The sequence below is a fragment of the Streptomyces sp. NPDC030893 genome (assembly GCF_055571535.1).
The window spans coordinates 1-230,082 of sequence record NZ_JBVIFC010000009.1 but is presented as its reverse complement, the minus strand read 5'-3'; the positions used below and the strand labels follow the sequence as shown (position 1 = coordinate 230,082).

202 protein-coding genes, 4 tRNA genes and 3 pseudogenes (1 of these 209 only partly in view) are annotated in these 230,082 nt (G+C 71.3%); 98 read left to right on the top strand and 111 right to left on the bottom strand.

Annotation, left to right across the window (positions count from 1 at the left end; genetic code table 11):
* Nucleotides 1–1,015, top strand: partial view of an NADase-type glycan-binding domain-containing protein gene (locus ACZ434_RS19315; RefSeq protein ID WP_468457290.1) — the 3' portion only. It extends 482 nt beyond the left edge of the window; 1,015 of the gene's 1,497 nt are visible here — the last part of the coding sequence; its start codon lies off the left edge, out of view; its stop codon occupies nt 1,013–1,015.
* Nucleotides 1,016–1,107: 92 nt separating this feature from the next.
* Nucleotides 1,108–2,130: a Yip1 family protein gene (locus ACZ434_RS19310; protein WP_468457288.1), complete on the top strand. Its 1,023-nt coding sequence runs from the start codon at nt 1,108–1,110 to the stop codon at nt 2,128–2,130.
* A 63-nt stretch (nt 2,131–2,193) separates the two neighbouring features.
* Here the strand turns inward: ACZ434_RS19310 and ACZ434_RS19305 are convergent, their stop codons facing one another.
* Together ACZ434_RS19305 and dcd are read right to left on the bottom strand one after the other, a co-directional pair.
* Nucleotides 2,194–2,691, bottom strand: coding sequence for a phosphoribosyltransferase (locus ACZ434_RS19305; protein ID WP_468457285.1), 498 nt, complete (start codon nt 2,689–2,691; stop codon nt 2,194–2,196).
* On the bottom strand, nt 2,688–3,263 hold the full coding sequence (gene dcd, locus ACZ434_RS19300) for a dCTP deaminase (RefSeq protein WP_468457283.1): 576 nt from the start codon (nt 3,261–3,263) through the stop codon (nt 2,688–2,690). Before dcd ends, ACZ434_RS19305 begins: the two co-directional genes overlap by 4 nt.
* A 508-nt stretch (nt 3,264–3,771) precedes the next feature.
* On the opposite strand from dcd, the gene ACZ434_RS19295 reads away from it, so the two are divergent.
* Both ACZ434_RS19295 and ACZ434_RS19290 read left to right on the top strand, forming a co-directional pair.
* Nucleotides 3,772–3,845 (top strand) — tRNA-Gly (locus ACZ434_RS19295).
* A 306-nt stretch (nt 3,846–4,151) separates the two neighbouring features.
* Nucleotides 4,152–4,694 (top strand): DUF1707 SHOCT-like domain-containing protein, encoded by a 543-nt coding sequence (locus tag ACZ434_RS19290; protein ID WP_468457281.1) that lies wholly within the window; start codon nt 4,152–4,154, stop codon nt 4,692–4,694.
* Between the two features lie 43 nt (nt 4,695–4,737).
* On the opposite strand, the gene ACZ434_RS19285 is transcribed toward ACZ434_RS19290, so the two are convergent.
* The 4 genes and pseudogenes from ACZ434_RS19285 to ACZ434_RS19270 form a co-directional block, all read right to left on the bottom strand.
* A complete protein-coding gene (locus ACZ434_RS19285; protein ID WP_224219990.1) occupies nt 4,738–5,217 on the bottom strand; it encodes an ASCH domain-containing protein in 480 nt (159 codons plus the stop codon).
* Nucleotides 5,214–7,280, bottom strand: coding sequence for a GNAT family N-acetyltransferase (locus tag ACZ434_RS19280; RefSeq protein ID WP_468457279.1), 2,067 nt, complete (start codon nt 7,278–7,280; stop codon nt 5,214–5,216). The genes ACZ434_RS19285 and ACZ434_RS19280 overlap by 4 nt, the downstream gene beginning before the upstream one ends.
* Before the next feature lie 198 nt (nt 7,281–7,478).
* Nucleotides 7,479–7,631 (bottom strand): annotated as a pseudogene (locus ACZ434_RS19275) (tyrosine-type recombinase/integrase); the annotation flags it as partial.
* 91 nt (nt 7,632–7,722) lie between these two features.
* Nucleotides 7,723–8,094 carry a hypothetical protein gene (locus tag ACZ434_RS19270; protein ID WP_468457277.1) on the bottom strand — a complete coding sequence of 124 codons (372 nt, stop codon included), beginning with the start codon at nt 8,092–8,094 and terminating at the stop codon, nt 7,723–7,725.
* Nucleotides 8,095–8,260: 166 nt separating this feature from the next.
* Between ACZ434_RS19270 and ACZ434_RS19265 the strand changes: the two genes are divergently transcribed.
* From ACZ434_RS19265 to ACZ434_RS19220, 10 genes and pseudogenes are all read left to right on the top strand, one after another.
* A complete protein-coding gene (locus tag ACZ434_RS19265) occupies nt 8,261–9,517 on the top strand; it encodes a helix-turn-helix transcriptional regulator (protein ID WP_350721626.1) in 1,257 nt (418 codons plus the stop codon).
* A 14-nt stretch (nt 9,518–9,531) separates the two neighbouring features.
* The gene (locus tag ACZ434_RS19260) at nt 9,532–9,897 is read left to right on the top strand and encodes a hypothetical protein (protein ID WP_350721627.1); all 366 of its coding nucleotides are present in this window, start codon (nt 9,532–9,534) and stop codon (nt 9,895–9,897) included.
* 1,063 nt (nt 9,898–10,960) lie between these two features.
* Nucleotides 10,961–11,398 carry a hypothetical protein gene (locus ACZ434_RS19255; protein WP_468457274.1) on the top strand — a complete coding sequence of 146 codons (438 nt, stop codon included), beginning with the start codon at nt 10,961–10,963 and terminating at the stop codon, nt 11,396–11,398.
* A gap of 104 nt (nt 11,399–11,502) precedes the next feature.
* Nucleotides 11,503–11,841, top strand: coding sequence for a hypothetical protein (locus ACZ434_RS19250; protein ID WP_468457272.1), 339 nt, complete (start codon nt 11,503–11,505; stop codon nt 11,839–11,841).
* A 120-nt stretch (nt 11,842–11,961) separates the two neighbouring features.
* The gene (locus ACZ434_RS19245; protein WP_468457270.1) at nt 11,962–13,506 is read left to right on the top strand and encodes a hypothetical protein; all 1,545 of its coding nucleotides are present in this window, start codon (nt 11,962–11,964) and stop codon (nt 13,504–13,506) included.
* 33 nt (nt 13,507–13,539) lie between these two features.
* Nucleotides 13,540–14,277 (top strand): hypothetical protein, encoded by a 738-nt coding sequence (locus ACZ434_RS19240; RefSeq protein WP_468457268.1) that lies wholly within the window; start codon nt 13,540–13,542, stop codon nt 14,275–14,277.
* A gap of 277 nt (nt 14,278–14,554) precedes the next feature.
* Nucleotides 14,555–14,725, top strand: a complete 171-nt coding sequence (locus ACZ434_RS19235; protein ID WP_468457266.1) for a DUF4238 domain-containing protein — start codon at nt 14,555–14,557, stop codon at nt 14,723–14,725.
* A 136-nt stretch (nt 14,726–14,861) separates the two neighbouring features.
* A pseudogene (locus ACZ434_RS19230) lies at nt 14,862–15,014 on the top strand (IS701 family transposase); the annotation flags it as partial.
* Between the two features lie 849 nt (nt 15,015–15,863).
* Entirely contained in the window at nt 15,864–16,718 is an 855-nt protein-coding gene (locus ACZ434_RS19225; protein ID WP_468457400.1) for a YaaC family protein, read from the top strand.
* Complete coding sequence (locus tag ACZ434_RS19220; protein WP_468457398.1) at nt 16,719–16,913, top strand: YaaC family protein; 195 nt, start codon at nt 16,719–16,721, stop codon at nt 16,911–16,913.
* 1,105 nt (nt 16,914–18,018) lie between these two features.
* On the opposite strand, the gene ACZ434_RS19215 is transcribed toward ACZ434_RS19220, so the two are convergent.
* Nucleotides 18,019–19,311 (bottom strand): S1 RNA-binding domain-containing protein, encoded by a 1,293-nt coding sequence (locus ACZ434_RS19215; RefSeq protein WP_468457264.1) that lies wholly within the window; start codon nt 19,309–19,311, stop codon nt 18,019–18,021.
* Between the two features lie 399 nt (nt 19,312–19,710).
* Between ACZ434_RS19215 and ACZ434_RS19210 the strand changes: the two genes are divergently transcribed.
* Entirely contained in the window at nt 19,711–20,754 is a 1,044-nt protein-coding gene (locus ACZ434_RS19210; protein WP_468457262.1) for a hypothetical protein, read from the top strand.
* A gap of 33 nt (nt 20,755–20,787) precedes the next feature.
* Here the strand turns inward: ACZ434_RS19210 and ACZ434_RS19205 are convergent, their stop codons facing one another.
* The 9 genes and pseudogenes from ACZ434_RS19205 to ACZ434_RS19165 form a co-directional block, all read right to left on the bottom strand.
* Nucleotides 20,788–23,376, bottom strand: coding sequence for a sensor histidine kinase (locus tag ACZ434_RS19205; protein ID WP_468457260.1), 2,589 nt, complete (start codon nt 23,374–23,376; stop codon nt 20,788–20,790).
* Entirely contained in the window at nt 23,376–26,741 is a 3,366-nt protein-coding gene (locus tag ACZ434_RS19200) for a phospholipase D-like domain-containing protein (RefSeq protein ID WP_468457258.1), read from the bottom strand. Before ACZ434_RS19200 ends, ACZ434_RS19205 begins: the two co-directional genes overlap by 1 nt.
* A complete protein-coding gene (locus tag ACZ434_RS19195) occupies nt 26,741–30,724 on the bottom strand; it encodes an AAA domain-containing protein (protein WP_468457256.1) in 3,984 nt (1,327 codons plus the stop codon). Before ACZ434_RS19195 ends, ACZ434_RS19200 begins: the two co-directional genes overlap by 1 nt.
* A gap of 330 nt (nt 30,725–31,054) precedes the next feature.
* A complete protein-coding gene (locus tag ACZ434_RS19190) occupies nt 31,055–31,453 on the bottom strand; it encodes a PIN domain-containing protein (protein WP_468457254.1) in 399 nt (132 codons plus the stop codon).
* A complete protein-coding gene (locus tag ACZ434_RS19185) occupies nt 31,450–31,731 on the bottom strand; it encodes a hypothetical protein (RefSeq protein ID WP_468457252.1) in 282 nt (93 codons plus the stop codon). The genes ACZ434_RS19190 and ACZ434_RS19185 overlap by 4 nt, the downstream gene beginning before the upstream one ends.
* Nucleotides 31,732–32,175: 444 nt before the next feature.
* Nucleotides 32,176–32,477 (bottom strand): annotated as a pseudogene (locus ACZ434_RS19180) (tyrosine-type recombinase/integrase); the annotation flags it as partial.
* 150 nt (nt 32,478–32,627) lie between these two features.
* Nucleotides 32,628–33,254, bottom strand: a complete 627-nt coding sequence (locus tag ACZ434_RS19175; RefSeq protein WP_468457250.1) for a hypothetical protein — start codon at nt 33,252–33,254, stop codon at nt 32,628–32,630.
* Nucleotides 33,251–34,681: a sensor histidine kinase gene (locus ACZ434_RS19170; RefSeq protein ID WP_468457248.1), complete on the bottom strand. Its 1,431-nt coding sequence runs from the start codon at nt 34,679–34,681 to the stop codon at nt 33,251–33,253. Before ACZ434_RS19170 ends, ACZ434_RS19175 begins: the two co-directional genes overlap by 4 nt.
* Before the next feature lie 197 nt (nt 34,682–34,878).
* On the bottom strand, nt 34,879–35,565 hold the full coding sequence (locus ACZ434_RS19165; RefSeq protein ID WP_468457246.1) for a response regulator: 687 nt from the start codon (nt 35,563–35,565) through the stop codon (nt 34,879–34,881).
* Nucleotides 35,566–35,726: 161 nt separating this feature from the next.
* Between ACZ434_RS19165 and ACZ434_RS19160 the strand changes: the two genes are divergently transcribed.
* From ACZ434_RS19160 to ACZ434_RS19150, 3 genes are all read left to right on the top strand, one after another.
* Nucleotides 35,727–36,638 carry a DUF3152 domain-containing protein gene (locus ACZ434_RS19160; protein WP_468457244.1) on the top strand — a complete coding sequence of 304 codons (912 nt, stop codon included), beginning with the start codon at nt 35,727–35,729 and terminating at the stop codon, nt 36,636–36,638.
* Nucleotides 36,639–36,729: 91 nt separating this feature from the next.
* Nucleotides 36,730–36,945 carry a type II toxin-antitoxin system VapB family antitoxin gene (locus ACZ434_RS19155; RefSeq protein WP_046249112.1) on the top strand — a complete coding sequence of 72 codons (216 nt, stop codon included), beginning with the start codon at nt 36,730–36,732 and terminating at the stop codon, nt 36,943–36,945.
* Nucleotides 36,942–37,364, top strand: coding sequence for a PIN domain-containing protein (locus tag ACZ434_RS19150; RefSeq protein WP_468457241.1), 423 nt, complete (start codon nt 36,942–36,944; stop codon nt 37,362–37,364). Before ACZ434_RS19155 ends, ACZ434_RS19150 begins: the two co-directional genes overlap by 4 nt.
* 111 nt (nt 37,365–37,475) lie before the next feature.
* On the opposite strand, the gene ACZ434_RS19145 is transcribed toward ACZ434_RS19150, so the two are convergent.
* Nucleotides 37,476–38,045, bottom strand: a complete 570-nt coding sequence (locus tag ACZ434_RS19145; RefSeq protein ID WP_468457239.1) for a DM13 domain-containing protein — start codon at nt 38,043–38,045, stop codon at nt 37,476–37,478.
* 88 nt (nt 38,046–38,133) lie between these two features.
* Nucleotides 38,134–38,859: a response regulator transcription factor gene (locus ACZ434_RS19140; protein WP_468457237.1), complete on the bottom strand. Its 726-nt coding sequence runs from the start codon at nt 38,857–38,859 to the stop codon at nt 38,134–38,136.
* A 189-nt stretch (nt 38,860–39,048) separates the two neighbouring features.
* Between ACZ434_RS19140 and ACZ434_RS19135 the strand changes: the two genes are divergently transcribed.
* The gene (locus tag ACZ434_RS19135; RefSeq protein WP_468457234.1) at nt 39,049–39,939 is read left to right on the top strand and encodes a GNAT family N-acetyltransferase; all 891 of its coding nucleotides are present in this window, start codon (nt 39,049–39,051) and stop codon (nt 39,937–39,939) included.
* Nucleotides 39,940–39,959: 20 nt separating this feature from the next.
* Here the strand turns inward: ACZ434_RS19135 and abc-f are convergent, their stop codons facing one another.
* Entirely contained in the window at nt 39,960–41,588 is a 1,629-nt protein-coding gene (gene abc-f / locus ACZ434_RS19130) for a ribosomal protection-like ABC-F family protein (RefSeq protein WP_468457232.1), read from the bottom strand.
* 347 nt (nt 41,589–41,935) lie between these two features.
* A complete protein-coding gene (locus tag ACZ434_RS19125; RefSeq protein WP_468457230.1) occupies nt 41,936–43,165 on the bottom strand; it encodes a globin domain-containing protein in 1,230 nt (409 codons plus the stop codon).
* A gap of 506 nt (nt 43,166–43,671) precedes the next feature.
* Here ACZ434_RS19125 and ACZ434_RS19120 point away from each other — a divergent pair.
* Nucleotides 43,672–44,445: a polysaccharide deacetylase family protein gene (locus ACZ434_RS19120; protein WP_468457228.1), complete on the top strand. Its 774-nt coding sequence runs from the start codon at nt 43,672–43,674 to the stop codon at nt 44,443–44,445.
* On the opposite strand, the gene ACZ434_RS19115 is transcribed toward ACZ434_RS19120, so the two are convergent.
* Entirely contained in the window at nt 44,405–45,817 is a 1,413-nt protein-coding gene (locus ACZ434_RS19115) for a phosphatase PAP2 family protein (protein WP_468457396.1), read from the bottom strand. The two genes, ACZ434_RS19120 and ACZ434_RS19115, sit on opposite strands and share 41 nt — an antisense overlap.
* Nucleotides 45,818–46,221: 404 nt before the next feature.
* Between ACZ434_RS19115 and ACZ434_RS19110 the strand changes: the two genes are divergently transcribed.
* The 8 genes from ACZ434_RS19110 (at nt 46,222) to ACZ434_RS19075 (ending at nt 53,253) form a co-directional block, all read left to right on the top strand.
* The gene (locus tag ACZ434_RS19110; protein ID WP_468457225.1) at nt 46,222–46,797 is read left to right on the top strand and encodes a TerD family protein; all 576 of its coding nucleotides are present in this window, start codon (nt 46,222–46,224) and stop codon (nt 46,795–46,797) included.
* 164 nt (nt 46,798–46,961) lie between these two features.
* Nucleotides 46,962–47,546 (top strand): TerD family protein, encoded by a 585-nt coding sequence (locus ACZ434_RS19105; RefSeq protein ID WP_468457223.1) that lies wholly within the window; start codon nt 46,962–46,964, stop codon nt 47,544–47,546.
* Nucleotides 47,547–47,764: 218 nt separating this feature from the next.
* Nucleotides 47,765–48,349 carry an ECF RNA polymerase sigma factor SigK gene (sigK, locus tag ACZ434_RS19100; protein ID WP_468457221.1) on the top strand — a complete coding sequence of 195 codons (585 nt, stop codon included), beginning with the start codon at nt 47,765–47,767 and terminating at the stop codon, nt 48,347–48,349.
* Nucleotides 48,346–49,098, top strand: a complete 753-nt coding sequence (locus ACZ434_RS19095; RefSeq protein WP_468457219.1) for an anti-sigma factor — start codon at nt 48,346–48,348, stop codon at nt 49,096–49,098. Before sigK ends, ACZ434_RS19095 begins: the two co-directional genes overlap by 4 nt.
* A gap of 751 nt (nt 49,099–49,849) precedes the next feature.
* The gene (locus ACZ434_RS19090; RefSeq protein ID WP_468457217.1) at nt 49,850–51,442 is read left to right on the top strand and encodes a molybdopterin-dependent oxidoreductase; all 1,593 of its coding nucleotides are present in this window, start codon (nt 49,850–49,852) and stop codon (nt 51,440–51,442) included.
* A 71-nt stretch (nt 51,443–51,513) separates the two neighbouring features.
* Nucleotides 51,514–52,185, top strand: a complete 672-nt coding sequence (locus tag ACZ434_RS19085) for a fasciclin domain-containing protein (RefSeq protein WP_468457215.1) — start codon at nt 51,514–51,516, stop codon at nt 52,183–52,185.
* Between the two features lie 106 nt (nt 52,186–52,291).
* Complete coding sequence (locus ACZ434_RS19080; protein ID WP_468457213.1) at nt 52,292–52,903, top strand: LysE family translocator; 612 nt, start codon at nt 52,292–52,294, stop codon at nt 52,901–52,903.
* Nucleotides 52,904–53,103: 200 nt separating this feature from the next.
* A complete protein-coding gene (locus ACZ434_RS19075; RefSeq protein WP_468457211.1) occupies nt 53,104–53,253 on the top strand; it encodes a hypothetical protein in 150 nt (49 codons plus the stop codon).
* On the opposite strand, the gene ACZ434_RS19070 is transcribed toward ACZ434_RS19075, so the two are convergent.
* The 4 genes from ACZ434_RS19070 to ACZ434_RS19055 form a co-directional block, all read right to left on the bottom strand.
* Complete coding sequence (locus ACZ434_RS19070; protein WP_468457209.1) at nt 53,250–54,356, bottom strand: caspase, EACC1-associated type; 1,107 nt, start codon at nt 54,354–54,356, stop codon at nt 53,250–53,252. The two genes, ACZ434_RS19075 and ACZ434_RS19070, sit on opposite strands and share 4 nt — an antisense overlap.
* Entirely contained in the window at nt 54,353–54,772 is a 420-nt protein-coding gene (locus ACZ434_RS19065; protein ID WP_468457207.1) for an effector-associated constant component EACC1, read from the bottom strand. Before ACZ434_RS19065 ends, ACZ434_RS19070 begins: the two co-directional genes overlap by 4 nt.
* Before the next feature lie 84 nt (nt 54,773–54,856).
* On the bottom strand, nt 54,857–56,074 hold the full coding sequence (locus ACZ434_RS19060; RefSeq protein WP_468457205.1) for a hypothetical protein: 1,218 nt from the start codon (nt 56,072–56,074) through the stop codon (nt 54,857–54,859).
* 39 nt (nt 56,075–56,113) lie between these two features.
* Entirely contained in the window at nt 56,114–57,067 is a 954-nt protein-coding gene (locus ACZ434_RS19055; protein ID WP_468457203.1) for a hypothetical protein, read from the bottom strand.
* 211 nt (nt 57,068–57,278) lie between these two features.
* Between ACZ434_RS19055 and ACZ434_RS19050 the strand changes: the two genes are divergently transcribed.
* Together ACZ434_RS19050 and ACZ434_RS19045 are read left to right on the top strand one after the other, a co-directional pair.
* Complete coding sequence (locus ACZ434_RS19050) at nt 57,279–59,459, top strand: SpoIIE family protein phosphatase (protein ID WP_468457200.1); 2,181 nt, start codon at nt 57,279–57,281, stop codon at nt 59,457–59,459.
* An 82-nt stretch (nt 59,460–59,541) separates the two neighbouring features.
* A complete protein-coding gene (locus ACZ434_RS19045) occupies nt 59,542–61,632 on the top strand; it encodes a SpoIIE family protein phosphatase (protein ID WP_468457198.1) in 2,091 nt (696 codons plus the stop codon).
* 96 nt (nt 61,633–61,728) lie between these two features.
* Here ACZ434_RS19045 and ACZ434_RS19040 read toward each other — a convergent pair whose 3' ends face one another.
* The 6 genes from ACZ434_RS19040 to ACZ434_RS19015 form a co-directional block, all read right to left on the bottom strand.
* Nucleotides 61,729–62,070, bottom strand: coding sequence for an SCO4225 family membrane protein (locus tag ACZ434_RS19040; protein ID WP_468457196.1), 342 nt, complete (start codon nt 62,068–62,070; stop codon nt 61,729–61,731).
* Between the two features lie 19 nt (nt 62,071–62,089).
* Entirely contained in the window at nt 62,090–62,773 is a 684-nt protein-coding gene (locus tag ACZ434_RS19035) for a response regulator (RefSeq protein ID WP_468457193.1), read from the bottom strand.
* The gene (locus ACZ434_RS19030) at nt 62,770–65,055 is read right to left on the bottom strand and encodes a sensor histidine kinase (protein WP_468457191.1); all 2,286 of its coding nucleotides are present in this window, start codon (nt 65,053–65,055) and stop codon (nt 62,770–62,772) included. Before ACZ434_RS19030 ends, ACZ434_RS19035 begins: the two co-directional genes overlap by 4 nt.
* A gap of 834 nt (nt 65,056–65,889) precedes the next feature.
* Nucleotides 65,890–67,116, bottom strand: coding sequence for an NAD(P)/FAD-dependent oxidoreductase (locus ACZ434_RS19025; RefSeq protein WP_468457189.1), 1,227 nt, complete (start codon nt 67,114–67,116; stop codon nt 65,890–65,892).
* Between the two features lie 93 nt (nt 67,117–67,209).
* Nucleotides 67,210–68,154, bottom strand: coding sequence for an RNA polymerase sigma-70 factor (locus ACZ434_RS19020; RefSeq protein ID WP_468457187.1), 945 nt, complete (start codon nt 68,152–68,154; stop codon nt 67,210–67,212).
* 25 nt (nt 68,155–68,179) lie between these two features.
* A complete protein-coding gene (locus ACZ434_RS19015) occupies nt 68,180–68,392 on the bottom strand; it encodes a DUF4287 domain-containing protein (protein ID WP_468457185.1) in 213 nt (70 codons plus the stop codon).
* Between the two features lie 235 nt (nt 68,393–68,627).
* Here ACZ434_RS19015 and ACZ434_RS19010 point away from each other — a divergent pair, with 235 nt between their 5' ends.
* Complete coding sequence (locus tag ACZ434_RS19010; protein WP_468457183.1) at nt 68,628–68,972, top strand: antibiotic biosynthesis monooxygenase family protein; 345 nt, start codon at nt 68,628–68,630, stop codon at nt 68,970–68,972.
* Between the two features lie 23 nt (nt 68,973–68,995).
* Here the strand turns inward: ACZ434_RS19010 and bla are convergent, their stop codons facing one another.
* From bla to ACZ434_RS18990, 4 genes are all read right to left on the bottom strand, one after another.
* Nucleotides 68,996–69,892 carry a class A beta-lactamase gene (bla, locus tag ACZ434_RS19005; protein WP_468457394.1) on the bottom strand — a complete coding sequence of 299 codons (897 nt, stop codon included), beginning with the start codon at nt 69,890–69,892 and terminating at the stop codon, nt 68,996–68,998.
* Nucleotides 69,893–70,085: 193 nt separating this feature from the next.
* Nucleotides 70,086–70,289 (bottom strand): cold-shock protein, encoded by a 204-nt coding sequence (locus ACZ434_RS19000; RefSeq protein WP_468457181.1) that lies wholly within the window; start codon nt 70,287–70,289, stop codon nt 70,086–70,088.
* Between the two features lie 241 nt (nt 70,290–70,530).
* Complete coding sequence (locus tag ACZ434_RS18995) at nt 70,531–70,911, bottom strand: MerR family transcriptional regulator (protein ID WP_468457179.1); 381 nt, start codon at nt 70,909–70,911, stop codon at nt 70,531–70,533.
* Between the two features lie 120 nt (nt 70,912–71,031).
* Complete coding sequence (locus ACZ434_RS18990; protein WP_468457177.1) at nt 71,032–71,805, bottom strand: TetR/AcrR family transcriptional regulator; 774 nt, start codon at nt 71,803–71,805, stop codon at nt 71,032–71,034.
* A 115-nt stretch (nt 71,806–71,920) separates the two neighbouring features.
* On the opposite strand from ACZ434_RS18990, the gene ACZ434_RS18985 reads away from it, so the two are divergent.
* Both ACZ434_RS18985 and ACZ434_RS18980 read left to right on the top strand, forming a co-directional pair.
* Nucleotides 71,921–73,117, top strand: coding sequence for a cytochrome P450 family protein (locus tag ACZ434_RS18985; protein ID WP_468457175.1), 1,197 nt, complete (start codon nt 71,921–71,923; stop codon nt 73,115–73,117).
* 257 nt (nt 73,118–73,374) lie between these two features.
* On the top strand, nt 73,375–73,746 hold the full coding sequence (locus ACZ434_RS18980; protein WP_468457173.1) for a DUF6479 family protein: 372 nt from the start codon (nt 73,375–73,377) through the stop codon (nt 73,744–73,746).
* A 6-nt stretch (nt 73,747–73,752) separates the two neighbouring features.
* Here ACZ434_RS18980 and ACZ434_RS18975 read toward each other — a convergent pair whose 3' ends face one another.
* Together ACZ434_RS18975 and ACZ434_RS18970 are read right to left on the bottom strand one after the other, a co-directional pair.
* Entirely contained in the window at nt 73,753–74,526 is a 774-nt protein-coding gene (locus ACZ434_RS18975; protein ID WP_468457171.1) for an Ig-like domain-containing protein, read from the bottom strand.
* A 202-nt stretch (nt 74,527–74,728) separates the two neighbouring features.
* Nucleotides 74,729–76,432: a glycoside hydrolase family 13 protein gene (locus ACZ434_RS18970; RefSeq protein ID WP_468457169.1), complete on the bottom strand. Its 1,704-nt coding sequence runs from the start codon at nt 76,430–76,432 to the stop codon at nt 74,729–74,731.
* A gap of 179 nt (nt 76,433–76,611) precedes the next feature.
* Between ACZ434_RS18970 and ACZ434_RS18965 the strand changes: the two genes are divergently transcribed.
* Complete coding sequence (locus tag ACZ434_RS18965; RefSeq protein ID WP_468457167.1) at nt 76,612–77,142, top strand: copper chaperone PCu(A)C; 531 nt, start codon at nt 76,612–76,614, stop codon at nt 77,140–77,142.
* A 1-nt stretch (nt 77,143) separates the two neighbouring features.
* Here ACZ434_RS18965 and ACZ434_RS18960 read toward each other — a convergent pair whose 3' ends face one another.
* The gene (locus ACZ434_RS18960; RefSeq protein ID WP_468457165.1) at nt 77,144–78,127 is read right to left on the bottom strand and encodes a nucleoside hydrolase; all 984 of its coding nucleotides are present in this window, start codon (nt 78,125–78,127) and stop codon (nt 77,144–77,146) included.
* A gap of 352 nt (nt 78,128–78,479) precedes the next feature.
* Here ACZ434_RS18960 and ACZ434_RS18955 point away from each other — a divergent pair, with 352 nt between their 5' ends.
* Nucleotides 78,480–79,310 carry a hypothetical protein gene (locus ACZ434_RS18955; protein ID WP_468457163.1) on the top strand — a complete coding sequence of 277 codons (831 nt, stop codon included), beginning with the start codon at nt 78,480–78,482 and terminating at the stop codon, nt 79,308–79,310.
* A 47-nt stretch (nt 79,311–79,357) separates the two neighbouring features.
* Here the strand turns inward: ACZ434_RS18955 and ACZ434_RS18950 are convergent, their stop codons facing one another.
* From ACZ434_RS18950 to ACZ434_RS18940, 3 genes are all read right to left on the bottom strand, one after another.
* On the bottom strand, nt 79,358–79,633 hold the full coding sequence (locus ACZ434_RS18950; RefSeq protein ID WP_468457161.1) for a hypothetical protein: 276 nt from the start codon (nt 79,631–79,633) through the stop codon (nt 79,358–79,360).
* A gap of 28 nt (nt 79,634–79,661) precedes the next feature.
* Nucleotides 79,662–80,435 carry a GAF and ANTAR domain-containing protein gene (locus tag ACZ434_RS18945; protein ID WP_468457159.1) on the bottom strand — a complete coding sequence of 258 codons (774 nt, stop codon included), beginning with the start codon at nt 80,433–80,435 and terminating at the stop codon, nt 79,662–79,664.
* A gap of 80 nt (nt 80,436–80,515) precedes the next feature.
* Nucleotides 80,516–81,859: a tetratricopeptide repeat protein gene (locus ACZ434_RS18940; RefSeq protein ID WP_468457157.1), complete on the bottom strand. Its 1,344-nt coding sequence runs from the start codon at nt 81,857–81,859 to the stop codon at nt 80,516–80,518.
* A 97-nt stretch (nt 81,860–81,956) separates the two neighbouring features.
* Between ACZ434_RS18940 and ACZ434_RS18935 the strand changes: the two genes are divergently transcribed.
* Nucleotides 81,957–82,124: a hypothetical protein gene (locus tag ACZ434_RS18935; protein ID WP_468457155.1), complete on the top strand. Its 168-nt coding sequence runs from the start codon at nt 81,957–81,959 to the stop codon at nt 82,122–82,124.
* 304 nt (nt 82,125–82,428) lie between these two features.
* Here ACZ434_RS18935 and ACZ434_RS18930 read toward each other — a convergent pair whose 3' ends face one another.
* Both ACZ434_RS18930 and ACZ434_RS18925 read right to left on the bottom strand, forming a co-directional pair.
* Nucleotides 82,429–83,514 (bottom strand): hypothetical protein, encoded by a 1,086-nt coding sequence (locus tag ACZ434_RS18930; RefSeq protein ID WP_468457153.1) that lies wholly within the window; start codon nt 83,512–83,514, stop codon nt 82,429–82,431.
* Nucleotides 83,515–83,581: 67 nt separating this feature from the next.
* Nucleotides 83,582–84,709, bottom strand: coding sequence for a PP2C family protein-serine/threonine phosphatase (locus ACZ434_RS18925; RefSeq protein ID WP_468457392.1), 1,128 nt, complete (start codon nt 84,707–84,709; stop codon nt 83,582–83,584).
* A gap of 215 nt (nt 84,710–84,924) precedes the next feature.
* Between ACZ434_RS18925 and ACZ434_RS18920 the strand changes: the two genes are divergently transcribed.
* The 3 genes from ACZ434_RS18920 to ACZ434_RS18910 all read left to right on the top strand — a co-directional run bounded on the left by ACZ434_RS18920 (nt 84,925) and on the right by ACZ434_RS18910 (nt 87,592).
* Nucleotides 84,925–85,365: a hypothetical protein gene (locus tag ACZ434_RS18920; RefSeq protein WP_468457151.1), complete on the top strand. Its 441-nt coding sequence runs from the start codon at nt 84,925–84,927 to the stop codon at nt 85,363–85,365.
* 228 nt (nt 85,366–85,593) lie between these two features.
* The gene (locus ACZ434_RS18915; protein WP_468457149.1) at nt 85,594–86,541 is read left to right on the top strand and encodes a hypothetical protein; all 948 of its coding nucleotides are present in this window, start codon (nt 85,594–85,596) and stop codon (nt 86,539–86,541) included.
* Between the two features lie 43 nt (nt 86,542–86,584).
* Nucleotides 86,585–87,592 (top strand): endonuclease/exonuclease/phosphatase family protein, encoded by a 1,008-nt coding sequence (locus tag ACZ434_RS18910; RefSeq protein WP_468457147.1) that lies wholly within the window; start codon nt 86,585–86,587, stop codon nt 87,590–87,592.
* A gap of 252 nt (nt 87,593–87,844) precedes the next feature.
* On the opposite strand, the gene snpA is transcribed toward ACZ434_RS18910, so the two are convergent.
* On the bottom strand, nt 87,845–88,519 hold the full coding sequence (gene snpA, locus ACZ434_RS18905) for a snapalysin (protein ID WP_468457389.1): 675 nt from the start codon (nt 88,517–88,519) through the stop codon (nt 87,845–87,847).
* Between the two features lie 213 nt (nt 88,520–88,732).
* Here snpA and ACZ434_RS18900 point away from each other — a divergent pair, with 213 nt between their 5' ends.
* Complete coding sequence (locus tag ACZ434_RS18900) at nt 88,733–89,656, top strand: LysR family transcriptional regulator (protein ID WP_468457145.1); 924 nt, start codon at nt 88,733–88,735, stop codon at nt 89,654–89,656.
* Between the two features lie 41 nt (nt 89,657–89,697).
* Here the strand turns inward: ACZ434_RS18900 and ACZ434_RS18895 are convergent, their stop codons facing one another.
* The gene (locus tag ACZ434_RS18895) at nt 89,698–91,770 is read right to left on the bottom strand and encodes a PhoX family protein (protein WP_468457143.1); all 2,073 of its coding nucleotides are present in this window, start codon (nt 91,768–91,770) and stop codon (nt 89,698–89,700) included.
* Nucleotides 91,771–92,047: 277 nt separating this feature from the next.
* Between ACZ434_RS18895 and ACZ434_RS18890 the strand changes: the two genes are divergently transcribed.
* The 3 genes from ACZ434_RS18890 to ACZ434_RS18880 all read left to right on the top strand — a co-directional run bounded on the left by ACZ434_RS18890 (nt 92,048) and on the right by ACZ434_RS18880 (nt 95,767).
* The gene (locus ACZ434_RS18890) at nt 92,048–93,559 is read left to right on the top strand and encodes a VWA domain-containing protein (RefSeq protein WP_468457141.1); all 1,512 of its coding nucleotides are present in this window, start codon (nt 92,048–92,050) and stop codon (nt 93,557–93,559) included.
* Between the two features lie 99 nt (nt 93,560–93,658).
* The gene (metG, locus tag ACZ434_RS18885) at nt 93,659–95,275 is read left to right on the top strand and encodes a methionine--tRNA ligase (RefSeq protein WP_468457139.1); all 1,617 of its coding nucleotides are present in this window, start codon (nt 93,659–93,661) and stop codon (nt 95,273–95,275) included.
* 126 nt (nt 95,276–95,401) lie between these two features.
* Nucleotides 95,402–95,767 carry a PH domain-containing protein gene (locus ACZ434_RS18880; protein ID WP_109541870.1) on the top strand — a complete coding sequence of 122 codons (366 nt, stop codon included), beginning with the start codon at nt 95,402–95,404 and terminating at the stop codon, nt 95,765–95,767.
* Between the two features lie 187 nt (nt 95,768–95,954).
* Here the strand turns inward: ACZ434_RS18880 and aspS are convergent, their stop codons facing one another.
* A complete protein-coding gene (gene aspS, locus ACZ434_RS18875) occupies nt 95,955–97,718 on the bottom strand; it encodes an aspartate--tRNA ligase (protein WP_468457136.1) in 1,764 nt (587 codons plus the stop codon).
* 145 nt (nt 97,719–97,863) lie between these two features.
* On the opposite strand from aspS, the gene ACZ434_RS18870 reads away from it, so the two are divergent.
* Nucleotides 97,864–100,014 (top strand): SpoIIE family protein phosphatase, encoded by a 2,151-nt coding sequence (locus ACZ434_RS18870; RefSeq protein WP_468457134.1) that lies wholly within the window; start codon nt 97,864–97,866, stop codon nt 100,012–100,014.
* 165 nt (nt 100,015–100,179) lie between these two features.
* Here the strand turns inward: ACZ434_RS18870 and ACZ434_RS18865 are convergent, their stop codons facing one another.
* Together ACZ434_RS18865 and ACZ434_RS18860 are read right to left on the bottom strand one after the other, a co-directional pair.
* Nucleotides 100,180–101,160 carry a pirin family protein gene (locus ACZ434_RS18865; protein ID WP_468457132.1) on the bottom strand — a complete coding sequence of 327 codons (981 nt, stop codon included), beginning with the start codon at nt 101,158–101,160 and terminating at the stop codon, nt 100,180–100,182.
* A 138-nt stretch (nt 101,161–101,298) separates the two neighbouring features.
* Complete coding sequence (locus ACZ434_RS18860; RefSeq protein ID WP_468457130.1) at nt 101,299–101,763, bottom strand: SseB family protein; 465 nt, start codon at nt 101,761–101,763, stop codon at nt 101,299–101,301.
* 163 nt (nt 101,764–101,926) lie between these two features.
* Here ACZ434_RS18860 and ACZ434_RS18855 point away from each other — a divergent pair, with 163 nt between their 5' ends.
* The 5 genes from ACZ434_RS18855 (at nt 101,927) to ACZ434_RS18835 (ending at nt 106,931) form a co-directional block, all read left to right on the top strand.
* On the top strand, nt 101,927–103,753 hold the full coding sequence (locus tag ACZ434_RS18855; protein WP_468457128.1) for an acyl-CoA dehydrogenase: 1,827 nt from the start codon (nt 101,927–101,929) through the stop codon (nt 103,751–103,753).
* A 106-nt stretch (nt 103,754–103,859) separates the two neighbouring features.
* Nucleotides 103,860–104,552: a hypothetical protein gene (locus ACZ434_RS18850; protein WP_468457126.1), complete on the top strand. Its 693-nt coding sequence runs from the start codon at nt 103,860–103,862 to the stop codon at nt 104,550–104,552.
* 9 nt (nt 104,553–104,561) lie between these two features.
* Entirely contained in the window at nt 104,562–105,860 is a 1,299-nt protein-coding gene (locus ACZ434_RS18845; RefSeq protein ID WP_468457124.1) for a M18 family aminopeptidase, read from the top strand.
* 81 nt (nt 105,861–105,941) lie between these two features.
* Complete coding sequence (locus ACZ434_RS18840) at nt 105,942–106,193, top strand: DUF6458 family protein (protein WP_103542737.1); 252 nt, start codon at nt 105,942–105,944, stop codon at nt 106,191–106,193.
* Between the two features lie 243 nt (nt 106,194–106,436).
* Nucleotides 106,437–106,931 (top strand): LURP-one-related/scramblase family protein, encoded by a 495-nt coding sequence (locus ACZ434_RS18835; protein WP_468457121.1) that lies wholly within the window; start codon nt 106,437–106,439, stop codon nt 106,929–106,931.
* A gap of 50 nt (nt 106,932–106,981) precedes the next feature.
* Here the strand turns inward: ACZ434_RS18835 and ACZ434_RS18830 are convergent, their stop codons facing one another.
* Nucleotides 106,982–107,803, bottom strand: a complete 822-nt coding sequence (locus tag ACZ434_RS18830) for a carbon-nitrogen family hydrolase (RefSeq protein WP_468457119.1) — start codon at nt 107,801–107,803, stop codon at nt 106,982–106,984.
* Between the two features lie 182 nt (nt 107,804–107,985).
* Here ACZ434_RS18830 and ACZ434_RS18825 point away from each other — a divergent pair, with 182 nt between their 5' ends.
* The gene (locus ACZ434_RS18825) at nt 107,986–108,810 is read left to right on the top strand and encodes a maleylpyruvate isomerase family mycothiol-dependent enzyme (RefSeq protein ID WP_468457117.1); all 825 of its coding nucleotides are present in this window, start codon (nt 107,986–107,988) and stop codon (nt 108,808–108,810) included.
* 128 nt (nt 108,811–108,938) lie between these two features.
* Here ACZ434_RS18825 and ACZ434_RS18820 read toward each other — a convergent pair whose 3' ends face one another.
* Together ACZ434_RS18820 and ACZ434_RS18815 are read right to left on the bottom strand one after the other, a co-directional pair.
* Nucleotides 108,939–110,249 (bottom strand): MFS transporter, encoded by a 1,311-nt coding sequence (locus tag ACZ434_RS18820; protein WP_468457115.1) that lies wholly within the window; start codon nt 110,247–110,249, stop codon nt 108,939–108,941.
* Nucleotides 110,246–110,902, bottom strand: coding sequence for a GntR family transcriptional regulator (locus ACZ434_RS18815; RefSeq protein ID WP_468457113.1), 657 nt, complete (start codon nt 110,900–110,902; stop codon nt 110,246–110,248). The genes ACZ434_RS18820 and ACZ434_RS18815 overlap by 4 nt, the downstream gene beginning before the upstream one ends.
* Before the next feature lie 197 nt (nt 110,903–111,099).
* Between ACZ434_RS18815 and ACZ434_RS18810 the strand changes: the two genes are divergently transcribed.
* The 3 genes from ACZ434_RS18810 to ACZ434_RS18800 all read left to right on the top strand — a co-directional run bounded on the left by ACZ434_RS18810 (nt 111,100) and on the right by ACZ434_RS18800 (nt 113,396).
* Nucleotides 111,100–112,014, top strand: a complete 915-nt coding sequence (locus ACZ434_RS18810; protein ID WP_468457111.1) for a D-alanyl-D-alanine carboxypeptidase family protein — start codon at nt 111,100–111,102, stop codon at nt 112,012–112,014.
* A gap of 191 nt (nt 112,015–112,205) precedes the next feature.
* Nucleotides 112,206–113,183 carry a BRO-N domain-containing protein gene (locus ACZ434_RS18805; RefSeq protein WP_468457109.1) on the top strand — a complete coding sequence of 326 codons (978 nt, stop codon included), beginning with the start codon at nt 112,206–112,208 and terminating at the stop codon, nt 113,181–113,183.
* A gap of 75 nt (nt 113,184–113,258) precedes the next feature.
* A complete protein-coding gene (locus ACZ434_RS18800) occupies nt 113,259–113,396 on the top strand; it encodes a hypothetical protein (RefSeq protein ID WP_468457106.1) in 138 nt (45 codons plus the stop codon).
* Nucleotides 113,397–113,774: 378 nt separating this feature from the next.
* On the opposite strand, the gene ACZ434_RS18795 is transcribed toward ACZ434_RS18800, so the two are convergent.
* The 4 genes from ACZ434_RS18795 to ACZ434_RS18780 form a co-directional block, all read right to left on the bottom strand.
* Nucleotides 113,775–115,178: a dihydrolipoamide acetyltransferase family protein gene (locus ACZ434_RS18795; protein ID WP_468457104.1), complete on the bottom strand. Its 1,404-nt coding sequence runs from the start codon at nt 115,176–115,178 to the stop codon at nt 113,775–113,777.
* A gap of 11 nt (nt 115,179–115,189) precedes the next feature.
* Complete coding sequence (locus ACZ434_RS18790; RefSeq protein WP_468457102.1) at nt 115,190–116,182, bottom strand: alpha-ketoacid dehydrogenase subunit beta; 993 nt, start codon at nt 116,180–116,182, stop codon at nt 115,190–115,192.
* Nucleotide 116,183: 1 nt separating this feature from the next.
* Nucleotides 116,184–117,410, bottom strand: coding sequence for a pyruvate dehydrogenase (acetyl-transferring) E1 component subunit alpha (gene pdhA / locus ACZ434_RS18785; RefSeq protein WP_468457100.1), 1,227 nt, complete (start codon nt 117,408–117,410; stop codon nt 116,184–116,186).
* 404 nt (nt 117,411–117,814) lie between these two features.
* The gene (locus tag ACZ434_RS18780) at nt 117,815–119,467 is read right to left on the bottom strand and encodes a protein kinase domain-containing protein (protein WP_468457098.1); all 1,653 of its coding nucleotides are present in this window, start codon (nt 119,465–119,467) and stop codon (nt 117,815–117,817) included.
* A 347-nt stretch (nt 119,468–119,814) separates the two neighbouring features.
* On the opposite strand from ACZ434_RS18780, the gene ACZ434_RS18775 reads away from it, so the two are divergent.
* On the top strand, nt 119,815–121,458 hold the full coding sequence (locus ACZ434_RS18775) for a protein kinase domain-containing protein (RefSeq protein ID WP_468457096.1): 1,644 nt from the start codon (nt 119,815–119,817) through the stop codon (nt 121,456–121,458).
* Nucleotides 121,459–121,615: 157 nt separating this feature from the next.
* Here ACZ434_RS18775 and ACZ434_RS18770 read toward each other — a convergent pair whose 3' ends face one another.
* Nucleotides 121,616–122,155 (bottom strand): bacterial proteasome activator family protein, encoded by a 540-nt coding sequence (locus tag ACZ434_RS18770; protein ID WP_468457094.1) that lies wholly within the window; start codon nt 122,153–122,155, stop codon nt 121,616–121,618.
* A 190-nt stretch (nt 122,156–122,345) separates the two neighbouring features.
* On the opposite strand from ACZ434_RS18770, the gene ACZ434_RS18765 reads away from it, so the two are divergent.
* Complete coding sequence (locus tag ACZ434_RS18765) at nt 122,346–123,020, top strand: hypothetical protein (RefSeq protein WP_468457092.1); 675 nt, start codon at nt 122,346–122,348, stop codon at nt 123,018–123,020.
* 709 nt (nt 123,021–123,729) lie between these two features.
* On the opposite strand, the gene ACZ434_RS18760 is transcribed toward ACZ434_RS18765, so the two are convergent.
* Nucleotides 123,730–124,713, bottom strand: a complete 984-nt coding sequence (locus ACZ434_RS18760; protein ID WP_468457090.1) for an NAD(P)H-quinone oxidoreductase — start codon at nt 124,711–124,713, stop codon at nt 123,730–123,732.
* A gap of 132 nt (nt 124,714–124,845) precedes the next feature.
* On the opposite strand from ACZ434_RS18760, the gene ACZ434_RS18755 reads away from it, so the two are divergent.
* Both ACZ434_RS18755 and ACZ434_RS18750 read left to right on the top strand, forming a co-directional pair.
* On the top strand, nt 124,846–125,868 hold the full coding sequence (locus ACZ434_RS18755; RefSeq protein WP_468457088.1) for an ATP-binding cassette domain-containing protein: 1,023 nt from the start codon (nt 124,846–124,848) through the stop codon (nt 125,866–125,868).
* Nucleotides 125,865–126,713: an ABC transporter permease gene (locus ACZ434_RS18750; protein ID WP_468457086.1), complete on the top strand. Its 849-nt coding sequence runs from the start codon at nt 125,865–125,867 to the stop codon at nt 126,711–126,713. Before ACZ434_RS18755 ends, ACZ434_RS18750 begins: the two co-directional genes overlap by 4 nt.
* Before the next feature lie 85 nt (nt 126,714–126,798).
* Here ACZ434_RS18750 and ACZ434_RS18745 read toward each other — a convergent pair whose 3' ends face one another.
* From ACZ434_RS18745 to pdhA (ACZ434_RS18720), 6 genes are all read right to left on the bottom strand, one after another.
* Nucleotides 126,799–127,896 carry a potassium channel family protein gene (locus tag ACZ434_RS18745; protein ID WP_468457084.1) on the bottom strand — a complete coding sequence of 366 codons (1,098 nt, stop codon included), beginning with the start codon at nt 127,894–127,896 and terminating at the stop codon, nt 126,799–126,801.
* A complete protein-coding gene (locus tag ACZ434_RS18740; RefSeq protein ID WP_468457081.1) occupies nt 127,893–129,257 on the bottom strand; it encodes a molybdopterin molybdotransferase MoeA in 1,365 nt (454 codons plus the stop codon). Before ACZ434_RS18740 ends, ACZ434_RS18745 begins: the two co-directional genes overlap by 4 nt.
* Nucleotides 129,254–130,243 carry an NTP transferase domain-containing protein gene (locus ACZ434_RS18735; RefSeq protein WP_468457079.1) on the bottom strand — a complete coding sequence of 330 codons (990 nt, stop codon included), beginning with the start codon at nt 130,241–130,243 and terminating at the stop codon, nt 129,254–129,256. The genes ACZ434_RS18740 and ACZ434_RS18735 overlap by 4 nt, the downstream gene beginning before the upstream one ends.
* 87 nt (nt 130,244–130,330) lie before the next feature.
* Nucleotides 130,331–131,776, bottom strand: coding sequence for a dihydrolipoamide acetyltransferase family protein (locus tag ACZ434_RS18730; protein ID WP_468457077.1), 1,446 nt, complete (start codon nt 131,774–131,776; stop codon nt 130,331–130,333).
* Nucleotides 131,776–132,780, bottom strand: a complete 1,005-nt coding sequence (locus tag ACZ434_RS18725; protein ID WP_468457075.1) for an alpha-ketoacid dehydrogenase subunit beta — start codon at nt 132,778–132,780, stop codon at nt 131,776–131,778. The genes ACZ434_RS18730 and ACZ434_RS18725 overlap by 1 nt, the downstream gene beginning before the upstream one ends.
* Entirely contained in the window at nt 132,780–133,919 is a 1,140-nt protein-coding gene (gene pdhA / locus ACZ434_RS18720; RefSeq protein WP_468457073.1) for a pyruvate dehydrogenase (acetyl-transferring) E1 component subunit alpha, read from the bottom strand. The genes ACZ434_RS18725 and pdhA (ACZ434_RS18720) overlap by 1 nt, the downstream gene beginning before the upstream one ends.
* A 185-nt stretch (nt 133,920–134,104) precedes the next feature.
* Between pdhA (ACZ434_RS18720) and ACZ434_RS18715 the strand changes: the two genes are divergently transcribed.
* On the top strand, nt 134,105–134,590 hold the full coding sequence (locus ACZ434_RS18715) for an Lrp/AsnC family transcriptional regulator (RefSeq protein WP_468457387.1): 486 nt from the start codon (nt 134,105–134,107) through the stop codon (nt 134,588–134,590).
* Nucleotides 134,591–134,628: 38 nt separating this feature from the next.
* Here the strand turns inward: ACZ434_RS18715 and ACZ434_RS18710 are convergent, their stop codons facing one another.
* Together ACZ434_RS18710 and ACZ434_RS18705 are read right to left on the bottom strand one after the other, a co-directional pair.
* Nucleotides 134,629–135,219: a TetR/AcrR family transcriptional regulator gene (locus ACZ434_RS18710; RefSeq protein ID WP_468457071.1), complete on the bottom strand. Its 591-nt coding sequence runs from the start codon at nt 135,217–135,219 to the stop codon at nt 134,629–134,631.
* Nucleotides 135,216–136,730, bottom strand: a complete 1,515-nt coding sequence (locus ACZ434_RS18705; protein WP_468457069.1) for a 3-hydroxyacyl-CoA dehydrogenase — start codon at nt 136,728–136,730, stop codon at nt 135,216–135,218. Before ACZ434_RS18705 ends, ACZ434_RS18710 begins: the two co-directional genes overlap by 4 nt.
* Before the next feature lie 161 nt (nt 136,731–136,891).
* Between ACZ434_RS18705 and paaN the strand changes: the two genes are divergently transcribed.
* Nucleotides 136,892–138,583: a phenylacetic acid degradation protein PaaN gene (paaN, locus tag ACZ434_RS18700; protein ID WP_468457067.1), complete on the top strand. Its 1,692-nt coding sequence runs from the start codon at nt 136,892–136,894 to the stop codon at nt 138,581–138,583.
* 10 nt (nt 138,584–138,593) lie between these two features.
* Here paaN and ACZ434_RS18695 read toward each other — a convergent pair whose 3' ends face one another.
* From ACZ434_RS18695 to ACZ434_RS18685, 3 genes are read right to left on the bottom strand one after another with little or no spacing between them, the layout of a single operon-like run.
* A complete protein-coding gene (locus tag ACZ434_RS18695) occupies nt 138,594–139,379 on the bottom strand; it encodes a TrmH family RNA methyltransferase (protein ID WP_468457065.1) in 786 nt (261 codons plus the stop codon).
* Between the two features lie 10 nt (nt 139,380–139,389).
* The gene (locus tag ACZ434_RS18690) at nt 139,390–140,637 is read right to left on the bottom strand and encodes an HTTM domain-containing protein (RefSeq protein ID WP_468457063.1); all 1,248 of its coding nucleotides are present in this window, start codon (nt 140,635–140,637) and stop codon (nt 139,390–139,392) included.
* Nucleotides 140,634–141,446 (bottom strand): DUF5819 family protein, encoded by an 813-nt coding sequence (locus ACZ434_RS18685; protein WP_468457061.1) that lies wholly within the window; start codon nt 141,444–141,446, stop codon nt 140,634–140,636. Before ACZ434_RS18685 ends, ACZ434_RS18690 begins: the two co-directional genes overlap by 4 nt.
* Before the next feature lie 304 nt (nt 141,447–141,750).
* Between ACZ434_RS18685 and paaA the strand changes: the two genes are divergently transcribed.
* The 5 genes from paaA to paaE are packed head-to-tail and all read left to right on the top strand — an operon-like array spanning nt 141,751 to nt 145,370.
* On the top strand, nt 141,751–142,764 hold the full coding sequence (paaA, locus tag ACZ434_RS18680; RefSeq protein ID WP_468457059.1) for a 1,2-phenylacetyl-CoA epoxidase subunit PaaA: 1,014 nt from the start codon (nt 141,751–141,753) through the stop codon (nt 142,762–142,764).
* Nucleotides 142,761–143,048 carry a 1,2-phenylacetyl-CoA epoxidase subunit PaaB gene (gene paaB / locus ACZ434_RS18675; RefSeq protein ID WP_391962669.1) on the top strand — a complete coding sequence of 96 codons (288 nt, stop codon included), beginning with the start codon at nt 142,761–142,763 and terminating at the stop codon, nt 143,046–143,048. Before paaA ends, paaB begins: the two co-directional genes overlap by 4 nt.
* On the top strand, nt 143,045–143,782 hold the full coding sequence (gene paaC, locus ACZ434_RS18670; protein WP_468457056.1) for a 1,2-phenylacetyl-CoA epoxidase subunit PaaC: 738 nt from the start codon (nt 143,045–143,047) through the stop codon (nt 143,780–143,782). The genes paaB and paaC overlap by 4 nt, the downstream gene beginning before the upstream one ends.
* Nucleotides 143,776–144,318, top strand: a complete 543-nt coding sequence (gene paaD / locus ACZ434_RS18665) for a 1,2-phenylacetyl-CoA epoxidase subunit PaaD (RefSeq protein ID WP_468457053.1) — start codon at nt 143,776–143,778, stop codon at nt 144,316–144,318. Before paaC ends, paaD begins: the two co-directional genes overlap by 7 nt.
* Nucleotides 144,318–145,370 carry a 1,2-phenylacetyl-CoA epoxidase subunit PaaE gene (gene paaE / locus ACZ434_RS18660; protein WP_468457051.1) on the top strand — a complete coding sequence of 351 codons (1,053 nt, stop codon included), beginning with the start codon at nt 144,318–144,320 and terminating at the stop codon, nt 145,368–145,370. Before paaD ends, paaE begins: the two co-directional genes overlap by 1 nt.
* A 24-nt stretch (nt 145,371–145,394) precedes the next feature.
* On the opposite strand, the gene ACZ434_RS18655 is transcribed toward paaE, so the two are convergent.
* The 4 genes from ACZ434_RS18655 to ACZ434_RS18640 form a co-directional block, all read right to left on the bottom strand.
* Nucleotides 145,395–145,724, bottom strand: a complete 330-nt coding sequence (locus ACZ434_RS18655; RefSeq protein ID WP_468457385.1) for a rhodanese-like domain-containing protein — start codon at nt 145,722–145,724, stop codon at nt 145,395–145,397.
* Between the two features lie 53 nt (nt 145,725–145,777).
* A complete protein-coding gene (locus ACZ434_RS18650) occupies nt 145,778–146,620 on the bottom strand; it encodes a hypothetical protein (RefSeq protein ID WP_468457049.1) in 843 nt (280 codons plus the stop codon).
* Nucleotides 146,621–146,710: 90 nt separating this feature from the next.
* Nucleotides 146,711–148,168 carry a DUF2252 domain-containing protein gene (locus ACZ434_RS18645; RefSeq protein WP_468457383.1) on the bottom strand — a complete coding sequence of 486 codons (1,458 nt, stop codon included), beginning with the start codon at nt 148,166–148,168 and terminating at the stop codon, nt 146,711–146,713.
* 255 nt (nt 148,169–148,423) lie between these two features.
* Nucleotides 148,424–149,089, bottom strand: a complete 666-nt coding sequence (locus ACZ434_RS18640) for a ScbR family autoregulator-binding transcription factor (RefSeq protein ID WP_468457047.1) — start codon at nt 149,087–149,089, stop codon at nt 148,424–148,426.
* 244 nt (nt 149,090–149,333) lie between these two features.
* Between ACZ434_RS18640 and ACZ434_RS18635 the strand changes: the two genes are divergently transcribed.
* Both ACZ434_RS18635 and ACZ434_RS18630 read left to right on the top strand, forming a co-directional pair.
* On the top strand, nt 149,334–150,302 hold the full coding sequence (locus ACZ434_RS18635; protein WP_468457045.1) for a ScbA/BarX family gamma-butyrolactone biosynthesis protein: 969 nt from the start codon (nt 149,334–149,336) through the stop codon (nt 150,300–150,302).
* Nucleotides 150,299–151,225, top strand: a complete 927-nt coding sequence (locus ACZ434_RS18630) for an NAD-dependent epimerase/dehydratase family protein (RefSeq protein ID WP_468457043.1) — start codon at nt 150,299–150,301, stop codon at nt 151,223–151,225. The genes ACZ434_RS18635 and ACZ434_RS18630 overlap by 4 nt, the downstream gene beginning before the upstream one ends.
* Nucleotides 151,226–151,283: 58 nt before the next feature.
* On the opposite strand, the gene ACZ434_RS18625 is transcribed toward ACZ434_RS18630, so the two are convergent.
* Nucleotides 151,284–151,916, bottom strand: a complete 633-nt coding sequence (locus tag ACZ434_RS18625; protein ID WP_468457381.1) for a response regulator — start codon at nt 151,914–151,916, stop codon at nt 151,284–151,286.
* Between the two features lie 23 nt (nt 151,917–151,939).
* Nucleotides 151,940–153,226: a sensor histidine kinase gene (locus ACZ434_RS18620; protein WP_468457040.1), complete on the bottom strand. Its 1,287-nt coding sequence runs from the start codon at nt 153,224–153,226 to the stop codon at nt 151,940–151,942.
* A 252-nt stretch (nt 153,227–153,478) separates the two neighbouring features.
* On the opposite strand from ACZ434_RS18620, the gene ACZ434_RS18615 reads away from it, so the two are divergent.
* Together ACZ434_RS18615 and ACZ434_RS18610 are read left to right on the top strand one after the other, a co-directional pair.
* A complete protein-coding gene (locus ACZ434_RS18615; protein ID WP_468457038.1) occupies nt 153,479–154,225 on the top strand; it encodes an ABC transporter ATP-binding protein in 747 nt (248 codons plus the stop codon).
* Nucleotides 154,219–156,675 (top strand): FtsX-like permease family protein, encoded by a 2,457-nt coding sequence (locus tag ACZ434_RS18610; protein WP_468457036.1) that lies wholly within the window; start codon nt 154,219–154,221, stop codon nt 156,673–156,675. The genes ACZ434_RS18615 and ACZ434_RS18610 overlap by 7 nt, the downstream gene beginning before the upstream one ends.
* 255 nt (nt 156,676–156,930) lie before the next feature.
* Here ACZ434_RS18610 and ACZ434_RS18605 read toward each other — a convergent pair.
* Nucleotides 156,931–157,014: transfer RNA gene (locus ACZ434_RS18605), tRNA-Leu, on the bottom strand.
* A 547-nt stretch (nt 157,015–157,561) separates the two neighbouring features.
* Between ACZ434_RS18605 and ACZ434_RS18600 the strand changes: the two genes are divergently transcribed.
* The 6 genes from ACZ434_RS18600 to pknB all read left to right on the top strand — a co-directional run bounded on the left by ACZ434_RS18600 (nt 157,562) and on the right by pknB (nt 165,752).
* On the top strand, nt 157,562–158,419 hold the full coding sequence (locus tag ACZ434_RS18600; protein ID WP_468457034.1) for an FhaA domain-containing protein: 858 nt from the start codon (nt 157,562–157,564) through the stop codon (nt 158,417–158,419).
* 10 nt (nt 158,420–158,429) lie between these two features.
* Nucleotides 158,430–158,939 carry an FHA domain-containing protein FhaB/FipA gene (locus tag ACZ434_RS18595; protein ID WP_468457032.1) on the top strand — a complete coding sequence of 170 codons (510 nt, stop codon included), beginning with the start codon at nt 158,430–158,432 and terminating at the stop codon, nt 158,937–158,939.
* A gap of 141 nt (nt 158,940–159,080) precedes the next feature.
* A complete protein-coding gene (locus ACZ434_RS18590; protein ID WP_468457379.1) occupies nt 159,081–160,619 on the top strand; it encodes a Stp1/IreP family PP2C-type Ser/Thr phosphatase in 1,539 nt (512 codons plus the stop codon).
* A gap of 27 nt (nt 160,620–160,646) precedes the next feature.
* Nucleotides 160,647–162,095 carry an FtsW/RodA/SpoVE family cell cycle protein gene (locus ACZ434_RS18585; RefSeq protein WP_468457030.1) on the top strand — a complete coding sequence of 483 codons (1,449 nt, stop codon included), beginning with the start codon at nt 160,647–160,649 and terminating at the stop codon, nt 162,093–162,095.
* The gene (locus tag ACZ434_RS18580; RefSeq protein WP_468457028.1) at nt 162,092–163,567 is read left to right on the top strand and encodes a peptidoglycan D,D-transpeptidase FtsI family protein; all 1,476 of its coding nucleotides are present in this window, start codon (nt 162,092–162,094) and stop codon (nt 163,565–163,567) included. Before ACZ434_RS18585 ends, ACZ434_RS18580 begins: the two co-directional genes overlap by 4 nt.
* 169 nt (nt 163,568–163,736) lie before the next feature.
* Complete coding sequence (gene pknB / locus ACZ434_RS18575; RefSeq protein WP_468457026.1) at nt 163,737–165,752, top strand: Stk1 family PASTA domain-containing Ser/Thr kinase; 2,016 nt, start codon at nt 163,737–163,739, stop codon at nt 165,750–165,752.
* 91 nt (nt 165,753–165,843) lie between these two features.
* Here pknB and ACZ434_RS18570 read toward each other — a convergent pair whose 3' ends face one another.
* The 5 genes from ACZ434_RS18570 to ACZ434_RS18550 all read right to left on the bottom strand — a co-directional run bounded on the left by ACZ434_RS18570 (nt 165,844) and on the right by ACZ434_RS18550 (nt 169,570).
* Complete coding sequence (locus ACZ434_RS18570) at nt 165,844–166,614, bottom strand: class E sortase (RefSeq protein ID WP_468457024.1); 771 nt, start codon at nt 166,612–166,614, stop codon at nt 165,844–165,846.
* Nucleotides 166,615–166,627: 13 nt separating this feature from the next.
* The gene (locus ACZ434_RS18565; protein ID WP_468457022.1) at nt 166,628–167,779 is read right to left on the bottom strand and encodes a class E sortase; all 1,152 of its coding nucleotides are present in this window, start codon (nt 167,777–167,779) and stop codon (nt 166,628–166,630) included.
* Nucleotides 167,776–168,414, bottom strand: a complete 639-nt coding sequence (locus ACZ434_RS18560) for an aminodeoxychorismate/anthranilate synthase component II (RefSeq protein ID WP_468457020.1) — start codon at nt 168,412–168,414, stop codon at nt 167,776–167,778. The genes ACZ434_RS18565 and ACZ434_RS18560 overlap by 4 nt, the downstream gene beginning before the upstream one ends.
* Nucleotides 168,411–168,599 (bottom strand): hypothetical protein, encoded by a 189-nt coding sequence (locus ACZ434_RS18555; RefSeq protein WP_468457377.1) that lies wholly within the window; start codon nt 168,597–168,599, stop codon nt 168,411–168,413. Before ACZ434_RS18555 ends, ACZ434_RS18560 begins: the two co-directional genes overlap by 4 nt.
* A gap of 191 nt (nt 168,600–168,790) precedes the next feature.
* Nucleotides 168,791–169,570 (bottom strand): DUF881 domain-containing protein, encoded by a 780-nt coding sequence (locus tag ACZ434_RS18550; RefSeq protein WP_468457018.1) that lies wholly within the window; start codon nt 169,568–169,570, stop codon nt 168,791–168,793.
* Nucleotides 169,571–169,711: 141 nt separating this feature from the next.
* Here ACZ434_RS18550 and crgA point away from each other — a divergent pair, with 141 nt between their 5' ends.
* Nucleotides 169,712–169,966, top strand: coding sequence for a cell division protein CrgA (gene crgA / locus ACZ434_RS18545; RefSeq protein ID WP_030215376.1), 255 nt, complete (start codon nt 169,712–169,714; stop codon nt 169,964–169,966).
* Between the two features lie 279 nt (nt 169,967–170,245).
* Here crgA and ACZ434_RS18540 read toward each other — a convergent pair whose 3' ends face one another.
* Nucleotides 170,246–171,133 carry a rhomboid family intramembrane serine protease gene (locus ACZ434_RS18540; protein ID WP_468457016.1) on the bottom strand — a complete coding sequence of 296 codons (888 nt, stop codon included), beginning with the start codon at nt 171,131–171,133 and terminating at the stop codon, nt 170,246–170,248.
* A 104-nt stretch (nt 171,134–171,237) separates the two neighbouring features.
* Entirely contained in the window at nt 171,238–171,765 is a 528-nt protein-coding gene (locus ACZ434_RS18535; RefSeq protein WP_468457014.1) for a peptidylprolyl isomerase, read from the bottom strand.
* A 339-nt stretch (nt 171,766–172,104) separates the two neighbouring features.
* On the opposite strand from ACZ434_RS18535, the gene ACZ434_RS18530 reads away from it, so the two are divergent.
* Nucleotides 172,105–172,791 (top strand): DUF5324 family protein, encoded by a 687-nt coding sequence (locus tag ACZ434_RS18530; protein WP_468457012.1) that lies wholly within the window; start codon nt 172,105–172,107, stop codon nt 172,789–172,791.
* Between the two features lie 127 nt (nt 172,792–172,918).
* Here the strand turns inward: ACZ434_RS18530 and ACZ434_RS18525 are convergent.
* Nucleotides 172,919–172,991, bottom strand: a tRNA-Ala gene (locus ACZ434_RS18525).
* A gap of 181 nt (nt 172,992–173,172) precedes the next feature.
* Between ACZ434_RS18525 and ACZ434_RS18520 the strand changes: the two genes are divergently transcribed.
* The gene (locus ACZ434_RS18520; RefSeq protein ID WP_189590515.1) at nt 173,173–173,721 is read left to right on the top strand and encodes a helix-turn-helix domain-containing protein; all 549 of its coding nucleotides are present in this window, start codon (nt 173,173–173,175) and stop codon (nt 173,719–173,721) included.
* Nucleotides 173,722–173,872: 151 nt separating this feature from the next.
* Nucleotides 173,873–175,603, top strand: a complete 1,731-nt coding sequence (locus tag ACZ434_RS18515) for a protein kinase domain-containing protein (protein WP_468457009.1) — start codon at nt 173,873–173,875, stop codon at nt 175,601–175,603.
* Between the two features lie 13 nt (nt 175,604–175,616).
* Here ACZ434_RS18515 and ACZ434_RS18510 read toward each other — a convergent pair whose 3' ends face one another.
* Nucleotides 175,617–177,083 carry a hypothetical protein gene (locus ACZ434_RS18510; protein ID WP_468457007.1) on the bottom strand — a complete coding sequence of 489 codons (1,467 nt, stop codon included), beginning with the start codon at nt 177,081–177,083 and terminating at the stop codon, nt 175,617–175,619.
* Nucleotides 177,084–177,179: 96 nt separating this feature from the next.
* The gene (locus tag ACZ434_RS18505) at nt 177,180–177,308 is read right to left on the bottom strand and encodes a DLW-39 family protein (protein WP_003999697.1); all 129 of its coding nucleotides are present in this window, start codon (nt 177,306–177,308) and stop codon (nt 177,180–177,182) included.
* Between the two features lie 337 nt (nt 177,309–177,645).
* On the opposite strand from ACZ434_RS18505, the gene ACZ434_RS18500 reads away from it, so the two are divergent.
* Nucleotides 177,646–178,014, top strand: a complete 369-nt coding sequence (locus ACZ434_RS18500) for a DUF6344 domain-containing protein (RefSeq protein ID WP_468457006.1) — start codon at nt 177,646–177,648, stop codon at nt 178,012–178,014.
* Nucleotides 178,015–178,275: 261 nt separating this feature from the next.
* Here the strand turns inward: ACZ434_RS18500 and ACZ434_RS18495 are convergent.
* The 9 genes from ACZ434_RS18495 to dnaA form a co-directional block, all read right to left on the bottom strand.
* Nucleotides 178,276–178,352, bottom strand: a tRNA-Ile gene (locus tag ACZ434_RS18495).
* Between the two features lie 121 nt (nt 178,353–178,473).
* Nucleotides 178,474–179,217, bottom strand: coding sequence for a DUF3566 domain-containing protein (locus ACZ434_RS18490; protein ID WP_468457005.1), 744 nt, complete (start codon nt 179,215–179,217; stop codon nt 178,474–178,476).
* A gap of 18 nt (nt 179,218–179,235) precedes the next feature.
* On the bottom strand, nt 179,236–181,833 hold the full coding sequence (gene gyrA, locus ACZ434_RS18485; RefSeq protein ID WP_468457004.1) for a DNA gyrase subunit A: 2,598 nt from the start codon (nt 181,831–181,833) through the stop codon (nt 179,236–179,238).
* Nucleotides 181,834–181,875: 42 nt separating this feature from the next.
* Nucleotides 181,876–183,936 carry a DNA topoisomerase (ATP-hydrolyzing) subunit B gene (gene gyrB, locus ACZ434_RS18480; protein WP_468457002.1) on the bottom strand — a complete coding sequence of 687 codons (2,061 nt, stop codon included), beginning with the start codon at nt 183,934–183,936 and terminating at the stop codon, nt 181,876–181,878.
* A gap of 432 nt (nt 183,937–184,368) precedes the next feature.
* A complete protein-coding gene (locus ACZ434_RS18475) occupies nt 184,369–184,914 on the bottom strand; it encodes a DciA family protein (protein ID WP_468457000.1) in 546 nt (181 codons plus the stop codon).
* Nucleotides 184,911–186,032 (bottom strand): DNA replication/repair protein RecF, encoded by a 1,122-nt coding sequence (gene recF, locus ACZ434_RS18470; protein WP_468456999.1) that lies wholly within the window; start codon nt 186,030–186,032, stop codon nt 184,911–184,913. Before recF ends, ACZ434_RS18475 begins: the two co-directional genes overlap by 4 nt.
* A gap of 74 nt (nt 186,033–186,106) precedes the next feature.
* Nucleotides 186,107–186,982: a phosphogluconate dehydrogenase (NAD(+)-dependent, decarboxylating) gene (gene gnd / locus ACZ434_RS18465; RefSeq protein ID WP_468456997.1), complete on the bottom strand. Its 876-nt coding sequence runs from the start codon at nt 186,980–186,982 to the stop codon at nt 186,107–186,109.
* Between the two features lie 223 nt (nt 186,983–187,205).
* A complete protein-coding gene (gene dnaN / locus ACZ434_RS18460) occupies nt 187,206–188,336 on the bottom strand; it encodes a DNA polymerase III subunit beta (RefSeq protein ID WP_468457375.1) in 1,131 nt (376 codons plus the stop codon).
* Between the two features lie 856 nt (nt 188,337–189,192).
* The gene (gene dnaA / locus ACZ434_RS18455; RefSeq protein WP_468456995.1) at nt 189,193–191,148 is read right to left on the bottom strand and encodes a chromosomal replication initiator protein DnaA; all 1,956 of its coding nucleotides are present in this window, start codon (nt 191,146–191,148) and stop codon (nt 189,193–189,195) included.
* A 375-nt stretch (nt 191,149–191,523) separates the two neighbouring features.
* Between dnaA and rpmH the strand changes: the two genes are divergently transcribed.
* The 9 genes from rpmH to ACZ434_RS18410 all read left to right on the top strand — a co-directional run bounded on the left by rpmH (nt 191,524) and on the right by ACZ434_RS18410 (nt 198,527).
* Nucleotides 191,524–191,661 carry a 50S ribosomal protein L34 gene (rpmH, locus tag ACZ434_RS18450; RefSeq protein WP_003956500.1) on the top strand — a complete coding sequence of 46 codons (138 nt, stop codon included), beginning with the start codon at nt 191,524–191,526 and terminating at the stop codon, nt 191,659–191,661.
* 21 nt (nt 191,662–191,682) lie between these two features.
* On the top strand, nt 191,683–192,054 hold the full coding sequence (gene rnpA, locus ACZ434_RS18445; RefSeq protein WP_228966291.1) for a ribonuclease P protein component: 372 nt from the start codon (nt 191,683–191,685) through the stop codon (nt 192,052–192,054).
* Nucleotides 192,051–192,425, top strand: coding sequence for a membrane protein insertion efficiency factor YidD (gene yidD / locus ACZ434_RS18440; protein ID WP_468456992.1), 375 nt, complete (start codon nt 192,051–192,053; stop codon nt 192,423–192,425). The genes rnpA and yidD overlap by 4 nt, the downstream gene beginning before the upstream one ends.
* Before the next feature lie 3 nt (nt 192,426–192,428).
* Complete coding sequence (yidC, locus tag ACZ434_RS18435) at nt 192,429–193,694, top strand: membrane protein insertase YidC (protein WP_468456990.1); 1,266 nt, start codon at nt 192,429–192,431, stop codon at nt 193,692–193,694.
* Nucleotides 193,695–193,709: 15 nt separating this feature from the next.
* The gene (locus tag ACZ434_RS18430) at nt 193,710–194,222 is read left to right on the top strand and encodes a Jag family protein (RefSeq protein ID WP_468456988.1); all 513 of its coding nucleotides are present in this window, start codon (nt 193,710–193,712) and stop codon (nt 194,220–194,222) included.
* A 124-nt stretch (nt 194,223–194,346) separates the two neighbouring features.
* On the top strand, nt 194,347–195,066 hold the full coding sequence (rsmG, locus tag ACZ434_RS18425) for a 16S rRNA (guanine(527)-N(7))-methyltransferase RsmG (protein ID WP_468456986.1): 720 nt from the start codon (nt 194,347–194,349) through the stop codon (nt 195,064–195,066).
* A 347-nt stretch (nt 195,067–195,413) separates the two neighbouring features.
* A complete protein-coding gene (locus ACZ434_RS18420; protein ID WP_468457373.1) occupies nt 195,414–196,490 on the top strand; it encodes a ParA family protein in 1,077 nt (358 codons plus the stop codon).
* Nucleotides 196,487–197,587: a ParB/RepB/Spo0J family partition protein gene (locus ACZ434_RS18415; RefSeq protein WP_468456984.1), complete on the top strand. Its 1,101-nt coding sequence runs from the start codon at nt 196,487–196,489 to the stop codon at nt 197,585–197,587. Before ACZ434_RS18420 ends, ACZ434_RS18415 begins: the two co-directional genes overlap by 4 nt.
* A 322-nt stretch (nt 197,588–197,909) precedes the next feature.
* A complete protein-coding gene (locus tag ACZ434_RS18410) occupies nt 197,910–198,527 on the top strand; it encodes a GNAT family N-acetyltransferase (RefSeq protein ID WP_468456982.1) in 618 nt (205 codons plus the stop codon).
* 111 nt (nt 198,528–198,638) lie between these two features.
* Here the strand turns inward: ACZ434_RS18410 and trxA are convergent, their stop codons facing one another.
* The 7 genes from trxA to ACZ434_RS18375 all read right to left on the bottom strand — a co-directional run bounded on the left by trxA (nt 198,639) and on the right by ACZ434_RS18375 (nt 208,455).
* Nucleotides 198,639–198,971 carry a thioredoxin gene (gene trxA / locus ACZ434_RS18405; protein WP_468456980.1) on the bottom strand — a complete coding sequence of 111 codons (333 nt, stop codon included), beginning with the start codon at nt 198,969–198,971 and terminating at the stop codon, nt 198,639–198,641.
* Between the two features lie 41 nt (nt 198,972–199,012).
* A complete protein-coding gene (gene trxB, locus ACZ434_RS18400) occupies nt 199,013–199,981 on the bottom strand; it encodes a thioredoxin-disulfide reductase (RefSeq protein WP_468456978.1) in 969 nt (322 codons plus the stop codon).
* Between the two features lie 193 nt (nt 199,982–200,174).
* Nucleotides 200,175–201,092 (bottom strand): anti-sigma factor family protein, encoded by a 918-nt coding sequence (locus ACZ434_RS18395; RefSeq protein ID WP_468456976.1) that lies wholly within the window; start codon nt 201,090–201,092, stop codon nt 200,175–200,177.
* Nucleotides 201,089–201,814 carry an RNA polymerase sigma factor SigM gene (gene sigM, locus ACZ434_RS18390; RefSeq protein WP_468456974.1) on the bottom strand — a complete coding sequence of 242 codons (726 nt, stop codon included), beginning with the start codon at nt 201,812–201,814 and terminating at the stop codon, nt 201,089–201,091. Before sigM ends, ACZ434_RS18395 begins: the two co-directional genes overlap by 4 nt.
* Nucleotides 201,815–201,839: 25 nt before the next feature.
* Entirely contained in the window at nt 201,840–203,561 is a 1,722-nt protein-coding gene (locus tag ACZ434_RS18385; RefSeq protein WP_468456972.1) for a protein kinase family protein, read from the bottom strand.
* A gap of 140 nt (nt 203,562–203,701) precedes the next feature.
* Entirely contained in the window at nt 203,702–206,020 is a 2,319-nt protein-coding gene (gene murJ / locus ACZ434_RS18380; RefSeq protein ID WP_468456970.1) for a murein biosynthesis integral membrane protein MurJ, read from the bottom strand.
* 44 nt (nt 206,021–206,064) lie between these two features.
* Nucleotides 206,065–208,455, bottom strand: coding sequence for a DUF6049 family protein (locus ACZ434_RS18375; RefSeq protein ID WP_468456968.1), 2,391 nt, complete (start codon nt 208,453–208,455; stop codon nt 206,065–206,067).
* A 199-nt stretch (nt 208,456–208,654) separates the two neighbouring features.
* Here ACZ434_RS18375 and ACZ434_RS18370 point away from each other — a divergent pair, with 199 nt between their 5' ends.
* Nucleotides 208,655–210,127, top strand: coding sequence for a CCA tRNA nucleotidyltransferase (locus ACZ434_RS18370; protein ID WP_468456965.1), 1,473 nt, complete (start codon nt 208,655–208,657; stop codon nt 210,125–210,127).
* Between the two features lie 91 nt (nt 210,128–210,218).
* Here the strand turns inward: ACZ434_RS18370 and ACZ434_RS18365 are convergent, their stop codons facing one another.
* The 4 genes from ACZ434_RS18365 to ACZ434_RS18350 form a co-directional block, all read right to left on the bottom strand.
* On the bottom strand, nt 210,219–210,719 hold the full coding sequence (locus ACZ434_RS18365; protein ID WP_468456963.1) for an LppU/SCO3897 family protein: 501 nt from the start codon (nt 210,717–210,719) through the stop codon (nt 210,219–210,221).
* A gap of 121 nt (nt 210,720–210,840) precedes the next feature.
* Nucleotides 210,841–212,103, bottom strand: a complete 1,263-nt coding sequence (locus ACZ434_RS18360) for an MFS transporter (RefSeq protein ID WP_468456961.1) — start codon at nt 212,101–212,103, stop codon at nt 210,841–210,843.
* 78 nt (nt 212,104–212,181) lie between these two features.
* The gene (locus ACZ434_RS18355) at nt 212,182–213,264 is read right to left on the bottom strand and encodes an inositol-3-phosphate synthase (protein WP_468456959.1); all 1,083 of its coding nucleotides are present in this window, start codon (nt 213,262–213,264) and stop codon (nt 212,182–212,184) included.
* Nucleotides 213,265–213,308: 44 nt separating this feature from the next.
* Complete coding sequence (locus ACZ434_RS18350) at nt 213,309–213,992, bottom strand: PadR family transcriptional regulator (RefSeq protein WP_468456957.1); 684 nt, start codon at nt 213,990–213,992, stop codon at nt 213,309–213,311.
* 396 nt (nt 213,993–214,388) lie between these two features.
* Between ACZ434_RS18350 and ACZ434_RS18345 the strand changes: the two genes are divergently transcribed.
* Nucleotides 214,389–217,019: a transglycosylase domain-containing protein gene (locus ACZ434_RS18345; RefSeq protein ID WP_468456955.1), complete on the top strand. Its 2,631-nt coding sequence runs from the start codon at nt 214,389–214,391 to the stop codon at nt 217,017–217,019.
* 98 nt (nt 217,020–217,117) lie between these two features.
* Complete coding sequence (locus ACZ434_RS18340) at nt 217,118–218,626, top strand: glycosyltransferase family 87 protein (protein WP_468457371.1); 1,509 nt, start codon at nt 217,118–217,120, stop codon at nt 218,624–218,626.
* A 93-nt stretch (nt 218,627–218,719) separates the two neighbouring features.
* Here ACZ434_RS18340 and ACZ434_RS18335 read toward each other — a convergent pair whose 3' ends face one another.
* From ACZ434_RS18335 to ACZ434_RS18325, 3 genes are all read right to left on the bottom strand, one after another.
* The gene (locus ACZ434_RS18335) at nt 218,720–219,751 is read right to left on the bottom strand and encodes an alanine racemase (protein WP_468456953.1); all 1,032 of its coding nucleotides are present in this window, start codon (nt 219,749–219,751) and stop codon (nt 218,720–218,722) included.
* Between the two features lie 101 nt (nt 219,752–219,852).
* On the bottom strand, nt 219,853–220,974 hold the full coding sequence (femX, locus tag ACZ434_RS18330; RefSeq protein WP_468456951.1) for a peptidoglycan bridge formation glycyltransferase FemX: 1,122 nt from the start codon (nt 220,972–220,974) through the stop codon (nt 219,853–219,855).
* A gap of 164 nt (nt 220,975–221,138) precedes the next feature.
* The gene (locus ACZ434_RS18325) at nt 221,139–221,453 is read right to left on the bottom strand and encodes a hypothetical protein (RefSeq protein ID WP_468456949.1); all 315 of its coding nucleotides are present in this window, start codon (nt 221,451–221,453) and stop codon (nt 221,139–221,141) included.
* A gap of 314 nt (nt 221,454–221,767) precedes the next feature.
* Between ACZ434_RS18325 and rpsF the strand changes: the two genes are divergently transcribed.
* The 4 genes from rpsF (at nt 221,768) to rplI (ending at nt 223,473) form a co-directional block, all read left to right on the top strand.
* Nucleotides 221,768–222,058: a 30S ribosomal protein S6 gene (rpsF, locus tag ACZ434_RS18320; protein ID WP_004985983.1), complete on the top strand. Its 291-nt coding sequence runs from the start codon at nt 221,768–221,770 to the stop codon at nt 222,056–222,058.
* A gap of 77 nt (nt 222,059–222,135) precedes the next feature.
* Nucleotides 222,136–222,729 (top strand): single-stranded DNA-binding protein, encoded by a 594-nt coding sequence (locus ACZ434_RS18315; protein WP_468456947.1) that lies wholly within the window; start codon nt 222,136–222,138, stop codon nt 222,727–222,729.
* A gap of 42 nt (nt 222,730–222,771) precedes the next feature.
* Nucleotides 222,772–223,008, top strand: coding sequence for a 30S ribosomal protein S18 (rpsR, locus tag ACZ434_RS18310; RefSeq protein WP_003949403.1), 237 nt, complete (start codon nt 222,772–222,774; stop codon nt 223,006–223,008).
* An 18-nt stretch (nt 223,009–223,026) separates the two neighbouring features.
* Complete coding sequence (rplI, locus tag ACZ434_RS18305) at nt 223,027–223,473, top strand: 50S ribosomal protein L9 (protein WP_149547905.1); 447 nt, start codon at nt 223,027–223,029, stop codon at nt 223,471–223,473.
* An 84-nt stretch (nt 223,474–223,557) separates the two neighbouring features.
* Here the strand turns inward: rplI and ACZ434_RS18300 are convergent, their stop codons facing one another.
* Entirely contained in the window at nt 223,558–224,895 is a 1,338-nt protein-coding gene (locus ACZ434_RS18300; RefSeq protein WP_468456944.1) for an MATE family efflux transporter, read from the bottom strand.
* Nucleotides 224,896–225,355: 460 nt separating this feature from the next.
* Between ACZ434_RS18300 and dnaB the strand changes: the two genes are divergently transcribed.
* Complete coding sequence (gene dnaB / locus ACZ434_RS18295) at nt 225,356–226,834, top strand: replicative DNA helicase (RefSeq protein ID WP_468456942.1); 1,479 nt, start codon at nt 225,356–225,358, stop codon at nt 226,832–226,834.
* A gap of 31 nt (nt 226,835–226,865) precedes the next feature.
* Here dnaB and ACZ434_RS18290 read toward each other — a convergent pair whose 3' ends face one another.
* On the bottom strand, nt 226,866–227,432 hold the full coding sequence (locus ACZ434_RS18290) for a dihydrofolate reductase family protein (RefSeq protein ID WP_468456940.1): 567 nt from the start codon (nt 227,430–227,432) through the stop codon (nt 226,866–226,868).
* A gap of 140 nt (nt 227,433–227,572) precedes the next feature.
* Here ACZ434_RS18290 and ACZ434_RS18285 point away from each other — a divergent pair, with 140 nt between their 5' ends.
* Nucleotides 227,573–228,958: a serine hydrolase domain-containing protein gene (locus ACZ434_RS18285; protein ID WP_468456938.1), complete on the top strand. Its 1,386-nt coding sequence runs from the start codon at nt 227,573–227,575 to the stop codon at nt 228,956–228,958.
* A gap of 60 nt (nt 228,959–229,018) precedes the next feature.
* On the opposite strand, the gene ACZ434_RS18280 is transcribed toward ACZ434_RS18285, so the two are convergent.
* A complete protein-coding gene (locus ACZ434_RS18280; protein WP_468456936.1) occupies nt 229,019–229,414 on the bottom strand; it encodes a GNAT family N-acetyltransferase in 396 nt (131 codons plus the stop codon).
* 180 nt (nt 229,415–229,594) lie between these two features.
* Here ACZ434_RS18280 and ACZ434_RS18275 point away from each other — a divergent pair.
* The coding region (locus tag ACZ434_RS18275) for a transposase (RefSeq protein WP_468456934.1) at nt 229,595–230,082 on the top strand (488 nt) is incomplete at its 3' end.

The window sequence follows — 230,082 nt, the reverse complement described above, 5'->3', positions numbered from 1 at the left end:
GGCCGACCCGTACCCCCCGGCCCCCGACGACGACACCGAACCCCTGCCGCACGTGACGAACTCCCCGGAGCCCCCGCAGCGGCAGCACCTCCACCCCCACCACGACGACGACGCCGCGGCCGATGCCGAGCGGGCCAGGTCCCTCCTCGTCCCCGTGGCCGACCCGGAGCCCCGCACCCCGGACGACCCCGCCGTCGCGCCGGTCCTGCCCGGACGCCCCGTCGCCCAACGCCCCCAGACCCGCGCCGTGGGCCCGCAGGCCGACGCCGAGGGCGGCATCCCCTGCCCGTGGTGTTCCACCCTCAACCGCCCCGAACGGCACTACTGCTGCCGCTGCGCGATGTCGATGACCCGCGGCGAGGACACCCCGGGGCGGCTGCCCTGGTGGCGCCGGATGTTCGGCGCCAGGGACGCCGAGCAGGCCTGGGCGGGCGAGCGCCCGCGACTGCGCCGGGGCTTCGGCCACATCTGGAACTGGGTCGTCGCCGCCGTCGTCGTCGGACTGGTCATCGCCCTGATCGTCAACATGGGCGCGATGATCCAGGCCACCCGTGACCACTTCGCCAAGCGGGCCCCGATCGGCCCGTCCAGCGTCAAGGCGTCCCGCTCCTTCTCCGGGCACGGCGCGTCCCTCGCCTTCGACAAGCTCAACAACACCTGGTGGGGCCCCGGCATCGACCTGGCCGCCGAGGGCGAGTGGGTGGAGGCCACCTTCGACCAGCCGACCCGCCTGCTGGACCTCGTGATCACCCCCGGTACCTCGACCAAGCCGGACCAGCTCTCGGCGTCGGCCCTCCCGCGTCAGCTCGACGCCGAGATCACCCTCGCCGACGGCAAGAAGGTCACCCGCACCATCACCCTGGACCAGGCGGCCGGCGGCCAGCGCCGGAAGTTCCGGGTCGGCGAGGTGACCGCCGTACGCTTCATCCTGCGTTCGGCGTACGGAGCCGACCAGAAGAAGCAGGTGGCGATCGCCGAGATCGAGTTCTTCGGCCCGTCGAGCAACAACACCTAGCCGGCGCCCCGACGGTCCTCCGCCCTCCGGAGGACCGCGACGCCCCGTGCCCCTGCGCAAGACGGACACCGGGGCTGACGGGCCCTTAGGGGATGTCACAGCTCGGCCGCAAACCCCCGCCCGAAAGCCGGGGTCCGGCACGCCGCCGCCGGGGACCAGGTACGTTCGATGACGTGGCTGGATTCAGGATCGGACGCGGCCGGAACAACAACGGCGCTCCCAACGCGCGACCGCAACACCCCCCGCACGGGCAGCAGACGCCGCCGGGGCCGTCGTACGGCTACCCGCAGGCGCCGCAGCCTCCGGCGTACGGCCAGGGCGGCGGGGGCGGCAGCCCCTGGCCGCAGGCGCACGGCGCCCGCGGCCAGCACGGCGGCGGGCACGGCGGCCCGGGCGGCTACGGCGAGCCGGAGTACTTCGGCGACGGCGCGTACCCGCCCGGCGCCCACGGCGCCCCGCACGACCCGTACGCGGCGAACAACGCGGGCCACACCCAGGCCTTCTCGATCGACGACCCCTACCACCAGGGCGACACCTACCGGGCCGGCGCGGCCCCGCCCCCCGGCCCGGTCGGCCCGCCGCTCCACTGGAAGGAGCTGCTGAAGGGCATCGTCCTGTCCCCCGGGCAGACGTTCCTGCGGATGCGCGACTACACCATGTGGGGCCCCGCCCTCGTCGTCACGTTCCTCTACGGCCTGCTCGCCGTCTTCGGCTTCGACACCGCCCGCGAGGACGCGATCAACGCCACCCTCTCGAACGCGGTCCCCATCGTCCTCGTGACGGCCGTGGCGATGGTGCTCAGCTCGTTCATCCTCGGCGTGGTCACCCACAGCCTGGCCCGCCAGCTCGGCGGCAACGGCGCCTGGCAGCCCACCGTCGGCCTCTCCATGCTGATCATGTCCATCACGGACGCCCCACGCCTGATCATCGCCATGTTCGCCGGCGGCGACGCGTCCTTCGTCCAGCTCCTCGGCTGGGCGACCTGGGTGGCGGGCGGCGCCCTCCTCACGGTCATGGTCAGCCGCTCCCACGACCTCCCGTGGCCGAAGGCCCTCGGCGCCTCGGCGATCCAGCTGCTCGCCCTGCTGTCGATCGTGAAGCTCGGCACGTTCTGACCCACCGGCCACACACGCAAAGGGGCTCCCCGCGGGCAGCCCCTTTGTCGTGTATGCCGCATATCAGGCGTCCAGCACCTGCCCGTCCCGCCGCACGACCGGAGGCAGGACACTCCACGGGAAGTTGATCCACTCGTCGGTCCGCTTCCACACGTACTCGCACTTCACCAGCGACTGCGCCTTCTCGTAGATCACGGCGCTGCGCACCTCGGCGACGGCGTCGAGGCAGAAGTCGCGGACGAGCTTGAGCGTCTTGCCGGTGTCGGCGACGTCGTCGGCGATCAGCACCTTCTTGTCGGTGAAGTCGATGGCGTTGGGCACGGGGGCGAGCATGACCGGCATCTCGAGGGTCGTCCCCACGCCCGTGTAGAACTCCACGTTCACCAGGTGGATGTTCTTGCAGTCGAGCGCGTAGGCGAGCCCGCCGGCGACGAAGACACCGCCGCGCGCGATGCTCAGCACCACATCCGGCTGATACCCGTCGTCGGCGATGGTCTGCGCGAGTTCCCGCACCGCGACGCCGAACTGCTCGTAGCTGAGGTTCTCCCGCACGCCGCTCACACCTGCGTCCGGTGGAAGTTGAGGTACGACCGCGAGGCCGTCGGCCCCCGCTGCCCCTGGTACCGGGACCCGTACCGCTCATGACCGTAGGGGTGCTCGGCCGGCGAAGTGAGCCGGAACATGCACAGCTGCCCGATCTTCATACCGGGCCAGAGCTTGATCGGGAGCGTCGCGAGGTTGCTGAGCTCCAGGGTCACGTGCCCGGAGAACCCGGGGTCGATGAACCCGGCCGTGGAGTGCGTGACGAGCCCCAGCCGCCCGAGCGAGCTCTTCCCCTCCAGCCGCGAGGCCAGGTCGACCGGCAGCGTGATCACCTCGTACGTGCTGGCCAGCACGAACTCACCGGGATGCAGGATGAACGGCTCGTCCCCCACCGGCTCCACGAGCCGGGTCAGATCCGTCTGCTCGACGGAGGGGTCGATGTGGGGGTAACGGTGATTCTCGAACACCCGGAAGAAGCGGTCGAGGCGTACGTCGATGCTGGACGGCTGCACCATGGATTCGTCGTAGGGATCGATCCGCACCCGCCCGGCGTCGATCTCGGCCCGGATGTCCTTGTCTGAGAGAAGCACGCCCCGAGAATACGCAAGGCGCGCGGAACGCCCACAACCGGCCGCCCCGCGCGCCCACGCCTGCTCGCCCGTCCCTCCCGCGCTACCGCTTCTGCAGGCTGACCGGCACGACACTGCGAAGCCGCGCACAGCGCGGACACCGCAAGAGCCGGCCGGGGCCGAGTCGCTCGGCCTGCTGCATCGGGAACGAGGCGGCGGTGAACACGTGCCCATCGGCACAGCGGACGACGGTGCGCTCCATCAAGTCCAAGAGTCCCTTCCCCAAGAGCCGCGTCTGGCTTGCTGCCCTGACGACAAAAGCCACGTTACGGGATCAAAGGAACGACCCTCCACGCGGCACCCCGGACCCACACCGCCGCTTCACGGTACGCCCCAACGAGTGCCCCGCGCAGCCGCTTCCACCCCCTGAAACACCATCAGGCCCCCGGTCCTGAACACCGGGGGCCTGCCATGGGGTAGAGTGAGCGAGCGTCCGGACACCGCTCCAACGGCGGCGCCCGACACATACGCGGGTGTAGTTTAATGGTAGAACATCAGCTTCCCAAGCTGAGAGCGCGAGTTCGATTCTCGTCACCCGCTCCACGAAGAAGGCTCAGGTCATCGACCTGAGCCTTACTTGTCGTCCAGTCCAATCAGGGGGCGACGTGCCCTCAGCATGCCCTAAGTCGAGTTCGGGCGGTCGCACCAGCACCGTTCGGACGCCCATCAGGCATCGACCCGACCCCTCGTCCCACATCGCGAGACGCAATTCGCGTGACCCGCGCCATACAGTGCGCAAAGGGTCACCAAGACGCATACGCAAAGGGTGGTTTGCGGGACAGGTGGCACCCCGTCCTCCGGGCCTGCCTTGACGGGTTCACCTCGCCGACTCGGCAGTAGGGTGAACCCGTGACCTCCTTACCGGAAGAATCACCGTCACTGATCGGCGAAAACGACCGCGAGGCAGCCGTGCGACGCCTGCAGGAGGCGTACGCGGAAGGACTCATCCCACACAAGGTGTTGGACGAGCGCCTTCACCAGTTGCTCAGGGCCAAGACGCAGAGCGAACTCGCGTCCGCTCTTGTCTCGCTCCCGGAGGAGCAACCGGGAAGCACGGCCACGATCGCCGCCGCCGGTGGACGGATCAAGCGGCGTGGCGTGTGGCGGGTGCCTCGTGTCCTCAAGGTCGGGTCAGCATATGGAAGGGTGCGCCTGGACCTGTCCCGGGCGATCATCGAGCACCCGGTCGTCGACATCGAGCTACAACTAGGAACCGGCGGGGCCAGAATCACGGTGCCTCGCGACGCGGTGGTTGACGTCGAAGGCTTGAACACGGGATGGAAGGACCTGCGCTACAAGGTCCCGCGACGCCCCCGGCCCGGCGGGCCGACGATTCGAATCTCCGGGGTCATGGGATACGGACGCTTGAAGATCCGCCACGCCCTGCGTTGAAGCCCCGTCCGGTGCTTCGGCCCCGCCGGCGGCGAGCGCAGCACTAGGCGGGCACCAGGTCTCCCAGCGCCTCGCGAAGCGCCGTGCCCACGACAGGTCCCGCCACGGCCACCTGTCGAAGCTCGTCGCCCTTCATGTAGCGGTAGCTCTGCGGAGGGTGGAAGGACCCGGCGGAGCGCAGCGCATTGAGCGATACCGGCTCATCGAAGGAGACAGGATTCTCCATCGTGAGACCGCTCGCCTGCCTCGCGCCGCTCATGTAGGCGTCGTACTCCCGCCGGGTGATCCCGGTCTGTCCCCGATGAGCCGACCAGACCTCGCTGGGCGTGGCGACGTAGATGGCGGCAATGCGCGCCATGCCCACCACCGCCATGGTGGGCGCGGTCGCGTACAAGAGGACGGGCGTTCCCGGAGGCGCGGCGACGCGCTGGCGGCGAACCTCCACCGTCTTGCTGCCGGCCAGGATCGCGTTGGCGAAGCGCGGGTGGACGGACAGCAGCATCGCGCGTTCCGGATCGCTCACGTCGTTCGGTGCCCCTCTTGGTAAACCGCCTGGAACAGCTCGCTGCTGATCTTGGACAGTGAGATCAGCGAGCCAGGCGACCACGTTAGCCCCCGGCCCCTGGCCAGCGAGGTCAATCGGCGCAGCGTCACCGGCTTCGGGAAGATCTCAGTGTCCGAGAACCTCAACGCCATGGCGTGACCGGACGCGTCTGCAGCCCTCTCGACCTCAGCCCGACCATATACGCCCAGGTGTTCGAATTTCGAGAACAGAACATCCGGAGTGTCGATGAGCACCTCGTCGAGCCGCGAGCTGCCCACCACCATCTGACCCTCTCCCGTGGAGTTGCCGTCGCTGACGTACCAGAGCAGTCGAGCCGGGACGCTCTCTCCTCGACGCTGCGAAGATCGGTAGTAGACGTGTTCCCTGCTGATGCCCAGGGCGTCGCTCCGCGCGATGAGCATGGCCGGGACGTTGAACAGCTCAGTCGACCAGCGCGGCTTAATGGGCACCATGAAGGACGGCAGCTCGGAGTCGATGACCTTGGCCGGCCACCATGCACGCTCCAGCACGGCGGTCACTTCCGCCGGCATGCCGACGTCAAGCACGGTCGCATCGACAGCAAGCTCTCGGGCCAACCCGCCGGCCACCACCTCCACCTCGGCGGCGGTCCCGCACACGTTCACCAGGAGCGCGACGAGCTCGCCGTTGTGCTCGAAGAAGCCGTCGTCACCGGCCGCGGACCGCGCCGCCTCGGAGGGGTGCGGATCACTGATGCGGACGATCTCGGCCCCGCAATCCCTCCCGAGCCGCTTAAGCAGGAAGAGGAGCTGCCGGGCCAGGGTCTCTTCCAAGGGGTGGCCAGCTGTGCGAAGGGCGGGTACAACCAGGGTTCGGCCGTCCAGCGACCACGCGTAGAGGGCGACCGGTCGGCCCTGGCCGTCCCGGAGAAGCTCACGACGCCATGCGATCCCGCCCTCGTTCAGCGACCGCAGCCGCTCAGAGAAGGCTGAGCCGTCGTCAGCGCCCGACTGCTCGAAGAAGGCGACCAGTTCATCCTCCGCGCCCGGCGCCACCTCCGCGGACCGGAACTCCGTCCCCATCAGGTCAGCCGGGCGATACACCTGGGCCTGCCGCAGCTCATCGACGTGAAGCGTCACGGTCGACGGTGAGACGACCCGGACGCGAGCGACCTCCCAGGCCACGTCTGTCAGGCGAGACAGCAGCGGATCACGGGTCGCCAGGACTTGTAGACCAGCACACGAGGTCTCGGCCACATACCGCATGCCCCGCAGAAGTGCTGGGTCGGCAGCCAGGCCGGGAACCGCCTGCGTAGCGGCTTGCACCAGTTCGCGGGTTCGCTCCTCCACGGCCGCAGAGCCGGGAGAAAGCTTGTGGAGCCCGGTCAGCGCCGCCTGCTGGTGCTGACGCTCTGCCGTGTCCGTGAGGTCCCGGATCTGATGGACCAACTGCGGGGTGTAGGCAAGCTCAACGAGATCCGCCATCCATCCGGCTTCGAGCGCACGGGACTCCTCGGCACCGGTGGTGTCCGTGAGGCCGCGCAGATCGGCGAACACACCATGGTCGACCGTCACCACGAGGAGCGCGTCGCTCTCCATCTCCGTGAACAGGTCCGGATGGCCTAGGTCCAGCCACCAGCCGTCCAAGATCTCCCCGTCACGACCACGCCCACGGACCTCACCGTCCGGAACGAAGCCCAGACTCCTCCACATCCCGCTCAGGTCATAGTCCCGACGGCACTTGGCCTTGATCCCAAGGCGTTGTGGATACCGCTCCTTGATGCCCTCCACCAGACGGCCCGCAATTCCCCGCCCCCGTTCCTCCTCAGCCACACACAGGTGCGCGAGTCGGATACGCGCGCTCCTCTTCGGCAGCCCGAACAGCGCGTAGCCGATCACTTCGCCGGCCTCGACCGCAACCAGAAGGCCACCGTCCTCAGCTGCCTTCTCATAGGCAGGAGGCGTCAGAAGCCCCAGCGTCTTCGTGTACCGGTCCCCCAGGGCTATGGCCTTAACGATCAACTCTTCTTGCGCGGGCGAAACGGACACCAGCTTGATCGCCATTACTACCCCCTCCAGTTGTGGCTGATCGCGACCGGCCACAACTCCCCTGTCACTGCATACAGGGAGAAGCTGATCTCAGTTGCTGCCATCCCTCAAGGGGGCACGAGGGGCGCACGGTGCTGCGGAGACCGTCGCCTGCCTCCAGAGTCCGGCCGATGGAACCGTCCCGCCGGACTCGTAGCCCCGATACCGGTCCGCCTAATTGGCTTCCGACCGATCGGCACCCGCCTCACGCAAGCGCTCGCGCACTTCAGTGTCGATCCCCTGAGCCAGCCGACGTTGGTGCTTGACCGTCGAGTGCTGGTAGATGAGCTGGGCGCGCTCCGAGGACTGGCCGGCGCGCACCGCGAGACCGGGGCGGCCAGTGAAGACGCGTCGTGCTCGTTCCTGGTCGGGAAGGGTGGCGCCAGACGAGCGCACTGGCAGCTCGGTCGGGGCTTGGTCAGCCATCGTCCTGGTCCTTCTTCCGGGTCGCGCGGTAGACGTCGGCGAAGCGTCTGGTCAGCGCGCCGACGTCGCTCATGTACTGGTAGGCGATGAAGTGGGGGGACTGCTCCGTCGGCCGGCGCGTCAGGTCGAGGACCCGGTAGCCCGCTCGGAACAGCGCCTGGACGGCCGGGTCCTCGTCAAAGCCGAGTTCCTCGGCCATCAGCACTCTCAGGTGGCTGACCAGGTCACGGGTCGTGGCGTCGATCACCAGCCGTTCGGGCATCATCAGGCGAATGGCCAACGCAGTGTCCACGACCTCGTCGACCGCCTCCAGGACGATCGACACTGCAGCCACGTCGGACGACGTGACGCTTCCTGCTGCCATATCCGCACCCCTTCTCCGGTCTCCACCGTTGTCGTGCCTGACAACGTCCAGAAAAGCGGCTCGCGTTGGCGCGGACCACGGCATCCACGGGGCAGTCCTGGGACACTTCTGGGACAGCCCGGTGCCGTCGGGTTAGACGCGGGTTGATGCGTGGAAAGGGGGCGGCATGGGGCTTGCGGAGAGGCGCAGGGCGCTGGGCTACAGTCAGGAAGAGCTCGCGCACGCCCTCGGCGTGGACCGACGAACCGTCGGCCGCTGGGAAGGCCGCACCACCACCCCGCAGCCGCCGCTGAGACCACGGCTGGCCGAGTTGCTCCACCTCGACCTTGACGAACTCAACGCCTTGGTGGGACAGCCACGAGCAGCCCGACCGGAGTCGGCAGGGCCGCCGCCTCGCGACCACCACGGCTCAGGGGACCTCGACGACATGATCCGACGCCAGTTCCTGCGTGCCATCACCGTCACCAGTGCCCTGGTGGCCCTATCCCCCGACGAGGGCGCAGCCCTCGCGGAGGGCGCGCTGCGCGGGATGTCCGACGACTTCCTGCGCATGAACGGACACCTGTGGCAGGTCTACCAGCTCGCCCGCGCCAAGCGTTCCGTCTACCCCGTCGTCCGCGACCAGCTCACCGCCCTGAACGAGACCCTCGACGAGCGGCCCGAGGCCGAAGCACAGGCCCTGTGCGGCGTGGCCGGCGACCTCTTCCAGCTCGCCGGAGAACTGGCCTTCGACGGCAACCGCTACACCGACGCCGCCGCCTCCTACACACTCGCCGCCTCTGCCAGCCAGGAGGCGAAGTCCTACGACCTGTGGGCGTGTGCCCTCGTCCGCCACGCCTACGTCGATCTGTACGAACGCCGCTACGCCGACGCGGTCGGCACGCTGTCGGCCGCCGAGAAGGTGGCACGGCGCGGCGATGGCTCCCTGTCCACCCGCCACTGGGTCGCCGCCGTCCAGGCCGAGGCATACGCCGGCCTCGGCGACCTCTCCGCCTGCGAGCGCGCCCTGGACGAGGCGGAGAAGGTGACCGGCCTGAGTGGGCCGGCCCACAACGGTGGCTGGCTGCGTTTCGACGGCTCCCGCCTCGCAGAGGAACGCGGAGCGCGCTACGTCCAGCTCGGACGCCTTGACCTCGCCGAGAAGGCACTCAGTACCGCACTCAGCCAGCACGTCCTCGCTTCCGGCCAGTCCTTCCGCCGACGCGGTGCGGTCCTAACCGACCTCGCGGCCATCGGCGCCCGGCGACAGGACCCCGACCAAGTACTCGCCTACGGCGGGGAGGCGCTGCGACTCGCCCGCACGACCTCCTCCGGTTACGTCGCCCATAAACTTCAAGGGCTACGAACCGACCTCGGCCCGCTCACCCACGACGCTCGTGTGGCGGAACTGGGCGCCGAGATCGACGCACTGTGCACGACGTGACGAGAGGGGAAGGCATGTCGCAGTCCGAGGGCGCCCGACTGTTCCGCGAGGCTTGGATCAACGGAGTGCGCAAGCACTTCCCCGGCGAGCCCAAGCCCGGCTACGTCACTCCCTGGGAAGAGACGCCCGAGTGGGAGCGCCAGGCCGCCGGCGCCGTCCACGACCAGGTGCGCCAGTTCCTCGACCTCAGCGACCGCCACGCCTCCCGCCTCACCCGCGAGCAGAAGAGCCGCTTCGTCGCCACCTGCTGGACCGCGCAAATGTACAAGCACTTCGAAAACCCGAAGCCCGGCTACGTCGCCGACTGGCCGGACCTGCCCGACTGGCAGAAAGAGACCGACGCGGACATCTTCGAGGCGATCGAGGACGCCATGAAGTAGTCGCACGCCGGGACTCCCGTTCAAGTCGGCCTGCGCAACCGCCGGGCCTCCCGCAGCGTCGATCGACCCCTCCCTTCGTGGCTCGTTTCCGGCCGCCGCGTCGCGGCTCAGCGCCTGTTGGACCGGCGCGGCGAGGAGGCCGGTCAGCCGGCGGACCCTGTTGAGCATGCGCGCGTTCCGCGGGGTCTCTGGTTGTCCCTTTTCGGGACGGGCGTCATGTCCCGACTCGGGACAAACCTCTTGTCCCGACTCGGGACGGGCTTCCTCCCCCACGACCGCCGAGGCTTTGACTGTCATCATCGCGGCCGGCCCACAGCCGCCCGCAACACCGTCGTAGCCGTGAACAGTGTGCTCGCCGTACGGTCAGCGACGACGCCTTCACAGTCAACGCCGCGTACACGGTGTCACGGCGTCGTGCCCATACCGTGCACTTCAGCAAGGACGAACACGGTTAACACAGGTACCGGCAAGCGCTCACGCCTATCGCCGCGCGCCAAGGCCTGCGCAAGTCATACGTGGTAGGCCGCCCCGAGTTCGTCGCTTGCCAAGCTGAGAGCGCGAGTTCGATTCTCGTCTCCCGCTCCCCATGAGACCCCTTGCGCTGCTCCGGCTTCGACCGGAACCGGCAGGGCTTCGGCTTGGCACCGGCCGCGTACGGTCTCCACCCGTGCGCCGGGTTGCTCGTGCCTCGGACGACGTGGCAGGCGCACCGCTTGGCGGCCCGGCTCGGGAGCAGGTCCGTGGTCTGAGGTTTGCGTTCCCTCCTGACGGCACGGCGCAGCACGTGGAGACGCAAATCCGCCAAATTGCGATCCCGCGGAACCCTCCCACTCTGGCTGGCAAGCCCGTCGCCCGAATGGTGTAGCCACCGTCACAACCAGGACATCTACCGCGCCTGGAGATACGGAGGAGAAGCGTCCGCCGTCCTACCTGGCTGGATTCCGCCTGTTTCCACACCAATCGTTTATAGACGAGGCAATGCATTTCGATTGAGGCAGTCTGACGATCTCCGCACGCTGTGCTGGCATATGTCGCCAATCCACAGCATCAGGGGGAATTGATCATGAGTGATGCACTGAACGTCATGCAGGTGGCCACCGGTGGGGCCGCGGTGTTGGTGGCCGAGATGGCCAAGAGCAGCTGGGAGACCGTCCGTGCAGCGATGGCCCGGCTATTCCGCAGGGGCGGCGAGGAGACGGCCGAGCAGGAGTTGCGTCTCCTGGACACCGCACATGATCGGCTGGTCGGTAGCCCCGACAGCGAGCGTGCCGGCATCACGCAGACCTTGGAGCAGGAGTTGATGATCCAGCTAGCCGCATTCCTGCAAAAGAACCCCGACGCGGCAGCTGAGCTCAAGAGCCTGGTGGACCGGTCCGACGAGGCCGACGAAGTCTGGGGGCGCGTGAGCGTGCACGACAACACCGGCAGCCAGGTGGTCATCGCGGGAGGCTCAGCCACCGCTGGCGACTTCTCCTACGGCATGCCGGAGGGCAAGAAGTGAGCGACCTGAACGAGCCCGGCTCCGACGCGGGACCACCCGTGCCCCCGACACCCACGACTGCACCACCGCTGCCGTCGGCCTCTCCTGAACGGGCGAGGATGAGCGTGGATGTCCACAGCGTGGAGAGATCGCAGATCATCATCGCCGGCGGCGATGTCACCATGGTGGAGAAGCAGCGACTGACCGTTGCCGACATCCCCCAGGTCGAGCTGGACGTCGTGAGCAGGGCGTGGGTGGACACGGAACACAGCGGCGGTACCGTCATGACGGCAAGCGACGCGGTATCCCTGCTGACGTCGGACGGACCGGCACTGGCAGTGATCTCGGGAGCCGGCGGCTACGGCAAACGCACCGCCGGCACCAGGGCCCTGTGGCAGGTCTCCCGGGCCGAGCGAAATACCGACGGTGAGCCACTTCCGCTGAAAGCCATCAGCCCAGACTAGGACAGGCCGGAGACACCGGACATCGGCTCCCTGCCAGATCAGCCGGGCACGGCCTATCTGCTGGACGTCGCAGCGGAGATCAGCGGCTGGGAACAGCCTGCCGAGGTCGCTCAGGCGCTGGTGACGCACGGAGAGAGGCTTCGGCGGATCGGCTCCTACCTCGTCGTCATCGCAGACGAGCACGCCTGGCCCGAGGGTGCGTCCGGAACGCTGGGCCGGGTCGTCGTCCGGACAAAGAGCAGGCCAGCCCCGCATCGGGTAGCCGAGAAACATCTTGAGTTCCTTTACCGCAAGCCCGAGCGCGTCCGCTGGCTCAACACCACCCTCAAGCCCGACGGCACGGGCATGGTGGGCCAGGCCGCACACCTGTTGTCGGAATCCTCCGCACCCGCTGCCGCCGCGAGGCTGGCTGGTGACCTCGCCCAGGCCGAGGATTCCGCAGAGGGACTGAACACAGCGCTGTCTGCCTTCCAGCAGTGGCGCACAGAGGTGAACGCGGTCTTCAAGGAGACGGGTCCCGCCGACCGCGCCTTGCTGGTCGCGACACTCTTCCTGAGCGGCAGCGAAGCCATCGCCATCCAAGATGCCTCTCGGCGCCTGCTGGGCAGGGGACCACAGAACGACGTGGAGGCCATTCTCACGGGCCCCGACCTCTCCGCTCGGCTTCGCACAGTCGGCGCAGAAGTGGCTGGTCGTCACGCCACTTTCGACCATAAACCGGGCTACGCCCAGGCTGTGCTGAACCACCTCTGGCAACAGCGCCCCGACATCCACAAGCACCTGCTCAAGTGGCTCGACACCATCACCGCACCTGGTGAAGCCGGCGCTTCCCGCTTGGCGGTCATCAGTGCTCTGCTCGTTGAGCTGGCCATCACCGAGAAAGACGTGAGGATCATCGACCAGATCCGCGCCTGGATCGGCAACGGCAGCACAACCGCCCAGCATGAGGAACTGATCGCAGGAGTCTTCACCAGGGCCGCCCTGGCCGACGCTCTCGGTGCGAAAGTGCGTACAAGGCTGCTGGACTGGGCCCAGTCGGACGAGGAGCCCGTAGCCAAGGTCGTCGCCCTCGTCTGCCAGGGCGAGTTCGCCACCCACTACCCACGTCAGACCCTCGTGCGCCTGCGGCACATCCTCGACCGCCCAGAACCGGACACCGCCGTACGAGCCGCGGAGACGGCCGTGCGTGCCATGGCCGTCCAGCCAGGCCAGCTGTCCCGGGTGTGGGAAACAGTCATCAAGTGGGCCACACAACATGGTCACCTGGCCGGCCACCGCGCCTTCCTCTCCCTGCTCGACCCGCAGGACGACGCATACGTCCTTCAGGTGCTGATGGAGGCCGCGGGCCGCACGCCTGAGGTGAGGGCCGCCATTCTGCGGGGCTGGCACGCCGCACTGGCCGACATCCGTGTCGCCAACCAGTGCCGTGACCTGATGGTCGCCTGGGCACGCGTCCGAGCCGAGGGCCTGGTATCCCGCGATCTCGTCACCGACATCCTCCGCCAGGTCATCAGCGAGCACCTCTACACCAGCCCGGTGGCGGCCCTCGTCTTCGGAGAGCCCGGCGTCCAGTACGACGAGCCCGTCATCGCCCTCCGTAAAGACCTCCACCTGCCGATCCTCACCGAAACGCCGCCCATCGGCTCTGAAACCGCGGAGTCCTGAGCCGTGACTCTTTCCCGATGGTCGCGGCGCCGCATGCGGCGAATGCTGCGGCGCCGCTTATCCCGCTTCGAGGTCCGCCTGCCCAGCAAGGTTCCGGGCATCGGCTTCACCGCCCGGATCACCGCCACCGTCATCACTAACCCCCCGTACCCAGAGAGGACGGACGACCTCGCCGCAGCCATCAGAGCCACCCTGCGCAAGGCGGCATTCGACGTTTCACGCAAGTGCGATCCCGCTGACCTCGCCACCGCACGAGACACGTGCGGACGCCACCTCGCAAGCAGACGGTCGCTGGCCACCGAGCCACCCGTCGAATACGAGGCCGTGCTCACCCTGGATCTGCTTCCTGACGATCAGGCGGCCGTCAGATCGTTGCTCGCCGCCCAGCGCCGCCAAGCGGTGAGCGACCTTCTCCGTCGACAGACCACCGAAGCCATGGCGGAGGAACTCACCCACCCTGCCGCGCTGCTCGTACGGTGGATTGAGCAGCAACCCGACGACTGGAAGAACCTCCCGAGCCCGGAAACTCTCCGCAAGATCACTGAAGCCTTCTCCCAGTACCGCCCCGAAGCCGAGCGCACTGTCGAGTACGCGGCCCTCGAAGTGATCCGGGAGTTCCTCGACAGCTTCCAGGACCCACCGCAAAGGCGCATGGTCTACGAGGTCCTCGCCGCCGGCATGCGTCACGCGCAGCGCCCCGATCACGCGGCGAAAGCAGAATTCCTGGTCAATGGGCATCCAGGCCCATCTGCTCCGGAGAACGGCTCATGAGCGGACCGCGGTCGTTAACAGCTGACGACCGTGGCAGCTGCCAATGAGCACGGCCTTCTGGCGCTGGGTCCTCTCGCCGAGGACCAGTTGGCACGCCTGGCGTCTGGTCCGGGCCAGTCGGCGGACCGTCTCCTTCGACACTGCTTGGCGGCACAACCGCATTCGTCTCCATCCCGACGAAGTGGCTTACCGGCGGAACGGCCACCTTCCTGACGGTACGAGGGAGGGGTGAAACAACGCAGTATCCGATATCAGTACCTCGTGCGAGGCTCGTGGGGTGGACGAGTGGGATCTGGAAAACGCTGATCCGAGCCAGCAGGTAGGGGCACGACACCACACGGTGCCCGCCTTCTACCTTCGCAGGTTCGCCAACTCCCAGAATCAGCTGTGGGTCCGCGACCGCCGCAGAAGGTCGAGGGCAGCGCGGCGAGCGCGCTGCGCCGCGTGACCTCGACCGTGACGTGGGGACGACCGATCTCGCCCAAGGACAAGACCGACCTCTGCGTCTTCGTGGCCTTCCAATACGTCCGCGGGCTCCGCAAGCGCCGCGAGATCGAGCTCATGTCGGACTTCTACGTCCGCGTCTGGACGAGCACCAGGTGCGCCGCTTCACCTCCTGGTCGCGCTGGGTCACCCTGGCCATGCTCGCGCACGCCTTCCTGGCGGTCACCCGTGCGGCAGAACATGCCCGCCATCCCGCTCCGGACGGGTTGGTCCCGCTCACCTGCAACGAGATCCTGGGTCGGAGGAGAGCCGAAGCGCCCAGGCCGCTCCGTATGCTCCGGCCACCGCCAGCAAGGCCAGGCCAGGCCAAGCAAGGACAGCGCGGCAGTGAAGCCGCTCACGGGATGCCACCACCCGGGAGGCCCGTCTCACGCCCCGTCACCCTCGCGCCGGGACGCCCATTGGCAGGCGCTCTCCCGCACGCACTCCGCGTCGTACACATCTGCCGCTCCGTTCCCGCCCGTGCCGGAAGCGTGGGGGTATCCCGGGGAGGCATACGCAGTCCCGAAGGGCACGAGCCGCAACGGGGCGCAGACCCGGAGACGGCAGTCGGCGCGCCCAGTCACCCGGCGTCGAGTGCTACAGCCACGGTGCCCGACGCGCGCACACCCCGCGAGGCGACCGAGTCCATCGGTGCCCCGCGGGTGTGCCGGCGCGTCATGCGGGGGCAAGCGGCGCCTCTGCCCGCGCGATCAGGCGCCCGCTTCGTTCCAGGGCGGCGACGGACGCCGCGCAGGCCAGTCCGGTCGCAGCCAGGGAACACCACGTCAGCCAGGAGGCGTCCGCGCGTCCTTCGCCCTGCAGATGCTCGACGAGCACATGGACACCTGCGTACGCACCGCCGTGGCGGACGGCAGCGACAGCGGCGACATCAAGCTGACGGAAGCCAGCGACGCCATCGCCCGCCTCGTGCGCTCCTGACGAACGGCAGGAACGCGGCGGCCGGCACCGCAGACAACGCCAAGGTCGCGCAACGCAACTTGACGCTGCGCTCCTGGTCACGCCGATCATCCTTGCGCATTATCCCGCCTTGCCGAATCCCGAGCAGTCACACTGTCCTTCACGGAAGAAGGCGGGAGCACATGAACGGGACGACAGCGATACAGCTGGGGCTGCGACACTGCCGTACGAGCCTGGCGGACAAGAGTCACCTCAAGAGTTCGGCCTCCAGGAGGAAAACCTTCTCCGCCGCCCTGCAACAGTTCGAGGAACAGATGAAGGCGGCCGAGGTCGTCTCTCCCGCCACTCGCCCCATCAACTTGTACTACGGTCTCGTCCAAGCCGGACTGGCTATAACGGCCGCCCACGCGCAGGGGACATGGACCTTCGACAAGCACGGTCTGAAGATCCCGGACATGAAACACGACATCCCCGACATCGCAGTCAGGCCGGAGGGGGTGGGTGCGTTCCAGGCAGTCTCTGACACCACCGGGTCGGAACGCACCACAGGCGCAGTCAGCCTCGGATCCATATGGAACTCGATACCTGAACTCGTCGAGGTTCCGCTCGAAGGATCGAAGCACACCCCCGCAGTTGACCTGTTGGCAAGCAGTTACGTGTCTGCCAGGAACGCGGGCAGGTGGTGCGACGACACTGCTACTGAAACCGCAGGATACGTTCGCGCCACCGTCTTCGTACACGAGGACACTCCCCCACTGCCAGGCAGGAAGTCGTGGGTCAGGGACTTCATCGCCAGGTACCAGGGCCTCCAAGGCGCGCGAGTATGGGGCCCTGAGGATGAGGCATTCGAGGAACTCAAGGCCGGGTCCTTCTCCGTCGAGCTGTGTTGGCCGGCTCCCCAGAACGACATGCAAGAGGCGGACATCGAAGAGTTCTTCGAAGCTCGGGCACCGGTCTACCGCTTCAGGGCGTACCGCTACCTGCGGCCCGCTTTCGAGACGAGCAAAACGCCACCGACACCGCTGATGTCCTGGTAGCTGCTCCTCTACAGCTTCTCCATGCTGGCGCGTTATCAGCCACGCAAGTGGACCGATGCGTTGGACATCGACCGGTCCCCCGATGCTGCGGCTCTGGAGTACGCCCTGAATACTGCACTTGAAGTGATTCCTCACCTCGTGCTGGAGGGTCTGCAACAGAGGTCAATACCCCTGTCCAAGCACCTGGCCCTGTGAGCCGCGAGGTCACATCCAGGCCACATGAGCCCGGGAAACGGCGTTGACCCATGAGAACTACCGGAAGCAGTTTCCGCAGGTCACCGCACACTTCGCAGAGAATGCCAGGTCAGCGCCCCGCCTCCTCCAATCGCCGGACTTCTGGCACGAACCGCCCTCCCCCTGATCGTTCGCCGTCTCACCAAGCGCCACCCCCGCTGAATCGTCCATCTGCCCGGGCAGCCACGACCGCCCGCGCAGCAGCGAGGTACCGCTTTCCCCCGCAGCGGCGTTCACACGGCATGGAGGTCTCGCCCAGACCGACCAGGAATCACGTGTGATTGCCTACTTGAGCCTGCGCAGACACCTCGGAACCTCTGCGGATCCGGGACACCGGTAGCGAGCGGCGCAGCATTCAGCCCGTCGGCCTTCCCTGTCGTCGGTACTGGGTAAAACCTCGGTCCACGCGCGTACCACGTCACCGACGTCCAGCAACAGCTCCCGGACCTGCCGGAGCAGAATGCGCAGGACCACAACACCCGCGACGCTCCCAAGCCCCATCGCGATCCACCACATCGGCTGCCTCCTCGCCCAGTGCCCCAGACTGCCTGTGGTGAAGATCGAAGTCTGTACCCAAAAAGCCGCTTTTTGTGATCTTGGCGCCGCCCGACCGAGCGCCGAGGTGTGCAACCGCAAGTCGCCGTGTCAGCGGCAGTGCACTCCTAGCGGCGCTACACCGTCAAGGGCTCGCGGGCCTACCGCGAAGCACCACTGTCCGACCTCGTGCCCACAGCGTTCCCGTACGACCGGACAGCAACGGTGAACAGCGGCGCGAAACAGGTCCCAGAGATCGTGCTCCGGTCCAGGAAAGCGCAGGTGAGGGCGGTTGCGGCGAAGAGGCGCCGTCGCTTCCCAAGCTGAGAGTGCGAGTTCGATTCTCGTCACCCGCTCCAGGAGTGAGGCCCAGGTCAGCGACCTGGGCCTTAGTCATGGGCGGCGACCAGCTATCGTAATGCCGGATTCACACCAGAACACCGAATACTTTGAGCGCAGCCGCGTGGGCTGAGCGATGAGTCCCGGTGCCCCATCGCCTGCTGAGGCGGCAGGGCACCGGGGAGAGCTCTGGTCAGGCGGCAGCCCCTTGCTCGTCGGCGGGCTCCGGTATCTCCTTGACGAGGATCCGGTCCCGCTGCGGGTCCACGGAAAGGATCTCGACCCAGATCATCTCGCCGGGCTCGATCTCCCCGGCGTTGAGGTCCTGGCGCAGCTCCTCCGACATGGCGGTGCAGTGCAGGATGACCGGCCGGCGGCGTCCGGGCAGCTTGAGCAGCGCATAACCGCCCTGCCCCTCCGCCCTCGTGCGGACCACCTCGCCGTCGAACCGGTCGCCGACCGACAGCCGGGCCTCCTCCCGGGCGGCCGGGGCGTTCCGCGGAACGGTGGTGAGCGGCCGACCCTGGCGCGGCGGCTTGACGAGACGCAGCAGGATGCGCCGCCGCTCGGTGTCCATACGGACCACCGCGACCTCCACGTCGTCCCCGGGCTCGATTCCGGCCGCGGCCACCACGTCCGACTTGGCGAGCAGTCCGTTGACACCGTGCGCCACATGGACGAAGACGCCGAGCATGGGATGGACGTTGTGGACCGTGCCCGTGAAGACCTTGCCCACCGGGTAGTCGGCGCTCAGCGCCGGCCAGGGATTCAGGCTGCCGGCCAGCAGCGTGTACCGCATGTCGCCGCGGGCGTCCACGTCGAAGGCGCCCTGCAGGCGGGTGCCGACCTCGTACTTGACGGTCATGTCTGTCACCACCCGGGTGTAGTCCACGTCCGCGTTGGACAGCACGCCGTGCCGACCGTCGTCCGTCTCGACCACGACGAACTCCCGGGACGCGGAGACGACCCGGGCCGGCACCGGCACCGTCCCGCCACCGATCATCGGCAGGAGCGTCATCTCGACCACACTCTCCTCGCGTACGGCCTCCAGCGCGAGGCGCAGTTCCTCTCGCATCCGGTTCATGTGGGCATAGTGCGAGGAGTAGGTGATCGTCCGCAGGTCCTTCACGTCCGACGGGATCTCCTTGAGGTCCTGCGTCAGGTAGATCATCTTCTTGCCGAGGAGGTAGGCCCAGGCGAACTCGATCGAGACGTTCACGGATTCGTCCGAGAAGATGACCAGGACGATCTCGGCCTGCTGGATGCCCTTCCACACCGGCGTGAGGACGGAGTCGCCGCCGTACAGGGCGTCGGCGCGAACCGGCGTCATCCCCAAGCTGGAGATGAGCGGCACGAGCTCGGACTTGAAGAAGCTGTCATAGTCGAACAGCTCGCCGTCGGTCGTCCTCTTGACGCCGAAGGGAGTGGCGACGAAGACGTTGCCGGGTATCGGCCGCTCGTCGCGGGTGAGTCGGTGGGTGACCACGGTGCTTGCTCCTGTCAGGTGGTGCGCTGGCCCTCCGCGAATCGGGGGAGGGGTGGGTCCGGTTCGACCACGACCTGAGCTTGCGCCTGAGGCCCTGACAGGGTCAGCAGTCGCCTCGCTGACACTTGGCCGCCCCTTCGGGCGCGCTGTCAGCAACTGTGTCAGCGAAGTGTCAGTCATTGGTTGGAACATCTGCCGCAACCCGTGCCAACCCGTGCCATCGACTGTAAATTTGACGATGTGCCTGCACCAAATTACGCCGCCGACCTGCCCGTCGGCAGACTGCGCGTCCGGCTTCTCGGCGCGCTCCAGGTCGTCGGTCCGGAGGGAATCCCACAGGAGTTACCCCCGCGGGACAGACGGAAGTTGCTGCTGAGACTCGCGGTGGAGCGAGGTCCGGTGAGTGTCGAACAGCTCTGCGTCGCGTTCGAGCGGGACAGGCCCGCCGTGCACACGCTGAAGAAGCGGCTCGTCGACGACGGCTACCCGGTGGAGGTCGTCGGGCGCGGCGGATACCGGCTGGCCCTCGACCGGTACAGCGTCGATCTCCACGAGTTCATGGACGCGATGGAGGCCCTGCCCCCGAGCCCCACGGCCGGCGAACTGGACCGGCTGGCCCGGATGTGGGCGGGCGACCCCGCCGAGCACCATGAGCTGCCCAGGGAGATCTGGCAGCCCGCCCGCCGCGGGCTGCGGCGGCTTGCGGAGGCGCTGCGCGCACTCCCGGAGTCGGAGCGCCCGGCCTCCGCCCGGGCGCTGCCGGAGCTCTTCCCCAAGGATCGCGACCTGCGCGTCCTGATCCCCGCCCCGCCCCGTAAGAACCTGCTCATCGTGGATGACACGGACGCCGACGAGCTGGGTGAACGGCTGAGCGGCCGCTGCAACATCATCCCGTTGAAAGGCCTGCCGGAATGGCGGGACTTCTGTTCCGGCTCCCGGCCGTACCAGGTGAACGGTGCGCCGATCGGCCTGCACCAGGTGGACGGTGCGCTGATCGACCTACATCTGGACGACCAGGCCTCGCGCAACGGCATGGAGATCATCGAGCACCTGTGCAAGTACACCCGGATTCCCACGGTCCTCGTCTCCGCCTACCCGGACCCCGCGATCGGTGAGTTGAACAGCACCTTCCTTCAGCGGCACCGGCTGCTGCGCGTCGTACCGAAAGGGCTGAAGGGACGCGATCTCTACAACTGTCTCGACGAACTGGCCAGGCAACTGTTCGACGACTCCGCCCCCTACCAGCTCCTGCGGCTACGAGCGCAACTGGCTCACGCTGTCTTTAGGCTGGAGGAAGAACGCGCCCATCCGCGCAACCGGGCCAGGGCATCGGCCGCGCCCTGGGAGCGCGAACGGCACCGGGCCCAGGAGGCGATCGACCGTCGCGACGTCCGCGCCGCGACCCGTCTGGTGGGCGAGTTCTGCAACGCCGACTGGAGCTAAGCAGGCCGCAGCGCCACGACCGCCAGTGGCCGCTCAGTCCTCCGTGGACACGGTCGTCAGCGGCAGTTCGATCCTGATCTGGGCACCGGACAGCTCGGGTGAAGGCTCGGGCAGCACCCGCAGTCGGCCTTTGTAGAGCTCCGTCAGGGTGCGGGCGATACGGACGCCCTGGCCGGAGCCGTTCCGGGTGGTCAGGCACTCGCCCTGGTTGAGCCGGGAGGCCACGCCCTGTGCGATGCCGTCACCGGAGTCGGCGACGGTGATGACGCACCACGGCCTGTCCTCGGCGTCCGTGAACGGGGTCACCGTCACGTCGACGAAGCCGTGCTTCGCGGCCGTGGCGTCGATCGCCTTGCGCGCGTTGTCGAAGAGGTTCCAGAAGATCTGCCCCAACAGCCACGGGTTGGCCGTGACCCACAGGTGGTCCGCACCGGTGATCTCGTACCTGTCGCGGCCGCCCGAGCCCAGATGAGCCTCGCGGCTCTGCTGCACGATCAGTTCGCCCAGCGGCACCGGCCGGGGCGGCTCCTGCGCCGTCCTCGTCAGGGAGCCCACCTGGCGCAGTTGGTCGAAGAGAAGCAGGTACTCCTCGTTGAGCGTCATCCGGCGCTCGCGGTCCTCCTCCTTCGCCATCCGGGTGGCGATCTCCGAGAGCCTGCGCTGGAGGTTGGTGTTGTAGTGATCGACCGTGTCCACCGTGATCTGGCTCAGCGAGACGACGACCTGGGCGAGCACCGCGTCCGCATGCTCGCGGGCCTGCCGTAGCAGGCCGGCCACCATCTCCTCGGACTGCCGCCCACTGCCCCGGGCCAGAAGTTCAGGCAGCCCGTTCGCGACCAGGGTCAGCGTTCCCTCCCGGCGTTCCATGATTCCGTGCGACACCAGTGGCTCCACCCCGGCCGCCAGGTCCACCAGCGGCGGGACCCCGTCACTGCCCGCGAGGTCGGCGAGGACATCCGTCAACTCCTCGACGTCGAACTCTCCGACATCGAACTCCCCGCGCCCGCCGCCGCTGCGCAGCCAGAGCGCGGTGTGGAGCGCCAGGCCGACGCTGACGTCGGGAAGCCGGTCCTGGATGCGGCGTGCGGCCCGCCGCCGCCAGTCGGTGTCCTCGCGCACCGCCTCCAGCCGGGCGCGCAGATCGCGACCGGAGGCACGGGGCTCGGGACGGTCACAGAGGGTCAGCAGCAGTTCCCACAGGGCCAAGGGGTGTCCGCCGGTCTCGTAGAGCACGGCCTCCGCCGTGACGCTGTCCGGCTGCAGGCCGAGCAGGTCGAAGAACCACGAGAGCTGGAGCGCGGCCTTGCCCCGGCCCGCCAGCTCAAGCCCTCGCCCTCCCCCGGCCCGACCCGCGTCCAGCAGCCCGCTCACCCCGAGCCCCGGTCCCACCGCCCGCAGCAGCGCCAGTTGTCGTTCAGCGGCGGGCACCACCGACCCGCCGGGCTCCGGCGCGGCCAGCCGCAGCAGGTCGTCCGCGTACAGCGAGCCGCACCCCTCGGCCGGCGGGGTCTCCCCCGCCCACTCGGGCACCAGCCAGACGAAGGGAGCCGAGGTCACCGACTCGGGCGGTTCTGTCGTGCTCGGAGCCACCCACAGGGGAATGCCCGTCCGGAAGAAACCCAGCGGGGGCAACCGGTGATCGCCCGTGCAGTACAGCCGGCTCACCACCCCGCCGACCAGGGGCTCGCACTCCACCAGTGGCTCGGCCGTCCCCACGCACTCGTGCAGCGCCTCCACCAGTTCCCGCACCGGCGCCGGATCAGGTGGCACGTCCGCTCCGGCCAGGACCAGTTCGGCGAACGCGTCCATGAGCCGCCGCCCGGCCGTGTCCTCCTCGGGCGGCAGCCAGCCGTGCAGTTCGGCTGCGCCGAGTTCGCCGTACCGGTACCACTCCAGCACGTCCGCCAGGGCGTACCGGCGCAGCCGTACCGGTGAGGGCCGCCGGGCGAGTCCCGAGGGCCCGGCGGCGTCGGGGGACTGCGCCCGGTCGCTGTGCACCAGCACGCGGGCCAGCCGGAACTCCCCCGCGGTCAGACACTCCTCCAGCAGCTTCCGGGCCGCCCGGTCCGGTGGCTCCCCGTCCTTCCGCGACCGGTCCAGCCCGGCACGCAGTGCCTCACCCCGTGCGTCCTCAGCAGCAGTGGCCGCATCCTCCCAGCCGGCGAGGAGTTCGGTGAAGGCGGACTCGTCGGTGGTGGCGAGCTCCACCAGGTCGCGCACCGTACCGTCCTGCTCGTGCCAGCTGTGGGCCAGTTCGAGCTGCTCGGCACGTCGGGCCAGCAGATGCAGGGCGCGTGTGGCACGGCCCGCGGCCCCGAGGCGGGCGTCGGCGAGGTCGTCCTTGAGCTGCCGGGCGTCCTCCAGGGGCAGTCGGCCTCCGTCGAGCATCAGGTCCACCAGATCAAAGCGGCCCTCGGCGAGCAGGTGCCGGGCAGCCGTCGCCGCGGAACGCGGGACCAGCAGGCCGTCGAGTACCTCCTCGGCCAGCTCGTCGAGGGCGTCCGCGCCGAGCGTCACCGACAGCGGACGGCCTGCGGCAAGCTCCGAGACGAGCGCGGGGTGACTCCAGCGGTCGGGCCAGTTCTGGAGCAGGTCCAGCAGGATTCCGTCGGCCAGTTCCATCAGTGCTGTCTCCCCTCACCCACCGTCAACCGGTGCGCCGCTCCCAGCCGGTACAGGTCGGCCAGACCGTCCAGGACGCTGTGGCACAGCCTCCGTTCCGGCTCGGCCAGTCGCTCCACGGCGGCCTCCGTCCGGTCCCGTAGATCCGCCATGACACGCCCCAGCTCCCGTACGACCTCCACGGGGTCGCGAGGGCCACTGGACCGCGGGTCACCGGGTGGTTCCGGGTCGGCTTCCGCGGTGGCGACCCCCCACGCGAGGTCAAGCACCTCGCCGAGCTTGGACAGGTAGTTCTCCCTGGGGGCACTGTGCAACAACTCGGTCCGCGGCTGGCTCACTCCCCGCCAGGTGTCGTCCACCAGGTCTGACGCCACGGCCCGGCCGTCGCCGTGGCGTCGCCCGGCGCCGGTCTCCCGCGCCAGCAGGGCGCCCAGGCCCTCGGTGTCCCGGCCGGCCACCAAGGCCCGGATCCTGCCGAAGAGCCGGTCGTCGCGGAAGAGCACATGGTGGGCCCGGATGGCCGGCTTGGTGCTCAGCGGGGGCCGGTCGGCTACCAGCAGCGCCTGTTCCAGCGCCTGCCACTGCGCGTCCCGTTCCTCCTGATGTTGTTCGTCACTGAGCGCCCGACGGATCTGCGGGCCCGCGGGAAGGCCGTAGAGCTCTCGGTGACAGCGGCGCAGCGCGTCGCCGATGTCGTTCCAGGGCTCCCCGAGCACGGTGGACAGTTCCGTCACGACGGCTAGGGCGTCGAGGGGGAGGTCGTCGCTGGTGCGCAGCACCTCTTCGACGGCGATCAGCAGGAGCGCCGTCTGCTCGTCGCGGTCGAGATCGGTGTCGGCGACCACTTCCAGCAGATGGGTGCCCAGCCGGCGTCCGCCGCGGGCGGCGGCGACGGCGGCCAGCGGCAGCCGGGGCCGGGCCGCTCGGTCGGCGACGGACCGTCTCAGGAGGGCGGCGCGTGTGTAGTCGCCCTCCTCCCAGCACAGCCGGACCAGCCGCAGCCGCCAGCGCGCGCCGGTCTCGGGAGGCGCGGCGGCGGTGTGGTGCAGCAGGCAGCAGGCAGCCGCGGCGGTAACCACGTCCGGGTCGCCGGTCCGGTCGAGGTCCTCCAGTACGGCCCAGGGGTCCTCGGACCGGCCGAGCTCGGTCCGCAGCAGCGCCGCCCCCTCCGCGCCCGGCCGCCAGTTCGTGACGATGCGCTGCCGGGCGTAGACGACGTTCGGGTTCGTGCCACTGGTCTCGGCGGCGACCTTCTCCTGCCTGCGAACGAACGCGGCGACTTCGGGCGGTTCGCCGGCCGCCGCAGCCAGCGCGGCGGCGGCCCCCGCGCCAGTGAGCACGATCCCGGGCGCGGGCCGAGGGCGGCCGCGCCGGGCACCACGTCCGCCCTCACCGAGCAGGTCCCTGCCGCCGACCAGAACCTCGTCGTCGTGGACCAGGACCCGGCCGCGCGCGGGCACCAGGCGCAGCCGACCCGGGTACTCAGCGGCGAGTCGCACCAGTTCGGCGGGCTCCTGGCCGGGCGGCACCGCCAGTCCAAGGGTGACCCACACCCCCTCCCGGAGCCTGCGCGTCAACAGCGTCATGAACCGGTCGTCGACCAACGGGGGCCGGTCACTGCTGATGACGAGCCGGCGCGTAGCCGAACGCAGTGCCCGCCACAGCAGGTCGACGTGCGCGTCGGTGTCCATTACGCGTGCGGCGGGCAGTTCACGGCCCTCCGCGGTTTCGGCCTGCGCTCGGGCGTACGCGACCCAGCCGTCGGACCATGCCCGTACGGCTGCTTCGGGAGCATCCGCCTCCTCCGGGGGGGCTTCCGGGAAGCCGAGCGCCTCCGGGAGCGCCGGCTGCCCGGTGCCAAAAGCGTCACCCGTCGTCCTGAGCAGTCGGCTCATCCTCGCCGTGGGGACAGTACCGGCCGCCCAGGAGAGCAGTTGGCCGAAGACGGTGCAGTGGCTGCCGTCTTCCGGGGCGGTCAGCAGGAGCCCGAGGGCCTGACGCGCCGCGTGCCCCATGATGTCGCGGGAGGTGATCAGCGCGGCCTGGTCGTCCCGGATCACGACGTTCGCCTCGGGGCAGGGCGCCACCTGCGGATACACCAGGCGACCGGAGCCGTACCGGCGTACCAGGCTGACCAGGGCGTTGTGCACTGGCTCCGGCAACTGGGCGGTGGGCTGCTCACCCCACAGCAGCACCACGGTGACCCGGGCGTCGAGGGCCCGGCGCAGTGCCGGCTCCCATCGCCTCCAGCCGGCGACCGTGATCTTCGGCGCCGCGACCACGAGTTGAGCCCGGCACGCTCCGACGAGTTCGGCGATCCGATCCTCGTGCTCCTCCGCAGTGACAGTGACGGCGCGCACCTCGCTGGCGGTGCGGTTGTCGAGTGCCGCGCACACGGTCCGTGCCTCGTCGCACAGTTCGAGGTGCCGGGCGGGCCGGTCGGCAGCGCGGGCGGAGACGGCCCGGTCGGCGCGTTCGCGCAACCGGACGAGCAGCCGCTCCAGAGGAGGGGGGTCGACCAGGTCCTGCCCGGCCAGGTCGCGCAGTGCCCGGACGAACGGGGTGGACGCGTTGTCAGTGGCGAGCTGGGTGAGCCGCTCCCCGGCGAGCTGGTGCCGGGAGGCGGGGTAGGTCCGGTCGGCAACGACGATCTGCAGCCGGCCCGTGTCGGGGTCCTCGTGGACGAGGACGTCCAGCGGGATCCAGCGCCGCTCGGTGATCTGGGCCTCGTCGGTGGGAGTCCGATAGGAGAGGACCCGGGGCGGACGCCCGGTTCCGTGCCGTCCCTGGAACGCGCCTGGTCCCGCGTCGGGGCCGTCCTCGTCCCGCTCGGTGAAGCGCCGACGCAGATCACGCTCCAGTGCCGGAATGAGCTCCGCCCGGGGTACCTGGGCCGGTGTGGTGTCGTCGAGCACCGGTTCCATGGCCAGCCGGCCCGAGCCCGGGGCGAGGGTCCCACGGCGCGGCTGAACCAACCCGGTCAGCCGGTCGATCATCACCTCGCAGGCGTAGTCGAGCGTCTCGGCGCCGGGCAGCTCGTGCAGGGCATTCTCCGCGATTCTGGTGCGGACCTCTTCGCTGACCAGCACTCCGCCCCTCGCGAAGTCCAGCCGCACATAGCCCTTGCGCCAGACGTCGTGGAGAAGTTCCAGGGTGACCCGGTGGCCGAGGCCGAGCAGTTCCACGAGCTCGTCCACCGAGGTGATGCCCGGCATGCCGTCCCGGTCCCGGTCCAGGGCGTCGATGAGGCGCAGGGCGGTCATCTCGATCGGCGAGAGGACGTCCCCGAAGCCGGCACTGACGTGTACCAGAAAGGTGTCACAGGGTACGTAGATGACCGCTCTGCTGCCCGGTGTAGCCGCCATCACGGCTCCATCGGGCCGGCGGCCGGGCTGGAGCGCCGGCGATCGGCGAGTTCGGCGACCGGAATGCGGGAGCCGTACAGTTCCACCGCTTGGCAGACCCGGTGCCAGAAGCCGACGTCGATCACCGGTCGCGGGGTCCTGCGGCCCGCCTCCTGGCCCTGCTCGTCTCCGGTGGTCCCGCTGTGGGCGGGCATCGGGCCGGGCTTGGGCACCGGTCCCGGGACGGGACGGGCGACCGGCGCCAGCCGGCGCACCGCCTCCGGCTCGTCCCGCGGCGTTCCCGAGCGAGACGCCTCATCCGGTTCGTCGTTCGGCTCGCCCTCCACCGGACCGGGCGGGCGGAACGCGGCGAAGTGCTCGAAGTCACCCACCAGCACCAGCAGTTGACGGGCCCGGGAGAACATCACGTTGATCAGGTCGGCCCCGATCAGATGTCCCAGGCCCAGCCAGGGCTGTGTCTCGGTGCCGGGCGGCCGACGGTCGCGTACGAGGGACACCACGACTATGTCGGCCTCCCTGCCCTGGAAGGCGTGCACGGTGGACAGGTAGCGCTCCAGTCCACACTTGGCCAGCTGACGGTTCTGCTGCCGGTAAGGGCTGAGCACTGCCAGCGTGGTCCCGGGCTCGCCAGCGCCCAGCGGTACGGGAGCCGGACGCATGGACTCGACGAGTTCCTGGACAACCCGGGCCTCACCGTGGTTGAACCAGCGGGGCTGGCCCTGGCAGTCCGGTTCGCCATGGGTGTCCAGCCACACCAGCGAGCGCCCGGCCAGGACCTCGGGCGTGGTCAGGTTCACCGGCGTGATTTCTTTGCCGGTGGTCAGCAGCCCCGGCGGCAGTCCGTCGGGAAGTTGTCCGCTGCCGGGCACCGGATAGAAGACGCGGCTGACGACCTGGCTGATCTCGTCCCGCATCCGGTACTGCGTACGCAGCGTCAGCAGCGGCCTGTCACGCTTGTCCTTCTTCCGCGCCGCACCCGCCTCGCTGTCCTCGTGCGCATCACCCGCCCCGCCCTCGCCCTGCCCGGCCCCATCGCCCAACGGCTCGAACAGCGAGCGGAACAGATCGAAGGCGCGGACGTAGGTGTCGTAGTGCATGCCGATCCGTCTGAACTCCTCGTCCGGGTCGTCGACGCAGCTCTCCAGGAAGCGCAGGACGTCGTTGCGGCGGTGCGCCGGAAGCTGTTTGTGGTCACCGATCAGCGTCCAGCGCCGTCCGCGGCACAGCGGCATGGCGAGCTCCGTCGGCCAAGCCTTGGCCGCCTCCTCGACCACCACCCAGTCCATGGTGCTGCGCACGCCGACGGGGGTGACGTTCTCAGCGGTGGCCATCGCGCAGGTGGCGAAGACGAGGTTGGCCGTCCGGCGCATCCGGTCTCCCAGCTCCGGCAGCACGCTGTCGGTGGCGTCCTCGGCCAGCATCCGCCGCCATTCCTCCAGCACGCCCCTCGTTTCAGGGCCCGCCCCCTTCATCCGCCGCGGCAGGTTGCGCCGCATCCAGTCGGCGCGCTCCTCCGCCAGCCGGTTCGCCCGCCAGGGCTCCAGTACGGAGTCCACGGGCGCTTTGGGGGAGGCCACCCGGAGCGCCACCCCTTCCCAGCGGTGGGTGGGCTGGCCGAGATCGTCGAGGGCGTCCAGTCTGCGCAGAACCCGTTCGGCCAGGTTGTCCAGCGCGAAGTTGGACTGGGCCGAGACCAGGACGCGGTGCCCCGGATAGACCCGCAGGTAGTGCGCGATGGCCTCGGCCGCGACCGTCGTCTTGCCGGTACCGGGAGGCCCCTGGAGAGCGAAGAAGGGCTCATGGGTGAGAAGCTCATGCACCGCCTTCTTGCCGTCGTCACCGCTCAATCGCTCCCCCGCCCGACGCCAGCGGTAGGGAAGCATTCGGAGCGACTTCGGCGAACGCAGTTGGTCGAGGAGCGCCGGGTTGTTCATCATCTCCAGGCGACCGTCCACCTGGCGCTCCAGGGCGATACGGCTGCCCCGGTCGTCCAGCGGTCTGATCCAGCCCGTTTCGGGCGCCGGAGGCGAGTCCTCCATCAGTTCCAGGACGACCCGGTCCGGGCCGCCCTTCTCCTTGACCAGCGCCCGGGCGGCGTACCCGGACGACGCAGGCCGTCCCCGATCGTCCGGGACGATCTCCACGGCGGCCGGAATGCCCTGGTCGCCCTCCAGCGAACCGAAGAAGTCCCCCAGCGCGGGCCGGAGCCCGGCGTCCACGTACTTGGTCAGCAGTGCCGACTGCTTGACCCAGGCGTCGTCACGCTCCTCGTCCAGGCTGACCGTGACCTTGCGCGGTGAGTCCTTGGGGCCCTCGCAGGCGTAGGTGCGTGCCCGCAGTTCCGCTCCCTGGAACTCCAGCAGCCAGTCGATCGCCGCCTCGTACTCCCGCTCGTGATCGGGCGCCCGGCGCACCGGGCGCACTGCGTCGACGAGCGGCCGCCACGACGGCCGGTCCGCGCGCAGCCGCTCGAACTTGCCGGTGTCCATGTCGATGGGCACCGTCTCCAGTTCAGGCAGTTCCCGGCGGAGGGGCTGGTCCAGCAGGGGCTGCAACCGGGTGCGGACGAAGTGCTGGTCGCGGCGCACCACGTATTTGATCAGCAGGACGTCATCCAGTTCCGGGCCGAGCCCGCCCCACCCCTGTCGTGGCCGGTAGTACGTGCAGAACCACAGCGCCCGTCTGCCGACCAGCAGATGCCGCGCCTCGCCGCGCGTGCTCCGGTCGCGTTCGGTCCCCAGGACGAAGGGCGCTGCGCCGCGCGGGGAGTCCACCAGCACGGCGCTTTTCAGGTCCCGCTGGATCAGCCCGGCCAGTTCCAGTCGGCCGGGGTCGGTGCCGGGGTCGTGCTCCAGCCAGCCCCACTCGTAAAGGGTGAGTCTGGACTCCTCAGGCATGTAACCGATCAGGTGCGGCCGACTGGTGCCTCGCTCGTCCCAGGTGACGATGAGCCGTTCGTACTCCCGGCGCAGTTCGTCGACGACCTCATGGGCGGTGGGACGTTCACGGGGGTGGTCCCAGCGAAGCATCCGCTGCAGCAGATCGGTGAGTTGGAGCGGCAGCTCCCGCTCAGCCCTCAGCGTGGCCAGGAGGCGCGCGTTGAGACGCTCCAGGAGCTCCGGCGTACTGCTCGACAACTCGCCTTCCACGGGTAGCAGATCGGTGGGCATCGGGCCGAAGAACCATTCCCAGACGACGGCACCCAGAGCGTAGACGTCAGCGCGTTCGTCCTCCGCGACGGGCGCGTGCTCGCCGTCCGGGAAGAGAAAGTCCAGCCGCTCCTTGGGAGCAAAAGCCAGCGCGCGAACCGGCTGCGACAGATACAGATCGCGGAGTTGCCGCCCTTCACCGTGGGCGTCGATCAAGGAGTTCTGCACCAGGTTCGCCATCAGCGCGCTCATCTCGAAGCGCGCCAGCCACATGTCTGGCGGGTCCTGGTCCGTCGCGCCGATGGTGCCGGGCCACAGGTTGCGATGGTAGGAACCGAGGCCGTGCAGTGTCGCCAACGCCTCGGCCAGCCCGACGAACTGACGTAACGACAGTTTGGGATCGCGGTGCATGTATGCGACCGCCTCCGGGTCGGCCAGGGTGTTGCTGCTGCCGCGGGTGACGACCACCGCCACGCCGCGCAGGACATCGCTGCCGATCGCGTCGCTCGTCTCCTCCGGGGAGCGGAAGCCACCGTCCAGGATCCGCGGCAGGCCGGGCTGCCCCGTCGCGCCCACCCGCAGCAGGACGCGCACCTCCTGCTCCCACAGCAGCCCGCCCACGCCCGTGATGCCCACATAGATCTGGACGTCCACGGAACGGCCTTCGCCGTCGACCAGCCGGTAACGGAAGAGGTGCTCGGGGATCAGCTCCTCCCGGCTCAGGGCGCCTCCAGCGCCTCCAGGAGGCTCATAGGGGCCGTGGACCGCCGTCTTCGGGTCGCAGCAGAAGAAGTCGACGAACTTGTCCACAAGCTCACTGACGCCGTCCGACACCAAGGGGCGCACCTTCCTCCAGCCGGGAGACCAGTGTGGACCATTCCCCGCATTTACATACAGTCAATGACGCAATCCCGCACAGCGGTTGTTCGCCCAACCCAAGGCACCCGTGCATGTCCCGAACAGGCACGCGTGGCACGAGCCCTTCGAAAGATCAGCCGGTGGCCGTTTTCCGTGCAGGCATCAGCGGGAAGCCGGCGTAAAGCACCAGATCAGGTGGAATCCGCACACGACTTCCTTGGGCGCAACCCAGGACGACGACACGGACGCCCGCGTCGAACTCGGCCTCACCGCACAACGAGCGCCGTCTCCACAAGGCGCCTCGGCTCAGACCTTCTCCGCACTCACGCGTGGATGCTCGGCAGTGAGCAGCCCGACGTCCTCTACATCGGAAGTCAGGATCGTCACCCGGCCGGGATGCTGCAGGGCGGTCGCGCACAGCATGGCGTCGATGGCGTACTTGTGGCCGTGCAGCCCCGCTGCGCGCAGCAAGGCGGCAGCGGATTGCGCGACGGCCTGGGTCACCGGCTCGACGGCCAGGCGGGACAGGGTCCACTTCAGCGCGGCGTCGTTGATCTTCGGGTGGATCACTTCGACCAGCACGGCAGCTGAGGTGATCACTGGCAGGTCCGCGTCGCGAGCCGCCGTCAGCCACTCGTGGATTTCCCGATCACGCTGTACGGCCTTCGCCAGGCCCTCGCTGTCCAGGACCAGGGCACCGCTCACGCGGCCGCCCCAGCCTGCGAACCGCCTTCGGTCAGCCGGGCACGCTTGGCCGCCACGGCCTCGGGATCGGCCGGGCCGTGCACCTTGTCGAAGTCCGCGATCAGCTCGTCCAGGTTGTCCCGCTCGATCTGCCGCTGGGCCGCCTTCTCCAGGTAGGCCGAGACGCCCCGCTTGCCGACCCGCTCACGGATCGCCTGCAGAGTTCCAGCGGTCAGGGTGACGGAGATACCGCTGGTGGGGCCGTCGCCGGGCGGGAAGTCCACGTCGTTGTCAGTCACGCTTCGAGTATGCCATTGCATATGGCATAACGGGTGGGGGTGCGGGATTCCAACCGGGTGGCGGAGAGAGCCAGCGCCGGAGGCTGGCAGGTGCTGTGCAGCCACAACACCGCTTCAGGCAGCTGGTCTGCGCACAGGGCTGCCCGTGCGCAGTTGTCCCCCGGTGGCGCCGACCTCCCCCTTCTGAGATTCCGTGCCCTCCGCGTGCCCGTAAGGGCGGAGAACCACGGTCAACAGCGGTGCAAACCGGCCCGCGCGACCAAGCCAAGGCACAGCTATCCGTTCTGGTCAGAGCTATGGAGCCCGTTCAAGCGTCGTCGCTTCCCAAGCTGAGAGCGCGAGTTCGATTCTCGTCACCCGCTCCACGCGAAACCCCCAGGTCATCGACCCGGGGGTTCTTTGTTGTCCAGACCGGTGAGCGGGTGCCGCACCACAACCGCACCATTAGCCCGCCGACGGCTCCTCCCCGTGGTGCGCACGGTCGCCGGTGTGGCGCTTCGCACGCTCGGCGCGTACGAGGTCGTCGAGCCCGGCGGCGACCTCCCGCTGCCGCTCCTCGTCGGAGTGCTGGTAGATCAGCGCCGCCTTCTCGGAGGACTGGCCGGCGCGCACCATCGTGTCCCGGAGGGTGGCACCCGAACGGGTCGACAGGGTGTGTCCGGTGTGACGGAGGTCGTAGAAGCGGAAGCCGCCCGGGGACCGGCGACCGCACGAGCCCGGCGCCGCTTCCGCCGGAACGGGATGCGAGCGAGTTCGAGGGGGGTGGCGAACCGGCTCGCTGCCCGGTCGGCGTGGTGCTCCGGCGGCCGTCAGAGCGGCGTGGCCGGCCTCGCGCGGTCGGAAGGGTGGCCGTAGCCGGAAGGCGGACTGCGGTCCCGCGCGGGGCCGTGCGTCCGTCAGCCGGGGGGCTCGTGCGGCAGGAGGGTTTCCGGCTGCTCCTGCGGTGGGGGTGCGATGGGGCACGTGTGGTCCGGCTGGGTCGTCGCCCATCCGTCCCCGAACACATGGAGGCTGCTGGGCGCGGCGGGACGGCTCGCGGTGTCGTCGTCGGCTTCCGCGTCGGCGCGGGGGGCGGCGGTGGGGACCGGCGAAGTCGCGTGGTGCACCGTGCACGTCAGCTGGAGCATGGCCCGACGGCTCAACCGAGCCGTCTCACCGGGGAGTTTGACGAAGAGGATGCCGCTGTCGATCGCCAGCCGCGGCGCCTCCGTCAGGCGGGGCAGCTCCGTGGTGGCCGTCGCGGCCTCGTTCTCGGCCGGCCCCTCGAACAGCAGGCGTACGACGGCCTCGAGGTCCCCGGCGTCGTCGATCCGACGGGGATAGGGCATCAACTCCCCGTCGCGCAGGAAGAAGAGGGAGATCGTGGCGGGCTTCGAGGGTGGTGTCGCACTGGGGGAGAACATGCCGCTCGCCGGCGCACCGGTCTCGATGACACCGGACGGGGGTACTCCGCACGCCGTGAGCGCGACCGCGGCCACGGCCGTGAGTCCGGACAGCAGCGCTGCCGTTCGCGAGCCCCTCACCGGGTGTTCCCGTCGGCCTCGGTGTCGGCCTCGGTGTCGGTGTCGGTGTCGTCGCGGTGCAGCGGGAGTTCGACCGTGAACACCGCGCCGCCCCGGGGCAGGTTCGCCACCCGGATGCGCCCCCCGTGCAGGCGCACGTTCTCCGCCGTGATGGCCAGACCCAGCCCGCTGCTCTCGCTCCTGGCCCGTGAGGTGCTCGCCTTGTAGAACCGCTCGAAGATGTGCGGTATGGCCTCCTCGGCGATGCCCGGTCCGTTGTCGGACACCTCCATGACCGCCCACGCCGTGCCCGCCCCGTCCTCCCGCACCTCCATGGTCAGCCGCACGGGCGGGGCTCCGTGCCGCAGCGCGTTGCCGATCAGATTGGCCGTCACCACGTCGAGTCTGCGCGGATCGACGCGCGCGCGGAGCTCACCCGGTGCGGGCAGCCGGGTCTCCACCTGCTCCTGCCGCCACCGGGAGGCGACGGTACGCCGTACCGACTCGGCCAGGTCGATCTCGTCCCGGTTGAGTTCGGCCGCCCCCGCGTCGAAACGGGAGATCTCCATCAGGTCGTTCACCAATCCGCTCAGCCGGTTCGTTCCCTCGCTGATGAGCCGCAGCGCCTCACCGGTCTCCCCTTCCCCCTCCAGGTCCAGCACGTCGGTGACCGCCGACATCACCGCCAGCGGCGTACGCAGCTCGTGGGAGACGTCCGCCACGAAGCGGCGCCCCCGGGCCTCCAGGCGGCGCAGTTCCCGTACGGTCCGCTCCAGTTCGGCCGCCGTCTCGTTGAAGGACTGGGAGAGGTCGGCCAGTTCGTCGGAGCCGGTGACGTCCAGCCGGACGTCGAGGTGGCCCGCGGCCATCCGGCGCGTCGCCCGGCGCAGCGCCCGTACGGGTCGCAGTACGCCGCTCGCGGCGAGCAGCGCCAGGACGACGGCGAGGCACAGGGCCACCAGGGTGGCCCGCTCGATGCCGCTGACCATGGCCTCGACGTACTTTTCCTCGGTGGTCTGCGAGACCTCCAGGTACATCACGACCCCGGAGAGCCTGGGCTCCGTGTCCTCGCCCGAGGTGTACGTGACGGGCATGCCGACGACGAGACGAGGGCGCCCGTCGACGTTCATCCGCTGGAACACCGCGGCACGTCGGTCCCGGACGGACCGGAGCATTTCGGGGCTCGGCTCGACGAAACCGGCGCTCGGCGCGTAGGCGCGGTGGCCACCGTACGTGGCCATGATCCGCCAGCCCGACGAACGGTTCGCGTACAGCACCTGGTCCACCGCGGACTGGAGGTCCGTCTGGTCCGGGGCAATGGGGATGGAGGGCGCGACGGCGTCGACGCTCGTACGGAACCGGTTGATGACCGAGTCCTGGCTCTGCTGGAGCACCCCCGTGCGGGCCTCGCGGAAGGCGAGGGCCCCGGTGCCCAGGGCGCTGGCCATGGCCACCAGGATGAAGGACGTCAGCAGGCGGGGGCGCAGACCGCGCAGGGGGAGCGGGATGCGTGCCAGGGCCGCCCGGAGGAACCGCCGGGGGCCGGCACCCGGTACGGCGGCGGGGGGCTCTTCAGCCGTGGGGACCTCGGGTGCGGCCTTCCGCGTTCGGGCGGTCCTCCGCGCCCGCGTGGCCGTCCGGTCGCTCACGAGAGGCCGAAGCGGTAACCGAATCCGCGTACGGTCTGGACGTAGCGGGGATTCCTGCCCTCGCCGAGCTTGTTGCGCAGGCGCTTCACACAGGCGTCCACGAGCCGTATGTCGCCGTGGTAGCTGTGCTCCCAGACCGCTTCCAGCAGCTGCTGGCGGCTGAACACCTGCCCGGGCGAGGCCGACAGGGTCAGCAGCAGCCGCAGTTCGGAGGGGGCGAGGGTGACGGGTTCGCCGCGGTGCGTCACCACGAGCCCGGCGCGGTCGACGACCAGCTCGCCGTGCGTCTCCGCCCGGGGACGGGTGCCGTCCGGCAGCGACGCGTCCTGTCTGCGCAGTACGGCCCGTATCCGTGCGTCGAGCACCCGGGCCTGCACGGGCTTCACCACGTAGTCGTCCGCGCCGGTCTCCAGTCCCACGACCACGTCGACGTCGTCTCCCCGGGCCGTCACCATGATGATCGGCACCTGGTCGCGGTCCCTGATCCGGCGGCACACGTCCAGGCCGGACATGCCGGGCAGCATGAGATCGAGCACGACGACGTCCGGCCGGAAGGGGAGGAGCTGCTCCAGCCCTTCCTCCCCGGTTTCCACGGCGAAGACCTCATGCCCCTGATGCCGCAGACCCAGTTGGACGGCCCTGCGGACGGCTAGGTCGTCTTCGACGATCAGGACCCGTGGCATTTCGGCAGTGTAGGCAGACCGGGCGAGGCGGCCACCGCGAGCGGGCCCCTCCTCGACCGCCGTTACACAACGATCACACGGGCCGGGAGCGCGGACGTCGTTATCCTTCCGTGACAGCGCCGGCTCATGGAGATCATCTGGGATCATCAGATTGAGTTGCCATGCATTCGGCACGACAGCGACGATCCGCATCCTCCACCGGCAGCACCGCGGCCGTTCATCGCGCCGGCCGCCGACGGCGGTCCTCCCACCGTCGGGGCCGGCCGCGCCGCCGGAGCCGGAGCCTGCCGGTCGGCCTGCTGGCGGTCGCCGGCCTGCTGGGCTCGGCAGCGTATGTCATGGAAGGCGGGCGGAGCGACGCGTCGAGCGGCGCGGCCCGCCCGCGGAGCACGCACGTCACAGCCGCTCCCACCCCCACCCCCACACCGTCCTCCTCCCCATCCGCTTCTCCTTCCCCCTCCGCGTCTCCTTCCCCCTCCACGAGCCGGACCGAGATCGACGTCCCCCCGACGGGCAGCGGGACGTTCGTCGCCGCGCGGGCCGGCGGGGAGACGGTGGGCAGCGGTTCCCGCCCGGTGCGCTACGTCGTGGAGGTCGAGACCGGCCTCGACGTCTCGCCGTCCCAGGCGGCGAACGAGATCGCCGACATACTCGCCGCCCCGCGGGGCTGGACCCGCGACCCGGACAACGCGTTCCAGCTGGTGGGCGCGGGGTCGCCGCACGACATGACGATAAGGATCGCGACACCCGCGACGGCGGACGCCCTGTGCTGGGCGGGTATCCAGCAGGACACCGGAGGCGAGTACAACTGCGAGGTCCCCGGAGGGGTGGTGGTGAACCTCAAGCGCTGGGTCAAGGGCTCGCCCACCTTCGACGGGCCGATCCACGACTACCGCGCGCTGATCATCAACCACGAGATGGGGCACTTCCTCGGTCACGGGCACGTGACCTGCGGCGGCGCCGGGCGACCGGCCCCCGTGATGATGCAGCAGATCAAGGGCCTGCACGGATGCGTCGCCAACGCCTGGCCCTACGACGAGCACGGCGACCTCGTCACCGGGCCGCCCGTATGACCGGCGCCGGCCTCATGCCGCGGTCGCCATCCAACAGGAGACATCCTTGCATATACTTGAAGGCACTCTATATATCCAAGGAGGTGCATCAATGACTCGCACCGTCATAGACCTCGACGATCAACTGGTCGCTGACGTGGCCAAGGCCCTCGGCACCAGCACCAAGAAGGAGACGGTGAACACCGCGCTGCGCGAGGTGCTGGAGAACCGGCGGCGGGCCCTGGCCCTCACCCGCCTGCGGGCGGCGGCGGCCGAGGGCGCCTTCGATCTCGACCTCCTTGAGGACAAGGGGAACTACCGTCGGTGAACGCCGCTCAGTTCCTGATCGACACCAGTGCACTCGCCCGTCTGCTGCGCGGCGACGCCGAGCAGTACGGATGGGACCGGGCGGCGGCAGCCGGGCTCGTCGCCACGTGCCCCGTCACCGAGCTGGAGTTCTTCTACAGCGCGCGTTCCGCCGCCGACCGTGCGCAAGGCATCGAGGACCTGCGCCTGCTCTTCGGCTGGGTGCCGGTCGACGACCGCGCCTACGACCGCGCCTGGCAGGTCCAGGAGATCCTCACCCAACGCGGCCAGCACCGCAGCGCCGGAGCCGTCGACCTCGTGGTGGCGGCCACGGCCGAGTTGCGGGGACTGACCCTCCTGCACCGCGACCGGGACTTCGAATGCATCGCCGCCGTCACAGGCCAGGCACTCCAGTGGTACGGGCCGGAACCCGGCAAATGATCCCAAAGGGCCAGGTGTTCGGCTGTTCCGTGGAAGCCTCGGCCACCGGACCGGCGCGTCGTGGGGAGCGGAGGTGTGGCTCCCCCGGCTGGCGTCCGCCGCCGGGGTGGGTCAGGCGCGGGTGAGTTCCACCGCGCCGAAGGAGACGTCGAAGCGGTCGCACCGGATGCTGACGCTGGTGTAGTGGGACGGGTCGACGTCCTCGGGCACGGCGTAGTTCTGACTGCCCTTGTTGCCCTTGAGCCTGCCGAGGCTGACGTACCGGCCGTCGTCGAAGACGCCCCAGCCGGCGCGGCCCTCCTTCACCGGCGCGTCCGTGAGCCACACGTGCAGGTCGGGGCCGTTGCTGGTGTCGAGCCCGTCCAGGCTCACCACATGACTGCCGTCGGCCAGCCGCACGAACCTCACCGTGCCGGACGTCGGGTGCTCGTGGCTGATCAGTTCGCCGCTCGCCAGCGTCGCTGGTCCGGCCGGGGGCGGGGCGGGGGCCACCCCGGACGGTGCCCCGGCAGGCGGCGGCGAGACGGCCGCCGTGATCTCTGGCAACGCCTCCTGCGCCGTCTCGTCCTGCCACAGCTTCCACGGCTGGAACCAGTACAGCCCGAAGCCGGCGCCGGCGACCGCCACCACCAGCGCTCCAGCCACCCACGGCCTGAACAGAGCGCTCCGTATGCGTCCCATATCGCCCACCCTTCCGGGAACCACTCGTCTTCCCTCCATTCAACGGGTGGGCGGGCCGTCCGGAGCCGCGTGGCGCATGACGAAGCCCTTACGTGGGCCGGTCAGGAAGCGGCGGGCAGCAGTACCTCGAAGCGGCAGCCGCCGGGGATGTTGCGTACGGTGGTCCGCCCCTGGTGCGCCTCGACGATGCCCCGGACGATGGCGAGGCCCAGCCCCGCGCCCGCCGGCGGCGTCCGGGCGTGTGTGCCGCGCCAGCCGGTGTCCCGTTCTTGGTGGCTCGGCGGGCCACCGGGTCGATGGTCAGGCCGGCTGTCTCCCACCGGTTCCCGTGGGCGACGGGCCCGCTGCGGCGCAGCACCGACTCCACCCGCAGCACCAGCTCACGAGGGCTGAAGGGCTTGGTGACATAGTCGTCGGCGCCGACCTCCAGGCCCAGGATGCGGTCGTCCTCGTCGCCGCGCGCGGTGAGCATGATGACCGGCACGGGAACGCAGCCGTGCCGCCGGCCCTGACCCTGACCCTGACCCTGGCTCTGGCTCTGGCTCTGGCTCTGGCTCTGGCTCCGGATCCTCCGGCACACCTCCAGGCCGTCCATACCGGGCAGCATCAGGTCGAGCACCACCAGGTCCGGCGGATGGGCGGCGGCGCGGGCGAGGGCCGTCGGGCCGTCGTCGGCGCGATCGACGAGGTGATCGGTGCGCTCCAGGTACCCCGCGACGACCTCGGCGACGGTCGGATCGTCGTCGACTACCAGGATCCGGGAGCGCCTCTCGGCGGCTTGCGTTCCCCGGGAGTCGTACGGCTGTTGCTGCATGCCCCAAGCCTCGCACCGGGGTCGCCGCCGGCACTCCGCCCGAGCAGCACCGTCCCGCCTCCGGCGTCCGCGTTTCTTGTTCTCCGGTTCCCCGGAGTCGTGGCGGGCCCGCCCAACTCCCTTCCCCCATTCGTCGGTTGCATGGTCGACTGTGCCGTACGCAACCTCCTTGACCTCACCGGAGCCACCTTGCCCATACGCATCACTGCCCTCACCGACCCCGACCGCACCACTACCAGCTACCGCCTCGCGTGGCTGGCCGACGGGGACGGCGGCGACCCGCTCGGGTCCGCGTTTCTCCGGGTGTTCACCCGGGAAGGCCAGGAGCACCTTGCCGAGCTACGGGTGAACGTGCACCCGGCGGAGCGGCGACGGGGGGTCGGCTCGCGGCTCCTCGACGCGGCGGTGGCCGCCGCCCGGGAGGCGGGCAGGCGCTCGGTGGTCGCGCAGGCCGACGACGGCACGCCGGGTGATCACTTCCTGGCCGCGCGCGGCTTCCGCAAGGTGCTGACGTTGACGTATGTCCGGCTCCCGCTCGACGAGTTGGACGGTGTCAGGGGCGACGAGATCCGTGCGATCGCCGAGCGGCCGCATCCCGGCTACCGTCTCGTGTCCTGGCGCGGCACCGTCCCCGAGGAGCTGGCCAAGACCTTCGCCGACTCGCGCCGCGCGATGGACGACATGCCGATGGACGACACGGACTACGGTGTCGTGGTCTGGGACGTCGAGCGGGTTCTGGCCGCGGCCAAGGCCGTCGCCGACCGAGGGGACCTGCTCACCACCGTGGCCGCCGTCGACGAGTCGGACGGTTCGATCGTCGGCTTCTCGGAGCTCGTCGTGCCGGGCGACGGCAAGGGCGACGGGCTGCACTACGGCACCGGCGTACTGCCCGAGCACCGCGGTCACGGCCTCGGCCGCTGGATGAAGACCGAGTCGATCCGTCTCGCCCGTGCCGACCATCCCCGGCTCGCCGGCCTGGTCACGGACACGGCGGACAGCAACACCCACATGCGGCGCATCAACGACGCACTGGGGTACGTCCCCACGCACAAGGCGCTGGAGTACCAACTCGACCTCTGAGTGCCGCCCGCCCTCCCGGGTCATCGGGCCGGGGTGATCTCCCGAACGGCTCCGGGCAGGGCCGACCGCAGTCGCCGGTCGTGGGTGACGACGACGAGCGTGCCCTCGTACAGGGTGAGGGCCGCCTGGAGGTCCTCCACCAATGAGGGGGACAGATGGTTCGTCGGCTCGTCCAGCAGCAGCAGATCGTACGAGCCCGTGACCAGGCGGGCGAGTTCGAGGCGGCGGCGCTGTCCGGTGGAGAGGTCCCGTACGGGCCGGGCCAGGTCGGCTGCACGGAACAGGCCCAAGGCCAGCAACTCGTCGGCGCGGTCCGCGCCGAAGGCGGCGAGCAGGGGCCGGCTCTCCTCCTCGGGGGAGGCCGGGGCCGCCACCTGGCGCAGGAACCCGACCCGCGCGGGCCGCCGTACCGTGGCGCCCGGCTCCGGGGTCAGTTCGCCTGCCAGAACCCGCAGGAGGGTGGTCTTGCCCGCGCCGTTGGGACCGGTCACCAACAGGCGGCCGCCGGCCGGAACATGGAGCGAGTCCAGTACCAGGCGCCCCGGTACGCGCAGGCCCGCCACCTCCACCGCGCGGTCCGCCGATCCCGCGATGTCCGTCGAGAACCGCAGCGGTACGGGAGGCGCGGCCACCGGATTCTCGGTGAGCCGGTGCAGCCGCTCACGGGCGTTGCGGATGCGACTCATGGCGCCGTGGGCCCGTGAGCGGGCCCTGAACGCGCCGGCTCCGCTGAACGCCCACGGTCCTTTGCGGGGGATCGCCTCGAGGCGCCCCGCGTGGGAGTCGGCGAGCCGCGACTGGCGGGCCACCTCGGTGCGCCACTGCTCGTGCTCCCGCTCCTGCCGGGCGCGTTCGGCGGCCTTGGCGGCGAGGTAACCGGTGTAGCCGTCGCCGTAGCGGCGGACGGACCGCGTGTCCCGGTCGACCTCCAGAATGGTGTCGGTGACCCGGTCGAGGAACGCCCGGTCGTGGGTGACGGCGACGAGTGTGCCCCGGTGGGCGCGCAGCCGCTCCTCCAGCCAGGCGACGGCGTCGTCGTCCAGGTCGTTGGTGGGCTCGTCGAGCAGGAGCAACTCCGGTGCGGAGGCGAGGGTCGCGGCGAGCGCGAGGCGGGAGCGCTGTCCTCCGGAGAGGGTGCCGAGCCGCCGTGACCGGTCCAGACCGGCCGGTTCGCCGAGGTGGCGCAGCGTGATGTCGACACGGCGGTCCGCGTCGTATCCGCCGCGCGCCTCGAACTCCGCCTCGAGTGCGGCGTACCGGTCGTACGCGGCCGGACCGGCGTCGTGGAGCGCGGCGCCGGCCTCCCTCATCCGCCGTTCCAGGGAGCGGAGTTCGCTCAGCGCCAGGTTGACGGCGTCACCCGCGCACGCCGTGTCCGGCAGGTCGAGGGTCTGCGCCAGGTGCCCGGTACCGCCGGGTGCGACGACCCCGACCTCCCCGTTGTCGGGTTGCACGGTGCCGGCGAGCAGCCGTAGCAGTGTGGACTTGCCTGAGCCGTTGTCCCCGATGACGCCCGCCTTCTCCCCGGGCCGGACCGTGAACGACACGCGGTCCAGGACGAGGTGGTGGCCGTAGCGCTTGCTGACATCGGAGACGGTGAGCTGGGAGACGGCGACGGTGGCGGACGGTGCTGCGGGAGTACGGATCAAGTGATGTCTTCCTTCGTGGACTACTCAACTACGAGACGTCTCGTCTCGCTTGCCTGAACGGTAGTCCATGCGACGCTCTCTCGCAAGACGGTACGTCTCGCCACCGGCCGCCGTCCGTGTGGAGGCCCCGTTCGCTCAGGTCGTCGGCGACTCCAACGATCCGGCTCACCGGGTCCGGCGGCGCGGGAGGGGGCGTCATCCGCCACCCCGACCGCCGGGAACGGCGCAAGCCGGAAAGCGACCGGGCGCGGAGCCAGTACGCCTCACCTCACGTCCGGTGGCCGGCGGCCGGTCGGTGAATCGACCGGCGGCCGGGCGCGAGCCCGCCGGAAAGCGGGGCAGCCGGATCACCCGGACCGGTACGGATCGTGGTGGATGCGGTCGGCGGGGAGTCCCGCCCGGGTGAGTGCGGCGGTCACCGCGCGGGCCATGGCCGCCGGGCCGCACAGCAGTACGCGGTCGTCCGGGAGGGGGCCCCCGGCGGCGGCCTGGAGGGCGAGCCGGCCGTATCCCGCCTCGGGCGACGGGCTGTCCGTCACCGGGATCACCGTGAGCCAGGGGCGGCGGTGCTCGATCGTGCTCAGGCAGGCGGCGTCGTACAGGTCGGCCGGGGTCTCGGTCCCCAGGAGGAGCCGCACCGGGCGCGGGCGTGCGTCGAGTTCGCGCAGCAGCGCCTTCATGGCGGCCCATCCCGTGTCCCAGCAGACCAGCCGGAGGCCGCCCGTGGGCTCGTCGGCGAGCGTGAGGTTGCCTCTCGGCGGGCCGATCCTGAGCTCGTCGCCCGGTGCGGTGTGGTGGGCGAGGGCCTCGCTCACGCCGCCGGGGCCGGTCCTGCGGACGTGCAGCTCCAGGTCACCGTCGGGGCCCGGTGCGGGGGCCAGGTAGTAGGGGCGCCAGGTGTGCGGCAGCCGGGCGGTCTCCACCGACGCGTACTGGCCCGCCCGGTACCGGAACGGCTCGTGGGGACGGACGCGCAGGACCGCGTGGTGCGGTCCGTGGGTCCAGTGGTCCATCACCGTCGCCCGCCAGCAGGGCGGTTCGTGCAGCGCCTCCTCCGCGCCGCGGACCATGGCCGTGACGCCGAGCCGGAGCATCCGCCGCCACGCGTCCTCGAGTTCCGTGCTCCGGCGCTCACCGGCGCGGGCCCGCAGGGCCTCGCAGAGCGCCTCCTCGAAGGCCGCGTAGTGGGCCTGTCGGACGCCGAGTTTGCGGTGGTCGCGGCCGAGCCGGGTGAAGGTCTCGGTGATCCGCTCGGGGCGGCCCAGGTGCTCGATCAGGTAGTGGAAGGCCCGGCCGAGGTGTTCCTGCTGGAACGCCATGTCGGCGGGGAAGAGCGTCCGCAGGGAGGGGTGCCGCCCGAACAGTGACCGGTACAGGTCCCGGATCAGTTCCTCGATCGGGGCCACCGCCTCCATGTGACGCAGGATGACCGCCTGGTCGGCGGCTCCGTCGTACGGCTCCGTGAGGGATTCCCTGCCCCGGCGGGCCTCCGCGGCGGGGGAGAGCAACTGCCGGCGCAGCCGCATCGCGTCGTGCCGGGCGAGGAGGGTGTGGTACGTCATGTCGCTCGCGGTCATCACCGGCACCCCGTCCGCACCGGTCGGCCGCCGGCGCGGGAGGCCACCCGGGAGACGGCTCCCCGGACGAAGGCCCCCGGCTCTGTTCCCGGCGAACGGCGGATGTGTCGGCGCATGGTCGTGCTCCTTGCGAAACGGTCCGGGGCATGGCCGCCCGCAACGGGGTGACACCGGCCCACGGCTCCCCGAGCTGATGAAATCGCAGGTCAGTATGACATTCGCCCGGATACCCCAACGTCCCTGGTGAAGAGGGACTTTCGGCCCTTGTTCAGGGGTCGCGCCCGTGCTGTTCAGCGACGGGCACCGTCCGGTACGGCTCCCTGGCCGCGTCCCCGTCGGCGCCGAACGCGGCGGGTTGCGCCTGCCCGGGGAAGGAGCAGCGCGTCGCGATGTTGTCCGTGAACTTCCCCGGGATTGTCCGTGATCGGTAACGGGCGGATCCGGGGGTGGTCGTTGCTCGTCCTGCCAGGTGGTCGTAAGGGCAACCGGGCGGAGATGGGGCGGACATGGCGCGGCACGGTGGTGGGCGGGGTTGGTACGGGAAGGTGGCCGCGGCGGCGCTCGGGGTGACGGTGCTGGCCGTCGGGGCGTCGGTGTGGACCGCGCAGGCAGGGGTCACGGGCGGTCCTTCGCCGCAGGCGGCCGTGTCCGCGACGCCGGGCGGGGGCGTCGAGCGGGTCTCGGAGACCATCGTGCACGCCTCCGACGCGGGTCCGCGCGGGGTGAACATCACCATCGACGACGGTCCCGACCCCGAGTGGACCCCTCAGGTGCTCGACCTGCTGCGCGAGCAGGGGGTGAAGGCCACGTTCTGCGTGACGGGGACGCAGGCGCAGGCCCACCCGGGGCTGGTGAAGGACGTGGTCGCGGCCGGGCACCGGCTGTGCGACCACTCGGTGTCGCACGACACCGCCATGGACAAGAAGTCCGAGGCCTACCAGTCCAAGGAGATCCTCGACGCCGAGCGCATGATCACCGAGGCGTCCGGGGGCGTACGGCCGATGTACTACCGGGCCCCCGGCGGGGCGTTCACGCCTTACAGCCGTGAGCTGGCCGCTTCCCGGGGCATGCGCCCGCTGGGCTGGAACGTGGACACCAAGGACTTCGAGCGGCCGGGGGCGGACGCCATCGTCGCCACGGTGGAGCGGGAGCTTCCCAACGGACCGACGCTCCTCTTCCACGATGCGGGCGGCGACCGCTCCCAGACCGTCGAGGCGCTGCGCCGTGTGCTGCCCCGGCTCAAGGAGCAGGGCTACTCGTTCGGTTTTCCGGTGCGTTAGCGTCCGGGTCCGGGAGCGATCCGGGTTCCGCGGCGGGGCGCGGGGCGGGGACCAGGTGCGGCTCGCCGGGCTCGGCCTCCCCGGCCGCCGGTACGGGGTTCCGTGTCCATCGTGCGGTGGTCCGTACGTACGCGAGGATCACCGAGGCCGTCGCCAGCAGGAGCAGGGGGCCGGCCACCCACGGGTGCTGGGCCATCTGCACGGGGAGCCAGCGGAACGACAGCAGGAGCGCGGTGAAGACCATCGTGCCGTGGGCGACCAGGAGGATCCCGGAGCGGTCCCGGCCGCGGTCGTACGTGCGCAGGGCCGCCTCGATGGTGAGGGTGAAGACGACGCCGGCGAGGAGGTCCGCGCCGTAGTGGTAGCCGAATCCCAGCGTCGCGCAGAGCGTGGCGATCAGCCAGAACGTTCCCGCGTGGCGCAGGAGGCGCGGGCCCTTGCGGGAGTGGATGAAGATCGCGGTCGCCCAGGCCGTGTGGAGGCTGGGCATGCAGTTGCGGGGGGTGATCCCGTCGAACGGCATGAGCTGCGGGGAGTCGGCCGGCGGCAGGGTCCGCGGCCACAGGTCGGCCACGGCCCAGGGTGCGGTGGGCGGCATGTCCGGGGCCCACAGGCTGATGTCCGACCAGTGCTCGGTTCCCGTGCCGTAGGCGAAGAGGGGGCCGACGACCGGGTAGATCATGTAGAAGGCCGGGCCGACGAGGCCGATCACCAGGAACGTGCGCACCAGGTGGTGGCGCGGGAAGCGGCGCTCGGCCGACACGTGGCGCAGCTGGTACAGCGCGGCGACGACCGCGGCGACCGCGAGGTTGCCGTAGACGAAGTCGAGGACGTTGAAGCCGACCGCACCGGTGGCCTCCACGACCCGGCCCACCAGCCACGACGGGTTGCCCAGCGCGTGATCGGCGGTGGCCACGTACTGGTCGAGCACCATCGGGCGGGTCTTGGAGGTGATGAGCAGCCAGGTGTCGCCCGTCTTGCGGCCGGCCATGAGGAGCAGGGCCAGTCCGACGCCCTTGAGCAGCAGGACGCGTTCCGGGCCGGTGCGGCGGGTGACGGCGACGGCCGCGACGCCGAGGATCACCCACAGGGCGCCGTTGCCGAAGGGGTGGCCGCCGGCGGTGTCGATGCCGGCCGCCCACCGGACCGTCAGGAGGACGAGGTCGACGCCGATCGCGGTCCCCACGGCGATGAACCGCTGCCGCCAGGTGAGCACCACCATCATCAGCGCCATGGCGGCGTACAGCATGCCGCCCGACTTGGGGGCGTGGATCACCTCCCGCGCCTGAAGGGTGATCGGCCCGGGGGTGCCGTAGTGGCGCGCGGCGATCTCCAGGGCGACGAGGAATCCGAGGGTCACGACGGCGGCCAGGGTCCACAGGACGGTCCGTGACCGGCGCCCCGCCGAGGGCTCGGATCTCTCACGTATTCGTGCGTGCTGAACGTTCTGCGGCGGTATGTGTCTCAACATCTGTCAGCTCTGTTAGATGGTGCTCATGCCAGGGCGGGTATCGTCCCACCTTCCGATCGGGACCGTGTCCTCCCCTCCGCGAGCGGCCGGTCCGAAGCAAGACGCAAGGAGCGTGCGCCGCGTTCCGGGACCGCCCGGGACCGTCTGGTTCCGCCCGGTCCTGTCCGGTTCCGCCCCGCCCTGTCTGGTTCCGCCCGGTCCCGTCCTCCGGGTTACCGCCCCATCATCTACACAGATGTAGAAGATAGGGTGGTGGAGAAGGACCACCACACAGGACCACCACACCTGCCGAGAAGGAGTGCGCGATGGGAATCTCCCTGGCCAAGGGCGGCAACGTCTCGCTCAGCAAGGAGGCCCCGGGCCTGACCGCCGTACTGGTCGGCCTGGGCTGGGACGTGCGCACCACGACCGGCACCGACTACGACCTGGACGCCTCGGCGCTGCTCCTCGACGCGTCGGGCAAGGTGCTCTCGGACGGGCACTTCGTCTTCTACAACAACCTCACCAGCCCGGACGGCTCCGTCGAGCACACCGGTGACAACCTCACCGGCGAGGGCGAGGGCGACGACGAGGCGGTCAAGGTGAACCTCGCCGCCGTACCCGGCGGGGTCGACCGGATCGTCTTCCCGGTCTCCATCCACGACGCGGAGAACCGCGGACAGAGCTTCGGCCAGGTCCGCAACGCCTTCATCCGGGTCGTCAACCAGGCCGACAACGTGGAGATCGCCCGCTACGACCTGTCGGAGGACGCCTCCACGGAGACCGCCATGGTCTTCGGCGAGCTGTACCGCAACGGCAGCGAGTGGAAGTTCCGGGCCGTCGGCCAGGGTTACGCCTCGGGGCTGGCCGGCATCGCCGCCGACTTCGGGGTCAATGTCTGAACCGCCCCTCCCCGGGCCCCGCTCACCGGGGGCGGGGCCCTGCCCCCGATCACGGGCGCCCGCCCACGCCCGTTCGCCGAGTTGTGACAGACCCGCCATATCGGATCTTCACGGCGCCAGGCAGACTCAGGGCTGAAGTTCCGCAGACGGAGGATGACTCACGCATGATCACGCTCACCAAGGAAGACGGCCCCGCGGACCTCGACGGGGTCACCCACCTGTCCATCGGTGTCTCCTGGGACCCCACCGCCGGCAGCAGCGGCGGAGTGCTCGGCAAGCTGCGCCGCAAGACCGGCACCGACCTCGACCTGATCGCCGTCGCGATGCAGGGCGGGGACCCGGTCCGCCTCGCCGGCCTGGACTCGCTCGACCCCATGGGCAACGGCTCGCTGCTCCACAGCGGCGACAACCAGACCGGGCACGGCGAGGGGGACGACGAGACGGTGACCGTCGAGTTCTCCCGGCTGCCGTCCGCCATCACCTCGGTCGTGTTCGTCGCCGCCGCCTACAAGAAGGGCAGCAACTTCCAGAAGGCCCGCAACATCAGCTTCAAGGTCTACGACGCGACCGGCGGCAGCACCCAGCAGGTCGCCGACATCTGGCCCAGCCTGCTCAGCCAGGACAACGGCTGCGCCGTGGCGAAGGCCGTGCGGGTGGGCGGCTCCTGGAAGCTCCAGGTGATCAACGAGACGGGCAAGATCAAGCAGGGCGACGAGCACGCCCTGATGCGCTTCGCCGTCAGCAAGTAGCGCGACGGCCGGTCGCCGTCCGGGTCGCCGTACGGGCCTCCCTCCGGGCCTCCTTCCGATGTCGTGGTCGTCCCGCCCGCCCAGTGGCCCGGGCCGCGTCCGGTTCCGCGCCGGGCGGTGCACCGCGGCGCCTTGGGGTTCGACGCCGTACGGACCAATCCGCGACCGTGTCGGGACCGGATTACGTCCGTAGACGTCCTGACCACGGAGGCCGCCCTGTGAGAGAAGCCGTGTACATCGGCACCGACCCCTCGTCGGAACCGGACCTGCAGGAACTGGTCGGGCGGGTCGCGCTGGGCGACGAGGAGGCGTTCGGCGCGGTGTACGACATCGTGGCCGGGCCCGTTCTCGGTGTCGCGCGGGCCGTCCTGCGGGACCGGGCGCAGTCGGAGGAGGTCGCCCAGGAGGTCCTGGTGGAGGTGTGGCGCACCGCTCCCCGCTACCGCCCGGACCTGGGGACGGCCGTCAACTGGATCCTCACGCTGGCCCATCGCCGTGCCGTGGACCGGGTGCGGTCGGTGGAGGCGGCGGCGGCCCGCGACCACAAGGCCGCCCTGCTGGAGCGGACACCGGAGTTCGACGAGGTGACGGAACAGGTCGAGGCGCGGCTGGAGCGGGAACAGGTACGGCGCTGTCTGCGCACGCTGACCGAGATCCAGCGCCAGGCCGTCACCCTCGCCTACTACCGCGGCCTCACCTACCGGCAGGTGGCGGAGGCGCTGACGCTGCCGCTGGGCACCGTCAAGACCCGGCTCCGGGACGGCCTCATCCGGCTGCGCGACTGCCTGGGGGTGACCGCGTGACCACCACCGATCCGCACCTTCTCACGGGCGCCTACGCCCTGCACGCGCTGCCCGACGAGGAACGCGACGCGTTCGAGCGTCACCTGCCGGGCTGCGAACCGTGCGCGCGGGAGACCGCCGAACTGTCCGCCGCGGCGGCCCGTCTGGGGCTCGCCGCCGTGGTGCCGCCCCCCGCCGCCCTGCGCGAGCGGGTGCTGCGCCGGATCACCACCGTCCGGCAGCAGTCACCGGGCGGACCGTCCTCCGTCGGCCCGGGCCGGGCGCGGCCGTCCGCCCGCCCGCTCTCCCGGTGGGCGCTGGCCGCCTGTCTCGCGGCGGCCGCCGCGCTCGGCGGTGCGGTGTGGCAGTACGAGCGGGCGGAGGACGTCCTGCGTGAGGCGCACCGGGCGGAGCGGGCGGCCGACGAGGTCGCCGCCGTGCTGGCGGCGCCCGATGCCAGGACACGGGCCGCCCCGCTCGGCGACGGCTCCACCGGCACGGTCGTCGTGTCGCGGAGCAGGGACCGGGCCGTGTTCGTCGTCTCCGGGATGCCGCGCCCGCCGGGCGGCAAGGTCTACCAGCTCTGGTTCGACGACGGCGGCGGCACCATGCGGCCGGCCGGTCTGATGGACCCCGGCAGGGCCGACCAGGCCGTCCTGCTCCGCGGTGCCGTCGGCGGGGCGTCGGGCATGGGGGTCACGGTCGAACCGGCAGGCGGTTCCGAGCAACCCACCTCCGCGCCGCTCGCCCTCGTGAACTTCGAGGCCTGACGGCACGGGTGGTGCGCGGGCGCGGCGACTCGGCTTCGGGCGGAGCGGCTCCGGCTCGGCTCGGGCGGGGCGGGGCGGCTCCGGTTCGGCTGGATCGGTGCGGGCTCCCGACCCGGGTCGCTGCGGGCCCCCAGCCCGGGCCCGTGCGGGCTCCCGACCCGGGTCGCCGCGGACGCCCAGCCCGCGCCCGTGTGGGTTCCCGGCCCGAGTCGCTGCGGACTCCCGACTCGGGCTCGCGCGGACTCCCGGCCCGGGTCGCTGCCGGCTCCCAGCCCGCGCCCGTGCGGGCTCCCGGCCCAGGCCCGTACGGACCCGCAGCCCGGGTTGGTACGGAACGGCTGGATCGGGTCGGGCCGTGCGCGGCTTCGGTATGGGGGGGCACGGTCGAACCGGCCGGCGGTTCCGAGCAGCCCACCTCCGCGCCGCTCGCCCTCGTGAACTTCGAGGCCTGACGGGGGCGGGCGGAGCGCGGGCGCGGCGGCTCGGGTTCCGGCGGGGCGGCTCGGGCGGGGCGGCTCCGGTTCAGCTCGATCGGTGCGGGCTCCCAGCCTGGGGCGCTGCGGGCCCTCAGCCCGCGCCCGTACGGACCCCCAGCCCAAGTCGGTGCGGAACGGCTGGATCGGGTCGGGTCGTGCGCGGCTTTGGTGGGGTTTGATTCGTAGCCGGGGGCGCTGCGGATTGGTGTGGGGGAGAGTTTCCTCCGATCGGGTCACCGACCAATCCGCCGCCCTCGCGGGACCGGATTCCCCACGTGACCGACGAGAAGCAGAAGCCGCGCGAACCCCGCGCCAGGGTCCGGCAGTTGGCCGGTGCGCTCAGCGGCGCCGTCGCGGGTTTCGCCGCCCTCGCCGCGGCGGAGCTGGTGTCGGCGGCGGTCCGCCCGCAGGCGGGTCCGGTCGTCGCGGTGGGCGGCGCGGCGATCGACCGCACGCCCGCTCCGGTGAAGGACTGGGCGATCCGGAACTTCGGCACCCACGACAAGCTGGTCCTCCAGCTCGGCATCCTCGCCGTCCTGGCGCTTCTCGCACTGGCGCTGGGAGTCGCCGCCCTGCGGTTCCGGCGCACCGCGGCCGCCGGCGTTCTGCTGTTCGGGGCGGTCGGCGCGGCGGCGGCCCTCGGCCGGCCCGACGCGGCCGGGGCGGCCGACGTCCTGCCCTCCGTGGCGGGGGCGTTCACCGGCGCCGTCCTGCTCTACGTCCTCGCGGGCCTGCTCCTGCCGCGAGGGGCGGCGCCGGAGGGTGCCGTCGTGGCGGCCCGGGACCGCCGTCGTTTCGTGGTCGCGGCGTCCGCCGCGGTCGCCGCGTCCGCCGGAGCCGGTGTGCTGGGCCGGGTCCTCGGCGGCGCGAGCGGCCGGGACGCGGTCGCCGCCCGCGACCGGCTCGTCCTGCCCGCCCCGGGCTCGCCCGCGTCCGCCGTTCCCCGGGGCGCCCGGCCACGCGTTGCGGGAATCAGCCCCTTCTTCACCCCGAACCGTTCCTTCTACCGGGTCGACACCGCGCTGGTGGTGCCGAAGGTCGACGTCACGGCCTGGCGGCTGCGCATCCACGGCACGGGTGTCCGCCGTCCGCGCACCCTCTCCTACGACGATCTGCTGCGGCGCGAGCTGGTCGAACGGGACATCACCCTGACCTGTGTGTCGAACGAGGTCGGCGGGCCGTACGTGGGCAACGCCCGCTGGACCGGCGTACGACTGGCCGGTCTGCTGGCCGAGTGCGGGGTCGTGCCGCCGTCGCGGGGCGGTCCGGCGGACCAGCTGGTGGCCCGCTCGGTCGACGGCATGACCCTCGGCAGCCCGGTCGAGGACGTCATGGACGGCCGTGACGCGCTGCTCGCGATCGGCATGAACGGCGAACCGCTGCCCTTCGCGCACGGTTTCCCCGTCCGCATGGTCGTGCCCGGCCTCTACGGGTTCGTGTCCGCCTGCAAGTGGATCGAGGACATCGAGCTGACCACGTTCGACTCCTACGACCCCTACTGGGTCGAGCGGGGCTGGGCGCGGCGGGCGCCGGTCAAGACGCAGTCGCGCATCGACACGCCCCGGCCGTTCGCCCGCCCGAGGGCCGGCACGGTCATGGTCGCCGGGGTCGCCTGGGCCCAGCACCGCGGCATCGACAGGGTCGAGGTCCGCGTCGACGACGGCCCCTGGCAGCCGGCCGACCTCGCGGCCGAGCACAGCCGTGACACATGGCGCCAGTGGTCCTTTCCCTGGCAGGCCACCAGGGGCGGCCACACCCTCACCGTGCGCGCGACCGACCGCACCGGCCGGGTGCAGACCGGTGAACGCACCCGCACCGTGCCCGACGGGGCCTCCGGCCGGCACTCCGTGGTCGTGACCGTCGACTGACCCCCCGAACCACCTTTCATCCACCCCTTCATGAACGCAGCGCGCGCTGCCCTCACCACAGGAGAACGAACATGAACACGCGCATCCGCCGTACCGCCGTCACGCTGGCCGCCGCGGCCGTCCTGCCGCTGGCCCTGAGCGCCTGCTCCGACAGCGGCAGTGACTCCGCCGGGTCCGGTGACTCGTCGAAGGTGTCCGCGTCGGCCGCCGCCCCGGACAAGGACAAGGACAAGGACGCGGCCGGGGCGGGCGGCAGCGGCACCGCGGGCGAGCCCTTCGGGCCGGCCTGCTCCTCCGTGCCGAAGGACGGTGCCGGTTCCTTCGACGGCATGGCCCAGGACCCGGTGGCCACCGCCGCCTCCAACAACCCGGCCCTGTCCACGCTGGTCGCCGCCGTGAAGAAGGCCGGGCTGGTCGACACCCTCAACAACGCGCAGGACATCACCGTCTTCGCGCCGACCGACGACGCCTTCGCGAAGATCCCGAAGGCCACGCTGGACAAGGTGCTGAACGACAAGGAGCAGCTGACGAAGATCCTCACGTATCACGTCGTCGGTCAGAAGCTGGCGCCGCAGGACCTGGAGAACGGCTCCTTCGAGACCCTGGAGAAGTCGAAGCTGAGCACCTCCGGCTCCGGCGAGTCGTACACCGTCAACGACTCCGCCGAGGTGGTCTGCGGCAACGTGAGGACCGCCAACGCCCAGGTGTACATCATCGACACGGTGCTGATGCCGGGCGCCTGACGCTGCCGGGAAGGGTTCCCCGGTCCGGGGCCGGACGGGCCGGGGAATCCTCCGGGGCGGCGGAGCGGCCGGGACGGCCGGCGGGAGCGGCTGCCATGATGAGCGCATGCTCGTGCAGTTCTTGGCCGCCGCAGGAGTGCTCGCCGTCCTGACCGTGGTTCCCGGTCCGGACATGGCCGTCGTGACGAAACGGGCCGTGTCGTGCGGCCGGGCCGACGGACTGCGCACGGTCGGGGGCATCACCGCCGGTCTGCTCGCCTGGGGAGTGCTCACCGTGGCGGGGCTGGCCGCCGTACTGGCCGCATCGGCCACCGCCTACACCGCGGTCAAGCTGGCCGGCGCCGCCTACCTGGTGTTCCTCGGTGTGCGGGCGCTGCTGCACAGCCGGGGCGGCACGCCCGTGTCCGCCGGTTCCGGCGCCGGGGGGAACCCGTGGCGTACGGGCTTCGTGAGCAACGTCCTCAACCCCAAGGTCGCCGTGTTCTACACGGGTCTGCTGCCGACGCTCGCGCCCTCCGGCATCGCACCGCACACGGGGATGGCCCTCCTCGTCCTCCTGCACGCGGCACTCACCCTGGTGTGGCTCGGCGGCTATGTGCTGGCGCTGACCAAGGCCCGCGCGTTCTTCGAGAAGCCCGCGGTGCGGCGGGTCATGGACCGGGTCACCGGCGTCGTCCTGGTCGGGTTCGGCATCAAGGTCGCCACCGCCCAGCCCTGACCCCGCTCCGCCCCGCTGCGTCCCACTCCGGGGGTGCGGAGTCGGCTGCCCGTCGGTTCCGGTCACGCGCCGGGTCTCGGCACCGCTGTGACGACCGTGCCGGACGAGGCCATGACGTCGGCCAGGAAGCGCCGGCGTGAGAGGCCGAGCCGGCGCAGGCCCATGAGTCGCCGCAGCCGTACGAAGGCCGTGTCGCTCCGGTGGCCGGTGAGGACCGGCACGCCGCCCGCGACCGGCAGCCGCGCCGGCAGGCGGGCGTGGTCCTGCTCCTCGGCGACGAGGTCGGCTCCGTCGCCGTCCTCGCCGACCTGGAAGCGCCGGACGGCGCCGAGGTCGTACGGTCCGGCTAGAGCCGCCCGCTCCAGTGGGCCAGGGCGCGTTCCGCCCCGGGGAGGGCCGGGTGGGCGGACGACTTCTCGCGGAGGGCGTCGACCAGGGCGGAGAGCAGGGCCGCGGCCTGCTCGGGGGAGCCGGCGGCGCCCGTGATGACGGCGTGGTTGTGGCGGGCGTTGATGGTGAAGTCGTCCAGCGGGCCCAGGACTTCGGTGGCGTCGCGGGCCAGGTCGGCCAGCACGTTCAGCAGGTGCGACAGCCTCGCCGGGTCGGGCACGGGGGTGTCGAGCGACGGCTCGGTGAGTTTCTTGAGGCGTTGGGCGAAGGCGCCCCGGGCCCGCAGTCCCGCCGGTGTCCGATGCGTGCCGTGGGCCGGGTTGAGCGCCGGCGCGACATGGCCCGAGCCGTCGACGGTCTGCTGGTGGGGTGCCGGGTATCCGGTGGACAAGAGGCCCGTACGCGGTGCCGGGGTGGTCGGCAGGACCACGGCCAGCCGGTCGTAGAGGGCGGAGAGCGCGAGATGACGGGGCCCGTCGGGGATGCCCTCGTCGAGGGTCCTCAGCAGTTCCCCGCCGAAGCCGGTGAGCGTGCCCTCGGGCGGGAAGAGGGCCTTCTGGGTGCGGCCGCACGCGGTGAGCAGGTGGATGCCGTGGCCGTCCGGGCCGAGGGCGCGGCCGGAGAAGCAGCAGTCGAGGATCGCGACCTTGTGCCGCGCCGAAGACTCCCGCATCAGGCTGGCGACGTCGGCGAAGGGCAGGCACGGGCTCGGATCGCCCCCGCCGCCCTCCTGGGCGGAGGGGGTGAGCGCCAGGCAGAGCCGGTCGTCCCTGCCCAGCAGGCCGTGGCCGCAGTAGAAGAACAGCAGCAGGTCGACGTCCGGCCGGCGGACCATACGGCGCAGGGGGTCGAGGACCTGGCGGGTGTCGGCGGGGTCGGGGACGACCGTGGTCCGCCGGGCGTCGAACGCCCCCCGGTCGCCGCTGAGGGCGGCGCCGAGCGCCCGGGCCGTGGTCGGGGCCTGCGGTATGGGGGTCAGGGAACTGGGGTGGACGTGCCGGCCGGTGCCGACGAGCAGCGCGTACGCGGCGGTGGGGGCGGGCGGCCGCACGGCCCAGGTCATTCGTCCGCCCCGGGCGGCGGCGGGGCGACCGCGAAGCGCGACAACTGTTCCATGACCGCCGCCAGTTGGGCCTCGTCCTCGACCGTGGCGCTGACCCGGGTGCCGTCCGGGCGTACCGCCTCGAACTCGATCCGGCGGTGGGCCGGCCGCCGTTGCTGAAGCCAGAGGAAGAACGCGTTGGTGGCCGCGGCGATCACCGCGGCGGAGGCGTTGACGATGTCCACGGCGACGGCGACGTCCCCCTGCTCACCGGGGGCGGGCGGCTCGGTGCGCAGGCCGGCCAGGCCGCCGAGCTGGTCGGTGTCGGTGATCCACTCCGCGAGGTCCCGGTTCAGGGCGTCCACGTGCGCCTGCGACCCCTGGAAGGTGAAGGTCAGGGCGTTTCGGGGGGCCTGGGAGGCGGGGGCTTCGGACATGTCGCACGGCTCCTGTTCGTCTGTTCGTCATGCGTCGTCTGTTCGTCGTGCGTCGTCGGGGCGTCGAGCGCGCGCGGTCAGGTGTCAGTGGGCGGGGCCGAAGTCGCTCCACCCGGCGTCGGTGCTGCCGGTGGGGACGTGGGAGGGGGGCGCGGTCCGTCGTTCCAGGGCGAAGAGCTCGGGGTCGCCGGGCTCCTCGTGGGGCAGGCGGAAGACGGCGGCGGCCTCGTCGGCGTCCACGAGGTCGGCGAGCGCCGTCACCGTGCCCGGATCGCTCAGCCACAGCTGCCCGGCGGACGGTGGCCGCAGGAACGCGGGAACCTCCTGCCAGTAGGCGTCCCGCTGCCAGTCCCGGTTGACGCCCAGCAGGTTCCCGCAGGCCACCCGGTGGTCGTCCTGGCTCAGCGGACGGACGACGACCGCTCCGGAACTCGTCGGCGCGAGGGTGTGGGCGATGAGGCCGGCCAGGACGTCGGGCACCGGGGCGTCCCCCTCGACGGCGACGGAGACGCGCGCCCGGTGCAGCCGCCCGGTGTAGCGCCGGGAGGCCGTCTCGTACAGACGGTGCGCCTCCTGGGCGAAGGGGTCGCCGGGCACCGGAACCCCGTACAGGGGGTCGGGTGTGCCGGGCGCCGCGAGGGTCGCGAAGGCCTGCGCCCGCATCGTCAGGCCCTCGACGAGCCCGGCCGGGGCGGAGCACGGTTCCAGGCACACGCTGACCACCGTCCGCCGTGGCTCCGCGGCGAGTTGGGTCCACACCGGGGTCCAGGACGGGGCGGGGGCGTCGAACCGGGAGACCGCGGTCGCGACGCGTTCCGCACCCCACAGCCGGGTCAGGGACCGGCAGGTGACGCGTTTGCGGATCTCGGCGATCGCGCCCCACGCCGGCACGAACGGGGCGAGCAGGCGCGCGACCTCCTCGGTGTCCTCGATGCGGGTCGCCGTCGTGTGCGCCGGGAACCGTTCGAGGGCGGGGAGCGCCTCGCGTACGGCGCGCAGCGCGGCCGTCCGGTCGGCGCCGTACCACTGGGCGACGAGGGCGGTCGTGATCCGGCCGCTCGCCGGGTCGCCGATGAACCGCAGGTCCCAGCGGGCGGTGGTGCGGTCCGTCCACAGCGCGGCGAGCCAGGTCCGCTCGGCGGCGGCCCGGTCGGCTCCGCGCCGGGCCTCGGAGAACTCGGGGTAGAGACCCCCGGGCAGCGGGGCGGGACTCAGCGAGAAGGCGACGTGTGCCCAGGTCTCCCCGGTGGGGGCGGCACGCAGCAGCACCCCCGCCCCGCTCTCCGTGTCGACTCCCGCCATCCCCTCTCCCCCTTCCCCTCGGCTCCCGTGCCTCCCGCCTCAGCCCCGAGGCGGCACACCGTCCGCCCCCGGGCCGGCCGGCGAGGGCCCCCAGGAGCCCGTGGCGCCGGGGGCCGTGTCCGGGACCGGCGGCGCGGTCGCACCGGACGGCGGGGTCGCGCCCGGCGTCGGAGCCGGTGTCTCGCCCGGCATCGGGGCCGATCGCGCGGGGGCGTGCTGGACCGGCGGCAGGCCCTGCGGGAAGGCGTACGTGGCCGGGACCACGACCTGGTCAACCGCGGTCGCCAGCCCCTCCCGGCACGCCGCGTGCACCGCCTCCCGCATCGCCCGCACGCCCTCGGTCCGCAGCATGATCCGCTCGGGGCCCAGACGCCCCATGACCGACGCCATCAGGTCCGACACGAAGCCGCCGATCAGGGAGTAGCCGCGGCGCGAGCGCCACATCTGCCAGCCCAGGTACAGGCTCGTACCGTACGAGAAGACCGAGACGTAGACCTGGCACTTGCCCTCGGAGAGCACCAGGCGGTTGCGGACCTGGTCGCGGCCGAGCCCGGTGGCGATCACCCGTTCGGCGCGGTCGACGGGGACGTAGCGGCGCGCGAGCGTGCCCGCGATGGAGACGTACGCCGAGTCGAGGGATCCGCTGCGGTCCGCCAGCAGCACCCGCCACTCGGCGATCGGCTCGACCAGGCGCATCCAGAGCAGCGTCACCCAGAAGGCGGCACCGGAGGCGATGTACGCCAGCGCGATCATGGCGGCGAACCCCTCGCCGCTGCCGCCGAGGAGCAGGATCAGCGCGAAGAAGAAGATCGGCAGGAACGCCAGGACCGAGGCGAGGAGCGCGTGGACGAACAGCTGGAGCAGCTGTCGCCAGCTGACCGAGTCGTCGAGGTTCGTCTCCACCGGAAGGTGCTTGAGGTTCTTGTCGAGATACGCGGCGTTCGCGTCGCCGCCCCGCCATCCCGGCAGGCTGGTGTAGCCGTTGTCGTTCACATGTCCCCCCTGGACGGTCGCGGATCCAAGGTAGCGAGGATTACCCACCGTTGCAGGACGGTCACACGCATCGGGATGTCTCGAAAGGGTGACGGAACGGCCCCTGGGGCCGGCCCGTACCGGAGCGGCGGGAGGAGCGGACCGGCGGCCGAAGTGGCCGCGGTGATATGGGGGGTTATGTTCCCGTCGTAGGGGCATACGGTCCGTACACATGGATGCCCGGACGCCGTCGTCGTCAGGGGGTGAGGGTGTGCGGGACGCCACCCGCTCCATGGCGGGCCCGGACTCCGCTGCGGAGGAACTGCTGGGCCACGTCCTGGTCGAGGGCATGCGGGACACCGGTGCCAACGTGGGCGCGGTGTACCTGCTCTCGCCGGACGGGCAGGCGCTGGGACTGACGGTGCTGAGCGGGGTGCCGTGGGAGGTGGCGCTGCCCTGGACCCGGGTGGGGCGGGGCGGTGGGACGCCGGTCTCCGACGCCCTGCGCGACCGCCGCCTGGTGTGGCTCGGCGATCAGCAGGAGATGGCGCGCCACTACCCCAAGCTGGCCCTGGTCCTGCCCTACCCCTTCACACTGGCCGCCGCCGCGCTCACCACCGGCGACCGGGACTGGGGCGGGCTGGTACTCCAGTGGCCCGGCTCGCACCCCGCGGAGCTGAGCCCGGCGGAGCGCGACGCGATCGGCCGGGTCCGCCGCCGGCTCGGCCTCCTGCTGCGGATGGCCGCCGACAGCGGCCGGCCCGTACGGCCCGGCGCCGCCCCGCACCTGGTGTCCCCGCCCGGTGCCCACGCCGGCGGGCCGTCCGGGGGACCGGCGACGGGCTTCGCCGAGCGCCTCCCCGGCGGGTCCTGCGGGCTCGCCCCCGACGGGCGGACGACCTTCGTCACCGACACCGCGGCCCGCCTCCTCGGGGCCGACGCCGCCGAACTGCTGGGGGTCCGGCCCTGGGAGGTGCTGCCGTGGCTCAACGTCCCGGCCGCCCAGGAGAGTTACCGGTCCGCGGTGCTCAGCCTCAGGCCCATGTCGTACACCGTGCTGCGCCCGCCCGACCGGTGGCTGTCCTTCCGCCTCTACCCGGACGCCTCGGGGATCAGCGTGCGCATCACCCCAGCCACCGCCGCGGACACCCCCGCCTCCGCCGCGGACACCCCGGACCGTGCGGCGGCGCCCCCCACGCCGGTCTCCGCCATGGGGCGGACCGCCGCCCTGTACCACCTGATGCATCTGGCGGCGACCCTCGCGGAAGCGGTCGGCGTACGGGACGTGGTCGAACGGGTCGCCGACCAGGTGCTGCCCGCCACCGGCGCCCAGGCCCTGGCCCTGATGACGGCGGAGGAGGGCCGGCTGCACATCATCGGCCACCGCGGTTACCCCGCCGAGCTCATGGACCGCCTGGACGGCGCGCCCCTGACCTCGGACTCCCCCGCGGTGCACTGCCTGACCGATGGCGCGCCCTCCTTCTACGCCTCCTTCGCCGAACTGCGCGGCGCCCACCCCTCCGCGGTCCGCCGGGACTCCATGGCCGCCTGGGGCTTCCTGCCGCTGATCGCCTCCGGGCGCCCCGTCGGCTCGCTCGTCCTCGCCTACGACCGCCCGCACCCGTTCGACTCCTCCGAACGGACCGTCCTCACCTCCCTCGCCGGCCTGATCGCCCAGGCCCTGGACCGGGCCCGCCTCTACGACGCCAAGCACCGGCTCGCCCGCAGCCTCCAGGCCGGTCTGCTGCCCAGCGCCCTGCCCCGGATGTCCGGGCTCGACGTCGCCGCCCGCTACCTGCCGGCCGGGCACGGCGTGGGGATCGGCGGCGACCTGTACGACCTGATCCGCCTCGACGGCACCCAGGCGGCCGCCGCCATCGGGGACGTCCAGGGGCACAGCGAGCGGGCGGCCACGCTGATGGGGCAGGTCCGCACCGCCGTCCACGCCACCGCGGGCGCCCCTCCGGGCGAGGTGCTCGCCCGGACCAACCGGCTGCTCACCGACCTCGACCCCGGCCTGTTCACCAGCTGCCTCTACGCCCACCTCGACCTCGCGCACCACCGCGCCCACCTGGCCTCCGCCGGTCACCCGCCGCCCGTCCTGCGGCACCCCGGCGGACGGGCGGAGGTGCTGCGCCTGCCGCCGGGGCTGCTCCTCGGCATCGACCCCTCCGCCACCTACACCGCCACGGAGATCGCCCTGCCGCCGGGTTCGGTGCTCGCCCTCTACACCGACGGCCTCGTCGAGCTCCCCGGCGTGGACCTCGACGAGGTGACCGACGCCCTCGCCGGCCGGCTGGCCCGCGCCGGCGACCTGGACGCGGACGCCCTCGCCGACGTCCTCGTCCACGACGTCCGCGAGCGCGCCCACCGCAGCGACGACGTGGCCCTGCTGATTGTCCGCGCCCTGTAGGCCGTGCCGTCGGCGGGCGCCGAGTTGCCGAGGCGGGCCGATGCGGGAAGGTAAGGAGGGAGACCCGCGAAGGGAGCCCCCGGTGACAGGCCGTCCCGTCGACGACACCGCGGTGCTGAACGCGCTGTTCGCCGACTCACCCCAGGGGCTGTTCGTCTTCGACGCCGAACAGCGGGTCACCCGCTACAACCCGTCCGGCCGGGGGGTGGCGGGCCTGTCCCCCGACGACATCATCGGGCGCCGCGTCGACGACTTCGTCCCCGAGTTCGGGGCGGGCGAGATCAGGGAGCTGATGGACGAGGTCCTCAGGACCGGTGAGCCGCTGCGCGGCCGGCTGGTCCGCGGACGGTCGCCGTCGGACCCGGAGCGCACCCTCGCCGTCGAGCTGTCCCTGTTCCCGCTGCCCGCCCGGGACGGGGGCGTGCCCGGGCTGGTCGGCGTCGTCGAGGACGTCACCGAGAGACAGACCGCGGCCGACCGCCTCGCCGTGCTCAGTACGGTGCACGAGACCGTCGGCTCCACCCTCGACGCACGGACCACCGCCGAGGAACTGGTGGAGGCGCTGGTGCCCGCCTTCGCCGACGCGGCCGGCGTCGACCTGCTGGAGGACGGTGGCGACGGACGGGTCCGCCCGGCCGGGCCCGTACCGGCGGACGCGCCGCTGCGCCGGTACGCCTTCGCTCCGCCGACGGTGGAGACCGGCAGGAAACCGGGCGACAGCCGCCCCTTCCCCTTTCCGACCCCGTACACCCAGGCGCTCAGCGACATGCGCGCACGGCTGGTGCGGGTCTCGCCGGACGCCCCCTGGCTCACCGCCGACCGGGACGGCTTCGCCCCGCTGATCGCGGCGGACGTCCGCTCCATGATCGTCGCCCCGCTCATGGTGCGGGACACCGTGCTGGGCCTGCTGACGCTGTACCGCAACCGGACCGAGCTCTTCGAGGACGCCGACCTCGACGTCGCCCGGCAGGCGGCCACCACCGCCTCCGCGCACCTGGACCACGCACGCAGCTACCGCCACGAGCACACCGTGGCCTCCGCCCTGCAGCGCCGGCTCCAGCCCGGGGACATCCCGCGGCTGTCGGCGGTGGAGACCGCCCACGTGTATCTGCCGGAGGGGGCGGGCGGTGCCTGGTTCGACGTCATCCCGCTCTCCGGCACCCGCGTCGCCCTGGTCGTGGGCGATGTCGCCGGGCACGGCATCGAGGCGGCGGCCACCATGGGACAGCTGCGGGTCTCCCTGCGCACGCTGGCCCTGCAGGACCTGGAACCCGACGAACTGCTGACCCACCTGGACGAGGTCGCAGCCCAGCTCCCGACCACCGGCGCCCCGGCCGCGGACCCCTACGTGGCGACCTGCGCGATCGCCGTCTACGACCCCGTCTCCCGGCAGTGCTCCCTGGTCCGCGCGGGGCACCCCGCGCCCGTCGTCGTCGACCCCGACGGTTCGCCGCTCGCCGTGGACGTCCCCCTGGGTCCGCCGCTGGGGACGGGCGGCGGACAGGTGTTCACCCCGACGACGGTGCAGCTCGCCCCGGGCAGCCTGCTCGCCCTGTGCACCGGCGGCCTGCTCGCCACGGACGGCGCGGACGAGGCCGCCGCGCTGCGCGACATCGAGAACGTCCTCGCCACCCCCACCCGGCCCCTGCGGGAACTGTGCGACACCTGCGTGTACCGCAGGTCGCCCTCCCGCGGGGACGACGCCGTGCTGCTGCTCGCGCGCACCCACGCCCTGCCGCCGGACCAGGTCGCCGACTGGACCCTGCCCACCGACGCCTCCGTCGTGGGCACGGCCCGCCGGCTCGTCGACCAGCAGCTCGCCGTCTGGCGGCTGGAGGAGGCGGCGTACACCACGGAACTGATCGTGAGCGAACTCGTCACCAACGCCATCCGTTACGGCAGGGGGCCGGTACGGCTGCGGCTCATCCACGACCGGGAGCGGCTGCTGTCCGAGGTGACGGACGCCAACAGCGTCAGCCCCCACCTGCGGCACGCCCGCACGAGCGACGAGGGCGGCAGGGGCCTCTACATCGTGATGCGGCTCAGCGCCCACTGGGGCGTACGGCACAGCCGCCTCGACAAGACGATCTGGTCCGAGCAGTACCTGGGCGAGGCGGCGGACCCCCTGGCCGTGGTGGACGCCTTCGACCTGACGGACACGGCCGGGCCGTGAGTGGCGGGGCCCGGCCTTCTCATCGCGGGCGCCGCCGCCCCGCCTCACCGCGCGGCCCCGCCGCCCCGCCTCACCGCGCGGCCCCGCCGCCCCGCCTCACCGCGCGGCCCCGCCGCGCCGGCGCAGCGCGCGGGAGCAGACGCCGATCAGCGCGGCGTTGGCCAGCGCGCCGAGAGCGACGGCGAGGGCGAATATCGCGGGATGCTCCACCGGCACGACGATCAGCAGCAAGCTGACCGGCGCGGTGGCGAGCAGCGGGAAGACGCCCGCGAAGGAGGCGTCCTCACCGCCACCGGCGGTGAACGCCCAGAGGGTCAGGCCGGCGCAGAGCGCGAGGTAGACGAGGGAGGCGATGTCGCCGAACACGCGGCGCAGGAGCCGGGTCGGGGAACTGCCGGGTCCGGTCACGGCGGTGGTCTCCTCATACGTACTGGTCATGGTCATGGTCCTTACCTGGTCAGAGATGGGTGCCGGGCGGGTTCGGGCGGGCGAGGCCGAGGTCGTAGGCGAGGATGGTCGCCTGGACCCGGTCGCGCAGCCCGAGCTTGCGCAGTACCGCGTTGACATGGGATTTGACGGTGCCGACGGTGATGCCGAGCTGTGCGGCGATCTCCGCGTTGGTGAGCCCGGAGGCGACCAGGGCGAGGACGCCCCGTTCGCGTTCGGTCAGGTTGGCCAGTGCGCCCGGGGGCCGCTCCCCCGGGACGCCGCCGGGCGCCGCGGAGGTGTAGTGGGCGATCAGGCGGCGGGTCGCGGACGGGGCGAGGACGCTCTCGCCCGCGGCCACCACCCGGATGGCCCGGAGCAGTTCGGAGGCGTACACGTCCTTGAGCAGGAACCCGGAGGCTCCGGCCCGCAGCGCCTCGAAGACGTAGGCGTCGAGGTCGAAGGTGGTCAGCACCAGCACGCGGGGCGCGTCCGGGCGGCCGGTGACGATCCTGGTGGCGGCGATGCCGTCCAGTTCGGGCATCCGTACGTCCATGACGACCACGTCCGGCGCCAGTTCCGCGGTGAGGCGCACCGCTTCGGCGCCGTCGGCGGCCTCGCCGACGACGGTCATGTCGTCCTCGGCGTCGATCACCGCGGCGAACCCCGCCCGGACGATGCCCTGGTCGTCGGCGACCAGCACTCTGAGAGTCATCGTTCCCCCTCCTGTGCGCCGTCCGTGTGCAGCGGCAGCCGGAGGTGGACCCGGTCCGCGGGACCGGTGGTCAGGGTGCCGTCGAGCGCCGCGAGCCGGGGCGCCAGCCGCTCCCGCACGGCGGGGTGGGCGGCGGGTGCGACTCCTGTGGCCGTGATGGTCAACGTGCCTCCGGCGGCATCGAGTTCGAGCAGGGTGGGACGGTCGTCGTCGCCGGTGGCGAGGAGTGTCTCGGCGGCGTGGTAGGCGGTGAGGTCGACGGCGGTGGGCAGCTGCCGCGGTACGCGGTCGCTCAGCCGTATCCCGACGTCGCGGCCGGTGGCCCGGCACTGGCGGGCGAGCAGGTCCAGCGCCTGGAGGGTGGGCTGGGGCCGCAGGGCGCGCTCCGCCTCGCCGTCGCGGACGGTGTCGAGCAGGGAGCGCATCGCGGCCAGGGCCTCGCGGGCGCGTTCGGCGGCCTCCTCCAGGCGGCCCGCCTCCGCTTCCGCGACCATGTCGGCGGTGCGGGCCAGCACGGTGGTCTCCAGTCCGCCGGCGATGCGCCGGCGTTCGGCCCAGGCGTCGCGGACCGCCTCCTCGGTCCAGGCGGCGAGGCGTTCGTCGCGGCTGTCCCGCTCGGCCCGCTCGCGGCGGCCACGCCGGAGGCCGTACAGGTGGGCCGCGCCGGCCGCGAGGACCGCACCGGCCGTCGCCCCCGCGACGACCGCCCAGACGGGGGCCGTCGTGCCCCGGTCCAGCGCGGCGGCGGTGACGGCCGCCGCGTGCACGGCGGCGGCGAGCGCCGTCAGGAGCGGGCGCGGGCGGTCGCCGGCGGCGTCCACGGCCAGTGCCGCGCAGGTGGCGATCATGCTCAGCGCGGGCGGGAGGGCGACCGGACCCGTGTAGTCGCCGGCGGCCATCGCCACCGGCCAGAGCGCGGCCAGCGCGAACAGCACGCCGTGGGCGGTGAGCGGTGCCCGGCGCAGCCACAGCAGCGTGACCGCCTGGGCGGCGGCAAGCAGCGCGAAGAGGACGCCCGCCGACACGTGCGACCCGGCCGGGGTGGTCTCCGCCCGGATGACCAGGAACGGCAGCAGCGGCTGCAGGACGAGGCCGGTGGCGGCGGTCACCTGTGCCAGGCGGTAGCCGCGCGTTCCGGAGCGCTCGGTGCGGGCGGCGGTCCGGCCGGGCAGGACCGCCCGCACCTCCCAGCCGCCCTCCGGTGTCGGTCCGCTGGTCAGGGTGCCGCCCGCCTCCCGTGCCCGGGAGCGCAGGAAGCCCTGGCCGCGTCCCCCGCCGAGGCCCGCACCGGGCGCCGGCGTGCCGGGCAGCGGTGCCCCGCTGGTGACCACGACGTCCGTGCGATCGTCCCCGTACCGGCACCGCACGCGTGTGGGCGCGCCGGGGGCGTACCGTGCCACGTTGGTCAGCGCCTCGCGCACGATGCCGTACGCCGCGTCCGCGAGGGCGCCGTCCGGCAGCGGGTCGATCTCGGCGTCCACCCGCTGGTCGAGGCGCCGGAACCCGGCGACCAGGTCGAGCAGGCGTTCCTCCGGTGACGGCAGTTCCTCGCCCGAGGGGGCCGGAGCGCGTACGGCGCCGAGCGCCCGGGTCACCTCGTGACCGGTGTCGACCGCGAACCGCAGGGCCTCACCGGCGAGTTCGGGGCGGCGTTCGCGCAGGCCGAGGGCGGCGCCGGCGGTCACCACCACGGCCGTCAGGTGATGGGCGCTGACGTCGTGCAACTCCCGCTCCATACGGCGTCGTTCGACGGCCGGGAGCCGGTGGCGTTCGGACTCGGCGCGGCGCAGCAGCCGTTCGGAGGCCTGCCGTGTGCGGCGGGCGCGCCGGACGAGCAGGCCGGCGCCGCACACGGTGGCGTACAGCAGGGCGGTGAGGACCAGGTCGAGTCCGTCGCGTTCGCTGATCCGGTGCAGGGTGATCCCGTACAGGAGTTGCCACAGCGCGAGCGCCACCGCGCACAACACGGCGGTGAACGTGTCGCGTTCGGTCGCCACCGTGAACAGGGCGAGGGCGATGCCCGCGGTGCCGAGCACGGCCGTCGCCCCGGCGGGCAGCGGTCCCGCGCCGAGCGCGCAGGCGGCGGCGGCCACGACGAGGGTGGTGACCGGGTGGGCGCGGCGCAGGGTGAGCAGGGCCGTGACGGGCCCGGCGACCAGGGCCGCCACGAGCAGGGCGGCGGCGGACGGGACGTCCCCGCGCACCAGTGCGGCCCCCGGCCACACCACGGCCTGGGCGCACAGCAGCAGGACCGGTAGCAGCCGGTCGTCGATTCGCTTCATGACGGACTCAGGCTATGGCCGCGCCGGGACGGCCCGACTCCGGCTGGAGGGGGATTCCGCCCTCTTACCCGGGGTGGAGACGGGGGGCCGGGGTGGACCCGGGGGCAGGGTTCTCCGTCGTGGGCGGGTGGCCGCCGGCGGTCTGGCGCTGGCCTCGTCCGGCACGGAGCCGGCCGTGCAGAACGCCTCGACCCGCTGCACCGCCCCGCCCGGCGGCACGACGGGCTCCCTCACCCTTCACCGCGGACGTGCGCGACAACTCAGGCGTCCGGGACCTCAAGGCCGTCGCCCGGCCCGCGCGTTCGGAGCTCGACCCGAACGAGGCGGAGCCACGGTACGTGGACGGCGGGGGGACCTGCTACGCCTCGCTGCCGGCGACGACCGGGACGACCGGGAACGGCGGCACGGTGTTCGTGCCACGCGCCACCTCCCTCGACGCCCCGGGCCGACCCCGGGACGGCCCGTCTCCCCCGATGCCGGGGACGGCGGGGGTCAGGCCGCCATCTCGGCGGCGGAATCGGCCGGAGAAACCCGGGACACGGAGGCCCGCCGACGACGACCGGGACGACCGGGAACGGCGACACGGTGTTCGTGCCACGCGCCACCTCCCTCGACGCCCCGGACCGACCCCGGGGACGGCCCCGACTCCCCCGATGCCGAGGGCGACGGTGGTCAGGCCGCCGTCTCGGCGGCGAGATCGGCCGGGGAAACCCGGGACACGGGGGCCCCCGGGGACGACCGGGGAGGCGGCACGGTGTTCGTACCACGCGCCGCCTCCCTCGACGCCCCGGGCCGACCCCGGGACGGCCCCGTCTCCCCCCGGTGCCGGCGGGGTCAGGCCGCCGTCTCGGCGGCGGGGTCGGTCGGGGAAACCCGGGTCGCGGGGGCCGGGGTGCGTACGGCGCGGCGCCGGGCCGGCAGTCCGAGGGTCGGGTGGGCCACGGCCCAGGCGGCGCCCTTGCAGACCAGTTCCTTGTAGAGGGCGGCGAAGCGTCCGGTCAGGGCCGCGTTCACGGAGCGGTCGTCGGCGGTGACGTACTGGATGAGGCCCTCCTTGCGGCCCAGCGAGACGCACTGGTTGACGTAGCGGAGCGGCACGCTGGGGAGCTTCCCGCCGGTCAGGCGGGCCGCGATGGAGTCGGCGGCCTGCCAGGCGGTGGGGACGCCCGAGGCGCAGGACATGCGCAGCGGCTTGCCGCCGGGGCCGCTGACCAGGGCGGCGTCACCGATGGCGTACACCTCGGGGTGCGAGACCGAGCGCATGGTGGCGTCGACGACGATCTGCCCCGTGCCGGTGACGTCCAGGGCGGTGGCCCGGGCGATCGGGTGGACGGCGAAGCCGGTGGTCCACACGGTGAGCGCGGACGGGAGGGCCGTGCCGCCGGCGGTGGTGACGTGGCCGGCGCCGACGGCGGTGACGTCGGTGTGTTCGTGCACGGTGACGCCGAGCCGGGCGAGGACCGCGCGCAGATGGCCGCGGCCCCTGGGCGAGAGCCAGTCGCCGAGGCCGCCGCGGGCGGCGAGGGCGACATCGAGGTCCGGGCGGGCCTCGGCGATCTCGGTCGCGGCCTCCAGACCGGTGAGGCCGCCGCCGACCACGACCACGCGCTCCCCGGCGTCCAGCAGGGCGAGGCGCTCGCGCACCCGCAGCGCCCCGTCGCGGCCGGCGATCTCGTGGGCGTGCTCGGCGGCGCCGGGGACGCCCTGGTCGTTCCAGCGGCTGCCGAGGGCGTAGACGAGGGTGTCGTACGTCAGTTCGTCGCCGCGGCCGTCGTCGCCGCCGTCCGTGGCCTGGACGGTGACGGTCCCGCGGTCGACGTCGACCCCGGTGACCCGGGCGACCCGCAGCTCCACGCCGGTGCCCGCGAGCATGCCGGCGAGGGGCCGGTGCCGGAGCTGCCGGCCGGCCGCGAGTTCGTGGTTGCGGACGCGCTCGACGAAGTCGGGTTCGGCGTTGACGAGGGTGATGGCGACGTCCTCGCGGCGCAGCCGCCTGGCGAGGCGTCCGGCGGCGGCGGTTCCGGTGTAGCCGGCTCCGATGACGATGATGCGGTGCTGCATGGCCTGCTCCTGTCGTCGGCGGGTTCGTCCCTTGAACCGGGCGGCCCGCCGTTTCCTGACAGGAGCGAGCCGTGACCCGCGTCACAGCCGGCCTCAGAAGGCGTGCAGCAGGGGTTCACCGTGGTCGCCGGCCGCCCAGCGCCCGGTCAGACGGGCGAGCTTGTCGGGGTTGGCCTGGGTGCGGATGGCGGCGATGCCCTCGGCGGTGACCTCCAGGCACATGACGCCGACGACCCGGTCCGCCACGACCGCCACGAGGGCGGGGCCGCCGTTGGCGGTCGTGACGTAGACCCCGGGGGAGCCGCCGACCAGGGCGCGCTTGCCCTTGCCCGGCGTGAACAGGCCCCGCATGAACGTCGCGACCGCGAGGGCGCCCTCGAACGCCTTGGCGCGGGCCGGGACCTTCCCGCCGCCGTCGCCGACCGCGACGGCGTCCTCGGTGAGCAGCCGCACCAGCGGCTCGGTCCTGCCGCTGGTGGCGGCCGCGAGGAACTCGTCGACGACCCTGCGGGCCGCCGCCTCGTCGATCTCGGCACGGGCCCTGCCCCGCGCGAGGTGCTCCTTGGCCCGGTGGAGGATCTGCTGGCTGGCCGCCTCGGAGACGTCGAGGATCCCGGCGATCTCCCGGTGCGGGTAGTCGAACGCCTCCCGCAGCACGTACACCGCCCGCTCGGCGGGGGCGAGCCGCTCCAGCAGCACGAGCACCGCGTACGACACCGACTCCCGCTGCTCGGCGGTGTCGGCGGGGCCGAGCATCGGGTCACCGGCGATCAGCGGCTCGGGGAGCCACTGGCCGACGTACGTCTCGCGCCGCGCCCGGGCGGAGGTGAGCTGGTTGAGGCAGAGGTTGGTGAGCACCTTCGTCAGCCAGGCCTCGGGGACCCGGATGCTCGCGATGTCGGCGGCCTGCCACCGCAGGAACGTCTCCTGCACGGCGTCCTCGGCCTCGCTCGCGGAGCCCAGCAGCCGGTAGGCGATGGCCTCCAGCCGGGGCCTGGCGACCATGAACCGCTCCACGTCGCTCACGCTCAGAGCCATGCCCCGGATCTTAGGGCCTGTGGTTCTACCGTGCGCTGTCCTCGGCGAGGGTGTGGGCGACGAGGGCGTTGGCGTGTCCGTGGCCCAGGCCGTGCTCGGTCTTGAGCCAGGCGACGAGTTCCATGTGCCGGGTCAGCGGCGATGCGTGGATGAGGTCCTTCCACTCCGCGACCGGACGGCCGTACTTCTTCTCGATCGCCGGGAAATAGCTCGCGGGGCCCTTCACCTGTGCGGTCATGTCCGTCGGCTCCTTCTCTCGCTCGCGGTCGCGTCTCGTCGGTGACGCGTCATCGGTGAAGACCGGCGGGCCGGGCGGAGATGATCGGACGGGAGTGGTGAGCTGCATCACATCGCCATGGGCGCGGTCACGGGGTGAGGCCGCGAGCGCGGACGAGGTGCCCGTGCGGGCCGGCCCTCCTCCGGCTCCGCGACCCTGCGCGCGTGCCGCGCCGTCGCTGCGGAACAATCAGGACATGAGCATCGTCAAGATCAACGTACTCACGGTCCCGGAAGAGCAGCGCGAGACGCTGGAGCAGCGGTTCGCCGCGCGGGCGGGGGCGGTGGAGAGTTCGGACGGGTTCGAGTGGTTCGAGCTGCTGCGGCCGGTCGAGGGAACCGACACCTACCTCGTGTACACCCGCTGGCGGACCGAGGAGGACTTCCAGCGCTGGATGGCCGGCCGCGGCCAGGCCGCGCACGGCGGCGCGCAGGGTGGTGGGCAAGGTGGTGCGCAGGGCGAGAAGCCGCGTCCCGCGGCCACGGACGCCACGCTGTGGTCCTTCGAGGTGGTCCAGCAGGCCGCGCCCAAGCAGAACTGACGGCATGAACCGCCGCCCTCGGATCAGCCGAGGGCGGCGAGTACGCGGCGGGTGGCCTCGGCGATCAGTGGATCGCTGGGGTCGGCGTCGCGGTCCGGGCGGTCGGTGAGGACGGCCAGCACCAGCGGGGCGCCACGGTCCGGCCACAGTACGCCGACGTCGTGGGCCCGGCCCCAGGCACCGGTGCCGGTCTTGTCGCCGACCTTCCAGCCGCGGGGGACGCCCGCCCGGATGCGCCGGTCGCCGGTGGTGTTGCGCACCAGCCAGTCCGTCAGCAGGGCCCGCCGGTCGGCCGGCAGGGCGTCGCCGAGCACGAGGGTGCGGTAGTCGGCGGCGACGGCGCGGGGTGTCGTGGTGTCGCGCGGGTCGCCGGGCGGGTTGCCGTTCAGCTCGGGCTCGATGTGGTCCAGGCGGCTGACCGGGTCGCCCAGTGCGCGCAGGTGGGCGGTGAGGGCGCGCGGCCCGCCGAGGTCGCGCAGCAGCAGGTTGGCGGCCGTGTTGTCGCTGTACCGGACGGCGGCGTCGCACAGGGCGCGGACGGTCATGCCGGTCCCGGTGTGCCGCTCGGTGACGGGTGAGTGGTCGACGAGGTCGTCCCGGGTGTAGGTGACGCGTTCCTCCAGACGGGCGAGCGGGCGGCGGTCCAGGACGGCGGCCGCGGCGAGCGTCTTGAAGGTGGAGCAGAACGCGAAGCGTTCGTCGGCGCGATGGACGACGGTGGCGCCGGTGCCGGTCGCGACGGCGTACACCCCGAGACGGGCGCCGTACTCCCGTTCGAGCTCGGCGAGGCTCCGGGGGGTCACCGGCGCGGGCGTACTCCGGTCCGGTGCGGCCTCGGCGCCCTGGCTTCCTGTGCGGGCCGGTGCGTCGTCGTCGGTGACGCATCCGGTCACCGGGGCGAGGGCCGCGGCCAGCAGCACGGCGCGGCGCGGGAGGTGGGGGACCACGATGAGGCGCTTCCTTTTGAACCGGTCGGCGGCGTTCCGGTCATGTCGATCACATCGACCGGAGGGGAAATGCCGGTGAAATCAATCCGGCGGAACCGGGCGGAAAACAAAGAGCAGGGGCCCGCACCGAAGTGCGGACCCCTGCTCTCGAATCCCTGCGTACAGGTCAGGCGGGAACGATGTTCTCCGCCTGCGGGCCCTTCTGGCCCTGGGTGACGTCGAAGGTCACCTTCTGGCCTTCCTGAAGCTCACGGAAGCCCGTGGTGGCGATGTTCGAGTAGTGGGCGAACACGTCAGCGCCGCCGCCGTCCTGCTCGATGAAGCCGAAGCCCTTTTCCGAGTTGAACCACTTCACCGTACCGGTGGCCATATCAAATCTCCTGAGACAGTGTCGGAACTCGCACTTTACGAATCCCTACATCGTCGCGATGATCACCTGCCCGGAGACCCGGTAGCAAACTGGCAACCACAACTGCAACTGACGTCAGCCTAGCACGGAAAATATCGCCGGCCAGCGAGGAAAATCACTGGAATAAAACACCGATGGCGTGTTTAGGGAATGAGATTTTCCGCAGCGGGAGAGGAAATCCTGTTCCGGCGGGGACAGGTTTTCATCCGCGTCCGCGGGCCGCGCCCGCCTCCCGCCGGCGCAGCTCCTCGTTGGCCCGTTCGGCCTGCTCCAGCTGCTCCTCGAGGCTGATGATGCGGCACGCGGCGTCGACCGGTGTGCCCTGGTCGACCAGCTCGCGGGCCCGGGCGGCGAGCCTCAGCTGGTGGCGCGAGTAGCGGCGGTGGCCGCCGCCGGAACGCGTCGGGGTGATCAGCCGTGCCTCGCCGAGCGCCCGGAGGAACGCGGGTGTGGCTCCGACCAGTTCGGCGGCCCTGCCCATGGTGTAGGCCGGGAAGTGGTCGTCGTCGAGCCGGTCGGCGACGGGGAGCCGGTCCTGGTCCGGCTGCCGGCCGTCGGCGTACGGCTGACTTTCCGAGGGCATACGCGCCTTTCCGCGGACCACAGTGGGCACAGTCCGCCACGGGGACGGGTTCCCCGCAGGGGAACTCTAGTCGCCTCGGCGGAAAAACTGTCGCGGCCGGGGCAGATGTCCTTCCGGCCCTCAGCCCTCGCTCTTCCGTCGGCCGCCCTCGTCCGGACGGGTGCGGTGCGGACCCATCCCGCCGAGTACGTTCCCGAGGTCGGCGCCGGTGAGGGCGGTGCCCGGGAGAGGGCCGGGCGGGGTGGTGCGGAGGCCGTCGAGGAGCAGGGCGAGGGGGCGGTGCCAGGCGTCGGGGGTGGTGGCCGCGGTGAGGGGCGGAACGGCGCGACCGAGGGCGGCCAGGGCGAACAGCAGGTCCTCGGTGGTGACGTCGGGGCGCACGGTGCCCTGTTCGCGCGCCCTGTCGAGCAGCAGTTCCACGGTCCGGCGGTTGTGGGCGTGCACGGCGTCGAGGACCTCGACGTCCGGCAGACGGGTGGTCATGAGGTCGTTGGTGCCGCGGTCGGCCGCAAGGGTGGCGAAGACGGTGCGGAGGTAACCGGTCAGCCCGGTCCAGGCGTCCGGCGCGGAGCGGGCCTGCTCGCCGGCCGTCATGGTGCCGGTCAGCTGGTCGCGGAAGACGGCGTCGACGAGGGCGGCGCGGGTGGGGAAGTGCCGGTAGAGCGTCGCGTTGCCGACTCCCGCCCGGCGCGCGATCACGTCCAGCGGGGCGTCGAGCCCCTGCTCGGAGAAGACGGCGTGCGCCGCCTCCACCAGCCGGTCCCGGTTGCGCCGCGCGTCCCGCCGCTGCCGGGGGGCGGCGGCGGGGGTGCCCTCCCCGGGAGCGGGATCGCGTCCCCCCGGGCCCGCGCCGGGGCCCGTGCCCGGGGCGGCCGGCTCTTCACCGACGGTCATCGTCTTCCTCCGTACGAAGCGGGGAGTGCTCCCCGACCCGGATGCTATCGTCGCGCCCGGCAAGTGGGGACCACTCCCCGTTTACCGTCACCGGCATCACGGAGAGGACGGCGACGTGCGAGCGCCCACCCTTCAGGAACTGGCCCCCGCGGGCCACGATCCGGCAGTCGACCCGTTCCCCGTCCTCGCGGCCCTGCGGGAGAAGGGGCCGGTGCACCGTGTCCACGTCCCGGGCAGTGGGGACGCCTGGCTGGTGGTGACGCGGGAGGCGGTGCGGGCCGCGCTGACCGACCCGCGCCTGCGCAACGACATCCGGCACTCCGCCACCTGGGAGACCGACGGCGGCCACGCCATCGGCCGGAACATGCTGCAGAGCGACCCGCCGCACCACACCCGGCTGCGGCGGCTGGTGGCGGACCGCTTCACCTCCGGCCGGATCGACGCCCTGCGGCCGCGGATCACGACCGTGGCGGGCGAACTGCTGGACCGGCTGCCGCGGACGGGCACCGCCGACCTGGTGAGCGGCTACGCCTTGCCGCTGCCGGTCACGGTGATCTGCGACCTCCTCGGGGTGCCCGAGGCCGACCGCACCGCCTTCCACACCTGGTCCGACGAGCTCGTCATGCCCTCCGGGCAGGACGCCGCCGCGGCCTCGGCCGCCGCGCTGACCACGTACCTCACCGGGCTGATCGCCGAAAAGGCCCGCACGCCGGACGGCTCACTGCTCGCGGACCTCGCCGCGTTCGGCGGCCCGCCGGACGCGGCGGCCGGCCTCGCCCCCGGGGAGCTCCTCGGCATGGCCTTCCTGCTCCTCGTCGCCGGCCACGAGACGACGGTCGACCTCGTCTCCGCGACGGTGCACGCCCTCCTGACCCACCCGGACCAGCTCGCCCTGCTGCGCGCCGACCCGGACCTGACCGGCGCCGCGATCGAGGAGTCGCTGCGTTTCGGCTCCCCGGTCCACTCGGGCGCGTTCCGCTTCGCGGCGGAGCCGCTGGAGCTGGCGGGCACGCCGGTGGCCGCCGGTGACGCGGTGCTCGTCTCCCTCGCCGCGGCCTCCCGCGATCCGCTCGCCTTCCCCGACCCCGACCGCTTCGACATCACCCGCCGCCCCCGGGGCCACCTGGGCTTCGGACACGGCGCCCACCACTGCCTCGGCGCTCCGCTCGCCCGCGCGGAGGCCGCCGTCGCCCTCCGCCTGCTCCTGGAGCGACACCCCCGCCTCGCCCTCGCCATCGACCCGGGGTCCCTCACCTGGCGCACGAGCACGCTGCTGCGCGGCCTCACCGCGCTGCCGGTCCGCCTGGGCTGAGCGGGAGTCGTCCTTGCCGGCCGGAGGACGGACGCGGGAAGGCCGGGGTCGGGCCCCGAGCTGCACACGTGGGGACGCGACGGCCCGTCCCGGCCTTCCCTCTGGCCGAAATCTGCCACGCGGCGGGGCCGGGCGCGCGCCGGGACGAGCCGAACGAGCAAGGCACTCCCCTCGCGCCCGGGAGGCGTCGGCACCCTTGGCCAAAGATTCGGGCATTTAGGGAGCTTTATCTCATTTCCTCGTCCATACTCGGAGGCATGAGCACCGCAGCGTATGAACTCATCGCCGTCAGTCAGAACGTGTGGAACCTGACCGCGGCCTTCATCGGCGGGCTGATCGTGGCCGGCGCGCTGATCTGGGCCGTACGTGTCGGAATGCGGGTGATGGACCAGGAGTCCCCCCGCCCCACACCCGAGCAACAGCCGAAGCTGCCGGACGGCGGCGCGGTCCGCGAGATGCGGGAGATGCGCGAGCCGGACGAGATGCCGCGGGTCGAGCGGACCGGGTCCCGGCTCATGCCCTACGAGATCCATCACTCCGGTTCCAGGACCGGCAAGGACCAGCAGCGCAAGCGCTGGCTGCCCGGGTCCAGCGGGGCCTTCGGCAGCGGAGGCCCCGGGCACGTCTGACAGGTCCTAGCGGGCCACCGTGATCTGGATCTGCTCGCTCGCCGCGCTCACCCCGTTGAGGGTGGCGGTGGCCTGGAGCCGGTTGGGGCCCTCGGGGAGGGCCCGGTCGGGGGTGCAGACCCAGAGGCCGTCGGAACCGGTGGTGTCGGTGCACACCTCGTCGCCGTCCTTGTCGGAGACGGTGATCTGCGCGCCGGGATGGGCCCGGCCCGCGATCGCCGGCCGTCCCTCCAGCGGCACACCGGACTCGGGGCGGGCCAGGGTCGGCTCGGCCAGCCCCACCGTCACCTGACACCCGCCCATCGCTCTGACCTGGCCGTCCGCGTCCGCGAGCCGCAGGACGCAGCCGCTCAGCCGGGTGCCCGGGACCGCGTCGGCGGGCATCGCGAGGACGAAGGGGAAGGCTCCGTCGCGCCACGGCCGCTCGGCGGCGGTGGGGAGTGCCGTGTACGTGGCGGTACGGCCGTCGGCGGCCACCGTGCCCCGGTAGCCGGGGGTGTCGAGGGGGACGCCGGTCACCCGGGTGCCGGGCGGTGCGGTCAGCGTGAGGGTGGAGGCGGTGCCGAGCGGTGGTGTCGGCGGCGGTGTCGTGAAGCCTTTCGCCTCGATGATGCCGTCACGGCCGGGCGGGATCGTCGTGTCGCCCCACAGCACCGCGGGCTGGGCAGCCGGGATCACCGGGGTCGCGCCGGACGTGCCGGTCTGCAACCACACGGCCGCGAGCAGGCCGGCGGCGGTCAGGGCGGTGGCGGTGGCGGTGGGTCTGCTGGAGCTGGTCATCGTCGGCGGTCTCCCTGTGGGGCTGGCACGGACACACCTGGCACCGATTCTGTGGGCGGCCCCGCGGGGGCGCTCGCGCCGGCGGCCGTACGGGTGCAGCGCGGGGCCCCCTCGGGGTCGACCAGGTGTCCGGCGTTGGTGCTGGGCGGGGGGTGTTCGCGCAGCCCGGCGCCGGCGGGGTGCCCTGCTGGAGCGGGAGGGGTCAGTGGGTGAGCCAGGCGGTTGTGTCGGGGGGGAGGTGGCCGTTGTTCAGGGGGGTGCTGGTGAGGAGGAGTTCGCCCGGGGGGAGCGGGACCGGGGTGGGGGACAGGTTGGCCACGCAGCGCCAGCCGTCGCCGCGGTCGAACTGGAGGACACCGGCCGGGGTGTCCTCCGCCCAGGTCAGCGTCTCGCCGTCGAGTAGTTTGCGGCGCAGCCGCAGCGCCGTGCGGTACAGCTCCAGGGTCGAGCCCTCCACCCCGTCCTGTGCCTCGACGGCGTACGTGGCGAAGGACGGCGGCTGCGGCAGCCAGGCGCCGGCCGCGCCGAAGCCGTACGACGGGCCGGCCGTGGTCCACGGCAGCGGCACCCGGCAGCCGTCGCGGCCCTTGCGGACATGCCCGGTCTGTTCCCAGATGGGGTCCTGGAGCACCTCGGTGGGCAGGTCGGCGACCTCCGGCAGGCCGAGTTCCTCGCCCTGGTAGACGTACGCCGAACCGGGCAGCGCCAGCATCAGCAGGGTGGCGGCGCGGGCCCGGCGCAGTCCGGCGTCCGGGTCGACGGCGGGGGCGTGGCCGCCGGACAGCAGCCAGGCGTTGTCGTCGGTGCCCGGCGGCAGCACCAGCCGGGAGGCGTGCCGGATCACGTCGTGGTTGGAGAGCACCCAGGTCGCCGAGGCGCCGGCCGCGTGCGCGGTCGCGAGGGAGTCGGTGATCACCTGGCGGAGTTCGTCCGCGTCCCAGGGGGTCTGCAAGTACTCGAAGTTGAAGGCCTGGCCCAGTTCGTCGGGGCGGGCGTACAGGGCGCGCCGCTCGCCGGGGATCCAGGCCTCGGCGACGGCCGTGCGGGGCGGCGAGTAGGCGTCGAGGATCTTGCGCCAGTCGCGGTAGATCTCGTGCACCTCGTCGCGGTCGTAGAACGGGTGGGTGCCGGGCGGGAAGTCGGTGAGGGCGGCCTCGCCGCCCGCCGCGTGGGCGCCGAGGTCGCGCAGCGGCTCGCTCAGGTCCTTGGCGAGGGCGTGCGCCACGTCGACCCGGAAGCCGTCCACGCCCCGGTCGGACCAGAACCGCAGGGTGGTGCGGTGGTCGTCGCGGACGTCCTGGTGGCCCCAGTTGAGGTCGGGCTGCTCGGCGGCGAAGAGGTGCAGGTACCACTGCCCGTCCGGGACCCGCTGCCAGGCGCTGCCGCCGAACACGGACTGCCAGTCGGTGGGCGGCAGCTCGCCCTGCTCGCCCCGGCCGTCCCGGAAGACGTAGCGGTCGCGGGCGGGTGAGCCGGGGCCCGCGCGCAGCGCCTCCTGGAACCAGACGTGCTGGTGGGAGGTGTGGTTGGGGACGATGTCGACGATCACCTTCAGGCCGAGCCGGTGGGCCTCGCGGACCAGTGCGTCGAAGTCGTCGAGGGTGCCCAGGCGCGGGTCGACGTCGCGCGGGTCGGCGACGTCGTAGCCGCCGTCGGCCAGCTCGGAGGGGTAGAACGGGCTCAGCCACAGGGCGTCGACGCCGAGGGCGGCGAGATGGGTGAGGCGCCGGGTGATGCCGCGCAGGTCACCGAGTCCGTCGCCGTCGGCGTCGGCGAAGCTGCGGGGGTAGATCTGGTAGACGACGGCCTGCCGCCACCAGTCGGGGTTCCGGGAGGAGAGGTCGGGCGTGGCGTCGGGTGCGGGGTGCGGCGGCCGGGCGTCGGACGGGGCGGGGCGAGCGGTCACTCGGTCTCCTCTGGGTGCGTGCGGGTACCGGCAGAGAATCTGTCCACACCACCGTAAAAGTGAACACTCGGACAGCGGGGAGTCATCGTCCCGGGTGTCGCGGAGTCACTTCCATCCGTTTTGCTGCTTTCCTCCGGGTTACCCAGGTGCGGAGAACCCGCCCGGCGAGAGGAGCGGTCATGGCCCTGACCCGTACGCGCGCCCGGAACGGCCTGGCGGCCGGCGCGCTCGCCGTCGCCCTCGCCCTGCTGGGCAGCGGGTGCGGCGCGGACGACGACTTCTCCCTGCCGGACTGGGACGCGCCGGGGCAGAACACCCGCGTCGGGGACCTCATGATCCGGTACGCGCACCTGGCCGAGCCGACGGGCGGCCCGTGGCAGCCGGGCGACGACGTGCCCGCGTACGTGTGGCTCTACAACAAGAGCGGCGGGGCCGACCGGCTGGTCGGTGCGAGTTCGCCGATGGCCGCGTCCGTCGACATCGTCGACGCGGACGGCAAGCCCCTGCCGGACGGCGTGGAGCTGCCCAAGAACGACCTGGTCGAACTGGAACCCGGCAGGAACCACCTGCTGCTGCGGGACGTGCGCGAGGTGATCCGGGGCGGCGACGCCACCGAGATCACCCTGCGGTTCGAGGACGCCGGCTCGACCACCTTCGTCATCCAGGCGCAGCCGCCCGTCTACGACGACAGCCCCTCCCCCAAGCAGTGACCTACCGCGGGACCCGCTCCACCGTCTCCAGGTACAGCTTCACGTAGCGCGCCACGTCCACGTCCAGGCCGACGTCCACCAGGGGCTGCTCGCGGACGCCCTCGTGGAGTTCGGACTCGCCGGCCCGGGGGCGGCGGTCGACCACCGTCTGGCCGCGCGCCGGGCCGGGGGCGAGGGACACCTCGACCGGCAGGCGGTGGGTGGTCAGGCCCTCCGGGTCGGCGACCGCGCACAGCGCGCCCGCGTCGCCCAGGCCGCCCGCGTCCTCGGCGGGATCGTCGGGGCTGCTGCCCGGGTGGGCCGGACGGTGGGCGAGCAGGTCACCGGCGAGCCTGGCGCCCGGTTCGGCGCTCGCGCGCAGCCGCCGCACCTCCGCGCCCGGCACGACGACCCGGGTGAACACGTCCAGGCCGTACATGGTGATCGGTACGCCCGCGGTGAGCGTGATCGCGGCGGCCTCCGGGTCGTGCCACACGTTGAACTCGGCGACCGGTGTGGCGTTCCCGGCGCCCGCCGCGCCGCCCATGAAGACGATCCGCTCGATGTTGCGGGTCACCTCGGGATGGGTCCGCAGCATCAGCGCGATGTTGGTGAGCGGGGCGGTGGGCACGAGGGTGACCGGGCGGGGCGAGGCGAGGATCTCCCGGCGCAGCAGGGTCACCGCGTCCACACCGGCCGGGGCGCGGCGCGGGGCGGGCAGGCCGAGGTCGCCCATCCCGTCGTGGCCGTGGACGTGGCGTGCGGAGCGCGGCGCCTCGATCAGCGGGCGCCCGGCACCGCGCGCGACCGGAACGTCCGGCGCGCCCGCCTGCTCCAGCACGGTCAGCGTGTTGCGTACGACGCCGTCCACGTCCGTGTTCCCGGCCACGCAGGTGACGGCCCGCAGGTCGATCCCCGGGTGGCGTACGGCGAACAGCAGGGCCAGGGCGTCGTCGACACCGGTGTCGCAGTCGATGATCACCGGGACGGGCTGACCGTCGGTCACGGCGGCTCCTTCCGAGGGCGGGCATGCCCTGCGACCTTACGCGGCGCCAGACGGCGGTCCGCCGGCCGGCCGGGGAACCGGCGCCGCGTCCCGGCGTCAGCCGTACGACGACCAGCCCGCGCCACCCGCGCCCTCGCGCCCCCGGCCACCGCCTGGGGGACTGTGCGCGCCGCACCGCGCACACCGGAGGCACGCACCCCGCACGGCTTCGCCCCCGGCTGGGACGGTCCGTTTCCGGCGGGGCTCGTGCCTCACCCGGACGGCTCGCCGCGCTGGTGGGGCGTACGGCGTGGTGGTGGCGTAGGAGCACGGCCGCTCGTGGACGGCCCGGTTCCCCTCAGGAGGCACCCCGATGACCCATGCCCCGGCCGCCGCCCGCGCCCGCCTCGCCTCCGCGCTGTCCGTGGCGGCCCTGCTGGCCGCGGCGGGGTGCGTGGCCGTCGACCGGGACGTCCCCCGCGCCCTGCCCGAGGGCGTCTCCCAGCCCCCGGCCGAATCGGCGTCGGCCTCCGCCTCGTCCGCCGCCTCCGCCGGCGAACGCTCCGCCCCCGCCCCCTCCCCGTCCCCGCCCGCGCTGAGCGAGGCGCAGCTGCGGGAGGCGCTGATCACGGAGGCGGACCTGGGGGAGCCGTGGATGACCAGCCGGGGCGCGGCGACCTGGCGGGACGGGCTGCTCAAGGGGACCACCGACGACCCCGACTGCCGCCGCCTCCTCGACGTCCTCTACACGGAGGAGCTCTTCGGCACCCCGGCCGGCCCGCGCGTCACGGCCACCCTCGACGACACCTACAACGACGCCCAGCTGCGCTACCAGATCGCCGCGTACGGTTCCGCCGACGTGGACCGCGCCCTGGACTGGCTGGGCACGCTGCCCGAGAAGTGCGCACGCTTCCGCGCGACGACCCCCCGGGCCGGCACGCAGCTCGTCGAGGTGGCGCGGCTCACGCTCCCGGAGGCGGGCGACGCCCGGGCCGGCCTGCGCCTGCGTATGACGGGGGAGGCCTCCGACGGGGCACGCACCGCCCTCACCGTGAACCTCGCGGCGGTCCGCGTCGGCGAGGACACGATCACCCTCACCAACTCCGGCTTCGGCGCGGTCCTCCCGGAGGTCACCCAGGCGGTCACCCAGCTCGGCGCCGACCGCCTGGCGGAGATCGGACGGCAGGGGCGGGTACGGGTCTGAGCGACCGGCCGCCGGAGCCGGACCGGGCGGTGCACGGCTGCTCCCGGTCAGGCCATGCGGTCCACGGCCTGCTTGGCCTCGACCAGGCTCGCGCCCGTGGTCTCCCGGTACAGCTTGATCGCCTGCACCTGCTTGCCCTCGCGGACGAGGCCGATGATCTCGTCCTTCCTCGCGATCTCCTCCTCGATGCCCAAGTGGCCGAGCACCAGGTCGAGTTTGCGCTCGATGCGGGCGGCGCGGCGCTCGGCCCGGGAGAGGTGGGTCTGGATCGACGTGACGCCGATGATCACGACACAGGTGAGGAAGAGAAGCGCTATGTCCATGGTGCCGCAGCCTAGTTGTCGCCCCGTGTCACGGAGCGTCGAAGCGCCGGCGGTGGGAGACCACGTCCAGGGCCACCTCCAGGGCGGTACGGCCGTGGGCGAAGGCGTCACCGCGCAGCCGGGCCAGGGCCTCGTCGGCGCCGACACCGAGCTGGGCCATGATCATGCCGACGGCCTGGTGGACGCGGTCGTGGTCGGCGGCCAGTCCGCTGAGCCAGGGCTCCTCGTCGCCCTCCGGGACGCCGTACGGCAGGTCCATCAGCGCCACCGTCATCACCCCGGCGACGAGGCGGGCCACCCGGAGCTGGCGGGCGGTGAGTGAGCCGGGGGCGGCCCGGTAGAGGTCGAGGGTGCCGACGCAGACGTCGTCGCTGCCGAGGGGGAGCGCGTACACGGCCCGTACCCCGGTGCCGAGCGCCTGCTGGGCGAAGACGGGCCAGCGGTGGGCGCAGTCGGCGGCGGCGAGGTCGCGGGCGAGCACAGGGCGGCCGGTCTCCAGGACCTGGCGGCAGGGGCCGTCGCCCAGCGTGGCCTGGAGCTGGGCGAGCCGCGCGGCGCAGGGACCGGAGGCGGCGAGGTGGACGGGCAGGGGCATGGCGTCTCCGCGCAGCGACACGCTGGCGCCGTCCACGGGGAGCAGGGCGACGGCCACCGTGCAGAGCCGTCCCGGTACGGCGGCGGGCCCTGCCCCGCGCAACCCCGCCGCGATCGCCCCGGCGACCTGCTCGTACACCCCGTCGCCGGGGTCCCGGCCGGGGTCGTCCGGGTCGCCCGCAGGGCCGTCCCCGGGCCGCACACCCACCGCCTCCCGTCATGTCCGAAAGCGTCCCCCGACTACCCGTCCGGCCCTCCCCGAAACACCGCCGCCTGGTCAGCGGGGCGTCACAGCTGCGGCTGGGCCGGGGCGGGGCCCAGGGTGGTGGTGCCCGGGGCCGTACGGTGGCCCAGCCCGGTGCGGTAGGCGTCCAGGGCGGCTTCGACGCGGCCGCCGCGGCGCAGCAGGTCACCGAGGAGACGGCACAGGTCGGCCAGGTCACCGGCGGCGCCCGCGCGTTCCAGGAGGCTCAGGGCACGGACGTAGTGTTCCTCGGCCTCCTCGGCCCGCCCGTCGTCCTCGGCGATGATGCCGAGCAGCCGGTGCGCGGCCGCCGCGTGCACCGCGCCCCGCTCGGGGGACAGTCCGCCGAGCACGTCCCGCAGGAGTTCCGCCGCCTCCCGGGAGCTGCCGCGCCGGTGCAGCACGTCCGCCAGCTCCACCGTCAGCTGGCTGCTGTAGAGGGCCGCGCGGGTCGCGGACAGCATGTGCAGCGCCTCGCGCATCTCCTTCTCCGCGCGCTCCAGTTCACCGTTCTGCGCGTACACGTACCCGCGCATCCAGTGGCAGTTGGCCAGCTCGGTGCGGAGTTGCAGCCCCCGGTACAGCTCCGCCGCCTTGGCCAGCGAGGCGTCCGCCTCGGCCGGCCGGCCCTCGGCGAGCAGGGTGCGGGCGACGGAGCGGTGCATGCGCGCGACCAGCGCGGGGTCACCGGACTGCGGGGCCAGCGCCAGCGCGAACTCCGCCGCCTGCGCGGCACGCGCGTGCGCGCCCATGTCCATGTACGGTCCGATGGCGCTGGCGTAGAGCAGCAGCAGCGCGTCCGGGTCGTGCAGGCCGCCCCGGTTCAGCTCGTCGAGCGTGGACTCCAGCAGGTAGACCGCGTACCGCAGTTCCCCCGCCAGGTAGTGCGCGACGGCACGCCCGCGCAGCGCCGGCACCCGCGCGGTCAGCGGCGCGTCGGCGAGCCGGGCCTCCGCCCGCTCGAAGTACTCGCGCGCCTCGGCCAGTTCACCCGTCTCCAGGCCGCACTCCCCGAGCCCGAGCAGTGCGGCGGCCTCCTCCTCGGCCAGTCCCTGGGCCTCCGCCTCGGCGAGCAGCCCGGTGTACTGCTCCACCGCGGCCTCCGCCGCACCGCCGGCCAGGGTGCGCTGCGCCTCGGTCAGCCGCAGCCGCAGTTCGGTCACCAGGCGGGCCGGGCGTCCGGTCGCCAGTTCGTCGAACTCGACTCCCAGACGGTCGGCGAGATGCCGCAGCGCCTCGTCGGAGGGGCGTACCCGGCCGGCCTCCAGCGTGGAGATGTACGCGGGCGTGTACACCGGCTCGGCCAGCTGTTTCTGGGTCAGTCCGCGTGCCGTGCGCAGCCGCTGCACCCTGCGTCCGATGGTTCCCGGCTCGTCCCGACCGCCCATGTCAACTCCCCCAGTGCCTCTTGCCGTTCCCGTCCGGCAGCCCCTAGGTTAAACCGCGGATTAAACGTGCTTAACCCATCGGTGTTGCGAGGTCGCCGTGCTGGAACGCACACGCACCACAGAGCGTTACGCCCGAGGCTTCGCCGCGGCCGTCGCCGCGGTCGCGGCGCTGGTCCTGGCGGCGAACGCGGGCCCCGCCAAGGCCACCGCCGACCCCGGCGCCGACCAGCAGAAGACGGCACCGCTGGAAACGACGGTGCGATAGGAGCCGCGGCGGTCGCGCCGGCCCGCGCCGCCGGTGGGCCGTCACCGGGCCACCGGGCACCCGTGTGGGTCACATGCGACGGCACAGCGGTGTCCAACGCCGTCGCGCCCCTGCCTCCGCGAGCACCGCACCGAGCTCACCGACGCGGGCCGGGGCGGCGATCCGGCTCGCTGGTGGTGCACCCGGCCGATGGCCGCCTCGACGGCCGACGCGTCGGCCGAGCCGCCGCCCGCCGCCCGCCGCCCGCCGCCCGCCGCCGACAGGCCACCGCCTCACCGCACGCCGAGGAGGCTTCGTACCCCGCTCAGCTCTGCGTCTGCAACTGCCGCAGCTGACGCCGCACATGGTCCAGCGCGCCCGCCCGCCGGCCGGGCACCCGCCCGCGCAACTCCGCGAGCACCGCGCCGAGTTCGCGGGCGCGGGCCGGGTCGGCGATCCGGCCCCACTGGTGGTGCGCCCGGTCCACGGCCGCCTCGACGGCCGGCGCGTCGGCCGGCTGCCCGGCGGCCAGCCGCGCGGTGGCCACCGACAGCCAGCCGCGGCAGCTGCGCACGGCGTCCCCGGCCAGCATCGCCAGGTCCGACCGGACCTCGCTCCAGTGCATCGCCTCCTCGGAGGCGGGGCCGTGGGCGAGACCGGCCGCCTGCTCCAGCCGCGCGGCGAGCGCGTCCGCGTCCGCGTGCCGGCCGGCGCGCACGGCGGCCGTGACGGCAGCGTGCGGGTCGCCCGGAAGCGGCCCGCGCTGCGCCAGCAGCAGATCCCGGCCCGCGCTCTCCGGCGCGATCCGGGTCAGCGCCCGCTCGTGCAGCTCCTCCTCCGGCGGTCGCCGCCCGCTGCGCAGGATCGTCGCGACCGCCTTCATGTACGCCGGTGCCGCGACCGTACGACGGGACGGCGGTGGTGCGACGCGACCGTGAACGGTGTTGTCCCGCCCGCAGTCGAGCAGGCCCGGGCCCGACCCCGGCGGCCGGGGCTCGCACAGCGACCGCCAGGTCTCCGCGTCGGCGTGCAGATCGAGGATCAGGGTCGTCGCGCCGGCCGGACGCAGCCGCAGCTCCTCCCGGAACCACTGCCACGGCAGCGCCGTGTACCGCACGGTGGACGCGGTCGTCCGGGCGAGCGCCAGATGGGGCAGCCGCTGCCTGCGGTCGAGCTGGAGCTGCCCGGTCACGTACACGGTCAGCGGCCCCGGCGCGGCGGCCGCCGCGCGCAGCCGGGTCAGTACGGCCTGCGGCTCCAGCGGGTCGGCGAGTTCGACGACGTTCGCGGTGTCCGTGCCGGACAGCACGGCGGGCGGCACGGCGCCGAGGACCGGCAGCACGGACGCCGCGTCCACCAGCCGCCCGCGGCCCAGCGGCGCGGCCGCCAGCAGCAGCACGGTTCCGGGCATGGTCCCCTCCCCCTGTCGATCACCTACGGCAGCACGGTAACGGCTGCGCCTGCAAAGAGTGGGGTGACTACGGAGTACGTCCCCCTTCGCGCCCTTCGCGTCCCCCCGCACGGGTCCGCCGCACCGCGAACGCGGTGGTGTCGTCGGCCAGATGCCCCTCGCAGTGCCGCAGCGTGCCGTCCCGTACGAAGGCCACCAGCCGGGCCGGTGCGGCGGTCCGCGGATCCACCGCCACCGCGCGGGTCACCTGCTCCGCGAGCCGGTAGAAGCGGCCACCGGCGTCCCGGGCCTCGGTCACCCCGTCGGTGACCACCAGCAGCGTCTCGTCCCTGGCCAGTGGCACCCGGCGGGGGCGCGGCGCCCCGGGGGCGAGGTCGCCGTAGCCGAGCGGCAGCACGCCCGGCACCGGCAGGATGCGTACGCCCCCGGGGCCGACGGCGAGCGGCGGTTCGTGCCCGAACACGATCGCGTCCACGACATCGCCGCGGTCCGCGGGGAAATCGAGCAGGACGGCGGTGGCGAACCGGTCGCCGTCGTCCCGGCCCAGCGCCGTGGTGTAGCCGCGGTGGCGCACCATCCGCTCCTCCAGCCGGTCGGCGACGACCGACAGGTCCGCCTCGTAGTAGCCGGCCTCACGGAACGCGCTGAGCAGCACCGACGCCGTCTCCACCGCGCCCAGCCCCTTGCCCTGCACATCCCCGACGAACACGCGCGTGCCGTGCGGGCCCGGCTGGATGTCGTAGAAGTCGCCGCCCACCCGGGCCTCGGCGTCGGCGGTGAGGTAGATCCCGGCGTGGTCCAGGCCGCCCCAGCGCCTGGGCAGGGGGCGCAGCACGGTGCGGCGGACGGTCTCGGTGACGTCCCGCATGTGCAGCGCGCGCCGCTCGCCGCGCACCCGCACCACACAGGCCAGCGTGGCGAGGATGCCACCGGTGGCGACGAGGATGAAGTCCGGCAGCCCCGCCTGGAACTGGTGCGGCCAGGCACTGTCCGCGATGCTGTACACCAGCATCGCGAGCGCCGCGTACAGGGCCGTGCCCCACACCCCGCAGATGGCGGCGGCGATGCCCGGCACCAGCACGATCCAGGAGAGCGTCCGGAACTCGCCGGTGGTGTTGTAGTCGGCCACCGTGATGGCCGCGAGCAGCAGCAGCGGCGGCATCCAGGCGACGCTGCGGCCCCGGATCCGGAGCATCTCGTGCCGCTGCACGACGTCCCGGCGGCCGGCCCGCGGGTACCGGTCGTGCAGGCCCTGTCCGCCGCTGCCCGGACTCACCGCCCCAGCGAAACACGGCCCCGCACGGCCCGCATCCGGTCCCCGCGCCGCCGCCGGATCCGTGCGGCCGACTTGCCGTCGCGCCCCGGCGGGTGTGCTCTGGTAGGCGGGGGCGAGGAGAGAGGAGTGCTCTCATGGCGCACGCGGCACCCCGGCCCCGGGGAGCGATCGAGCGGGGCGGCACGACGGACGTCTTCAGCGGAAAGGTCCACCGGGCCGCGCTGGTCGCACTGCCCGTCCTCCTGGGTCTCGTGTACGGCTACTGGGCCGCGGCCAACCGGCGCTACGGCGGGCCCATCACCGGCGGGAACCTGCTGTTCGGCTTCCTCACCGCGCTCGTGTTCGCCGTGGTCCTCATGGCACTCCTCGTGCTGGCCCCGAAACTCCGGCGGGAACTCCACGCGGTGGTCTGGGCCGCGTTCTGCGGCGGCGCGGTCGGCTTCCTCTTCAGCCAGTCGGGCGGCAGCGTCCTGCGCTCGGCGGCCCTGGGCCTGGGGGTCACCGCGGGCGTCTTCGCCATCATGTTCTACCGCTTCTACACCCAGGAAGACGCCCAGGGCCACCGCATCCACTGACCCCGCTCCCGCGGGCAGTCGTGCCTCCCCCGGAGGGGGTACCCCCAGGGCGGCACGGGTGGGCGGTGTGGTGGGCGGTGGGGGCACCTCCCGCTCGAGCGAAGCCGAGAGTGGGGAGGCACCCCGCAAGCGCCGGGCTGCGCAACGACCCCCCGGCCCACCCCAACGCCGGCGCCCATTCGGCCCCCTGCACTCGCGCACCGCGCCCTCCGCCCCTTGCCTGGAGTGGTGGCCCACCAAGACACCCCCCGCCGCACCCGCCTGCGCACCACCCTCTCCGCCACCCTCCTCACCCTCACCTGTCTCCTCACCCCCTGCACCGCCCTCGCCACCTGGGCCACCCTCGCCCTCGCCGACACCGGCCGCTACGTCGAGACCATGGCCCCCCTGGCCACCGACCCCGCCGTACGGGACGCGGTCGCCGACACCGTGGGCGACGAGGTCACACGAAAACTGGCCCCAACACCGCGGGACGCCGACGCACACGCCACCCTCGCCCCCTTCGTACGCGACGCCGTCCACTCCTTCACCCGCACCGAAGCGTTCCGCACCGCCTGGGAGGCGGGAAACAGAGCCGTTCACGACGCCGTCCTGCACGCCCTGCGCGACGACACGGTCATCACGGGCCCGGTCACCGTCGACCTCGCCCCCGTCACCGCGCAGGTGAAGCAGCGGCTCACCGCCGACCGCATGCCCTACGCCCACCGCATCCCCGTCGAACACACCGTGGTCCCGGTGGTGCCGGCCGACGAGGTGGCCGGACTCCGGAAGGGGTACCACGTGCTGGACGCCGCCGCGTTCTGGCTGCCACTCACGACGGTCGTCCTCGCCGTCTCCGGCATCACCGTCGCCGCCTGCCGCCGCCGCGCGCTCACCGCCACCGGCCTGGGCACGGCGCTGGGCGGCGCCCTGCTGGTCCTCGCGGTCGCCCTCGGCCGCCGGCTCACCCTGGCCGACCTGCCCGACCGCCTCCACCACCCGGCGGCGGCCGCGATCTACGACGCCCTGACCGCCACCCTGCGTACCGCGTCCTGGCTGCTGCTCGCCCTGGGCCTGACGGTGGCCCTGGCGTCCTGGCTGGCCGGCCGCCGCCCACGCCGCCGCGAACGCCCGTCCCCGGAAACCGTCCCGGAAGACCGTTCCCGGAAACCACCCGCCACGCTCCCCCGTCCGTGAGGGAGGATTCGGGCATCGCATCCGCGAGCGGAGGGCCGGAACGTTGGACACTGCGACTGCCGCCGACCCGGCGGTCACCGACGGCACGAGGGGACGCCGGCCCGGGGGACGGCGCCGGTTCAGTACCTGGTGCGCGGCACTGCTGTTCGCCGGGGTGAGCGCGGTCGTCGGCTGCCGAGCCGCCGACACCGACGGCATCACACCGGTGCCGCAACTGCTCGCCTTCCTGCCCTGGCTGCTCGTCCCCACCGCCGCCGGTCTGCTGTTCACCCTGCGCGCCCGCTGGTGGACCGGCGCGGTGTGGGGCGTGGTCCTGCTGGGCCTGCTGGCCTGGTACATCGAGCCGTACGGCAAGACGGGCGAACCGGCCGGGCGGCCCGTCGCGGACCTACGGGTGCTGACCTCGAACGTGGAGTTCGGCCGGGCCACCGGCGCGCTGATCGACACCGTGCGCCGCGAGAAGCCGGACCTGGTGTTCGTCCAGGAGTGCGAGTACACCTGCGACGCGGCCCTGAAGCGGGAGCTGGCGGACACCTACCCGCACCGGCAGGCCGTGGAGGGCGGCGGATCCGAGGGCTCGGTCATCCTGAGCCGCTTCCCGCTCAAGGCCACCGAGGGTGTTCCCGGCACCATGGGCATGCCCGGCGCCGTCGCCGACGTCGAGGGTCACGCGGTACGGCTCCAGCTCGCCCACCCCATGCCGCCGCTGCCCGACCAGGTCCCCCTGTGGCAGCGGGAGCTGGGCCGGCTGCGCGACGCGGCCGCCGCCGCCCGGGACACCCCGACCGTGTTCGCCGGGGACTTCAACGCCACCCAGGACCACGCGGCGTTCCGCCGCATCCTCGACACCGGCCTGCGCGACGCGGCCCGCCTCGACGGCGCCGACCGCACCCCGACCTGGCCGTCCCGCACCGCTCCGGCCTTCGGCGCCCAGATCGACCACATCCTGGTCTCGAAGCACTTCACCGCCCGCAAGACCCGCTTCCTCCCCCTCCCCCACACCGACCACCACACCCTGCTGACCGACCTAACCCTGCACACCCACTCCTGACGCACCAGCACCGCGAAACTGCGAGCACCAGCACCGCCCAACTGCGGGCACCCGCGCCGCCCAACTGCGGGCAATCGTGCCGCTGGGGCGGCACGGGTGGGCGCAGCGGCACCCCGCAATCGCCGGGCTGCGCAACACCCCCCGGACCACCCCCACCCCGTGCGGCTACGGAAACACCGGGCCACCGGGCCACCGGGCCACCGGGCCACCGGGTCACCGGGTCACCGGGTCACCGGACAACCCGGTACCCGATCACCCCGCAGACTTCTGCAACGCCTTCTCCGCCTCATCCAACGCCGCCGCAAACCCACTCGCCCACAACCGGTTCACCCGAGACCGCTCCGCGGAGTTCGGGTACGCGTTCGTGCACGACGGCCCCGGCCCACCCCCCGACATCAGCTCACTGCACGGCCCGGAGTAGTGGTCCGGCAGCCCCAGCACATGCCCCGTCTCGTGCGCGGTCACGCGCGTGGAGTCGTAGACCTGGTTCTGCCGGTAGTCGAGGAAGATGTACCCCCGCCCGTGCCCGTCCGTGGACGCGTACGAGCCGCGGGGGTCGTTCCCCTCGTAGTACGAGAAGTCCGCGCCCGAGGTACCGGCCTGGAGTCTCACGTTGGAGACCGAGCTGTTCCAGATCTGCGTGCTGCGGGCTATCTGCGTGGCGAACGACGGCGCCCGGGAGGCGTTGTAGACGACGGTGACGGCGGCGGCGCCCGACGGATCGGCCGCCCGCTTCTCGGCCGCCGACTTCAGCACGGCCTCGAAGAACGCACGGTTCGCCGCGGCCTCCTCCGAGGAACCGTCGTACGCGGCGAACGAGGGCACCGCGTCGACGGGCGCGGGGGCGGCCGCCGCCGGGACCGCGCCGAGGCCGAGCGCCGTGACGCTCAGGCCGGCGGCCGTCAGCACGGACAGGGACATGCGCATACGGATACGCATCGATGACTCCTTCGGTGGGGGTGAGTCACATGTCATCGGTGAGTGTCCGCGCCCGTACGGCGGCTGTGATGATGGCAACCGGTGATAGGACCGCGCTATCGCCGCACTCCGGCCAAGCCCTCCCGTCCGCCCGACTCCGCCTGAACGGGCGGGGTTTGGGAGTCTGGTGAAAGCTGAACTTCCGCCTTACCCTCCCAGGGCATGGAGCTCGAGGTCAGGCACCTCAGGGCGTTGTGCGCGATCGCCGACACCGGCAGTCTGCACCGCGCCGCACGTCAACTCGGCGTGGCCCAGCCCTCGTTGAGCACGCAGCTGCGGCGCATCGAACAGGAGCTGGGCGGTGCCCTGTTCGTGCGCGCACGCACCGGCTGCCGTCCCACCCCGCTGGGCCGGCTGGTGCTCAGCCGCGCCCGCCCGCTCGTCACCGAGCTGCGCTCCCTGGTCACGGAGGCCCGCGCCGCCGCCCTCGGCGGCCGGCAACTGCGCATCGGCTCGACCGCGAGCCGGGCGCTGGCCGGCTGGCTGCGCCGACTGCGCCGGCACTGCCAGGAGCCCACCCTGCACATGGACGTCTCCGCCAACGCCCTCCTGCGCATGGTCGCCGACTGCCAGCTCGACGTCGCCTTCGTGCACGAGGTCGAGGGCTGCCCGCTGCGCGTCCCCGAGGGCCTGCGCACCCGGGTCCTCATCGAGCGCGAACCGCAGTTCGTGTCGCTCCCGGCCGACCATCCGGCCGCCGCGCAGCCGGTCGTCCACCTGTCCGAGCTGGCCGGTGACCGCTGGATGATCGACCCGACGGTCGACGGCGAGTGGGACGCCGTACGCCGTGTCCTGCGCGCCGCCGGAATCAGCCCGCGCGTGCTGCACGGCGACTACCACACCGCCGCGTCGCTGGTGGCCACCGGCGAGGTCGTCACCGTGTGCCAGCCGACCTCGCCCTCCCGCCCCGAGACGGCGGTGCGCCGCCTGCACGGCGACCCGCTCGGCGTACGGCTGCTGCTGGCGGCCCGTACGGACACGGAGCTGGAGGGCGTCTACCCCGACCTGGCCGACGCCTACCGGGAAGTGGCCCGCCAGGCACCGGCGTACCGTGAGTGGCTGGAGGACCTGGTACCGGGCCCCTGACCCCCGCCCAGTCCCCCCAGCCATTCCCTCCGGTCCCCGCGTCAGACGCCGATGTCCCGCCCGTCCGCACGCCACACCGCGACCACGGCCGGCCGGACGTACGTGCCGGGGCCGTCGGGCCAGGTGCTGGCAGGCTTGTCGACCGTCGCCCCGTCCACCTCGCCCGGGTGCTGCACGGCGACCAGCACCCGCCGGTCCTGAATGATCGGGCCGCAGGTCTCCGCACCGTTCGGCACGGTGAGGAACTGCTTCAGCTCACCGCGCCGGTCACCGCGCGTGGCGACACCGAAGAGGCCGTCGTGGGAGCCGAGGGCGCTGCCGTCGGTGGAGATCCACAGGTTGCCGTGGTCGTCGAAGGCGACGTTGTCCGGGCAGGAGATCGGGCTGACGGAGTCCTTCGGGAACCCGGCGAAGTACGTCGCCGGGTCCTCCGGGTCACCCGCGACCAGGAACAGCGACCAGGCGAACCTCGTGCTCTCCGGCCGGTTCCAGCGCTCGGTGAGCTCCAGGATGTGGCCGTGCTTGTTGGCGTGGCGGGGGTTGGCCTCGTCGGCGGCGGGGTAACCGGCCTTGCCGCGGTTGGAGTTGTTGGTGAGCGCGACGTACACCTTGCCGGTGACCGGGTTGGGCTCGATGTCCTCGGGCCGGTCCATCTTGGTGGCGCCCACCTTGTCACCGGCCAGGCGCGTGAAAACGAAGACCTCCTCGGCGGTCATGCCCTCGACGTGCGAGACGGCACCGCGGGCGGTGGCGGTGGCCAGCGGGATCCACTCGCCGCTGCCGTCGAACTCGCCGTCCCGGGGCAGCTTGCCCGTGCCGTCGATCTCGATCGCGGGCGAGTCACCGGTCAGTCGGGCGACGTACAGCGTCCCCTCGTCGAGCAGCGTGAGGTTGTGCTCGCGCGCCCAGCGGCTGTTCCCGTGCCGCATCCGCTTGCTGCCGACGAACTTGTAGAAGTAGTCGAACCGCTCGTCGTCCCCGCTGTAGACGACCGGCCGCCCGTCGTGCGTCAGCCGCACGGTCGCCGCCTCGTGCTTGAACCGGCCGAGCGCGGTGCGCTTGCGCGGCACCGAGTCGGGGTCGTACGGGTCGAGTTCGACGACGTAACCGAACCGGTGCGCCTCGTTCGGCTCCTGCGCCAGGTCGAACCGCTTGTCGAACCGCTCCCACTTGCGCTCGGTGCCGCCGGTGCCGATCCCGTACCGCTTGTCGGTCGCGCTGCTGCCGTGGGCGAAGTACTGGTTGAAGTTCTCCTCGCCGTGCAGGGTCGTACCCCACGGAGTGGTGCCGCCGGCGCAGTTGTTGAGGGTGCCGAGCACCTTCCGCCCGCTCGGGTCGGCGGACGTCCTCACCAGGTCGGACCCGGCGGCCGGTCCGGTCAGCCGGAACTCGGAGGTGGCGGTGAGCCGCCGGTTGAGGTGGTGCCGGGTGACGGGCGTCAGCTTGCCGCTGCGCCGCTCCTCCTCGACCGCGACCACGGCGAGCCCGTGCGCGGCCCAGGCGATCTCCACCTGCTCGCGGGTGGGGTTGTCGGCGTCGTAGTCCCGGAACATCAGGACCTCGTCGGTGTACTCGTGGTTGGCGACGAGCAGCTGCCGGCCGCGCTCGCCCTTGAGGGGCAGCAGCGACAGGAAGTCGCAGTTGTACCCGAACTGCCCGGCCTGCGCCCTGGCGCTCTGCCGCTCGGGGTCGAAGGCGGGCGCTCCGCGCAGGATCGGCTCGCCCCAGCGGATCACGACGTTCTGACGGTAGCCCTCCGGCACGGTCACCGCGTCGTTCGTGTTGGGCGCGACGGGCGTGAACCGCAGACCGCGGGCGCCCTTGGGTTTGTGCGGGTGACGGCCCTTGACGGCGGGCGCCGCCTGCGCCTCGGGTGCGGCGGCGACGCCGACCGCCCCGGCACCGGCCGCGGCGACGGTCACGACAGCCGCGGCACGCATCATGGACCGACGGCTGAGGGCGCCGGCGATGACGTCACCGACGTACTCGTTGGAGCTGGTGTTGGGCACCTCGTGGAAACAGGCGTCACCACACCGGAAACGACAAGTCATGGCGGACCGGCCGCCGGGGTGCGAACCGGACGGCGTTCCGATCAACGGCAGCAGCTTTCGCACGTTTTCTCTCCTTGGATGCCCGTGGTGTCAGCGAGACCGTAGGAGCACATATGTGCGGTAGCCGGGCGCCGGGATGAACGACGGGTGAACCGGCGGCACCATTAAGGACGTTGCACCGGGACGCATCGGAGCGTCGCCCGTGGGCCGATTCGCGCCCTTGACATATACGATTCCGCAAACCCAACCCTGCCCAAGATCGCCCTTGCGGGCCGCTAACCTTACGTGTCCGTCCTGGCCAGGGATTGACGGGCATCAACTCACGCGAAGGGTTGCGCACATGGGCATTCTCACTCTCCTGCGGAACGCGTTCGGCCGGTCACGCAAAGCGAGGCCCGCCGAAGCGGAGGGTACGGCGCGGGCCGCCGAGCCGACGGAAACGGCCGCTCCGACATCGCCCGAGCCGGCCCCGACGATTCCCTCCCCGTCCCCGGAACCGACACCCGCCACGCCCTCGGTCCCGGAACCGCGCGACGAGCACGACCTCGTCAGCGCCGCATTCGACAACATCACGGTCCCCCACCCCACCACCCCCTCGGACGACAACCCGCCCCCCACACCCCAGACCGAGGCAGTCTCCGCCCCGACGACGGAAGCCCAGCCCGAGCCCGAGCCCAAGCCCGAGCCCAAGCCCGAGCCCGAGCCGGAGGCCGAGGCAGCCGCCGAGCCCGAACCCACCACCACCGACTCACCCGCAGCCGCCGACGCCGAGCCCACCCCACAGGGGCCACCCGCACCCGACGACGAAACCCGCACGGGTGGTGCGGGTGGGAACGAAACCCCCGCCGAAGGCGAAGCGGAGGCCGAAAAGCACCCGGAACCAACGCCGGAGGCCAACGCCGAGCCGGAGGCCGAGGCAGTCGCCGAGCCCGCCACCGCCACCGCCGACTCACCCGCAGCCGCCGACGCCGAGCCCACCCCACAGGGGCCACCCGCACCCGACGACGAAACCCGCACGGGCGGTGCGGGTGGGAACGAAACCCCCGCCGAAGGCGAAGCCGAGGCCGAAAAGCACCCGGAACCGACACCGGAGGCCAACGCCGAGGCCGAAAAGCACCCGGAACCGACGCCGAAGGCCAACGCCGAGCCGGAGGCTGAGGCAGTCGCCGAGCCCGCACCCACCACGCCGGAGGCCAACGCCGAGCCCGAACCCCCCGTCCCCCCAACCCTCACCACCGCCTACGCCGCCGCACAGGCAACCCTCACCCAGCACGACCTCACCGGCACCCGCGCCAAGGTCTACCTCGTCCTCGACCGCTCCGCGTCCATGCGTCCGTACTACAAGGACGGCTCCGCGCAGGCACTGGCCGAGCAGACCCTCGCCCTCGCCGCCCACCTCGACCCCGAGGCCACCCTCAAGGTCGTCTTCTTCTCCACCGAACTCGACGGCACCGGCGAGCTGACCCTCACCGACCACGAGAACAAGATCGACGAGCTGCACGCGAGCCTCGGCCGCATGGGCCGTACCAGCTACCACGCCGCCGTCGCGGAGATCCTCGCCCAGCACGACGCGTCGGGCCCCGGCCCCGACACACCCGCCCTGGTGGTCTTCCAGACGGACGGTGCCCCGGACGCGAAGACCCCGGCCACCCAGGCCCTCACCGAGGCCGCGAAGTCCCACCCCAGCGTCTTCTTCTCGTTCGTGGCGTTCGGCGACCCGGAGAACAAGGCGTTCGACTACCTCCGCAAGCTGAAGACGCCGAACACCGCCCACTTCCTGGCCGGCGAGACCCCGCGGGAGCTCACCGACAAGGAGCTGTACGAGGCCGTCCTGGCGGCCTGGCGCCCGTAGATCCGCCCCGACCCCTGCCTTCGGGGGGCGGACGGGAACCCCGTCCGCCCCCCGAAACGCGTGTGAGCCGACCCCCACCGGCCCAGTAGGATTTCGACCATGGCGGCCACTGGATCAGAGAAGCAGGGGGCGAAGGCGTACTACGTCTCGACCCCCATCTACTACGTCAATGACGCTCCTCACCTGGGCCACGCCTATACGACCGTCGCAGGCGACGTGCTCACCCGCTGGCACCGCCAGCGCGGCGAGAAGGTGTGGTACCTCACCGGCACGGACGAGCACGGTCAGAAGATCATGCGTACGGCCGAGGCGAACGGGGTCACCCCGCAGGCCTGGGCCGACAAGCTCGTCACGGAGTCGTGGAAGCCCCTGTGGGAGCACCTCGACATCGCGAACGACGACTTCATCCGCACCACGCAGAAGCGGCACACCGACCGCGTCCAGGAGTTCGTGCAGGACCTGTACGACAAGGGCGAGATCTACAAGGGCGGCTACGAGGGCCCGTACTGCGTCGGCTGCGAGGAGTACAAGCTCCCCGGCGAGCTGCTCGACGGCGAGGGCGAGTACGCGGACCAGAAGCTGTGCCCCATCCACAAGAAGCCGGTGGAGATCCTCAGCGAGGAGAACTACTTCTTCAAGCTGAGCGAGTACAGCGAGAAGCTGCTCGCCCACTACGAGGCCAACCCGGGCTTCATCCAGCCCGAGTCCGCGCGCAACGAGGTCGTGAACTTCGTCCGCCAGGGCCTGCAGGACCTGTCCATCTCCCGCTCGACGTTCGACTGGGGCGTTCCGGTCCCGTGGGACGACAAGCACGTGATCTACGTGTGGGTCGACGCGCTGCTGAACTACGCGACGGCGGTCGGCTACAACGAGAACCCGGAGAAGTTCGAGGCGACGTTCCCCGCGGACGTCCACCTCGTCGGCAAGGACATCCTCCGCTTCCACGCGATCATCTGGCCCGCGATGCTGATGGCACAGGGCCTCCCGCTCCCCGGGAAGATCGCCGCGAACGGCTGGCTGATGGTCGGCGGCGAGAAGATGTCGAAGTCCAACCTGACCGGCATCAAGCCGCAGGACCTGACCTCGCACTTCGGCGTGGACGCGTACCGCTGGTACTTCCTGCGGGCGATCGCCTTCGGCCAGGACGGCAGCTTCTCCTGGGAGGACTTCTCGGCCCGCTACACCAGCGAGCTGGCGAACGACTACGGCAACCTCGCCTCCCGCGTGGCCGCGATGGTCGGCAAGTACTTCGGCGGGGAGCTCCCGGCGTCGACGGCCGACGGGGACGCGGAGCAGGCGATCCACGACGGCCTGACGAAGGCCGTCACGGAAGCCGACCGCCGCATCGGCGAGGAGTTGGACTTCCAGGGCGGCATCCTGGCGGTCTTCGACTTCGTGAAGCAGGTCAACGGCTACATCACGGAGCAGGAGCCCTGGAAGGTCGCGAAGGACACGTCCGACGAGGGCAAGGCCCGCCTGGCGACGATCCTCTACACGGCCGCGGAGTCCCTCCGCGCGGTGGCGGTCCTCCTCAACCCGGTCATGCCGGAGACCTCCCAGAAGCTCTGGGACTCCCTCGGCGCGGAGCCCGGCCTCGGCGCCCTCGCCGACCAGAAGGTCCAGGAGTCCGGCACCTGGGGCGTCCTGCCCGCCGGCTCGACGGTCACCAAGGGCGCGGTCCTCTTCCCACGTCTCGAGGAGAAGCCGACCGCGTAACGCGATCGCTACAGCAGGGGCCCCGGAGACATGCGGATCTTCTCCCGGGCCCCTCGCTTTGCGAAGATCATGTGAAGGCGGCCGACGTCCGGTCGCCGTCACCACTCCCGTGGGGGGATTCGTTCCATGGCACTCTTCGGCAACGCGCACACCGTCGACCCGGCCCAGGCACAGCAGGACTACGCCCGTCTGCTGGGCCACGGCGAGCAGGTGCACGCCGCGTTCCTGCTGATCCGCGACACCATCCTGTTCACCGACCGCCGGCTGATCCTGGTCGACAAGCAGGGCATCACCGGCAAGAAGGTGGAGTACCACTCCATCCCCTACCGCAGCATCACCCACTTCGCGGTGGAGACCGCCGGCACCTTCGACCTCGACGCCGAACTGAAGATCTGGCTCTCGGGCTCCCCGACCCCCATCCAGAAGACCTTCACCAAGGGCGTCGACATCTACGAGGTCCAGGCCATCCTCACCCAGTTCGTAGCCCGCTGACCCCATCGGGTGAATGCTGCACCTATGCCGTGACCGCCTCAACGACTGGCTCGACCGCTCCGGCACGGTGGAGCGGGCGGAGGAGCTCTTCGCCGAGGAGGGGCCCGCGGCCTGAGCATCCCGCGGACAGCAGCGAAGGGGCCCGGAACCGAGTCGGTTCCGGGCCCCTTCGCTGCTGTCCGGGGGGTTACTTCGGCTGCGGCTTCCGTACCGTCAGGTGGAGTTCCTTCAGGCGGGACTCGTCCAGTTCCGTCGGCGCGCCCATCATCAGGTCCTGGGCGTTGCCGTTGAGCGGGAAGGCGATGGTCTCGCGGATGTTGGGCTCGTCGGCGAGGAGCATGACGATGCGGTCGACGCCGGGCGCGATGCCGCCGTGCGGCGGGGCGCCGAAGCGGAACGCGCGGAGCATGCCGGCGAACTTCTCCTCGACCGTCTCACGGTCGTAGCCCGCGATCTCGAACGCCTTGAGCATGATCTCCGGCTCGTGGTTCCGGATCGCGCCCGAGGACAGCTCGACACCGTTGCAGACGATGTCGTACTGCCAGCCCAGGATGTCCAGCGGGTCCTGGGTCTCCAGGGCCTCCAGGCCGCCCTGCGGCATCGAGAAGGGGTTGTGGGAGAAGTCGATCGTGCCGGTCTCCTCGTCCTTCTCGTACATCGGGAAGTCGACGATCCAGCAGAAGCGGAAGACGTCCTCCTCGAAGTGACCGGCGCGCTTGGCGGCCTCGACCCGCACCGCGCCCATGATCTTCGAGACCTCGTCGAACTCGCCCGCGCCGAAGAACACCGCGTGGCCGGGGGCCAGGGAGAGCCGCTTGGTCAGCTCCGCGACGTTCGCCTCGGTGAGGAACTTCGCGATCGGGCCGGACAGCGAGCCGTCCTCGCCGACGCGCACCCAGGCCAGGCCCTTGGCGCCCTGCGCGACCGCGTAGTCGCCGAGCTGGTCGAAGAACTTGCGGGGCTGGCCGGAGACGTCCGGCACGGCCAGCGCGCGCACGTGCTTGCCGGCGAACGCCTTGAACTCCGAGCCCTCGAAGACATCGGTGATGTCGACGAGCTCCAGCCGGGCGCGCAGGTCCGGCTTGTCGGAGCCGTACTTCAGCATCGCCTCGCGGAACGGGATGCGCGGGAACGGCGACGTCACATGACGGCCGTTGCCGAACTCCTCGAACAGCTCGGTCATCAGCTTCTCGATCGGCTGGAAGACGTCCTCCTGCTCGACGAAGCTCATCTCCACGTCGAGCTGGTAGAACTCGCCCGGCGAGCGGTCCGCGCGGGCGTCCTCGTCGCGGAAGCAGGGCGCGATCTGGAAGTAGCGGTCGAAGCCGGAGATCATCAGCAGCTGCTTGAACTGCTGCGGGGCCTGCGGCAGCGCGTAGAACTTGCCGGGGTTGAGGCGGGAGGGGACGACGAAGTCGCGGGCGCCCTCGGGGGAGGTGGCGCTCAGGATCGGCGTCGCCATCTCGTTGAAGCCCAGCGCCGTCATCTTCTGGCGGATCGCCGCGATGACCGACGTACGCAGCAGGATGTTGCGGTGCATGCGCTCACGGCGCAGGTCCAGGAAGCGGTACTCCAGGCGCCGCTCCTCGTTGACACCGTCCTCGGCGTTGATCGTGAAGGGCAGCGGGGCGGCCTCGCCCAGTACCTCCACCGCACCGACCTCGACCTCGACCTCACCGGTCGGCAGTTCGGGGTTGACGTTCTCCGCGCCGCGCGAGACGACCTTGCCGTCGACGCGGACCACGGTCTCCTTGGACAGCTTGTCCAGCGCCTCGTACGCCTCGGTGCCCGGACGCGCCACGAGCTGGGTGATGCCGTAGTGATCGCGCAGATCGATGAAGAGGATGCCGCCCAGGTCGCGCCGATTGTGCAGCCAGCCACTCAGCCGGACGTCGGTTCCGACGTCAGAGGCGCGGAGCTCGCCGCAGGTGTGGGACCTGTACCGATGCATCGTCGTTCATCCAGCCTTCGCGGATCGGGGTCGTTGTTTCACGTGAAACTCCCCCCAAGCCTACCGGCCGGGCCAAGATCGCTTCTCTGCCATGGCGAGCCGGGCGCGGTGGAACTTTTCGACACCCTCTTCATAAAGTGGTGCAATGCGCACTGGTGAGCCCCTGCCCGCCCTGGGGGACGTCCTCGCCGCCCTCGACACCGGTCTGTGGCACTGGGACACCGCCGCCGGGCAGGTCACGGTGGACGCCGTGGCAGCACGGCTGCTCGGGCTGCCCGCGCAGGAGACCACCCTCACCGAGGCCCAGGTCCGGGCGCGCCTGCACCCCGTCGACTGGAACGAGATCACCGGAGTGGTCCAGCTCGCCGTCGCCGAGGGCACCCTCGCCGAGGTGCGGATCCGGATCATGGACGACCGGAAAAGGGTCATCCGGGTCGTGCGCAGCCGCTCCAAGCCCTCCTTCGACCACGCCCGCAAGGGATACGTGCTGACCGGCTCCCTCCAGGAGGTCGCCGAGCCGGCACCGGGCACCCCCGCCGGGCGCAGCGCGGTCACCGGCGACTGGCGGCGCTCACGGGAGGCGTTCCTGCTGGACGCGGGCCGCGCGCTGGCGGAGGCACGGTCGACGCAGGAGGTGCTGCGGGTCGCGGCCAATCTGTCGATGCCGGGCTTCTCACCGGACGGGCTGGCCGTCTTCGGGGTGGAGGGGGACCGGCTCACGATCATCGGCCACCACGGCCACGAGCCGGGCGCCGACAACCCGTTCTACATGCCGCTGGACACGGACTACCCGGCCGCCGAGGTGGTGCGCACCGGCCGCGCGGTCTACATCTCCTCCCCGGAGGAGTACCGGACCCGCTACCCCCTCACCTGGCCGCTCGCCCAGCGCTTCGGCCGCCGGTCCTGGGCCTTCCTGCCGCTGACCGCGGCCGGCCGCACGATGGGCACCTGGCTGGCGGCCTTCACCTACCCGGTCGCGTTCACCCCCGACGAGCGGTCCGTGCTGACCACGGTGGCCCGGATGCTGGGCCAGGCACTGACCCGCGCGGGCACGGCCGAGAGCGAGCGGGCCCTGACCGACGGTCTCCAGCGCTCGATGATGCCGAAGCTCGGCCCCGGTATCCCCGGCATGGGCATCGCCGCCCGCTACATCCCCACCGGCGGCGGGCTCCAGGTCGGCGGCGACTGGTACGACGTGATCCCGCTGCCCGGCGGCACCTCGGGGGCGAACTCCGGCGCGGGGCGGTTCGCCCTGGTCATCGGTGACGTCCAGGGGCATGACGTACGGGCCGCGGGGCTGATGGGGCAGCTGCGGACGGCCCTGCGGGCGTACGCCTCCGAGGGGCACCGGCCCGATGCCGTGCTCTCCCGCGCCTCCCGCTTCCTGCACGGCATCACCGAGGGCGACCCGGCCGACCTGCGCTTCGCGACCTGTCTGTACGCCGAGGTCGATCCCGTGAGCGGTGTCCTGGACGTGGCCCGCGCCGGGCACCCGGAGCCGGTGATCCGCATGGCCGACGCGACGGTGCTGACCCCGCCGACGGCGGTCGGGCTGCCGCTGGGCATCGACCCGGACGCCGACTACCCCACGACGCGGCTGATCCTGGAGTCCGGCGAGACGGTGCTGTTCTGCACGGACGGGCTGATCGAGACCGGCGGCCACGACCTGGACACCGGCTGGCGGCGTCTGCGCGGCATCCTCGAGGAGCACAAGGGCGACCAGGAGGAGCTGGCCGACGCCCTGGTCCAGGCGGTGCTCGGCCCCTCCTCGCACCACACCACCGGCCCGCTGATCGACCGCCGCGAGGACGATGTCGCCGTGCTGCTGCTGTGCCGGCAGGGCGAGGGCTGCGGCTGCGGCACGGACGCGGACCCGGTGCGGCCCACGGTGCGCCGCACGGCGCTGACGGTGGCGCAGGCCGAGCCCGAGCGGGTCGCGGTGGCCCGGCACCAGCTGCGGGAGCTGCTGCACGACTGGGCCTCGCCGGACCAGGTGGACTCGGCGGTGCTGCTGCTGTCGGAGATGCTCACCAACGTCCTGGTGCACACCGACACCGACGCCCTGCTGCTCGCCGAGGTGACCGACGGGGGAGACGGCCGCCGGATCCGTATCGAGGTCACCGACGCGGGCGACGATCTGCCGCACGTCCGCAGCCCGGGCGAGCTGGCCTCCTCCGGGCGGGGCCTGGTCCTGGTCGAACTCCTCGCCCACACATGGGGCGTCGCCCCGCGCGGCAAGGGCAAGACCATCTGGTTCGAGCTGTACGAGAAGGACGGGCGCGGCTCCGGCGGCTGACCGCCCGCCCGGCCGGCCGACGCACCCGCCGTCCCTCGCCGTACCCGGGCAGCCGTCCGGCCGCGGGCGGACGCCGTCGCGTCCGCCCGCGGCCGGGAAGCACTGCCGGACCGGGGCACCCCGGGGCAGGCCCGGGCACCCCGGGGTGCCGTCGGCGCCGGCGGGTCAGGCCTCCTGCGGGCCCTTCTCCGTCATGCCGTGCACGGCGGGGACCGTACCGAACCGGCCCTTCTGGAAGTCCTCGAACGCCTGCTGGAGTTCCTCGCGGGTGTTCATCACGAACGGGCCGTAGTGGGCCATCGGCTCACGGATCGGCTTGCCGCCGAGGATGACGACCTCCAGGTCCGGGGTGTGGGAGTCCTGCTTCTCGTCCGCGCGGACGGTCAGCGAGGAGCCGGCACCGAAGACGGCGGTCTGGCCCAGGTGCACCGGGCGGCGCTCCGCGCCCACCGAGCCCCGGCCCGCCATGACGTACGCGAGGCCGTTGAAGTCCTCGCGCCAGGGCAGGGTGACCTCGGCGCCGGGCGCCAGCGTCGCGTGGACCATGGTGATCGGCGTGTGCGTGATGCCCGGGCCCTCGTGGCCGTCCAGCTCACCGGCGATGACCCGGAGCAGGGCGCCGCCGTCGGGGGAGGTGAGCAGCTGGACGCTGCCGCTGCGGATGTCCTGGTAGCGCGGGGCCATCATCTTGTCCTTGGCGGGGAGGTTCACCCACAGCTGGAGCCCGTGGAAGAGCCCGCCGGACATGACGAGCTGCTCCGGCGGCGCCTCGATGTGCAACAGACCGCTGCCGGCCGTCATCCACTGGGTGTCGCCGTTGGTGATGGTGCCTCCACCGCCGTGGGAGTCCTGGTGGTCGAAGACGCCGTCGATGATGTAGGTGACGGTCTCGAAGCCGCGGTGCGGGTGCCACGGAGTGCCCTTCGGCTCTCCGGGCGCGTACTCCACCTCACCCATCTGGTCCATCATGATGAACGGGTCGAGATGGCGGTAGTTGATCCCGGCGAACGCCCGGCGCACCGGGAAGCCCTCGCCCTCGAAACCGCTGGGAGCGGTCGTGACGGTGAGCACGGGACGTGCCACGGCATCGGCGGGTGCGGTCACACGGGGCAGCGTCAACGGGTTCTCGACGGTCACTGCAGGCATGTCGGTACCTCCTCGGGTACGCCCACTTTAGTTGAGCGTTGAACTTCTTGCCACCCCGAACGGAGAAGGCCCGGAGGACATTCCCTCCGGGCCCCTGATCAGGAGTCGCACGCGTCGGCCGTCCGCCCGGCAACGGCTTCAGCCGTACATACGGCGCATCGCGAACTCGACCATCTGCTCCACGGCCTTCGCGTCGAACACCATCCGGTGCTCGCCCTCCATGTCGAGCACGAAGCCGTAGCCGGTCGGCAGCAGGTCGATCACCTCGGCGCCGGTGATCACGAAGTACTTGGACTCCTTGCCCGCGTACCGCCGCAGCTCCTTGAGCGAGGTGAACATCGGGATCACCGGCTGCTGGGTGTTGTGCAGGGCGAGGAATCCGGGGTTGTCACCGCGCGGGCAGTAGACCTTGGAGGTGGCGAAGACCTGCTGGAAGTCCTCGGCCGCCATCTGGCCCGTGGTGAACGCGCGCACGGCGTCGGCGAGCGACGGCACGGACGGCTCGGGATACAGCGGCGCCTGCTGCCCGTACCCGCCCGGCATCTGCTGCTGCGGCGGGACGTAACCCTGTTGCGTCCCCGCGCTCTGGTCGTAGCCGTACATGCCGCACAGACTAACGACCCGGCGGGAGGGCTGGGTCACAGATGTCCGGATCGGGGTTGCTTCTTATTACCGACGGGTAGCATCATCGTAGCTACTTGTTGGTACGTGAACTAGGTGCGAGGAGACAGTGCCTCGCCGATCTCTCTCTTACGGAGCCGTCGCCATGGGGCACTACAAGTCGAATCTCCGCGACATCGAGTTCAACCTCTTCGAAGTACTCGGGCGTGACGCGCTGTACGGCACGGGCCCGTTCGAGGAGATGGACGTCGAGACCGCGAAGAGCATCCTCGACGAGCTGACCCGGCTCGCGGAGAACGAGCTGGCCGAGTCCTTCACCGACGCCGACCGCAACCCGCCGGTCTTCGACCCGGAGACCAGCACCGCGCCGGTGCCCGCCTCCTTCAAGAAGAGCTACCAGGCCTTCATGGACTCCGAGTACTGGCGTCTGGGCCTGCCCGAGGGCATCGGCGGCACCACCGCCCCGCCGTCGCTGATCTGGGCGTACGCCGAGCTGATCCTGGGCGCCAACCCGGCCGTGTGGATGTACTCCTCCGGCCCGGCCTTCGCCGGGATCCTGCACGACGAGGGCAACGACACCCAGAAGAAGATCGCGCAGATCGCCGTCGAGAAGCAGTGGGGCTCCACCATGGTCCTCACCGAGCCGGACGCCGGCTCGGACGTGGGCGCCGGCCGCACCAAGGCCGTGCAGCAGGAGGACGGCTCCTGGCACATCGAGGGCGTGAAGCGGTTCATCACCTCCGGTGAGCACGACATGTCGGAGAACATCCTCCACTACGTGCTGGCCCGCCCCGAGGGCGCCGGCCCCGGCACCAAGGGCCTGTCCCTCTTCCTCGTCCCCAAGTACCTCTTCGACGTCGAGACCGGAGAGCTGGGCGAGCGCAACGGCGTCTACGCCACCAACGTCGAGCACAAGATGGGCCTGAAGGCCTCCAACACCTGCGAGATGACGTTCGGCGACCAGCACCCCGCCAAGGGCTGGCTGATCGGCGACCGGCACGACGGCATCCGCCAGATGTTCCGCATCATCGAGTTCGCCCGCATGATGGTCGGCACGAAGGCGATCTCCACCCTCTCCACGGGCTACCTGAACGCCCTGGAGTACGCCAAGGAGCGCGTCCAGGGCCCCGACCTGGCGAACTTCATGGACAAGACCGCCCCCAAGGTCACCATCACGCACCACCCCGACGTGCGCCGCTCGCTGATGACGCAGAAGGCGTACGCGGAGGGCATGCGCGCCCTCGTCCTCTACACCGCGTCCGTCCAGGACACGATCGCGGTGAAGGAGGCCGCGGGCGAGGACGTCTCCGCCGAGCACGCGCTCAACGACCTGCTCCTGCCGATCGTCAAGGGCTACGGCTCCGAGAAGGGCTACGAGCAGCTCGCCCAGTCGCTGCAGACCTTCGGCGGCTCCGGCTTCCTCCAGGAGTACCCGATCGAGCAGTACATCCGGGACTCCAAGATCGACACCCTGTACGAGGGCACCACCGCCATCCAGGGCCAGGACTTCTTCTTCCGGAAGATCGTCCGCAACCAGGGCGCGGCCCTGAACTCGCTCGCCGAGGACATCAAGAAGTTCCTGGCGCTCGGTGAGGGCGGCGAGGAGCTGGCGGGCGCCCGCGAGCACCTGGCCAAGGCGGCCGTCGAGCTGGAGGCCGTCGTCGGCCTGATGCTCACCGACCTCGCGGCCACCGAGCAGGACGTCAAGAACATCTACAAGGTGGGCCTCAACACCACCCGCCTGCTGATGGCCTCCGGTGACGTCGTCGTCGGCTACCTGCTCCTCAAGGGCGCCGCGGTCGCCGCCGAGAAGCTCCCGACGGCCTCCGCCAAGGACAAGGCGTTCTACACCGGCAAGATCGCGGCGGCGAAGTTCTTCGCGGCCAACGTCCTCCCGGGCGTCACCCTGGCCCGCAAGATCGCCGAGGGCGTCGAGCTGGACCTGATGGAACTGGACGAGGCGGCGTTCTGATCCCGTCCTCCGTGACGGCCCGCCCCCGCTCCGGGGGCGGGCCGTCCGTATGAGCGGGCCGTCCGTATGATCGGCGCACACCATGGACGCGACAAAGGGGTGGGCAGTGGCGGACAAGGCCGGCAGACGCCGGGCCCGCGCGATGGCGGTCGGTTCTCTGACGGTGCTGCTGCTGGCCGGATGCGGCGGACACGAGGAACGCGAGCCCGACGCCCCCGGGACGTCCGCGTCGCCGAGCGTTTCCGCGAGCAGCACCGGGGTCCGGGGACGACCCGTCGACGTGCTGGAGACGCGGCACATCCTCAAGGCGCTGCCGGACGCGCGGGCCCTGCCCGGATGGGAGGTCGTGGGACCTCCCACGGACGACGGCGCTCGGTGGTGCGTCGCCGTCATCGGGGCGGAGGCCTGCGCGAGGGTGGCGGCTCAGGGCTCGGCGACCTATGTCGAGGCGACGACCGCCGGCCTCATGCTCGCCATGTTCTCGACCCGGACGGTCGAGGAGGCGAAGACCGTCTTCGACGGCGTGCGCGTCACGGGACCCCGGTCCCAGGCCCTCGGCCCGCTCGGTGACCAGCGCACCTATGCCCGCGCCGCCAAGGGCGACGAGGTGACCGCGGAGACCGTGGTGCGGGTGGGCACCACCGTGCTGTGGACCAGCGTCACGGGCCGGTCCGACGCCGTGGACGACACCCTCGTCCGGGAGGTGACGCAGTTGCTCGTCGACCGCACCCGGCAGGTCCGCGAGGGCCTGCCCCCCACCGCCCGGCTGGACCGCGAAGCCGCCCCGGCCCCTCGTTAAGGTGAACCCATGAGCGAACCCCCCCGCTTCGATCGCGGTCACACCGACGACCTCATGACCTTCCTGGCGGCGAGCCCCACGCCGTACCACGCGGTGGCGAACGCCGCCGAGCGGCTGGAGAAGGCGGGCTTCCGGCAGGTCGCGGAGACGGACGCCTGGGACGCGACGGCCGGCGGCAAGTACGTGCTGCGCGGCGGTGCGATCATCGCCTGGTACGTCCCCGAGGGTGCGGCCCCCCACACCCCCTTCCGGATCATCGGCGCCCACACCGACTCCCCCACCCTGCGCGTGAAGCCCCGCCCCGACAGCGGGGCGCACGGCTGGCGCCAGGTGGCCGTGGAGATCTACGGCGGTCCGCTGCTCAACTCCTGGCTCGACCGCGACCTGGGCCTGGCCGGCCGGCTCTCCCTGCGGGACGGCTCCACCCGCCTGGTCGACGTGGACCGTCCGCTGCTGCGGGTCCCCCAGCTCGCCATCCACCTGGACCGCTCGGTCACCTCCGACGGCCTCAAGCTCGACAAGCAGCGGCACATGCAGCCGGTCTGGGGCATGGGCGACGACGTCCGCGACGGCGACCTCATCGCCTTCCTGGAGGAGACCGCCGGCCTCCCGTCCGGCGAGGTCACGGGCTGGGACCTGATGGTCCACCCCGTCGAACCGCCCGCCTACCTGGGCCGCGACCGCGAACTGGTGGCGGGCCCGCGCATGGACAACCTCCTCTCCGTGCACGCCGGTACGGCCGCGCTGGCCGCGGTGGCCGGCCAGGACTCCGGCCTCGACTTCATCCCGGTGCTCGCCGCCTTCGACCACGAGGAGAACGGCTCCCAGTCCGACACCGGCGCGGACGGCCCGCTGCTCGGCGACGTCCTGACGCGTTCGGTGTTCGCCCGCGGCGGCTCGTACGAGGACCGGGCGCGCGCCTTCGCCGGTACCGTCTGCCTGTCCTCCGACACCGGCCACGCCGTCCACCCCAACTACGCGGAGCGGCACGACCCGACGCACCACCCGCGCGTAGACGGCGGCCCCATCCTCAAGGTCAACGTCAACAACCGCTACGCCACGGACGGTTCGGGGCGGGCGGTGTTCGCGGCGGCCTGCGAGAAGGCGGACGTCCCCTTCCAGTCCTTCGTCTCCAACAACGCCATGCCGTGCGGCACCACGATCGGCCCGATCACCGCGGCCCGGCACGGCATCCGCACCGTCGACATCGGCGTGGCCATCCTGTCGATGCACAGCGCCCGCGAACTCTGCGGCGCGAACGACCCGTTCCTGCTGGCGAACGCGCTGGTGGCGTTCCTTGAGGGGTAGTCAACCCCTCGGCACGGCATGGGTGGTGCCGGTCCGGGTACCCGGTGGCGACCGGAGAGACCGGACAGGGAGGCGACACTCATGGGCCTCGGCGGATGCATCATCCTCATCGCCGTGGGAGCAATCCTCACGTTCGCGACCGACTGGGACATGCAGGGTGTCAACCTTGACCTCGTCGGCATCATCTTCATGATCGTCGGTCTGATCGGCGTCGCGACCTTCAGCAGCATCGCCCGGCGGCGGCGGGTCGTCGTACCACCCGCCACGCCGGTCGTCGACGACACCACCCGCCCCCGCACCCGCGACGGGTACAGCGACGGGTACGGGGTCTGACCGGGGCGGTCCGGGCGACGGGTCCGGAGACCGGCCAGGGCGGCGCCATACGTGCGACCGAGGGCGTGGGAGAGCGAGCGAGTCTCTCCCACGCCCTCTTCGGGTCGCGGCCTCCTTCAGCGCACGGCCGTCTCGCGCCCGGCTTCCGCCGGCGGCGGCCCCGGCGGCGTCACCGCCGAGGGACTCGGCCTGTCGGGCTAGCCGCCTGGTTCCGGGAGGAAGGGCCGGGGAAGTCGTCGGGGCATGAGATTTCTTGTGCGGGACCGGATTCTGGGGATCGGGGACGACTACTGGATCGAGGACGAGCGGGGCAACAAGGTCTTCCTCGTCGACGGCAAGGCCATGCGGCTGCGGGACACCTTCGAGCTGAAGGACACCGAGGGGCGGGTGCTCGTCGACATCCGCCAGAAGATGTTCGCCCTGCGGGACACGATGGTGATCGAGCGCGGTGGCGAGCCGCTCGCGACGGTCCGCCGCAAGCGGCTGTCGCTGCTGCGCAACCACTACCGGGTGGCCCTGGCGGACGGCAGCACCGAACTGGACGTCAGCGGGCGCGTCCTCGACCGGGAGTTCGCCGTCGAGTACGACGGTGAGCTGCTCGCCGTGATCTCCCGCCGGTGGCTCACCGTCCGGGAGACGTACGGCGTCGACGTCGTACGGGAGGACGCCGACCCGGCGCTCCTGATCGCGGTGGCGGTGTGTGTGATCCACCTGGCGGAGAAGGAACGGGAGGGGTAGGGGCGGCGCAGGGGCCGCCCACGGGGAGAGCGGTGGGATCAGCGGTGGGGTCAGCGGTGGGGGCGGTCCAGGCCCAGAACGCGGTCCTTCAGGGCCGGGAAGCGTTCGCGGGTGCCCGCCACCTCCGCCGGGTCGAAGTCGACGGTCAGGACCTCCTCGCCGGAGCCCGCCTCCGCCAGGACCTCGCCCCACGGATCGACCACGATCGAGTGACCCGCCTGCGGAACTCCGGCATGCGTCCCGGCCGTTCCACACGCGAGGACGAACGCCTGGTTCTCCACCGCCCGCGCCCGGGCCAGGAGCGTCCAGTGCGACCGGCGGCGCTCCGGCCAGCCCGCCGGGACGACGAGGGTCTCGGCGCCGGCGTCGACGAGACCGCGGAAGAGTTCGGGGAAACGGAGGTCGTAGCAGGTGGCCACACCGAGCACGGTGTGCGGCAGCCGCACCGTCACAAGGGCGTCGCCCGCCCCCATCAGCACGGCCTCGCCCTGGTCGAAGCCGAAGCGGTGGATCTTGCGGTAGGCGGCGGCCAGGTCCCCGGAGGGGGAGAAGATGAGAGAGGTGTTGTAGAGCGTGCCGTCGCCCGCGGCGTCGGATCCGCTGCCGGACGCCGCGCGCTCGGGAATCGAGCCCGCGTGCAGCCACACGCCCGCGTCGCTCGCCGCCTCGGCCATCGCCTCGAAGGTCGGCCCCTCGAGCGGTTCCGCCTCGGCGGCGAACCGCTCGTACGCGAAGGCGCCCGTGGTCCACAGCTCCGGGAGCACCACGAGATCGGCCGCGGCCTGATCGCGTACCATCGCGGCGACCCGACGCCGACGCGATTCGACCGATTCGCCCTCGTTCACACCGACTTGGAGCAACGAAGCGCGCACACTACCACCGTCCTGGCATTCGACCCGCGCACACGGGCCTACGATCGTCACACGAAAGCACTGCCGGGGTGCCTCTCCGCAGCGTAACTTAGCGAGGCGAGACACCCACGCAGTGCGGCCACCGCCCACTGGCGCCGCCGCCGCCACCTGCCCGTGTACCGACCGCCGAGGGGTCCCGTTCCGTGAGCCTGCATCCCACCCTTCAGTCCTACGCCGACGCCTGGACCCACTCGATCGAGGCGATATCCGAGCTGGTGCAGCCGCTCCCGGAGGCCGACTGGAACCGGCGGACGCCGTGCCCGGGCTGGTCGGTCCGTGATGTGGTCTCGCACGTCATCGGACTGGACTCCGAGATGTACGGCGACCCGCGCCCCATCCACACGCTGCCGCGCGACCTGTTCCACGTCACCAACGACCATCAGCGGTACATGGAGATGCAGGTCGACGTGCGCCGCCACCACACGGCGCCGGAGATGACCTCCGAGCTGGAACTCATGGTCATCCGCCGGAACCGCCAGCTGCGCAACGAGACCCGTGAGCCCGGCACCAAGGTGCGCGGCCCGCTGGGTACGGAGCTGACGCTGGAGGAGTCCATGCGCCGGCACGCCTTCGACGTGTGGGCGCACGAGCAGGACCTGCGCACGGCCCTCGGCCACCCCGGCAACCTCGACTCACCCGGTGCGCACGTCGCCCGGGACGTGCTGCTCGCCGAGCTGCCGCGCGTGGTCGCCGAGCGGGCGCAGGCGCCGCGCAGCTCGGCCGTGGTCATCGACGTCCACGGCCCGCTGGAGTTCCTGCGCACGATCCGCGTCGACATCCAGGGCCGCGGCACCCTGGAGACGGCCCCGGCCCTCGGCCCCGCCGCCACCCTCACCCTCGACTGGGAGACCTTCGTCCGCCTGGCCTGCGGCCGGGTGACGGCGGACGCGATGGCGGACCGGGTGAAGACGGAGGGCGACCTGGACCTGGCGGCGGCGATCCTGAGGCACTTCGCGGTCACGCCGTAACGTCACCGCCGCACAGCCGCACCGCCGCACCGCCGCACAACCGCGGGCCGTCGTGCCTCCCCCAGTGCCCAAAGGGCCCAAAGGGCCTGGGGGGGGGTGCCCCCCCAGCGGCAACACCCCGCGCCCGCCTACACAGGCACGTGCACCGAACTCACCCGGCTCGCCACCAACCGCTCCCGCTCCGCCCGCGCCGCCCGCCTCCGCAGCCGCAGGATCTGCGTGACCCCCAGCGCCTGGAGCACGAACACGGACGAGAAGGCGACGCCGTAGTCGCCGTCCGTCGCGTCCAGCAGCACCCCGACCGCGAACAGCGTCGTCATGGAGGCGACGAACCCGCCCATGTTGGTGATCCCCGACGCCGTCCCCTGCCGCTCCGGCGGATTCGCCGGCCGCGCGAAGTCGAACCCGAGCATCGACGCCGGCCCGCACGCCCCGAGCACCGTGCACAACACCACCAGCAACCACATCGGCGCCGTATCCGCCGGATAGGCGAGCGTCGCGGCCCACAGCAGGGCCGTCGCGCCCACCGTCCCCAGCGCCAGTGGCAGCCGCGCCCCGTGGTGCCGGGCGACGACCTGACCGTAGACGAGCCCGACGACCATGTTGGCCAGCACCACGAGCGTCAGCAGCTGACCGGCGGTGGCCCGCGACAGCCCCTGCGCCTCGATCAGGAACGGCATCCCCCACAGCAGCAGGAACACCATCGCCGGGAACTGGGTCGTGAAGTGCACCCACAGCCCGAGCCGGGTGCCCGGCTCCCGCCAGGACGCGGCGATCTGCCGGCGTACGTAGGCGGCGCCCTGGTGCGGGACGGGGTCCGGTTCCTGGCCCTCGGGGTGGTCCTTGAGGAACAGCACCAGCAGCACGAACACCACGACTCCCGCGAGCGCGCTGCCCGCGAACGCCGCCGTCCAGCCGACGTCGTGCAGCAGCCGGGAGAGCACCAGCGTGGAGACCAGGTTGCCCGCCATGCCGGCCAGTCCGGCCAGCTGGCCGACCATCGGTCCGCGCCGGGCCGGGAACCAGCGGGTGCCCAGCCGCAGCACGCTGATGAACGTCATCGCGTCGCCGCAGCCGAGCAGCGCGCGCGAGGCGAGCGCCATGCCGTACGACGGCGAGAGGGCGAAGCCGAGCTGTCCGGCCGTGAACAGCACGACGCCGATGCCCAGCACCTTCTTGGTGCCGAGCCGGTCCACCAGCAGCCCCACGGGTATCTGCATGCCCGCGTAGACCAGCAGCTGGAGGATGGAGAAGGTGGAGAGCGCCGAGGCGTTGACGCCGAAGCGGTCGGCGGCGTCGAGTCCGGCCACACCCAGCGACGTGCGGAAGATGACGGCGACGAAGTAGACGGAGACGCCGATCCCCCAGACGGCCAGGGCCCGCCGGCCACCGGGAGGGTCCCCCGGCCTGACGGCGGAACGCGCGGGCGAGGCGCTCATCGCACCTCTCCCCTGGCCAGGTGGGAGAACCAGCCCACGTGCCGGTTGACCACCTCGACGGCCGCCTCCGCGTCGCCCGAGCGCAGCGCCCGGAGGATCTCCTCGTGCTCGGCGAGGGTCTTGGCGATGCGGTCGGGGTGGGAGTGCATCACGGCGACGCCCATGCGCAGCTGGCGGTCCCGGAGCTGGTCGTAGAGACGGGAGAGGATCTCGTTGCCCCCGCTGCGGACGATCTCGGCGTGGAAGCACCGGTCGGTGACGGAGGCGGCGGCGAAGTCACCGGCGGCGGCCTGCTCCTTCTGCCGGGCGAGCAGCTCCTCCAGGCGCTCGATGAGGCCGGGCGGCGCGGGTACGGCCTTCCTGGCGGCGTGCTCCTCGACGAGCAGCCGGGTCTCCACGACGTCGGCGATCTCCTGGGCGGAGACCGGCAGCACGAGGGCGCCCTTCTTGGGGTAGAGCCTGATCAGCCCCTCGACCTCCAGCCGCAGCAGCGCCTCGCGCACGGGGGTGCGCGACACCCCCACGGCCTCGGCCAGCTCCCCTTCCGTCAGCAGCGTGCCGCCCTCGTACCGGCGCTCCAGGACGCCTTGCTTGACGTGGCTGTAGACCCGCTCGGCGGCGGGTGGTTGTTTCACGGGGGCCAGGCTGCTCATGCCGACATGATAGATACAACACGTACGCATGGAAGAATTCGTCCACCATGCGGACTGCGCCCCGTGCCGGAAAAGTCGCCCGCCCGCGAGCACAACCATCCGCGTCCACGGCGAGTCGGATAGATGCGGCCCCACTGCCGGCCGCACGTCAACTCTGCCGCAGCACTGGGGCATTCAACTCAATCGGGGTACCTCACTTGAAGATCGGCATTCAGGGCATCCGCCTCCGCAGAGCCGTCGCCGTCGCCGTGACCACCGGCGCCATGGTCTCGGCCGGTGCTCTCTCCGCAGCGCCCGCGCAGGCCGCTCCCGTGCAGGCCGCCGCCGTGCCCACGATCGTCGCCAAGGGCGGCTTCGTGATGAACAACGCGAACGGCAAGGCCCTGTACTCGAAGGCGGCGGACACACGCCGTTCGACCGGTTCCACGACGAAGATCATGACCGCGAAGGTCGTGCTCGCGCAGAAGAACCTGAATCTCGACGCCAAGGTCACCATCCAGAAGGCGTACAGCGACTACATCGTGTCGAAGAACGCCTCGTCCGCGCGGCTGATCGTCGGTGACAAGGTCACCGTGCGCCAGCTGCTGTACGGGCTGATGCTGCCGTCCGGCTGCGACGCGGCGTACGCGCTGGCCGACAAGTTCGGCACGGGCAAGACACGGTCGGCGCGGGTGAAGTCGTTCATCGGCAAGATGAACGCGGACGCGAAGAAGCTGGGCCTGAAGAACACCCACTTCGACTCGTTCGACGGCATCGGGAACGGCAAGAACTACTCCACGCCGCGCGATCTGACGAAGATCGCGAGCAGCGCGATGAAGAACTCCACGTTCCGCTCGATCGTGAAGACGAAGAAGTACACGGCGAAGACGAAGACGAAGTCGGGCGGCACCCGCACGATGGCGCCGTGGACCAACACCAACACCCTGCTCAGCAACTACAAGGGCACGATCGGGGTGAAGACCGGCTCCGGCGCGACGTCCAAGTACTGCCTGGTCTTCGCGGCGACCCGCAACGGCAAGACGGTCATCGGCACCGTCCTCGCCTCCTCCTCCGCCCCCCAGCGCGAGAAGGACGCGAAGAAGCTCCTGGGCTACGGCTTCGGCAAGATCTGACGGTACGGATCGACGGGGGCCCGCCGGCACCGGCGGGCCCTTTCGCATGCCTCACACTGCTGTCCGTCATACACACCTTCGGCGACCTGTACAGCGGTTCCGGCCGACTTCGCTCGCAGTTGTGAACATCATCGAACCGGCTGGCATATGCGCTCCGCGCGACTCTACGTTCCGCAGCGGAGGTGGTTCACATGAATGAACCCAGCAAGCGGCAGGAATCTGCCGAACAACACGAGGCGATCGACGTCAGCGACTTCGTCTACGCGGCGACCGGAGCCCGGGTACGGAGACTGACGATGCCGGACGGAACGCATTGGTTCCCGGCGGTGGACGTCTGCAAGGAACTTGGCCACACCAACTCTCGGAAGGCTCTCGCAGATCACGTTCCGGACGAGCACCGAGAAATGCTCGAGACCGTAACTGGAGGTTACGGTCTCAGCATTCCCGCAGGTAGGGGGTGGCGCCGAGACTTGCACGTCATCTCTCTCCAAGGCCTCATCCTCCTCGTCAACGCCTGCACCAAGCCGGCCTGCGCGCCCTTCAAGCAGTGGGTCGCCGAAGTGATCGAGACGGTTCAGCGGGAGGGTTCGTACTCTCTCGACGAGGCCGAGGTGCAGCCCGTCGGCCCCGGTGCTCCCCTCGCCTACGCCATGCCGGAACAGGTCGCCGAGGCCATCGTCCGGCTGGAGGCTCACAACCTTCAGATGGACGAGGAGCTGGCCGGCGGGCAGCGCGAGTCGATCGCTTTGCAGAAGGAGACGGTGACCCTGCAAAAGGAGCTGCTGGTCACCCAGCAGGCCACCCTCGCCGTGCAGCAGGCCATGGTCCGGGCGATGGAACGCATCGCGGACCGGTTCGACAGCCTCGTCCTCGAACGTCGGACGCCCACGGCCCTCCTCACCGCCCGGCCCACCACCGAATCGGTCCTCGCCCACTGGCGGCAGCGGTTGTCCGTGACCGAGGACGTGTGGGCGGTGGCCGTGGTGATCGCCCCGGTGCTCGTCGAGCAGGGTGAGCTGCGTGAGCCGCTGGAGTCGATCGCCGCCCGTACGGGGCTGTCCGTGCGGCGCGTCAACGAATGCCTCCGCCTGCTGCGCCAGCACGCCTGCATCCGCTCGCGGGGCGGAACCGAGGACGGAGCACCCGTGTACGTGCTCCATCAGGTCTGAGCGGACCGGAACGGCAGGAGGGGCGTCGCATCTCGAATCTGCGGCGCCCCTCCTGCTCATCAATCTAGTCGGTTCGTGGCTGTCTCGGACTCGTCCTCGCCGACCGGGCCGGGCGTCGTGTCCCGCCCCGGAGAGGGCGCGGCCTTCCGGGTCCTGCTGCCCATGACCGACGGCGATGAACAGCCGGCGGCGAACGGCACACCTCACCGCTGACACCCCGTCATCTTCACGCGAAGGAACGGAGGGGCAGTGAATCATGCTCTCGAAAAGAAGGACGTTCAGCACGAAATTACAGATATGGCGCGCACGATGGGTGGTCGTGGGGAGCGGCACTGGCCCTCGTCGCCACCGTGCTCACCTGGACGGCGGCGACCGACGGGCCCGCCCGGGTGCACCGCGACGAGCACCGGCTCACCGGAGCGGACGGAGTCCGCGCACGGAATGCCCATGAGCCGGGGGAGACCGGAAGTCCTCGGCTGCGCGTGCGGGCGCTGTCGGGAGGTCACCCGGCAGATCGAGAAGGTTCCCCGCTGACGGAGCGGGCTCACCGTGGGGACGGTGGGCCCGCTCCGTCGTTTTGCGGTGGTGCCGCTACGCCCAGGTGATCAGCCGCTTCGGCTGCTCCAGGATCGCCGCCACGTCCGCCAGGACCTTGGAACCCAGTTCGCCGTCGACCAGGCGGTGGTCGAAGGAGAGGGCGAGGGTGGTGACCTGGCGGGGCTTCACCTTGCCCTTGTGGACCCACGGCTGGGGCTTGATCGCGCCGACCGCGAGGATCGCGGACTCGCCCGGGTTGAGGATCGGCGTGCCCGTGTCGACGCCGAAGACGCCGACGTTGGTGATCGTCACCGTGCCGGCCTGCATCGCGGACGGCGAGGTCTTGCCCTCGCGGGCCGTGGACACCAGTTCGCCGAGGGATTCGGCGAGTTGGGGCAGTGTCTTGGCGTGCGCGTCCTTGATGTTCGGGACGATCAGACCGCGCGGGGTGGCCGCGGCGATGCCGAGGTTGACGTAGTGCTTGACCACGATCTCCTGGGCCGCCTCGTCCCACGACGCGTTGATGTCGGGGTTGCGCCTGATCGCGACCAGCAGGGCCTTGGCGATCAGCAGGAGGGGGTTCACGCGCAGGCCCGTGAACTCCTTGTCCTCCTTGAGCTCCTCGACCAGCTTCAGCGTGCGGGTCACGTCCACCGTCACGAACTCCGTGACGTGCGGTGCCGTGAACGCCGAGCCGACCATCGCCGCCGCCGTCGCCTTGCGGACGCCCTTGACCGGGATACGGGTCTCGCGGGCGGTGTCGTACGACACCGGGGCGGCGGGGGCGGCGGGGGCGGGCGCGGACACGGGGGCGGCCGGCTCCTGGGCCGGGGGCGCCACCGCCGCGTGGACGTCCTCGCGGGTGATGATGCCGTCCGGGCCGGTCGGGGTGACCGTCGTCAGGTCGACGCCCAGGTCCTTGGCCAGCTTGCGCACCGGCGGCTTCGCCAGCGGGCGTTGCTGCGGGGCGGCGGCGGGGGTGCCGTGCCCGTTCAGTTCCGCCTGGGCGGCCTCCGGCGCCTGCTTGCGGGGGCGGCGGCGTGTCGAGGAGGTCGACACGCCGTAGCCGACCAGCACGGGCTGGCGGGCCGCCGGCTTCTCCCCGGGCTCCGCCGGCTCCTCGGCGGAAGCGGGGGCGGGGGCCGCGGGCGCCTCCTCCGCCGCGGGGGCCTCCTCCGTCGCCGGGGCCGCCGCGGCGCCCGCGACCTCCACCGCGATGATGGACGTGCCCACGTCGACCGTGGTGCCCTCGGGGAAGTGCAGCTCGCGGACCACACCGTCGTAGGGGATGGGCAGTTCGACGGCCGCCTTCGCCGTCTCGACCTCGCAGACCACCTGCCCGTCGGTGACCGTGTCGCCCGGCTGGACGTACCACTTGAGGATCTCGGCCTCCGTGAGGCCCTCGCCCACGTCCGGCATCCTGAACTCGCGTACGGACGCGTTCGTCATCGTCGTCACGACCCTCTCCCTCAGTACGCCAGCGAGCGGTCGACGGCGTCGAGCACCCGGTCCAGGTCCGGGAGGTAGGACTCCTCCAGACGGGCCGGCGGGTACGGCGCGTGGTAGCCGCCCACGCGCAGCACCGGGGCCTCCAGGTGGTAGAAGCAGCGCTCCGTGATCCGCGCGGCGATCTCCGCGCCCGAACCGAAGAACACCGGTGCCTCGTGGACCACGACCAGCCGGCCCGTCTTCTCCACCGACGCCTGGACGGTGTCGAAGTCGAGCGGGGACACCGAGCGCAGGTCCAGCACCTCCAGCGAGCGGCCCTCCTCGGCGGCCGCGTCGGCGACCTCCTGGCAGAGCTTCACCATCGGGCCGTAGGCGACCAGGGTCAGGTCGGTGCCCTCGCGGACCACCCGCGCCTTGTGCAGCGGGCCGGGGATCGCCTCCGTGTCCACCTCGCCCTTGTCCCAGTAACGCCGCTTCGGCTCGAAGAAGATCACCGGGTCGTCGCTCTGGATGGCCTGCTGCATCATCCAGTACGCGTCCGCCGCGTTCGACGGCGAGACGATCTTCAGGCCCGCCACATGCGCGAACAGCGACTCCGGGGACTCGGAGTGGTGCTCCACCGCGCCGATGCCGCCGCCGTAGGGAATGCGCACCACGACGGGCATCTTGACCTTGCCCAGCGCACGCGCGTGCATCTTCGCGAGCTGCGTGACGATCTGGTCGTAGGCCGGGAAGACGAATCCGTCGAACTGGATCTCCACCACCGGGCGGTAGCCGCGCAGGGCCAGCCCGATCGCCGTGCCGACGATGCCCGACTCGGCGAGCGGGGTGTCGATGACACGGCTCTCGCCGAAGTCCTTCTGCAGTCCGTCCGTCACCCGGAACACGCCACCGAGCTTGCCGACGTCCTCACCCATGACGAGGACCTTCGGGTCCTCCTCCAGGGCGCGGCGCAGCGACTCGTTGATCGCCTTGGCCAGGGCCATGTTCTTCGATGTCACGGTCTCCGCCATGTCACTTACCCCCGTCCGCGTCGGCGAACGACGCCTGGTAGGCGGCGAACTGCGCCCGCTCCTCGTCCACCAGCGCGTGTCCGTCCGCGTACACGTTCTCGAAGATGGCGAAGTGGTCCGGGTCCGGCATGGCACGGACCGCTTCGCGCACTCGCCTGCCCAACGCCTCGGACTCGGCCTCCAGTTCCGCGAAGAATCCCTCGTCCGCGTGGTTTGAGGCCTCCAGATAGCGGCGAAGGCGCAGGATCGGGTCCTTGGCCTCCCAGGCCAGCCGCTCGTCGTCGCCCCGGTAGCGGGTCGGGTCGTCGGAGGTGGTGTGCGCGCCCATGCGGTACGTGAACGCCTCGACCAGCGTCGGGCCCTCGCCCGCGCGGGCCCGCTCCAGTGCCCACTTGGTGACGGCCAGGTTCGCCAGCACGTCGTTTCCGTCCACGCGGACGCCCGGGAAGCCGAAGCCCTGCGCGCGCTGGTACAGCGGCACGCGGGACTGCTTCTCGGTCGGCTCGGAGATCGCCCACTGGTTGTTCTGGCAGAAGAACACCACGGGCGCGTTGTAGACCGCGGAGAAGGTGAAGGCCTCGGCGACATCGCCCTGGCTGGAGGCACCGTCACCGAAGTAGGCGATGACGGCGCTGTCCGCGCCGTCCTTGGTGACGCCCATCGCGTAGCCCGTGGCGTGCAGCGTCTGGGAGCCGATGACGATCGTGTAGAGGTGGAAATTGTTCCCGTTGGGGTCCCAGCCGCCGTTGTTCACACCGCGGAACATGCCGAGGAGGTTGGTGGGGTCCACCCCGCGGCACCACGCGACGCCGTGCTCGCGGTAGGTGGGGAAGACGTAGTCGTCGTCGCGGAGTGCCCGGCCGGAGCCGATCTGCGCCGCCTCCTGCCCGAGCAGCGAGGCCCACAGGCCCAGCTCGCCCTGGCGCTGCAGGGAGGTGGCCTCGGCGTCGAAGCGGCGGGTGAGGACCATGTCGCGGTAGAGGCCGCGCAGGTCGTCGGCGGTGATGTCGGCGACGTACTTGTCGAACTCGGCGTTCTTGACGCGCTTGCCCTCGGGCGTCAGCAGCTGGACGAGGGCGGGCTCGGCGCTCCCGCCGGCGCCGGTCGCCTTCTTGGCGGCGGCGGCCTTCTTGGTGGTGCTGGTGGTGCGCTTGGTGCCGGTGGTGGTGCCGGCCTTGCTTCCGGCGCTGCGTCGCGGTGTGCGCGCGGCAGTGCTCTCCACGGTCACGTGTGCTCCTCCGTCGGTCCGGCCCCCGGGGTTGCCGGTAGGCCAGTGCGGCTCACCTGTTACTCGACCACCGGGCACGGGGTGGGTGCCACTCGGCCGGGAACAGGCGTGACAGGTGCCCCGGCGAGCGCCCTGCAAGAGGCACCGTACCCAGTGCTCCACATTTCTGTGAAACCCCATCTGACCTGCGATTTTGCTTGGATTTCCAAGTAAATCGGGGTAGGCCGTGAAGGCGCGCTGGTCACAGCCTTGCAGGAGGCCGGAGCAACGGCACGTTATCCCGGCCACCCCGGGGACGGGAAGAGCCGACTTGGCGGACGGCACGGGGTGCCGCGTGGAGGGTCACCGGGTGCACGGGAGGTGAGGTGCGGGGCCGTTTCGTGGAGGAGCAGCCGCCCGGGGGGTCAGTTCACCCCGCCGGGCACTCCGCCCGCGTCCGCGCCGCCGGCGTCGGCGCCGCCGGGCCCCGTGCCGCCGCCCTCGGTGCCGCCGCCCTCGGTGGTGCCGCCACCTTCGGTGGTGCCGCCGCCCTCGGTCGTACCGCCGCCCTCGGTGGTGCCGCCGCCCTCGGTGGTGCCACCGTCGTCCGTACCGCCCGAGTGGGTCGGCTGCGTGGCCGACGGCGGATCGGTCGGCTCCTCGGTCTCCGGCTGCGACGGCGTGTACGACGGCTCGTACGACGGTGTCCAGCCCCCGTTGCCGCCCGAGCCGCTGCCCGGGTTGGTGTCGGGGTCGGGCGCCTCCTCGGTCTCCTCGTCGCTCGGGGACTCGCTGGCCGTCTTGTCCTCGGTGCTCTGCGAGACGGACGGCGACGGGTCGGTCTTGCCTCCGCCCCCCTCGCCGCCGCTGTTGTTGAGCGCCAGCGCGACCCCCGCGGCGACCGCGATCACGGCGAGCACGGCGAGGATCCACAGCTTGCCGCGGCCGCTGCCCTGGTTGCCATGGCCCTCGAAGCCGCCGTCGTCCCCGCCGCCGTATCCGGCGGGCAGGATCGGCTGCGGGATCGCCGTCGTGCCGGCGGCGTCGGGGTGCGGCAGCGCGGCCGTTCCCGCGAAGCCTGCCGCCGGGGTGCGCGGACCTTCGTGCAGGTCGACGGGGCCGGTGTTCCAGGTGCCGGTGTGACCGCCCTGGTCGTACAGCATCTGCAGCCCGTACTGGACCAGGCCGCGCATCTCCTCCGCCGTCTGGAACCGGTCGTCGGGCTCCTTGGCGAGGGAGCGCATGACCAGCCCGTCCAGCTCTGGCGGGCAGGCGTCCGAGGCCTCCGACGGGGGCGTGGGGATGTCCTGGACGTGCTGGTAGACCACCGACAGCGGCGTCTCACCGGTGAACGGGGGACGCAGCGCCAGCAGTTCGTACATCAGACAGCCGGTGGCGTACAGGTCGGAGCGGTGGTCGACGGCCTTGCCGAGCGCCTGCTCCGGGGAGAGGTACTGCGGGGTGCCCATGACCATGCCGGTCTGCGTCATCGTCGTCGACGCGCCGTGCAGCGCGCGGGCGATGCCGAAGTCCATCACCTTCACGGCGCCGTTGTTGGTGATGATGACGTTGGCCGGCTTGATGTCGCGGTGCACGATGCCGTGCTGGTGCGAGTAGGCGAGCGCCTCCAGGACACCGGAGACGATGATCAGCGCCTGCTCCGGGCCGGGGGCCTCGGCGTTCATCAGCAGGTCGCGGATGGTGCGGCCCTCGACGATCTCCATCACGATGTACGGGACCGACTGGCCGCCGATCACGTCCTCGCCGGAGTCGTACACGGCGACGATCGCGTGGTGGTTGAGACCGGCCACCGACTGCGCCTCACGCGTGAAGCGCGCCTTGGCGATGGGGTCCTCGGCCAGATCGGCGCGGAGCAGTTTGACGGCTACCATGCGGCCGAGACGTACGTCCTCGGCGGCGAACACCTCGGCCATGCCACCCCGGCCGAGCCGGTGGGTCAGCCGGTACCGGCCGTCGCCGACGAGCCCGCCGTTGCCCCAGTTGTCCGGCGCGTCCGAGATGCCGCCGCCAGTCGCCTCGGGGTCGGACGGGCCCTGAGCGCGCTGCTGCTGTGCCATCAGTCCTCGCCGTCGTTTCTGCCCGCGGTGCGCGCGGTGTTGTTACGGTCTCCGTCGGCCCACGCTACAGCCTTTGCACAAGGCTCCGGTCCGAGACGGGCTGCCGGAACCGGCACGAGACGGACCGGTCATGAAACCCGCACTCCGTACTGTCGTGCAAATTCCGTGTACCGGCGGTACGGCCGCTGTAACGCTTCCGCGACGCTTCTTTCGCGTACGGTCACGGAACGGGCACCACGCTTGACGTGTCAGTGGCCTGGGGCAGACTTGGCCGGGAATAGCACTTTCGATCTACCACGGGACAGTCACCGACGGCGGCGCCGGAGAGGCTACGGGGGACGCGGAACATGAGCCAGGACGGCGCACAGGGCCGGTACGCGGGGCGGGCGCTCGCCGGCGGACGGTACCAACTGCGGGACCTGCTCGGCGAGGGCGGCATGGCGTCGGTGCACCTCGCCTACGACAGCGTGCTCGACCGCCAGGTCGCCATCAAGACGTTGCATACGGAACTCGGCCGGGAACAGGCGTTCCGTGAGCGCTTCCGCCGTGAGGCCCAGTCCGTGGCGAAGCTCACTCACACCAACATCGTGTCGGTCTTCGACACCGGCGAGGACGACGTGGACGGCATGACGACGCCGTACATCGTCATGGAGTACGTCGAGGGCCGCCCGCTGGGGTCCGTGCTCGACGAGGACGTCCGGCGGCAGGGCGCGATGCCCGCCGACAAGGCGCTGAGGATCACCGCGGACGTACTGGCGGCGCTGGAGATCAGCCACGAGATGGGGCTGGTCCACCGGGACATCAAGCCGGGCAACGTGATGATGACCAAGCGCGGCGTGGTCAAGGTGATGGACTTCGGCATCGCCCGCGCCATGCAGTCGGGCGTCACGTCGATGACGCAGACCGGCATGGTCGTCGGCACCCCCCAGTACCTCTCCCCCGAGCAGGCGCTCGGCCGGGGCGTGGACGCGCGCTCGGACCTGTACTCGGTCGGCATCATGCTGTTCCAGCTGGTCACCGGCCGGCTGCCGTTCGACGCGGACTCGCCGCTGGCCATCGCGTACGCGCATGTGCAGGAGGAACCGCCGACCGCGTCCTCGGTCAACCGCTCGCTGCCGCCGGCCGTGGACGCGCTGATCGCCCGCGCGCTGAAGAAGAACCCCAACGAGCGTTTCCCCAGCGCCGAGGCGATGCGCGGGGAGTGCCTGCGGGTGGCGCAGTCCTTCCAGGCGGCCCCGCCGAGCATCGTGCCGGGCGCGCAGGCACAGAGCGGCGCGGGCGTCGGCTCCGCGGTGTTCCCGCCGGTCGACCAGGCGACCCCGGCGCCCACGGGCAACGTGCAGACGCCGTACCAGCCGGCCCCGCCGCCGAACCCGTACGGGACGCCGGCCCCGGCTCCGGCCGCTCCGTCGCCGTCGTACGGCTATCCGCAGCACGGCGGATATCAGACGCCCGCTCCGGCGGCGTACTCGCCGCAGCAGGGCGCGTCCACCCCGCCGCCGTACAACATCACCCCGCAGTCGTCGGGCTCCGGCTCCCGCGGCGGCCGGAACAAGCCGGTGATCATCGGCTCGATCGCCGTGTCCGTGCTGGCCGTCGGCGGTCTGGTCGGGGCCCTGCTGATGAACGGCGGCGCGAAGGACCCGCAGGGCGGCGGGGGCTCCAGCCCCTCGGCGTCGGCGACCAAGGCGGAGGGCTACCGCGGGCCGGACACGTCGAGGACGGTCGACGCGGAGGACTGCACCGAGCCGCGGGAGTCGTACAACGACCCGGAGAAGATCCAGCTCCCGAGCTTCAAGTTCAAGGACATCACGTCGGTGAAGAAGTGCGTCCAGGCGGCGGGCTGGGGCTACGAGGTCATCCCCGTCGACGAGAACACCTACGGCGACGGCACCGTCATGCGGCAGATCCCGAGCGCGGACACGGACGTCGAGGAAGACGACGTGCCGAAGATCCAGCTCTACGTCTCGACGGGCAACCCCGCCTCCTGAAACCGCGGCCGTACGCGATACGGCGCACGAAAGGGGCCCGGCATCCCGATGCCGGGCCCCTTTCGATCCTTCGATCCTTCGATCCTTCGATCCTTCGATCCTTCGATCGTTCGGTGGTTCGGTCGTTCGGTCGTTCGGGCAGGGACAGTTGGGACGGTTACAGGTAGGGGCCGCCCGAGCGGCCGCCCATGTGCGGTTCGTCCGGGCCGTCTCCGGCGCCGGGCGGGAGGGCGCGGCGCATCTGCTCCAGCTGGGCACGGGCCGCCATCTGCTGGGCGAACAGCGTGGTCTGGATGCCGTGGAAGAGGCCCTCCAGCCAGCCCACCAGCTGGGCCTGCGCGATCCGCAGTTCGGCGTCGCTCGGCGTCGCCTCGTCCGTGAAGGGCAGGGAGAGCCGCTCCAGCTCCTCGACCAGCTCGGGGGCCAGACCGTCCTCCAGTTCCTTCACCGAGCTGGAGTGGATCTCCTTGAGCCGGGCCCGGCTCGCCTCGTCCAGAGGAGCCGCCCGCACCTCCTCCAGCAGCTGCTTGATCATGCTGCCGATCCGCATGACCTTCGCCGGCTGCTCCACCTGTTCCGTCACCGGGGTCTCGCGGGAGTCCTCGTCTCCGCTGCCGCCGCTGAGCGCCATGCCGTCCTGGCCGACGACCAGGATCTGCGGATTCTCCGGCGACCGTTCGTTCCTCGGCATCTCCATGCCGTCATTGTCTCGCACACCGGTGACCCGGCCCGGCGGCGCCCCCGGAAGCGGCCGGCGCCCGGAGGTCCACCCGACGGGCGCACCCGGAATGCCGGGAACCGTGGGGAATGCGAGGCTGTTTGGCGTCCATCCGGCCCAACTTGCCGACGGTGCGACCGAGCACCGGCCGGCGCGGGAGGTCACGGTCGTGGCTCCATGGCTGCGTGTAGTGGGGGCGACGGTTGTTCTGGGGGCGGGGGCGGCGGTGCTGCCGTACGGCCCGGTCGCGGGGCCCGCCCATGCGGCGACGGCGACGGCGACGGCCGTGGCGTACCGGGCGGCGTCGGGGGTCGGCGCCGGACCGGTGTCCCGGTCGCCCTCGCCTTCGCCCTCGCCGCCCTGGTCCGGCCCCCGGTCCTCCGGTCCGACCGCGTCGTCACCCGCGGCGGCGCCCTCCGAGCGGCCGTCGCGGGGCGGGAACCGGCCGGACGAGGGCCGGGAGCGGCCCGGACGGCACGGACAGACCGAGAACCGGCGGGACACGGAGCCCGGGGAGCGGGAGGAGCGGAGGGAGGCGGACGACGGTGGCCCGGGCACGGGCTCGGGTGACGCGGCCGATCGGCTGGACGCCGGGACCGGCGTACCGCGCCCGGAGCAGGAGGAGGCCGTGTCCCGGACGCCCGCCGCCGATGGCACCCCGCGCGAGGCGCCCGCGTCCCCGGCGGCGGTCCCGGTGCCCTCCACGACTCCGCGGGCGGCAGCACCGGACGCGGCCGCGAGCACCGGACCCGTCCTGCGCATCCTGCCGCTCGGCAGCGGCCTGGTCCTCATCGGCCTGGGCTTCGGCCTCGCCTTCGTCGCATTGCGCATGCGCCAGGCCTGACCGTCCGCTGCGCTGAGGCTGGCGCCGGGCCTGACGGTTCGGTGCGCCGTGGCTGGCGCCAGGCCTGACCGCCCGGAGCGCTGAGGCTGGCGCCAGGCCTGACCGACCGGTGCGCTGAGGCTGGCATCGGGCCTGACGGTTCAGTGCGCTGAGGCTGACGTCAGGCCTGACAGTCCGGTACGCCGTGGAAGCGCCGGGCCCGGCGGTCCGGAGCACCGTGACGGGCGCCAGGCCTGACCGTCCGCTGCGCTGGCTGGCGTCGGGCCCGGCGGTCCGGTGCGCCGTGGCTGGCGTCGGGGCTGACCGCCCGGTGCGCCGTCGCTGGCGTCAGGTCTGGCGGTTCGGTGCGCCGTGGTGGCGCCGGGTTCGCGGGTTCCGTGCCCCGGCCGTGGCGGCACGGGGTTCCGGGGGCCGGCGGCTGGGGGTGGGCGGCCGGGTGCTGTATTCGGATGACAGCCCCCAGCGGGGGGCCGGCCGACGTGCCACGCCGCCGAGATCTCCGGGAGCTCGTACCCGGAACCGGACGGCCTCCCGGAGCACGTACACCAATCACACGACTGGGCCGCCTCCGGGAGCCCGCGCGCCTGCCAGGCCGGACGGCCGGTGCCGTATCCGGATGCGGGCCCGGCCCACGCGCGCCACGCCCGCCGGGGGCCGGGTTCTGCCCCGCCGCTCCGGCAGCCGGGCCGGAGCGGGTGGTCTGTCGGGGTCAGGCCGTCGTGACCAGCAGGACCTTGCCGATGTGGCCGCTGTCCTCGACGACCCGGTGGGCGGTGGCCGCGTCCGGCATCGGGATCTCGCGGTCGATGACCGGGCGGACGTGGCCGGCCTCGACGAGCGGCCAGACGTGTTCCCGTACGGCGGCCACGATCGCCGCCTTCTCCGCCGCCGGCCGCGCCCGCAGCGAGGTCGCGCTGATGGCGCCGCGCTTGGCGAGGAGGGCGCCGATGTTCAGCTCCCCCTTGACCCCGCCCTGCATGCCGATGATCGCGAGCCGGCCGTTGACCGCGAGTGCCTGGACATTGCGGTCCAGGTACTTGGCGCCCATGTTGTCGAGGATCACGTCCGCGCCCGCGCCGTCGGTGGCCTGCTTCAGCTCGGCGACGAAGTCCTGCTCCCGGTAGTTGATCAGGATGTCGGCGCCGAGCTCCGCGCAGCGCTCCAGCTTCTCCTCGGTGCCCGCGGTGACCGCGACCCTCGCGCCGACGGCCTTGGCGAGCTGGATCGCCATGGTGCCGATGCCGCTGGAGCCGCCGTGCACGAGGAAGGTCTCGCCGGGGCGCAGGTGGGCGACCATGAAGACGTTCGACCAGACCGTGCAGACGACCTCCGGGAGCGCCGCCGCCTGATCGACGGTGAGCCCCGCCGGCACGGGCAGCAGCTGCCCGGTCGGGACGGCGACCTTCTCGGCGTAGCCGCCGCCCGCGAGGAGCGCGCACACCTCGTCGCCGACGGCCCAGCCGCTCACCCCGGGGCCGAGGGCGGCGATCCGGCCGGAGCATTCGAGACCGGGGTAGGGGGACGCGCCGGGCGGGGGGTTGTAGAAGCCCTGCCGCTGGAGGATGTCGGCCCGGTTGACGGCCCCGGCCACCACCTCGACCAGGACCTCGCCCTCGCCGGCCACCGGATCGGGGACCTCGCCCCACACCAGCGCCTCGGGCCCACCGGGTTCGGGAATCGTGATCGCATGCATGAGGGGACGCTACCTCCGGGGGCGCCCGGGCCACGGTCGCGGCTGACGGAAAATCCATGTGCGGGACCGATGAGTTTGCGCCACGGTGAGAGTCTCTCCCTGCGTAGCCCAGCACGCGGAAGGACCCGAAGCATGAGCACGCAATCGTCCGGCCCGGCGATCGAGACCGTGGGCCTGGTCAAAACCTTCGGTGAGACGCGGGCCGTCGACGGGGTCGATCTGACCGTGCCGGCCGGCACGGTGTACGGCGTCCTCGGACCGAACGGCGCCGGAAAGACCACCACCGTGAAGATGCTCGCCACCCTGCTGCGGCCCGACGGCGGCGAGGCCCGGGTCTTCGGTCACGACGTCGTCCACGAGGCCGACGAGGTGCGCGGCCGGGTGAGCCTCACCGGCCAGTACGCGTCCGTGGACGAGGACCTCACCGGCACCGAGAACCTGGTCCTGCTGGCCCGGCTCCTCGGCCACCGCAAGCCAGCCGCCCGTACCCGCGCCGCCCAGCTGCTGGAGGCCTTCGGCCTCACGGAGGCGGCCGGGAAGCAGGTCAAGCAGTACTCCGGCGGCATGCGGCGCCGTATCGACATCGCCGCCTCCATCCTCAACACCCCCGACCTGCTGTTCCTCGACGAGCCCACCACCGGTCTGGACCCGCGCAGCCGCAACCAGGTGTGGGACATCGTGCGCGCGGTCGTCGCCCAGGGCACGACCGTCCTGCTGACCACGCAGTACCTGGACGAGGCCGACCAGCTGGCGTCCCGGATCGCCGTCATCGACCGCGGCAAGGTGATCGCCGAGGGCACCAAGGGCGAGCTGAAGGCGTCCGTCGGCGCCGGCTCGGTCCACCTGCGGCTGCGGGACGCGGACCGGCGGCCCGAGGCCGAGCGGCTGCTGCGGGAGCTGCTGGCCGCCGAGGTGCAGCCGGAACCCGACCCGGTGGCCCTCACCGCCCGCCTGAGCGCGGCGACCAGCGACTCCGCCGCCGACCAGGCGGCACGGGCACTCGGTGAGCTGACCCGGGCGGGGATCACGGTGGACAACTTCTCCCTGGGGCAGCCCAGCCTCGACGAGGTCTTCATGGCGCTGACCGGGCGCGACACCGCCCGGGACGCCGAGAACGGCACCGGCCCCGACCCGAAGGACGAGGTGGCGGCATGAGCACGGCCACGAGCACCGAGAGCAAGGAACTCGCGCCGGTCAGCACCGAGTCGCTGGCGGCCCTGCTGGTCGCCAAGGAGCGCCCGCCGCGGCCCGGCTCGCTCTCCACGTCCCTGACCTTCGGCTGGCGCGCCATCCTGAAGATCAAGCACGTGCCGGAGCAGCTGTTCGACGTCACCGCCTTCCCGATCATGAACCTGCTGATGTTCACGTACCTCTTCGGCGGTGCGCTGGCGGGCTCGGTCGACGACTACATCCAGTTCGTGCTGCCGGGCATCCTGGTGATGTCGGTCGTGATGATCACGATGTACACCGGGGTCTCGGTGAACGTCGACATCGAGAAGGGCGTCTTCGACCGGTTCCGCTCACTGCCCATCTGGCGGCCGTCCGCGATGGTCGGCTATCTGCTCGGCGACGCCCTGCGCTACACCATCGCGTCCGTCGTCATGCTCGCCATGGGGCTGCTGCTCGGGTACCGGGCGGACGGCGGTTTCCTCGGCGTGGTCGCCGGGATCGCCCTGCTGCTGGTGTTCTCGTTCGCCTTCTCGTGGATCTGGACCATGTTCGGGCTGATGCTGCGTACCGAGAAGTCGGTGATGAGCGTCAGCATGATGGTGATCTTCCCGCTCACCTTCCTGTCCAACGTCTTCGTCGATCCGCGCACCATGCCGGGCTGGCTCCAGGCGTTCGTCAACAACAGCCCCGTCACCCACCTGGCGTCCGCGGTGCGCGGTCTGATGGCGGGCGACTGGCCGGCCGACGAGATCGCCTGGACGCTGGGCTGGTCCGGGCTGTTCGTGGTGGTCTTCGGGCCCATCACGATGCGGCTGTACAACCGCAAGTAGCCGGAACCGGGCCTGCCCCGGAGCCGGTCGGGCTCCGGGGCGGGCCCGGTTCTCGCGAGCGCCGCCCGGTTCCCGCGAGCGCGGCTCAGCTTCGGGGGAGCGGGCGGATGTCGGGGGCCACCTGGGTGCCCGGCGTCGCCCGCACGATCGTGATCAGCCGGTCGGTCAGCTCCAGGGTCCCGACGTCCGGGTCGTCGTAGCCCAGCACCCGGTGCCCGCGTACGACGCTCACCACCAGGTCGTTCGTCTCCCGGGGGGTCTTGCCCACCTCGGCCTTTATGACCGGCCGCTCGACCATGTCGAGCCCGGACCCCTGCTGGATGAGGTCCTCCATGACCATGCCGGCCGAGGGGCTGAGCACCGACAGCCCGAGCAGCCGCCCGGCCGCGCTGGCACTGGTGATGACCGCGTCGGCACCCGACTGCTTCAGCAGTGGGGCGTTCTCCTCCTCGCGCACCGCGGCCACGATCTTCGCGTTCCGGTTGAGCTGCCGTGCCGTCAGCGTCACCAGGACCGCCGTATCGTCGCGCTGCGTCGCGATGATGATCTGCCGCGCCCGGTACACCTCGGCCTGTTTCAGCACCTCGCTGCGCGTGGCATCCCCTATGACACCCGCGAAACCGTCCGCCGCGGCCGCCTCGATCGCCTTCGCACTGGGATCGACCACCACGACCTGCTCCTTGCGGAGCCCGGTCGCACAGACCGTCTTGATCGCGGACCTTCCCTTGGTCCCGAATCCGACGACAACGGTGTGATCGCGCAACGTGGACCTCCAGCGGTTCAGTCGCCACTCCTCCCGGGTTCGTTCGGTGAGGGCCTCGAGGGTGGTGCCGACCAGGATGATCAGGAACAGCACGCGCAACGGCGTGATGACGAAGATGTTGGTGAGCCGGGCACCGTCACTGACCGGCGTGATGTCGCCGTACCCGGTGGTGGAGAGGGTGACGGTCGCGTAGTAGAAGGCGTCGAGGAGGTCGAGAGGCCCGTCGGAGTTGTCGGCGTAGCCGTCGCGGTCGGCGTACACGATGAACGCCGTCACCACGAGCACCACCAGCGCCATCGACAGCCGTTTGGCGACCTGGCGGACCGGATGCTCCACCAGTTTCCTCGGGAGTTTCACCCGATGGGTCACCAGATGTTCGTCCGCCTGGCGAGCTATGGCGTCCTGGCCCGGAAGTTTCACGTGAAACACACCCCGATTCCTCCGGACGCCCACGGCAGGTCGAGCAGTTCCGCCTCCTCGCCGGGACCCGAACCTCCGGGGGGTACGACGGCGAGCGCGTCGGCCGCCGCGACACCCCGCAGCATGGCCGGACCGTTGTAGAGCAGCGGCAACGCCCGGTCACCGCGCAGGGCGACCGGGATCAGCCGTGTGTCGTACGGGTGCCCCTGCACGGCGTCCCGCAGCGGCAGCGTGTACGGCTCCGGGGCGGGGCGGGCGGCAAGGGTCCGCAGGAGCGGCTCGGCGAGGGTGAGCAGGCCGGAGACGGCGGCCAGCGGGTTGCCCGGCAGACCGACGAGATACTGGCCGTCCTTGACGCGGGCCAGCAGCATGGGGTGGCCGGGGCGCACCTGGACGCCGTCCACGAGCAGTTCGGCGCCGAGGCGGCGCAGCGTGGGGTGGACATGGTCGACCGGGCCCGCGGCGGTGCCGCCGGTGGTGACGACGACATCGGCGTCGCAGCCGGTGAGCGCGTCGTGCAGCGCCTGCTCGTCGTCGCCGACCCGGCGGACGTCGGTGACCTCCGCGCCGAGCGCGCGCAGCCAGGGCGGCAGCAGCGGGCCGAGCGCGTCCCGGATCAGTCCGTCGTGGGGCAGACCCTTGCCGAGCAGTTCGTCGCCGAGGACGAAGACGGCGGCGCGGGGGCGGGGGACCGCCATGAGCGTGTCGTATCCCGCGGCGGCGGCCATGCCCAGGACGGGCGGGGTCACCAGGGTGCCCGCGGGCAGCAACTGGTCGCCGCTGCGGCACTCCTGGCCGCGGGGACGGATGTCCTGACCGTGGGAGACGGTGTGCGGCGGGCGGTCGGCGGCGGTGGCGTGCAGCCGGCCCTTGTCGTCCGTGCGACCGTGCTCGCTGCGGAGGACCGCGGTGGTGTCCGGGGGGACACGGGCGCCGGTGGCGATCCGGACGGCCTCGCCGTCGGTGAGCGGCGCGTGCTCGGCGTGCCCGGCGAGAACGCCTTCCTCCCGTACGTCCCAGGGTCCGGGACCGGAGACCGCCCAGCCGTCCATCGCCGAAGTGTCGAAGGAGGGCAGGTCGGTGAGGGCCGTGAGGGGGGCGGCGAGGGTGAGACCGAGGGCGGAGTCGAGGGGGACGGCGACCGGCGGGAGACAGCCGGTGCGGCCGCGGGTGCCGTGGCGCGGTGCGCGTTCGGCGATGGCGCGGGCCTCGGTCCAGGCGGTGCCGCGGAGGTGCGGACGGTGCGAGCCGCCGCCGTGGTCGCCCGGGGAGCGGTCGGGGCGTTTGTTCACGAGGGCGAGCGCCTCCTCGACGTCGAGGTCGTCGGCGTCCTCGTCGGCCCGGGTGCCGTGCGCGGTCATCCCGCGTCCGGGCGGGTGTCGGGGGTCGCGTCGGGTGTGGTGCCGGCGGACGGGGGCCCGTCCGCAGGGGCGGCCTCGTCCGCCCAGCGCTGCGCGAGCGCCGCGGCCTTGCGGGCGGCCTCGGCGACGGCCTCGCGGTCGCCGCCCGCCCGTGCGGCCGCGTAGCCGACGAGGAAGGTGGTCAGCGGCGCGGCGGGCCTGGCCACGCCGTGGGCTGCGTCCCGGGCGAGGTCGAGCAGCGCGCCGGTGTCGACGTCCAGGTCGATGCCCAGCTCGTCCTTGACTGCGGAGATCCATTCATCCAACACGTGTCCATGCTCCCTGATGCGTGCCCTGGCGGTGGCGATGTCGTCCCAGGTGTCGCAGTCGAAGGACGCCACCGGGCCGGAGATGCGGGTGAGATCGAGGGCGCCGGTCAGCCGGCGCAGGGGGAGTCCGGTCAGGGCGCCGTGCCGGCCGGTCAGCGCGGCCAGTTCACGGCGCAGGGACGCGGCCCGGTACGCGGCGACGAGCGGCTGGTCCCGGCCGTCGGAGTCGGTCAGCAGCACCCCGTCCGCCGTGCCCCGGCCGAGGGCCGCCAACAGCCGCCCGACGGTGCTGCGGTCGAGGAACGGCAGGTCGGCGGAGAACAGCACGACATGGCCGGCCGTGGTGTGCCGGAGTCCGGCGTCGAGCGCGGCGAGGGGGCCGCCGCCCGGGGGCTCCTCGCGGGCCCAGACCACGGGGCGCGCGGTGGGGCGGGGGTCGGCTACCACGACCGTGGCGCGGGCGTCGGCGCAGGCCGTGAGCACCCGGTCGAGCAGGGCCCGTCCGCCGACGCGCACGCCGGGTTTGTCCGCGCCCCCGAGCCGCCGGGCGGCACCGCCGGCCAGGACGACGGCGTCGTACACGACGTCGGGTACCCCGCGGTGGCTGCCCGGGGGACCGCCCCGGGGATCACCGGAGGGGCCGCCGGACGGATCACCGGGTGGCTGATACTCGGTCACCCCCCGAGTATGCGTGCCCCCGCGATCACAGGGAACGCGGGGGCACACGGATGCGGGTGGGGAGGCCGGGAAGAGCCCACGGCCCACTCACAGTGTCCGCAGCAGCACCGCCGGTTGCTCCACGCAGTCCGCCACATGGCGCAGGAAGCCTCCTGCCGTACCGCCGTCGCAGACCCGGTGGTCGAAGGTGAAGGAGAGCTGCACGACCTGCCGCACCGCCAGCTCGCCCTCGTGCACCCACGGCTTGGGGACGATGCGGCCGACGCCGAGCATGGCGGCCTCGGGGTGGTTGATGATCGGTGTGGAGCCGTCGACGCCGAACACGCCGTAGTTGTTCAACGTGAAGGTCCCGCCCGTGAGTTCCGCGGGCGTCAGCGTCCCGGCCCGGGCCGCCTCGGTCAGCCGGGCGAACTCCGCGGTGAGCGACTCGGCGTCCCGCGTGTGCGCGTCCCGGACGACGGGGACGACGAGCCCCCGGTCGGTCTGCGCGGCGAAACCCAGGTGCACACCGTCGTACCGGACGATCTCCCTGGCCCCGGTGTCCACCGAGGAGTTGAGCTCGGGGAAACGGGCGAGCGCGGCGGTGCAGATCCGGGCCAGCAGCGCGAGGACGGAGATCTTCGGGCCGCCGGCGGCGTTCATGGCGGCCCGCGCGCGCATCAGTTCGGTGGCGTCGGCGTCCACCCAGCAGGTCGCGTCCGGTATCTCCGTACGGCTGCGGGACAGTTTGTCGGCGACGGCGCCCCGGATGCCCTTGAGGGGGACGCGGGTGACGCCCGGGGTGCCCGCGGGGGCGGCGGCCGGGGCCGGGGTGGCCCGGGTGCCCGGTCCGTCGGCCGCCGCCTCCGTACGGCCCTGGGCGGCGGCGGCACGCAGCGCGTACTCCACGTCCGCCCGGAGGATCAGCCCGTCGGGTCCGGAGCCGGTCATCTCCCGCAGATCCAGGCCGTTCTGCCGGGCCAGCCTGCGGACCAGGGGGGAGATCACCGGCACCGGTCCGTCCGCGGCGGCACCGGAGGGGCGGGACGGGGCGCCGGCGGGCTCCGCGGTCCTGACCTGCCCGTTCATCGGACGGGCGGCGGGTGCGGGAGGCACCGCCTCCCCCGGGCGCACCCGGCGGCGCCGGGCCGGTGCCTCGGAGGTGCCGTAGCCGACCAGGACATTGCCGGAGCCCTCGGTGGCCGGCCCCTTGCCCCGCGCGCCCGAGGCGTCCGCGGTGTCCGGGGCAGCGGCGGTGTCCGGGGTGTCCGCCGTGTCCGTGCCGCCGGCCCTGCGGCCCTCGGCCGTCTCCCCCACCGCCACGGTCAGCAGCGGGGCGCCGACGGGCAGTTCCGTGCCCTCGGCGCCGAAGCGGGCGGTGACCACACCGCCGTAGGGGCAGGGCACCTCCACCATCGCCTTGGCCGTCTCCACCTCGACGACCGGCTGATCCACGTCGACGACGTCGCCGACCTCGACCAGCCAGCGCACGATCTCCGCCTCGGTGAGCCCCTCACCGAGGTCGGGCAGCTTGAACTCCAGCACCTGTGCCATCAGCTCTCGGCCTCCCACTGCAGGCGCCCCACGGCGTCCAGGATCCGGTCCACACCGGGCAGGTGGTGGCGCTCCAGCATCGGCGGCGGATACGGCAGGTCGAACCCGGCCACACGCAGCACCGGCGCCTCCAGGTGGTGGAAGCAGCGCTCCGTGACCCGGGCCGCGATCTCCCCGCCCGGGCCGCCGTAGCCACCCGACTCGTGGACGACGACCGCGCGTCCCGTCCGCCGCACCGAGGCGCACACCGTCTCGTCGTCGAACGGCACCAGGGAGCGCAGATCGACGACCTCGAGGTCCCAGCCCTCGGCCCGGGCCGCCTCGGCCGCCTCCATGCAGACGGGTACGGACGGCCCGTAGGTGATGAGCGTGGCGCTCCGGCCGGAGCGCCGCACCACCGCACGGCCTATGGGTTCAACGGCCGCCGGCTCCTCGGGGTTCCAGGCGTCCTTCGACCAGTAGAGCCGCTTGGGCTCCAGGAAGACGACCGGGTCGTCGGAGGCGATGGCCGCCCGCAGCAGGCCGTAGGCGTCCGGGACCGTCGCGGGCATGACGACATGGAGCCCCGGGGTCGCCATGTAGTACGCCTCGGAGGAGTCGCTGTGGTGCTCCACGCCGCCGATGCCGCCGCCGTACGGCACGCGGATGGTGAGGGGCAGGGGCATCGTCCCGCGCGTGCGGTTGCGCGTCTTCGCCACGTGCGAGAGGAGCTGTTCGAACGCCGGGTAGGCGAACGCGTCGAACTGCATCTCCACGACCGGACGCAGCCCGTACATGGCCATGCCCACCGCCGTGCCCAGGATGCCCGCCTCGGCCAGCGGCGTGTCCGTGCAGCGGTCCTCGCCGAACTCCTTGGCGAGTCCGTCGGTGATCCGGAAGACACCGCCGAGGGCGCCGACGTCCTCGCCCATGACGTGCACGGACGGGTCGGCGGCCATGGCGTCGCGCATCGCGCGGTTGAGGGCCTGCGCCATGGTGGCCGGCTTGGCGGCGACGGTGGTCATCACTGCGCCCCTTCCGGTTCGGCCTCGGCCGCCAGCTCGGCCCGCAGCTGCTCCCGCTGCTCCACCAGCTGAGGGGTGGGCTCGGCGTAGACGTGCGCGAAGAGGTCCATGGGGTCGAGCGCGGGGTCCTGGTTCATCCGGGCCCGCAGGTCGGCGGCCATCGCCTCGGCGTCCTGACGGGCGGTCTCGGCACCGGCCTCGTCGAGCAGTCCGCGCCCGGTCAGCTCCCGCTCCAGCAGCACGACCGGGTCGTGCCGCCTCCAGGTCTCCACCTCGGCGTCGCCCCGGTAGCGGGTCGCGTCGTCGGCGTTGGTGTGGGCCTCCACGCGGTACGTGATCGCCTCGACCAGGGTCGGGCCGCCGCCCGCGCGGGCGCGGCGTACGGCGTCGGCGAGGACCTCGTGCACGGCGGCGGCGTCGTTGCCGTCGACCAGGCGGCCGGGCATGCCGTAGCCGACGGCCTTGTGGGCCAGCGACGGTGCCGCGGTCTGCTTGGCGAGCGGTACCGAGATGGCGAAGCCGTTGTTCTGCACGAGGAAGACCACCGGTGCCTGCCAGACGGCGGCGAAGTTCAGCGCCTCGTGGAAGTCGCCCTCGCTGGTGCCGCCGTCGCCGACCATGGCGAGCGCGACCACGTCGTCGCCCTTGAGGCGGGCCGCGTGCGCGAGACCGACGGCGTGCGGCAGCTGGGTGGCGAGCGGAGTGCTCAGCGGGGCCACGCGGTGCTCGTGGGGGTCGTAGCCGGTGTGCCAGTCGCCGCGCAGCAGCGTGAGGGCCTCCACGGGGTCCACCCCCCGGGCCACGACGGCGAGGGTGTCGCGGTAGCTCGGGAAGAGCCAGTCGCGCTCCTCGAGCACGAGGGCGGCGGCGACCTCGCAGGCTTCCTGGCCGGTGCTGGAGGGGTAGACCGCGAGACGGCCCTGCTTGGTGAGGGCGGTGGCCTGCGCGTTGTAGCGGCGGCCCTTCACCAGCTCCGCGTACAGCCGGCGCAGCAGCTCCGGGTCGGCCTCGGCGGCCGCCTCGGTGCCGAGCACGCGGTACGGCTCCGCGTCGGGCAGCAGCGGCGCGGGGTCGGTACGGGGCTGCCAGGCGGGCGGCGGGGTCGGCCGGTAGGCCCCCCGCTGCTCCATGACCGTCATGACGGCACCTCCTCGTGAGAAGACGGAGGCACGGCGTCTGTGACGCGCCTCACCAACCGATTGTTCGGTCGCCGGCACATTTTGGCTACGGGTGGCACCAGGCTGTGGACAAACGGTTCTCCACAACCTGAGATGGATGCAGTACGTCCACGGCGGAGAGGTGGGGGCGGGTGGCATCTGAACAAATGGCCGAGGGCCAGGAGGGGACGGTGCCGCTGCCTCCCGCGCGGCCCCTGGACGCGATCGACCAGGACATCCTGCGGATGCTCCAGGCGGACGGCCGCGCGTCCATACGCTCGGTCGCCGAACGGGTGCACGTCTCCCGCGCGAACGCGTACGCGCGGATCAACCGGCTCGTCGAGGACGGCGTCATCCGGGGTTTCGGAGCCCGCGTCGACCACGAGCGGGCCGGTCACGGAACATCCGCGTACATCACCCTGAAGATCGTGCAGAACACCTGGCGCACGGTCCGCGAGCAGCTCAGACAGCTTCCCGGCGCCTCGCACATCGCCCTGGTGGGCGGGGATTTCGACGTGCTGCTGCTGGTGCACACGCCCGACAACCGGACGCTGCGCGAGCTGGTGCTGACCCGGCTCCAGGCGATCCCCGAGGTGCTGAGCACGCGCACCCTGCTGGTGTTCGAGGAGGAGGACCTCGAACCGCAGGGGTGAGGGGCCCCGGGGACGGCCGGGTGGGGTGGCCGGGGGCCTCAGAGGGCCTTGCGCAGCCCTCCGAAGGCCAGCTGCACCACCGCGTCGGCCACCTCGCGCTCGTTCATGCCGCGCCCGTCCGGCCGGTACCACTCCACGATCGAGTTGATCATCCCGAAGACCAGCCGGGTCACCAGGCGCACCTCTATGTCCTCGCGCACGTCCCCGTCTGCCGCCGCCGCCTTCAGCAGCCCCGCCACCCGGTGGTCGAACTCGCGCCGCCGCTCCAGCGCCCACCGCTCGGTGTCCGTGTTGCCGCGCACCCGCAGCAGCAGCGTCACGTACGGGAGCTCGGCGATCAGCACCTCCACCATGCGCCGTACGACGTATTCCAGCCGTTCCGCGGCGCGGCCCACGCGCGCGTGTTCCTCCTCCAGGATCCCGAAGAGCCCGTCCAGTGCCCGGCTCACCGCGCGGCGCAGCAGTTCCTCCTTGCCGGCCACGTGGTGGTAGATCGACGACTTGGAGATGCCGGCCGCCCTGGAGAGGTGCTCCATGGAGGTGCCGTCGTAGCCGCGTTCGTTGAACACCTGGACGGCGACGGACAGCAGCGTCTCCGGGGTGTAGGTGTCGCGCTTGGCGGTGGTCATGGGGTGTCCTCCCTCGTGGGGGCGGCGCACGCGTACCGGTAGAGCGCGAGGGACGGGGCGTAGCGGCCGGACGGGTCGATCCCGTGGAGTTCGTCGAGCAGGGCACCGGCCCAGCCGCGGCCCAGGCGGCGGCTCCACTCGAAGGGGCCGAGGGGGTAGTTCACACCCAGTCGCATCGCGGTGTCGACGTCGTCCTCGGTGGCGACTCCCTTGGCGACGGCGTCGACCGCGAGGTCGATGATCCGGGCCACCGTCCGCGCGACGATCATTCCGGGGACGTCCCCGATGACGCTGACCTTCTTGCCGAGCGCCTGGAACAGGCCGGTGGCCTCGGCGACGGTCCGCGCGGAGGTGTCCTGGCAGTGCGACAGGGCGACGCGCGAGGCCGTGCGGTAGTCGAGGGCGAGGTCGAAGTAGACCACGTCAAGGAACTCCACCGAGGCCTGGCCGTCGGCGAGCACCAGCTGGCCGCCGCCGGGCAGCACCAGGCGGGTGCCCTCGTCCTCGTCCTCCTCGCGCACCTCGATCCCGGCCTCGCGGATCAGGGCGAGCAGCTCCGAGGCGGGCCCCAGATCACCCTGGGCGACGACGTACGCGGGCGGCCCGGCGGGCTCGGCGGTGTGCGGCTCGGGGCGTTCGGCGCCCTCCGCGTAGTCGTACCAGCCCCGGCCGCTCTTGCGTCCGAGGCGGCCGGACTCGACCAGCCGGCGCTGGGCCAGGGACGGAGTGAAGCGCACGTCCTGGAAGAAGGACTGCCACACCGAGTGGGTGACGGACTCGTTGACGTCCTGCCCGATGAGGTCGGTCAGCTCGAAGGCCCCCATGCGGAAGCCGCCGCACTCGCGCAGCACCGCGTCGACGGTGGCCGGGTCGGCGCCCTGCGACTCGTACACCGCGAAGGCCTCGGCGTAGAAGGGCCGGGCGATCCGGTTGACGATGAAGCCGGGGGTGTCGGCGGAGGCGACGGGCGTCTTGCCCCAGGCGCGGGCCGTCTCGTACGCGCGTGTGGCGCAGGTGACGTCGGTGGCGAACCCGGAGACCACCTCGACGAGCGGCAGCAGCGGCGCGGGGTTGAAGAAGTGCAGGCCCACGAAGCGTCCGGGCAGACGCAGGGCGCCGCCGATCGCCGTGACGGACAGCGAGGAGGTGTTGGTGGCGAGCAGACAGTCGTCGGGGACGACGTCCTCCAGCGCCCGGAACAGCTCCTGCTTGACGTCAAGACGCTCCACGACGGCTTCCACGACCAGGGAGCAGCCGGCGAGCCCGCCAAGTTCGTCGACGGGCCGCAGCCGGGCCCGCGCCGCGTCCCGCTCGGCGGCGGTGAGGCGCTCCTTCTCCACCAGCCGGTCGAGCCGCGCGCCGATCGCGCCGGCCGCCTGACGGGCCTGGCCCGGGACGGCGTCGTACAGCCGCACGGGATGGCCCGCGACCAGCGCGACCTGGGCGATTCCCTGGCCCATGGTGCCGGTGCCGACCACGGCCACGGGACTGCTGAGGTCGAGTGCTGTCATGTGCGCGATCCTCCCGCACGGGGTTTTCCACAGATGCGGCGGACCCCCTTGTCCCGACCGATCGTTCGGTTACCCTAACCCTGACCGCCCATTCCTGACTACGTTTCCGCACAGGTCCATGAGCTCGACGACGAGTTCCTGAGACGAGGAGTTGGTCCCGCATGGCCGCCGAACTCACGGCGCACGAGCTGATCGCCCGCCACCGTCCCACCCTGGACCAGGCACTGGAAGCGATCCGCACGCGCGCGTACTGGTCCCCGCACCCCGAGCACCCCAAGGCGTACGGGGAGAACGGCAGCCTGGACATGGCCGCGGGGAAGGCCGCCTTCGACGCCCTGCTCGGCACCCGCCTCGACCTCGGCCAGCCGGGCACGGACGGCTGGGTCGACGGCGAGACCTCCCCGTACGGCATCGAGCTGGGCGTGAGCTATCCGCACGCGGACCCGGACGAGCTGCTGCCCGCGATGAAGGCCGGGATGCGCGCCTGGCGGGACGCGGGCGCGCAGACCCGCGCGGTGGTCTGCCTGGAGATCCTGAAGCGGATCAGCGACCGGACGATGGAGTTCGCCCAGGCGGTCATGCACACCTCCGGCCAGGCGTTCATGATGGCGTTCCAGGCCGGCGGCCCGCACGCGCAGGACCGCGGCATGGAGGCGGTGGCCTACGCCTACGCGGAGCAGACCCGCACGCCGGACACGGCGGAGTGGACCAAGCCGCAGGGCAAGCGCGACCCGCTCGCGCTCACCAAGGAGTTCGTCCCCGTCCCGAGGGGCGTCGCCCTGGTCATCGGCTGCAACACCTTCCCGACGTGGAACGGCTACCCGGGACTGTTCGCCTCCCTGGCCACCGGCAACGCGGTCCTGGTCAAACCGCACCCCCGCGCGGTGCTGCCGCTGGCGCTCACCGTCCAGGTGGCCCGCCAGGTGCTCACCGAGGCCGGCTTCGACGCGAACCTGGTCGCGCTGGCCGCCGAGCGGCCCGGCGAGGGCATCGCCAAGAGCCTCGCGACCCGCCCGGAGATCCGGATCATCGACTACACCGGCTCCACCGAGTTCGGCGACTGGCTGGAGCACAACGCCCGCCAGGCCCAGGTGTACACCGAGAAGGCCGGCGTCAACACGGTGATCGTGGAGTCGACCGGCGACTACAAGGGGATGCTGGCCAACCTGGCGTTCTCGCTGTCGCTCTACAGCGGCCAGATGTGCACCACCCCGCAGAACCTGCTCGTCCCGCGCGAGGGCGTCACCACCGACCAGGGCCCCAAGTCCTTCGACGAGTTCGCCGCCGACCTGGCGAAGGCGGTCGACGGCCTGCTCGGCGACGACGCGCGGGCGAACGCGCTGCTGGGCGCGATCGTCAACCCGGACGTCAAGGCGCGCCTGGAGGCCGCCGCCGGTCTCGGCGAGGTCGCCCTCGCCTCCCGCGAGATCGCCCACCCGGAGTTCCCGGGCGCGGTGGTGCGCACACCGGTGATCGTGAAGCTGGACGGTTCCAAGCCGGACGCCGAGGCCGCCTACCTGAGCGAGTGCTTCGGCCCGGTCTCCTTCGCCGTCGCCGTCGACTCGGCCGGTGACGCGGCGGAGCTGCTGCGGCGCACGATCCGTGAGAAGGGCGCCATGACGGTCGGCGCCTACACGACCTCGCCGGAGGTCGAGGAGACGGTGCGCGAGGTCTGTCTGGAGGAGGCCGCCCAGCTCTCCCTGAACCTCACCGGCGGGGTGTACGTCAACCAGACGGCCGCCTTCTCCGACTTCCACGGCTCCGGCGGCAACCCGGCGGCGAACGCGGCCCTGTGCGACGGCGCGTTCGTGGCCAACCGGTTCCGGGTGGTCGAGGTCCGCCGGGAGGCGTAGGACGCCGTTCTCAGGAGGGTGCGCCCCCGGTGGCGCTCCAGTGGTACAGCGTCATGGCCACACTGGTGGCGAGGTTGTAGCTGGAGACCTGGGGGCGCATCGGCAGCGCCACCAGATGGTCGGCCCGCGCGCGCATCCCGGGCGACAGTCCGCTGCGCTCGGAGCCGAAGGCGAGCAGCGCGTCGTCCGGCAGCTTCAGCGCGCGGATGTCCTCGCCCTCCGGGTCGAGCGCGAAGACCGGCCCCGGCGGCAGCTCGTCCACGGTCAGCCGTTCCACGGCGGTGGCGAAGTGCAGCCCCGCCCCGCCGCGCACGACCGTGGGGTGCCAGGGGTCGAGCGTGCCCGTGGTGACGACTCCGGTCGCCCCGAAACCGGCGGCCAGCCGGATCACCGCGCCCGCGTTGCCGAGGTTGCGCGGGTTGTCCAGGACCACCACGGGCGCGGTGCGCGGGCTGTGCGCCAGCTTCTCCAGGTTGCCCGCGCGGGAGGGGCGTACGGCCAGGGCCGCGACCGCGGTGGGATGCGGGCGGGGCACCAGCGAGGCGTACGTCCCGTGGGGCACCTCGGTGAGCAGCTCCGCCAGCGCCTCGCGGACGTCCCCGGCCAGCTCGTCGGCGAGGGCGAGCGCCGCGGCCCGGTCCGCGGTGAGCGCCATGCGCACCTCGGCCCCGAAGCGCACCGCGTGCTTGAGCGCGTGGAAACCGTCGAGCAGGACGGCGTCGCCGGCCAGACGGTGCCAGGCGGACACGGGGCCGGCCGGGTTCTCGGGTTCCGGGATGCGGGCGGGGTCGCTCATGGCGTGCAGCCTACGTGCGCGGGTCCGGCACTCCGCCCGGTACCGGGGCAGCCGCCGGCGGCGTCTCCCCGCCGGGGGGATCGGCAGGGCGGCGCGGCCCCGGGAGGGGCGTTCCGCTCCCGCGCGGGCGCAGCCGTCCCCACGCGCGTGCCGCCGGACGGCCCAGGCGGCGCAGGAAGGACGTCGGCAGGAAGACCGCGTCGGCCGCGATCATCGCCAGGGAGAAGAAGGGCAGTCCGAGCACGACGGCGATCACCGCGTGCTCGAAGATCATGAAGCTGAGCAGGACGTTCTTGACCCGCCGGTTGAACAGGGTGAACGGGAAGGCGACCTGCACGGCGACCGTCACGTAGGTCACCAGCATCACCATGGTGCCGCCGGCCGACAGCAGGTCCGCGAGGGCCGGCCAGGGGGAGAAATACTCCAGGTGGAGCGGGTAGTAGACGGCCGTGCCGTCCTGCCAGCGGGAGCCCTGGACCTTGTACCAGCCGGCCGTGGCGTAGATCAGACACGCCTCCGCCATGATCACCAGCAGTGCGCCGTTGTGCACGACGTTCGCGACGACGTCCAGCAGGATCCGCGGCTCACCGGTCCCCGCGCGGCGCCCGGCCAGCCACCACAGCGCCTGCGCGAGCCACACCGCCCACAGCAGCGCCGGTATGAACCAGTCGCCGTCCGTCCGGCCCGCGAGGGTCGCCGACAGCAGCAGGAAGCCCAGCACGCCCCACAGCGCCGGGCCGACCCGGTCCCGCGGCCGCTCCCCGCGCGCCCGCGCCCCGGCCGCCCGGCGGGCGCGCCGCGCGTCCAGCGACCAGACCTGGCCGCAGCGGGTGAAGACCAGGTAGATCGCCATCAGGTGCAGGACGTTGTCACCGCCGTCCCCCATGAACACACTGCGGTTCTGCAGCGACAGCACACCGACCATGAACAGCACCGACATGGTGCGGGTGCGCCAGCCCAGCAGCAGCAGGAGGCTCCACAGCACGGCCAGCGCGTAGACGGCCTCGAACCACAGCTGGCTGTCGGACCAGAGCAGCACCGTGAAGGCGTCGTTCGTCGCGACCAGCTGCTCGGCGAGCTCCCAGTCCCAGGGGCCGTCGGGACCGTAGAGCTCCTGGCGGTGGGGGAACTCGCGCAGCAGGAACAGCAGCCAGGTCAGGCTGAAGCCGATGCGGATCACCGCGGTCTGGTACGGGCCCAGCGCGGAGTCGGTGACGCGGGCGATGCCCCGGGAGAGGGCCAGGGAGAAGCGGTTCACCCGATGCCTCCCCGGGTCTCGTCCTCGGGCACCGGCCACCAGGGCAGGGTGCGGTACACGGGCGTGGTGGAGATCTCCTCCTCGCTCCAGTCCGGCGGCGGGATGTCGGTGGTGCGCGAGCGGACCTGCACGCGCTCGACGGCTCCGTCCGCACCGGCCGCGTCCGCGCGGTCGAGGCGCATCACCGTGATCCGGCGCAGGTAGGCCTCGGCCAGCGCCCCGCGCAGGCCCACCGTCCGGTTGTCGTCGTCGTGCGTCGAGAGGAAGAAGTCCCACGCGCGGCGCAGCTCGTTCTGCTGGGTGTGGCTGGGCAGCGGGTTGCCGTCGATGGCCCGGCCGTCCTGCGCGGACAGGTCGTACCAGCCGGTGGTCCGCGACGTTCCGTCCGCCGCGCGGATCTCCGCGCGCACCTGGACCGCGACGTTCTGCTGCAGGGGGTTCGGCGCGAACAGCTTCCAGTTCTGCTCGAACTCCGGGTAGATCCAGTCGTCGATCGTCTCGCGGTGCTGCTTGCTGACCGTGTTCGAGGGCGCGACGTGCAGGAACGCCATGCCGAGGTGCACACAGACGCCCACCGCGACGGCCGCGAGCACCAGCGCGGCGACGATCCGGTAGCGCAGGGAGAGGGCGGCCACGCCGGTACGGGGCTCGGCGGGCGGGACGGTCACCGGTGCGGACGTAAGGCTGTCGAGGGCCTCGGGGGCGGGCGGGTCCGCCGGGGGCGGCGGCGGGACGGGGTGCGGATCCCGCCCGGCGTCCCGCTCCGCAGGCCCGTGCCGGGCGTCCGAGCCCTTGTCGTACGCGTCCATTCCGCCCCGATCCGCCGTTCCCGGTCCGTCACTGCTTCCCACCCGGCCGCGAGGTCCCCTGCCGCCCCGCTCCCCGCTCCGCCGCGTCGCACGGAACGGTACTCAGCACCGGGCTCCCGGGCACAGTCCCCCTGCCCCGGTGACACGGGCGTCGCCGCACGCACGGTCCCTTGTCCACAGGCGGCACCCGCAGGTTATCCACAGCGGTTGACACCTCGCGGTGCCCGTCCCACCATGGAATCGCACGAACCGAACGATCGGTCGGGAGCGTGCTCCGGGAAACATCCAGGTCGAGGGGGACCTCATGGCGACAGCAGCCGCCCGCGATACGGCCGGCAGCCAGGCGTACGGCGCGACGGCCGGCACGGACGACACCGCCGTGCACGAGCGCGCCTTCGACGCGGCCGTCGCCGCCGACGAGCGGATCGAGCCGCGCGACTGGATGCCGGACGCCTACCGGGCCACGCTGGTCCGGCAGATCGCGCAGCACGCGCACTCCGAGATCATCGGCATGCAGCCGGAGGCCAACTGGATCACGCGCGCTCCCTCCCTGCGCCGCAAGGCGATCCTGATGGCGAAGGTGCAGGACGAGGCCGGGCACGGCCTGTATCTCTACAGCGCCGCCGAGACGCTCGGCACCAGCCGCGAAGAGCTGCTGGACAAGCTGCACTCCGGCCGCCAGAAGTACTCCTCGATCTTCAACTACCCGACGCTCACCTGGGCGGACGTCGGAGCGATCGGCTGGCTCGTGGACGGCGCGGCGATCACCAACCAGGTCCCCCTGTGCCGCTGCTCCTACGGGCCGTACGCGCGGGCGATGGTCCGCATCTGCAAGGAGGAGTCCTTCCACCAGCGCCAGGGGTACGAGCTGCTGCTGGCGCTCAGCAAGGGCACCCCGGAGCAGCAAGCCATGGCCCAGGACGCGGTGGACCGCTGGTGGTGGCCGTCGCTGATGATGTTCGGCCCGCCCGACGACGAGTCGCAGCACTCCGCGCAGTCGATGGCCTGGAAGATCAAACGGCACTCCAACGACGAGCTGCGCCAGCGCTTCGTCGACATCTGCGTCCCCCAGGCCGCCTCCCTCGGCCTCACCCTCCCCGACCCCGACCTGAAGTGGAACGAGGAGCGCGGACACCACGACTTCGGCGCGATCGACTGGACGGAGTTCCGGGACGTCCTCAAGGGCAACGGCCCGTGCAACGAACAGCGGCTGAGCCGGCGCAGGCGGGCCCACGAGGAGGGCGCCTGGGTCAGGGAAGCGGCAGCGGCCCACGCGGCCAGGCACAGCAACGGCGAGACAGGAGCTTCGCGAGCATGACCCACACCGACTGGCCCCTGTGGGAGGTCTTCGTGCGCTCGCGCCGGGGACTGTCCCACACCCACGCCGGCAGCCTGCACGCACCGGACGCGGAACTCGCCCTGCGCAACGCCCGCGACCTGTACACCCGGCGCGGCGAGGGCGTCTCGATCTGGGTCGTGCCGTCGTCCTCGATCACCGCCTCCTCGCCCGACGAGAAGGACCCCTTCTTCGAACCGGCCGCCGACAAGCCCTACCGGCACCCGACCTTCTACGAGATCCCCGAGGGGGTGCGGCACCTGTGACGACGACACCCACCGGGGACACCGCCGTGCCCACGGCCGCCGCGCTCGCCCTCGGCGACGACGCGCTGGTGCTCTCCCACCGCCTCGGCGAGTGGGCCGGCCACGCCCCCGTCCTCGAGGAGGAGGTGGCCCTCGCCAACATCGCGCTGGACCTGCTCGGCCAGGCCCGGGTGCTGCTGTCGATGGCCGGCGACGAGGACGAGCTGGCGTTCCTCCGCGAGGAGCGCGCCTTCCGCAACCTCCAGCTGGTGGAGCAGCCCAACGGCGACTTCGCCCACACCATCGCCCGCCAGCTGTTCTTCTCCGCCCACCAGTACCTGCTGTACGCGGAGCTGGCGGCCGGCGACGGACCGTTCGCGCCCCTGGCCGCCAAGGCCGTCAAGGAGACCGCCTACCACCGCGACCACGCCGAGCAGTGGACCCTGCGGCTCGGCGACGGCACCGACGAGAGCCACGCGCGGATGCAGCGGGCCGTGGACGCCCTGTGGCGGTACACCGGCGAGATGTTCCAGCCGGTCGAAGGCGTCGACGCCGACGCGACCCGCCTGGAGGAGGCCTGGCTGGAGCGGATCGGCGACGTGCTGCGCCGGGCCACGCTGACGGTGCCCGAGGGACCGCGCACGGGAGCGTGGGCGGCCGGCGCGGGCCGCCAGGGCCTGCACACCGAGCCGTTCGGCCGGATGCTCGCCGAGATGCAGCACCTGCACCGCAGCCACCCGGGGGCGGCATGGTGACCGCCACCCCGCTGGAGGCGGAACTCCTGGAGCTCGCCGGTTCGGTTCCCGACCCCGAACTGCCGGTGCTGACCCTGCGCGAACTGGGCGTCGTGCGCGCGGTGCACGCTCACGGGACGGACACCGTCGAGGTCGAACTGACCCCCACGTACACCGGCTGCCCGGCCGTCGAGGCGATGAGCCTCGACATTGAGCGGGTGCTGCGCGAGCACGGGGTGCGGGAGGTCACGGTGCGCAGGGTGCTCGCGCCGGCCTGGTCGACCGACGACATCACCGACGAAGGGCGCCGCAAACTGCGGGAGTTCGGCATCGCCCCGCCGCGCCCGGTGGCGGCCTCCCCCGGGCCGGTCCCGGTGGAGCTCGGGTCGACCCGCACCCGGTCCGAACCGTGCGCGGACGAGTTCGCCCCCGTCCACTGCCCGCACTGCGGATCGGCCGCGACCGAGCTGCTCAGCCGTTTCTCCTCCACCGCGTGCAAGGCGCTGCGCCGCTGCCTGGCATGCCGCGAACCGTTCGATCACTTCAAGGAGTTGTGATGGCCCGCTTCCACCGGCTCCGGGTGGCCGCGGTCGACCGGCTCACCGACGACTCCGTCGCCCTCACGCTCACCGTCCCCGCGCGGCTGCGCGAGGAGTACCGGTACGCGCCCGGCCAGCACCTGGCCCTGCGGCGCACCGCCGACGGCGAGGAGATACGCCGCACCTACTCCATCTGCTCCCCCGCACCCGACGGCGAGGCCCCGAGCACGCTGCGGGTCGGCGTGCGGCTGGTCGAGGGCGGCGCCTTCTCCACGTACGCGCTCAAGGAGATCGGCCTCGGTGACGAGCTGGAGGTGATGACCCCCGCCGGCCGCTTCACACTCACGCCCGCCCCCGGCCGGTACGCGGCGGTCGTCGGCGGCAGCGGCATCACCCCGGTGCTGTCGATCGTCTCCACCCTCCTCGCCCGCGAACCGGAGGCGAGGTTCTGCCTGATCCGCAGCGACCGGACGGCCGCCTCCACGATGTTCCTGGAGGAGGTCGCCGACCTGAAGGACCGCTACCCCGAGCGACTGCAGCTGGTCACGGTGCTCTCCCGTGAGGAGCAGCAGGCCGGGCTGCCGTCCGGGCGGCTGGACCGGGAGCGGCTGACCGGGCTGCTGCCGGCGCTGCTGCCCGTGGAGCAGGTGGACGGCTGGTTCCTGTGCGGGCCGTACGGGCTGGTCGAGGGCGCCGAGCGGGCGCTGCGCGGGCTGGGCGTCGACCGGTCCCGCATCCACCAGGAGATCTTCCACGTGGACGCGGCGCCCGTCTCCACCGCACCCGCCCCCGCCGACAGCACGGTCACCGCCCGGCTCGACGGACGCGGCGGCACCTGGCCCGTCCGGGCCGGGGAGTCCCTGCTGGACACGGTGCTGCGCAACCGGCCCGACGCGCCCTACGCCTGCAAGGGCGGGGTGTGCGGGACCTGCCGCGCCTTCCTCGTCTCGGGCGAGGTGCGGATGGACCGCAACTTCGCGCTGGAGTCGGAGGAGACGGAGGCCGGTTACGTCCTGGCCTGCCAGTCCCGTCCGGTGACGGAGAGGGTGGAGCTGGACTTCGACCGGTAGGGGGGCCGGTCCGGCGAACTCCCGTTACAGCACGTGCCCCGGCTCCCCGTCGTCGGTGACGACGGGGCGGCCCGCGGCCTCCCACACCTGCATCCCGCCGTGCACGTTGACGGCGTCGATGCCCTGCTGGCCCAGGTACATCGTGACCTGGGCCGACCGTCCGCCGGAGCGGCAGATCACATGGACCCGGCCGTCCTGCGGGGCGGCCTCGGTCAGCTCGCCGTAGCGGGCCACGAACTCGCTGATGGGGATGTGCAGCGCCCCTTCGGCATGACCGGCCTTCCACTCGTCGTCCTCCCGGACGTCCAGCAGGAAGTCGCCGTCCTTGAGGTCCGCGACCTGGACCGTGGGCACACCAGCTCCAAAACTCATGCCCACGACGCTACCCGACCGGCCGGGGGACGGGTTCAGGCCAGCAGAGCGGCCAGCTCGGACTCGCGTTCGGCCACCTGGGCGTGCAGCTGACCGGCGATCTCCTCGAGCAGCCGGTCGGGGTCCTCGGGGGCGAGGCGCAGCATCGAGCCGATGGCGCTGTCCTCGAGCTCCTTGGCGACCAGCGTGAGCAGTTCCTTGCGCCGGGAGAGCCATTCGAGGCGGGCGTAGAGCTCCTCGGCCGCGCTCGGGCCGCGCTTCAGCTGCGGTCCGGCGGCCCACTCCTCGGCGAGTTCCCGCAGCTCGGCCTCGCTGCCACGGGCGTAGGCGGCGTTGACCCGGGTGATGAACTCCTCGCGGCGGGCGCGCTCCTCGTCCTCCTGCGCGAGGTCCGGGTGGGCCTTGCGGGCGAGCTCCCGGTAGAGCTTGCGGGCCTCCTCGCTGGGCCGCACCCGCTGCGGGGGCCGGACCGGCTGGTCCGTGAGCATGGCGGTGGCCTCGGGGAACAGGCCCTCCCCGTCCATCCAGCCGTTCATCAGCTCCTCGACGCCGGGGATCGGCATGAGCCGGGCGCGTGCCTCGTCGGCCCGGCGCCGGTCCTCGGGGTCGTCGCTGCGGGCGGCCCTGGCCTCCAGGATCCGGGCGTCCAGCTCCTCGAGGCGGGCGTAGACGGGGCCGAGCTTCTGTTCGTGCAGCCGGGAGAAGTTCTCGACCTCGACGCGGAAGGTCTCCACGGCGATCTCGAACTCGATCAGCGCCTGCTCGGCCGCCCGCACGGCCTGTTCCAGCCGGTCCTCGGGCCGCGGCGCGTTCCCGCCGCCGGGCGTCCGCTCCGCGCCGGTGCCGCCGCCACCCTGCTCACCTTCCGAGGTCGTCACCCGGACAGCGTAGGCCACCCGCCCGGGCACCACGTCCCGCTCCGCCCGGCCCCTCCCGGCCGGGAGGGCGCGCCGGTGCCCGGTGCCCGCTCACACCCCGGCCTCCGCGGCGATCCGTCCCGACCGCACCGCCGTCACGAGGTCCGTGTGGTCCGCCTCCGTGAGATCGGCGTAGGCGACGGCGAAGGCGGCCACCGCCTCGTCCAGCTCGTCGTTCTTGCCGCAGTAGCCGGCGATCAGCCGGGGGTCGGCGCTGTGGGAGTGGGCGCGGGCCAGCAGGGCGCCGGTCATCCGGGCGTAGTCGTCGACCTGGTCGGCGGCCAGCGCGGCCGGGTCGACGCTGCCCTTGCGGTTGCGGAACTGACGCACCTGGTAGGGGCGGCCGTCGACCGTCGTCCAGCCCAGCAGGTTGTCGCTGATGACCTGCATCCGCTTCTGGCCGTGGACCACCCGCCGGCCCTCGTGCCCGGGCTCGGGCGTGTCGAAGCCGGCCGTCAGCAGATGCGGAACGAGCGCCGAGGGCCGGGCCTCCTTCACCTGGAGGACCAGCGGCTCGCCCCGGTGGTCGAGGAGCAGCACGACGTAGGAGCGGGTGCCGACGCTGCCGGTGCCGACGACGCGGAACGCCACGTCCTGCACCGCGTGCCGGGCGAGCAGCGGGTGCCGGTCCGGCGGGAGCGTCCCGAGGTACTCCTCCAGGGAGGCGGCCACCTGGGCGGCCTCGGCGTCCGGTATCCGGCGCAGGACCGGCGGCGCGTCGACGAAGCGGCGTCCGCCGTCCCCGGTCGCCTCCGTGGACTTGGCCGCGAACCGGCCGCTGGTGTTGGCGCGGGCCTTCTCGGAGACCCGCTCCAGGGTGCCGAGCAGGTCGTGGGCGCCGGCGTGGGAGACGAGTTCCTCGTCCGCGATGGCGTTCCAGGCGTCCAGCGCGGGCAGCCGGGACAGCAGGCGCATCGTGTGCCGGTAGGCGCCCACGGCGTCGTGGGCGGCGGCGCGACAGGTGTCCTCGTCCGCGCCGGCCTCCCGCCCGGCGAGCACCAGCGAGGTGGCGAGCCGTTTGAGGTCCCATTCCCAGGGGCCGTACACGGTCTCGTCGAAGTCGTTCAGGTCGATGACCAGACGGCCGCGCGCGTCCCCGTACAGACCGAAGTTCGCCGCGTGGGCGTCCCCGCAGATCTGGGCGCCGATCCGGGTCGTGGGGGTCCGGGCCAGGTCGTACGCCATGAGACCGGCCGATCCGCGCAGGAAGGCGAACGGCGTCGCCGCCATCCTGCCCACCCGGAGCGGTGCCAGGTCGGGCAGCCTGCCGCGGCTGGACTCCTCGACGGCGCTCACCGCGTCGGGACGGGAGGCGTCCCGGTCGAGGGCGGCGTGTGCGCTGCGCGGGACGTCCGCGCGCAGCGCCTTGCCCTCCCGCTTGGGCGTGCCCGCGGCCGGCCACTCGGCGAACCCGGGCACCCGCGGCAGCCGCCGCACGGCGGTCGCGCCGTCCGCCCGGTGGGCCTCCGCCGTCCCGGCCACCCCTTCGGTCCCGGCCGTACCGGCCATGAACTCGGTCACGGCAACCGCCTCCCCCGTACATGCGTGCCGTACACACGCTCGACATCGATCGTGCCGACCGTACAACCGGTGACCGAAAAGCGTCAGGCCCCTGTGGACAACTCCGGCCTGTGGAAACCGGCACCGGTCCCGGCCTCACCGTGGCCCACCCCGGCACCGCCCACGGCCCGTCCCCATCGGCCTCAGGCCCGTCGAGTCGCGTCCCGCTCCCGCCCGCACGCCCCGCGCCGACCGCCCGCGCTCCTACCCCGCCTCCACCACGTCCCCCGCCGCCGGCAGCAGCCGTCCCTCCGCGAACAGCCGCCCCGCGCGGTCCGCGGAGATGTCCAGCCGGGCCAGTACCGCGGGAACGGCGATGCCCGGCAGCATGTGGTGGAACAGCACGACGACCCGCTGCTCCAGGTCCTGCCGCTGGCAGCGCAGCTGCGACAACAGCTGCACGCCCGAGAAGCTCGCGACGAGCAGTTCCGCCGTCTCCACCGGATCCACGTGCGGCAGCAGCTCGCCCGCCGCACCGGCCTCGGCCAGCGTCCGGGTGGTCTGGTCGATCCACATGCCGAACGCGGGAGTGCGGTCCAGCCCCAGCGCTCCCTGGTCCAGGGCCAGCCCGACACTCGCCCGCACCAGCGGCTCGGTCCGCAGCCGGGTGGCCAGCACCAGGCCGGAGTCGACCAGCTCCTGCAGTTTGCTCGACTGGTGCGGCAGGGAGATCGCCAGCTGCTCCTCGAACACACCGAGCGCCAGCTCCTCCTTGGAGCCGAAGTGGAAGTACAGCGCGCCCTTGGTGACCCCGGCCCGCTCCAGGATCTCCCCGATGGTCGCCGAGGTGTAGCCGCGTTCGTCGAAGACGGCGGCCGCCGCCTCCAGAATGGTCCGCCGGGTACGGATCGCGCGCTCCTGTCGCGCCATCGGGTGCCTCCTGATCTGCGTGGATCCTCGTGGATCTCGTGGGTCGCACCGTGCAGTCACCGTGAGGCCGACGCGGAACCGCCGTGCGGTCCGGCACGGTGCGGGGTGCGTGGGCTCCCATCCGGCGATGTGGATCACCCTTGGAAAAAAACCGTCTCGTCCGTATCTTAGTGCGAACCGACCGGAGCCAGACTGCCGAACCCGGGGGTTCCTCATGCCGAAGCCGGATTCCTCGAGCGCACCCATGGAGGATCAGACCGGACCGGAGGGCTCACCCGCAAACGGCGCCGGTCCGGCCGCCGGCGGCGCCCCCACCACCCCCGTCACACCGGAACTCGCCCACCGCCCCCGCGCGGCGGACGTCTTCCCGGTCTCCTGGGTCCGGCTCTCGGACGAGCGCTTCCGCGTCACCGCGCGCTGGCCCGCCGGGCACGCCTTCTTCGGACCCGTCGACGACCGCCACCAGGATCCGATGATCGTCGGTGAAACGTTGCGCCAGACGTCGATGGCCCTGGCGCACGCCGAGTTCGGTGCCCCCGCCGACACGCACTTCGTCATGCACGACCTGGAGGTGTCCACCGACCCCGCCGCGTTACTGCTCGCCGACGCGGCCGAGCCGGTCACCGTCGACGTCGTCTGTTCCGAGGTGCGCCGCCGGGGCCGCGGTCTGAACGGCATGCGCACGACCATGGAGTTCCACCGCGCGGGGCTGCTCGTCGCCCGGGGCACCGGCAGCACGGGCTGCACCTCCCCCGCCGCCTACCGCCGGCTGCGCGAACGCCACCTGGCCGCGGGGGACACCCGAATACCGCCGCCCGCGCCGGTTCCGCCCGAACAGGTGGGCCGCCACCGCGCGGAGGACGTCGTCCTCGCCCCGGCCGACCGGCCCGGCACCTGGCTGCTGCGCGTCGACATGGGCCACCCCGTGCTCTTCCCCCGGCCCAACGACCACGTCCCCGGCATGGTCCTGTTCGAGGCCGCCCGCCAGGCGGCGACCGCGGCCTCCGGCCGGCTGCCCTTCCTGCCGTCCGAACTCGCCGTCTCCTTCAGCCGCTACGCGGAACTGGACAGCCCCTGCTGGATCGACACCGAGGTGCTCGACAAGGGTGAGGACGAGGTGACGGTACGGGTGTCGGGACGGCAGGACGACGAGTCCGTCTTCACCGCCACCCTCACCTGCGCGCCCACCGCCCCGGTACGGTCGCTGCCGTGACCGCCGACCTCCTGATCACCGGTGCGACGGGCTTCATCGGCAGCCGGGTCGCCGAGGCGGCCCGCGGGCGTCCCGGTGTCCGCGTCCGTTCGCTGTCCCGCCGCACTCCGGGCGGGCGGACGGACGCCGGTGCCGTACCCGGAGACCTCGCCGACCCGGGCAGCCTGCACGGCAGTTGCGCCGGCGTCGACGTCCTCGTGCACTGCGCCTCCCGCGTGGGAGGCGATCCGGAGTCCGTCGCCGCGGTCAACGACCTCGGCACGAAGGCCCTGGTGGAGGAGGCGGTACGGGCCGGGGTGCGCCGGATCGTGTACGTGAGCACGGCCGCCGTCCACGGCCGGGGCCCCTTCCGCGGCGTACGGCCCGGCGAGGCCCCGATCGCGCCGGTCTCCGCCACCAGCCGCAGCCGAGCGGCGGCCGAGCGGCACGTTCTCGACGCGGGCGGACTGGTGCTGCGCCCGCACCTGGTGCACGGCGAGGGCGACCGCTGGGTGGTCCCCGGACTGGTGGGCCTGCTGCGCGAGTTGTCCGCGACCGTCAGCGGCTGTACGGCCCTCCAGTCGATGATCGACGTCGGCACCCTGGGCCGGGCGGTCGTCGCCGCGGCACTGTCCCCGCACCACGGCCCCGGGGCCCACTACGTGGCGCACCCGGACCCCGTACCCGTCTCCGAACTGCTCAAGGCCGTCTGCGAGCAGGTGGAACGGCCCGGCGGCGGTGCCTCGGTGGACGTGGCCACCGCCCGCGCGCGGGCGGCCGGCTCGCCCCGCGCGACGCACCACCTCGACATGCTCACCGTGGACCACTGGTTCGCCGACGACGGCTTCTGGAAGGACCTGGACTGCCCGCCCGGCGAGGGCTTCGCGCCCGCCTTCGCACGGTCGGCGCCCTGGTACCGGTCATTCATCACGACCGGCCGGTAGAGGGCCGCCGCGACAAAAAACCGTCCTGTCGGTTTACCGGGCCCGCAACTCGGACGTATCAGGCCCGCAGGTACGCCAGGACCGCCAGCACCCGCCGGTGCGTCCCGTCCGCCGGCGGCAGGTCCAGCTTGGTGAAGATGCTGCCGATGTGCTTGCCGACGGCCGCCTCCGACACCACCAGCTCGCGCGCGATCGCGCCGTTGGACCTGCCCTCCGCCATCAGCGCCAGCACCTCGCGCTCCCGCGGCGACAGCCGCCGCAGCGGATCACGGCGGCGGCGCAGCAACTGCCGTACGACCTCGGGGTCCACCACCGTGCCCCCGGCCGCCACGTCGCCCAGCGCGGTCACGAACTCCTCGACCTGGCCGACCCTGTCCTTCAGCAGGTAGCCGACGCCCGTGCCGTCGCCCGAGTCCAGCAGATCGGAGGCGTACCGGCGCTGGACGTACTGGCTGAGCACGAGGACGGGGAGGGCGGGCCGCTCGGTGCGCAGCCGCACGGCCGCGTGCAGCCCCTCGTCCTGGAAGTCCGGCGGCATCCGGACGTCCGTCACCACGATGTCCGGGTCGTGCTCCCCGACCGCGGCGACCAGCGCCCCGGCGTCACCGACCGCCGCGACCACCTCGTGCCCGCACCGCTGGAGCAGACCGGTCAGGCCCTCCCTCAGCAGCACACTGTCCTCGGCCAGCACGACCCGCAGCGCCGGGCCGTCCGTCAGGGTCTGGGGCTGGGGGCGCAAGGGATCTCCACACGCAGCAGGGTCGGTCCGCCCGGCGGACTGGACAGGGTGAGTCTGCCATCGAGCACCGACACCCGGTCGGCCAGTCCGGTCAGCCCGCTGCCCGCCCCGGCCCGTGCTCCGCCCCGTCCGTCGTCCCGGATCTCCAGCAGCAGCCGCCCGTCCCGGTGCCCGCCCGCCACCCGCGCGCGGCTCGCCCCGCTGTGCCGAGCGACGTTGGCGAGCGCCTCGCACACCACGAAGTACGCGGCGGCCTCCACGGACGCGGGCAGCCGCGCGGGCAGGTCCACCGCCACGTCCACCGGTACGGCGGACCGGTCGGCGGCGTCGGCGACCGCGGCCCCGAGCCCGTAGTCGGCGAGGACCCGGGGGTGGATGCCGTGGACGAGTTCCCGCAGTTCCGCCAGTGCCCGGCCCGACTCCTCGTGGGCCTTGGCGAGCTGGTCGGCGAGCGGGCCGGGCGGCGCGTCCAGGCGGGCCAGGCCGAGCGTCATCGTCAGGGCGACCAGGCGCTGCTGGGCCCCGTCGTGCAGATCGCGCTCGATGCGCCGCCGTTCCGCCTCGAAGGCGTCCACCAGCCGCACCCGGGAACGGGTCAGTTCGCTCACGCGGGCGTCGAGTTCGGCCTCGCGCGGGACGAGGAGCAGCCGGGTCAGCCCCGCGCGGGCACCCGCCGCCACGCCCAGCAGGTAGGCGCCCAGCACGAGCAGGAGGACGCCGAGCAGGGCGGCACCGGCCGCCGCCGGCCAGCCGGTGACCATCCACAGCTTGAGGACCTTCGCCTCCTGGCCGTCTCCGGCCGTGGCCATCAGCAGCGGGGTGGCGGTCACGGCGGCCGGGAAGAGCAGACCGGCCGTGAGGGCGAGGGCGTCCACGGGCCAGAGCAGACCCGCGAGGAGCAGGGCGTGGCCGAGCTCCCGCCAGGTGGCCCGCTCCCGCAGCCGGGTGGTCAGCCAGGCCTTCAGACCGGGGGCGGCCGGCGGCAGATGCGGGTCGGTTGTCCGGCCGCCGTGGACCAGCCGCAGCCGCCACCGTTCCAGCCGGGCCACCGGCAGGCCGGCGAGCGCCGTGCCGAGCAGCAGCGGCAGCCCCACCAGCACGATCGCGAGCACACCGCCGGCCACTGCCGACACCACGACGCAGACCAGCACGACCGCGCCGCTCACCGCACCGGTGAACAGATAACCGGCCGAGCGCCACGGCCACGACGACAGGGCGTAGCCGGGGCGGGCCATGGCCTGCCAGGGGTTTCGGGGCTGCATGACGATCACCGTAGAAGCCGCCGCCGCGCGGGGCCATGGGCCCCGGCGGAGGTCTCGGGGTATGCCTGACCCCACCCTGCCTTCTCGCCCCTGCCGCACTGCGCCGGCCGGCCTCCGCACGGTTTCGTTTCCCCGTGCCCGGCCCGGAACGACCGGGACGGCCGCGCACGGCATCGGAACGGCCGCGCACGGCCATGGAAACGGACACGGAACGGCCGCGCACGGCCACGACGGACAGGGGAGTGGGGACACATGGACCAGAGGGACGGCGACGCGATCACCTTGCGCCGCGTGAGCCGGCGGTACGGGTCGGGTGCCGGCGTGGTGACCGCGCTGGACGAGGTCTCCCTCGCCTTCCCGCGCGGGACCTTCACCGCCGTGATGGGTCCCTCCGGATCCGGCAAGTCGACGCTGCTGCAGTGCGCGGCGGGACTCGACCGCCCGACCTCGGGCTCGGTCGCCCTCGGCGACACCGAGCTGACCGGGCTCGGTGAGCGGCGGCTGACCCTGCTGCGCCGCGAGCGCGTCGGGTTCGTCTTCCAGGCGTTCAACCTGCTGCCGGCGCTGACCGCCGCGCAGAACGTCGCCCTGCCGCTGCGGCTGGCCGGCCGGCGGGTCCCACGGAGCCGGATCCGCGCGGCGCTCGATCAGGTCGGCCTCGCCGACCGGGCCCGGCACCGGCCCGCCGAGCTGTCCGGCGGCCAGCAGCAGCGGGTGGCGCTCGCCCGCGCGGTGATCACCCGGCCCGAGGTGCTGTTCGCCGACGAACCGACCGGGGCGCTGGACTCCCGGACCGGACACGACGTGCTCACGCTGTTGCGGGAGATGGTCGACGACGAGGGCCGGACCGTCGTCATGGTCACCCACGACCCGGTGGCCGCCGCCCGCGCGGACCGCGTGGTCTTCCTGGTCGACGGCCGGGTCCACGGCGAGCCGTCCGGGGCGGACGCCGACGCCATCGCCGCGCGGATGACCGGACTGGAGGCCGCGGGATGCTGAGCCTCGCCCTGCGCACCGTGCGCGCCCGCCTGCTCACCTTCGCGGGCAGTTTCACCGCCCTGTCCCTGGGCGTGGCCCTGCTCACCGTCATGGGGCTCGCCCTCGCCTCCTCGTCGGACGCTCCCGCGCGGGGAGCGGAACGGTTCGCGGCCGCCCCCGTCGTGGTCAGGGGAGCGGACACCCTGCGCGTCCCGACGCCGAACGGCGACCGGACCGAGAAGCTGGCACACCCTCGCGCGGTGCCGGACGCGACCGTGGCGAAGCTGCGCCGCCTCGGCACCGTCGTCCCGGACCGCTCCTACCCCGTCCGCGCCGAGGGCGGACCCGGCGGCCTGACCGGCCACCCCTGGTCCACCGCCGCGTTCGCCCCGTACGGGATCGAGTCGGGCCGTGCGCCCCGCGCGGACGACGAGGTCGTCGTCAGCGGCGACTGGGCCCGGCCCGGACAGCGGGTGCGCACGGGGCACGGCACCGTGCGGGTGGTGGGCACCGTGACCGACCGGGGCTTCGAGCGGGCCGTCTTCCACACCGACGCGCGCGCCGCCGAGCTGTCCCCCGCGGTCCACCAGCTGGTCGTGGACGCCGACCCGGCGGCCGTACGGGAGGCGGTGCGCGGCGCCGGCGGCGTCCGCGTGCTCACGGGCGACGACCGCCGCTTCGCCGACCCGGACCCCGAACGCGACCGCGAGGCGCTGACGGCGCTGAACGCCCTGTTCGGCACGGCCGGCGGGGTCTCCGCCTTCGTCTCGGTGTTCGTGGTGGCGTCCACCTTCGCCTTCGCGGTCGACCGGCGGCGCCGGGAGTTCGGGCTGCTGCGCACCGTCGGCGCCACCCCGGGGCAGCTGCGGCGCATGGTGCTCCTCGAGGCCCTGGTCATCGGGGTGTTCGCCTCGGCCGCCGGCTGCGCGCTCGGCGGGTCCGTGGCGCCCCGGCTGGCCGCGTGGGTGGCCGATGTGGGGCTGGCGCCCGGCTGGTTCAGGATCGGCGACGCGACCTGGCCGTACCACGTGGCGTTCTGGACGGGACTCCTCGTCGCCCTGACCGGCGTGGTCGCGGCCTCCTGGCGGGCGGGGCGCACGGCGCCCGTCCAGGCCCTGCGCGAGGCGTCCGCCGGCCCCCGGGCCATGACGCCGGGGCGGTGGCTGTGCGGCGCGGGCCTGCTGCTCACGGCCGTGGTGACGCTCGTCGTCGCGCTGCTCGGCGACCCCGGCGACCTGCTGCACCGCAAGACCTATGTCAGCCGGCCCCTGCTGCTGATCACCGCCGCCGCGCTGCTCGCACCGCCGGTGGTGCGCCCGCTGACCCGCCTGTTGACCTGGCTGCCGGACCGGCTGCCGGGGGCGGGCGGCATGCTGGTGCGCGAGAACGCGTCCGCCGGGGTGCGCCGTACGGCGGCGGTCGCCGCGCCCGTCCTGGTCACGGTCGCCCTCACCGGCTCCCTGCTCGGCGCCACCGCGACCCTGGACCGGGCGAGGGCCGCCGAGGCGCGGGAGCGGACCGCGGCGGAGTTCGTCGTCACCGCCGACGGCGGGGGATTCCTCGACGCGCGGACGCTGGACCGGCTCCGCGCGGTGCCCGGCGCGCGGGTGTCGGCGAGCGCGCCGACCGCCGTGCACGTCCTGGAGGAGGGCGTGGCACTGATCAGGTCCGAGGCGCGTGCCGCCGACCCCGGGGGGCTGGCGGCCACCGCGCGGTTGCCGCTCACCGCGGGGAAGGTCACCGACCTGGACGACGGTTCCGTCGTCGTCAACGAGGAGTGGGAGCGGCACACGGTCGGGCAGCGGGTCCGGGTGTGGCTGGGGGACGGCACGGAGCGGACCCTGCGGATCGCCGCGGTGATGGCCACCGGAACCGGTGACAACGGCGTCTACGTCACCCCCGCCAACGCGCCGGGGGCCCGCGTGGACCGGGTCGACGTCGCCGTCGCGGACGGAGCCGACGCGCGTGCGGTGGCCGCCGGCCTGGAGCGGGCGGTACAGCCCGCGGGCGGCCGTGTGCTGACCGCCGAGCGGTGGCTGTCCGCGACGGATCCCGGGACCGGACGCACCACCCGCCACGGACTCCTCCTCGTCCTCGGCATCGCCCTCCTCTACACGGGCATCTCCCTGGTCAACACCGTCGTCATGGCGACGTCCGACCGTGCGCGTGATCTCGCGGTGCTGCGGCTGACCGGTGCCACGCGGTGGCAGGTGCTGCGGCTGGTGGGCGCCGAGAGCCTGACGGCGGTCGCGGTCGGCGCGGTGCTGGGCACGGCCGTCGCGGCACTCCAGCTGGCCGGGCTCCGGGCGGCCCTGGCCCTGCAGTCGGCGCCCGCCCCGCTCGCACTCCCCTGGCAGGCCCTCGTCACGGTCACCGCGGCCTGCGCCGCCCTCGCCACCGCCCCGGCCCTCCTCCAGGCCGCCGTCACCCTCCGCCGCGCCACCCTGCGACCGGCCACCCTCCGCGCGTAGCCACCGCGCGGGGCTCCGCGCCGGCTCAACGCCCTGCACGGTCATGTCAGTTCGGTGACAGCCGCAGGCCCGGGCATCGGCACTCCGGGGGGTGAACACCCCGACGAAGCCGGTCCGCACACGTGAAATAGCTCACGCGCCCAGGCCCCCTCGTAGGGCCTGGCCGGACTGTGTGATGCCTCACAACGATCATGGAAACGAGAAACGGGCCCCTCCGGTGACTTCCGTCACCTGGAGAGACCCGTTCCCTCGTTGTGCGCGAGGGGGGAGTTGAACCCCCACGCCCTTGCGGGCACTGGAACCTGAATCCAGCGCGTCTGCCTATTCCGCCACCCGCGCATTGGGTGTGTCCTCGAGCCCTTGCCCCGTGGGGCCTTGCGCCTTCCGACATCCAGAACATTAGCACGCTGGCCGGGGTGGATTCACATCCCTTTCCCCCGCCCCGGCCCGACCGGCCACGACCTCCCACGACCGCCTCCGCGACCGCCTCCGCGACCGCCTCCGCGACCGTCCCCCACGGCTCTCCCGCCCGCAGCGCCCGGGCGCGCGCCGTGCAACAACGGAGATTGCTTCACGTATCAACCTCGTACCGGTCGTCCTCGTCTCCCCATGAGCCGGACGGAGTCCACAGCCGGGTGCGGGACACTGGTCTGCGGCCCCCTCTACGATCCATGGCAGAACGGCGCGCACGCGCACGGCCGAAGGTGTTCGAAAGTGAGCTCCGGAGGGAACTTCGTCAGGCGTCGACACCCGTCGGCCGGGCGGGCAGGGGGAACCAGCCGATCGGGCGGCGCGTGGATACGATCAGTAAGCAGTACCAGGTAAGCGGTGCACGAAAGAGTGCACGGGGCAGTACACAGGACGGCAGCGACGGAGGAGGTGCCCCATGGGAGTCCTGAAGAAGTTCGAGCAGCGTCTCGAAGGTCTGGTCAACGGCACCTTCGCCAAGGTGTTCAAGTCCGAGGTGCAGCCCGTGGAGATCGCGGGAGCGCTCCAGCGGGAGTGCGACAACAACGCCACCATCTGGAACCGCGACCGCACCGTCGTACCCAACGACTTCATCGTCGAACTGAGCACCCCGGACTTCGAGCGCCTCAGCCCGTACTCCGGCCAGCTCGGCGACGAGCTCGCCGGCATGGTGCGCGACTACGCCAAGCAGCAGCGCTACACCTTCATGGGCCCCATCAAGGTGCACCTGGAGAAGGCGGACGACCTCGACACCGGCCTGTACCGGGTGCGCAGCCGTACGCTCGCCTCCTCCGCCAGCCAGGCCCCCGGAGCCGCGGGCCCCGGCGGTGCCCCGCCGGCCGGCCGTCCCGGTGGCTACGGCTACCCGCCGGCCGCACCCGCGGGCGCCCCGCCCATGCCGGCCGCGCCGCCCCCCGGCGGCAGGCCCGGCGGTTACGGCTACCCGCAGCCCGCCGGCGGCGGGCGGCCCCCCGCGGCACCCGCGCCCGGCGGCCGCACCCGCTACTGGATCGAGATCAACGGCACCCGCCACCAGATCTCCCGCGCCACCCTCGTGATGGGCCGCAGCACCGACGCCGACGTGCGGATCGACGACCCCGGCGTCTCCCGCCGGCACTGCGAGATCCGGACCGGAACGCCCTCGACGATCCAGGATCTCGGATCCACCAACGGCATCGTGGTGGACGGACAGCACACCACTCACGCTACGCTCCGCGACGGCTCGCGGATCGTCGTGGGCAGCACCACCGTTATCTATAGGCAAGCCGAAGGGTGAAGCGGGGGCAATGTCAGAGCTGACCCTCACGGTCATGCGGCTGGGGTTCCTGGCCGTACTGTGGCTGTTCGTGATCGTGGCCGTGCAGGTCATCCGCAGCGACCTGTTCGGGACGCGCGTCACCCAGCGCGGATCCCGGCGGGACGCCGGCCGGCCCCAGCAGGCCGCCCGCCAGGCACCGCCGCAGCAGCGCCAGCAGTCCGGCGGCGGACGCCGCGGCCGGAACACCCCCACCAAGCTGGTCGTGACCGAGGGCACCCTCACCGGCACCACCGTCGCCCTCCAGAGCCAGACCATCAGCCTGGGCCGGGCGCACGACAGCACGATCGTGCTGGACGACGACTACGCCTCCAGCCGCCATGCCAGGATCTACCCGGACCGCGACGGCCAGTGGATCGTCGAGGACCTGGGCTCCACCAACGGCACCTACCTGGACCGGACCCGGCTGACGACCCCCACACCGATTTCGCTGGGTGCACCGATCCGCATCGGCAAGACCGTCATCGAGCTGCGGAAGTAGTGCTACACCAATGAATGAGCGCGAGCGGAGCGAGCACGCAGTGGGGGTCCCCACCCAGGGCCCCGGCGCGCTCCCGACCGGAGGGTGGGCAGTGTGGCTCGACACGACCGGCTGTACCCGGAGCCGACGGGCGAGGTGCGCATGAGTCTGTCCCTGCGCTTCGCCGCCGGATCGCACAAGGGCATGATCCGGGAGGGCAACGAGGACTCCGGTTACGCCGGTCCCCGCCTGCTCGCCATCGCCGACGGCATGGGCGGCGCCGCGGCCGGTGAGGTCGCCTCCTCCGAGGCGATCTCCACCATCGTCGCCCTCGACGACGACGTCCCCGGGTCCGACCTGCTGACCTCGCTCGGCACGGCCGTCCAGCGGGCCAACGACCAGCTGCGCATGATGGTCGAGGAGGACCCCCAGCTCGAGGGCATGGGCACCACCCTGACCGCCCTGCTCTGGACCGGCCAGCGCCTCGGCATGGTGCACGTCGGCGACTCCCGCGCCTACCTCCTGCGCGACGGCGTCCTCACCCAGATCACCCAGGACCACACGTGGGTGCAGCGTCTGGTCGACGAGGGCCGGATCACCGAGGAGGAGGCCACCACCCACCCGCAGCGGTCCCTGCTGATGCGGGCCCTCGGCAGCGGCGAACACGTCGAACCCGACCTGTCCATCCGCGAGGTGCGGGCCGGCGACCGCTACCTGATCTGCTCCGACGGCCTGTCCGGCGTCGTCTCCCACCAGACCCTCGAGGACACCCTGGCCGGCTACCAGGGCCCCGAGGACACCGTCCAGAACCTGATCGAGCTGGCACTGCGCGGCGGCGGTCCCGACAACATCACCGTGATCGTCGCCGACGTCCTGGACCTCGACACCGGTGACACCCTCGCCGGGCAGCTCTCCGACACCCCGGTCGTGGTCGGCGCCGTCGCGGAGAACCAGAACCAGCTCCACGACAACGGCATCATGCAGACCCCGGCCGGCCGCGCCTCCGGTCTCGGCCGGCGGCGCTCCGGGGGCGGGGGCGAGTTCGGCCCGCCCGGCAGCGGCGACGTCACCGGCTTCATCCCCACCGACGGCTTCGGCTACGACGAGGGCGACTTCGTCAAGCCCGCCAAGGACCGCAGGTGGCTCAAGAGGTGCGTGTACACCCTGCTCGTGCTCGCCGTCCTCGGCGGCGCCACGTACGGCGGCTGGCGCTGGACGCAGACCCAGTACTACGTCGGCGTCAAGGGCGAGCACGTCGCGCTCTACCGGGGCATCAGCCAGGACCTGGCCTGGGTCTCGCTCTCGAAGGTCGAGAAGGACCACCCCGAGATCGAACTCAAGTACCTGCCGCCCTACCAGCGGGAGCTGGTCGAGGCGACCATCGCCGAAGGCGACCTCTACGGCGCACGGAAGAAGATCGAGGAGCTGGCCGTACAGGCGTCCGCGTGCCAGAAGCTGGCCGAGCGGCGCGCCGCCGCGAGCGAGAAGAACGCGAAGACCGGTGAGGGCGAGGCCGGAGGCACCACGGGAACCACACCCGCCTCCTTCACGTCCAAGGCATCGCCGACGCCGACGCCCCCGGGCTCCGCCGACGCCCCGGAGAAGTCCACGCCCCCGTCCACGACCGCACCCACTTCCAGCCCCGGCCCCAGCCTCTCGGAGGAGGAGCAGAAGGTCGTCTCGCTGTGCGGTAAGCAGTAGGCAAGCCGTGAGAGGCCCTGTCACACGATGAGCAGTACTTCGAACCCGTCGACGCAGCACACGTCCACGATCGGCGCGATCGGCGCACCCAGCCGGCGCAACACCGAGCTCGCCCTGCTGGTGTTCGCCGTCGTCATCCCGGTCTTCGCCTACGCCAACGTGGGGCTCGCCCTCGACGACGAGGTGCCCGCCGGGCTGCTGAGCTACGGCCTGGGCCTCGGCCTGATGGCCGGCGTCGGCCATCTCACCGTACGGAAGTTCGCCCCGTACGCGGACCCGCTGCTGCTGCCGCTGGCGACCCTGCTCAACGGCCTCGGCCTGGTCGCCATCTGGCGGCTGGACCAGTCGGAGCGGCTCCAGGCGAGCCGGACGTTCGTCGAGGCGGCACCGCGCCAGCTGATGTACTCCGCGCTCGGCGTCGCCCTGTTCGTGGCCGTGCTGTTCTTCCTCAAGGACCACCGCGTCCTGCAGCGCTACACCTACATCTCCATGGCCGGCGCGCTGGTCCTGCTGCTGCTGCCGCTGGTCCCGGGCCTCGGCCACAACGTCTTCGGCGCCAAGATCTGGATCAAGATCCCCGGTCTCGGCACCCTCCAGCCCGGCGAGTTCGCCAAGATCGTCCTCGCGGTGTTCTTCGCCGGCTACCTCATGGTCAAACGGGACGCCCTGGCCCTCGCCAGCCGCCGCTTCATGGGGCTCTACCTGCCCCGCGGCCGCGACCTCGGCCCGATCATCGTCGTCTGGATCATCTCCATCCTGATCCTGGTCTTCGAGACCGACCTCGGCACCTCGCTGCTCTTCTTCGGCATGTTCGTGATCATGCTGTACGTCGCCACCGAGCGGACCAGCTGGATCGTGTTCGGTCTGCTGATGTCCGCGGTCGGCGCCGTCGGCGTGGCCAGCTTCGAGCCGCACATCCAGACGCGTGTGCAGGCCTGGCTCGACCCGATGCGCGAGTTCGAGCTCAGCCGCGCCGGGGTCCAGGACGGCATCGTCCACTCCGAACAGGCCATGCAGGCCCTGTGGGCCTTCGGTTCCGGCGGCACCCTCGGCACCGGCTGGGGCCAGGGCAACTCCGACCTCATCGGCTTCGCCGCCAACTCCGACTTCATCCTCGCCACCTTCGGCGAGGAACTCGGACTGGCCGGCGTCATGGCGATCCTGCTGCTCTACGCATTGATGATCGAGCGCGGCGTGCGCACCGCCCTCGCCGCCCGCGACCCGTTCGGCAAGCTGCTCGCCGTCGGCCTGTCCGGCGCCTTCGCGCTCCAGGTGTTCATCGTCGCCGGCGGCGTCATGGGCCTCATCCCGCTGACCGGTATGACGATGCCCTTCCTGGCGTACGGAGGTTCCTCCGTCATCGCCAACTGGGCGCTGATCGCCATCCTGCTCAGGATCAGCGACACCGCCCGCCGTCCGGCGCCCGCCCCCGCCGCCAACCCCGACGCCGAGATGACCCAGGTGGTCCGCCCGTGAACAAGCCCCTGCGCCGGGTCGCGATCTTCTGCGGCCTGCTCGTCCTCGCCCTGCTCGTCCGGAACAACTGGATCCAGTACGTCCAGGCCGATCAGCTGAGGAACGACGAGAAGAACCGCCGCGTGGCGATCGAGCGGTACGCCACACCGCGCGGCGACATCATCGTCGACGGCGAGCCCATCACCGGACACACCGCCACCGACGGCGACTTCGCCTACAAGCGCACCTACAAGAACGGTGCGATGTGGGCGCCGGTCACCGGCTTCGTCTCCCAGGCCTTCGGCGCCAACCAGCTGGAGTCCATCGAGGACGGCATCCTCACCGGCAACGACGACCGCCTCTTCTTCCGCAACACGCTCGACATGCTGACGGGCAAGAACAAGGAGGGCGGCAACGTCGTCACCACCCTCAACGGCGCCGCCCAGAAGGCCGCCTACGAGGGCCTGAAGAAGCAGGGCGGCAAGGGCTCCGTGGTCGCCCTCGAGCCGTCCACCGGCAAGATCCTCGCGCTGGCCTCCTTCCCGTCGTACGACCCGTCCACGATCGCCGGCAACAGCCTCGACACGGACACCAAGGCCTGGCAGAAGCTGCAGAAGAAGAACAACCCGGACGACCCGATGCTCAACCGGGCGCTGCGCGAGGTCTACCCGCCCGGCTCGACGTTCAAGGTCGTCACCGCGGCCGCCGCGCTGGAGCACGGGCTGGTCGAGGACGCGGACCAGAAGACCGACACCCCGCTGCCGTGGATCATGACGGGCACCAGGACCGAGCTGAAGAACGACGGCAACCTGCCCTGCGAGGACGCCACCCTGCGCGAGGCGCTGCGGGTGTCCTGCAACACCGTCTTCGGCAAGGCCGGCGCCGACATCGGCAACGACAAGATGCTGGAGACGGCCAAGAAGTTCGGGTTCACCGAGGAGCAGTTCACCCCGGTCCGCTCCAGTGCCTCCGTCTTCTCCGACGGCATGGAGCCCTCGCAGGTCGCGCTCTCCTCCATCGGCCAGTTCAACACCGCGGCCACCCCGCTGCAGATGGCCATGGTCTCCGCCGCCGTCGCCAACAACGGCACGCTGATGAAGCCGTACATGGTCGACGAACTCCAGGCCCCCAGCCTCGACACCATCGAGAAGACGGACCCGGAGAAGCTGAGCGAGCCGATGTCGGCGAAGAACGCCCAGATCCTCCAGTCGATGATGGAGACCGTCGTCAACGACGGCACCGGCAAGAACGCGCAGATCCCCGGCGTGACGGTCGGCGGCAAGACCGGCACGGCCCAGCACGGCGAGAACAACAGCAAGAACCCCTACGCCTGGTTCATCTCCTACGCCAAGAACAGCGACGGCAGTTCCCCCGTGGCCGTGGCGGTCGTCATCGAGGACGACGACGCCGTGCGTGGCGACATCTCCGGCGGTGGCCTCGCCGCGCCGATCGCCAAGAGCGTGATGGAGGCGGTCATCAAGGGCAAGCAGTGACCCCGGTCACGTCCGCTTCACATCGGCGCACGTTGCGGTACCGGTCCTGTATCGGCTGACGCACTTGGCCAGGTCACACAAAAAGAGCCGGGTACGGTAGGCCCGGAACACAGCCTCCGACCGCACATACGTGCCGGTCGGGACCGACGGAGAGGGCTGGTAGGTAGCTATGGAAGAGCCGCGTCGCCTCGGCGGCCGGTACGAGCTGGGCCCGGTGCTCGGCCGTGGTGGCATGGCGGAGGTTTACCACGCGCATGACACCCGGCTCGGGCGTCAGGTGGCGGTGAAGACGCTGCGCGCCGACCTCGCGCGCGACCCGTCCTTCCAGGCCCGGTTCCGCCGGGAGGCCCAGTCGGCCGCCTCGCTCAACCATCCCGCGATCGTCGCGGTCTACGACACGGGCGAGGACTACATCGACGGGGTCTCCATCCCGTACATCGTCATGGAGTACGTCGACGGCTCCACGCTCCGTGAGCTCCTGCACAGCGGCCGCAAGCTGCTGCCGGAGCGGACGCTGGAGATGACGATCGGCATCCTCCAGGCGCTGGAGTACTCCCACCGGGCCGGCATCGTCCACCGTGACATCAAGCCCGCCAACGTCATGCTGACGCGCAACGGCCAGGTCAAGGTCATGGACTTCGGCATCGCCCGCGCGATGGGCGACTCCGGCATGACGATGACGCAGACCGCCGCCGTCATCGGCACCGCCCAGTACCTCTCGCCGGAGCAGGCCAAGGGCGAGCAGGTCGACGCCCGTTCCGACCTCTACTCCACCGGCTGCCTGCTGTACGAACTGCTGACCGTCCGCCCGCCGTTCGTGGGCGACTCCCCGGTCGCGGTCGCCTACCAGCACGTACGGGAGGAACCGCAGCCGCCGAGCGTCTTCGACCCCGAGATCACGCCCGAGATGGACGCGATCGTGCTGAAGGCGCTGGTCAAAGACCCCGACTACCGCTACCAGTCGGCCGACGAGATGCGCGCCGACATCGAGGCCTGCCTCGACGGCCAGCCCGTCGCGGCGACCGCCGCCCTGGGCTCCGTCGGCTACGGCGGCTACCCGGACGACGCCCCGACGACGGCCCTGCGCCAGAGCTCGGACCCCGGTGCCGCGACCTCGATGCTGCCGCCCGTGAACCCGGACGACGGCGGCTACGGCTACGACGACCGGCAGAGCCGGCGCCGCCAGCAGCCGAAGAAGAACAACACCTCGACGATATTGCTGGTCGTGGCGGGCGTCCTGGTCCTCATCGGCGCGATCCTGATCGGCCGCTGGGCCATCACCGGCAGCGGCGGCGTGGGCAACGACACCGTCCCGGCCCCCAGCTTCGTCGGCGAGACGAAGGAGAGCGCCACACAGCTCGCCAACAACGCCGATCTGAAACTCAGCTTCGAAGAGAAGCCCTGCGAGGACCAGAGCAAGGGCAAGATCTGCTCACAGGACCAGGAGGCCGGCACCAAGGTCGACAAGGGGTCCACCATCGGCCTGGTGGTCTCCACGGGGGCGCCGAAGGTCGCGGTGCCGAGCGTCGTCGGCGACAAGGTCGAGGACGCCAAGGCCGAGCTCGAGGGCGAGAAGTACGAATTCGTCGTCGAGGTCGAGGAGAAGGTGGACGCCCAGGAACCGGGCACCGTCCTCGAGCAGAACCCGGGCCTCGGCGAAGAGGTGGAGAAGGGCACCACCATCACCCTCACCGTCGCCAAGGAACAGGCCAAGTCCACGGTCCCGGACGTCATCGGCAAGTCCTGCGACGAGGCCAAGGCGCAGATGTCGGCGAACGAACTCGTCGGCAACTGCACCGAGGAGGAGGTCGACGACCCGAACCAGGTCGGCAAGGTCCTGCGCACCACCCCGTCGGCGAACACCCAGGCCGACAAGAACTCCCAGGTGCAGATCGTCGTCGGCAAGGCCAGGCAGAACGAGAAGGTGGCCGTGCCGAACGTCAACGGCCAGACCCTCGCGGACGCCCAGCGGATGCTCCAGGAGGCCGGTCTCACGCTCGGCAACGTCGGTCCCTCGCAGGACCCCAACGCCCGCGTCGTCACCTCCAACCCGGGCCAGGGCAACCAGGTCGACAAGGGTTCGGCGGTCAGCCTCGTCACCCTGGACCAGGGCGGCGGCAACAACGGGGGCAACAACGGCGGCGGCATCTTCGGCGGCCCCGGCGGCGGCCCCGGGGACGACTGACCCACGCGCCCCCGCAACGAAACACGGCAGGAGCCCCGGACCTCTCCACGAGGTCCGGGGCTCCCGGCGTCGCGGGCCGTCCCGCGTGACGTCAGCGCAGTTCCGCCGGCGGGGTGCGGTTCTCGTCCACCTTCTCCGTGCGGACCAGTTCGCCCCAGACGATGTAGCGGTACTTGCTCGTGTACACCGGCGTGCAGGTGGTCAGCGTGATGTAGTGGCCGGCCTTCTTCTTGCCGGACTCCTCCGGGATCTTCCCGAGCACGTCGACGTTGTACTTCGAGGTCTCGGGAAGGATCGCGTAGGTCTTGTAGACGTACCAGGTGTCCTTCGTCTCGAAGACGATCGCGTCGCCCTTCCCGATCTTGTGGATGCCGTGGAACTTCGCGCCGTGGCCGTCCCGGTGGGCCGCGAGGGAGAAGTTTCCCTTCTTGCCGGAGGTCGGCAGGGTCGCCTTCACGGGGTCGGTGTAGTAGCCGGCGACACCGTCGTTGAGGACCTTCATCGAGGTGCCCTTCTCGACGAGGATCTCGTCACCGGTCATCGCGGGCACGTGGAGGAAGCCGATGCCGTTCTTGCTGTCGTAGGAGGGGGGACCGCCGCTGCCGGCGCCGCCGTCCGGCTCCTGCTCCCAGGAGTCACGGACCTTGTCCGCCTGTGCGCCCGCCGCGCGGTCCGCGACGACGTTCGTCCACCACAGCGAGTAGACGACGAACAGGCCGAGCACCACGCCCGCCGTGATGAGGAGCTCCCCGAAGAAGCTGACGACCATCGCCACCGGCCCCATACGGCGCCGGCGGCCCGCCGGCGGCGAGGACGCGGACGCGTCGGTGTGCTGTGCGGTGTCGTCGGCGGTCGCTGCCACGTTTCCTCTGCCCTTAACTGACGAGCGCATCCGGCTTGCCCTTGCTGCGCGGCCGTTCCTCGACCATCTTGCCCCAGACGATCAAGCGGTATTTGCTGGTGAACTCCGGAGTGCACGTGGTCAGCGTGATGTAACGGCCCGGCCCGGTGAAGCCCGATCCCTTGGGGACCGGATCGAGGACGCTCACATTGCTCGGCGGCGTCACCGGCAGTATGGACGCCATCTGGTAGACGAAGTACCGGCCCTGCGTCTCCACGACGATCGGGTCGCCCGGCTCCAGCCGGTTGATGTACCGGAACGGCTCCCCGTGCGTGTTGCGGTGCCCGGCCAGTCCGAAGTTGCCGGTCTTCTCCTCCGGCATGGCCGTCTTCAGGGCACCCTCCGCGTAGTGGCCCACCATGCCCCGGTCGAGCACCTTCTTGCTGTTGATGCCCTCCGCGATCGGCACCACCACGTCCAGCTTGGGGATGTGCAGCAGCGCGAAGCCCTGCCCCGGCTCGAACGCCCCCGGTTTGCGCTCGCCGTTCGCCCAGTCCTGCTGGAGGTCGCTGGCCTCCTGGCCGGCCTGTGCCTGGGCCCGCACATTGGTCCACCACAGCTGGTAGGTGACGAACAGCAGCATCAGCACACCGCAGGTGATGAACACCTCGCCGATGGCCCGGCTCGCGACGGCCGCGGGGCCGGGCCTGCGGGCCCGCGCCTGCCGGCGCGCCTCCACGCGGGACAGCGGCGCCCGGGAGGGCCCGTCAGGGCCCTCTGAGAGCCCCTGACGGCCGTCTGCTCCCGCTGCCTCCTCCGCGGCCTTGTGCGAGCCGCCACGGCGCCCCTGGCGCTTCCTGGCGGCCTTCCTGCGGGCCGCCCGGCCGCCCGGCGCGGGCGGCGCGGATTCCTCACGCGCCGTACGCTCCGGCGGCTCGGGGATGCGCAGCGCCACCGTCTCCTCGTCGACCGGCGGCAGGTACGGGGTGCCGTCGGAGGCGCCGCCGTAGGGATCGTCGTAGGGATCGCCGTAGGGGTCGCCGCCGTGGGAAACGGGCGCCGCCGCGCTGTCATACCAGCCGTCCCCGTACGCACCCGGCACCCCGTACGGCTGCCCGCCGTACGGGGTGCCCTGGTCGCCGGCGCCGTAGGCGCCGGACTCGCGCTCGGGGCGCAGCGCGGTCACGCCGTGGCCCTGCCCACCACCGGGGCGAGCCCCGCCGACCTCGCCACCGCGCCCTCGTCCCCGCACTCCGTCAGCCAGTTGGCCAGCATCCGGTGTCCGTGCTCGGTCAGCACCGACTCGGGATGAAACTGCACGCCTTCGACAGGCAGTTCACGGTGCCTCAGTCCCATCACCGTGCCGTCGGGCGTCCGGGCCGTGACCTCCAGCTCCGCCGGCACCGTGGCCGGCTCGGCGGCCAGCGAGTGGTAGCGGGTCGCCGTGAACGGGGACGGCAGACCGGCGAAGACCCCCTTGCCGCCATGCGTCACGGGCGAGGTCTTGCCGTGCAGCAGCTCGGGCGCGCGGTCCACCACCCCGCCGTACGCCACCTGCATCGACTGCATGCCGAGACAGACGCCGAAGACCGGCACCCCGGTCGACGCGCAGTGCCGCACCATGTCCACACAGACGCCGGCCTCCTCGGGAGTCCCGGGGCCCGGGGACAGCAGCACTCCGTCGAAGCCGTCCTGGGCGTGCCGCACCGACACCTCGTCGTTGCGCAGGACCTCGCACTCGGCGCCCAGCTGGTAGAGGTACTGGACCAGGTTGAAGACGAAGCTGTCGTAGTTGTCGACGACGAGAATGCGCGCGCTCACTGGTTGTCCACCGTCACATCGTTGAAGGGCAGCAGCGGCTCGGCCCACGGAAAGACGTACTGGAAGAGGACGTAGACCACGGCGGTGATCAGCACCAGTGAGATGAGTGCCCGCACCCATCCATTGCCCGGCAGATGCCGCCAGATCCAGCTGTACATGCCGTCCCTTCCGTCGCACCACGGCATCAGACCCACGCCGTACGCCAACAGACTAACGGCGCGACCCCTCCGGTTTCCCGGCCTCGGCAAGCTGTGCGAAGTCCGTACGAGCCCGGCCGTGTGTACCCACATGTACGCGGCGAGGGGCCGATCGCCTCGATGGGCGGGGATGTTCCACGTGAAACATCGGCGGGGAAAGACCGTCCCGGGCGGGCCCGCTACTCCACGGGCTCCGCGTAGTGCAGGTCCACCGTGCCCGAGTAGCCGGGCAGCGTCACCGTGCCCTCGTCCTCGACCTCCCAGCCGAGACCGTAGACATTGACGTACACCATGTAGTTCTGGATCGCCGGAGAGGCCGCGAGCGCCTTCTTCAGCTTCTCCGGGTCCCCGACCGCCGTGATCTTGTACGGCGGTGAGTAGACACGGCCCTGGAGGATCAGGGTGTTGCCCACACAGCGCACCGCGCTGGTGGAGATCAGCCGCTGGTCCATGACCTTGATGCCGTCGGCGCCGCCCTGCCACATCGCGTTCACCACGGCCTGGAGGTCCTGCTGGTGGATGACCAGATAGTCGGGCTGGGGCTCGGGGTAGCCGGGGAGTTTGGCGGTGGCGTCCGGCGGGGCGTCGTTCAGGGTGACCGTGATCGCCTCGCCCTTGAGCTTCTGGGTGCCGGCGCGCTTCTCCAGGTCGGCGAGCTTGTCGTCCTCCGCCTCGGTGCTGCCGTCGTCGCGCTCGGCGAGGGACTCGATGTCCTCGCGCAACGCGCCGTTCGACTCGTCGAGCTCGCCGTTCTTGCGGCTGCGCTCGTGGATCAGGTCGGAGAGCTTCAGCAGCGAGGCGTCCGTGCGGATATTGGTGCCCTTGGCCGTGTCGAAGCTGGTGAAGAAGATGAGTCCCGCGAGGGCGAAGACGCCCGCGGTGAGGATCCGCACGGGCCGGACACGGCGCCGGCGGGCAGGGCTGGATTCCGGTCCGGGGAAGTCGGCAGAATTGCTCAACGTACCCTTATCTCCTTCGGCGCCGTGGAAGCACTACGCTAACGGACGCCCGGGGGAGCGATCGGCGTCCCCTTGTACGCTGCTCCGAGCCCGACCCAGTTCCCTGCGCGGCCACGCAGCGCATCGACAGGAGAGACCCTCGTGCCGAAGTCACGTATCCGCAAGAAGGCCGACTACACGCCGCCGCCCGCCAAGCAGACGACCGCGCTCAAGCTGACCAACCGCGCCTGGGTCGCGCCGGTGATGCTGGCCCTGTTCCTCATCGGCCTGGCCTGGATCGTCGTCTTCTACGTCACCGACGGCTCGCTGCCCATCGACGCCCTGGGCAACTGGAACATCGTGGTGGGCTTCGGGTTCATCGCCGCCGGATTCGGCGTTTCCACGCAGTGGAAGTAGCCCTCACCGCACGGTGAGCGGCGCTCTGCCCAGGGCTGTCCATCAGCTCTGGGCAGGGCTATCCCCTGAGTTATCCACAGGCCTTGTCCACATGTGGACAGCAGACTCGATCTGTGGATAACCCCTCGAAGGTTGACGCCGGTGTGACAGAAACACCACCAACCGAAAATCTGTTCGCGCACCCTCTGACCTGCACAGAAACAGGACGATCACCCAGGGCATCCACCCTCACGCACCCTGTGCACAAGATCCGCCACCTTCTGTGGACAACCCTGTTGCTCAGGTGAGCTGCGCCGTCCTCAGCAGGGTCACCAGAACGACCGCGGCCAGCACCAGCGCACAGGTGCCGTACTGCACCAGCGCCCGCCGCTCCCGCGGGGCGTGGACCATCGCGTACCCGATCACCACACCGGCGACGAACCCTCCGAGGTGGGCCTGCCAGGCGATGTTGCCCCAGCCGAAGGTGATGATCACGTTGATGACCAGCAGAGCGACGATCGGACGCATGTCCTGGTTGAGGCGGCGCATCAGTACGGCGATCGCGCCGAACAGACCGAAGATCGCACCGGACGCGCCGAGCGAGGCCGTGCTGCCCGAGGCCAGCAGGTAGGTCAGCGCACTGCCCGCCAGCCCCGAGATCAGGTACAGGGCGAGATAGCGGGCGCGGCCGAGGGCCTCCTCCAGTGGCCCGCCGAGCCACCACAGGCCGAGCATGTTGAAGCCGATGTGCCAGATCTCCTCGTGCGTGAACATCGAGGTGAACAGGCGGTACCACTCACCCTGGGCCACCCCGTCCCGGGGCAGGAACGGCTCCGGCGGCCAGACGCCGACCAGCACGAGCGGATCCAGCAGCGAGGGCCGGATCTGCACGGCGATGAACACCGCGAGGTTGATCCCGAGGAGGATCTTGGTGATCAGCCGGGGGTCGGAGGCGACCGCTCCGCCCGCGAGCGTGCGGGGCACGGAGGCCGTGGGCGCGTGTCCCGTGCCCGCGCCGGTGCGGACGCAGTCGGGGCACTGGAAACCGACCGAGGCGTCGACCATGCACTCCGGGCAGATCGGCCGCTCGCACCGGGTGCAGCGGATACCGGTCTCACGGTCCGGGTGGCGATAGCAGACAGGGACGCGCTGGGCGTCCTGCGCGCTGCCGGCAGCCTGGTCGTCCATGGCGTCCCCTAGGTCGTGTGGAAAAGCCCCGCCCCGCCCATCCTTACGGATGAGCGGGGCGATTGGTTCCCTTCGAGGGCTTTCGCACTCCGGGGACGAGGTGCTCAGCCCTCGCGGATCACGACCGACTCGATCACCACGTCCTTCAGCGGGCGGTCGGTGCGCGGGTTGGTCTGCGTCGACGCGATGGTGTCGATGACCTTCTGGCTCGCGGCGTCGGTGACCTCACCGAAGATGGTGTGCTTGCGGTTCAGCCACGCCGTCGGGGAGACGGTGATGAAGAACTGGGAGCCGTTGGTCCCCGGCCCGGCGTTGGCCATGGCCAGCAGGTACGGCTTGTCGAAGCGCAGGTCCGGGTGGAACTCGTCCTCGAACTGGTAGCCGGGACCACCGGTGCCGTTGCCCAGCGGGTCACCGCCCTGGATCATGAAGCCGCTGATCACCCGGTGGAACACCGTGCCGTCGTAGAGCTTGTCCGTGGACTTCTTACCGGTCTCGGGGTGGGTCCACTCCCGCTCGCCCTTGGCGAGCTCGACGAAGTTCTTGACCGTGATCGGCGCGTGGTTCGGGAAGAGCCGGACCTCGATGTCGCCGTGATTGGTCTTCAGGGTGGCGTGGAGCTGCTCAGCCACGATGTGCCTTCCGTCGTCTTTCCGTGACTCCCTGATCCTCGCACGGACGGAGCGCCCAGTCGCCCGGCCTGCCTGCACAGGAGGGCAACCGGGACGTTCCGCTTGCGGAAAACGGGCCGAGTACCCCCGCGGCGGGGGCGCATGGCGGCGATCCGTGGCATTGTCGACGACAAGCTCCCGATGCTCCGGATTCATCCGCTATTGCACTTCGTACCGCGATCGATCAACTGCACCGGCACCCGTATGCCCGTCCGCGCATGCCTCACGGCGACCCGGCAGGCATGATCCGTAAAAGGGTGGAAAGTCGAAATACCGTACGCCACCGAGGAGGAGGAACCCGTGACCCGCATCGACAGCGTGCGCGCCGCGACCGGTTCGGCGAGGGACAGCGTGCTGCACGCCGCGGAAGTGGTGGCGCCCTACGCCGACACGGCCAAGGTCAGGGCCGCGCACTACGCACAGGAAGCCCGCGTACGGCTGGCGCCCAAGGTGACGCAGGCAGCAGGACAGGCCCGCGTCCAGTACGGCGCCCATGTGCAGCCGTACCTGGAGCAGGCCCGGACGCATGTGCCACCGAAGGTCGACCAGGCCGCCCGCCGCACCCGCACGGCCGCTCGGCAGGCGGCGGACTACTCCCGCCCCGTGATCGAGCAGGCGATGGCCGCCGCCGGCCCCGCGAGGGAAGAGGCCGCGGCCCGCAGTGCGGCCGCGCTGGCCGCTCTGCGCGGCCAGGTGTCGGCCCAGCAGATCCAGAAGATCGTCCGCAAACAGCAGCGGCGGGCGAAGGTCGGCCGTGCCGCGCGGATGGTCCTCATCCTGGGCACCGTGGCCGGCGGCGCCTTCGCCGCCTGGAAGTGGTGGGACAAGCAGGCCAACCCGGACTGGCTGGTGGAGCCCCCCGCCGCGACGGACGTGTCGGGCTCGGCCAAGCTGACATCGGTGGACGGCAGCGACGTGAGCGCGCTCGACCCCGAGGTCGAGGCCAAGGAGGCCGCCGAGGAGGCTGCCAGGCGCGACGAGACCTGACGGGCGACGCGACCGGCAACGGCGCGGTGGGGCGGACGACCTGGGTGTCGTCCGCCCCACCGCGCCGTTTCACGTGAAACGTCAAACCCCTCCCACCGCGTTTCCGCAGGTGGGAGGGGTTTGGTTGTGGAGCCTAGGGGAGTCGAACCCCTGACATCTGCCATGCAAAGACAGCGCTCTACCAACTGAGCTAAGGCCCCGAAGGAAAGCGTCCACCTGGAAGAACACTTCCCGGCGGGCGCTCGGGACCAGACTACCGGGTCCCCCCGGGGATTCCGCAAAAAGATTGAGGGGTCCCCGTGACCAACCACTCTCCGTAAGATGCTCGGCGTGGTTCGCTACAGCGAACCGCGGTTCATGGGGAAGCGATGGGGAGACGCAATGGACGCCGCACAGCAGGAAGCCACCGCCAGAGCGCGGGAACTGCAGCGGAATTGGTACGGGGAGCCGCTGGGGGCGCTCTTCCGTAGGCTCATAGACGACCTGGGCCTCAACCAGGCTCGTCTGGCGGGGGTACTGGGACTGTCCGCGCCGATGCTGTCGCAGCTGATGAGCGGCCAGCGGGCGAAGATCGGCAACCCGGCGGTGGTCCAGCGGGTGCAGCTGCTGCAGGACCTGGCGGGACAGGTCGCCGACGGCAGCGTCAGCGCGGCCGAGGCGACCGAGCGCATGGAGGAGATCAAGAAGTCGCAGGGGGGTTCGGTGCTCAGCAACACCACGCAGACGACGAGCAGTTCGGGCGCGCCCACGGTCAAGCGGGTGGTCCGCGAGATCCAGTCCCTGCTGCGCTCGGTGGCGGCCGCCGGCGACATCATCGACGCGGCCGACACCCTCGCTCCCAGCCATCCCGAACTGGCGGAGTTCCTCCGGGTCTACGGCGCCGGCCGCACCTCCGACGCCGTCACGCACTACCAGTCCCACCAGAACTGACCTCCCTGTCCGGCGGCCGAAGGGGGATCGGCTGCCGGAAACCCCCGGGGACCGGGGCGCAGCGCAGAGACGGGGGCCGCAGGGGGAGTCGTATCGCTCGTGAAGGGGGAGGGACAGGGGGACACCGCAGGGGGAGGAGCGACGTACTGCCATGGGTGAGGTCTTCGCCGGCCGGTACGAACTGGTCGATCCGATCGGGCGCGGGGGTGTCGGTGCCGTCTGGCGCGCCTGGGACCACCGCCGCCGCCGTTATGTGGCCGCCAAGGTGCTGTTGCAGAGCGACGCCCACTCACTGCTGCGTTTCGTCCGCGAGCAGGCCCTGCGGATCGATCACCCCCATGTCCTCGCTCCCACCAGTTGGGCCGCCGACGACGACAAGGTCCTGTTCACCATGGACCTGGTCGCCGGCGGTTCCCTGGTCCACCTGGTCGGCGACTACGGACCCCTGCCTCCGGCCTTCGTCTGCACTCTGCTCGACCAGCTGCTGGCGGGGCTCGCGGCGGTGCACGCGGAGGACGTCGTGCACCGCGACGTCAAACCCGCCAATGTGCTCCTGGAGGCCACCGGTACGGGCAGACCACGGCTGCGGCTGTCCGACTTCGGCATCGCGATGCGGCTGGGCGAGCCCCGGCTGACCGAGACCAACCTGGTGGTGGGCACGCCGGGTTATCTGGCGCCGGAGCAGATGATGGGATCGGAACCCGACTTCCCCTCCGACCTGTTCGCCGTGGGCCTCGTCGCGCTGTATCTGCTGGAGGGCGCCAGGCCGGACGCCAAGGCCCTCATCCAGTACTTCGCCGACCACGGCACCCCCGGCGCTCCTCAGGGCATCCCGGAGCCGCTGTGGCAGGTCGTGGCCATGCTGCTCCAGCCGGATCCCGCGGCGCGGTTCCGCACGGCCACGGGGGCGCGCAAGGCGCTCGCCGCGGCCGCCGAGCTGTTGCCGGAGCCCGTCCCCGACGACGAACTGATCGAGATCTTCGACCAACTCGGCCCGCTGCCCCCGGGCTTCGCCCCGGACGGCCCGCTGAAGCCGGCTTCGGGTCTGCGGCCGGCAGGGAGCGGCGCGGCCCCTGAGGGGCACGGGCCCCGGGAGGACGTCCACCGCCGCGCCGGTGGGGACGGGCCCGGGCAGGAATCCGTCCCCACCCCCGACGGGGAGAACGCCCCCGCCGCGCCCGTACCCGGCGCCCAGGGCTCTCCGGGCGCCCTGGACGTCCCCGAGCGCCCGCCCGGCCCCGCGCCCGCCCGGACGCCCACGGCAGCGGCTGCCGGCCCCGGCCGTCCAGGCACCCCCGCCCCGGGCCGCGCCACGGGCGGGGACGGTGACACCGGCGGGGACGGTGACACCGGCGGGTACGGTGGCGCGGGCGGGGACGGTGGCGCCGTACCCACCGATCCGCGCCGGAACGTCACCTCTCCCACGGCACCATCCGGATCCTCCCGGCGGCCGCCCGGCATGTCCGAGACGGGCAGCTTCCCTCTCCCGCCGCCCCTGGCCGCCATGGACGCCTTCGCCCCCCTGGCCGCCCCTCCGCCCCCCGCACACGCCCCGCAGAGCCCGCACCAGGCCCGACAAGGCGCACCGCACCAGGCGGCCGACGCCGCTCCCTCCGTCTCCCCCCACGACCCGACTCATCCGCTGCGCTCCCCCCTGCCACGACCGACCGCGCCTCCCGACGCCTCTACTGCTGAATACACCGCCCAGTCCCCGCGGGTTCCGCATCCGGACGGGGCAATCTCCCGGCACCCCACCGCCGCCCCCCGGTCCCACCGCCGTCGCAGGCGCCGGCCCGGCCCCCCGGCGAAGGTGGCCGTCCCCGTGCTGCTGCTGGCCCTGGCCTGCTACGCCGTGGGGTTCTGGGCCCTCACCCGGATCTGAACCACGACCCGGGCTACGGGACGGCCCGTCGCCGGGCCGCCAGCGTCCACACGCCGAGTCCCACCAGCAGCGCGCTGCCCGTGCCGATGCCGCCCACCGCGAGCAGCCGGTACGCGGTGCCGTCCCCCGGGCTCCCGCCGTCGGCCGCCGCCTCCCGGTCCTCCGCCGTGACCGTGAAAACGTCCGACGGCGCGGTCCGCCCCGCGTACTCGGGACCGTCCTGAGGCGCACCGCTCACCCTCACCCGCAGGGTCAACGGCACGGGACCGTCGCCGAAGTCGTCGGCGACCTCCGCCGTGAGGTGGGCGACGAGGTAGTAGGAGCCGGCGAACCGCGTCGCCGTGACCTGGCGGCCGGAGGAGTACCGATTGGCGTACGCGGCCGGTCGCAGCGGCCCGAGGCTCTTCGCCTTCTGGCCGCCGCCGTAGCTGATGCCCAGGTCGTCGATGTGGCCGCGCACGGGGTTGTAGAGGTCCAGGTCCAGCGCCGCGGCGACGAAGCCGCCGGCGTCCGGGCTCGGACCGCCCAGCTCGGCGGTGGCGTGGAGCTGCTGCCCCCAGTCGACGGGGACCTTGTAGAAGAGGGTCTGGCCGGGACGTATGTCATCCCGCCACACTCCCTCGCCGACGGCTGTGGCCCGGGCGAATCCCTCCCCGCCCGCACGCCGTTCCGGCTCCCCCGTGACGGGAGCGGGCGGGGCGGAGTTCCACTCCTCGGGCGCACGTGTCGCACCGGCCGTGCGCAGCGCGGGTTCCGACACGGTGGTGAGCTCCATCTCCCAGGGTTCGGGGGAGGAGCCCTTGCCGTCCGGATCGGCACGCTCGACGGTCATGTAGTACGCACCGGCGTCCTCGCACAGGGACTTCCTGGGGGAGATCTCCCGCACGGCCCACGCGGCGACCGGGTGCGGGCTGCCGCCGGCGCCGAAGCTCGCCGTGCCGGTGTCGCAGGAGCGGCCGTCGCTGTTCTGCACGGACACCTTGATCCCGTCGATGACGGAGGCGTCCCGGCCCGCCGGGGGGACGGCGGTCGCGGAGGCGTAGAGATTGGTGGTTTCGTCGAGGCGCAGGAGGTAGTAGACCTTCCCGGTCGCCGGGAGGGTGCTCCGATAGGACCGGCCGGGCACCAGTTCGACGGCGTCCGCGGCGCTCGCGGCACCCTCGATGCTCCGCGCGTCCTCGGCGAAGGCGTAGGTTCCGGGGTTCCCGGAGCTCCCCGTGTCGCCGGGCCCCGACCGGAGCCCCCCGGCGAGGCCGGTGGCGCCGGCCGCGGCCCTGGTGCCGGTGTGGCCGACGGTCTCGAACGCCGGGGCCCCCTGTCCCGGCGGAGCGCCCCCCAGCCCCAGCACGACCGCCACGCCCGCGCACCCGGCGACCAGACGCCGGCCGGGCCCTGCCCCGGCCCGCCCCCGCGCCGTACACTGCCGTCCCCTCACGCGCCACCCCTCGTCGCTGCCCGGACGTCGCACCGTGTGGCCCATCCTGCCCCGTGGACGAGGCGCCGCGACAAGGCCCACCACACACAAAACCCCGACCGCGAGGGCGGCCGGGGTCTGTTCAGCGTCGGATTTCGGTACTCACGAACCCGTGGGCACGGAGTCAGTCGCCTCCGTCCACAGATCCTGCTCGGCGCGATCCGCCTGGATCTGGCGGTACACGAGGAGCCCGCCGATGGCGGCCAGTGCGACCAGGAGAAGCTTCTTCACCGCGCGACCTCGTCTTTCGTTGACGTAGGGGACCTCTGGCGCCCGACTATACACACCGGTCGATACCGATCGGTGACCTGCGTCGGCCCTGCGAACCGCCCAGGTTCTGGCGCGGTGGAAGCGGAGCGGGGCCGTCCGGCCGGGAGGCGATCACCGCTTCACGGGCGGTCGTTTCACGGCTTGCCTCCCGTCTCCACAGCTTTTCTCCCTTCATGCGTCCATCCGAGTGGTGTTCATCTGAACATCCACGCGCCACGGGCGTCGGTCCACCACTTCGGGACCCCCATACACATCATGAGGAAAGTACGCAAATCGCCCAACCCGAAAGTGAGGGGCCATGGCCCGGAACAAGGTCATGACGCTGTGGAACGCCATCGTCACCGCCTTCCTCGCGCTGTGCACGGCGCTCGGACTCATCACCACGACCGCCTCCGCGGCCGTACCGCAGACCGAGAAGGCCCGCAACAGCGACAGCGCGCCCAGGACGGCGGAAGTGACGGTGCCCCTCTGGTCCTGGTCACTGATCAGGGCGCTGCCCCCCACGATGAAACAGCGCATCCACGCCGAGGCGCACGGCAAGTCCCCCGGCTGCCGGCACAGTCCCCTCGACGACGCCCCGGCGGAGTCCGACTCCTCGGGCTGCTCCGACGAGACGACGTCCTCCCGGTCCGAACCCGTCAGCGGCCGCATCCCGCTCCAGCGCTGACCGCGAACGCCCTGCCGAGCCCTCCTCGTGCCGTCGCTGCTTCCCCGAGTCCTGGCGAACTTGCGTACAGCACCACGGCACGACGACGACTCCCCCGGCCGGCGACGGCCACCGCACCAGACCGGAAGACCCCCGTCGGCATCCGACGGGGGTCTTCCCGCTTCCTCCTGGACGCGCAGGCTCCTGAAGGCCCCCTCATCGGCTGATGTCAGCCATGAATGCGAAAGACCCCCAACCGATACCGGCTGGGGGTCTTCTCGCTGGTGGGGCTAACAGGATTTGAACCTGTGGCCTCATCCTTATCAGGGATGCGCTCTAACCAACTGAGCTATAGCCCCGCCGCGCTCTGCGGTGTGCGTTCCGCGCGCTGACCCCTGAAGATTAGCGCACGACCGGGGCAGTCCCAAAATCGGTTGTCCGAAGGCTGTCGGAGGAGCCGGAGAAACCGCTGTGAGCAGCTCATTCGTCCTCGGCCAGCGTCAGTTCGACGCCGCCCACGAAACCGGCCGAGAGGTTGTAGATGAACGCGCCGAGGGTCGCCAGGGCCGTCGCCAGGACGACGTCGATGACCGCGATGATCGTGGTGAACATCAGCACGTTGGGCAGCGACAGGAACGACTGGAGGTCGAAGCCGTTCGACTCGTTGGAGCCGGTCGCCTCGGCGATCGTGCCGCCGACCGTCGAGAACACGCCCATGGCGTCCATGACCATCCACAGCACGGCGGACGCGACGATCGTGCAGATGCCGAGCGCGATGGAGAGCAGGAAGCTGACCTTCATCACCGACCACGGGTCGGCCTTGGCCACGCGCAGGCGCGCCTTGCGCACGCGCGGAGTGGTGCGCGCCCCCGTGCGGGGGCGTCGTACCGCGCCGGTCTGGCCGGCCGACGTACCGGCCTGCGCCGGGTATGCCTGCGGCGGGTGGTACGGGCCCGCCTGCTGCTGCGGCTGCCGTTCCCCCGGCAGCGGTGAGGCCGTCTGAGCGGCCGCGCCCTTGTCCGGCGCGGCCTGCGTGCCTCGGGTGTCCGTCACGGTTCCCCCCTGGGATCCCTGCCTGTCGGACGAGGAGGCGTCCTTGGCGGGCGACTTGATCGCTTTGAGATTGGTCGTGTGCGGATCTGTCGCCCGCGCGGCGGAGCCACGGCCACCGCCGTCCGTTTCCGTACTGGTACCGGCCGGCCCGGCGCCCGTGGCTCCGCTCACGCTGACTCACTCCTCGTGCTACTCGGCCGAGGGCGCCTCACCCTCGTCCGTACCGGTGGTCGCGTCCCCGTCGGTGGTCTCGTCCACGGCCACGTCGCCGTCGACTTCCTCCGCCTCGCGTCCCGCCTCGGCGTTACGCGCGATGCCGACCACGGCATCGCGCTTGCCCAGATTGATCAGTTGGACGCCCATGGTGTCACGGCCGGTTTCCCTGATCTCGTTGACTCGCGTACGAATCACACCGCCCGACAGCGTGATGGCGAGGATCTCATCGGTCTCCTCGACCACCAGCGCGCCGACGAGGGACCCGCGGTCCTCGACGATCTTGGCGGCCTTGATACCGAGGCCGCCGCGCCCCTGGACGCGGTACTCGTCGACAGCGGTCCGCTTCGCGTACCCGCCGTCTGTGGCAGTGAACACGAACGTACCGGGTCGAACAACATTCATCGAGAGCAGCTCGTCCCCCTCGCGGAAACTCATGCCCTTGACGCCCGAGGTCGCACGGCCCATGGGACGCAGCGTGTCGTCCGTGGCCGTGAACCTGATCGACTGCGCCTTCTTGCTGATCAGCAGTAGATCATCCTCGGCCGAGACGAGTTCGGCACCGATCAGTTCGTCGTCGCTGCCGTCCTCCTGCTCCCGCAGGTTGATCGCGATCACACCGCCCGAACGCGGCGAGTCGTAGTCCTTCAGCGGCGTCTTCTTCACCAGGCCGGCCTTGGTGGCCAGGACCAGGTAGGGCACCGCCTCGTAGTCGCGGATCGCGCGGATCTGGGCGATCGTCTCGTCCGGCTGGAAGGCCAGCAGGTTCGCCACGTGCTGCCCGCGCGCGTCGCGTCCGGCGTCGGGAAGCTCGTACGCCTTCACCCGGTACACACGGCCCTTGTTGGTGAAGAACAGCAGCCAGTGGTGCGTGGTGGACACGAAGAAGTGGTTGACGATGTCGTCTTCCTTGAGCTTCGTGCCGCGTACGCCCTTGCCGCCGCGCTTCTGGGCCCGGTAGTCGTCGGTCTTGGTGCGCTTGATGTAGCCCCCGCGCGTGACCGTGACGACGATGTCCTCCTCGGCGATCAGGTCCTCGATGGACATGTCGCCCTCGTAGGGGATCAGCTTCGTCTTGCGGTCGTCGCCGAACTTCTCGACGATCGCGGCGAGTTCCTGGCTGACGATCCCGCGCTGGCGGACCGGGGAGGCGAGGATCTCGTTGTACTCGTTGATCTTCGCCTGGAGCTCGTCGTGCTCCTGGACGATCTTCTGACGCTCCAGGGCGGCCAGCCGGCGCAGCTGCATCTCGAGGATGGCGTTGGCCTGGATGTCGTCGATCTCCAGGAGGTCCATCAGGCCCCCGCGCGCGATCTCGACGGTGTCACTGCGCCGGATCAGCGCGATGACCTCGTCGATGGCGTCCAGGGCCTTCAGCAGGCCGCGCAGGATGTGGGCCCGCTCCTCGGCCTTGCGCAGCCGGAAACGCGTACGGCGGACGATGACCTCGATCTGGTGCGTCACCCAGTGGCGGATGAACGCGTCCAGGGACAGCGTGCGCGGCACGCCGTCGACCAGGGCCAGCATGTTGGCGCCGAAGTTGGTCTGCAGATCGGTGTGCTTGTACAGGTTGTTCAGGACGACCTTGGCGACCGCGTCCCGCTTCAGCACGATGACCAGGCGCTGGCCGGTGCGCGAGGACGTCTCGTCGCGGACGTCGGCGATGCCGCCGACCTTGCCGTCCTTCACCAGGTCGGCGATCTTCTGCGCCAGGTTGTCGGGGTTGGTCTGGTACGGCAGCTCCGTGACCACCAGGCACTGGCGGTTCTGGATCTCCTCGACCTCGACGACCGCGCGCATGGTGATCGAACCACGGCCCGTGCGGTACGCCTCCTCGATGCCCTTGCGGCCGACCACGAGGGCGCCGGTCGGGAAGTCGGGGCCCTTGATCCGCTCGATCAGCGCGTCCAGGAGCTCCTCGTGGGAGGCCTCCGGGTTCTCCAGGTACCACTGGGCACCGGCGGCGACCTCGCGCAGGTTGTGCGGCGGGATGTTGGTCGCCATACCGACCGCGATACCGGCCGAACCGTTGATCAGCAGGTTCGGGAAGCGGGCCGGCAGGACGGTCGGCTCCTGGGAGCGGCCGTCGTAGTTGTCCGTGAAGTCGACGGTCTCCTCGTCGATGTCACGGACCATCTCCATCGACAGCGGCGCCATCTTGCACTCGGTGTAGCGCATCGCCGCCGCCGGGTCGTTGCCCGGGGAGCCGAAGTTGCCGTTGGAGTCCACCAGCGGCATCCGCATCGACCACGGCTGCGCGAGGCGGACCAGCGCGTCGTAGATCGAGGAGTCGCCGTGCGGGTGGTAGTTGCCCATGACGTCGCCGACCACGCGGGCGCACTTGTAGAAGCCGCGCTCGGGCCGGTAGCCGCCGTCGTACATGGCGTACAGCACACGGCGGTGGACGGGCTTGAGGCCGTCACGGACGTCGGGCAGCGCACGCGAGACGATGACGGACATCGCGTAGTCGAGGTACGAGCGCTGCATCTCCGTCTCGAGCCCGACGGGCTCGACGCGCATTCCGGCCGCGTCCGCGTCGTCGAGAGGCGTGACGGGAGTGTTCTCGTCGGTCATTGCTGGTGAAGGTCCTTCCTGGTGCGGTCAGCTGAGACCGACTCAGATGTCGAGGAAGCGGACGTCCTTGGCGTTGCGCTGGATGAACGCGCGGCGGGCCTCGACGTCCTCGCCCATCAGGACCGAGAACAGGTCGTCGGCCTGGGCGGCGTCGTCCAGGGTGACCTGGCCGAGAACGCGGTGCTCCTGGTCCATCGTGGTGATGCGCAGTTCCTCGGCGTTCATCTCGCCGAGGCCCTTGAAGCGCTGCACGGAGTCCTCACGGATGCGCTTGCCGGCGTTGCGGCCCATCTCGATCAGCGCGTCGCGCTCGCGGTCGGAGTACGCGTACTCGAAGTCGTCCTTGCCCCACTTGATCTTGTAGAGCGGCGGACGGGAGAGGAACACGTGCCCGGCCTCGACCAGCGGCCGCATGAACCGGAACAGGAACGTCAGCAGCAGGGTGTTGATGTGCTGGCCGTCGACGTCGGCGTCCGCCATGAGGATGATCTTGTGGTAGCGGAGCTTCTCGATGTCGAAGTCCTCGTGCACACCGGTGCCGAACGCGGAGATCATCGCCTGGATCTCCTGGTTCTGCAGGATCCGGTCGATGCGCGCCTTCTCGACGTTGAGGATCTTGCCGCGGATCGGGAGGATCGCCTGGTACTGCGGGTTGCGGCCGGACTTGGCCGAGCCGCCGGCGGAGTCGCCCTCGACGATGAAGATCTCGCACTTGGTGGGGTCGTTCGACTGGCAGTCGGACAGCTTGCCCGGCAGGGACGCCGACTCCAGCAGGCCCTTGCGGCGGGTCAGGTCGCGGGCCTTGCGGGCCGCCACACGCGCGGTGGCCGCCGCGATGCCCTTGCGGATGATGTCCGCGGCCTCGTTGGGGTTGCGGTCCAGCCAGTCGTTGAGGTGCTCGTAGACGACCTTCTGGACGAAGGTCTTCACCTCGGTGTTGCCCAGCTTGGTCTTGGTCTGGCCCTCGAACTGCGGCTCGCTCAGCTTGACCGAGATGATCGCGGTCAGACCCTCGCGGATGTCGTCACCGGTGAGGTTGTCGTCCTTGTCGCGCAGCAGCTTCTTGTCCCGCGCGTACTTGTTGATCAGCGAGGTGAGCGCCGCGCGGAAGCCCTCTTCGTGCGTACCGCCCTCGTGGGTGTGGATGATGTTGGCGAAGGAGTACACGCCCTCGGTGTATCCGCCGTTCCACTGCATGGCGATCTCGAGGGACAGGTGCCTGTCCCTGTCCTCGGCCTCGAGGTCGATGACGGTGGGGTGCACCACCTCTCCCTTGCGGGAGTTGAGGTACTTCACGAAGTCGACGATGCCGCCCTCGTAGTGGTACGAGACCGCCTTGACCTCGTGCTTCTCGTCCTCGCCCGCCTCGTCCGCACCGGCGGTGGCCTTCGCCGACTCACGCTCGTCGGTGAGGTTGATCCGGAGGCCCTTGTTGAGGAACGCCATCTCCTGGAAACGCCGCGAGAGCGTCTCGAAGGAGTAGTCGGTGGTCTCGAAGATGTCGCCGTCGGCCCAGAAGGTGACCGACGTGCCGGTCTCCTCGGTGGCCTCGTGCCGGGCGAGGGGCGCGGTGGGGACACCCAGCTTGTACTCCTGCGTCCAGCGGTGGCCGTCGGTCTTGATCTCGACCGCGACCCGCGTGGACAGCGCGTTGACCACGGAGACGCCCACGCCGTGCAGACCGCCGGAGACCGCGTAGCCACCGCCGCCGAACTTGCCGCCCGCGTGCAGCACGGTCAGGACCACCTCGACGGCGGGCTTGCCCTCGGAGGGGACGATGCCCACCGGGATGCCGCGGCCGTTGTCGACGACCCGGACGCCGCCGTCCGCCAGGATCGTGACGTCGATGGTGTCCGCATGGCCGGCCAGCGCCTCGTCGACCGAGTTGTCGACGACCTCCTGAACGAGGTGGTGCAGTCCCCGCTCGCCGGTCGACCCGATGTACATACCGGGTCGCTTACGGACCGCGTCCAGGCCCTCGAGGACGGTGATGGCGTTGGCGTCGTACGACGTGGCGCCCTCGCCGGTCGAGGTGCTCGACGCGTCGCTGACGCCGGTGTCGGTGGACGGGTTGTTCTCGTTGGGGTTGCCGGAATCGGCCACGAAGCGCCCTTTCTGGCACACCACGAGCCGGGCTCGGCGGCAGGTTGCCGGAGCGGCTGCGGCATGTTGCGTTGGTAAGCCTTGATCAGCGTTGCTCAGCTTTTCCCGGGCGGTCCCCACGATCGGGGCGGGATTGTCTTCCATTCTACCGGTAGCGCTGACATCGATGGGGGTTTGCGGGCACCTGAGTCCGCATGTGCCGCCCTCAACCGGTCTCGTCCGACTCCCGATATGCGGATGGGGGCTCCAGGAGCCCCACGAGGGCACTCAGCGCTTCGGGCCGTCAACCCTTTGCTACTTAGGAGTCAGGTGATGATTCGCCACCGTGTACGGCCGCGCGCGGAGGGGTCCGACGGCGGTCCCCACGCACCGCCGAGAGTCCCTGATGTGATGTCAGTCACGTGTGCAGGATGGGGCGGAAATGACCTACGGTCACCCGTACGTGTCCCCCGGGCCCGTGCTTCCGGGGGCGCGCAGCGGCCCGAAGCGACGGGTGGGACCGGCGGGGCCGACGACCTTGATCAGCCGCACCGTGCCGTGCCCCAGGTCCTCGTTCAGCCGTGCGACCAGGGTCGGCGCGAGCAGCCGCAGATTCGTCGCCCAGGCCGTGGAGTCGCAGCGCACCACCAGCACCCGCTCGTCCTCGTCGTAGCGCTCCGGCTCGCAGTGCTTGGCGACGTCCTCGCCGACGATCTCGGGCCAGCGCCCCATCACGCCGCCCACCGCGGCCGGCGCTTCCCAGCCGCGCTCGGTGAGCAGCCGGTTGATCGCCGCGCCGAGCGCCATGGGGTCGCGCCGGTCGGCGCGCGCGCCCGAGCGCAGACCGCCGCGACGCGCCTGCTTCTTCTGCTGCACCGCGTCGCCACGCGCGCGTGCCGCCTCCTTCGCGGCGCGCAGCGCCACACGCGCGAGATCCACACCGGAGGGCTCGGGGGCCGCCTTCCCTGCGCCGCTGCCCGGCACGTCCCGCTCGCTCATACGCGTTCCACCGTTCCCTCGGCCACGGCGAACCGCGTACCCGTCAGCACCTGAGGTACGTCGTCGTCGACGGCCGCGGTCACCAGCACCTGCTCGCCGGGCGCGACCAGCTCGGCCAGCCGCTCACGGCGGCGCGTGTCCAGTTCGGCGAAGACGTCGTCGAGCACCAGCACCGGCTCGTTGCCCTCGGCGCACAGCAGCTCGTACGAGGCCAGGCGCAGCGCCAGCGCGTAGGACCAGGACTCGCCGTGCGAGGCGTAGCCCTTGGCGGGCATCCGGCCCAGCTTGAGGAGCAGGTCGTCGCGGTGCGGGCCGACCAGGGTGACGCCCCGCTCGATCTCCTGCTTGCGGGCCCCGGCGAGCGCGGCCATCAGCTGCTCGAACAGCTCCTCCCGCGTGTGCGCCTCGCCGGGCGCGGACGGCTTGTACTCCAGGGCGACCGGCCCGCCGCCCGGCGCCAGCTGCTCGTACGCCTTGTCGGCCAGCGGCTGGAGTGCGCCGATCAGGTCGAGCCGCTGCGCCAGGAGCTCGGCACCCGCACGCGCGAGGTGCTGGTCCCACACATCGAGCGTGGACAGATCCAGGGTGCGCCCGCCGTGCCGGCGGGCCAGCGCGGCCGACTTCAGGAGGGTGTTGCGCTGCTTGAGCACCCGGTCGTAGTCGGAACGGACCCCGGCCATGCGCGGGGACCGGGCGGTGATCAGCTCGTCCAGGAAGCGGCGCCGCTCACCGGGATCGCCCTTGATCAGGGCGAGGTCCTCGGGCGCGAACAGCACGGTCCGGACGATCCCGAGCACGTCCCGGGGCCTGACCTGCGACGACCTGTTGATGCGGGCCCGGTTGGCGCGGCCCGGGTTCAGCTCCAGCTCGACCAGCTGCTGCCGCTCGCCCTGACGGACCTGGGCCCGGACGATCGCCCGGTCGGCGCCCATGCGGACCAGCGGGGCGTCGGAGGAGACCCGGTGGCTGCCGAGGGTGGCGAGATAGCCGATCGCCTCGACGAGGTTGGTCTTGCCCTGCCCGTTGGGGCCGACGAAGGCCGTCACCCCCGGGTCGAGCGGGACCTCGACCCGGGGATAGGAGCGGAAGTCGGCCAGCGACAGATGCGTGACGTGCATGGTCGTTTCGCCGACCTCCCCGCGGCGTTGCGGACCGCCGTGCGGTCCTGTGGATTGCGTGCGTGCCCTGTGGATTACTTCTTCTCGACCGCGTGGCCGCCGAACTGGTTGCGCAGCGCCGCGATCATCTTCATCTGCGGCGAGTCCTCCTGACGGGAGGCGAACCGAGCGAACAGCGACGCCGTGATGGCCGGCAGCGGGACCGCGTGGTCGATCGCGGCCTCCACGGTCCAGCGTCCCTCTCCGGAGTCCTGTGCATAACCCCGGAGCCCGTCCAGGTGCTCGTCCTCGTCGAGCGCGTCGACCGCGAGGTCCAGCAGCCAGGAGCGGATGACGGTGCCCTCCTGCCAGGAGCGGAACACCTCCCGTACGTCGGTCACCGAGTCGACCTTCTCCAGCAGCTCCCAGCCCTCGGCGTAGGCCTGCATCATGGCGTACTCGATGCCGTTGTGGACCATCTTCGCGAAGTGGCCCGCGCCGACCTTGCCCGCGTGCACCGCACCGAAGTCGCCCTCGGGCTTGAGGGCGTCGAATATCGGCTGCACCTTGGCGACGTCCTCCTTGTCGCCTCCGTACATCAGCGCGTAGCCGTTCTCCAGGCCCCAGACGCCTCCCGAGACGCCGCAGTCGACGAAGCCGATGCCCTTGGCCGCCAGTTCCCCGGCGTGCCTCTCGTCGTCCGTCCAGCGGGAGTTGCCGCCGTCCACGACGACGTCGCCCGGCTCCAGCAGCCCGGCGAGCTCGTCGATGGTGGACTGGGTCGGCTCGCCGGCCGGGACCATCACCCACACCACGCGCGGGCCGCTGAGCTTGCCCACAAGCTCCCGCAGGCTGTGGACATCGGCGAGGTCCGGGTTGCGGTCGTATCCGAGGACGGTGTGACCTGCGCGGCGGATCCGCTCGCGCATGTTGCCGCCCATCTTGCCGAGGCCGACGAGACCGAGCTCCATCAGTTGTGTTCCTTAGGTATGCGACGTGGCGTGACGGCACTGACGTACCGGCGTCCGAGCCTAAACCCGGACGCGCGCGCACATCTGTGGGCATACGCGCTCACACGCACGCCCTCACCTGCGGCTTCCGGCACGGTGCTCAGCCGTCGAGCCCCACCGGCGTACCGCGGGCTCGTGGAGGCAGACCCCCACGCCTCCGGCAGGCGCCGGCGGCGGGCGCACCTCAGCCGCTGAGCCGCACCGGCATGATCAGGTACTTGTAGGCCTCGTCCGCCTCCGCGTCCACCGCGGGCCGGCCGCTGAGCAGCGCGGGCTTGGTCGACGTGGTGAACGACAGCTGGGCCACCGGGGAGTCGATGGCGCTCAGGCCGTCCAGCAGGAACGTCGGGTTGAAGGCGATCGAGATGTCATCGCCCTCCAGCTGGGCGTCGACCCTTTCCACAGCCTGTGCGTCGTCGCTGGAACCGGCCTCCAGGATGAGCACGCCCTGCTCGAAGCTCAGCCGCACCGGGGTGTTGCGCTCGGCGACCAGGGCCACGCGCTTGACCGCCTCCACGAAGGGCGCGGTCTCGATCACGGCGATGCTGTTGAACTCCGTCGGGAACAGCGTGCGGTACTTCGGGAGGTCGCCCTCCAGCAGCCGCGTGGTGGTACGGCGGCCGGCGCCCTCGAAGCCGATCAGGCCCTCGCCCGCACCCGAGCCGGACAGCGCCAGGATGACCTGGTCGCCGCTGGTCAGTGCCTTGGCGGTGTCCAGGAGCGTCTTGGCGGGCACCAGGGCGACCGCGGAGGCGTCCGGGTTCTCCGGCTTCCACAGGAACTCGCGGACCGCGAAGCGGTAGCGGTCGGTGGAGGCGAGCGTGACGGTGTCGCCCTCGATCTCGATGCGCACGCCCGTGAGGACGGGCAGGGTGTCGTCGCGGCCGGCCGCGATCGCCACCTGCTGCACGGCGGAGGCGAAGACCTCACCGGGGACCGTGCCCGTCGCGTTCGGCATCTGCGGCAGGGCCGGGTACTCCTCCACAGGCAGTGTGTGCAGGGTGAACCGCGAGGAGCCGCACACCACCGTCGCCCGTACACCGTCTGTGGAAATCTCCACCGGCCGGTTGGGGAGGGCACGGGAGATGTCGGCCAGCAGCCGCCCGGAGACCAGGACCGTGCCCTCCTCCTCGACCTCGGCCTCCACCGACACCCGCGCGGAGACCTCGTAGTCGAAGCTGGACAGGCTCAGCTGCCCCTCCTCGGCCTTCAGCAGCAGGCCGGCGAGGACAGGGGCCGGCGGACGGGCCGGGAGGCTGCGCGCCGCCCAGGCCACTGCCTCCGCGAGTACGTCGCGTTCCACCCGGATCTTCACTGTTGCCGCCTCCTGCTGTTGCCGGCGCTTCTCGCCCTGCCTGGCTTCGTCGTCTGACTCGGTGTCGTCGGCCCCCGAGCGGGGAAGGACACCGGCACCAGTCTGACGCACCGCACTGACAGTAGGTGCCCCTCGGGGTCAAGTCGTGACGAGGGGCAGCCGGGGCCGGGACAGCGAGTTGTGCACAGGACCCCCTTCGAAACGAATTCCTCGCTCTCTCTGGTTGGGAGTAGTAGTAGGGGCTGTGGATACCGTGGATAACCTCGTTTCCGCAGCTCAGCGGGGTGATTTTGTCCACGGGGCCTGTGGGCGGAGCCCGTGGACAACCAGGGGTATCTGTGGAGAACAGAAAGTTCTGCACACACCGTGCACAGGGAGGGGCGAGTTCTCCCCAGCTTCGTCCCCAGGCTCGCGGCTCTTTCCCACAGCCCTCCGCGGCAGCTTGGTGTGACGCCTTTCACTCGGGTCGGTGAGGAGACGCGTCGCGTTGCCGAACAGTGGACAGTCTTGTGGAGAAGCGGCCTGTTGCTGGGGACAACGGCCCTCAGCCTGTGGGTTGTTCGTGGACAACTTGATGCACAGGGTGTGGATCGTCGCTTCGTCCACAGTCTGTGGAGATCGTTCGTCCACGAATCCACAGGCTGCTGACCTGGGAGGACGGCGCATCGACCAGCCTCGCTGTGGACAAGATCGGGACAACTTCCCGGTCCCCAGCATGTGGACGGGAAAAAGTCACCGAATCTGTGGAGGACGGCCGTAACCCGGTCCCGAAATCGAACAGCGTGGGATGCGTGAGGCACGAGGAAGGGCGCCCCCGGATCCCTCCGAGGGCGCCCTGAACCGGTCCGCGGGGCCGTCAGCCGGCCTTGATGCGGTTGGTGAGCTCGGTGACCTGGTTGTAGATCGAGCGCCGCTCGGCCATCAGATTGCGGATCTTCCGGTCGGCGTGCATCACCGTCGTGTGGTCGCGGCCGCCGAACAGCGCGCCGATCTTCGGCAGCGACAGGTCCGTCAGCTCCCGGCACAGGTACATGGCGATCTGCCGGGCGGTCACCAGCGCGCGTCCGCGCGAGGTACCGCACAGGTCCTCCACCGTGAGCCCGAAGTAGTCGGCGGTCGCGCCCATGATCGCCGTCGAGGTGATCTCCGGGGCGGAGTCGTCGCCCCCGGGCATCAGGTCCTTCAGGACGATCTCCGTCAGCCCCAGATCCACCGGCTGCCGGTTGAGCGAGGCGAACGCCGTCACCCGGATCAGCGCGCCCTCCAGCTCGCGGATGTTCCGGGAGATCCGGGAGGCGATGAACTCCAGGACCTCCGGCGGGGCGTTGAGCTGCTCCTGCACGGCCTTCTTGCGAAGGATCGCGATGCGCGTCTCCAGCTCCGGCGGCTGGACGTCGGTGATCAGACCCCACTCGAAACGGTTCCGCAGCCGGTCCTCCAGCGTCACCAGCTGCTTGGGCGGCCGGTCGCTGGAGAGCACGATCTGCTTGTTGGCGTTGTGGAGCGTGTTGAAGGTGTGGAAGAACTCCTCCTGCGTCGACTCCTTGTCCGCCAGGAACTGGATGTCGTCGACGAGCAGAATGTCCATCTCGCGGTAGCGCTTGCGGAAGCTGTCGCCCTTGCCGTCGCGGATGGAGTTGATGAACTCGTTGGTGAACTCCTCCGAGCTCACGTACCGCACCCGCGTGCCGGGGTAGAGGCTTCGCGCGTAGTGCCCGATCGCGTGCAGCAGATGCGTCTTGCCGAGGCCCGACTCCCCGTAGATGAACAGGGGGTTGTAGGCCTTGGCGGGCGCCTCGGCGACGGCCACCGCGGCCGCGTGCGCGAAGCGGTTGGACGCGCCGATGACGAACGTGTCGAACAGGTACTTCGGGTTCAGACGCGCGGTGGGCTCGCCCGGGCCGGGCGCCGGCGCCGGCTGGGCCGCCAGCGGACCGGGCGCACCCGTGGTGGGCAGGTTCGGACCGACGGGACCACCGCGGTGGACGTGTCCGGAACCGGGGGGCGGCTCGGGCATGTCCCGGCGGCGGGTGTCACGCTGGTCGTAGTCGCCGCGCGACGTGTCGTAGTCCGGGCGCTGCTGGTCGTAGTCCGGGCGCTGCTGCTCGTAGTCCGGACGTTGCTGTTCGTAGGAGGACGGCCGCTCCATCGGCTGCGGCCGGTAGTCCTGGGCGGGTGAGCCGCCGTAGCCGTCCTGCGGGCCGTAGCCGTCCTGCGGCGGCGAGGCGTACGGATCGCGCTCCGGGAAGCCGAGGCGCTGCTGCTGCCAGCCGTACTCCTCCTGCGCCGGCCGGGGCCAGGAGGAGGGCTCGGGGCGCTGGTACTCCGACGGGTAGGCGGGGCGGGCGGTGGGCAGCTGGTCACCGGACGGGCCCTGCTGCTGGTCGCCGCGGCGGCGGCCGTAACCGTCGTACCCCTCGTACGACTCGCGCTCCGGCCGGTCGTGGTGATCGGGGCGGTCCTGGCGGACGGCGGGCAGCTCCGGCTCCTCGTAGCGGGGCTGCGGGCGGGGCGCCGACGGGGCCGGGGGGTCGCCCATGGTGTCGTCGACCGTGATCGCGATCCGGATCGGGCGGCCGCACTCACGGCTCAGGCTCTCGCTGACGACGGGCGCGAGGCGGCCCTCGAGCACGCCCTTGGCGAACTCGTTCGGTACGGCGAGCAGGGCGGTGTCGGCGACCAGCGCCAGTGGCTGGCAGCGCCGGATCCAGTGCTCGTCCTTGCCCTCGACTCCTTGTCCGCGGCCCTCGCCGAGCAGCTGTTCCAGTACGCGTGGCCACACTGCGGCAAGATCGGCAGGTACGTCAGCCACAGGGCACGCTCTCTCACAGGTCCCTCGATCGTGTGATGCGGAGGACGGGTCGGGATGTAAATCGGGTGGTGGAGGGTCAAGGGAACGAATCGGAGTCCAGTCACGGTAGTCAGCGCGGCCGGTATGGTTCAAGTTGTTGTCCCCAGGCTGTGGACAAGTGTCTCCCGGTGACCGCTGGTTTGACCGAATGACGCAGCCGCGCGTACCGTAACCAGGTCGAGTTGTCGATGGCTGCTGCCGCCTGCCTCCGATGGGCACAGATCGCGCAAGATGATCGGTCAGCGGTGCACTCGGGCGTAACGCGAGCTACTCGTGGGCGCACGGTGACAGCCAGGACGGCACCCCGCAACCACCGATTTCTTCTGGAGCCCCCGAGTGAGCAAGCGCACCTTCCAGCCGAACAACCGTCGTCGCGCCAAGACCCACGGCTTCCGGCTGCGTATGCGCACCCGTGCCGGCCGCGCGATTCTCGCGTCCCGCCGCAGCAAGGGTCGCGCCCGTCTGTCCGCCTGATCCCGGTCAGGTCATGACGTCGTGCTGCCCACCGACAACCGGCTGAGGCGGCGCGAGGACTTCGCGACCGCGGTACGACGAGGGCGCCGGGCCGGGCGCCAGCATCTCGTCGTCCACCTTCGTAGCGGTGCCACGGACCCGCATGCGCCTGGGGAGAGCGCTCCCCCGTCGCGTGCGGGTTTCGTCGTGAGCAAGGCCGTGGGTGGTGCCGTGGTGCGCAACAAGGTGAAGCGCAGGCTTCGCCATCTGATGCGCGAGCGAGTCGACCAGCTGCCCCCCGGTAGCCTGGTAGTCGTACGAGCGCTGCCCGGTGCGGGCGACGCCGACCATGCACAACTGGCCCGAGACCTGGACGCCGCCCTGCGGCGGCTGCTGGGAGGGGGCGCGCGATGAAGTACCCGCTGCTGGCACTGATCAAGATCTACCAGTGGACGATCAGTCCGCTGCTGGGGCCGGTGTGCAAGTACTACCCGTCGTGTTCCCACTACGGCTACACGGCCATCGACCGGCACGGTGCCGTCAAGGGCACAGCACTCACGGCCTGGCGCATTCTGCGGTGCAATCCGTGGTCGCTGGGCGGTGTGGACCATGTCCCGCCGCGCAAGCGTCCGCGGTGGCACGAAATGCTGCGTAACGCCTGGCGTGCACGCAAGGGCGGGACCTCCGCCGCCGAACCGGCCACCGAAGGACAGACTTCCCCCACAAGTCCGACGAGTCCTTCGAGCCCGGCCGCAGAGACCTCGTCCCATGCCCAAGGAGCATGATTAGTGGACACGATTGCCAGCCTCTTCAGCTTCATCACAACGCCTGTCTCCTGGGTCATCGTCCAGTTCCACAGCGTGTACGGCGCCATCTTCGGCCCTGACACCGGGTGGGCCTGGGGCCTGTCCATCGTGTCCCTGGTGATCCTCATCCGCATCTGCCTGATCCCGCTCTTCGTGAAGCAGATCAAGGCGACGCGTGCGATGCAGACGCTCCAGCCGGAGATGAAGAAGATCCAGGAGCGCTACAAGAACGACCGGCAGCGCCAGTCCGAAGAGATGATGAAGCTCTACAAGGAGACGGGCACCAACCCGCTCTCCTCGTGTCTTCCCATCCTGGCCCAGTCGCCGTTCTTCTTCGCCCTCTACCACGTGCTCAACAGCATCGCGTCGAACGACACCGTCGGTGTGATCAACGAACGCCTGCTGGAGAGCGCACAGAAGGCCCACATCTTCGGCGCCCCGCTCGCTGCGAAGTTCACGGACAGCTCGGAGAAGGTCGAGGCGCTGAACTCGTCGCTGACCGATGTCCGCGTCGTGACGGCGATCATGATCATCCTGATGTCGCTGTCGCAGTTCTACACGCAGCGCCAGCTGATGACGAAGAACGTCGACACCACGGTGAAGACGCCGTTCATGCAGCAGCAGAAGATGCTGATGTACGTCTTCCCCATCATCTTCGCCGTCTTCGGCATCAACTTCCCGGTCGGTGTCCTCGTCTACTGGCTGACCACCAACGTGTGGACCATGGGCCAGCAGATGTACGTCATCCACAACAACCCGACGCCGGGGTCCAAGGCCCAGGCCGCGTACCTGGAGCGCCTCCACAAGCAGGTCACCCGCCACGGCGGCACCCGCAACCGGCGTCAGCGCGTCATCATCAAGGCCATCGTCGCCAAGGGCCGGGACCGCAACGAGCACGAGCGCAAGTTCATCAACGGTCTCAGCAAGGCGGGTCTCGCTGCCCAGACCGACGGCGCGGTCATCAAGGGCGAGAGCACGGCCGCGGCCCAGGCGGAGGACGGTACGACCGCCGGAGCCGCCCCCAAGCGGCAGCAGCCCAAGCGGCAGAGCAAGTCCCAGCGCCAGACCGGCCCGGCCAAGGCGGCGGGCGAGCCCACCTCGCTGACCAAGTCGGACGAGCCCCAGGACGCCAAGCCCGCCTCCGCTGCCAAGAAGGGCAACGCCAAGCCCGCCGGCAGTACCCGCAGCAAGGCCCAGTCCGGACAGCGCAAGGGCCCGCAGCGGCCCAAGTCCCCGTCCAAGAAGTAAGAAGGAGTCCATCCCGTGACGGAAGGCACCACCGCCGCCGCTGCCGAGGGCGCAGACACCCTGACCCGCCTGGAGCAGGAGGGCGAGATCGCGGCGGACTACCTGGAGGGTCTGCTCGACATCGCCGATCTCGACGGCGACATCGACATGGACGTCGAGGCCGACCGCGCCTCCGTCTCGATCATCAGCGACACGAGCAGCCGTGATCTGCAGAAGCTGGTGGGCCGGGACGGCGAGGTGCTGGAGGCGCTCCAGGAGCTCACGCGTCTGGCCGTGCACCGGGAGACCGGGGACCGCAGCCGGCTCATGCTCGACATCGGCGGCTTCCGTGCCAGGAAGCGGACCGAGCTGTCCGAGATCGGTGCGAAGGCAGCCGCCGAGGCCAAGAGCAGCGGAAAGGCCGTCCAGCTCGACCCGATGACGCCGTTCGAGCGCAAGGTCGTGCACGACGCGGTCAAGGCGGCCGGCCTGCGCAGCGAGTCCGAGGGCGAGGAGCCTCAGCGCTTCGTCGTCGTGCTCCCCGCCTGATCGGCTCCACGTTCCACCGGCCCCGTCTGTTCCGCAGACGGGGCCGAATTTTTCTCATCCTGATAGGTCTGATTCTGGTGTCGGCGTTTCCGTGCCGGCCCGGTACGGAAGGACGGTCCCCCCAGTGACGGAGGCAGCGGAGCTTCCCCCTGCGCCCGAGCAGGCACGCGAGGTATTCGGCGATCGCTTCGCGGACGCGGTCCGGTACGCGGAGCTGCTTGCCGAAGCGGGCGTTCAGCGAGGTCTGATCGGTCCGCGTGAGGTGCCCCGCCTGTGGGAGAGGCATCTGCTGAACTGTGCGGTGCTTTCGGAGGTCGTGCCCGAGGGCGTGACGGTGTGCGATGTCGGTTCGGGAGCCGGTCTGCCGGGGATCCCCCTGGCACTGGTCCGGGAGGACCTCAAGATCACTCTGCTGGAGCCGCTGCTGCGGCGCACCAACTTCCTCACCGAGGTCGTGGAGCTGCTGGGCCTGGACCATGTCACGGTGGTGCGCGGCCGGGCCGAGGAAGTCATGGGGAAGATCCCCCCGGTACATGTGGTGACCGCCCGTGCGGTGGCTCCGCTCGACCGCCTCGCCACATGGGGCATTCCTCTTCTTCGGCCGTACGGTGAGATGCTCGCGCTCAAGGGTGACGCCGCCGAGGAGGAGTTGAAGAGCGCGTCCTCGGCCCTGAGCAAGCTCGGCGCCGTGACGACATCGATCGTGCATGTGGGCGAGGGTGTCGTGGACCCGATGTCCACTGTGGTGAGGGTCGAGGTCGGGGAGAGCCCCGGCGGCGTGCGGTTCGCGGCCAAGCGTGCGAAGGCGGCCCGTACGGGCCGCACCCGACGGCGACGCGGTTAGTCGGCGGATCCGGTCGTTCTTCGGTGGGCGTAGCCCGACGGGTACAGGGCTTGTCCCGAGAGCCGGACGTACTCCACACACGCTGCCAAACGTGCACATGCCGGAGTGTCGCGGGGGTACCGCCTCGGTCGCTGTGCATCGTGTTTCACGTGAAACGTCGCTCACTGCTGCACGGCATCATCAGTCGGGGCCGCGCCGCGGCCGAACCCCGTGACCGGAAGCCTCTCGGTTCTCTCGGCAAGGGCGCTGTCCCCGACGAACCGGACTCCCCAGGGGGTATGGAGTTGTCCACAGAGGTGGATTTCTCCACAGAACGTCAGGCCTCACTGGTTCACGACCCCGAAGGCATGGGAGGCTCTGTTCATTGCGAGCCTGAAGTCGAGGAGAGTGAATCCTTGCGGTCCGACGCCAACATCGCGGGACCGATGACCGACCCGGTCCCCGGTCCCCGTACCGAATCGATCGGGGCGGATGTTTCACGTGAAACACCGCCTCCGATGGACGACACTCCCATCGGTCGTGCTGCCCAACTGGCGGTGGAGGCTCTGGGCCGTGCCGGTGAGGGCCTGCCACGGCCCGAGCAGACCCGCGTCATCGTGGTCGCCAACCAGAAGGGCGGCGTCGGTAAGACGACGACCACCGTCAACCTTGCCGCGTCGCTCGCTCTGCACGGCGCCCGTGTGCTGGTGATCGACCTCGATCCTCAGGGCAATGCGTCCACGGCCCTGGGCATCGACCATCATGCGGAGGTCCCCTCCATCTACGACGTACTGGTGGAGAGCAAACCGCTCGCGGAGGTCGTCCAGCCGGTTCCGGACGTCGAGGGTCTCTTCTGCGCGCCCGCCACCATCGATCTCGCCGGTGCGGAGATCGAGCTGGTCTCGCTGGTGGCGCGGGAGAGCCGGCTGCAGCGGGCCATCCAGGCCTATGAACAGCCGCTGGACTACATCCTCATCGACTGCCCGCCCTCACTCGGTCTGTTGACGGTCAACGCCCTGGTGGCCGGCCAGGAGGTCCTGATTCCGATCCAGTGCGAGTACTACGCGCTGGAAGGACTCGGGCAGCTGCTCCGCAACGTCGACCTGGTGCGTGGGCACCTCAACCCCTCCCTGCATGTCTCGACGATCCTGCTCACCATGTACGACGGTCGGACGCGGCTCGCGTCGCAGGTCGCGGACGAGGTGCGTACCCACTTCGGTGACGAGGTTCTGCGGACGAGCATTCCCCGCTCTGTCCGCATCTCGGAGGCGCCGAGCTATGGGCAGACCGTACTGACTTACGATCCTGGATCGAGTGGTGCCCTCTCCTACTTCGAGGCGGCACGAGAGATCGCGCTGAGAGGTGTGGGCGTCAGTTACGACGCAGCGCAGGCACACAGCGGCGCACAGCAGAATGATCCGACCATGGTGGAGGGCGTCCAGTGAGTGATCGACGGAGGGGGCTGGGCCGTGGTCTCGGTGCACTGATCCCTGCTGCCCCGACGGAGAAGACGGTGCCGCCGGCCGCGTTGGGAGGTAACGTCTCCGCCTCCCCTGCCGCGGTTCCCACGCTGCCGAACGAGCGTGGTGTCGCAGCGGCGAAGGTAGCGACACTGCCTCCTGTTTCACGTGAAACGGAAGAGCTTTCAGCACGAGGCGCTGTGGGCATGCCCGCGCCGCCGGTGGGTGCTCACTTCGCCGAGATTCCTCTGGACGCCATTACGCCGAACCCTCGGCAGCCCCGGGAGGTCTTCGACGAGGACGCGCTGTCCGAGCTGATCACCTCCATCAAGGAAGTCGGACTCCTCCAGCCGGTCGTCGTACGGCAGGTAGGGCCCGGGCGCTATGAGCTCATCATGGGCGAACGCCGGTGGCGTGCCTGCCACGAGGCGGGCCTCGAGGCCATCCCGGCGATCGTGCGGGCCACGGACGACGAGAAGCTGCTCCTGGACGCGCTGCTGGAGAACCTGCATCGCGCCCAGCTGAATCCGCTGGAAGAGGCTGCTGCGTACGACCAGCTGCTCAAGGACTTCAACTGCACGCACGATCAGCTGGCGGACCGCATCGGTCGGTCTCGTCCGCAGGTGTCCAACACGCTGCGGTTGTTGAAGCTCTCGCCGACCGTTCAGCGCCGGGTCGCGGCCGGTGTGCTGTCCGCCGGACACGCACGCGCACTGCTGTCCGTCGAGGACTCCGAGGAGCAGGATCGGCTGGCCCACCGGATCGTGGCCGAAGGTCTTTCCGTCCGGGCCGTCGAGGAGATCGTGACCCTGATGGGGTCACGGCCGCAGAAGGCCCAGCGGTCCAAGGGACCGCGTGCCGGCGCCCTGGTGTCGCCCGCGCTGACCGACCTCGCGACGCGTCTTTCCGATCGCTTCGAGACCAGGGTGAAGGTCGACCTGGGACAGAAGAAGGGCAAGATCACCGTCGAGTTCGCCTCCATGGAGGACCTGGAGCGCATCCTCGGCTCCCTTGCTCCCGGTGAGGGGCCCGTACTGCAGAAGAGCCTGGTGGACGACGACTCCACGGAGCCAGAGGCCTGAGCCGCCGACTGCCCGGACGGACCGCGCAGCCGAGCAGGACGGACCATGTCCGGTGTGTACCGGAACACGGTCCGTCCTTTGCTTTCTGGCGGTATCGATGGAATCGCTTCCTGGATACGATGCGTTCGGACAGGGCGCATTCACCCAGCAGTACCTCTGAGAGCAGGGCGAGGGCCATGCGAATGACGAGCCGTACCGGACTGGTGAGCGCGGGGCTGGGGGTGGGCGCCGTCAGCGGCTTCATCGGCAGCCTGCTCAGGGAACGGAGCGCTTTGACAGCCGCCCGTGTGGCAGCGGGTGAAGGAAGCGAGGAACAGCCTCCATGGGCCGTCGGCTCGTACCGCTCACGCTGGACAACCTTCAGGATCTCCCCGAGCGCTGTCGCTCGTGTGTCTTCTGGGAGAGGGACCCCGTCAGTGGCGAAGCAGCGCTGAAGGCGGGTACGTCCGCGGTCGAGAAGGAGTCGTGGATCTCCTCGGTTCTTCTGGACTGGGGGTCCTGCGGCCGAGTCGTCTATGTCGACGACGTACCGGTGGGCTTCGTCCTCTACGCTCCCCCTGCCTATGTGCCTCGGTCCACGGCATTTCCCACAAGCCCTGTGGCGCCCGATGCGGTGCAGCTGATGACCGGGTTCATCCTGCCCGGCTACCAGGGGCAGGGACTGGGTCGGGTGATGGTACAGACGGTGGCGAAGGATCTGCTCCGCCGGGGGTTCAAAGCGATCGAGGCCTTCGGTGACGCTCGTTGGAAGGAGCCCGCTTGTGTCCTGCCGGCCGACCATCTGCTGGCCGTGGGATTCAAAACGGTCCGCCCGCACCCCACGAACCCTCGGCTGAGACTGGAGCTCAGGACAGCACTCTCCTGGAAGGAAGACGTGGAGATGGCACTGGACCGGCTGCTCGGAGCCGTGCAGAAGGAACCGGCACTGCGCCCCCTCTGAACCGCATCTCCTGGCTACTCCCTCCGCATCTCATGCGAATGGGCCAGCCCTTCTGGGCCGGCCCATTCGTGTTTCACGTGAAACATGTACCGCTGGTGTGGCGGTCCGCCGCTACTCGGCGATGAAGGCCTCGAGGTCGCGAACGATCGCGGCCTTCGGCTTCGCCCCGACGATGGTCTTCGCGACCTCGCCACCCTGGTAGACGTTCAGGGTGGGGATGGACATGACGCCGTACTTGGCCGCCGTACCCGGGTTCTCGTCGATGTTCAGCTTGACGACCTCGATCTTGTCCCCGTACTCGGCGGCGATCGCCTCGAGGGAGGGAGCGATCTGGCGGCACGGACCGCACCAGGAGGCCCAGAAGTCCACCAGAACAGGCTTGTCGCTCTTGAGGACGTCCTGCTCGAAGGAATCGTCGGTCACGTTCTTCAGGGTGCCGGCCACAGCGGGCTCCTTAACTGGTTGATGCGTGGGGCGTGTGGGGGTCAGACAGCGGTCTTCTCGGGCTCGGCGTTCTCCTCGTCCGAGAGGGCGGCGAGGAACCGCTCCGAGTCGAGAGCCGCGGAGCAGCCGGTACCGGCTGCGGTGATCGCCTGGCGGTAGGTGTGGTCGACCACGTCGCCGGCGGCGAAGACACCGGTGACGTTCGTGCGCGTCGAGGGCGCCTCCACCTTCAGGTAGCCCTCCTCGTCCAGCTCCAGCTGGCCCTTGAAGAGCTCGGTGCGCGGGTCGTGGCCGATCGCGATGAACAGACCCGTCACCGCCAGGTCGGAGAGCTCGCCCGTCTTGACGTTGCGCAGCTTCAGACCCGAGAGCTTCTGGTCGCCCTGGACCTCGGCGACCTCACTGTCCCAGATGAACGAGATCTTGGGGTCGGCGAAGGCGCGCTCCTGCATCGCCTTGGAGGCGCGCAGAGTGTCACGACGGTGGACGATCGTCACGGACTTGGCGAAGCGCGAGAGGAAGGTGGCCTCCTCCATCGCGGTGTCGCCACCACCGATCACCGCGATGTCCTGGTCCTTGAAGAAGAAGCCGTCACATGTGGCGCACCACGAGACGCCGCGGCCGGAGAGGGCGTCCTCGTTGGGGAGACCGAGCTTGCGGTGCTGCGAGCCGGTGGCGACGATGACGGACCTCGCCTTGTGCACCGTGCCGGCGGTGTCCGTGACGGTCTTGATCTCTCCGGTCAGGTCGACGGAGACCACGTCGTCCGGGACGAGCTCGGCGCCGAAGCGCTCCGCCTGGCCCCGCATGTTGTCCATGAGCTCGGGGCCCATGATGCCGTCCTGGAAACCCGGGAAGTTCTCCACATCAGTGGTGTTCATCAGCGCGCCGCCGGCGGTGACAGCGCCCTCGAAGACCAAGGGCTTCAGCGACGCACGGGCGGTGTAGAGCGCCGCCGTGTAGCCGGCGGGCCCCGAACCGATGATGATCACGTTACGGACGTCGCTCACGGCTTGATTCCTCGTCTCTGGTCTGCGTCGTTCGACCGGGGGAAGCTTCTGTCGGGACTCTCACCCCGTCCAACGGATCCTAAGGGGCGGGCATTCCCGGTGTGCCCACGCACACGGACACGGCCCTCCGGCGGCAGGAAAGGGCACACACCCCACGGGTGGCCACGCCCGGCGGAGACCATGGGGCGGACCGTCAGCGCGTGTAGGAATGCTTCAGCAGAACCTCCGCAGTGGCGGCCGAGGACCGAGTACCCACGCATGTCGCATCGACGACGTAAGCGGTGACACGGGTCTCGTCCGAGGCATCGGGAAGCACGACGAGAAGTGCTTCCTTTCCCTCGTAGGTTCCCTGCTCGGTGGCGAGGGCGGTGTCATTGCGTCCGATGCCTTCGCGGACACACTGCGGCACCGTGGGCTCCTTGAGCACCTTCGGCTTCGCGGCGCCACCGGACTCCGATTCCAGTCCGAAGGTCTGGGGGGAACTGGAGCCCTTGACCTGGCCTCGGCTCGCCGTGAGGAGAGCGGAGACCTGCTTTTCCAGTTCCTCCTCGGAGAAGGTGTCGGCCGTGGTCGTCCGGTGCCCGTCATCAGGCCCCGTGTCGCCGTTCATGGACGACAGCACCACGGAACCGAGGCCCAGAGCGGCGACAGTGAAGACGGTCCCCAGAACGGCGACCCGTCGGCGCCCGCCACGCAGACGCCCCTTGCGCCCCGGCCCGGTCGTCGAGGAGCGGGGGCGTCCGGTCGGCCGGTCCGCGGGCGTCGATGTTTCACGTGAAACATGAGATTGCTCGTCGTCCGGGGATGCGGGGGAAGCGGTGACCGGTTCGTCGGCAGCCTCGGGCTCCGGCGCCGTGGCATGCAGCAGGGCCTCCGCGGCGAGCGCCGCGTCGATACGGCCCGCAACCTCGGCGGGCATGCGGGGCGGACCTGCCACCGTTCCGAGCAGACTCCGAATCTCTTCGAGAGAGGCGTGGACGTCCGCACAGAGAGGGCACGCCTCCAGATGCCGGCGTACGTCCGCGCTCCGGGCCGGCGGGAGGATCCCCTCGGCGAGGTCGGAGATCTCCATGACGTCCGGGTGCTCCGCCATGTCCTTCGTCGATGTCACGCTCGCCCACCTCCGCCCTTCGCTGCCGCCGGGTCATTCGTTCCCGCGTCCGGCGGGTCCGGTCGTTGCGGGCCCGCTGCGGGTGGGACGGACGCCCCCTGGGTCCGGTTCCGTGCCCCGCCCTGCTTCTGGCCCCCACCACTGCCGTCCGGTCGTAGGTGGCTGAGCAGGGGCAGGAGTCTTGCCCGGCCGCGGGCGCACCGGCTCTTCACGGTGCCGGTCGGAACATCGAGGATGCGGGCGGCCTCGGCGACCGGGTAGCCCTGCATGTCCACGAGAACGAGCGCGGCCCGCTGGTCGGGCGGCAGTGTGCCCATCGCCTCGATGAGCTGGCGGTGCAGGTCGTTGCGTTCCGCGGGTGCCGAGGCGGACTCGTGCGGCTCCAGCAGCTGCTCCAGGCGTTCCGTGTCGTCGACCGGGGCGGTCTTCCTGGAGGCCGCCTTGCGCGCACGGTCCAGACAGGCGTTCACCGTGATCCGGTGCAGCCACGTCGTGACGGCGGACTGGCCGCGGAAGGTGTGGGCGGCCCGATAGGCGGAGACGAGGGCGTCCTGGACGGCGTCAGCGGCCTCCTCGCGGTCGCCCAGGGTGCGCAGGGCCACGGCCCAGAGCCGGTCCCGGTGCCGGCGCACGAGCTCACCGAAGGCGTCGGGGTCGCCCTTCACATGGCGGGAGAGGAGTTCCTGGTCGTCAGCGTCGCCGTACGCGGTGCCGTCGGCCATCCGACCCTCCCCCTTCGCCGAGACGTCAGCCGGTGAACTTCAGATCGGTGATGCCCTGCTTGTGGCCGGCGCTGCTGTAGGTGTCACCGGGCGCGTGCGGCATGGCGGTGATCCAGACCAGCACGTACCGGGTCTTCGCCGGCTTGTCGGCCTTCACCGTGGCCTCGTTCCCGTTCGTCGTGACCGTGCCCAGTTTCCGCATGGAACCGATGGGCGTCGACGAGCTCATCGAGTCCGTCGCGTACAACGTGATGGTCGTGTGGTCACCCGCGTAGCGCAGGCCTATCGACGAGGACTGGACCGTCTGCTCGGAACCGAGGTCGTAGACGATGCCCACGCCGGGTTTGAAGGCGGGATTCATGTCCGGACCGTCGATGAAGCTGTTGGTGCGCCAGTAGGTCGAGCTGTCGCCGTCGTAGGTCTTGGCCACGTCCCCCGGCGCCTGGGCCTCACCCTTGGCGATGTACTCCTGGGCGCCCCGGACGGTGAGCGGCCTGGCGGGCGCGGGCTTCGTGTCGTTCTTGTCGTCCTCTTCCGTCGTCTGCGTCTTGTTCGTGTCCTCCGCCTTGCCGCCCTGCTCCATCAGGGCGTCCGCGAGCTGCCAACTGCCCAGGCCCAGCGCGGCGATGAGCAGCGCGGAGACGGCCCACTTCAATGCCTTGCCGGTACGGCTCTGCAGCGGGGGAGGTGGCACCGCCACCGGCTGCGTGGCGCCGGGGTGCGGTGCCGGCCGGCCGTAGGTGCCCTGCTGGTACGTGGTGCGCCGATAGTCGGGCGGGGTGGTGAAGGCCGGCTCCGGCGGGCGGATGCGGGGCATCTCGCCGATCGCCTTGACCAGCTCCTCCGGCGTGGTGCAGGGCGATTCGTGGCGGGAGGCGGTGGCGCCGTCGTTGGCGAGCGCACGCATGGCCAGCTCGGACAGTCCGCGGTGGACACCGGCCCGGACTTGGTCGGGCGGGATCAGACCGATGTCCTTCGGCAGGCCGGACATGCCGTGGGCGTCGCTCTCGTAGGGCCAGCGCTGGGTGAGCGACGCGTAGAGCAGGGCACCGATGGCCTCGGTGTCGGTGCGCTGGGGGGTGTCGGAGCTGACGCCGCGCAGCGCCGCGTTGACGGCGAGGCCGCGGATGCGCCACTGGCCGGTCGAGGTGCGCAGGACGGCGTTGGGGTTCAGACGCAGATGGGCGAGGCCCTCGCGGTGTGCCGCGGCCATGGCCGCCGAGATCTGACTGACCATCTGGTAGGCGTCGTACACCTCCAGGGGGCCCGTGGCCAGGAGCGTGGTCAGCTCGGTGGCGTCAGGGAGCCATTCGTGCACGACGTAGACGACGTCGTTCTCCTCGACGGCGTCCAGCACCTGGACGAAGCGCGGGTCGCCCAGCAGCGCGGAGGAGCGGGCGGCGGCCAGCACGGACCGGGCACGCGTGTGATCGGCGGGCAGGATGTGCACGCCGACGGCGCGGCGGAGCTTCTCGTCCACGGCACGCCAACTGCTGAATCCGTCCAGACGGGTGACGCACTCCTCGAGGCGGTAGCGTCTGGCGAGCTTGTGGCCGCTGTGGAGTTCCGGCGGCGAGGTCTTCCCGGAACCGTCGGTCCCGGTGTTCTCCTGTGCCTCGTCGCTGTCCGTGTCCCGCTCCCGGTTCTTGGCCACCCCGTCGGCCGTGGACTGGTCCGCCTGTGCGGTCAGCGGCTGCTCGCCGCTGTTGTCTGCCACGTCGACGGCAGCTGTGCTCCGTTCTGCCACCGTCGTTCCCTGCCTCCCCATCCTTGTGCGCGTCGGTCGGTGTCCGTCGCACCGTCCGTCGCCGAAACCAATTGTGCCCACAGTCCGCCGCTATGCACGACACACAGGGGCCGTTGATGGTTGTGCGCCTACCCCCGGCTTCAGCGTCCCAGGCGTCCGCGCACCATACCGACCAGCGAGTTGACCTCGTCGATGCGCATCCGCCGGGCCGCCACGTAGAAGGCCCCGAGCAGGACGGCCCCGCCGCCCAGCAGTGCGGCGAACGAGCCCACGACCCCCTGGCCGAGCGTCTGGCTGATGCCGTAGCAGGCCGCGCCGCTGAGCAGCGCGGCCGGTACCGAGGCGATGCACAGCCGGGCGTAGGTCCGCAGTACCCGGGCGCCGTCCAGGTCCCCGCCCAGCCGCTTGCGCAGCCTGCGCCAGGCGACGCCGACACCGATCACGTAGGCCAGACCGTAGGAGGCGGACATGCCGACCACGGCCCAGCGGGCCGGGAGCACGAAGTAGCAGATGGCGGAGGCGACCGCGTTGCCCGCGGCCACGATGACCGTGTTGTAGAAGGGCGTTCGGGTGTCCTCGTACGCGTAGAAGGCCCGCAGCACGACGTACTGCACGGAATAGGGGATCAGGCCGAGGCCGAAGGCCATCAGCATGTACCCCATGTTGGTGGCCGCTCCGGTGCCCGAGGAACCGAACATCAGGGTGCACATCGGGATGCCGAGCGACACGAAGCCGAAGGCGATCGGCACGATCGCGACGGCTGTCGTGCGCAGGCCCTGGGAGATGTCGTCGCGGACGGCACCGGCGTCGTCGTCGGCTGCCGAGCGGGAGATGCGGGGCAGGAGCGCGGCCATCAGGGAGACGGTGATGATGGCCTGGGGCAGCCCCCAGATCAGCTGGGCGTTGGCGTAGGCCGCGAAGCCGGTGCCCTCGGCGGCGGAGTCCAGGCCCGCGGCCGTGGACAGCTGGGTCACGACCAGAGCACCCGCCTGGTTGGCGAGGACGAACAGGATGGTCCACTTGGCGAGCATCGCCGCCTTGCCGAGCCCGTGGCCCTTCCAGTCGAAGCGCAGCCGGAGCCGGAAGCCGGTCTCCCGCAGGTAGGGGATCATCGCGAGGGCCTGGACGACGAGTCCGAGCAGCACACCCACGCCGAGCAGCCGCTGGCCCTCCGGCGGGATGTTCGTGACCTCCATCCTGGAGTCCCCGGCCGTGCCGTAGACCCAGATGAACGTACCGAGCGTGACGATGATGACGAGGTTGTTCAGGACCGGTGTCCACATCATCGCGCCGAACCGGCCGCGCGCGTTGAGGATCTGACCCATCACCACGTGAACGCCCATGAAGAAGATCGAGGGCAGGAAGAAGCGGGTGAAGGTGACGGCGACGTCATTGGCCGCGGGGTCGGTGGCGACGGGGTTGGACAGGGCGCGGACCAGGAGCGGTGCGGCCAGCCACGCGAGGGCGGTGAGCGCGGCCAGGGCCACCATCACCAGCGTCAGCAGACGGTTGGCGTACGCCTCGCCTCCGTCCTCGTCGTCCTTCATGGCCCGCACGAGTTGCGGCACGAAGACGGAGTTGAGACCACCGCCCACGGTCAGGATGTAGATCATCGTCGGCAACTGGTAGGCGACCTGGAACGAGTCGCCGAGCAGGCCGAGGCCCAGGGCCGAGACGATGAGCGCGGACCGGATGAAGCCCGTGAGGCGGGACACCATCGTGCCGGCCGCCATCACGGCGCTCGACTTCAGCAGTCCCCCGGCCCGGCCGCCCTTCTTCGGAGCGGGAGGGGGCTCCGGTACCGGTGCCTCGGCGGCGGGAGGCGGAGTGGCTCCGGCGTAGTGGCCGGGTGCCGGGGAGGTGGGGCCGGGCACCGGTGCGGACGCGTAGTGCTGCTGTGGGTCGCCCACCGGTACGTGCCCCGGGTGCCCGCCGCCGGGCTGCTGGGGGTAACCGCCCTGCTGCTGGTCCGGGAAGGCACCGCTCTGCTGCTGGTCACGGAAGAGATGGGCGAAGGCATCCGGCTCGTGGCGCTGCTCCCCGGCGTGGCCGACCAGGTCGTCCACACCCACGAACTGTGTCGTGCGCGGGTCGTCGCCGTAGGGCAGGTGCTGCGTCGGACCGTCCGGCTCCGGCGGGGGCGTCCGGGCCCACACGCGTGGATCGGGAGCGTACGGAGACTGCGGCGGCTGCCCGTACAGCGGCTGCTGAGGGGGGTAGGTGCCGGGAGCGGGCGGCGGGTGCGCGGCGCGGTCGTAGAGCGCTTCGGTGACCGGGTCCTGCGCGGCGATGTCCTGCGCCCGGTAGGGGTCCTGGTGGTAGGCGTCCTGGAGGTACGGGTCCCCGGGCGGCTGGGGCACCTGGCCGTGCCCGGGCGGCGGACCCTCGGGGAGGTCCGACTCGGGGTGGCCCGAGTCGCCCGCGGCACGGCCGCGGTCACCGTCGTACGGCGCGTTCATGGTTACCCCACCTCATCGTCCCGGGCCCACCGGCCACGACATCCTCAACGGTCCACTCTCTCACCCGTGCCCGACGGGTCCGCGTTTTCCGGTGCGGTGTCCGGTGCCGGGTCACCCGCCTGCTCGGGGCCTTCGTCCCGGGAGCCCGTCGCGGACTCCTGGGGGAGACGCTTCGCCGGTGTTCCGGGGTTCTGCGGGCCGTCGGCGTCCTCGTCGGCCTCGTGCTCCCGTTCCTGTTCCCCGGCCTCGCGGGCGGCGGCACGCTTGCGCTGGGTGTACATCCGGAATCCGGCGAGGACGAGCAGCAGTACGCCGCCGCCGATGACCAGCATCACCGTGGCGGTGATCTCGGTGACCTTCACGTCGAACGTGACGGGGGCGCCGTACTTCTGGCCGTCCGGTGTGTAGAGCTGGGCGACGACCGTCGCCCTGCCGTTGGCATTGGCGGACGTGGTGAACTTCACCGACTGGCTGTGGCCGCCGGAGACGGCGACAGGCTGCTCCTCGTAGGCGGATCCGCCGATCTCCAGACGGGTCGGGTTGGTCGACGTGAGCCGCAGTACCAGGTTCTCGACCCCCTGCACCAGGTTGTTCTGGACCGTCACGGGGATCGTGGCACTGCGTCCGGAGAGCTTCGTCTCCGACTTGTCGATCAGTCGCACCCGGCCGATGAGCCCGTCCAGATACGACTCGACACCGCTCCGGTAGATCGCCGACTCGGCCGGCCGGCCCCGCCACGACACGGACATGCCCCGGTTCAGAGCGCGTCCGAACGGGGTCACCACCCGGGACTGGTCGGACAGGATCACCTTGAACTTGTCGAGCTTGGCCTGCGTCCTGACGATCTGCTCGAACGTCGACTTCGGGAGTTCCTGCTTGCGCAGCGAGGAGGGGTACGAGGAAGCCGGGGGGACCTTGGTGGTGGCGGCGGGGTCCGGCTTGGCCGCGGCGGCGGCCGTCAGGTTCTGGGGCTCGGACCAGGTGCCGTCCTGGAGGATCCCGATGGCCTCGGCCATCGTCTGGGCCTGACTCGCCGACGGTGCTCGCTGCGGTGCCACGACGACGCTGCGCTGCCGGTCCGTCTGCAGATCGAGGGTGAGGCTCTGGGCCAGGAACCGCTGGACGGCGAGCGTCGAGGTCGAGGCCTTGGTCATGTCGCCCTGGAACGCCGTGGACAGCCGTGCGTCCGCGACGACGGCCGTGGTGCCGCCTCCGATGGGGCGCGGCGCGGAGGTCGTGTACGTCAGTCCGGTCTCCTCGAAGGTGTCGCTGCGGGCGATCACCTTGTCGGCTCCGGCGGAGGTGGCGACCCTGACGACGGCGGGGTCGATGGCGCCGTTGACGGGCCAGGCGAAGTCCGTGGTGGGGGTCACGTGGAGGATCGACTCCACGGTGCCGGAGGCGACGTCGGTGGCTTCCTCGAGGTGGCTCAGGGAGCCGGTGACCGAGGTGCCGTTGTGGGCGAGGGAGGCCACGTCGGGGTCGCCGAACGGCAACGCGACGACCTCCTTGTCCGCCACCGCCTTCTGCACCTCGGTGAGCCATCGCTTGGCGATCGCCTGATGACCGCCGGGGCTGTTGTCGTCACCCTCACCGGCGATCTCGTAACGCTCGGTCATCGCTTCGGCGGACGCCAGCAGGTCCGGATCGATCACCCAGGTGACGTCGAGGTCCTTGCCCAGCGCCACCATGCGGTCCAGCCGGCCGCCCGGGGCGATCTCCTCGGCGAGTTCGTCGTCGTGGAAGACCGGCGTCTGCTGCTCGTCCGAGCCTGTCTCCGCCGTCATGTGGACCGTGGAGATCAGGGGCCACATGAACGTCGTCTTCGTCTTCGTGCCGCTTCCCTCGGGCTTCCAGGGCAGGAACGTCCGCTGGACGCCGAGCGTCTGTTCCCAGGGCTGTGCCGAGGTCTCCCCGGCCAGGGCGACGGCCAGCTGGTAGACGCCGTCCTTCCCGAGGTCCAGCTCCTTCACCGGTACGGAGAGGGTGAAGGGCTGCGAGACACCCGGGGTGAGCTCGGAGAACTCCTCGGAGTACTTGTCGTCGATCTCCGGGCCGATGTCGCTCCGGACGTCGTCGCTGTCCTTGGCGACGGATTCGATGGCCGACCGGGTGTTCAGCAGCGGCCCTACGCGCAGGCCGACGTGGGCGTCGGTGACGGCGTGCCTGCCCTTGTTGGTCACGGTCCCGGACACGGTCACGGTGTCGCCCTCGGTGGGCGCACCCGGGGTGAGGGAGTTCACCGAAACGTCGACCGAGCCCGGCCCGGAAGGGGCTTGCGAGACATCCGGTGCGACCGCGCCGGCGGGGGGCGCGGCCGGTAGCTGGAGCAGCCCGGCCAGCAGGGGCGCTCCGGCGAGCAGAGTCCCGGTGCGCCGCAGCCAGCGGCGGGCAGGTGAGGGACGTGTCCCCTGGAAGTCTGCCGCCTCGGCCACGCGCTCGCCCGTCCCTCGTCGTCGTCAGTGGTCGTCGGAATGTGCGTCCACGCATGGTAACGAGGTGCGCTGAGAGGAAGTGCCACGGACCGGCCCACAAGATCGGCGGGAGCGGGCCTTGTCCGTGTATCGACGGGGGTGTCCGCGCGTACCTCATGGGTGAGCTCCCGGTCGTCCGGGCCACGTACCCTCTTCTGTTGTGCCGAACGCCAACGAAGAAACCAGTGCCCTGAGCCAGGTGCAGGACCGCGCCGTGAGTGAACTGCTCCGGGTCGCCCCCGTCGCCGACGATCTCGCCCGTCGCTTCCAGGAGGCCGGGTTCTCACTCGCCCTGGTCGGCGGCTCGGTGCGGGACGCGCTGCTCGGCCGCCTCGGCAACGACCTGGACTTCACGACGGACGCCCGTCCGCAGGACGTACTGAACATCGTGCGCCCCTGGGCGGACGCCGTCTGGGACGTCGGGATCGCCTTCGGCACCGTCGGGGCGCAGAAGGAAGCCCGTGTCGGGGACACCGACCGACGCTTCCAGATCGAGGTGACCACCTATCGGTCGGAGGCGTACGACCGCACGTCGCGCAAGCCGGAGGTCTCGTACGGCGACTCCATCGAGGAAGACCTGGTGCGCCGTGACTTCACGGTGAACGCGATGGCCGTCGCGCTCCCGGAGAAGCGGTTCATCGACCCGCACGGCGGGCTCGCCGATCTGGCCGAGCGGGTGCTGCGCACCCCGGGTACACCCGAGGAGTCCTTCTCCGACGATCCGCTGCGGATGATGCGGGCCGCCCGTTTCGCCGCTCAGCTCGACTTCGACGTGGCCCCCGAGGTGGTCGCGGCGATGAAGGAGATGGCCGGGCGTATCGGGATCGTCTCCGCCGAGCGGGTGCGGGACGAACTGAACAAGCTCATCCTGTCCGCGCACCCCCGCAAGGGACTGTCACTGCTCGTGGACACCGGCATCGCCGAGTATGTGCTGCCCGAGCTGCCGGCCCTGCACCTGGAGAGGGACGAACACCACCGGCACAAGGATGTCTACGAGCACACGCTGATCGTTCTGGAGCAGGCCATGGCCCTGGAGGAGGATGGCCCCGATCTGACCCTTCGCCTCGCGGCCCTGCTGCATGACATCGGCAAGCCCCGCACCCGCCGCTTCGAGAAGGACGGCCGTGTCTCGTTCCACCACCACGAAGTGGTCGGAGCGAAGATGACCAAGAAGCGCATGACGGCTCTCAAGTACTCCAACGAGCTGGTGAAAGACGTCTCGCGCCTTGTCGAGCTCCATCTGCGCTTCCACGGTTACGGAACGGGAGAGTGGACGGACTCCGCGGTTCGCCGCTACGTCCGCGACGCCGGGCCGCTCCTCAGCCGGCTGCACAAGCTGACCCGCTCGGACTGCACCACGCGCAACCGGCGCAAGGCCGCCGCGCTCTCCCGTGCGTACGACGGCCTGGAAGAGCGGATCGCGCAGCTTCAGGAGCAGGAGGAGCTGGACGCCATCCGACCGGACCTCGACGGCAACCAGATCATGGAGATCCTGGGGATCACGCCGGGTCCGGCTGTCGGGCAGGCGTACAAGCACATGCTGGAGCTCCGGCTGGAGAACGGCCCGATGGCGCACGACGCGGCAGTGGCGGCCCTCAAGGAGTGGTGGGTCGACCAGCAGGCCCGAGCATGAAGCAGGGGTCATGTTTCACGTGAAACATGACCCCACGGAGCAGAACGGAGGGCGGTGTTTCACGTGAAACACCGCCCTCCGTTCGTCTGCCTTACTTGTCCTTCAGGCAGAGGAGGAAGCTCTTGCTGCCGTTGGTCTCCGTGTAGGAGTACTGGAAGTCCTTGGCCTCCGCCTCGCACTTGCTCTGTGCCGTGAGGCCGGAGAAGCTGCCCTCGATCTTGGCGAGCACCTTGTACTGGGCCTTGGTGTCACCGCAGTCGACGACTTCGAGGTCCGGGTTGTTGTCATCCGTGCTGCCCCGGTGCATGCAGTCGCCGACCGCGGCGGTGTCGGCGTCGTCCTGGCTGGTGATGTAGGTGCCGATGGCCACACCTGCGACGATCAGAACGATGACGATGTTCTTGATCGTCTTGAAGCTGAGCTTCCGGCCCTGCTGCGGCGGAACGGGAGCACCCGGCGGGGGGAATCCGGGCTGGCCGGCCTGCTGCGGGAAGCCGCCCTGGGGCGGGACGGGGGCCTGGCCCTGGGGCTGGCCGTAGGGCTGCTGCTGGCCCTGCGCGAACGGGTTGCCCTGAGGCGGCGGAGTAGTCACTGGGGTCCCCCTGGAACATAGGTGCGTGACGCGAATGATGCGTTGATAAGACGCACGTAAGCTACCGGCCCGCACTGACAACTCCGTAGCCGCACAAGACAATGTGGCACTGATGTGACACTTACTGACGCTCAAACCGGGCCATAGCGCCAGCTACTGCTCCGTAGATAACGGCGATCGTTACCACCAGGGGGACCGATCGGCCGTCCGGCGGCAGCATCAGGGCAGCCACGGCGGCGGCGCCGACGAAGGCCACGTTGAAGAGGACGTCGTACAGCGAGAAGATCCGGCCGCGGAAGTCGTCCTCGACGGCGGACTGGACGACGGTGTCCGTGGCGATCTTGGCGCCCTGGGTGGTCAGCCCCAGGACGAACGCCCCGGCGAGGAGCGGGCCGGTCGCGAACGGCAGGCCCAGCGCGGGTACCAGCACCGCCGCCGACGCCGCGCACACCACGATCCAGCGGCCCGGACCGAGCCGCCCGGCGGCCCAGGGCGTCATGACGGCAGCCACGAAGAAGCCGGCGCCCGACGCCCCCAACGCCAGGCCCAACAAGGCCAGTCCCTCGTCGGTGGTCGACGTCAGCGCGTACCGGCACAGCATGAGCAGCAGGACGAGCATGGCGCCGTAGCAGAACCGCATCAGCGCCATCGCCGTCAGCGCCCAGGCCGCTTCCCGGCGCGGGGGCGCGGCGAGGTGACCCATCCCCTCCCTGAGGCCGCGCGCGGTGCCGCCGAGCGCCGCGGTCAGCCGGGTGCGTACCCATGCCCGGTCGGGACCGAGCAGTTCCTTCGTGATGCGCAGCGATGCCAGGGCCGCGCACAGGTAGAGCGCGGCGCCGACGAGAACCACCGCCGCGTCGGAGTCGGCGACGACCAGGCGGACGAGGAAGGCCAGACCGCCGCCCGCGGTAGCGGCGAGCGTGCCGGCGGTCGGTGACAGGGAGTTGGCCACCACCAGCCGGTCGGCGTCCACGACGCGCGGAAGTGCGGCGGACAGGCCCGCGAGGACGAAACGGTTGACTCCGGTGACGCACAGGGCGGAGACGAAGAGGAGCCAGTCGGGCACCCTGCCGAGGATGAGGAGGGCGGTCACCGCCGCCATCAGGGCGCGCAGCAGGTTGCCGTACAGGAACACCTGGCGGCGGCGCCAGCGGTCCAGGAGGACCCCGGCGAAGGGGCCGACCAGGGAGTAGGGGAGGAGCAGGACCGCCATCGCCGAGGCGATCGCCGCGGCCGATGTCTGCCTCTCCGGGGAGAAGACCACATAGGCGGCGAGCGCGACCTGGAAGACGCCGTCGGCGCCCTGGGAGAGCAGCCGGATGGCGAGCAGGCGTCTGAAGCCCTGGAAACGCAGCAGAACGCGCAGGTCACGGACGACGGCCATGGGGCACAGCCTCACATACGAAGAGGGTCCCCGGGCCATACGACCCGGAGACCCTCAACTGCCCACAGCGGGGAGGTCCTAGCGCTCGGCCTCGCCCTTGATGAACTTCTCGACGTTCTCGCGGGCCTGGTCGTCGAAGTACTGCACCGGCGGGGACTTCATGAAGTACGAGGACGCCGACAGGATCGGGCCGCCCACGCCCCGGTCCTTGGCGATCTTCGCGGCGCGCAGGGCGTCGATGATGACACCGGCGGAGTTCGGGGAGTCCCAGACCTCGAGCTTGTACTCCAGGTTCAGCGGAACGTCACCGAAGGCGCGGCCCTCGAGGCGGACGTAGGCCCACTTGCGGTCGTCCAGCCAGGCGACGTAGTCGGACGGGCCGATGTGGACGTTCTTCTCGCCGAGCTCCCGGTCGGGGATCTGCGAGGTGACGGCCTGCGTCTTGGAGATCTTCTTGGACTCGAGGCGGTCGCGCTCGAGCATGTTCTTGAAGTCCATGTTGCCGCCGACGTTCAGCTGCATCGTGCGGTCCAGGATGACGCCCCGGTCCTCGAACAGCTTCGCCATGACACGGTGCGTGATGGTGGCGCCGACCTGCGACTTGATGTCGTCACCGACGATCGGGACGCCCGCCTCGGTGAACTTGTCCGCCCACTCCTTGGTGCCGGCGATGAAGACCGGGAGGGCGTTGACGAAGGCGACCTTGGCGTCGATGGCGCACTGGGCGTAGAACTTCGCCGCGTCCTCGGAACCGACCGGCAGGTAGCAGACGAGGACGTCCACCTGCTTGTCCTTGAGGACCTGGACGACGTCGGCCGGCTCCTCGGCGGACTCCTCGATGGTCTCGCGGTAGTACTTACCGAGACCGTCGAGGGTGTGGCCGCGCTGCACCGTCACGCCGGTGCTGGGAACGTCGCAGATCTTGATGGTGTTGTTCTCGGAGGCGCCGATGGCGTCCGCGAGGTCGAGACCGACCTTCTTGGCGTCCACGTCGAAGGCGGCGACGAACTCGACGTCGCCGACGTGGTAGTCGCCGAACTGGACGTGCATCAGGCCCGGCACCTTGGACGCCGGGTCGGCGTCCTTGTAGTACTCGACTCCCTGCACCAGCGATGCGGCGCAGTTGCCCACGCCGACGATGGCTACGCGAACCGAACCCATTCCGGTTGCTCCCTGTGTGTACGAGTGAGGCCCTGAGGCGGGTCTCACGTGGCGGTGTCGTCGGGCGTATCCGGCCGGGGTTTGTCCCCCGGCCGGGGCAGGCCGCCCGTCGCTCCAGATGTGGTGTCCTGCTGAGCGGGCCCCCCGGCGGCGGAACCCTTCAGGTCCCGGCCTGCCCGCTCGCTCTCGATGAGCTCGTTCAGCCAGCGCACTTCGCGCTCCACGGACTCCATCCCGTGGCGCTGGAGCTCAAGCGTGTAGTCGTCGAGGCGCTCCCGGGTCCGCGACAGGGAGGCGCGCATCTTCTCGAGGCGTTCCTCCAGCCGGCTGCGGCGGCCCTCAAGCACGCGCATCCGCACGTCGCGCGATGTCTGCCCGAAGAAGGCGAACCGCGCGGCGAAGGTCTCGTCCTCGTACGCGTCCGGCCCCGTCTGGGAGAGCAACTGCTCGAAGTGCTCCTTACCCTCCGCCGTCAACCGGTAGACGATCTTGGCGCGCCGCCCCGCGAGCGGAGCGGCGAGGGCGTCCTCGGTGGTGTGCCCCGGTTCCTCGATCAACCAGCCGTTGGCGACCAGCGTCTTGAGGCAGGGGTAGAGCGTCCCGTAGCTGAAGGCACGGAACACACCCAGTGAGGTGTTGAGTCGTTTGCGCAGCTCATAGCCGTGCATCGGGGATTCGCGGAGCAGGCCGAGTACGGCGAACTCGAGGATGCCGGAACGCCGGCTCATCGTCGCCTCCCCTCTGCCGTGGTCGTGCCCTGACGGCCTCGTGGACGGTTCGTCGCCGTCCTTATGTCGAGCTGATGTATCGACTCGATACATCACGACGATAGAACGGCCTTCCGGGCGCGACAAGAGGGGGGAGGGTGAACGGGATCACATCGTCGATTCGTTGCGAGCAAGTTGCCTGATTTGAGGTGAACTTCTGTGCTCGGTGGGTTTTGACGGTGCGTAGTCTGTGCGCCATGCACACCACCGGGAACCGAGTGACGACTGGGGGCGTCTTGGTCCCCGGTGCAGTACGGGTGAATGCGCGATGCGCCGTATCCGTACTTCGGGGGGACCGGAAACCAGCCGCCGTTTCCAGGCGCGCAAGGGTGCGCCTGCCCGAGGAGTAGTCGTTCGATGAGCGAGCACCGTCGCAAACCGCCGCAGCCGCAGGGAGGCGGACGTGCCGCGGCCCGACGCGGCCAGTCCGGCTCGTCCTCCGGCCGCCGCGCGGCACCGCGAGGCGCCACCGGATCTCCGTCCGATTCCTATGGGTCGGGCTCCCGTGGCTCGGGGGGTGAGGACCGCGCGTACGGCAGCCGCGCCGAGGCACGACGCGCGGCACAGCGGGGCGGGGCCCGCCGGGCCGGTCCCGCCGGCCCCGGACCCGGTCGCGGCAGAGGCCGTCCGGCCCCTCCCGCCAAGAAGCGTTTCCTCGACTATCCGCGCCACGACAAGGACGGCTGGCGTCGCTGGACGCCGTCGTGGAAATTCGTGTCCGGCCTGTGCATCGCCTTCTTCGGGAGCCTGGTGGCCGTGGCGGGCATCGGCTACGCGATGGTGAGCGTGCCGGACGAGGGGCACGCCGCGGCGTTGTCCGAGAACAACGTGTACTACTGGGCCAACGGCGAACAGATGGTCGCCACGGGCAGCGGTCAGAACCGGCAGAACGTCACGATCGACCGCATCCCCGAGGCCATGAAGTGGGCGGTGATCTCGGCCGAGAACAAGAGCTTCTACGACGACTCGGGCATCGACCCCATGGGTATCGCCCGGGCGCTCGGCAACATGGCCACGGGCGGGGACACTCAGGGCGGCTCGACGATCACCCAGCAGTTCGTGAAGAACACCTACCTGACCCAGGAGCAGACGATCTCCCGGAAGTTCAAGGAGATGTTCATCTCGATCAAGGTGGGCACGAAGCTCTCCAAGGACGAGATCCTCCAGGGCTACCTGAACACCTCGTACTACGGCCGTGGCGCCTACGGCATCCAGGCCGCGGCCCAGACGTACTACGGCAAGGACGCCGTCGATCTCACGCCGAGCGAGTGCGCCTTCCTCGCCGCCCTGCTCAAGGGCCCGACGTACTACGACCCCGCGGGCAACCAGAACATCGACTCCTCGGCCACCTCCGACGCCAACCGCAAGCGTTCCGAGGAGCGCTGGGGCTGGATCCTCGAGCAGATGCACACCGACGAGCACCTCACGGACGCCGAGTACCAGGAGGCGACCAAGAAGTACCCCATGCCCCAGGGCCGCAAGGCGACCAAGGGGATGACGGGTCAGATCAGCTACCTCGTCGACACGGCCAAGCGGTACGTGCTGAAGAACTCCGACATCACGGAGGCGCAGTTCGACCAGGGCGGCTACCAGATCCACACGACCTTCGAGAAGGACAAGGTCGACGCACTGGCCGCGGCCGTCAAGAAGGTCGAGAAGAAGAACATCGACCCGAAGCGCGAACTGGACCAGCACGTCCAGTTCGGGGCGGCGACCGTGAAACCCAATGACGGTGCGATCGTCGCGCTCTACGGCGGCGCCGGCTTCGAGAACGGCCACTTCAACAACAACGCGGACACCTCGGGCGTCCCCGTCGGTTCGACGTGGAAGCCGTACGTGATGGCCGCCGCGATGCAGCACGGTACGTACAAGACCGATGGTGAGGGTGTCTCGCCGCTCAGCAAGTACAACGGCGACGACCACCTGAAGATCAGGAACAACGACGGCTCCTTCGTCCTCAAGAAGGACAACACGCCCTTCTTCCAGGAGAACGAGAGCGACTACCCGTGGGGCTACATCACCCTGCGCAAGGCGATGGAGCAGTCGGTCAACACCCCGTTCGTGCAGCTCGGCATGGACGTGGGGATGAAGAACGTGGCGGATCTCGCCGAGAGGTCCGGCATCCTCAAGGACAGCTTCGCCGGGCTGAACGCGTCGTTCGCGCTCGGCACCTCGACGCCCAGCGCGATCCGCATGGCGGATTCGTACGCGACCTTCGCGGCATCCGGTAAGCAGGCCGACCCGTACTCGGTGACCGAGGTCAAGCACAAGGGGAAGGAACTGCCCGGCTTCGAGAAGCCGAGGATCAAGCAGGCCATGCCCGAGAACGTCGCGAACAACATCACCGACATGCTCGAGAACGTGGTCAAGAACGGCACCGCCAAGCACGCCCTGGAGCTGGGGCGCGCGGCCGCCGGCAAGACGGGTACGACCGACGAGAACAAGTCCGCGTGGTTCGTCGGCTACACCCAGCAGCTCTCGACCGCCGTCGCGATGTTCCGTGAGGACCCCAAGAGCCACAAGCTGCTCTCCATGAACGGAACGGCGGGCAAGGACTCGATCCACGGTGGTGACATCCCCACGGAGGTGTGGACCGAGTTCATGAAGGCCGCGCTGAAGGGCGAGTCCGATCCGGGCTTCCCCGCGGCCGAGAAGATCGGTGAGATCGCGGACGGAGCCGGCGCGCCGACCCCGACGCCGAGCGCCACGCAGAGCGAGAAGGCGACTCCTTCGGCGCCGCCGTCGCCCACCCGGACCGAGACCACCCCTCCGCCGCTGCCCACGGAGACCGAGACATGCGGTCCCTTCGACTTCCGTTGTGAGGACGACGACGAAGAGGAGACGGGCGGCACCGGACCGGGCGGCACGGACACCGGAGGAACGGACGGAGGCGCGACCTCCTCACCCGATCCCACCGAGACCGGCGAACCCGGGAACAGCCGGGGCAACGGCAACGGAGGTGGCATCTTCGGGGGCCCGGCCGGTTAGTCGGCTATCGCCCGGCTTGGGTGTTTCACGTGAAACACGGGCCGCCGTACCCACGGGGTGCGGCGGCCCTCGGCGTATCCCCGTCCGTGTACGGCAGGATGTGCGGCATGCCCAGTGGAGAATCGACGCAAGCGAGCGTCCACGAGCCGGAGCCGGTGCGGCCGACCGAGGAGGACCGGGTCGCCGCGGCCGGCAGTGAGGTGATCGGCGGTCCGCTCGGGCGGCGTGCCCTGACCGGACGGTCCTGGTGGACCCCGGTGCGGGTGGTCGCGCTCGTGGCGATCGGCATGTTCGCCCTCGGCCTCGTGCAGAAGGCGCCCTGCTACAACGGCGGCTGGTTCTTCGGCGCCAGCTCCCAGTACACGCACGCCTGCTACTCGGACATCCCCCACCTCTACAACGGGCGCGGCTTCGCCGACGGACTGGTGCCGTACTTCGACAAGCTTCCCGGGGACATGCAGTACCTCGAGTACCCGGTGCTGACCGGCGTCTTCATGGAGGTCGCCGCCTGGCTCACCCCCGGCACGGGCAGCATCCAGGACCAGGAGCAGTGGTACTGGATGGTCAACGCCGGGATGCTCATGGCGTGCGCGGCCGTCATCGCCGTCTGCGTGACGCGGACGCACGCCCGGCGGCCCTGGGACGGCCTGCTGGTCGCGCTGGCTCCTGCCTTCGCGCTGACCGCGACCATCAACTGGGACCTGCTGGCGGTCGCTCTGACGGCCGCCGCGATGCTGATGTGGTCGCGAGGGCGTTCCCTCGCCTTCGGCCTCCTCCTGGGCCTCGCCACGGCTGCCAAGCTCTACCCCGTGCTGCTGCTCGGACCGCTGCTGGTGCTGTGCTGGCGTGCGGGGCGGTGGAGGCAGTACGGCACGGCCCTCGCCGGCGCGGCGGTCGCCTGGCTCGTCGTGAACGGCCCCGTGATGCTGTTCGCCTTCGACGGCTGGTCGAAGTTCTACACGTTCAGCCAGGAACGGGGTGTCGACTTCGGGTCCTTCTGGCTGATCATGGCGCACAACTCGGACGACCCACTGAGCACCGACACGGTCAACACGCTGGCCACACTGCTGATGCTGCTGTGCTGCGCCGGTGTCGCGGCCCTCGCGCTCGCGGCTCCCCGCCGGCCGCGGTTCGCCCAGCTCGCCTTCCTGATCGTCGCGGCGTTCATCCTCACCAACAAGGTCTACTCACCGCAGTACGTCCTGTGGCTGGTGCCGCTGGTGGTCCTCGCCCGGCCGAAGTGGCGTGACTTCCTCATCTGGCAGGCCTGTGAAGTGGCGTACTTCCTGGGCATCTGGATGTACCTCGCGTACACGACCAGCGGAGACTCCCACAAGGGGCTGCCCGCCGACGGGTACCACTGGGTCATCGGGATACATCTGCTGGGAACGCTCTACCTGTGTGCCGTGGTCGTGCGCGACATCCTGATGCCGGAGCGGGATCCGGTGCGCCGGTCCGGCGACGACGACCCCTCGGGCGGTGTGCTCGACGGAGCCGAGGACGTCTTCGTGCTCGGTCCCGAGAACCGTTCCGCGCAGCACGCGGCGCACTTCGAGGGGCCCCGGGTCGAATGGGGCAGGGCCGGAGTCACCGAGGGTTCGCTGTGAGCGAACAAGGGGCGGCGTGACGCTCCCTCAGGACGCCTCTCAGGAGCAGAAAAGGCCGGGCACGGAGATTCCGTGCCCGGCCCCCTCACGCTGTCAGCGGTCGACGAGCCGGTCGAACTGCGTGGTGGTGTGGCGGAGATGGGCCACGAGCTCTTCACCGACCTGCGGCTCCGGCGCGTCCGAGGGAACGAACAGGATCGACACCTGCATGTGCGGCGGCTCGGCGAACCAGCGCTGCTTGCCGCCCCAGACGAACGGGGAGAGGTTCCGGTTGACCGTGGCGAGGCCCGCCCGGGCGACACCCTTGGCGCGCGGCATGACCCCGTGCAGGGCCTTGGGGGCCTCCAGACCCACACCGTGCGAGGTGCCGCCCGCCACCACCACCAGGTAGCCGTCGGAGGCGGCCTTCTGCTGCCGGTAGCCGAACCGGTCCCCCTTGACGACATGCGTGACGTCCAGGACGGCGCCCCGGTACTCGGTCGCCTCGTGGTCACCCAGCCACAGCCGGGTGCCGATCCGGGCGCGGAAGCGGGTCTGCGGGAACTGCTGCTGCAGCCGGGCGAGTTCATCGGCCTTGAGGTGGCTCACGAACATCGTGTGCAGCGGGAGGCGTGCCGCCCGCAGGCGGTCCATCCAGCCGATGACCTCCTCGACGGCGTCCGAGCCGTCCGTGCGGTCCAGCGGCAGATGGATGGCGAAGCCCTCCAGCCGCACGTTCTCTATCGCCGAGTGCAACTGGGGCAGGTCCTGCTCGCTGATGCCGTGGCGCTTCATCGAGGACATCACCTCGATGACCACACGGGCCCCGACCAGCCCGTACACGCCGTCGACCGACGACACCGAGCGGATGACCCGGTCGGGCAGTGGCACCGGCTCCTCACCGCGCCGGTACGGCGTCAGCACCAGCAGGTCACCGCCGAACCAGTCCTTGATCCGGGCTGCCTCGTACGTCGTGCCGACGGCGAGGACGTCGGAGCCCAGCCGGGTCGCCTCCTCGGCGAGACGCTCGTGGCCGAAGCCGTAGCCGTTGCCCTTGCAGACCGGGACCAATCCCGGGAACTGCTCCTGCACGTGCTTGTGATGCGCCCGCCAGCGCGCGGTGTCGACGTAGAGCGTGAGCGCCATGGCCGGACCTGGAACCTTTCTCGTGGCTGCGGTGTATCAAAGGTATGGGAGCCAACGCAGCCGTCGGGGCCACGAAGACGAAGACCGTGACGAAGAGCCGGTCAGCGGCGCGACATGTAGATGTCGAGCGCCTTGTGGAGCAGCTTGTTCAGCGGGAAGTCCCACTCGCCGAGGTACTCGGCCGCCTGGCCGCCCGTGCCCACCTTGAACTGGATCAGCCCGAAGAGGTGGTCGGTCTCGTCCAGCGAGTCGGAGATGCCCCGCAGGTCGTAGACGGTGGCGCCGAGCGCGTAGGCGTCGCGCAGCATCCGCCACTGCATCGCGTTCGAGGGCCGGACCTCACGGCCGATGTTGTCGGAGGCTCCGTACGAGTACCAGACGTGCCCGCCGACGATCAGCATCGTCGCCGCGGACAGGTTCACGCCGTTGTGGCGGGCGAAGTACAGCCGCATCCGGTTGGGATCCTCGGTGTTGAGGGCCGTCCACATGCGCTGGAAGTACGACAGCGGGCGGGGCCGGAAGTGGTCGCGCACCGCCGTGATCTCGTACAGCCGCTGCCACTCGGCCAGGTCGTTGTAGCCGCCCTGGACGACCTCGACGCCGGCCTTCTCCGCCTTCTTGATGTTGCGGCGCCACAGCTGGTTGAAGTTCTTGTGGACCTCTTCCAGGGAGCGGTTGGCCAGCGGTACCTGGTAGACGTAGCGGGGCTGCACGTCACCGAAGCCGGCGCCGCCGTCCTCGCCCTGCTGCCAGCCCATGCGGCGCAGCTTGTCGGCGACCTCGAAGGCACGGGGCTCGATGAAGTCGGCCTCCAGGTCGCGCAGGCGCTTCACGTCCTGGTCCTGGATGCCCTTCTTGATGGTCGAGGCCTCCCAGCGCCGGATGATCACCGGCGGGCCCATCTTCACCGAGAACGCGCCCTGCTGCTTCAGGTGCGCGAGCATCGGCTCCATCCACTCCTGGAGGTTGGGCGCGAACCAGTTGATGACCGGGCCCTCGGGCAGATAGGCGAGGTAGCGCTTGATCTTGGGCAGCTGCCGGTAGAGGACGAGGCCGGCGCCGACCATCTCACCGGTCCGGTCGTCGAACCAGCCGAGGTTCTCGGAGCGCCATTCCGCCTTGACATCGGCCCAGGCCGGGACCTGCATGTGACTCGCCGACGGCAGGCTCTGGATGTAGGCCAGATGCTGCTCTCGACTGATGGTCCTCAGGGTCAGGCTCATTCGGGGCGCTCCTCGGCTGGTGTGTCCCCATGGGTTCAGGGGCTCCGGCTCTCGCGCGAAGCCTACTGCGCCTCGGGGGCGCCCCGGTTGGGCGCACGGGACCTTCGCCCCGGCCTGGGGCCGGCCGGGGCGTCGACGATGTTCACGAGTGGTGGTGTCCGGCGTCAGTCGACCACGCCGCCGAAGAGCCCGCCGTGGGCCATGCCCAGGAAGAACCCGACCGCCGAGGCACCGAGGCCCAGGACGAGACCGAAGCGCCCCCGCGTCGTCACCGAGACCCACTGGCCGTACGCGCCGGTGAGGATGCCGACCAGGCCGGTCCATGAGCTGACCAGGTGCAGATGGTGGAACATCGCGGTGATGAAGGACGTGATGCCCAGCACCAGGGTCACCGCGAGCAGGGTGTCCTGGAGCGGGTGGGGCTTGCCGTCCGTGGCGAAAAGGCCACCGGCGGTGTTGGGTCGCAATGCCTGTGCCATGGGGCACCTCCTGCGAAAGGCGGCGGATCGTAGCGCCGTACACACCCGATGTGTACAGATTGACGGTCCTCACGGCCGGATTTCAACCGGAAGCCGCTGTGCGGGTAGTCTGTAGCGTCTGCACCGGTGTCTGTCCGGACAGAGCCAGACGGGGTCTGGGAAGGGCCACGGTCCCCCCGGCCGGTCTGGAAACCGCCGCCCGGCTCGATTGTCAGTGGCGGCTGTTTTACTGACGGACGTCGTTGCACAACGCATCACGACCCTCCTGCCACGGAACGACCGTGGCCGCTGAGTCCAAAGGAGGTGGGTTCCACATGCGTCACTACGAGGTGATGGTCATCCTCGACCCCGATCTCGAGGAGCGTGCTGTCTCCCCGCTGATCGAGAACTTCCTTTCTGTCGTCCGTGACGGCGGCGGAAAGGTCGAGAAGGTCGACACCTGGGGCCGTCGTCGTCTCTCGTACGAGATCAAGAAGAAGCCCGAGGGCATCTACTCGGTCATCGACCTGCAGGCCGAGCCTGCGGTCGTCAAGGAGCTCGACCGCCAGATGAACCTGAACGAGTCGGTCCTCCGGACCAAGGTCCTCCGTCCCGAGACCCACTGAGCCCTCCCGCTCAGCCGATCCCGGGATTCGAGTAGCAGCACAAGCAGCCAGCAGCAAACCCGCCGAGAGGTTCCCCCATGGCAGGCGAGACCGTCATCACGGTCGTCGGCAATCTTGTCGACGACCCCGAGCTGCGCTTCACCCCGTCCGGTGCGGCCGTCGCGAAGTTCCGTGTCGCGTCGACCCCCCGCACCTTCGACCGTCAGACGAACGAGTGGAAGGACGGCGAGAGCCTCTTCCTGACCTGCTCGGTCTGGCGTCAGGCGGCGGAGAACGTCGCCGAGTCGCTCCAGCGAGGCATGCGCGTCATTGTGCAGGGCCGGCTGAAGCAGCGGTCCTACGAGGACCGTGAGGGCGTCAAGCGCACGGTCTACGAGCTGGACGTCGAGGAAGTCGGCGCCAGCCTGCGCAACGCCACGGCCAAGGTCACCAAGACCACCGGCCGCGGTGGCCAGGGCGGCTACGGCGGCGGTCAGGGTGGCGGTGGCGGCCAGGGTGGCGGCGGCTGGGGCGGCGGCCCCGGCGGCGGCCAGCAGGGCGGCGGCGCTCCCGCCGACGACCCGTGGGCGACCGGCGCTCCCGCCGGCGGCCAGCAGGGCGGTGGCGGCGGCTGGGGCGGTGGCTCCGGCGGCAGCAGCGGCGGCGGCTACTCGGACGAGCCCCCCTTCTAGGCGGGCCGTACCCACACTTCTTGATCACACAGGAGAAACATCATGGCGAAGCCGCCTGTGCGCAAGCCTAAGAAGAAGGTCTGCGCATTCTGCAAGGACAAGGTCACGTACGTGGACTACAAGGACACGAACATGCTGCGGAAGTTCATTTCCGACCGCGGCAAGATCCGTGCCCGCCGCGTGACCGGCAACTGCACGCAGCACCAGCGTGACGTCGCCACGGCCGTCAAGAACAGCCGTGAGATGGCGCTGCTGCCCTACACCTCCACCGCGCGATAAGGGAAGGGTGACCGACTCATGAAGATCATCCTCACCCACGAGGTCTCCGGCCTCGGTGCCGCGGGCGACGTCGTCGACGTCAAGGACGGTTACGCTCGCAACTACCTGGTTCCGCGGAAGCTCGCGATCCGCTGGACCAAGGGTGGCGAGAAGGACGTCGAGCAGATCCGTCGTGCTCGCAAGATCCACGAGATCCAGACCATCGAGCAGGCCAACCAGGTGAAGGCCCAGCTCGAGGGTGTCAAGGTCCGTCTGGCCGTCCGCTCCGGCGACGCCGGTCGTCTCTTCGGTTCCGTCACCCCGGCCGACATCGCCTCCGCGATCAAGGCTGCCGGTGGCCCCGAGGTCGACAAGCGTCGCATCGAGCTGGGCGCGCCGATCAAGACGCTGGGCGCCCACGAGACGTCCGTGCGCCTGCACCCCGAGGTTGACGCCAAGGTCAACATCGAGGTCGTCGCCGGCTGAGTGCCGCGCTCGCTGACGCAGTGAGCACATGGGGGCCGCATCCTTCGGGATGCGGCCCCCATGGCCTTGTTCCACGTGAAACGGTCAGCGTGCCGCGCCCGTGACGATCCAGCGGCCCGATCGGGTGCGCCACCACAGGGTCAGCATGCGCACGGTCATCATGAGGGTCATCGTGGCCCACAGCGCGGTGAGTCCGCCGCCGAGTGCGGGGACCAGTAGCGCCGCCGGAGTGAACACGGCGAGGGTCACGAGCATGGCCCAGGCCAGGTACGGTCCGTCACCCGCGCCCATCAGCACCCCGTCCAGGACGAAGACGATGCCGCAGATCGGCTGGGACAACGCCACGAGCAGCAGGGCGGGCAGTGCCGCGTCCTTGACCGTGGCGTCGCTGGTGAACAGGGGCAGGAACGCCGGCCGGGCGAGGACCACCAGTACGCCGAGAACGACGCCGACCGCGATGCCCCACTCGACCATGCGACGGCACGCCTCCCGGGCGCCCTGGGCGTCTCCGGCTCCCAGATAGCGGCCGATGATGGCCTGTCCGGCGATGGCGATGGCATCCAGCGCGAACGCGAGCAGACTCCACAGGGAGAGGATGATCTGGTGAGCCGCGATGTCGGAGTCGCCGAGTCGGGCCGCGACGGCCGTCGTGATCATCAGGATGGCCCGGAGGGAAAGGGTGCGCACCAGCAGGGGGACACCTGCCTGGGCGGATGCCCTGATCCCGGCGGCGTCCGGGCGCAGCGAGGCCCCGTGTCTGCGTGCTCCGCGGAGCACCGCGGTCAGGTAGACGGCGGCCATGCCGCACTGTGCGATGACCGTGCCCCAGGCGGAGCCCGCGATGCCGAGCCCGGCGCCGTAGACCAGCACGACATTGAGGACGCCGTTGGTGACGAAGCCGCCGATGGCGACGTAGAGGGGCGTCCTGGTGTCCTGGAGGCCGCGCAGGACGCCGGTCGCGGCGAGTACGACGAGCATCGCCGGGATGCCGAGTGTGGAGATCCGCAGATACGTGACCGCGTAGGGGGCCGCTGTGTCGGAGGCGCCGAAGAGGTCCACGACGGCGGGCGCCGTGGGCAGGAGGACGGCCACGACGGCGGCACCGAGCAGCAGCGCCAGCCAGATGCCGTCCATGCCCTGGCGGATGGCCGAGGGCAGGTCGCCGGCGCCGACGCGGCGGGCGACGGCGGCCGTGGTGGCGTAGGCCAGGAAGACGAAGACACTGACGGCGGTCATGAGGAGGGCCGAGGCGACGCCGAGACCGGCGAGCTGCGCCGTGCCGAGATGGCCGACGATGGCGCTGTCGGCCATGACGAACAGGGGCTCGGCGACGAGGGCGCCGAAGGCCGGGACGGCCAGCATGACGATCTCTCGGTCGTGCTGGCGTCGAGCGGCTTTCGGACGCACGGGGGCCTGTGTCATGTGCACCAATCTAATCGTCCACAGGTAAGCGATGCAAAGACTTTGCGCCCCTTACTTCGTGGCTCAGGGTGTGGGGTTGCGTACACCCCACGAACCGATCTTGATCCGACTGGGGAAGTTTTTCTTCTGCACAACCGGTGGACGGTAAACGCGCAGGTCACACGCTTGAGGGTGCAGGAGCCCCGGGCTTTTTCACAGGGCTGTCCACCGGCTCGTGCACAGGTTTCGCGGAGTTCTCCACAGCATTGGGCCGGTCGTCCACATGGCCTGTGGATAACCAGATTGGCTGACGGTGCCGACGGGCCTACGGTTATCCGGCGCCCGCTCCGTCCGCCGGTTTCACAAACGCCACAAATCCGGCGCACGACAACCGGAGCCGGGCCCTTTATTTGTCAGTGCCGTGCCGTAGAACAGAGGGGCACGGCGAGGTCCGTTCCGGCGGACGGGAGGAGGTGGCTCGGTGAGCATTTCCGAGCCCTTGGACGACCCGTGGGCCGACAGCGGTCCCAGTGATCGTCTGCCCGCCTCCCGTCGCCATGACGACCGGGGCAGGGGCCGTGACGAGCAGCACGACCGGGGCCGGGACAACGGCGGATGGGACGGCGGAGGCGCCGCGTTCGAAAGGGTGCCGCCGCAGGACCTCGAGGCCGAGCAGTCCGTCCTGGGCGGCATGCTGCTGTCCAAGGACGCCATCGCCGACGTGGTCGAGATCCTCAAGGGGCACGACTTCTACAAGCCGGCCCACGAGACCGTCTACACGGCCATCCTCGACGTCTATGCCAAGGGCGAGCCGGCCGACCCCATCACGATCGCCGCGGAGCTGACCAAGCGCGGTGAGATCAACAAGGTCGGCGGTGCCTCGTATCTGCACACGCTCGTCCAGACCGTCCCCACGGCGGCGAACGCGGCGTACTACGCGGAGATCGTGCACGAGCGCGCCGTACTGCGCCGTCTGGTCGAGGCGGGGACCCGCATCACCCAGATGGGATACGCGGCCGACGACGACGTGGACGAGATCGTCAACCGTGCGCAGGCCGAGATCTACGCCGTCACCGAGCAGCGGACCAGCGAGGACTATCTGCCGCTCGGCGACATCATGGAGGGCGCCCTCGACGAGATCGAGGCCATCGGGTCGCGCAGCGGTGAGATGACCGGGGTGCCCACCGGGTTCACGGACTTCGACTCGCTCACCAACGGCCTGCACCCCGGCCAGATGATCGTCATCGCCGCGCGTCCCGCGATGGGCAAGTCGACGCTCGCCCTGGACTTCGCCCGGGCCGCGTCCATCAAGAACAACCTGCCCAGCGTCATCTTCTCGCTCGAGATGGGGCGCAACGAGATCGCGATGCGCCTGCTGTCCGCCGAGGCCCGCGTCGCCCTGCACCACATGCGCTCCGGCACGATGACCGACGAGGACTGGACGCGCCTGGCCCGCCGCATGCCGGACGTCTCGGCGGCGCCGCTCTACATCGACGACTCCCCGAACCTGTCGATGATGGAGATCCGCGCCAAGTGCCGTCGCCTGAAACAGCGCAACGATCTGAAGCTGGTCGTCATCGACTACCTGCAGCTGATGCAGGCGGGCGGGTCCAAGCGGTCCGAGAGCCGTCAGCAGGAGGTCTCGGACATGTCCCGTAACCTCAAGCTGCTCGCCAAGGAGCTGGAGATCCCGGTGATCGCGCTCTCCCAGCTCAACCGTGGTCCGGAGCAGCGCACCGACAAGAAGCCGATGGTCTCCGACCTGCGTGAGTCCGGCTCCATCGAGCAGGACGCCGACATGGTCATCCTGTTGCACCGCGAGGACGCCTACGAGAAGGAGTCCCCGCGGGCGGGTGAGGCGGACCTGATCGTGGCGAAGCACCGAAACGGCCCGACGGCGACGATCACGGTCGCCTTCCAGGGCCACTACTCACGCTTCGTTGACATGGCACAGACCTGAGCGGCGCCGGTGCGGTCGCCAAGCCTGCTGCTCAGGGCCTTGTCTCGTAGCTGGTCACGACCACGTCGCCGGGAAACGTCCGTGTTTCCACCAGGTTCAGGTTCACCCAGCTGTCCAGCGCGGTGAAGAACGGCGTGCCGCCGCCCACCAGGACCGGGTGGGTGGCGATGACGTACTCGTCGATCAGCCCGGCGCGCATGGCCGCCCCGGCGAGTGTCGCACCGCCGATGTTCATCGGGCCGCCGTCCTCGGCCTTGAGCCGGGTGATTTCGGCGATCGCGTCGCCGGTGACCAGGCGGGTGTTCCAGTCGACCTTGTCGAGTGTCGAGGAGAAGACCACCTTCGGTGTGTCCCGCCAGTTCCGTGCGAACTCGATCTCCGCCGGGGTGGCGTCGGGCTGCTGGTCGCCGGTCGGCCAGTAGGAGCTCATCGTCTCCCAGAGCTTGCGCCCGTACAGCGACAGGCCACTCGCCTGCTCGTGGTCGAGCCACCACTGGAACAGCTCGTGGCTGGGCGGTCCGCTCCAGCCGATGTCGTCGCCGGGCGCGGCGATGTAGCCGTCCAGGGTCAGGTTCATGCCGTAGATCAGTTTGCGCATGGCCCAGCCTTCCGTCCGTGGATGTCCGGTGTATGGACCAGCGTGGCCCGGGAAACTCATCGGTGCGCGATCCGGGCTCGCCGGTCATCCCCGTGCTCGGGGCTCGGCGTGGTGTCCGGCAGCCGTGCTGCACTGGGGGCATGAAGATCCCTGAGGAAGAACTGTTGCCCGGAACGCGGCGCGCTCTGCTGCACCGGATCGCCGTGGCGCAGAGCGAAGGCCGGACGCCTTCTCTCGTCGCGGCCGTGGTGCGGGGCGGCAGGACGGTGTGGACGGGGGCGCGGTCCTCGGTGGAGGGGCACGCTCCGGACGAGAACCTGCAGTACCGGATCGGTTCGATCACCAAGACCTTCACCGCCGTTCTGGTGCTCCGGCTGCGCGACGAGGGTGTGCTGGATCTTTCCGACCCGTTGGAGAAGCACCTGCCCGGTACGGGTGTGGGCGAGGCGACCCTCGCCGAACTGCTCTCGCACACTGGTGGACTGGCCGCCGAGACGCCGAGCCCCTGGTGGGAGCGGACCCCCGGCTCCCTGCGGCCGGGTCTCGACGACGTGCTGGGCGAACGGTCACGCGTGCACCCCCGAGGCCGGCGCTTCCACTACTCGAACCCGGGATACGCGTTGCTCGGCGCCCTGGTCGAGAAGCTCCGTGGTGCCCCGTGGGAGGACGTTCTCCGGCGGGAAGTGCTGGAACCCCTGGGCCTGGACCGTACGAGCATGCGGCCTCGGGCGCCGCACGCGGGTGGCTGGGCGGTGCATCCCTGGGCGGATGTGATGCTGCCCGAGCCCGTGGAGGACCTGGGCCTGATGGCACCCGCCGGGCAACTGTGGTCGACGGCCGGGGACTTGGCGCGCTTCGCGGCCTTCCTGGCCCGGGGTGACGACCGGGTGCTGAGCGCGGAGTCCCTGCGGGAGATGCGGACCCCGGCAGCACCGGCCGAGGCGGCGGACGTGGCCGGCGGCTATGCGTACTGCCTGGGTCTGGAGCTCCGTCACCGGAACGGCGTGGCTCTCGTCGGGCACACCGGATCGCTCCCGGGCTTCCTCGCCTGTCTCACGACCAGCATGGCCGACGATGTGAGCGCGGTCGTCCTCACCAACTGCACCTCAGGACCCGCGCCGTTCATGGTCGCCGCCGATCTGGTCAGCATCGTCGCCCGGGCGGAACCGCGTATCCCCGCCCCCTGGCAGCCGTTGCGGGAGGCGGATCCTGCGGTGCTGGAGCTGGTGGGCCAGTGGTACTGGGGGACATACGCCTTTGCTCTGCGGCTCGCGGCCGACGGGTACGTGTCGCTGGAGCCGCTCTCCGGGAACGGCCGACGCTCACGTTTCCGCGTGAACGGGGACGGGACGTGGACAGGGCTGGAGGGTTACTACGCCGGAGAACGTCTGGAGCCCGTACGGCGGCCGGACGGAACGGTGAGCCACCTCGACCTGGGGTCCTTCGTGTTCACGCGTCAGCCGTATGAGGCGGGGGCTCCGGTGCCCGGCGGGGTGGACCCCGGCGGGTGGCGGGGGATCGGCTAGCTTCCTGGCTCCGGGAAGCCGGGGAAGGGCCGTGTTTCACGTGAAACACGGCCCTGTGCATCAGAGCGGCAGCTTGAAGCCCGTGTGGGAGGCCGTGAATCCGAGCCGTTCGTAGAAGCGATGGGCCTCGGTGCGGGTGTTGTCCGATGTCAGCTGGACGAGTCGGCACCCCTCGTGGCGAGACGTGTCGATCGCCCACTCGATGAGCCGGGTACCCAGACCGCTGCCGCGTTCGTCCGCGTGGATGCGGACTCCTTCGATGATCGCCCTGATGGAGCCGCGGCGGGACAGTCCAGGGACGATCGTGAGCTGCAGCGTGCCGACGACGCGTCCCTCACGGACCGCGACGACCAGATGCTGGTTCGGGTCGGCGCCGAGCCGCTCCAGAGCGGTCAGGTAGGGAGCGAGGTCGTCCGGCGACTCGCGCTGCGCGCCCAGGGGATCATCCGCGAGCATGCCGACGATCGCGGCAAGGTGATGGCGTCCCGCTGTGTGGTGTAGGGGATCTCCGCGGTTGAGTGCGCGGTTTCCGCTCCCTGGGGTGCACCGTCTGCCGGTGACTGCTCCCTGCTCAACTGGCAGGCCACCGTGCAACTGTCCGGAGTGAACGGGCAGTTCGACCCCAGGGGGTGCACGGTGGCCTTGTCCCAGCATGACCTACTTCGCCTGCTTGAGTCACTACGTTCGGCCGATGGTCTTGAACTCGTCCGCGAGGTCGCCGAAAGGCTGCTGCAGGAACTGATCGAGGCCGAAGCCACCACAAAGATCGGCGCCGAGTGGGGCGAACACACCGACACCCGCACCACCTGGCGCAACGGGCACCGGGAGAAGACCGTGACCACCCAGGCCGGCGACCTCGAGCTCGCCATCCCGAAACTGCGGGCCGGGAGCTTCTTCCCCAGCCTCCTCGAGCGCCGGCGCCGCATCGACCAGGCCCTCTACGCAGTCGTCATGGAGGCCTACGTCCATGGCGTCTCCACCCGCTCCGTCGACGACCTCGTCAAAGCCCTCGGATCCGACACCGGGATCTCCAAGAGCGAGGTCTCCCGGATCTGCGCGGACCTCGACGAACAGCTCGACGCCTTCCGGACCCGCCCGCTGGACCACATCCGCTTCCCCTACCT

Coding starts and splice junctions, on each gene's coding strand:
- ACZ434_RS19310 (WP_468457288.1), top strand. CDS start 1,108: ATGTCACAGCTCGGCCGCAAACCCCCGCCCGAAAGCCGGGGTCCGGCA.
- ACZ434_RS19280 (WP_468457279.1), bottom strand. CDS start 7,280: ATGGCGATCAAGCTGGTGTCCGTTTCGCCCGCGCAAGAAGAGTTGATC.
- ACZ434_RS19270 (WP_468457277.1), bottom strand. CDS start 8,094: ATGGCAGCAGGAAGCGTCACGTCGTCCGACGTGGCTGCAGTGTCGATC.
- ACZ434_RS19265 (WP_350721626.1), top strand. CDS start 8,261: ATGGGGCTTGCGGAGAGGCGCAGGGCGCTGGGCTACAGTCAGGAAGAG.
- ACZ434_RS19260 (WP_350721627.1), top strand. CDS start 9,532: ATGTCGCAGTCCGAGGGCGCCCGACTGTTCCGCGAGGCTTGGATCAAC.
- ACZ434_RS19255 (WP_468457274.1), top strand. CDS start 10,961: ATGAGTGATGCACTGAACGTCATGCAGGTGGCCACCGGTGGGGCCGCG.
- ACZ434_RS19240 (WP_468457268.1), top strand. CDS start 13,540: ATGCGGCGAATGCTGCGGCGCCGCTTATCCCGCTTCGAGGTCCGCCTG.
- ACZ434_RS19225 (WP_468457400.1), top strand. CDS start 15,864: ATGAACGGGACGACAGCGATACAGCTGGGGCTGCGACACTGCCGTACG.
- ACZ434_RS19205 (WP_468457260.1), bottom strand. CDS start 23,376: ATGGAACTGGCCGACGGAATCCTGCTGGACCTGCTCCAGAACTGGCCC.
- ACZ434_RS19200 (WP_468457258.1), bottom strand. CDS start 26,741: ATGGCGGCTACACCGGGCAGCAGAGCGGTCATCTACGTACCCTGTGAC.
- ACZ434_RS19170 (WP_468457248.1), bottom strand. CDS start 34,681: ATGGCCAGCGCCCTGGGCACCGGGGCCCTCGCCTTCCGCGAGGCCCGC.
- ACZ434_RS19165 (WP_468457246.1), bottom strand. CDS start 35,565: ATGCCACGGGTCCTGATCGTCGAAGACGACCTAGCCGTCCGCAGGGCC.
- ACZ434_RS19160 (WP_468457244.1), top strand. CDS start 35,727: ATGCATTCGGCACGACAGCGACGATCCGCATCCTCCACCGGCAGCACC.
- ACZ434_RS19155 (WP_046249112.1), top strand. CDS start 36,730: ATGACTCGCACCGTCATAGACCTCGACGATCAACTGGTCGCTGACGTG.
- ACZ434_RS19145 (WP_468457239.1), bottom strand. CDS start 38,045: ATGGGACGCATACGGAGCGCTCTGTTCAGGCCGTGGGTGGCTGGAGCG.
- ACZ434_RS19140 (WP_468457237.1), bottom strand. CDS start 38,859: ATGCAGCAACAGCCGTACGACTCCCGGGGAACGCAAGCCGCCGAGAGG.
- ACZ434_RS19125 (WP_468457230.1), bottom strand. CDS start 43,165: ATGACCGCGAGCGACATGACGTACCACACCCTCCTCGCCCGGCACGAC.
- ACZ434_RS19120 (WP_468457228.1), top strand. CDS start 43,672: ATGGCGCGGCACGGTGGTGGGCGGGGTTGGTACGGGAAGGTGGCCGCG.
- ACZ434_RS19110 (WP_468457225.1), top strand. CDS start 46,222: ATGGGAATCTCCCTGGCCAAGGGCGGCAACGTCTCGCTCAGCAAGGAG.
- ACZ434_RS19105 (WP_468457223.1), top strand. CDS start 46,962: ATGATCACGCTCACCAAGGAAGACGGCCCCGCGGACCTCGACGGGGTC.
- ACZ434_RS19085 (WP_468457215.1), top strand. CDS start 51,514: ATGAACACGCGCATCCGCCGTACCGCCGTCACGCTGGCCGCCGCGGCC.
- ACZ434_RS19080 (WP_468457213.1), top strand. CDS start 52,292: ATGCTCGTGCAGTTCTTGGCCGCCGCAGGAGTGCTCGCCGTCCTGACC.
- ACZ434_RS19070 (WP_468457209.1), bottom strand. CDS start 54,356: ATGACCTGGGCCGTGCGGCCGCCCGCCCCCACCGCCGCGTACGCGCTG.
- ACZ434_RS19065 (WP_468457207.1), bottom strand. CDS start 54,772: ATGTCCGAAGCCCCCGCCTCCCAGGCCCCCCGAAACGCCCTGACCTTC.
- ACZ434_RS19060 (WP_468457205.1), bottom strand. CDS start 56,074: ATGGCGGGAGTCGACACGGAGAGCGGGGCGGGGGTGCTGCTGCGTGCC.
- ACZ434_RS19050 (WP_468457200.1), top strand. CDS start 57,279: ATGGATGCCCGGACGCCGTCGTCGTCAGGGGGTGAGGGTGTGCGGGAC.
- ACZ434_RS19040 (WP_468457196.1), bottom strand. CDS start 62,070: ATGACCAGTACGTATGAGGAGACCACCGCCGTGACCGGACCCGGCAGT.
- ACZ434_RS19035 (WP_468457193.1), bottom strand. CDS start 62,773: ATGACTCTCAGAGTGCTGGTCGCCGACGACCAGGGCATCGTCCGGGCG.
- ACZ434_RS19030 (WP_468457191.1), bottom strand. CDS start 65,055: ATGAAGCGAATCGACGACCGGCTGCTACCGGTCCTGCTGCTGTGCGCC.
- ACZ434_RS19025 (WP_468457189.1), bottom strand. CDS start 67,116: ATGCAGCACCGCATCATCGTCATCGGAGCCGGCTACACCGGAACCGCC.
- ACZ434_RS19020 (WP_468457187.1), bottom strand. CDS start 68,154: ATGGCTCTGAGCGTGAGCGACGTGGAGCGGTTCATGGTCGCCAGGCCC.
- ACZ434_RS19015 (WP_468457185.1), bottom strand. CDS start 68,392: ATGACCGCACAGGTGAAGGGCCCCGCGAGCTATTTCCCGGCGATCGAG.
- ACZ434_RS19010 (WP_468457183.1), top strand. CDS start 68,628: ATGAGCATCGTCAAGATCAACGTACTCACGGTCCCGGAAGAGCAGCGC.
- ACZ434_RS19000 (WP_468457181.1), bottom strand. CDS start 70,289: ATGGCCACCGGTACGGTGAAGTGGTTCAACTCGGAAAAGGGCTTCGGC.
- ACZ434_RS18995 (WP_468457179.1), bottom strand. CDS start 70,911: ATGCCCTCGGAAAGTCAGCCGTACGCCGACGGCCGGCAGCCGGACCAG.
- ACZ434_RS18990 (WP_468457177.1), bottom strand. CDS start 71,805: ATGACCGTCGGTGAAGAGCCGGCCGCCCCGGGCACGGGCCCCGGCGCG.
- ACZ434_RS18980 (WP_468457173.1), top strand. CDS start 73,375: ATGAGCACCGCAGCGTATGAACTCATCGCCGTCAGTCAGAACGTGTGG.
- ACZ434_RS18975 (WP_468457171.1), bottom strand. CDS start 74,526: ATGACCAGCTCCAGCAGACCCACCGCCACCGCCACCGCCCTGACCGCC.
- ACZ434_RS18965 (WP_468457167.1), top strand. CDS start 76,612: ATGGCCCTGACCCGTACGCGCGCCCGGAACGGCCTGGCGGCCGGCGCG.
- ACZ434_RS18955 (WP_468457163.1), top strand. CDS start 78,480: ATGACCCATGCCCCGGCCGCCGCCCGCGCCCGCCTCGCCTCCGCGCTG.
- ACZ434_RS18950 (WP_468457161.1), bottom strand. CDS start 79,633: ATGGACATAGCGCTTCTCTTCCTCACCTGTGTCGTGATCATCGGCGTC.
- ACZ434_RS18940 (WP_468457157.1), bottom strand. CDS start 81,859: ATGGGCGGTCGGGACGAGCCGGGAACCATCGGACGCAGGGTGCAGCGG.
- ACZ434_RS18930 (WP_468457153.1), bottom strand. CDS start 83,514: ATGCCCGGAACCGTGCTGCTGCTGGCGGCCGCGCCGCTGGGCCGCGGG.
- ACZ434_RS18925 (WP_468457392.1), bottom strand. CDS start 84,709: ATGCTCCGGATCCGGGGCCGCAGCGTCGCCTGGATGCCGCCGCTGCTG.
- ACZ434_RS18920 (WP_468457151.1), top strand. CDS start 84,925: ATGGCGCACGCGGCACCCCGGCCCCGGGGAGCGATCGAGCGGGGCGGC.
- snpA (WP_468457389.1), bottom strand. CDS start 88,519: ATGCGCATGTCCCTGTCCGTGCTGACGGCCGCCGGCCTGAGCGTCACG.
- ACZ434_RS18900 (WP_468457145.1), top strand. CDS start 88,733: ATGGAGCTCGAGGTCAGGCACCTCAGGGCGTTGTGCGCGATCGCCGAC.
- ACZ434_RS18890 (WP_468457141.1), top strand. CDS start 92,048: ATGGGCATTCTCACTCTCCTGCGGAACGCGTTCGGCCGGTCACGCAAA.
- metG (WP_468457139.1), top strand. CDS start 93,659: ATGGCGGCCACTGGATCAGAGAAGCAGGGGGCGAAGGCGTACTACGTC.
- ACZ434_RS18880 (WP_109541870.1), top strand. CDS start 95,402: ATGGCACTCTTCGGCAACGCGCACACCGTCGACCCGGCCCAGGCACAG.
- aspS (WP_468457136.1), bottom strand. CDS start 97,718: ATGCATCGGTACAGGTCCCACACCTGCGGCGAGCTCCGCGCCTCTGAC.
- ACZ434_RS18870 (WP_468457134.1), top strand. CDS start 97,864: ATGCGCACTGGTGAGCCCCTGCCCGCCCTGGGGGACGTCCTCGCCGCC.
- ACZ434_RS18865 (WP_468457132.1), bottom strand. CDS start 101,160: ATGCCTGCAGTGACCGTCGAGAACCCGTTGACGCTGCCCCGTGTGACC.
- ACZ434_RS18860 (WP_468457130.1), bottom strand. CDS start 101,763: ATGTACGGCTACGACCAGAGCGCGGGGACGCAACAGGGTTACGTCCCG.
- ACZ434_RS18855 (WP_468457128.1), top strand. CDS start 101,927: ATGGGGCACTACAAGTCGAATCTCCGCGACATCGAGTTCAACCTCTTC.
- ACZ434_RS18845 (WP_468457124.1), top strand. CDS start 104,562: ATGAGCGAACCCCCCCGCTTCGATCGCGGTCACACCGACGACCTCATG.
- ACZ434_RS18840 (WP_103542737.1), top strand. CDS start 105,942: ATGGGCCTCGGCGGATGCATCATCCTCATCGCCGTGGGAGCAATCCTC.
- ACZ434_RS18835 (WP_468457121.1), top strand. CDS start 106,437: ATGAGATTTCTTGTGCGGGACCGGATTCTGGGGATCGGGGACGACTAC.
- ACZ434_RS18820 (WP_468457115.1), bottom strand. CDS start 110,249: ATGAGCGCCTCGCCCGCGCGTTCCGCCGTCAGGCCGGGGGACCCTCCC.
- ACZ434_RS18815 (WP_468457113.1), bottom strand. CDS start 110,902: ATGAGCAGCCTGGCCCCCGTGAAACAACCACCCGCCGCCGAGCGGGTC.
- ACZ434_RS18805 (WP_468457109.1), top strand. CDS start 112,206: ATGAATGAACCCAGCAAGCGGCAGGAATCTGCCGAACAACACGAGGCG.
- ACZ434_RS18790 (WP_468457102.1), bottom strand. CDS start 116,182: ATGGCGGAGACCGTGACATCGAAGAACATGGCCCTGGCCAAGGCGATC.
- ACZ434_RS18780 (WP_468457098.1), bottom strand. CDS start 119,467: ATGGCACAGCAGCAGCGCGCTCAGGGCCCGTCCGACCCCGAGGCGACT.
- ACZ434_RS18775 (WP_468457096.1), top strand. CDS start 119,815: ATGAGCCAGGACGGCGCACAGGGCCGGTACGCGGGGCGGGCGCTCGCC.
- ACZ434_RS18770 (WP_468457094.1), bottom strand. CDS start 122,155: ATGGAGATGCCGAGGAACGAACGGTCGCCGGAGAATCCGCAGATCCTG.
- ACZ434_RS18760 (WP_468457090.1), bottom strand. CDS start 124,713: ATGCATGCGATCACGATTCCCGAACCCGGTGGGCCCGAGGCGCTGGTG.
- ACZ434_RS18755 (WP_468457088.1), top strand. CDS start 124,846: ATGAGCACGCAATCGTCCGGCCCGGCGATCGAGACCGTGGGCCTGGTC.
- ACZ434_RS18750 (WP_468457086.1), top strand. CDS start 125,865: ATGAGCACGGCCACGAGCACCGAGAGCAAGGAACTCGCGCCGGTCAGC.
- ACZ434_RS18740 (WP_468457081.1), bottom strand. CDS start 129,257: ATGACCGCGCACGGCACCCGGGCCGACGAGGACGCCGACGACCTCGAC.
- ACZ434_RS18730 (WP_468457077.1), bottom strand. CDS start 131,776: ATGGCACAGGTGCTGGAGTTCAAGCTGCCCGACCTCGGTGAGGGGCTC.
- ACZ434_RS18725 (WP_468457075.1), bottom strand. CDS start 132,780: ATGACCACCGTCGCCGCCAAGCCGGCCACCATGGCGCAGGCCCTCAAC.
- pdhA (WP_468457073.1), bottom strand. CDS start 133,919: ATGACGGTCATGGAGCAGCGGGGGGCCTACCGGCCGACCCCGCCGCCC.
- ACZ434_RS18715 (WP_468457387.1), top strand. CDS start 134,105: ATGGCCGAGGGCCAGGAGGGGACGGTGCCGCTGCCTCCCGCGCGGCCC.
- ACZ434_RS18710 (WP_468457071.1), bottom strand. CDS start 135,219: ATGACCACCGCCAAGCGCGACACCTACACCCCGGAGACGCTGCTGTCC.
- ACZ434_RS18705 (WP_468457069.1), bottom strand. CDS start 136,730: ATGACAGCACTCGACCTCAGCAGTCCCGTGGCCGTGGTCGGCACCGGC.
- paaN (WP_468457067.1), top strand. CDS start 136,892: ATGGCCGCCGAACTCACGGCGCACGAGCTGATCGCCCGCCACCGTCCC.
- ACZ434_RS18695 (WP_468457065.1), bottom strand. CDS start 139,379: ATGAGCGACCCCGCCCGCATCCCGGAACCCGAGAACCCGGCCGGCCCC.
- ACZ434_RS18685 (WP_468457061.1), bottom strand. CDS start 141,446: ATGGACGCGTACGACAAGGGCTCGGACGCCCGGCACGGGCCTGCGGAG.
- paaA (WP_468457059.1), top strand. CDS start 141,751: ATGGCGACAGCAGCCGCCCGCGATACGGCCGGCAGCCAGGCGTACGGC.
- paaB (WP_391962669.1), top strand. CDS start 142,761: ATGACCCACACCGACTGGCCCCTGTGGGAGGTCTTCGTGCGCTCGCGC.
- paaD (WP_468457053.1), top strand. CDS start 143,776: ATGGTGACCGCCACCCCGCTGGAGGCGGAACTCCTGGAGCTCGCCGGT.
- paaE (WP_468457051.1), top strand. CDS start 144,318: ATGGCCCGCTTCCACCGGCTCCGGGTGGCCGCGGTCGACCGGCTCACC.
- ACZ434_RS18645 (WP_468457383.1), bottom strand. CDS start 148,168: ATGGCCGGTACGGCCGGGACCGAAGGGGTGGCCGGGACGGCGGAGGCC.
- ACZ434_RS18640 (WP_468457047.1), bottom strand. CDS start 149,089: ATGGCGCGACAGGAGCGCGCGATCCGTACCCGGCGGACCATTCTGGAG.
- ACZ434_RS18635 (WP_468457045.1), top strand. CDS start 149,334: ATGGAGGATCAGACCGGACCGGAGGGCTCACCCGCAAACGGCGCCGGT.
- ACZ434_RS18620 (WP_468457040.1), bottom strand. CDS start 153,226: ATGCAGCCCCGAAACCCCTGGCAGGCCATGGCCCGCCCCGGCTACGCC.
- ACZ434_RS18615 (WP_468457038.1), top strand. CDS start 153,479: ATGGACCAGAGGGACGGCGACGCGATCACCTTGCGCCGCGTGAGCCGG.
- ACZ434_RS18610 (WP_468457036.1), top strand. CDS start 154,219: ATGCTGAGCCTCGCCCTGCGCACCGTGCGCGCCCGCCTGCTCACCTTC.
- ACZ434_RS18600 (WP_468457034.1), top strand. CDS start 157,562: ATGGGAGTCCTGAAGAAGTTCGAGCAGCGTCTCGAAGGTCTGGTCAAC.
- ACZ434_RS18595 (WP_468457032.1), top strand. CDS start 158,430: ATGTCAGAGCTGACCCTCACGGTCATGCGGCTGGGGTTCCTGGCCGTA.
- ACZ434_RS18590 (WP_468457379.1), top strand. CDS start 159,081: ATGAGTCTGTCCCTGCGCTTCGCCGCCGGATCGCACAAGGGCATGATC.
- ACZ434_RS18585 (WP_468457030.1), top strand. CDS start 160,647: ATGAGCAGTACTTCGAACCCGTCGACGCAGCACACGTCCACGATCGGC.
- pknB (WP_468457026.1), top strand. CDS start 163,737: ATGGAAGAGCCGCGTCGCCTCGGCGGCCGGTACGAGCTGGGCCCGGTG.
- ACZ434_RS18555 (WP_468457377.1), bottom strand. CDS start 168,599: ATGCCGTGGTGCGACGGAAGGGACGGCATGTACAGCTGGATCTGGCGG.
- ACZ434_RS18540 (WP_468457016.1), bottom strand. CDS start 171,133: ATGGACGACCAGGCTGCCGGCAGCGCGCAGGACGCCCAGCGCGTCCCT.
- ACZ434_RS18520 (WP_189590515.1), top strand. CDS start 173,173: ATGGACGCCGCACAGCAGGAAGCCACCGCCAGAGCGCGGGAACTGCAG.
- ACZ434_RS18515 (WP_468457009.1), top strand. CDS start 173,873: ATGGGTGAGGTCTTCGCCGGCCGGTACGAACTGGTCGATCCGATCGGG.
- ACZ434_RS18510 (WP_468457007.1), bottom strand. CDS start 177,083: ATGGGCCACACGGTGCGACGTCCGGGCAGCGACGAGGGGTGGCGCGTG.
- ACZ434_RS18500 (WP_468457006.1), top strand. CDS start 177,646: ATGGCCCGGAACAAGGTCATGACGCTGTGGAACGCCATCGTCACCGCC.
- gyrA (WP_468457004.1), bottom strand. CDS start 181,833: ATGACCGACGAGAACACTCCCGTCACGCCTCTCGACGACGCGGACGCG.
- ACZ434_RS18475 (WP_468457000.1), bottom strand. CDS start 184,914: ATGAGCGAGCGGGACGTGCCGGGCAGCGGCGCAGGGAAGGCGGCCCCC.
- recF (WP_468456999.1), bottom strand. CDS start 186,032: ATGCACGTCACGCATCTGTCGCTGGCCGACTTCCGCTCCTATCCCCGG.
- gnd (WP_468456997.1), bottom strand. CDS start 186,982: ATGGAGCTCGGTCTCGTCGGCCTCGGCAAGATGGGCGGCAACATGCGC.
- yidD (WP_468456992.1), top strand. CDS start 192,051: ATGAAGTACCCGCTGCTGGCACTGATCAAGATCTACCAGTGGACGATC.
- ACZ434_RS18420 (WP_468457373.1), top strand. CDS start 195,414: ATGGGAGGCTCTGTTCATTGCGAGCCTGAAGTCGAGGAGAGTGAATCC.
- ACZ434_RS18410 (WP_468456982.1), top strand. CDS start 197,910: ATGGGCCGTCGGCTCGTACCGCTCACGCTGGACAACCTTCAGGATCTC.
- sigM (WP_468456974.1), bottom strand. CDS start 201,814: ATGGCCGACGGCACCGCGTACGGCGACGCTGACGACCAGGAACTCCTC.
- murJ (WP_468456970.1), bottom strand. CDS start 206,020: ATGAACGCGCCGTACGACGGTGACCGCGGCCGTGCCGCGGGCGACTCG.
- ACZ434_RS18360 (WP_468456961.1), bottom strand. CDS start 212,103: ATGGCCGTCGTCCGTGACCTGCGCGTTCTGCTGCGTTTCCAGGGCTTC.
- ACZ434_RS18355 (WP_468456959.1), bottom strand. CDS start 213,264: ATGGGTTCGGTTCGCGTAGCCATCGTCGGCGTGGGCAACTGCGCCGCA.
- ACZ434_RS18350 (WP_468456957.1), bottom strand. CDS start 213,992: ATGAGCCGGCGTTCCGGCATCCTCGAGTTCGCCGTACTCGGCCTGCTC.
- ACZ434_RS18345 (WP_468456955.1), top strand. CDS start 214,389: ATGAGCGAGCACCGTCGCAAACCGCCGCAGCCGCAGGGAGGCGGACGT.
- ACZ434_RS18340 (WP_468457371.1), top strand. CDS start 217,118: ATGTGCGGCATGCCCAGTGGAGAATCGACGCAAGCGAGCGTCCACGAG.
- ACZ434_RS18335 (WP_468456953.1), bottom strand. CDS start 219,751: ATGGCGCTCACGCTCTACGTCGACACCGCGCGCTGGCGGGCGCATCAC.
- femX (WP_468456951.1), bottom strand. CDS start 220,974: ATGAGCCTGACCCTGAGGACCATCAGTCGAGAGCAGCATCTGGCCTAC.
- ACZ434_RS18325 (WP_468456949.1), bottom strand. CDS start 221,453: ATGGCACAGGCATTGCGACCCAACACCGCCGGTGGCCTTTTCGCCACG.
- rpsF (WP_004985983.1), top strand. CDS start 221,768: ATGCGTCACTACGAGGTGATGGTCATCCTCGACCCCGATCTCGAGGAG.
- ACZ434_RS18315 (WP_468456947.1), top strand. CDS start 222,136: ATGGCAGGCGAGACCGTCATCACGGTCGTCGGCAATCTTGTCGACGAC.
- rpsR (WP_003949403.1), top strand. CDS start 222,772: ATGGCGAAGCCGCCTGTGCGCAAGCCTAAGAAGAAGGTCTGCGCATTC.
- rplI (WP_149547905.1), top strand. CDS start 223,027: ATGAAGATCATCCTCACCCACGAGGTCTCCGGCCTCGGTGCCGCGGGC.
- ACZ434_RS18300 (WP_468456944.1), bottom strand. CDS start 224,895: ATGACACAGGCCCCCGTGCGTCCGAAAGCCGCTCGACGCCAGCACGAC.
- ACZ434_RS18290 (WP_468456940.1), bottom strand. CDS start 227,432: ATGCGCAAACTGATCTACGGCATGAACCTGACCCTGGACGGCTACATC.
- ACZ434_RS18285 (WP_468456938.1), top strand. CDS start 227,573: ATGAAGATCCCTGAGGAAGAACTGTTGCCCGGAACGCGGCGCGCTCTG.
- ACZ434_RS18280 (WP_468456936.1), bottom strand. CDS start 229,414: ATGCTCGCGGATGATCCCCTGGGCGCGCAGCGCGAGTCGCCGGACGAC.